The organism is Dickeya aquatica, from assembly GCF_900095885.1.
GTDB classification, from domain to species: Bacteria; Pseudomonadota; Gammaproteobacteria; order Enterobacterales; family Enterobacteriaceae; genus Dickeya; species Dickeya aquatica.
This window is the reverse complement of record NZ_LT615367.1, coordinates 1,326,196-1,556,881: the sequence shown is the minus strand read 5'-3', so window position 1 is coordinate 1,556,881 and position 230,686 is coordinate 1,326,196. Positions and strand designations below refer to the sequence as shown.

The following is a 230,686-nucleotide window of genomic DNA, read 5'->3' as shown; positions in this document are numbered from 1 at the left end:
GCACCAGCCAGTAGTCGTCTATCTGTCGTCCCTGCTGCGCCAGCTGTTCGCTGAACGCCTGCACCTGCGCCGGGCCGCATTCGGCCAGCAGGAAATCCTCCAGATTCAGCGAGGTTGAATGGTTGGCTGATGCACGGTTTTTGGCCAGCGCCAGCCATACCAGCGCAATCGGTGTGGCGAACTCCGGCCCGAATTGCCGGTTATCTTGCAGGCTAAAACCGATACGGGATTTGTAGCAAGGGTGGTAGCTGTGCGCATCCATAAAATGCCGCTCCAGCGCATCGAACCCCAGCTGGTGCGCAGGCCCGGCCGGTTGGTAGTGCTGCGTGCGCGCCTGTAAATCTTTCAGTTGCGTCTGCTCTAACTCCTGCACAAAGCGCGCCAAAAATGGGTTGTCCTGTTGCTCGCCCAGCAGCTCGGCCAGCAGCAGATGCAGCGTTGGCTGGCTCTCTTCGCCGCGGGCATCGCACCGGCGCAGGCTGGCGTAATCAAGGCGAATGAGCGAAAAGCTGTCGTTTATCCGCCCCAGACAGCGGTACTCCACCGCCGCCTGCCGGGCATCCACGCCCCGGAGAATAAACTGATGGTTACCGCCAGCCTGCGGCAGGCTCTGCCAGGGCACCACCGCTTCATACAGCAGTGTTTGCAGCAGTTGCCCGACTACGCGCTGTTCAACGCGCCTATAGCGCTCCGCGCGCGCCTCTTGCTGCGTCAACCAATCACAGGCATCGTCCTGCGTATCTGAGGGGATGAGAGGTGCAGAGAATGTTTCCATACGATCGTCTCGCCTTAAGCTTGTCAGTAAAAAACCGATAAGTGAACGGGCTTGCCGCTGGCCTAACGCACCGGCGGCGTCCCTGAGAGCAGCGCATTGGCCGCTGCCTCATCACTCGTGGAGGGAAAACGCCACGCACAGGGCAGCGCCAGTGCAATCACCACCGCCGTGGCGATAAAGGCTTCACTGATGGCCGATGCACGAGCCAGCACGGGGATAAGCGTGCTTCCTGCGAGGCGATATTCGAGATACAGCGAGGCCAGCACTATCGCCAGTGATGACACCAGTCGCCGTGAAATGTTGTTCATGGCCGCCCCTTGTGTCACCAGCGCCTGCGGCAGGACATTGAGCCCAGCGGTGGTCACCGGCATGTAGGACAAGCCAAGCCCTGCGCCACGCAGCAGCATCCAGCCAAACAGCGCCGAGAGCGAGCTGTGCGCGCCGCAAAACCCCAGCCCCAGCGTTGCCAGCACGGTGAGCATCAGCCCAAGGCTGACCACCCGCGCCGCGCCGTAGCGGGGAAGCCAGTGGCCACCGAGTTTGCCAAACAGGCTGGCGCACAGCGCCGTCGCCAGCAGCGCCAGCCCCGTCCACAGTGCGCTGTAGCCCATCACCATCTGCACCAGCATCGGCAACAGCACCAGGCACTCAAACATGCCGACCGATTGCACCACCGCAATCACCACACTGAGCCGATAACCGCGCAGCGTGAAAATACGCAGGTTCAGCAGCGGCTGCGCCAGACGCAACTCAACGCGCACAAACACCGCCAGACACACCAGTGCCGCCAGCAGCATCAGCAGGTTCAGCGGTTGCCACAGCGCCGCGGCATGGTGCAGGCGGCTGGTCACAGTCATCAGCAGCCCGACGCCGACGCACACCAGCAGATAGCCGATGACATCAAACGGCCGCCGTGCCGCTGGCGCAGTGTATGGCAGCACCCGCCAGCCCAGCAGCAGCGCCAGCAGCCCAACCGGAATATTCATGACAAACAGCGCAGGCCAGGAGAACCACGCCAGCAACAGGCCACCGCACAGCGGGCCCAGCGCCGGAGCCAGCATGACCGCCGCGCCCCACAGCCCGGTGATGCCGTCGCGTTCGCCTTTCGGGTAGACCGAGAAAATCAGCGTCAGCGACAGCGGGATCATCAGCCCGCTGGCAGCACCCTGCACCGCCCGGGCGGCAATAACCCAGCCGACCGAACCGGCCATCGCCCCGGCAGCAGAACCGGCAATAAACAGCGCCGTGCCCAGCAAATAAAGGCGGCGGTTGCCGAGCCGGTCGCCGAGATAACCGGTCAGCGGCATGGTAATGCCCATGCTCACCATGAATGCGGCGACAATCCAGGTCGCCCACAGCGGGCCGATGTTAAACGCATCGATAAACGCCGGTAAGGCCGGGTTGAGCGAGCTGTTATTCAGGCTGACGGTAGTGGTGCCAAGCAGCACCGTGGCCACCACCAGCCGGCGTGATGGCTGGCGTTCAGTCACAGAGAAGGGCTCCGCTGGCATCCCGTATCACCGCGTCGGTATCGATAAACCCCTGCACCGGGCGGGGGTGGCAGAGAAAATCGGCATGAGAGATGTTATAGCCATAGGCACCCGCCAGCGGCAGCACCAGGATGTCGCCCACCGCGACATCGCCCAGCCGTTGATCGCGGCTCAGCACATCTTTAGGCGTGCACAACTGCCCGACCACCGTCCATGTCTGCACCGCGGATGCCTGACGGTCATCCACCGCTGCACGGTGGCGCGGAACAAGGATGACCGGATGGTCATGCCCCTGTGCTACCGGCAGACGAAACTGATGCGTTCCGCCCCGGCAAACCAGAAAGTCTTTACCGTGGCTGTGCTTTTTATCCAGCACTTCGATGGCGTAATAACCGCAGTAGGCGCTGATAAACCGGCCCGGCTCGAAACGGAGCAGCGGCGCATCGCGCAACTGTGCCAGACGGCTTTGCAGGTCATCGCACAAGGCCTGCCAGTCAAAACGCGTCGGTGTCAGGTAAGCCACGCCAATGCCGCCGCCCACATTCAGGTGCCTCACCGTCTCTGGCCGCGCCGACAGCGCCTTCCAGTGCGGCCAGCGCGTCAGGTAGAACGCCAGCAACTGCTGATGACGCCAGACATCCATCTGGTGTGACATCGCATGAACATGAAAGCCGGTGAGTTGCAGGTGGCTGGCGTTATCCACCTCACGCACCGCCTCGGCCAGCTCGCTTTCATCGATGCCAAACGGCGTTGGCGTACCGGCCATCGCCAGTTTGCTGGTCAGCGTGTCAGGCAGCGTCGGGTTAATACGGATCAATACCGACTGCACTACCCCGCGCGCGCTGGCGCACTGTTGCAGGCGGGCAATTTCACGGCGGCTTTCGACGTGGATCGCCTGTGCACCGTGTGCCAGCGCCTGGGCAAAATCGGAATCCAGCTTGCCCGGCCCGGAGAAAACAAACGGTTTACGGGTGTCACAGCCCAGCACGCGGGCTATTTCACCGCCGGAGGAGATTTCAAAGCCATGCACCAGCGGGGCCAGCGCATCCAGTATCGGTTTTTCACTGTTGGCTTTGATGGCGTAATAGAGTTCCACCCCGTCAGGCAGCGCGGCCATCACCCGGCTGACGTGCTGGCGCAGGGCGTTCAGGTCGTAGACAAATGCAGCCAGCGGGTCGGTTTGTTGCTGTTGTAGCCGGATAACGGCGGCGCGAATGTGCGCAGGCAGCGGGTGCACACCGTCAGTCAGGGAATGGGAATCGCCAGTCTCAGGTTTTTGCTGCAAAGACAGGTTAGCCATAGTGCACCGCCTGCGTTGATGCGCCCTTGCCGGTCTGTGCACGCTGGCCTGCGCTCACCGGTGACGCGGCCGGGTTCGGCATCACCGCCCAGGGCGCGGTCAGACGCACATATCCCGCCTGCCGGTCGGCCTGGGCCGCAAGCCGGACTTTCAGGTTGGTTTTGCACGCCACCGTGCCACCGGCAATCAACGCATCCAGCTCGGGAGCCGGGGCTGACAACGTATTGCGGATAAGACTGAGCTGCTGGCGCACTTTACGCCACATCGGGGTCGCCAGATGTGGCCGCTGATGGCTCAGCGCCAGAATCGCCTCTGACAAGTTATTGATAAACAAACAATACATAATGCGGTTCCAGCCCTGCTCACGCGAATACAGCAGTGACTGACGTACCCGCGGGTGCACCCCGTCTTCCAGATAACGCACACCGAGATCATCGGTGAGTTTGACGCCCTCAAAATCACGCAACAACACCTGCTGGGGGCGGCCACGGTGATGCACCAGCACGCTGTTTTGCAAATGCGGTTCCATCACCACGCCATGATTGAAAAACAGTGACAACACCGGGCCAAGGAGCTGCGCCTGATAGAGATCAAACCAGTGCAGCAAGGCGTGATCGTCAAGCACAGCCCCGTACTGAGTGGACAGAAATGTCTGGATCATCGGTTGCAGGTCAATGCCGCGGGCAAACAGCGTGCCCGTCATCAGGCTGTGTTGCGCGCCGCTGCGCTGGCAAAAGTTTTCGCGCAAAATACCGCCGGTTTGCTCACGAAACCAGTGACTATCTTCCTCACTCGCCCCGGCCGGATGCCAGCTCACCACGCCGGGTTCCGCCACCGTCACCAGCCCGCCGAGCGAATCGGCGTGATGACTGTGCAACTGGCGGAACAGGCGGTCAATCAGCACCGTGCTCTCAAGCTCATACCAGGCATTTTTGCGCACACAATTGGTGATGCGCACATTGAGCGAACCCTTGATAAAGTAGTCGTGCCCGGCAATAAACCAGGTACGAATCGAGGCGGTGGGGCTGGCCACCCGCCCGCTCTGCCCCAAATCACGGATGTGGCCGTCTCGCAATAATTGCGCCACCCGCTCATCTTGCATGAACAGCTGCGCCTGTACCGGATGCATGCAGATAATGGCATGCCCCGGCGAGGCAGGTTGCTGGTCGGCGAATCCGCCGAGCACCTGCGCGGGCGTGAGGCCATTCGCGCCGATGTGTAAGCCGTCTTGCGGCACCTCGAACTGATGCAGCGCCGCACTGGCCTGAAATTCCGGGGCCCACTGCTGCTGGCCGAGATGGGCGGGCCATAAGCGGGCTTTCGGTGCCGGATGGTTCGGGTGGCCAAACCACAATCCCTGCTCACTTTGCAGGTAATGTTGCAGCGGCGCATCGTTAGCCTGGGTGCTGCCTTCGGCGGCGCGATTGTGGTGCACAATCTCACTGACCAACTGCTGGCTTTGGCGAATCTGCTGATACAGCTCCGGGTTCTGGCTACCCATTTCCTGCTCACAGGCAGCCAGCAAGCGGGCGACCAGCGTGGCGAAATCAAGGCAATGCCATTCACTCAGCGGCTGGCGCAGATAAACATCCGACAGGTAATACTGGCTGCCAAAGCTGTCTTTTCGGTCAACCATGACAAACAACTGGCCCCGGTCAGGCAGGTCTATCAACAGCGGAATGCCATTCCAGCGCGCACCATCAAAATACGCCCCCGGCGCAATGCCGTTCATTTCGTCTGGCCATCGATATCGCACGTTTCCATTTGGTATGGCGAACTCTTTGATAAAGCAATTAAGCAGCCCATGCAGGGTGGCTTTTTCACTTATCATTCTGGATAACACATCATGATTTCGGCTATTCATCTCTGCTCCATAAGAATAATCGTTGGCCGGGGGTGTATTTCGTGATTAAGGTTTATCATCCTGAATAAATAACGTTGCATTACCCCGCCTTACAGCGGGGTGATTATCAGAAGTCAACGCTATACCCTAATGTCACGGTTCTTCCCCGCCCGGAGAAATAACGCAATTGATTCACAATGGCGCTTTGTGAGTAATAGGTGATGTACTGTTTATCTAATAGGTTTGCGACTGATAAATTAATTTTCCCTTTCGGCAATTTATAGCCGACCGCCGCATCCAGTAATAAATAACCATTAAAGTCTTTCGCACTTTCATCCATTATCCGGTCAAAAGCATAATTTGCCTGAATAAAGGAAGACCATTGCGGCGTCCAGTTAGCTGACCAGCTAGCCGTCAGGCGATCCGGCGGAATATTCAACCCGTCCAGTTTGCCGTCCAGACTGCCGTTGCCATCACTGTCATAACGGCCCTGCACATGGGAGTAACCCAGTTTCAGGCGGTGATCATCATTGAGCTTATAGCCGAGCGAAGCCTCGATGCCGTCAATACGGGTTTTCTGGCGCTCACTCTGGAAGGTGCCTCCGGCATCCACCACGCGCTCACCCAGCTTGGCACTGGAGCGGTAGTAACTGAACTCCATATCCAGCGGATCTTTCTGGATACGAAAACCGGTTTCGATGTTATCGGTGACAATCGGCTCCAGCGGCAGCATGCTGACTGACTGATTGGCAACTTTAATGCCGCGCAGCGTGCGCCCGACATCAGGAATGCCAAACCCCTGCGAGTAGTTGGCAAACAGGCTCAGTGGCTGATAGGGCGTGGTCCACACCGCGCCGACGTTGTACAGCGTCTTGTTAAAGCTCAAGCGCCCGCCTTGCACATCCACGCTGTTGTTCGGTGCCTTGGCGGTACTCGCCGCCACGGTACGGAAGCTGTCGATATCCAGACGCGCGTATTCATAACGCACCCCGGTGGTGATTTTCAGCGAGTCCACCGGCTGAATATCCCACTGCATAAATGGCGACAGATCGGTGTATCTCATTTCCGGCGCATAGAGGCGCTGGGTCAGCCAAAAATCCTGTTTGCCGGTATCAAACAGGGTGTCGAAACCGACCGTGGCTTTCAGGTAATCGTCCCAGAGGTCATCCTTGGTCAACGACACTTTTGTGCCGTAGCGGCTGGACGTGACGCGAGACTGGTCATACAACCGGTTGAGCGGCGCGAGGCGAATATCCTGGAATGAAGCGGAGGTATCCGCACCAAATAACGACTCGTAATTCTGGTAATACGCCAGCGAACTGAACTTCATGCCGGCCAGGTTGTAATTGTCATAGGTTGCGCTGGTCATCCACACCTGATTCATCGGCGCATCGCCAACCGGGCGCTGGGCTATCGATGTGGTCGGGATACCCTTATCCCTATCGCCTGCCACGCCGAGATAATTCATCTTGCCTTTCACCTGATAACGGTTAAGGCTCACCTGCACGCGCTGGTCATTATCCAGCCAGTACCCGACCTTCGCCATCACGTCATAGGCGCGGGAATCCATCATATCGCCCTGGGTGTTATCCACGCCGACAGGACGATTTTTCCCGTCAAGAAACAATCCCTGATCTTCATAACTCATGGAAAACAGGTAATCGAGATACTCCTCACGCCCGTTAAAACCGTATGTGGTTTTATAACTCAGGGCATCGCCATTGAGTTTGGAGGTCGGTGAGGTCGCCTCGACGCTAAAATGCTGATTAAATGCGCCCGGCTGCGGGCGGCGGGTAATAATATTGATAACGCCACCGGTAGCGCCAATACCATTACTGGCGCTGGCACCGTGAATCACCTCAATACGCTCCACCATCGCAAAATCGATAGTGTGCATTTCACGCCCCGTTGGCCGCAGCGGGTTAGACTGCGGAATACCATCAACCAAAATAAGCGGCGCACGCCCGCGAAAGGTTTCGCCGCTGCCGCTCATTTTCTGGCGACTGGGTGCCATTGCGGGTAATAAATTACTTAATATCTGCGATGAGTCGCTGGTAATTTGTCGCTGTTGATCAATTTGCTCTTTGGTAATAATGGTCACGACCTGTGGTGAATCTTTTTTCTCGGTATCCGTTCGGGAAGCCGTCACCACCATTTCATTGTCATTTTTATTCACACTGTCAGCCGCGTTAGCCTGCGAAAATAAAAAAAGTGGCGTTAACGCAGATAATACCCGAACCTTCATTTATTCAACCTCATGATAATATTTTCCCAGTCAGCAAATAAGCACCGGCACGGAGTACCTGTGCAGATAATGAATAAAATAAAACCCTCACGCTTTTTATAATGGCGTCAGCCAGCATCACGCACAGCCCGTGTGATATTCCCTTATTGGCAGGCATTCGTTAGCCACGGGTTTGCGCCAGTGCGTCTATCAACGCGCGCTCAAAACGCGTCACCACTTGCGCACACTGCGGTTGTGTGATCACCAGCGGCGGTAACAAGCGCACCACATTCCCCTGACGGCCGCCACGCTCAAGCAACACCCCCTGGCGAAAGCAGTGCTGCTGAATGGCTGCGGCCAGCGCTGCATCCAGCGGGTGAGCCCCCGTGGCATCAGCCGCCTGACGGTCATCAACGATTTCAATCCCCAGCATCAACCCGCGCCCGCGCACCTGCCCAAGACAGGGGAAACGCGCTTGCAGATGGGCAAACTGCTGTGTGAGCCACTCACCCCGCGCATTGGCCTGCGCGGCCAGCCTGTCACGCAGCAGAATCTCAATCGTGGTTTTACCGGTCGCCATCGCCATCTGGTTGCCGCGAAACGTGCCGGTATGGGTGCCCGGTTTCCAGGCATCATATTCACGGCGAATCGCCAGCACCGCCATCGGCAGGCCGCCGCCGACCGCTTTTGACATCACAATAATGTCCGGCTCAATGCCCGCCTGCTCGAAGGCGAACATACTGCCGGTGCGGGCAAATCCGGCCTGCACCTCATCGACAATCAGCAAAATACCGTGGCGCTGCGTCACCTCCCGCAGGGTTTGCAGCCAGCGTACCGGAGCCGGGTTGACACCGCCTTCGCCCTGCACTGCCTCAACAATCACCGCTGCGGGCAATGACATACCGCGCTCGACGTCATCAATAAAGGCGCTGAAGTAGTGGCAAAGCGCCGTGACGCCAGCTTCACCGCCGAGTCCCAGCGGGCAGCGGTATTCATGGGGATAAGGCAGGAATTGCACACCGGGCATCAAATTGTGTACCGCGTCTTTCGGGCCGGTATTGCCTGTGACAGCCAGTGCGCCGTGGGTCATGCCGTGATAGCCACCGGAAAAACTGATAATGCCGCCGCGCCCGGTGTAGGTTTTCGCCAGTTTCAGCGCCGCTTCCACCGCATCGGCTCCCGACGGGCCACAAAATTGCAGGCAATAGCGCGCATCGCCGCCCGGCAGTTGTGCCAGCAGGGTTTCACAAAAAGCATCTTTCAGCGGGGTAGTGAGATCCAGCGTGTGCATCGGCAGGCCGGAGGAGAGAAACGCGTGAATGCTGGCCACAATCTCCGGGTGATTGTGCCCCAGCGCCAATGTCCCGGCTCCCGCCAGACAGTCGAGATAGTCATTGCCCTCGACATCTGTCACCCACACGCCTTGCGCCTGCCGGATAACCAGCGGCAGCTTACGCGGGTAGCTGCGAACGTTTGACTCAAACCATCCTTGTCGTGCCAGATAATCCGCATTGGTTTTTTGCGGAGCATCCTTAACAGCCCATTGTGTTGGTAACATCGCGCTCACTCCGTGTGATATTGATAATGACAATAATTATCATTACCAATAATGACACTCAAGCGTTATTTGGCTGACTTTTTAATAACTAAATCCTTACAATTTCTGACGCTATATTCACTAAATGCATACAGAATGGGCAGTTATCGTCCATTTCCCTCCGTCGGTTTACTCAAACCGCCAGAAAGTCAAAATGTTATTTTGTGATCTCACTCACACACAGCCGCGCTCTGTTTCGTAGCCAAACCGCCTTCATCACCGGGGTAATAAAAGGCAGTCGCGCCCCACACGGGCGCGTGGATTGAAAGATTGGTTGCCAATCAGAATGGCATGTGCGCTGGATTGCGCCTGATGGGAGATGGGCGGTTGTTAAAAGAAAAAGCCCGTCGGATGATCAGACGGGCTTTATGTGTCGCCTCAGCACCGGGCTGAGTGCATCGGAGCGGGTGTTCACTGGAGTGCGGGTTCCTTATTGACAGGTTTCGGTTTCGCTTCTTCCACCGCGCGCAGGCTAACCAGCGCACGCTCGGCTTCGTACAGCACTTGCTGGCATTGTGCGGGGGTGATGGTCAGTGGCGGTTCGATGCGAATGGAGCGGGCGTTGTTCAGCGTACCGGCCACCAGTACCCGGCGCTGAAACAGCTCGCTGGCAAAGGCATAACCGGTGGTGTTGTCCCTAAATTCAATTGCTTGCAGCAACCCTTTGCCACGCACCTCGACAATCAAATCCGGGTAAGCGCGTGCCAGCGTTTGCAGGCCGTTTAGCAACAACGCCCCCTGACGCGCCGCCTGCGCCGCCAAATCGTCACGCAGCAACACGTTGATGGTCGCCAGCGCCGCCGCACAGGCCAGCGGATTGCCGCCGAAGGTGGTGGTATGCAAAAACGGGTTATCAAACAGCACAGAAAAGACCGCTTCGGTGGCAACGGTTGCGCCAATAGGCATTACACCGCCACCGAGCGCCTTCGCCAGACACAAAATATCCGGCTGCACGCCATAGTGCTCACAGGCAAACATCTTGCCGGTGCGCCCCATGCCGGTTTGCACTTCATCGAGGATAAGTAATGCGCCAATCTCATCACACAAAGCTCGAACCGCGGGCAGATAGCTATCCGGCGGTACGATCACCCCGCCTTCACCCTGAATAGGTTCAAGGATTATCGCGGCAATGCCTTCGCCTTGGCGCTGACACTCGATGACCTGCTGGCGCATGGCGGCGATATCGCCGAACGCGACGTGGTGAAAGCCCGGCAGCAGTGGCATAAAGGGGCGGCGAAACACCGGTTTGGCCGTCGCCGACAGCGCACCTAATGACTTGCCGTGAAACGCGCCGTGGGTGGCAATAAAGCTGAATTTACCGTGCGGTGACTGGCAGGCTTTCGCCAGCTTTAGCGCCGCTTCCACCGCCTCTGTACCGCTGTTGCTGAAAAAACTGTATTTCAGGTTGCCGGGCGTGATGCCAGCGAGCGTTTTCGCCAGCATCGCCCGCAGCGGGTCAAGCAATTCCTGGCTGTGCAACGGCTGGCGGGCCAGCTGTTTTTCCACCGCCGCCACCACCGTCGGATTACGGTGGCCAACGTTGAAAATACCATAACCGCCGAGACAGTCGAGGTACTCATTACCGTTGGTATCAATCAGGGTGTTGGGGCCGCTGGTGCGCCATTCCACCGCAGCAAAGCTGCCACCGGCAGTAACGGATTTTCTGTATTCCAGAAAACCGGGGTTAACGTAGTCCCGAAAGGCGTTGAGGGTGTCACGGTTCAGTGCCGCCAGCGTTTGCGGGGAAGGGGTATCGTTCATTATCCAATCAAGGGCCAGCTGAGAACTCTCTAGCGGGTTAAGGGGCGTGGGCATTCTGGACAAAATGAGCTCCTTGGGCGTGAGGTATCATGTGATACCGCTTCTCACCATGCATATCTCGCACCACTTGCCCAGGCGGCGTAAAAATTAACACTTTTTGCTTAAAATGTTTTTATTTGCAAAATTTTATATAACGGATGAGCGGACTGGCGCAGCAACTGGCCGCGCACTTGTTGGCAGTAGCCACCGTTTGCAGTCTGAGGCACCGGCACAGGCCCGGCGCTGGTGAATCACGCGGGCAGCGTGCCGCCCGCGTTGCACAATGTGTGTGCAATCCGCCCTGTTATGGCACAGGCGTTGCCGATAGCAAGCCCGTCAGTGGCGAATCATCACATGACGCACGATGGTGTAATCCTCCAGCCCATAGATGGACATATCCTTGCCATAACCGGAGAGTTTCTGGCCGCCGTGCGGCATTTCGCTGACCAGCATAAAATGGGTGTTCACCCAGGTGCAGCCATATTCCAGGCAGGCCGCCAGCCGATGCGCACGGCCGATATCCTGTGTCCATACCGACGAGGCCAGGCCATAGCGCGTGTCATTCGCCCAGGCCACCACCTGGGCTTCATCTTCAAACGGGGTGATGGAAATGACCGGGCCGAACACCTCCTGTTGCACGATTTCATCGTCCTGACGCGCATCCGCCAGCACGGTGGGCTGGAAATAGTAGCCCGCGCCGGGGGCGCGCTCACCGCCGGTAATCAGCCGGATGTGTGGCTGGGCGCGGGCGCGGGCCACAAACCCGGCCACCCGCTCAAGCTGTGCGGCGGTAATCAGTGGCCCCAGCTCGGTGGCGGGGTCATCCGGTGCGCCGATGTTCAGGCTGGCGACCGCCTTACCCAGTTTTTCCACCAGTTGATCATAGATGGGGCGCTGTACATACAGGCGGCAGGCGGCGGTGCAGTCCTGCCCGGCGTTATAAAAACCGAAGCTGCGGATGCCATCAACCACTTGCTCCAGGTCAGCATCCTCAAACACGATAACCGGGGCCTTGCCGCCAAGCTCCATATGCGTGCGCTTCACGCTGCTGGCGGCATTCGCCACGATGTGTGCACCGGTGGCAATCGAGCCGGTCAGTGACACCATGCGCACCCGCTCATGGCCGGTCAGCACATCGCCGATTTCCCGCCCTTGCCCGAACAGAATGTTGACCACCCCGGCCGGAAACAGATCGACCAGCAAACTTGCCAGATAGAGCGTGGTCAGCGGGGTTTGCTCGGCCGGTTTGAACACCACACAGTTGCCCGCCGCCAGCGCCGGAGCCAGCTTCCACGCCGCCATCATCAGCGGGTAGTTCCACGGTGCGATGGAAGCCACCACGCCCACCGGGTCGCGGCGGATCATCGAGGTATGGCCTTCAAGGTATTCGCCCGCCGCCGACCCATTCAGGCAGCGCGCTGCCCCGGCGAAAAAGCGAAACACATCCACCACCGCCGGAATTTCATCATTCACCACCGCATGATAGGGTTTGCCACAGTTTAATGATTCCAGCCGGGCCAGCGCGGGCCCGTGTTGTTCGATTTTATCAGCCAGCTTCAGCAACAGCGTGGCGCGGGTTTTTGGCGTGGTTTGTCCCCAGTGGGCAAACGCGTTGTCAGCGGCCATGATGGCCGCCTCGACCTGCGACAGATCCGCCTGCGCAATGGCGACAATCGCTTCGCCGGTCGCCGGGTTATACACCGTGTAAGGCGCACCATGCCCCGACACCCGTTTTCCGTCAATCAACATCTCAGTGAGCAAATTGTCGTGCATACTCGTTCTCCTCGCCCGTCATCCCCGTGATTTGCGCTTTCGCCATCCTCACCCATACCAGACATTCAAGCAAAATACCTGCCAGCTTTTAATAGACGTATTTTATTTATCGTTTTCCAGCGGAATCAGCACCGACAACGCCACGTCAACACCAGCCGCGGTTGATTTGCCCTCTCGGGAAATTAATGCCATACAGAGGAATAATGACTGAAGAGAGAAATATGTGACCGGCCCGGCAGATTTATTAATAAAGCGCCAAATGGAATGAAAAATATGCGTCATTATCATTTATCATTGACTGGGTTAATTTGACATTATCCATACAGTCGATATCAGATCAATAGAACATAAAAATCAACAAGTTAATATATAAATAAAATATACCACCTTGTTATTTCGTTTTGATGGGCACTGATTGCACCAAATCAAGGCAAATAACCAACCATAAAAAAACCATACAACAACAAAAAAATCACAATCATACAAAGCAAAAAATACAACCATTAATAAATAAAAACATTTATTCAGGAACACATCTTTCTTAATGTTTATAAAATTAATCTTTTAATTAAAAAACTAAAAAAATCAGCCATTTTTTATTCTTTTGCCTCACGGCAATTAATTAGCAATTAATAAAAGAAAGAATTGAAATACTAGACTTAGATCAAGAAAAAACACTCGAAATAATCCCTATAGTACCCATGACGACAGTAATCCAATCTCAATTAATTAACTCGTCATGCTGAGCAATGGGGAATTTATGGACTTTATCATTCAACTTATCATAGTCCTGATCTGCCTGTTTTACGGTGCGCGAAAAGGGGGTATCGCGCTCGGATTACTAGGGGGTATCGGACTCGTCATTCTGGTTTTCGTTTTCAAACTCGAACCTGGGAAACCACCGGTAGATGTCATGCTGGTGATTATTTCTGTGGTTGCAGCCTCGGCCACACTGCAAGCGTCTGGCGGTCTGGATGTGATGCTGCAAGTCGCGGAAAAAATGCTACGGCGTAACCCGAAATATGTTTCGATCATCGCACCGTTTGTCACCTGTATTCTGACAATTCTGTGCGGTACGGGTCATGTGGTGTATACCATCCTGCCCATTATTTATGATGTCGCCATCAAAAATAATATCCGCCCGGAACGCCCTATGGCCGCCAGCTCTATCGGTGCGCAAATGGGGATTATCGCCAGCCCGGTTTCTGTTGCCGTCGTGTCGCTGGTCGCCATGCTGGGCAAATTTACCTTCCACGGTAAGCACCTTGAATTTCTGGACTTACTGGCCATTACCATTCCATCTACCCTGCTCGGGATCCTGGCTATCGGGATTTTCAGCTGGTTCCGCGGTAAAGATCTGGATAAAGACCCGGACTTCCAGAAATTTATCTCTGTGCCGGAAAACCGTGAATACGTTTACGGTGATACCGCCACGCTGCTGGATCGCAAACTGCCGCGCAGCAACTGGGTGGCAATGTGGATTTTCCTGACCACAATCGCCGCCGTCGCCCTGCTGGGTGCCGTAGAGAGCCTGCGTCCGTCATTTGACGGCAAGCCGCTGTCGATGGTGCTGGTTATCCAGATGTTTATGCTGCTCTCGGGTGCCATCATTATTATCGCCACCAAAACCAACCCCGGGTCGATTTCGAAAAACGAAGTGTTCCGCTCAGGGATGATCGCTATCGTGGCGGTGTACGGTATTGCCTGGATGGCTGAAACCATGTTTGGTGCCCATCTGTCAGAAATTAAAAACACCCTGGGCGCGCTGGTGAAACAGTATCCGTGGGCCTACGCGCTGATTTTGCTGCTGGTGTCCAAGTTTGTGAACTCGCAGGCCGCCGCGCTGGCCGCCATCGTCCCGGTTGCGCTGGCGATTGGTGTTGACCCGGCCTACATTGTAGCCTCGGCACCGGCTTGCTACGGTTACTACATTCTGCCGACCTACCCCAGTGACCTTGCAGCCATTCAGTTTGACCGCTCTGGCACCACCCGCATCGGCCGCTTTGTCATTAACCACAGCTTTATTCTGCCGGGGTTGATTGGCGTGAGCACCTCGTGTGTGTTTGGCTGGGTCATCGCCGCACTGTACGGTTACTACTAAGGCGTTACGCCGTCAGGCTGCGTTTGTTGTCTCCCCCACCGCCCGTTTGGCTGCTGCCTGCGGGCGGTTTTTCACGATTAACGCCGGGGAAAATCCACTTCCTTACGTGTAGCGACCTGCGTTTATAAAGGTTAATCCCCCCGCATTACCCGTTTTTTTCAGCCCACATTAGCTGCAACCAGCGCTGGTCTCAAACCCACATTTTGTGGCACACATCAGACCTGCTATTCAATAAAACCCAGTTTAAACTGTGACTTGCCAGCCAGTGATACCAGACCCGGATTCTCCGGATAAGAGGCAAGCAGGGGGAAAAAAACGGCTCCGCCAATGATACTCCGGCTGCCGGAATCTGCCGGGCGCAAACCCCATATATTCTGGTATGTCATCGGTACATTCTGTCCGTTAATGACGACATTACCGGTATACAGCATGATATGCCCCTGAATGTATACCAGCGTGGCGAACGGCCTGCCATGTTCGGTCAGATAACGTAATCGCCCGTGGGTATTCTCATGGCTGAGATCGACAATCCGGGTGGCGGCCTGTATCTGTGCCGCTGAGTTTCTGGGCAGAAATATCCCAAAGGGCATCATGAGGCTGCGTATTTCGGCAGAGCAGTCATTATAGAAGTTATAATTTCCCCAGCCATAGGGCCTGCCGCCCATCGACTCCATCAGTACAGCCATATTACCGGGCGTCATTTTCCATGGCATGGCGACAAACTCCTCTTCCTTGAGTCTGACCTGACGAATTTGTGCGCGACCATCACTTTTACGCACGGGCACAGTAACGTCAAAAAAGCCAGGCTGTATGTTCCTGAATGGCAGAATGGTTCCGGGGCGCGCCGTAAAGTAATACTGTCCCCCTTCATGAACGGAAACCGGTTCTTTAATAAATGCGCCAAGGTTTTTACCGGCCAACGTCAGCCATTCAGTAACAAACTGCTGGTCCACCCCTGCAATATCTTCGCTGTGCACCCACCCGGTGACTGTGGGGGACAAAACATATTTCCAGCGTCTGTCACGGCTGGACGCCAGCACGTAGACGGGGGTACCGGGACGGACAGAGGACATTTGTAAATTGTCAAAGGGGTAGCCCTGCCCGGCCTGACGCGGATCGTCATAAGCCGGATCGTCGGTCGGAAGCCCCCTGACCAGCGTTTCCCTGACGGCAATCCCACGTTCAGAGGGCCGGTAAACACGGTCAACGCTGGTCGTCGCGTTATCCCTTACCTGCTTTTTCCATCTGTCCGGGTGAACCCTGAAGTTCTCGCCCCAGGAAACACTTTGCTCCCCCAGATACTTCCTGATGTCGGCATCACGGCTCGCTTCCGTTCCCTTGCTTAGGACTGATGCGATGTAAGAAGGGTTCCAGGGAGATTTTTCGCCCGCCCCCATACCAAAATAACGGGATTTCAGGTCAGAAAAGTGACGTTGCTGTGCCGCGTTATCCATAACAGGAACGTGCCTGTCCGGGCGGGGAGGGAGCCATTTATCGACAGACTGCGGGTAATTTCCCAGCGGGAACCGCGATTTGGTCGGGTCGATATAGTCTGTCGGCACATGGCTGGCAGTCGTCACGTCATTTGACCCCGACCTGAGCGGAGCGGTGTTGCATGCCGATAACAGCAGAGGAACGATCAGGCAAAGGGGCTTTATTCCTTCCGGTATCTGGATTCTTTTCATACCGTAACTCCGGTAATGGGTGGCCATTCAGCACGCAGTACGACGATGCCCGGTTTAGCGCGCATATATTCCCTGAACGGTGAATCCACCACTTTTCTGTTTGCGGCCAGCGAGGAGGCATTTCTGAACCATACCTGCCCATCGTGGCGTACCACGATACCCACATGTGAAACGTCCAGACCGTCATGTGGGGAATAGACGCCGACATAATCCCCGGTTTTCAGATGGTCCAGCACCTGCTGACTGATGGCTTCTCCGGGAATGTAATTTATTTTACGGGGATGAATGCCCAGACCTGGGATGTACTCCCCCCCATCCGGTTTGCGGTTAAGCTGCTTGTCAGCTACGGCATAGTCAGGGCTGAGATCCTGCGTGATGTCCCTGGCATTACGCGGTGCGGTAGCGAACCAGTCAGAAAAGAAGTGTCGACGGCTGAGGTAGCTAACGTTACCCCCGGTGTAACGAACCTGCGCAAGGTTATGAAGAAACGATTGCTGGTCATGGCTGCGGGTCAGGGCTTCGATGTAATCTGCCACGGTAAAGCAGTCGACACCGTTGAAATTCACGACAAGCGCTTCGGGGATATCGGGTCCACCGATGAGCGTATCAGCCTGATAAGGCGTACCAAGAAAAGCCGATGACACGCGACGAATAACTTCCCCGTGATCTTCACCTGAAGAAGGGATGACATCCGACCGGATAATCTGGCTGACTTTTTCCGCCGTAACACTGTCCATACTGGTCTGATATTTTTCTGGGCCGGGTGCGGCACAGGCCGTCAGATACGCCGGCATAAATAAAGCTGACCATACTTTTACTTTCACAATCATTTTCCTTATAAGGTACAAGTGGAATTTTTACCTTTAAGGAAGATGATTATAATTGGTACAAAAAAGCGCCACTGGTTGATTCCCGGTTGAAAGATCAAGCACCGGATGGTGAGGAATGTGAAGACCATCACGCGGCCTGACCCTCTTTCGTTTTTTCAGGGGTATCCTATGGATCCTGATCGCTCAGTGATGCCCGACTGCGACTGGTTGTCGGAAATCCGGCAGTTCAGGCATGGAATCCATGGCAGATCGCGCCATCTCCTGCCGGTGGCTATGGCGCGGTCTGAGTAAGTCATTCAGCGCCCGGTACACCGACGTGGTAGAGAGTCCGTACAGCTCAGATATTGCCGCGGGCCGGAGCCGGACGGTGAGGGTAAATGCAGGTTTGTCCATTTATAAACGCAGGTCACTACACTTACGCCGTGCCAGTACCTGATACGATAAAAAAACACCCTGCACGCGCAACGCGTGCAGGGTGCTGATAGCGGGTATTAACCGCTTAATGCCACCGTTATTGGTTTACCACGCTGATACGACTAGGCCGCAGGATTTGCCTGCGCACGGGCCAATGCCTGCTCGTATTCCCGCGCTTTATCTTCATCAAATTGCCCTTCCCATTTGGCTATCACCAGCACCGCCAGCGCGTTGCCCACGACGTTTAATGCGGTACGGGCCATATCCAGAATACGGTCTACACCGGCAATAAAGGCCAGCCCTTCCAGCGGGATCCCGACGCTGCCGAGCGTTGCCAGCAGCACCACGAAGGAGACACCCGGCACCCCGGCAATCCCTTTGGAGGTGATCATCAACGTCAGTACCAGCACCAGCTCCTGCCACAGGCTAAGATCGATACCATAGAGCTGGGCAATAAAAATCGCCGCAATACTCTGATACAGCGTCGAGCCATCAAGGTTGAACGAATAACCGGTGGGCACCACAAAGCTGGTGATGGCTTTCGGCGCACCGTAGGCTTCCATCTTTTGAATAATGCGGGGCAGCACGGTTTCAGAGCTGGCGGTTGAGTAGGCCAGCACCAGCTCATCTTTCAGAATGCGGATAAGCGTCATGATGCGCAGACCACACATCCTCGCCACCGACCCCAGCACCACCAGCGCAAAGAACAGCACCGAGGCATACACCAGCACCACCAGCTTGGCCAGCGGCCACAGTGACGCAAAACCGAAGTTCGCAACAGTGACAGAAATCAGCGCGAAGACGCCCACTGGCGCATAGCGCATGATCATGTTGGTGACGCGAAACATGGTTTCCGAAGCACTGCGAAACACATTAAGTAGCGGATCGCGCTGTTCGCGCGGCAGCGATGACAAACCAAGACCAAACAGCACCGAGAAAAAGATAACCGGCAGCATGTCGCCTTTGGCGAGCGCGGCGAAAATATTGGCCGGGATCAGCGACAAAATGGTGCTCACCAGACCGTGCGCACCGTTTTGCACCTGTTCGGTGGTTTTTTCATATTGGGAAATATCCACCCGGGTCAGCGCCGACATATCAATGCCATGCCCCGGCTGGAACACATTGGCCAGCGTAATCCCCAGTACGATCGCCAGCGTGGTGATGACTTCAAAATAGACGATGGTTTTAAAACCGATGCGCCCGAGCTTCTTGGCATCGCCCACCCCGGCTATCCCCACCACCAGCGTGGTGATGACGATAGGCACGACGATCATTTTAATCAACCGGATAAAGATATCCCCGGCCGGGCTGAGCACGTTGATAATCAGCCACTGTTTATTCGCCGGGTTTTCATGCAACCAGGCACCGACAGCAATGCCGACAATCAGCGCAACGAGAATTTGCCAGGCCAGGCTAAATTTTTGTTTTTTCATGAATAAGAATCCATTGTCTGTGCTCCCTGTGACGACTCGCCGATGGCAATACGACTGCTACCGGATACCTCAGCAACGGCTGAACGACGACAGATGAAGGAGGAGGTTTAAGGATGTGTGTTGCATACTGACGTTACGTACTACTCGTGACCCACAGGCAAAAGGTGGCCCACCTGAACAGAACATGACATCAAGATAGTTATGCACAAAAACAAATAGTTATGCACAAACGGCACGCAACTATTTGTATCATCAAAGAAAATAATATACATAACTTATTGTTATGGTGGGCATGCTACTATCCCCGTCCGGTGAGATCAAGCGCTACATTGGAGGGTTTTCTCATAATTATGCGGTTCATCACTATCGGGCAGGCGGGCTGACAAGGGAAAATCGCGCCCCGAATTCGGCGCTGAAAGGCAGAAGATGCAACGCCATCTCGTTGTATCATCAAACAAAATGGCACAAAAAACGCAACAGACTGATAACCTATGAAGCCGTGGTGTCAGCGGGCGGCGTGTTATCTCACCCGACCCGCTGCGCCTGACGATGGCTCGTCAGATTTGATAATCGATAACCACCTCAGCGTCATCGGCAAACACCCGAGCTTTAATCTCTTCAGGCGTCAGTTCCGGGTTGCACAACTGAATAAACTTCCAGGTGTAGTTGCGTTGTAATTGCCCGCGCTTTAACCCCAGCCACACGGTGTTCGCCTCAAACAGATGTTGCGCATCAAGCTTGACCAGCCCGCTATCGCGCGCCAGATCAAACGACATGTCGGCGACAATCCCCACCCCCAGCCCCAGCTCGACATAGGTTTTAATCACATCCGAGTCTTGCGCGCTGATGGCGATATGCGGCGTCAGCCCGGCAGCGCTGAACGCACGGTCAATACGCGAACGGCCGGTAATCCCCTGCCGGTAGGTAATCAGCGGTACGTTGCTGAGTTTATCCAGCGTGACGACCGGCTCTTGCGCCAGGGCGTGCCCTTGTGGCACTAAAATAGCGTGGTGCCAGCGGTAGTATGAAAAGGCAGCCAGAGAATTCGCGTTGATAAGCAGCTCGGTTGCGATACCGATATCAGCCTCGCCCGACTCCAGCATCGAGACAATTTCATCCGGTGTGCCTTGATTGAGCACCAGTTGTACCTGCGGGTAGAGCGTGCGAAACGCTTTAATCACCGCAGGCAGGCTGTAACGTGCCTGAGTGTGCGTTGTCGCAATCACCAGTTGCCCAACGTCATTATCGCTAAACACATTGGCTAACCGCCGGATATGGTTCGCATCATTCAGGATACGTTCGGCCATCACCAGCAGTTCCTTGCCCGGCTCGGTCATGCCCAGCAAGCGCTTCCCCCGGCGGATAAAAATCTCTATGCCCAGCTCATCTTCCAGCTCACGAATATGGCGACTCACGCCAGACTGGGAGGTGAATAAAGTATTGGCCACCTCGGTGAGGTTATAGTTGCACCGTGCGGATTCACGGATAATTTTTAATTGTTGAAAATTCACACGCTTGCCCTCTGACAGTGACGTCTGTTAGCTCGATTCGTTTTTCGTCACGTTAACGGTTAGCACTATTGATACGAAGTATTGTTATTCCGCACAAATAAAGAAAACTTACTTGATATAACGATAGTGAATATGAGGTGTTGGGTTGTCATGGCGGGTCGTTTGCGCGAAACCGTTCAGTGTCTGGCATCCGCCAGCGTGGCGTGGCCCAAATAGCCAGCTTTCTTTCATCAACTCATACTGACGGCCTTGCCGGAACTTTATGTTGATGCAACAATTTTACTCTTGTTAATACAACCGATTAGATGTGTCAGACTTCTCGCTCACGATGTCCATACCTGATATCCATACAAAAAGGAATAGCGGCTTAACCATCGTGATGTGTCATGCTCAATCCGTGCACGGTACATTCATTAATATAAGGCCATTTTATGTTACCAAGAGTTCATTTAGCTAACACGTCTCAAGGCAGTTTCTTAACCTTAGGTCATGATCTGATAGCCCAGCACCTGATTACCCGGGATGAGTGGGAAAAATGGTTGAGTGCAATTACCAATGAATTCACATTCGGATTTGACTCGCCGATTGTTTTCGATATCGGTGCCAATCTCGGGGCCTACACCGTTCCTGTTGCCACGCAAATTCAAGACCAAGGTGGCGTCGTTTATTCTTTTGAACCGCAAAAGATAATTTATTATCAATTGTGTGGAAATATCTTCCTGAACCGGCTGGATAATGTTACGGCATTGAATAAAGCGGTTGGCAGTGACGATACCGTTATCGAAATCCCGATCCCTGATTACAACAAAATGAGCAACGCCGGTGCGTTCTCTATGGTGGAAGATTACCGGGTACGGACGCAAACCAATGACTGCATGACAAAAGAGACGCACTTTGTTCAGGTCATAAAGCTTGACGACCTGATTTTTAAAGAAAAAACCCGCTTTGTAAAAATAGACGTCGAAGGCTTTGAGCTTAATGTGTTAAAAGGAGCCGTAAATTTCCTTGAGCACAATAACTTCCCTCCCATCGACTTTGAAGCCTGGAATGCCGAATGGTTTACAGAGAAAAAACAAGAACTACTCACCTTGATTAACTATCTGGGCTATACCATAGAGCATATTTACAATGACGATTTCATTGCTCATCATCCTGCCAATGAAGCCAGGGTTGATTTCAATCGTGATAGTCATGGCGCATTGCAGTCAGTTCGCCGCGCGGGATAATTATCGCAGAGCCATAATAATTGTTATGGCTCTTTTCATTTAGACCGATGTCGTCAGAAATACCGCCACATCCTGCTCCACGTCTTCCATCTGCTTTAACGCCTCCAGCGTATCGCGCGCTTCCTGCTCATCCAGCCGGCTCATGGCAAACCCGACGTGTACCAGCACCCACTGGCCCATCAGGGTCGCAGGCGTAATACCATCAAGCACCAGTGTGACATTGACTTCTCGCCGCACACCGCAGACATCCACCCACGCCAGTTGATTATCATCCGACGCCCACGCCACGACTTGCCCCGGAATTCCCAGACACATATCCCTCATCCTCGTCATTGACTGCAACATGCCTCAGCGCAAGCCTAAGCAAATTTGATGCCAGCTGATTTGATCCCACGCACGAAGCGGCGCGATCGCGCCCTGCCACGGCTTACCCTGGGCTGCGACCGGCGCGGTCAGTCAAGAGTGACGACCCGCGCACCCGGTGGCGTCAAAAACGTCGTCACTAATGTCGAGCTCGCCCCTGTCGAAGGGGTTTCCTCCGGCTGATAAAAAATTAACGTATTGATTTAAAATAATATCACACCCATTTTTTTCTTATGGCATGGAATATGCTTGGGCCGCAGGAAACATTTCTATCACCCCGGAGGGTATGGCTATGAACCGCTTCGTCATTGCGGAGCCAACACGTTGTATCGGATGCAACACCTGCATGGCAGCCTGCACGCAGGTGCATCGCCAGCATGGGTTGCAAACGCATCCGAGACTGACCGTTGAGCGCGAAGCTGGCGGCACGGCACCCGTGTTATGCCGACACTGTGAAGATGCGCCTTGTGCCAAGGTGTGTCCGGTGAATGCCATCAGGCATCAGGACAACGCCGTCATGTTGGACGAAAACACCTGTATTGGCTGCAAACTGTGCGCCATTGCCTGTCCATTTGGCGCGATCACGCCATCTGGCAGCACCCCGCTGGCGACACCGGCGACGTTTGAACAGCACATCCCGCTGTCGCTGCTGTCGGATGTGCCGGTCAGCCTGCCTTCGGTGCATCCGATGCTGTCATGGAATGCCGGTGTGCGCAGTATCGCGGTGAAATGCGACCTGTGTGACTTCCACGCGCAAGGGCCGGAATGCGTGCGCGTCTGCCCGACGCAGGCACTCTATCTGGTCGATGACGCCAACCTTGATGAAGCGATTGCCGCCAAACGCCGTCAGGCGGCGCAGTGGCCGCAGGGCAATCTGCCCTTTCCACCCGATGAGACTGACTGGGGGCACAACCTATGATGACGCCATTAGCATGGCTGGGCCTGTCGCTGGCGCTCTATCTGGCCGGTGCGCTCTGCTCACTCCTGTTTTGCCGTCAGGAAGCGCTGGCTATCCGCCTGAGCGGTTGCTGCGCACTGGCCGCTGGCTGTGCCGGTCTGCTGGCCGCCGCACCGGTATTGCTGCAAGGCGGTGCCATCAATGTGGTTTTCGCCGGCCCCTTTGATGCCTTCGCCCACCTGACGCTGCGCATTGATTCGCTGGCCGCGTTCATGACGCTGGTTATCTCGCTGCTGGCCGCGCTCTGCGCGCTCTACTCACTGGCCTATCTGGAAGAATATCGCGGGCGCGGTGCCTGGGCGATGGGGTTCTTCATGAACCTGTTTATCGCCTCGATGGTGGCGCTGGTGGTGGTGGATAACGCCTTCTACTTTATCGTGCTGTTCGAGGTGATGTCACTGAGCTCCTATTTCCTGGTCATTGCTGACCAGGATGAAGAAGCGGTGAGCGCCGGGCTGCTCTACTTCCTGATAGCGCACGCCGGTTCAGTGCTTATCATGATTGCCTTCTTCCTGCTCTACCGTCACAGCAACAGCCTGGATTTCGCTGATTTCCGTCAGGCTTCGCTGTCGGCACCGCAGGCCTCCATCGTGTTCCTGCTGGCGTTCTTCGGTTTTGGTGCCAAAGCGGGCATGCTGCCGCTGCACGGCTGGCTGCCGCGCGCGCACCCGGCCGCACCGTCACACGCCTCGGCGTTGATGTCCGGCGTGATGGTGAAAATCGGCGTGTTTGGCATCATCAAGGTCGGCATTGATTTACTGGGCGCGACCGAAGCCTGGTGGGGCGTCGTGGTGCTGGCCTTTGGCGCGGTGTCCTCGGTGTTAGGCGTGCTGTATGCGCTGGCCGAACATGACATCAAACGCCTGCTGGCGTACCACACGGTGGAGAACATTGGCATCATCCTGATGGGGGTCGGCACCGGCATGATAGGCATCGCCACCCATCATCCGCTGCTGGCGCTGCTCGGTTTGCTGGGCGGGCTGTATCACCTCATCAACCACGCCGTCTTCAAGGGGTTGCTGTTTCTCGGGGCCGGGGCGGTTATCTCGCGCGTACACACCAAAGACATGGAGAAAATGGGCGGGCTGGCCCGTTTGATGCCGCGCACTGCGCTGGCGTTCCTGATGGGTTGTATGGCGATTTCCGCCCTGCCGCCGCTGAACGGTTTTGTCAGCGAATGGTTCACCTATCAGTCGCTGTTTACCCTCAGTCATGACGGCCACATCGGTATGAAACTGCTGGCACCGGTAGCAATTGTGATGCTGGCGATCACCGGTGCGCTGGCGGCAATGTGCTTTGTCAAAGTGTATGGCATCAGTTTTTGCGGCGCACCGCGCAGCGAAAAAGCCAGCCACGCCGCCGAAGTGCCGTGGCCGATGACGGCTGCCATGCTGCTGCTGGCGCTGCTGTGCGTGCTGCTGGGCGTCGGTGCCAGCGTGGTGTCACCGGTTATCACCCGTATCGCCGCCGATCTTGCGCACACCCCGGCGCTGACGGTGGCCGCTGGTCTTGGCGTGTTCCCCGGCGATGCCGGGCAAACCCGCCTGAATACCCCGCTGATTTTCATCTTGCTGCTGGCGCTGCCGCTGCTGCCGCTGATGCTCTACAGCCTGCTGCGCGGGCCGCGTCTGGCATTTCGCCAAAAAGGGACGCCCTGGGCGTGCGGTTATGGCTATGAACAGGCGATGTCAGCTTCCGCCGGGAGCTTCACCCAGCCGCTGCGGGTGATGTTCGCGCCGCTCTATCGCCTGCGCAAAACCCTCGACCCGGCCCCGTCAATGCAACGCGCGCTGGAATCGACCACCCGCACGGCCGCACAGGTTGAACCGGTGCTTGACGAGCGCATCGTGCTGCCGCTGGCGCGCGCGGTGCAGGGCCTTGGCCGTGTGGTGCAAGGGATCCAGCACGGCGACTTTCGGGTCTACTGCCTGTATGTGGTGGCCGCGCTGGTGGCCTTACTGCTGACGACGCTGGTTTAAGGAGAGCACAATGAATCCGTATTCGGTTATTTTTCCGCTGCTCTGTGCGCTGTTGCAGGCGCTGGTGTTGATGGCCGCCGCCCCGCTGCTGTCCGGCATGTCGCGGGTTATCCGCGCCAAGATGCACTCACGCCAGGGCCCCGGTGTCTGGCAGGACTACCGCGATATCGTCAAACTGCTGCGCCGTCAGGAAGTGGCTCCAGAGCACAGCGGCGGCGTATTCCGCCTGATGCCGTTTATTCTTAACGGCTCGATGCTGCTGGTGGCGATGACGCTACCGGCCATCACCACCCAGTCGCCGCTCGGCGCAGCCGGTGATGTGATAACGCTGCTGTACCTGTTTGCCATTTTCCGCTTTTTCTTCTCGCTGTCCGGCCTCGACTCCGGCAGCACCTTCGCCGCCATCGGTGCCAGCCGCGAGCTGACGCTCGGCATTCTGGTGGAACCGATTCTGATGCTCGCCCTGCTGGTGGTCGCCCTGATAGCCGGTTCCACCAACATCGGCAATATCAGCCAGCAACTGGCCAGCGGCGATTGGGTTGCCCCCACCGCAACCGGCCTGGCGCTGCTGGCCTGTGCCTTCGCCACCTTCATTGAAATGGGCAAAATCCCGTTTGATGTGGCTGAAGCCGAGCAGGAGTTGCAGGAAGGCCCGTTGACTGAATACGCCGGTGCCGGGCTGGCGCTGGTGAAATGGGGCATCAGCCTCAAACAAGTGGTGGTAGCAACGCTGTTTTTGTCGGTCTTTGTGCCGTTTGGCAAGGCAGAAACCCTCAGCGCGGCGGGCCTGCTGTGGGGCACGCTGGCGCTGGCCATCAAACTGGTGGTGGTGTTTACCCTCGCCGCCCTGATTGAAAACAGCCTGGCGCGCGGGCGCTTTTTGCTGACCGGCCGCGTTACCTGGCTCGGCTTCGGCGTCGCCACGCTAGCCTTTGTTTTCTACCTCACCGGACTATAAGGAGTCGGCACCCATCATGGAGACTATTGCTCTCGCCACCCTGCTGCTGCCGTTTCTCGGCGCGCTGTTGATAGCCGTGGTGCCGCAGCGCCTGGCTAAAGGGGTGTGTACGCTGTTTGCGCTGCTGGCAACACTCGGTATGGCCTGGCTTGCCGGGTGCTACCTGCAAAGCGGCAAGCTCGACACCGTCGTCACCCTCTACCGTTACGGCCAGGCCGATTTGTTCGGCTTTGTGTTTGACCGCGTCAGCCTGTTGATAGGCTTTGCGGTGGTTTCGCTCGGTTTTCTGGTTAGCCTCTACTCGTGCGGCTACCTGACGCTCGGCAACCGCGAACACCCGCACGACGGCAGCAACCGTTACTACGCCTTCCTGCTGGTATTTATCGGCGCAATGGCCGGGTTAACGCTCTCATCAACGCTGCTCGGCCAGTTAGTGTTCTTTGAAATCACCGGCGGCTGCTCCTGGGCGTTAATTGGCTATTACCAGAAACCGAAATCACTGCGCTCGGCGCTCAAAGCGCTGCTGGTCACGCATGTGGCCTCCGTCGGCCTGTATCTGGCCGCCGCCTGGCTGTTCGCCACCACCGGCACCTTCGCCCTGAGCGCCATCGCCCAGTTAGATGACACCAGCAAAATCGTCGTGTTTGGCGGCATTCTGCTGGCGGCCTGGGGGAAATCAGCCCAGTTACCGCTGCACATCTGGCTGCCGGATGCGATGGAAGCGCCTACGCCGGTGAGTGCCTACCTGCACGCCGCGTCGATGGTCAAAGTCGGGGTGTATATTTTCGCCCGGGCGATTTTGTCAGCCGTCGAGGTGCCGCACATTATCGGCGTGGTCGGTGTGATTATGGCGACCCTGACGCTGGTGTACGGTTTCTGGATGTACCTGCCGCAAAAAGACATGAAGCGGCTGCTGGCCTACTCCACCATCACCCAGTTGGCCTACATCTTTCTGGCGCTGTCGCTGTCGATTTTTGGCTCGCGCATGGCTTTTGATGCGGGCCTTGCCTACATCTTTAACCACGCCTATGCCAAGAGCCTGTTCTTCCTGGTGGCCGGGGCGCTCAGTTATAGCTGCGGCACCCGCATGTTGCCGCAACTGCGCGGCATGTTAACGCGCCTGCCGCTGCTCGGCGTCGGCTTTTGCGTCGCGGCGCTCGCCATCACCGGGGTGCCGCCGTTTAACGGCTTTTTCAGCAAATTCCCGCTGTTTGCCGCCGGGTTCACCCTGTCAAACGAGGCGGTGTGGCTGCTGCCGGTGTTGATAATCGCCCTGGTGGAATCCGTCGCCAGCTTTGCCTGGTTCCTCTACTGGTTTGGCCGCACCGTGCCGGGTAAACCCTCCGAGGAGGTGGCCGGTGCAATACCGGTGCCGGCGTCAATGAATCTGGTATTGCTGGTGCTGATTGTGATGTCGCTGTGCTCAAGCGTCATCGCCGCACTCTGGCTGAAATAAGGAACGCCCATGACTGGATCGCTTCTCGTCAATAATCTGGCTGGCCTGTTAATCATCACTTCGATGCTGGTGATAGCCGCCAGAAAACCCACGGTTTCCGCCGTGCTGTACGCCCTGCAATCGCTGGTGCTGGTGCTGATTTTTATCGCGCTCGGCAACCTGCTGGGCTCTCACGAACTCTTTTTGTGGTCGATGACGGCCTTCGCCACCAAGGTGGTGTTGGTGCCGGTCATCATGTACCGCGCCTTTCGCCGCCTGAGTGACCCGCAGGCCGACGGCGGCGTGCTCAGTACCGCCACGCTTATTCTGATTGCCAGCGTGATTGTGCTGCTGAGTTATTTCGCCGTCGCCCCGGTGCAATTGCCGATGGTCAGCGCACTTAAGCCGGTGCTGGCGGTGTCGCTTGGCCATTTCCTGATTGGCCTGCTGTGCATCGTCAGCCAGCGCAACATCCTCAAGCAGGTATTCGGCTACTGCCTGATGGAGAACGGCGCGCACCTGACGCTGGCGCTGCTGGCCTACCGCGCGCCTGAACTGGTGGAAGTGGGAATTGCCACCGATGCCATTTTCGCGGTCATCGTGATGGCGCTGATGGCGCGCAAGATCCACCGCACGCTGCACACCCTGAATGTTCAGCAACTGACCGCGCTGAAAGGATGATGACCATGACAACGTTGGATCTGTTTTCTGTGCTGCTGGGGGTGCCGCTGGTAGCGGCGCTGCTGGCATTCGCCTGTCGCTTTACCGGCGTGGCCGCGCGCCAGTTGGTCAGCCTGATGCACCTGCTCGGCATCGGCGCACTGCTGGTGGTCACGCTGCTGTCGGTATGGACGGTCTACCAGCAAGGCGAACTGTTGGCCGCCGGGCGCTGGTTACATCTCGACAGCCTGAGCGCGCTGTTTTTAGCCATTCTCGGTGTGATTGGTTTTCTCACCGGCCTTTACTCCATGGGATATATGAACCATGAAGTGGACAGCGGCGAAGTCAGCGTCACCACGCTGTGCCACTATTACGGCTTTTTCCACCTGTTCCTGTTCACCATGCTGCTGGTGATAACTAGCAATAACCTGATTCTGATGTGGGCGGCGATTGAAGCCACCACGCTCAGTTCCGCGTTTCTGGTCGGGTTGTATGGTCAGCGCTCGTCGCTGGAAGCGGCGTGGAAGTACATCATCATCTGTACCGTTGGCGTCGCCTTCGGCTTATATGGCACGGTGCTGGTGTACGCCAACGCCGCCAACGTGATGGCCGAACCGGGCAACGCCATTTTCTGGACTGAAGTGCTGCACCACGCCAGCGAGCTCGACACCACGCTGATGCACCTGGCGTTCATCTTCATTCTGATTGGCTTTGGCACCAAAACCGGCCTGTTCCCGATGCACGCCTGGCTGCCGGATGCGCACAGTGAAGCGCCAAGCCCCACCAGCGCCCTGCTCTCTGCGGTGTTGCTGAACTGCGCACTGCTGGTGATTGTGCGCTACACCATCCTTATCAGCGCCGCCATCGGCCCGGACTTCCCGCAGCGTTTACTGCTGGTGTTTGGCCTGCTGTCGGTGGCGGTCGCCGCCCTGCTGATTCTGGTGCAGCGCGACATGAAACGCCTGCTGGCCTACTCCAGCGTGGAAAACATGGGGCTGATTGCCGTGGCGCTCGGCATCGGCGGCCCGCTGGGGGTTCTGGCGGCGCTGCTGCACACCCTCAACCACAGCCTGGCGAAAACCCTGCTGTTCTGCGGCTCAGGTAATGTGCTGCTGAAATACGGCACCCGCGACATGGACGCCGTCAAAGGCATTTTGCGTGTCGCCCCGGTGACGGGCGCACTGCTGGCCGCAGGCGCACTGGCGCTCGGCGGGATGCCGCCGTTTAACGTGTTCCTCAGTGAGTTTATGACCGTGACCGCCGGTATCCACGCCGGTCATCTGCCGCTGGTCATCGTGCTGCTGGTGCTGCTCACCGTGGTGCTGGCCGGGCTGGTGCGCATGGTGGCGACCACGGTGCTCGGCAGCCAGCCGGAGGCGGTCAGTAAAGGCGAGCTCGGCTGGCTCACCACCGCCCCGATGCTGGTGCTGCTGGTGCTTATGCTGGTGATGGGCACGCGCATTCCGCAACCCGTGACCCAGTTGCTGGAGCGGGCCACGGCGATTGTGCTCAATGACAGCACAGCCCGCCCTGACGCCGCCAACGCCCTCAGCCTGCGCCCGCAGCCTGCGCCGCGTGAGGCTGGCGCATTTATACCGATGACAGGCACGGAGCCTGCCGTTTTATCCACTGCTTCCCGTCAGGAGATGTCCCGTGACTAATTCATTCACTGCCACTGCCCAGCCTGCGTTAGGCGCGCAATACGTCGCCCAGGTCAGAGCCCAATTCCCGACGGCTATTCTGGAAGAAGAGCGCCAGACCGAAAACCAACTGACGATAACGGTTAAGCTCAATAGCCTGCCGGAAGTGGTGGAGTATTTGTATTATCAGCACGGCGGCTGGCTGTCGGTGCTGTTCGGCAATGACGAACGCTCGCTTAACGGCCATTTCGCCGTCTACTACGTGCTCTCAATGGAGCAAGGCGAGAAGTGCTGGGTGGTGGTCAAAGCGCTGGTGAACCCGACGGTGCCGGAGTTCCCGTCCGTCACGCCGCGCGTGCCTGCCGCTGTATGGGGCGAGCGCGAAGTGCGCGACATGTACGGCTTGATCCCGGTCGGCCTGCCGGATGAACGCCGTCTGGTGTTACCGGATGACTGGCCGGATGAACTCTACCCGCTGCGTAAAGACGCGATGGATTACCGCCAGCGCCCGGCACCGACCCGCGACGATGAATCCTACACCTTCGTCAACGAAGCCACCGGCGACACCCGCGTGGTGCCCATCGGCCCGATGCACATCACCTCCGACGAACCCGGCCATTTCCGGCTGTTTGTTGACGGCGAGCAGATTATCGATGCCGACTACCGGCTGTTTTATGTCCATCGCGGCATGGAAAAACTGGCGGAAACCCGCATGGGTTACAACGAAGTGACCTTCCTGTCTGACCGGGTATGCGGCATTTGCGGCTTTACCCACAGCGTGGCCTACACCAACTCCATCGAGAATGCGCTGGGCGTGGTGGTGCCGCCACGCGCCCATGCCATCCGCAGTGTGCTGCTGGAAGTCGAACGCCTGCACAGCCACCTGCTGAATATCGGCTTATCCAGCCACTTTGTCGGTTTCGACACCGGTTTTATGCAGTTCTTCCGGGTGCGTGAAAAATCGATGCAGATTGCCGAAATCCTGACCGGTGCGCGTAAAACCTACGGCCTGAACCTGATAGGCGGCATTCGTCGTGACATTCTCAAAGATGACCGGCTGAAAACCATCAAGCTTATCCGTGAAATGCGCGAAGAGGTGACACAGCTGACCGATATGCTGCTTGGCACCGCCAATATGGGCCAGCGCACCCAGGGTATCGGCGTGCTGGATAAGCAAATCGCCCGCGATTACAGCCCGGTCGGGCCGATGATCCGCGCCAGCGGCTTTAAGCGCGACGTGCGCGTTGACCACCCGTTCGCCGCCTATCTCGATTTACCGATGGAGCTGCATCACCTCGATGCCGGTGACGTCTATTCGCGCGTGCTGGTGCGGGTGCGCGAAGTGTTTACCTCGCTGGCGATGATTGAGTTTAGCCTCGACAACCTGCCGGAAGGCCCGATCCTCAATGAGAACATTCACTATCAGCCGCACAAATTCGCGCTCGGCTTTACCGAAGCGCCGCGCGGCGAGGACATTCACTGGAGTATGACCGGCGACAACCAGAAGTTGTTCCGCTGGCGCTGCCGTGCCGCCACCTACGCCAACTGGCCGGTGCTGCGCTTTATGCTGCGCGGCAACACCATATCGGACGCGCCGCTGATTATCGGCAGCCTTGACCCCTGCTACTCCTGTACCGACCGCGTCACGCTGGTGGATGTGCGCAAAAACAAGATAACCACCGTGCCGTATAAAGAGATTGAGCGTTACGGGCTGGAACGTACCCGTTCACCGCTGAAATGAGGAATCGCTGATGATCAAATTATTCAAAACCATCCTCAAAGCGGGCAACAGCACCGTGAAATACCCGTTCGCGCCGCTGCCGGTGCCAGCCGGATTTCGCGGCCGCCCCGAGTACGACCCGCAGCAGTGTATCGGCTGTGCCGCCTGTACCATGGCTTGCCCGGCCAATGCGCTGACGATGGAAAACGCGCTGGAAAGCGGCACCCGTATCTGGCAACTGTTCCTTGGCCGCTGCATTTTTTGCGGCCGCTGCGAGGAGGTGTGCCCTACCCGCGCCATTGTGTTGTCGCAGGATTTTGAAATGGCGGTGGCCAGCAAAGCGGATTTGTATCAGCGCGCCACCTTCCAGCTACTTAACTGCCACGTTTGCCAGCGCCCGTTCGCGCCGCAAAAAGAGGTGGAGTACGCCATGGCGCTGCTGGCGCACGCCGGGGTGCCGGAAAGCGAAGTCGAAGCGCGCCGCGCACAGTTTGAAACCTGCCCGGATTGCAAACGTAAACAGAACATGAACCATCGGGGCAAGGTGCCGCTCAGTCAGCACCTGCCGACCCCGAGTACACAGAAAGGGGATGCGTCATGACCCAACTTCCCGATGGTGTCGATCACTACCAGACCACACCCATCACGCTGGATGAACAGGCACAGCAGCTCAAGAAAACGCTGCTCAAAGACATTAAACGCTCCGCTTACGTCTACCGCGTGGACTGCGGCGGCTGCAACGGCTGTGAAATCGAGATTTTCTCCGCCATTACGCCGCTGTTTGATGCCGAGCGTTTTGGCATCAAAGTGGTGGCCTCACCGCGCCATGCCGATATTTTGCTGTTTACCGGCGCGGTGACGCGCGCCATGCGCACACCGGCGCTGCGCGCGTATGAGTCGGCTCCCGACCCGAAAATTTGTATCTCGTACGGGGCCTGCGGCTGCGGCGGCGGCATCTTCCACGACCTGTATTGCGTGTGGGGCGGCAGCGACAAAATCGTGCCGATTGATGTCTATATTCCCGGCTGCCCGCCAACACCGGCGGCGACCATTTACGGCTTTGCCGTGGCATTAGGGCTTCTTGAGCAAAAACTGCACGGCAAAGATCACCAGCAGGCCGAACAGGAAAAAGCCGCGCTGATCCACCCCTCGCTGCCGCTCGATCTGCGCGTGCAGGTTGAACGCGAAGCCCGCCTGATGGCCGGTTATCGCCAGGGCCGTGAAATCAGCGACAGCTTCCTGCGGCTGCTGGAAAACCAGCCGCTGGCCGGGTTTGAACAGCGGGTCACAAGCTGGCTTGACCAGCACAACGACCCACGCCTGAACGAAATCACCGGCCATTTGTTGCACATTTACCACGCGATGCTAAACGGGGAGACGGTACGATGAGCGCCGACGTGCGTTTTTACGCGTTAAACCGCAAGTTCCTCGACAGCCGCGACAAAATCCCGGAGCAGGCGCAGCAGGTGATGTACTACTCGCTGGCTATCGGCCACCACGTCGGCGTGATTGATTGCCTGAAACAGGTGCTGCACTGCCCGCTTTCGGAGTATGAAGGCTGGGTCGGCCAGTTGGCTGATGACGAGGCGCGCCGCAAAATGCTCGGGCTACTGCGCTTTGGCGAAATCACCATCGACAGCACCCATGTGACCTTGCTGGGAAGCGCCTTCGGTGCGCTAAAGGGGCGCGACAGCCACCCGGACTGGACGCTGACGCTGATGGGCCAACTGGCGGCAATCCAACAAGAGCCTGCCATCTACTTAATGGTGAAACGCCTTGATAACTGAACACCCACTGCGCACCGATAACATGGTGCTGACCGTCGGTAACACCATGATGGGCGATGACGGCGCAGGCCCGCTGCTGGCCGAGCGCATGGCGCAACAACCGGTCAATGGCTGGTCAGTGATTGACGGCGGTGCCATTCCCGAGAACGCCGCCCATACGCTGCGCTCGCTCAAGCCGCGCCGCCTGCTGGTGGTCGATGCCACCGACATGGGGCTGGCACCGGGAGAAATGCGCATCGTTGACCCGCAACGCATCGCCGAAGACATGCTGATGAACACCCACAGCCTGCCGCTCAATTACCTGATAGACAGCCTGAAAGAAGACATTCCCGAGGTGATTTTTATCGGTATTCAGCCAGCACTGGTGGCGTTTTATTTCCCGATGAGCCAGGAAGTGACGCAGGCGGTGGAACAGTTATACCAACGCCTTGAAGGCTGGGAAGGGAACGGCGGGTTTGCACCACTCAGCCCGGCGGAGTAAGCGCCAGACAGTGTGTCACCCGGGAATAGCCAGAACGGCACAATAAGGGCAACAGTGGTGTGCCGGATGATAACAGCACACCACTGATTCCGTGCCAGCAGGATATTCCACAATCGGTATTGCTTTAATATTAAAAATAACGCATGCAGCAGATTTAAACCGGTGCGTAAATAATGTGATTCTCTTTACAAGCACACAGGGATTTCACCCGCCCGCCCCATAAACAAAATAAAAAATCAATAACCACCAGAAAAGCAATACCAAAAACCATAAAAAAGAAAAAACAGGATATTTTATTTAAAAATCACAGCGATTTTCGACGCTTTATCTTTTTATTTCCAGCTGCGTTGCATGAATGTTAATGATGAATTATTTTTTAAAAGCCTGTTTTGTTCTGCGCGCTATTTTATTGTGACATTCCTCATGTTTTTAATTAAAAATAATGAGAATGCAATTGCAATCAAGCATGAAAATTAACGCAGCCTAAAATGGGAAAGTAATAAGGAATGGTATTCACTGTCATGGATGGCTGGAATGTTATTTACCGTAGGTGTTTCAGTAATTATTACCGTCTGGTTTACCATTACCGTGGTGTTAGGGTTGATCTTTTTTTTAAAATAACTCTCCTGCGTTGTTTATAAGCGGTATTTCCAGTCGGTTAAATCATGCAGAGCGAAGCGCACTCGCGCATTTAAAATATATCCGCATCTGCAATACACAATAAATCGCGGTTCCCCCTTATCAGGTTAGCGCCCGTTAATGTATTCGGGTTCCCCTCTCTTTTTCGATAATTCAGGATAACTATTGATGCGAAGCCTTTATGATGAGCAGGAGAAATTAACCACCACATGCAGCTGTGATGACCCGATAGCCTGCCTGCAACATATGTTCGTGGACATGACAGCCAAACGGCGCGTGGCGCAGGGGCAATGCCCGGCGCGTCGCCCGGTCTTTCTGCGTACCCACGGGATTATCAAAGGTGCCCTGACGTTTCATCCCGACATTCCGGCTCCGTTACAGCACGGGCTGTTTGCCCAACCCGGCAGCCAGCACCCGGTTTATGTGCGTTATTCGTCAGACCTGGCCGACGGCCGCCCGGACTGGGAGAGCACCATCGGTATCGGCATCAAGATTTTTGATATCCCCGGTGAGAAAGTGGTCAGCGATGACGGTGAAAACACCGCCGACCTGCTGTTACAGAATGTGCCGTTCTTCTTCGTCGATAACGCACGCCAGATGTGTGAATTCACCAAAGCCAGCTTCGAGGGCTGGGGCAATGAATGGGTGCGCCGCTTCGCGCCAGCCACCAACCAACTGCTTGATGACATGGCCAAACCCATCCGCTCGGTGCTGGAAACCCGCCTGTGGAGCGTGGTGCCGTTTCAGTTAGGTGACACCTACTGCAAATACATTCTCTCTCCCGGCACCTCCACCTTTGCCGATGACCCGGACATCAACGACCCCAACTTTCTGGCCACCGATCTGGCCGCCCGGCTATTAAAAGGCGACGTGACGCTGGAGATTTTTATTCAGCCCCGCCCGGATGCCGCCCAATATGGCGACGCCTACCTTGATGAGCATTTCCCGCTGGATAAGGCCACGGTCATCTGGGATGAGAAAATCGCCAAACCGGTACCTGTCGCCACTATTGTGTTGCCAGCCCAGGATATTCGCCAGCAAGAACAGGCGATTTACGGCGACTGGCTGGCCTTTAATATTGGCCGGGTGCCGCACGCCAACCGCCCGGTCGGCAGCCTTGCCGAAGCCCGAATGGTGGTGTATCAGGCCAGTGCCGATTACCGGCGCAAGCAAAACGGCCAGCCGGTCAGCGAACCCACCGCGCCGGGTGAACCGCAGATTAAAAACCCCACCTGCCCGTTCCCGCACCATAACGCGCCAGAGCAACCGCAGGCGCTCTCTGACGAGCAAATAGCCCGCATCACCCAGGTGCGCATTCATCCCGGCATCGGCGTGATGCGCGTTGGCAACAGCCAGAACGATTACACGATAGGCCCGGAAGTGACCCACCCGGCGCGCACCGAATTTGGCCAGACCCGTGACGAAGGCGGCGCGATTAAACGTCAGGCGGCGCGCTTTCGCCTCTATGGGTATGACCAGTACGGCAATGTGGTCGGCGAAATTCAGCAAAGCCACAACAGCCAGATTGAGTGGTCAGTACATCTGGCGAACCGCAAGGCGCAGTGGTTTGAATTCAATGCGGCGATGGATTTGCCCGCAACCTGCAACCTGACGGTGCCGCTGCGTAACCCGGATGTCACCGGCAGCGATCGCGCGGCGCTGTGTATCGACCCCGGTGAAAAACGCATCAGCGGCCTGAGTATGCAAGACGGCAGCTTTGCCCTGACAGGGAATTTCCAGGGCACGCCGGTCTACCTTGGCGAGCTGCGTACCGATGCCGTTGGTCGCCTGCTGGTGCTGCCCGGCTACGGTGTTTCCGCCAGCCCGGAAAATAAACCGGTGTATGTGCCAAGCCACCCCACCAGCTTTAATAACGCCGCCGGCTGGTATGACGACATCGCCGACGGCCCGGTTCACGCCAGAGTGACCATAGGCGACAAAGATTTTACGGCCGATGCCGCCTGGGTATTCTCGGCACCGCCGAACTACGCCCCGGATTTAACCAGTTGGCGCACGCTGGATGACCTGCTGCGCAGCGTCTACATTCAGGCGGGCATGATGTCGCTGCCGGAGCGGGTGTCATTTAACGAACATATTCGCCCCATTCTTGAGCGCATCAGCAACTTGCAATGGGTGAATAAAGGCATTCTGGCGATGTTTGGCGCAGAAGGCCCGATGAACTTCAACGACGCCGCCCTGATGCGCAAGCTGTCGTTCGCGCCCGAGAGCAGCCTCTACCCCGATCCTTACGGCGAACTGCGCCGCACGGTGTACAACAGCTTCCGTTCGGCGTTTGGTGAGGAGCAAGACATCAACGGCTGGCCGTGGCAATACGGTGACACCTTCGGCTACAGCGATCCGAGTGAAGCCAGCGCGGTGGAGGCACAGACCTATCTGCGCCTGCCAGCCTACTATGACTACCTGCTCTCAAGCTGGGTGAAAGGCGATTTTATTGATGACTACGCCCCCAGGAGCCGCGCCCGCACACGCTGGCGCAGGTGCCATTACAGCAGCAGCCGGAGATGCTCGACCGCGCCGCCATGCACTTCTGCCTGGCCGATGCCTTCCACCCCGGCTGTGAGCTGACCTGGCCGATACGCCATGCTTCGCTGTTCCGCGCGCCCTATCGCATCCGCGAGCGCGTGCCCGGCAGCGGCGAGCCGGATTATGGCAGCACCCTGACGCAAACCGATGTGCTGCGCATCAACGGCCCGCTCTACGCGCAAGGCCCCGGTGATTTAACGCGCTGGATGGCCGTACCCTGGCAGGGCGATACCGCTTACTGTCGTTCCGGTTACGATATGGAGTATGACCCGTATTTGCCGACCTACTGGCCGGCCCATGTGCCAAATCAGGTGCTGACGCTCATTGACTATGAAACCCTGTGCGACACGCGCAAACCGCTGGATGAACGCATTGCCGCCTTCCATAACCGCCCGTTGTGGTTACGCCAGTTGCCCAGCCAGAACCCGGCACCGGAGCAAATGATGTACATGATTGCGCATTTCGGCGAGCTGGGCATTCTGGAGGCGCGTCCTCGCCCGGCGGATTTAAGCTGGCTGCCCGAATTCTTGTATGTGGAAAACCTGACGGTCGCCAAAGAGGGCGAGCTGGAAGAGGCGCACCGTATCTTTACTGAACGCTATGTGCGGCTGGGCTTCCATGACCGGTTGCTGGCGGAAGCCGGATGGTTTAACGAGGAGCACCGTAATGCCTTTGCTACCATCAAACTGCGCAGCAGTTAATCCCGCACGCTCGTCACCCCGCGTGCTGCGCCCGCGCGTCGTGGTACTGGGCAACGGCCCGGCCGGTATTGCAGCTGCCTGCGTACTGGCGCAGGCCGGTGTTGACATCGTGCTGGTCGGGCAAGAGAGCGGCCATCAGCTTAAGGCGGGTGAATCGCTACCGGGGGCGGCGCTGCGGCTGTTGCGCCGCCTGGGGATTGCGTCGCTGGAGTCACTGCTCACACCGGATGCGTTTCTCGGGTGCAGTGCCACGGTATCGGCCTGGGGGGAAGAGCACTGGACGTATAAAGATGCGCTCTATAACCCGGAGGGCGGCGGCTGGCACCTGCTGCGCCACCGCTTTGATGCCATGCTGCTGGCCCATGCCCGCGCACAAGGTGTACCAACGCTGTTCGGCCATTGCCACAGCCTGACCCCGCGGGGGTCAGGCCACCGGCTTACCGTCAGCACCGCGCCTGCGGGTGAGGACAGACTCACGGTTATCGAGGCCGATTTTCTGATTGATGCCACCGGGCGTCACTGCTGGGCAGGCCGTCGTCTGGGGGCCAGGCCGGTCAAACTCAGCCAGCAGTTGGCCGCCGTTGGCTGGCTCAACGGCCTGCATGATGACCGGGATAACAGCACCCGGATTAAATCAGTAGCGGATGGCTGGTGGTACAGCGCCCGGCTGCCGCAAGGGTTACGGGTGGTGGCCTTTCACGGCTTACCCCGCGCGGTGATGGCGCTCACCCGCCACCCGGACGCCTTTCGGGCCGCCTGCCATGCCAGCGGCGTGCTACCCGCGTCGCTCAAGGCGATCCCGCGCCCGCAAAAACTCAACGCCTGCGATGCCAGCGTCACGCTGACGCCACATGCCGCCGGGGAGAACTGGCTGGCCGTCGGCGATGCCGCGCTTTCGTTCGACCCGCTCTCTTCTCAGGGCATCTTTTTTGCGCTCTACAGCGGCATTCGCGGTGCCGAGGCCGCCCTCGCCTGCCTGCATCAGCCCGCGCAGCGCGCGCAGGCGCTGGACGATTACCGCCAGCAGGTCATGCGGGTGTTCGCCGTCAATCAGCAAACCCGGCAATTGTTCTATACCCGCGAGCTGCGCTACCGCCAGCATGACTACTGGCAGACCCAACAGCGCGCTGTACGTATTCACCGTTAACGGCTCTTGCACTGACAGCCCGCGTCACAACGGGCTGAGGCTGTTGACAAACAGCGATATTGTGTTGTGACGGGTGAAGTTTGTCCGGTCAGTGAAGAATGTCGTGCGGGATAAACGGTGTTATTTCTTTGCAGCTTCATCGCTCGCACGACAAGGAGAGGTGCAAGCGCCACCTCTCCTTGACCTCTGGCTGGTGGCTAAACTGTGCCGCTTCGCGGTCCCTTCGGCGTTCGCCTTCGCGGTTCGGGCCGCCCGTGACGTGTTCCCAACACGGCACGGGCTTTCGCCGCATCCATGCGGCTCACCCGGCGAAGTCGCCCACCTCAGCACAGTTTTTGACGCCGAAAAGAGGCGTCGTCCTGGACTTAATGCGTTTGTCAGCCGTCTGGCTGCCGCTGGTTTTATCTGCGTGTCATCCGCCATCGTCAAATCTGCCGATAGCCACATTACGACACTCGACATCCTGAGAAACGTCAGGGCATTTTTTCTTCTTAAATTCTTTAATTCATTAAAAATCAAATCATTAAACCATAAGCCTTCATTCTGGCATAAACCCTGCTTTGTGTATGGCGATGTGTCGGCGGCGCTGCCCTCGACATAACCCTTAGACCCTCTGAGCCGCGCAAGGAGATCTTGTCATGAACCGGTTCGTTTTAGCAGACCCCAGGAAATGTATTGGCTGCCGCACCTGCGAAGTTGCCTGTGTATTGGCACACAATGACGGTCACCCGTCATCGCTCTCGGCAGAACATTTCGCACCACGCCTGAAGGTGGTGAAGGGGCTGAATGTCAGTACCACGATTCAATGTCGTCACTGTGAAGACGCCCCCTGCGCGAATGTCTGCCCCAACGGCGCTATCGTGCATGCTGGCGACCATATTCAGGTGCAACAGGAAAAATGCATCGGCTGTAAAACCTGCGTGGTGGCCTGCCCTTACGGTGCCATGACGGTGATCAGTAAACCGGTGGCCCGCATCAGCCATTATCAAACGCTGGGTAACTGCATCAAGGCTGAAGCGCACAAGTGCGACCTGTGTGAAGGGCGTGCCAACGGCCCGGCCTGTATCGAAGTTTGCCCGACCAAAGCCCTGCGCATGATAAGCCGGGACGAGATTCAGGACATGATCCAACGTAAACAGCGGCGTGCCGCACTCGATGAAGCCGTGGAAATAAAATTCTGACCGTGCCTGCGCGGTACGATGAAGGAGAGCAATGTCATGCAGAAAGTAATCACCGTCTGCCCTTATTGTGGGTCGGGCTGTAAAATCAACCTGTTGGTGGAAAATGGCAAAGTGGTCGGCGCAGAAGGTGCCAACGGCCTCACCAACGAAGGAGAGCTGTGCCTGAAAGGCTATTACGGCTGGGATTTCCTCAACGATACCAAGTTGCTGACCCCGCGCCTGAAACAGCCGATGATCCGCCGCCAGAAAGGTGCGCCGTTTGAAGTGGTGTCCTGGGAAGAGGCTATCAACTTTGCCAGTTCCCGCCTGCTGGCCATCAAAGAAAAATACGGCCCGGATGCCATCATGCATACCGGTTCATCGCGCGGGCCAGGTAACGAAACCAACTACGTGATGCAAAAATTTGCCCGCGCCGTCACCGGCACCAACAACATCGACTGTTGTGCCCGCGTGTGCCACGGCCCGTCCGTTTCCGGCTTGCAGGTAACGCTCGGCAACGGGGCCATGAGTAACTCGATTTGTGAAATCGAAAACACCGAGTGCATTTTGGTGTTCGGCTATAACGCCGCTGATTCCCACCCAATTGTGGCGCGCCGCATCATCAAGGCCAAAGAGCGCGGGGCGAAAATCATCGTCTGCGACCCACGCCACATCGAAACCGCCCGCATCGCCGACCTGTGGCTGCCGCTGAAAAACGGCTCCAATATGGCGCTGGTCAACGCGTTTGCCAACGTGCTGATTAACGAAGGGCTGTACAACACCAATTTCGTGGCGCAACACACCGAAGGGTTTGAGGAATACCGCGAGATAGTGGCGAAATATACCCCGGAATATGTCGCTGACATCACCGGTCTTGACCCGCAGCTCATCCGCAAGGCTATCCGCATGTATGCCGCCGCACCGTCTGCCACCATTCTGTGGGGCATGGGCGTCACCCAGTGGACGCAGGGTGTGGATGTGGTGAAAGGGTTGTCTGGTCTGGCGCTGCTGACCGGCAATCTGGGCCGCCCGAATGTGGGCGTGGGCCCGGTGCGCGGTCAAAACAACGTGCAGGGTGCCTGCGACATGGGCGCACTGCCCAACCAGTTCCCCGGCTACCAGAAAGTCACCGATGCCGACGTGCGCGAGAAGTTCGCCAAAGCCTGGGGCGTGCCGTCGCTGTCCGATCGTATCGGCTATTCGCTGACCGATGTGCCGCACAAAATTAAAGAAGGCAAAATCAGAGCCAACTACCTGATGGGGGAAGACCCGCTGCAAACCGAGCCAGATTTGTCGGTGGTGCGCGAAACCTTCAACCAGCTGGATTTGCTGATAGTCCAGGATATCTTCATGACCAAAACGGCGGCCGCCGCAGACGTTATCTTCCCGGCCACCTCCTGGGGTGAACATGAAGGCGTCTATTCCGCCGCTGACCGTGGCTTCCAGCGCTTCTATAAAGCGGTTGAAGCCCAAGGCAACGTGAAACCGGACTGGGAAATCATCAGCCTGATGGCGACGGCGATGGGCTACCCGATGCACTACAACAACACCCAGGAAATCTGGGATGAGTTGCGTCATCTGTGCCCGCTGTACTTCGGCGCAACCTACGACAAGATGGCCGGTCTTGGTTATGTGCCCTGGCCGTGCCTGACCGAAGACAGCCCCGGCACGCCGTGGTTGTACGAGGGTAACAAGTTTGACCGCCCGAACGGCAAAGGGCTGCTGTTTGCAACAGAATGGCACCCGCCGATGGAGCTAACCGACGCCGACTACCCGCTGGTGCTCTCTACCGTGCGTGAAGTCGGCCACTACTCCTGCCGCTCCATGACCGGTAACTGTACGGCGCTGCAAACCCTGGCCGATGAACCCGGCTACGTGCAGATGAACCCGGAAGATGCCGCCGCACTCGGTATTCGCGATCAGCAGTTGACCTGGGTGGCGTCGCGTCGCGGCAAAGTCATCAGCCGGGCGATGGTCAGCGAGCGCATCAACAAAGGCGCGGTGTACATGACCTACCAGTGGTGGATTGGTGCCTGTAACGAGCTGACGCTCGATGAAGTGGACCCGATCGCCAAAACGCCGGAATACAAGCACTGTGCGGTGAAACTGGAGCCGATTGCCGACCAGCACTGGGCGGAAAACTACGTGCAACAGGAGTACAGCGCACTGAAAGCCCGGCTGCGTAAAGAAGCCGAAGTCGCCGGTTAACACCGGCTGGTCGCGCCCGCCATGCATACCGTAGCGGGCGCGACCAAAACCACATCCCGTGAGCCGCCTGACTGGCCAGATAGCCGTTGTTGGTTATCTGTCTACGGATTATCCGCCCGTCGGGTTGGCCTTTTTACCAGCTCACCACCGCAATTCGGGCATTTCCCGGCTAACCGCTGCGTGGCGCACTGGGCACAAAACGTGCATTCAAACGAGCAAATGCGCGCGTCATCTGCCATCAACGGCAGTGGTTTTTCGCAGCATTCGCAATAGGGTTTCATCGCCAGCATCGTCTCTCTCCTCCACGGTTATCCGCCACCATCCTGACACAGAACCGAACGCGGCCAACAGGCTAAAACAAGATTTTTTTACACACGCAAAGGGCTAGCGCACAAACACAGCCGGTGCGCCTCAGGCAAGCACGATGAGCACCTCATCAGGCAATCCCTTCAATTTCCCGGGCAGAAATGCCCATACGCTGCATCCGTGACAGCAATGTGGTGCGTTTTAACCCCAGCCGCGCCGCGGCTCCTTTCGGGCCGGCCACAATACCGTTGGTTTCACGCAGCACCCGAATGATTCGCTCACGTTCGGACTCGGCCAGCGCATCATCCGGGGAGGCCGCCTCATCCCGCTCCCGCACGCCGTCTGATGGCATGGCCTGGGCAGAGATAGGATGTGCGGTCATGCCATATGATGAGGGTTTAGGGACATCCAGCGGCGACAAATGGTGCTGCAATTCATCCATGTGCAGGTTTAGCGTGCTGCCACGCGTCAGGATCACCGCACGCTCCACCACGTTTTCCAGCTCGCGTACATTACCGGGCCACGGCAGGCGGCTTAGCTGGCGCAGCATGTCGCTGGGAATGCTGTCAATGGTGCGGTTCATGCGTCGGGCTATCTTGCGGGTAAAGAATTTCACCAGCAGAGGGATATCTTCCGGGCGCTCGCGCAGTGGTGGGATGACGATAGGAAATACATTCAGGCGGTAGTAGAGATCGCTGCGGTATTCACGGTCTGCCACCATCTGTTTAAGATCGCGATTGGTAGCGGCAATCAGCCGCACATCCACCGGAATCACCTTGCTGCCGCCCAGCCGCTCAATTTCCCGCTCCTGCAACACCCGCAGCAGCTTGGGTTGCAACTCCAGCGGAATATCGCCGACTTCATCGAGAAACAGCGTGCTGTTATCCGCCAGTTCAAAGCGCCCCTGCCGCTGGCTGGTCGCCCCGGTAAAGGCACCTTTCTCATGGCCGAACAGGTCACTTTCCAGCAAACCGGAAGGAATGGCGGCACAGTTCATTTTCACCATGCGCTGTGATTTGCGCTGGCTCAGGCTATGAATGGCACGAGCAATCAGCTCTTTCCCGGTGCCGGTTTCACCTAAAATCAGCACCGTGCTATCGCTGGCTGCCACCATTTCCACCTGCTCCAGCACCTGGCGAATCGCGGCGCTGCGGCCAATGATCTCGCCAAATTCGTCGCCGCTACGCTGGTGAATGTGCTCGGTTAACTGCTCGGTCAGGTAGAAATTTTCATGCACCAGCGAGTCTTTCATGCGGGTGATTTGCTCATACGCCAGCGCATTATCCAGCGCAATGGCGATACGCGCCGCAATCTGGCGCAGCAGACGCAAGTCTGCCTCACTGACCGCCAGCGCGGTGCGGTGCGCCAGCTCCAGCACACCGAGCACCCGGTTGCCGAACGCGAGTGGTAACAGGCAGGCATGGGACAAGGCGTTATCAAAAAACAGTCCGAGCGGCCTTGGCTGGCTGCTGTTGTGAGGCTCATCGCAGCTGAGCAACTGGTATTGGTTGTGCGCCATCACCTCATCGGCCAGCATTCCGGCGCGATCGACCTCGCCCTGAACGGTTCTGGGCGCACCCGCGTGGGGGGATAACCCCGGTTGCAGCGCCCGGTTGTCGGGATAAATCGCCGCGAAATATTTCGCCCGGCTGTCGTTTTCCGCCTCTTTTAGCACCAGTGCGATGAAGTCTATGCCGAAAAAGCGGTGAATTTCACGCGACACTTCCAGCGCCAGTGCTTTAAGCTCCAGCTTGGAAATCACCGTGTTGGTGACATCGACCAGAATACGTAAATGATCGCGCTCATGACGTAACAGCGCCTCTTCACGACTCACCTGCTCGCGTTCATGAATATTTTCCACAACCAGCGCCACCACGCCCGCCACCGCCTGGAAAAATGCCAGTTCGCTATCGGTAAACTGGCTGCCGTCCGTTTTGAGAAACTCGATGCCACCCAGCCCGCGATGGCTGCCTCGCAGCGGGCACTGATAATAATCACTCAGACCACTGTAGGACGGTTGTTCGATAAGCTGGGGGAAATCGCGCTGAAAATGTAACCGGTCGCAATGCAGCGGCGTCTGGCTGCTCCACACCACCGCACCGGGGCCGCTGGCCATTAACAGCGCATCGTCGCTGTATTGCGTCTGGCCGGAGGTACGGTCATGGCGGTAAAACGCCATCTGATTGTGCAGCGGGTCGAGCAGCAGTAAATTCACGCGGCCAAAACGCACTACGGAAAACGACATACCATCAAGCGCCAGCAGCAGATCCGGCAGGCTGCGCTGTTGCAGCAGCGTCTGCGAAATTTTCAGTAAGGCATCCTGCCACAGAATGGACAGTCGGGACGGGGAATCTGTCAGTCGTGTCGCCATAACCACCGTAATCGGATCTCCATAGATATTCTGGGGAAATAGTGTAAGAGCTTCACTTGCGAAATGACATGCCACCTCACCAATAGCTTGATCTACATCGTGCTAAATTCGCTAACCGCTCACCCGGCGAGCACTTAGCGGATATCGGCGGATTATAATAAGAACCGTTTACTATTTTGTATGACTTTTACCCACCGGTTTTATCGCATTTTACTTTGCAACATTTGCGCATAACATCATCGTGCTGACTTGTCATGCCGCCTCACGACACCAATAAAAAACAATGGCGTAACAGGTGAATTACATATCAGGTATAAAAATAACACTGTCGAGATAATTTAGCGAGGTAACAGCAGGTCACTAAAATAATTGTCATTTTTAATTCCCTTGTGTGAAAGGGAACAGCAGACGAACGGCATGAATATTTTTTGAAAAAAAGTAATTGACGTTTATTAATCACGCATGTCATCAGCTAATAATAAAAAACTTAACGCTGATAAATAACACTTCGGCGATTATTGAATTTATTACTGACTCAACCAAAGACATAAGAAAATATTATGGTTAATACAAAAATCGCGAGGTGACACACAGAGATAAATCATAATTAATTGATAATTAAGATATTAATAAAATCCAGTTACGGTGTCAGCCCGCGGCTCCCCCCCATAAAACACAGGGAAATAGCCTGTTTTGGCCCTCGTTAAGTGATGGAATTCATTTTATAAGCAGAAAAAAAGGGCAAAAATCCGATTTCGTTGTACTATTTCGCGCGGCAGACACAACACCCCACAAACACCCCAGGGTATAGGGCTGCGCCAGCGCAGGCCGTTACACCAGAATAAGACTTGTGTGTTGTCTGAAATACATACATCAACATGAGGTTTATATGCAAAGGCAGAAGTTATTAATACAGATAATGCTGGCGATAGTGCTCGGTATTTTGATTGGCTGGGCATGCCACCAGTATCTGGACGCCACGCGCGCCAAGGAAGTGGCCTCCTATTTTAATATGGTAACGGATATTTTCCTGCGTCTAATCAAGATGATCATCGCCCCGCTGGTGTTCGCCACACTGGTTTCTGGCCTGGCCAGTATGGGCAACTCGTCTGCGGTAGGCCGCGTGGGCCTGAAAGCGATGACCTGGTTTATCACCGCGTCATTCCTGTCGCTGCTGATTGGTATGATGCTGGCGAACTTTTTCCAGCCCGGCGTCGGTATGAACCTGGTTGCTCCGGTAAACCACGTTACCACCGGTCTGAATACCGATGGGTTTACCCTGAAAAACTTCATCAGCCATATCTTCCCGAAAAGTATCGTTGAAGCGATGGCGAACAACGAAATCCTGCAAATTCTGGTGTTCTCGCTGTTCTTCGGCTCGGCAATGGCCTATGTGCGCCAGCACAACAAACAGGCCAACTTTATTCTCTCTACCATTGAAGAGCTGGCCAAAGTGATGTTCCGCGTCACCGATTATGTGATGGCGCTGGCACCGATCGCCGTCTTCGCCGCAATTGGTTCCGCCATCACTACCCAGGGTCTGGGGCTGATTTATGACTTCGGTAAATTGATTGGCGAGTTCTACCTCGGGCTGGCGCTGCTGTGGAGCGTGTTGTTCCTGGTGGGCTATGCCTTCCTTGGCCGCTCGATTAAAGACCTGGCCCGCCTGATTCGTGAACCGACCATGCTGGCGTTCGCCACAGCGAGCAGTGAGTCTGCTTATCCGAAAACTATGGAAGCGCTGACCCGGTTTGGCGTACCGAAAAAAATCACCAGTTTTGTGCTGCCGCTCGGGTACTCCTTTAACCTGGATGGCTCCATGATGTACCAGTCATTCGCCATTCTGTTTATCGCTCAGGCTTACAATATCGACCTGAGCCTGACTCAGCAGATCCTGATTCTGCTGACGCTGATGATAACCAGTAAAGGCATGGCCGGTGTGGCACGCGCCTCGGTGGTGGTGGTGGCGGCAACGCTGCCAATGTTTAACCTGCCGGAAGCGGGCATTTTGCTGATCCTCGGTATCGATCAGTTCCTCGACATGGGCCGTACTGCCACCAACGTTATCGGCAACAGTATCTCCACAGCGGTTGTCGCCAGTCTGGAAAAAGGCGTGACCGATGATGAGGAAGACGATGACGCCGTGGTGCTTCAGGAAGCCAAGCAAGAGGCGTGATAGCCTGTGCTAACATCATTCGTGCTATCAAAACAGCGGCTGTGGCCGCTGTTTTTGTTTCCGTTACCGGTGCTCAGGAAACGGTTATCGCCGTCATAAACGCTCCGGCGCACGCGCCTGCATGATGCGCCAAAAGGCTTCGGAAGCCATATTCAGCCGCGCATCCAGCCGATATAAATAAACCTGCATTTTCATCACCGCCCGCTCCAGTTTCAGCACCACCAGTTCACGGCGCGCCAGCTCGTCACGAATCGCGTAATCCGGCAGCCAGGCAATGCCGTGGCCTTGCATCGCCATGCGTTTGAGTAAATCACTCATCGAGGAGACGAAATTGACGCTAAACCGCGTCGGCGGCTGTGTGGCCAGATAGCGGTTAACCTGCCGCCCCATGTAGCTGGTGTCGGTATAATTGAGTAACGGCAGCGAAGACGCTTTCAGGTCAAACAGCGGTTTGCCCGCCGTATCGCAGGCACATACCGGATAGAGCATCGAGTCCATCATCGGCGTGTGGCGAAACGGGTCAGACAGTAACTCCTCATTATGAAACGAGAAAATAAAATCACTGCGCCCTTCCTTCAAATTACGTACCGCATCATCCACATCGATAGACTCAATGGCAAAGATCATTGCCTGCCGGTCAGGGACGTCGGCCAGCCAGTGCGGCATCACAAACACCGATAACGAGTGGGCTGCGGCAATGGTTATCCGGTTTTTATACTGGCTGCCGCCGTGCAGTTTATGAAGCTGGTATTCGAGATCATCGAGTGTGTTGCGCACATGGGCATGAAAGATTTTACCCGGCTCGGTGAGTTGCAGCGGTTGGGCGGCACGCTCGAATAACGCCAGCCCCACGGCGTCCTCCAGCGCCCGGATGCGGCGGCTAAAGGCTGACTGGGAAATATTGCGTACTTCTGCCGCCAGTGTAAAACTGCGGTGTTCTTCCAGCGCAATAAAGTCATACAACCATTTGGTTTCAATATTATTTAGCATTTATCACCCTGCACCACGCCTACGCACCATACGCATAGCCCTGCACCCATTATGCAAAACATACATAGCAGATGGGAATTTCGCAATTCACATTTCCCCCGGTGATTGCGATGATTTTTCCACGCAACTTTCCTCTTTCAGTGAGGCAACACCCATGAACCCTGTCATCGGCATTCTTGGCGGTATGGGCCCCGGAGCCACGGTGGACGCCATGCAAAAGCTCATCCGGCATACGCCCGCCAGTAAAGATCAGGAGCACATTCCGACGATTGCGGTATCGATTCCAGATATTCCCGATCGCACCGCCTGTTTGCTTAACCACAGTGCCTCACCGCTCGCAAAAATGATTGAATACCTGCATCTGCTGGAGAATGCCGGGGCAACCTGCATTATTATGCCCTGCAACACCGCTCACTACTGGTTTGCCGAACTCAAGCGGCACAGCCGGGTTGAGATGCTGAGTATTATTGATGCCGCCTGCCAGCAGGTTCAGGCGCAACGCTTGCAGCATGTGGCGATTCTGGCAACCACCGCGACGGTGCAAGGCGGGATTTATCAGCAGGCGCTGGCCGGGCAGCAGGTGCGCAGCACACTGCCGGATGCCGCACAACAAGAGGCGGTGATGCGCAGCATCTATGCTTACAAAGCCGGTGACGAAGACGCGGCACGCGCGCTGTTATTGCCGGTGGTGGCAACGCTACAGCAACGCGGTGTGGAAAAAATCATTCTGGCCTGTACCGAACTGCCGCTGATTCTGGCACCAGAAGTACAGGCCAGCCCAGGGCACTACCTTGATGCCACCGAGGCGTTAATTCGCCAGACCGTGGACTGGTATTACCGGCATCAGCCCTCGTCGCCGCTGGCGGCATGATGTGGCTGCGCCGTCAGCGCTATGGGTATGCTTCCCGGCATGGGTTATGATGCTGCCAGATGACCCAGACAGAAAGCCCGGAAGCAGAACCGCATGAAGACAAAACCCATCACGCTTGATGACGTAGCACAACACGCTGGCGTGTCTTATCAGACGGTATCGCGGGTGCTCAATCAGGCCCCGCATGTCTCCGCGCGCACGCGTGAGAAAGTTGAACAGGCGATGGCGGCACTGCATTACGTGCCCAATCGCGTCGCACAGCAACTGGCGCGCCGTCACGCCGCCACGATAGGGCTTGCCACGACCGACCTCTCGCTGCATGCGCCCTCGCAGATTGCGGCTGCGATTAAAACCACCGCCAGCGAGCACAGCTTTAATGTGGTGATGTCGATGTTACGGCCCGTGGGCCAGAGTATGTCTTCTCAGGCAACTGACGCCCACCTCGCCAACACGCAGCTTGCCGTCAACGAGCTGCTGTCACAACGGGTGGATGGCATCATCATCAACGTGCCGCTGGAACGTGAGGCCGCCGCCCGTATCGCGCAATTGTGTACCACCACCCCGGTGCTGTTTCTTGACACCGACCCTGATGCCGCCCTGCCCAGCATTATGTTTGATGCCGTTCAGGGAACCCGGCTGGCCATCGACCACCTCGTGGCGCTCGGGCACCAGCGCATTGCGCTGTTAAATGGCCCGCTCAGCGCCGTCTCTGCCCGCTTACGTCACGACGGCTGGTTACAGGCGCTGGCCGCACATCAGTTACGCGCCTGCGCCGTTGCCGAAGGCGACTGGAGTGCGCGCTCCGGCTACCAGCAGGCGCAGCATTTACTGGCGGGCCCGGACAAACCCAGCGCTATCGTGGTGGCTAACGACCAAATGGCGCTCGGCGTGCTGCGGGCAATACAGGAACATGGCCTGCGCGTTCCCGAGCACCTCTGCGTCATCGGGTTTGATGATACGCAGGACAGCGCCTACTTTCAGCCGCCGCTGACCACCATTCGGCAGGATTTTGCCCATCTGGGCCGCGAGAGCGTCGAGCGACTGGTCAAACACCTGCAACGCCCGCAAACGCTGACGCCATTAACACTGGCAACCACGCTGGTGGCACGCCAGACCACCGGCGCGTGGCAGGCAACGTCGCTCTCTCCCGGCGAGGTGGCGCAACAACTGATGGCGCTGGCGCGCCAGTTACAGCGCTAACCCGGCACCGCTATCGCCCAGAGCAACCATAGGGGCTGATTTTGTGATCCGCCCCGCTTTCCGCCGCGCCATTCCTTTACTCCGTTGCGCTAACCGACGATCCTCAACCGCAATTGTGAGCGGATAACAATTTTTCATTTTCTCTGTTTCGTTATCCGCAGAGACAACCCATACTATTGCCATCTCCCGTGAATCTCATTCTTGTGTCGATCGCGCGACTCTGGCTCCGTTAACAAAGGAACGAACATTTTATGTCCAGCACCTGCACCTATCTTCCCGTATCCGGCCTCTCGCTGGCCGCCATACTCGCCCGGCGAGACTGGGAAAACCCGGCCTGCCCGCATATTCGCCGTCTGGAGGCCCACCCGCCGTTCTCAAGCTGGCGCAGCCTGGAAGACGCAAGGGATGACCGCCCCTCCGAGCGCCGAGTGTCTCTTAATGGCGAATGGACATTCAGCTACTTCAGCCAACCGCAGGCGGTGCCGGAAAGCTGGCTGGCGCAAGATTTGCCCCATGCCGATCGCATCATGGTGCCCTCCAACTGGCAGTTAGCAGGCTATGACGCACCGATTTACACCAACATCAAATACCCGATCCCGGTTAATCCGCCTTTCGTTCCTGATGACAATCCCACCGGATGTTACTCGCTCACATTTTCACTGCCTGACGACTGGCAACACAGCGGGCAAACCCGCATTGTGTTTGATGGCGTCAACTCGGCTTTTCATCTGTGGTGTAACGGGCAATGGGTTGGTTATTCGCAAGACAGCCGCCTGCCCGCCGAATTTGATCTGAGCCCTTGCCTGCAGGCGGGGGAAAACCGGCTGGCGGTGCTGGTGTTGCGCTGGTCTGACGGCACCTATCTGGAAGACCAGGATATGTGGCGCATGAGCGGCATCTACCGCGACGTTTACCTGCTGCACAAACCGCTCATCCACCTCAGCGATGTGCAGATAACCACGCCACTGCGCCATGACTACAGCCAGGGCACGCTGTGCGTCAGCGCCCGGGCCACATTACCAGCCACATCCACCGCCGACGGGCCGCAGCACGCGCCGCGATTACAGGTGCAACTCTGGCGCGCCGGGCAGTGCATCGCTCAGGGGCACGCCCCCTTCGGCACCCCGGCCATTGATGAGCGCGGCGCTTATCATGACCGGGTGACATTGCAACTGGACGTTGCGCATCCTGCGCTCTGGAGCGCCGAACAGCCGCATTTGTACCGCGCCATTGTCGCGCTGGAACAGGCCGATGGCGTATTGATTGAGGCAGAAGCCTATGACGTCGGCTTTCGGGAAGTGGCGATTCGTGACGGGTTACTGCAACTCAATGGTCAACCGCTGCTGATCCGCGGCACTAATCGCCATGAGCACCACCCCACTCTCGGTCAGGCCATTGATGAAGCGACGATGGTGCAGGACATCCTGCTGATGAAGCAGCACAATTTCAATGCGGTGCGTTGCTCTCATTACCCGAATCATCCGCTGTGGTATCGCCTGTGCGACCGTTATGGCCTGTACGTGGTGGATGAAGCCAACATTGAAACGCACGGCATGCAACCGATGAGCCGTCTCTCTAACGACCCAGGCTGGCTGCCCGCCTATGCCGAACGCGTCACACGTATGGTGCAACGCGATCGCAACCACCCTTGCATTATTATCTGGTCACTGGGCAATGAGTCGGGCTATGGGCCGACCCATGCGGCGCTATACCAATGGGTCAAACAGCAAGACCCGACCCGGCCGGTGCAATATGAAGGCGGCGGCGCGAATACACCGGCAACTGACATTGTCTGCCCGATGTACGCTCGCGTCGATCAAGACCAGCCGTTCCCGGCGGTGCCGAAGTGGTCTATCAAAAAATGGATTGGACTGCCGGGTGAACAGCGGCCGCTGATCTTGTGCGAATACGCCCATGCCATGGGCAACAGCCTCGGCGGGTTTGACCGCTACTGGCAGGCGTTTCGCCAATACCCGCGTCTGCAAGGCGGTTTCGTGTGGGACTGGGTCGATCAGGCGCTGGTACGTGAGCAGGAGGGCAAAACGCACTGGGCCTATGGCGGTGACTTTGGCGATAAGCCAAACGATCGTCAGTTCTGCCTCAACGGTCTGGTGTTCCCCGACCGCACGCCGCACCCGTCGCTGTATGAAGCGCAGCGCGCCCAACAGTTCTTCCAGTTCACCCGGCACGCAAACGCGCCGCTAACCTGCACCATTACCAGCGAATACCTGTTTCGCCACACTGATAATGAAGAGCTGCACTGGCGCATTATGCAAGATGACGTACAACTGGCATCAGGCTGCATCACGCTGGATATTGCGCCGCAGGGGCAACAGACGCTGGTGTTATTACCCCACATCCCGGCGGCGCAAAACCACGCCGATATGTGGCTGACGCTCGAGGTGATACAACCTGCTGCCACCGCCTGGTCGAGTGCCGGTCATCGCAGCGCCTGGGATCAATGGCCACTTCCGCAGCCATTAGCCCGGCCAGCCCCGCGCGCGCAGCCTGCCGCACGCCCGCAACGGATAGACACCGACAGCACTATCGACATTCAGCTCGGCGAACAGCGCTGGTCATTTGATAAGCACAGCGGCCTGCTGGCCCAATGGTGGCGTGAGGGTAAACCGCAGTTTGTCACACCGCTGCAAGATAATCTGGCGCGCGCGCCGCTTGATAACGACATCGGCATCAGTGAAGTGGACAATATTGACCCCAATGCCTGGGTAGAGCGCTGGAAACTGGCCGGTTTCTATCGCTACCAGACGCAATGCCAGTACATTGATGCCGAGACCCTCAGCGACCGCATCGTCGTCACCACCGAGCACATCGGCCATGACCAGCAACAGGTGCTCTTTATCAGCCGCAAACGCTGGCAGATAACCGCCGAAGGCATCGTTGACGTCAGCGTCGAGGTCGAACTGGCCAGCACCCTGCCACCACCGGCGCGAGTGGGTCTGAGTGTGCAGTTGGCAGACGTCCACCCTGAGGTCAGTTGGCTGGGGCTCGGGCCGCATGAAAACTACCCCGATCGCCGCCTCAGTGCCCTGCATGGCCGCTGGCACCAACCGCTGGACGCGATGCACACCCCGTACATTTTCCCCTCGGAAAATGGCCTGCGCTGCCACACCCGGCAGTTGCACTACGGCGACTGGCAGATTAGCGGTGATTTCCATTTCGGCATCGGCCGCTACAGCCGCCAGCAACTGATGGATTGCACCCACCAGCATCGGTTACAGCCCGAACCGGGCACCTGGCTCAATCTCGACGGCTTCCACATGGGCATCGGCGGCGATGACTCCTGGAGCCCAAGCGTGGCACCAGATTTCCTGCTCACCGCACCGCGTTACCGCTACCAATTACAGTTACAACTGCGCTAACCCCCGCTGACCGGCAGCCTCCCGCTGCCGGTTCAGCCACCGGGCCCGGCACAACTGGCTAATTCAAGCGCAAAAATGCGAAAAAAACGCCACATTGCACACTCGCTCGCCAAACGCACCAAAAATCTGTTTTTCACCTTTGACATGCCCATCCTCCCCCGCTATTATTCGCCCCGTTCAAGCGATTCCTCTGTAGTTCAGTCGGTAGAACGGCGGACTGTTAATCCGTATGTCACTGGTTCGAGTCCAGTCAGAGGAGCCAATTTAAAGAAACCAGATGTCTACTGACGTCTGGTTTTTTGCTTTTTATCAATTGGTTATCCCCTTCTCCATGTCTACACACGTCTATTAAAAAACACTCGAAGCTACACCCCTTTGCTGGTAAAAATGCTGGTAAAGCGGGTTCGATTTCGTTTTTACCAGCAATCGGAGGGAACCGTCATGCCACTTACTGATACTAAAGTAAAAAATGCCAAACCATCCGAAAAGGTGGTGAAGCTCACTGACGGGTTCGGCCTCTACCTGCTGGTACATCCCAGCGGTTCAAAATACTGGCAGTTGGGTTATCGCTTCGAAGGGAAACAGAAGGTGTTTTCCATTGGCGTCTACCCGGCTGTTTCACTGGCAGATGCCAGACAACGACGCGACGACGCAAAAAAGCTGTTAGCGGCTGGTATTGACCCGAGCGCTAAAAAACAAGCTGACAACAAAATCGTTCAGGAAAAGCGTAACAACACTCGCGCGTTCAAAACGGTAGCCAAAAGCTGGTTTTCCACCAAAACCACATGGTCAGAAGATTATCAGCGTTCTGTCTGGACCCGTATTGAAACCTATCTGTTTCCTGACATCGGTAACAAGGACATTGCTGAACTGGATACAGGCGATCTGCTGGTTCCCATCAAAAAGATAGAGAAGCTGGGTTATCTGGAAATCGCTATGCGGGTGAAACAGTACGCTACTGCCATTATGCGTTATGCCGTCCAGCAAAAGATGATCCGCTTTAACCCTGCCTATGATTTGGAAGGTGCGGTTCAGAAACCACAGACAGAGCACCGCCCTGCTATCGAGCTGGAAGAGATACCCGCCCTACTGGAACGCATTGAAGGCTATCAGGGGCGTAGCAGGCTGACCCTGCTGGCGATGAAACTCACTCTGCTGATTTTTGTGCGCTCCAGTGAACTCCGCTTTGCCCGATGGTCAGAGATCGATTTTAACAGTGCCTTATGGGTTATCCCTGAACAGCGTGAAGCCATTGAAGGGATCAAACATTCAGGCCGTGGGGCTAAAATGCGCAGAAAGCATTATGTTCCCTTGTGCCGTCAGGTGTAAGTGTACCCATTTTAGTTCCACGTACTTTTTGAGGCTTCCTGATTTTCAGCCATCAGCCGGTATTCTTCCGGCGTCAGGTTATTCAGGGATTCATGTGGGCGTTCGCTGTTACATTCATTCAGCCAGCGCGCCGTGATTTCCCGTGCTTCATTCAATGTTCTGAACAGGTAAAAATCCAATACTTCCGTGCGATATGCTCGGTTAAATCGTTCAATAAACGCATTCTGTGTCGGTTTACCCGGCTTAATAAATTCCAGCATGACGCCATGCTCTTCAGCCCACTGAGCCAACGTCAGCGAGATTAGCTCCGGGCCATTGTCCATTCTTAGTTTCAACGGATAACCACGGTTTGCCACGAGCCTGTCCAGTACTCTGACCACCCGCTGTGCCGGGATATTCAAATCGATTTCTACTGCGAGAGCCTCGCGGTTAAAGTCATCCACCACATTGAAAGTCCGAAAGCGTCTGCCACAGACCAGTGCATCATGCATAAAATCTATCGACCCGCTCTGATTAAGTGCCTCCGGCGTCGCCAGCGGAGCTGGATTGCGCACAGGCAAACGCTGTTTTCCCTTACGGCGAAAATTCAGTTTCAGCAGACAGTAAATCCGGTGAACTCTTTTATGGTTCCAGATATTGCCCTGCCTGCGAAGTACCTGAAAAAGCTTTTTAAATCCATATCGCGGATAGCGCTCCGCCATGTCAGTCAGTGCCTGAATCACCGGTTCATCACGTTGTGTGTCAGGCTGATAAAAATACACCGTCCTGCTCAGCGATAATATCCTGCATGCCTGGCGTATGCTCATCGTAAACTTCACGGTCAAATAACTGACGAGCTCACGCTTTATCGCGGGTTTTAAAGTTTTTTTTCAATGACGTCTTTGAGTGCCCGGCACTCCAGACTGAGATCGGCAAACATCTGTTTCAGTCGGCGATTTTCATCCTCAAGATCTTTCATCTTTTTGATATCAGAGGCTTCCATACCGCCAAATTTCGCTTTCCAGTTGTAGTACGAGGCTTCGGATATTGCCGCTTCGCGGCAGACATCCTTAACGGTACGTCCGGCTTCAACGGACTTCAGAACGGCAATGATCTGGTGTTCGGTGAATCGGGCTTTACGCGTGGCGATCTCCTCAAGGGACATAATCAGTATGTCGGAAGATCTCTAAAAATGAATGGTTCTTTTTACAGGGATACTTACAGTCAGCCGAAGCCCGGCTGGCTGTGATTATCGAAACCGCCACATTCAGTGAAACTGAACTCGCGCAATACTGCCGTAAAAAAGGGCTTTATCCTGAACAAGTTAGTCAGTGGAAACAAGGCTTTTTGCAGGTGTCTTCGCCCAATGACAAAGCGGCGCTCAAACAAAGCCAGAAAGAAGTTAAGCAACTAAAACGCGAACTGGTTCGTAAGGAAAAGGCGCTGGCGGAGGCGGCGGCGATAAGGGGATTTATCTGGCAAGCGAGTCAACCTTTTACCGGGTACTGCGTCGCCATGGAGAGGTGCATCGCCGGGGACGGCAACGGGCAGCGCAGAAAGTCACCCCGGCAACGAGCTGGCAGGCAGGCGGGCCGAATGAGGTGTGGACATGGGACATTACATGGGTTCCGTCAACCGTAAAGGGGCGCTGGTTTTACCTGTATCTGGTGGAAGACCTCTACAGCCGAAAAATCGTGGGATATGAAGTGCATGAAACTGAAAGTGGTGAGCAGGCGGCAGCCCTGATACAACGCACGGTGCTTCGGGAAGGATGCTGGCAAAACCCACCGGTACTGCATGCGGACAACGGTGCGGCGATGAAATCACAGACGTTGCAAATGAAGCTACACGAGCTGGCCATAACGCCCTCTCACAGCCGTCCGAGAGTCAGTAACGACAACGCTTATGTGGAATCGCTGTTCAGAACGCTGAAATATGTCCCGCAGTGGCCGTCATCGGGGTTCGGAACATTGGATGAGGCGCGTGAATGGGTAGAGGGTTTTGCCCAGTGGTATAACGAAACGCATAGACATAGCGGTATCAGGTATGTGACGCCGGGTCAGCGACATCGTAGAGAAGACGGTGTGTTGCTGAAAAATCGGGATGAGGTGTACCAAAAGGCAAAAGCGCAACGGCCAGAACGCTGGTCTGGCAGGACGAGGAACTAGCGGCCAACAGGCGCAGTCATGCTGAATCTGGAACGGAAAAAACAGGCAGCCTGAATCAACCGGGAGTACCAACTATCTTGACGATTACCGTGTGAGTTGAAGCACAAGACGCCGCAAAGGAAGGCGGCGTTAACTTGATATCAGGGCCGGCTGGGTGAGGGCATTTTCAATTTCCCTGAGAATTTTCCGGGCATCCTGCAAACGGCATTTGTACACCGGTGATTGCTGTAAACGACGGCTCAGATATGAAGGCTGACGGTGACGTTTGCAGGACGGCAACGGTAGCTGGGCCTATTTTTGGTGTTATGATAAGTGTATTGTGCCGTGTAATGCACACGTATCTCATGCAGGAGAGCAATCATGACCGCGAAACAACGTAACACGCAGAGCGTGACCATGACGGTCGAGCGTGCCTTACTGCTCCGGGCGCGTGAAGCGGGCATTAACCTGAGTGCTACCCTGACAGCCGCTCTGGATGCAGAGCTTCGCCGTCATGAAGCGAAAAAATGGCAGGAAGAGAACAGGGAGGCCATCGACGCATTAAATCGTTTTCATGATGAACACGGCTGTTTCAGTGATGAATACAGGACGTTTTAACCATGCAATTCACCGTATACGGTAATACCGGGAAAAGCGCCGTTTACCCGCTGTTGCTTGATGTCACGAGCGATATTATTGGACAGTTGAATCGCCGGATAGTGATCCCGTTGCTCCCTGTTGAAAAGTACCCAGCAGGCCGCCGACCGGATCGCCTTGTCCCCGTCGTCAGGCTGACGGACGGTAAAGAATACGCCGTAATGACGCACGAACTGGCAAGTATTCCTGTGCAGGCGCTGGGGGCGGTGTTTTGTGATGCGTCGCAGTACCGTACTCAAGTAAAGGCTGCAATAGACTTCCTCATCGACGGGTTCTGACGTTTCTTTCTATTCTGTTAAACAGGCATGCCTTTAATCGTGGTTGATGGGAGCCTGTTCAAGTTCGTCTATCGTTCGGAAGAGAAACATCTCCCATTTGAACTATCAGCATATTGAATACCCAGATATTAGAATAAAAACATCCTAAATAACTGAAAATAAATACTTTTTTATGCCATGCTATAAGTGGTCACCTTAGAGTCGGTTCGGACTAGGCGCTTTCGCTTCCCTGTCCTTACCTTCTTAAAGTGGCTCACATCACGACAGGATGTCTGATATGAATATGTAAACAATATAAGGATATAACTATATGAAAAATAAAAAATAAGTTTTGAAACCGCAGCAAGTGCTGTGATTTTTTTACGTGCTTTAGGGCATCGTCGTCTCTGGATAACCCGATTCTGGGTTGGTAATTATGGTGTGGGTTACTACTATGCCATTGTTGACTGGGACCACCGCGTGTTGGCTGACTGGGATGAGTCAGAATTTCAATGGGACATCAGAGACGAGGCCTGGAAAGTAGAACCAGATTCTCGTGATTACCTACCAGAAGACGTCTTAGTTGAAATTGTCTCTGAAGAGCAATTATTTCAGTTGTCCACAATTCACTCATTTTTGTAAACATCAGGAGGGGCTTTGCCCCTCTTTTTGGGGTTCGCTTGGAAAACGGAAATCATTCCACGTTAAGCCTATTTTTTAAGCAATAAAGAATTGACAGGCAGCTTTGAGCGAACAGCGTAAGTTCGGAATGCATACTTACATCAGGTGTATTGAGTCATAGGGAGCAGGTCAATCTACACCACCAATGCCATCGAGTCGCTCAACAGCGTGATCCGTCAGGCGATAAAGAAACGCAAAGTTTTCTCAACGGATGACTCAGTGCGGAAAGTGATTTATCTGGCAATCCAATCGGCCTCGAAAAAATGGAGTATGCCGATCCAGAACTGGCGGCTGGCGATGAGCCGTTTTATTATCGAGTTCGGTGACCGCCTGAGCGATCACCTTTAATACGGTGGCAGTTACACAGAATTATGGACAGGCTCTTTTATTATCGAGTTCGGTGACCGCCTGAGCGATCACCTTTAATACGGTATCAATTACACAGAATTATGGACAGGCTCACAAAACACCAAGTAAATTTACGCAGAATTACGGACAGGCTCAAAATTATTCATTTGGTCATAAAAGTACACTCCTCGCAAACGTGATGCCATATCAAATATCGAATTGAAATTTCAAGGTCATATCACCACCAGCCCCGCCATAATCACAGAGCGTATTGCGTTGAAATCATGTGTATTACCCTTTTTTTCTATGAGAGCTCTCTAACATCCGCCTAATCATTCCGTCATATTTAATAAACCTACGTTGTATTTAATAATGGGATTGTTAGTATGCAACACGAGCGTTACCGCTTTTTGTTTTGATTTACGTTTCTGCACCTTTATCAAAACAGGTAACTCTGAATTTTTCAAAAGGATGTGTCAGATTAAATAGGGACTAATTCATATGAGTAACAACAAAGAGCGCCGTTCATTAAATAACTCCTCCTCGTTTCCATTATCAACCGCTCAGCAAGGCATATGGTTAGCACAGGAAGCGAATCAGGATGCGCAAGCTAATATATTCAAGGTTTCCAAATATACCGATATTGGTGGTCAGGTAGATGCCAATATATTGAAGGTGGCTATTGCTCAGGCCATTGAAGAGAACGAAGCGTTCCGGTCAGCCATTGATGCCTCTGGCCCCACACCGGTACAGAGGGTGTTGAAAACACCACACTGGGCGTTTCCAACACTGGATTTCAGTACCGAACAGTACCCTGAGCAATGTGCCCTCCAATGGATGCGGGAAAACCTGAACCAGCCTTTTGATATTGAACAAGGGCCACTTTTTTCATTTGCCCTGCTGCGCATCTCGCCTGACCGGTTTTTCTTTTACCAGTGCGCTCACCATGTGGTGATCGATGGTTACAGTGGAACTCTGATGACACGCCGTATTGCCGATATCTACTCGGCACTGATGCAGGGACAGCCGGTGTCAGAGCACTCCTTTGGCAGCATTCAGGACCTGATGACGCTGGAGCAGGATTACCACACATCCAGCCATGTTGAGCGTGACCGCCAATACTGGCTGACGTTGATGCAAGACGCACCGGCCCCCGTCAGTCTCGCCAACCAGCAGGCACGTTGTTCTGATATTGTCAGACGAGCGCGGGCGATGAACCGTCAGGAAAGCCAGCGCGTTCGTGACCTTGCCCGCCAGCACGATGCCAGCCTTGCGCAGTTATTGACCGCCCTGACCGCCATTTATCTGTACCGGATGACCGGCCAGAACGACCTGGTCATGGGGCTGCCGGTCACGGCGAGGATGACCCGTCAGCACCGAAGCCTGGCGGGCATGTCGTCCAACATCGTCCCGATGCGCTTAACCCTGTCAGCCGACCTGACCCTGAGCGAGTGCCTGCAACAGGTGAAAGGCCGCTTAAGCAGTGCGCTACGCCACCAACGCTACCGGGGCGAGCAGTTAAGAACCGACCTCGGTCTGGCGACAGAGAACCGGACATTTTATGCCACCGCGTTCAACTTCCTGCCGCTGTCAGGCGAGGTGACGTTCGATGGCCTGAGTACCGCCGAGCATAATCTGGCCTTCGGCCCGGTGGATGACCTTTCCGTCACCGTCTCCGACCTCGGTGATCATGGTCTTGAATTTTACCTGGACGCCAACGCGGCCTTGTACAGCACCACTGATCTGGACAGCCATCTCCAGCGTCTGCTCTGTTTTATCGCTGAGGCCGACCAGCATCAGGAGCAGCCTGTCGGCGAGCGGGAGCTGTTTGTCCCCGGTGAGCGAGCCCGAATTCTGGAGCAGTGGAATGCCGCTCAGCTCACCGGCCCTGTCAGCGACTATATCCACCTGCCGTTTGAAGCACAGGCACGTCAACAGCCAGACGCGACAGCGTTGTCACTTAACGGTAAGACGCTCAGCTACGGTGAACTGAACCGCCGGGCCAACCAGTTGGCCTGGTGGCTGCGCCAACAAGGTGTGGGGCCGGACAGTCGGGTCGGTGTCGCGCTGGATCGCAGTCATGAGCTGGTTATCGCCCTGCTGGCAACCTTGAAAGCCGGGGGTGCTTACGTGCCGCTGGACCCGGATTATCCAGAGGATCGGCTGTCCTACATGATCGATGACAGCCAGCCTGCGGTACTGATCACCAGTCAGTCTGTCCGCGCCCGGGTCAGCCTCCTGTCTGCACAGTCCAGTGCGACTCACCTGATTGAACTGGATGGCGAAACCACACCGTGGCGGCAATGCCCGACAGACAATATCAACCCAGGCGATATCGGTCTGGAGCCTCATCATCTGGCGTATGTTATCTACACCTCCGGCTCGACCGGTCAGCCCAAAGGGGTGATGAATGAGCACCGGGGCGTGGTCAACCGTCTGGCCTGGATGATTGAAGACTACGCCTTCGACGCGCAAGACATCATTCTGCAAAAAACCCCCTTCAGTTTTGATGTCTCGGTATGGGAGTTTTTCTGTCCGCTATGGGTCGGCGCAACCCTGCTGCTGGCTAAACCGGAGGGTCATAAAGACCCGTATTATCTGAGTACACTGATTGAACGGGCACGGGTGACCATCGCTCACTTTGTCCCGCCGATGTTGAGCCACTTTCTCAGCGTGCTGAAACCCGGCCAGTGCCCCAGTCTGCGAACGATATTCTGTAGCGGGGAAGCCCTGCCTGCCGCTACCATCCGGCAAACGGGTAAGTATTTGCCCCACACTGAACTGCACAACCTCTATGGGCCGACGGAAGCCGCCGTGGACGTCACCGGCTGGGCCTGCGTCTATGACACCGACAGCGTGCTGGTTTCCATTGGTCGGCCCAAAGCCAATGTCCGTATGTATATTCTCGACCCGCAAGGACGCCCGGTTCCTGTCGGGGTGGTGGGTGAGCTCCATATTGGCGGGGTACAGGTGGCGCGCGGCTACCTGAACCGGCCAGAACTGAGTGCCGAACGTTTCATTCACGACCCGTTTTCCTCTACACCCGGTGCACGCCTGTATAAGACAGGTGATCTGGGGCGCTGGCACGCCGATGGCACCATTGACTATCTTGGCCGTAACGACTTTCAGGTCAAGATCCGTGGTTTTCGCATCGAACTGGGTGAAATTGAGTCCTGTGCACGCCACTGTGCCGGTGTTACTGACGTCATCGTCATGGCCCGAGCGGATCAACACAATCAGCCACGGCTGATTGCCTGGTTTACCGGTCATGCCGGGGTCGCCGGGCTGCATGCACATCTTGCTGCGCAGTTACCGGTTCACATGTTACCGGGCGCGTATATTCACCTCGATACTCTGCCGCTGACGCCGAATGGTAAGGTCGATCGCAAGGCCCTGCCGGAGCCCACCGAGCACGATGTGGTGCGCACCGAATACGAAGCGCCACAGGGTGAGCGCGAGCAGCTTTTGGCTACCCTCTGGCAGAATTTACTCGGCATCGACCACGTCGGTCGTCAGGATCATTTCTTCGCACTGGGCGGCCATTCCCTGCTGGCGATTACCTTGCTCGAACATTTGCGCCGGGCAGGTTATACGCTCTCTGTCAGTCAGTTGTTCAAACAGCCAACACTGGCCGCTCTCGCCGCTACGCTAACCCAAACCATCACGACCGACGCCGTACCGGCCAGTCAGATCACCCCGCATGCTGAACAGATCACCCCGGCCATGCTGCCGCTGGTGGCCTTGACGCAGGCGCAGATCGATACCGTAGTGGCAACGGTGCCGGGTGGTGCCCGTAATGTGCAGGATATCTACCCACTGGCACCGTTACAGACCGGTATTCTGTTCCACCATCTGCTGCAACCGGTGGGGGATGCCTATATCACCCGTTCCATCCTGAGCTTTGAGGAACAGGACGGTCTGGATAACTTTGTCTCGGCATTACAGGCAGTGATCCAGCGCCACGACATTCTGCGCACGGCGGTCGTCTGGGAAGGGCTGGACGAGGCCGTTCAGGTGGTCTGGCGTGAAGCGCTGATGCCAGTGGAAACGCTAGTTATCCAGTCCGACGATGTCATCGCGGCGTTGCACCAGAAATTCGATCCGACGCGTCTATCCATGAACCTTGCTCAGGCACCGATGATCGAGGGGTATCAGGTCGCCGACCCGGCCAATAACCGCTGGCTGCTGTGCCTGTTGCACCACCACCTGTGCATGGACCACACCACGCTGGAGCTGCTGCTGGAAGAAGTGCAGGCGCACCTTGAAGGCAAGGCCGACCAGTTACCCACCCCGCTGCCGTTCCGGCAGTTTGTCGCCCTCGCCCGTCAGCAGACCGATGCGCAAGCACAGCAGGACTATTTCCGCACACAACTCGGGGATATTGACGTGCCCTGTGCGCCGTTCGGGCTGTTCGATAGCCAGGGTAACGGTCAGGATGTCGGGCGCATTGAAGAATGTCATTTACCGCTTGAAAGCGAACTGGCGCAACGGCTGCGGATGCAGTCTCAGCAACGTGGCGTCACCGTAGCCAGTCTGTTCCATCTGGCGTGGGGTCGCGTGGTGCAGGCCACCACCGGGCAGGATAACGTCGTGTTCGGCACGGTGCTGTTCGGTCGTATGGCCGGTGGTGAAGGCGCTGATCGGGTGCTGGGCATGTTCCTGAATACCCTGCCATTGCGCCTGTCGCTGGGACAGGTCAGTGTCGAACAGGCGCTGCGTCAGACGCAAGACAGCCTGGCCGACCTGCTAAACGTCGAGCACGCCTCGCTGGCTGAAATTCAACAATACAGTGGCGTTGATGCCCAAAGCCCGCTGTTCACCAGCCTGCTCAACTACCGTTACGACGGCGGCAGTCAGCAACTGGACACGACGGAGCGGGCCGGCATCACGGGGATGCACATCCTGTTCAGTCAGGAGCGTACCCACTACCCGGTTAATATCTCGGTCAATGACCACCGCGGTGTGGGCTTCAGTCTGGATGTTCAGGTCGACCAACGCATTGGCGCAGAACGCACCGGTCAGATGATGCTGGCAGCATTGGCGGAGCTGGCTAATGCATTAGAACAGACACCAGAGCAGCCCGTACCGGCGCTGAATATCCTGCCGGACGCAGAACGCCAGCAGGTGCTGTACAGTTTTAATAACACTGCGGCGGACTTCCCGGCGGATCAGTGCATCCATGAACGGTTTGAGCAGCAGGCCGCGCGCTCGCCGGATGCCATCGCCGTGGTCTTCGAAGGGCAGTCACTGAGCTATCGCGAGCTGAATGAACAGGCCAACCAACTGGCGCACTGGCTGATTGAATTGGGTGTCAGACCGGATAATCGTGTGGCGATTGCACTGGAGCGCCGCCCTGAGCTTATCGTAGCTCTGCTGGCGACCCTGAAAGCCGGTGGGGCCTATGTGCCGATTGACCCGGGTTATACCTCACAACGATTAAGCGACATGCTGGCCGACAGTGCACCGGTGGCGCTGATTACCACCCGCACGGTACGCACTGCACTCATCACGCAGACCTCCGCTGAGCTGGCGGTTGTCGAACTGGGCAATGAGATCGAATTGGAAAGTAACGCCCGGCCGTGGGCAACCTGCCCGACTGACAATATCGCACCGGCGACCCTCGGCCTGACACCGCGTCATCTGGCCTACATCATCTACACCTCCGGCTCCACCGGGCGACCCAAGGGTGTCATGATCGAACATCGCAGCCTGATGAACTACCTGTTCTGGAGCCTGCAAACCTACCCGGACACCGCCGGTGATCGCGTCCCGATGAACTCATCCATCGGTTTTGATGCCACCATTACCAGTGTATTTGTACCGATTCTGGTCGGTAAGACGCTGTATATCGTCGACAGTCAGGATGAAATCGCGTCGCTGTACCATGCGCTGGTGTCCGGCGAGCCGTTCAGCTTTATCAAGCTGACACCCTCCTATCTGGATGCATTAAGCCGTCTGCTGATCAGTGATCCAAACGGTGTCGACATCGCCACGCTGCCCGGTTTGCAGCAATTTATTCTCGGCGGGGAAGCCGTGCTGGAGCGCCATGTGAGTTTCTGGCGGCAGCATCGGCCCGATGTGCGCATCGTGAACGAATACGGCCCGACCGAGACTGTGGTCGGATGTTGTATGCATACACTGACTGATTTGCGCAGCACCGGTGCGGTGCCGATCGGCCGTCCGATCGCCAATACCCGGATGTATATTCTGGATGAACACCGTCAGCCGGTGCCGGTTGGGGTGGTGGGTGAAATCTATATCGGCGGGATGGGGGTGGCACGCGGCTACCTGAACCGCCCCGACCTGACAGCAGAGCGTTTTCTGGATGACCCGTTTGCTCACGAGCCGGGTGCACGGATGTACCGCGCCGGAGACCTCGCGCGCTGGAATGCTGACGGCACCCTTGACTACCTCGGCCGTAACGACTTTCAGGTCAAGATTCGCGGCTTTCGTATTGAGCCTGGCGAAGTTGAATCGGCGTTGCAGTCATGCGACGGGGTCAGTGACGCGGTGGTCGTCGCCCAACGCACCGATACCGGCGATCACCGTCTGGTGGCCTATTACACGCTCTCGGATACATCCGTTTCAGAGGCATCCGTTTCCATTGAGGCCCTGAAACAGCAGCTCGCGCGCCGTCTGCCTGATTTTATGGTGCCGTCGGCCTATGTGCCGCTGGCTCAGATACCGCTGACCCGGCATGGCAAGGTGGACCGCAAGGCGCTGCCCGCGCCGGATGACAGCGCCTTTGTCCGTACTCACTACGAGGCACCGCAAACCGCAACCGAACAGGCGATTGCCACGATATGGCAAGAGCTGCTGGGGATTGAACGCGTCGGTCGTCAGGATCACTTCTTCGAGCTCGGCGGCCACTCCCTGCTGGCGATTAAACTGATCGAACGCCTGCGTCGGGCGGGGTATACCCTCTCCGTCAGCGAGCTGTTCAGACAACCGACGCTGGCCGCACTGGCCGCCACACTGACAGCCAGCACCACGGCCGACAGCGTACCGGCCAATCAGATCCCCCCGCATGCTGAACAGATCACCCCGGCCATGCTGCCGCTGGTGGCATTAACGCAGGCGCAGATCGATGCCGTGGTGGCGACCGTACCGGGCGGTGTCCGTAATGTGCAGGATATCTACCCGCTGGCACCACTCCAGACCGGCATTCTGTTCCACCATCTGCTGCAACCGGTGGGGGATGCCTATATCACGCGCTCCATCCTCAGCTTTGCCGAAAAGGACGGACTGGATCATTTCATTGCCGCCTTGCAGGCCGTCATTCAGCGTCACGACATTCTGCGCACAGCGGTCGTCTGGGAAGGGCTGGACGAGGCCGTGCAGGTGGTCTGGCGCGAGGCACTGATGCCGGTAGATACGCTGGAAATCACCGCCGACGATGTCGCCGACGCCCTGCAACAGCGCTTTACCCCGGCGCAATTGCAGATGAATGTCGCGCAGGCACCGATGATCCAGAGTTACCAGGTCGCCGACCCGGCGAATAACCGCTGGCTGCTGTGCCTGCTGCACCACCATCTGTGCATGGACCACACCACACTGGAGCTGCTGCTCGAAGAAGTGCAGGCACACCTTGAAGACAAGGCCGACCAGTTACCGGCCCCGCTGCCATTCCGGCAGTTTGTCGCCCTCGCCCGTCAGCAGACGGCTATACCGGCACAACAATCGGCACAGCAGGAGTATTTCCGCACACAGCTCGGGGATATTGACGAACCCTGCGCCCCGTTCGGGCTGCGGGATAGCCAGGGCAGCGGTCAGCACATCGACGAACATCACCTGCCATTGTCAGACAGATTAGGACAACGGCTGCGCACACTGTCACAACGGCACGGTGTCAGCGTCGCCAGCCTGTTCCATCTCGCCTGGGGCCGTGTGGTGCAAGCCACCACCGGGCAGGATAACGTCGTGTTCGGCACGGTGCTGTTTGGCCGTATGGCCGGTGGCGAAGGCGCGGACCGGGTGCTGGGCATGTTCCTGAACACCCTGCCGTTGCGCCTGTCACTGGCGCAGGTCAGTGTTGAACAGGCGCTGCGCCAGACGCATGACAGCCTGGCCGGGCTACTGCGTTTTGAACACGCCTCGCTCGCTGAGGTCCAGCAATGCAGTGGCGTGGATGCCCAAAGTCCGCTGTTCACCAGCCTGCTCAATTACCGCTACGACGGCGGCAGTCAGCAACTGGATGCCACGCAGCGGTCTGGCATCAACGGTATGCACATTCTGTTCAGTCAGGAACGCTCCAATTACCCGGTCGATCTTTCGGTCAATGACCACGGCGGCAAACACTTCAGCCTTGATGTTCAGGTCGACCCGCGCATCGGTGCCGAACGGGTGGGTCAGATGTTACTGACGACGTTGAACGCGCTGATCGACGCGCTGGAACAAACCCCGACGCAGACAGTCAACACGCTGCCGGTGCTGCCGGAAGCGGAACGACAGCGGGTGCTGTACGATTTCAATGCAACCCATACCGCATTCCCGTCAGGTCTGTGTGTGCATGAGCTGTTTGAGCAGCAGGTCGAACAGCAACCGGATGCCACGGCGGTGGTTTTCAACGAACAGTCATTGAGTTACGGCGAACTGAACCGTCGAGCGAATCAACTGGCGCATCGGTTGGTTGAACGGGGTGTCCGGCCGGATAATCGGGTGGCGATTGCCCTGGAGCGCAGCCCTGAGCTGATCGTAGCCCTGCTGGCAACGTTAAAAGCGGGCGGAGCCTACGTGCCGCTGGATATCACCTACCCGCCAGAGCGTTTAGGCTACATGCTGGCCGACAGTGAACCGGTGGCGCTGATCACCACATCCACCCTGCGCGCGCAGCTGACCTGCCTGTCTGCCGACACAGCGACACCACACGCCGTGATTGAACTGGAGCAGGCGTCGCCGCGTCAGACTGTCTACCCGACCGATAATATCCCCCCGGCGCGACTGGGCCTGACACCGGCGCATCTGGCCTATGTAATTTATACCTCCGGCTCGACCGGAAAACCGAAAGGTGTGATGATCGAGCATCGTCATGTCGCGCATCTGGCGATGTCTCAGGCGCAGTACTGCGCGCTGACCCGGCACGACCGCGTGGTTCAGTTTGCCAATATCGGTTTTGACTATTCCGTGGCCGATATTTTCGGTTCGCTATGCTGCGGTGCCACGCTGGTGCTGCGCACCGATGACTGGATAAGCAGCATGGAGGCCTTCTGGCAGTACTGCCGCGCGTACCGCATTACCTACGCGGATATCCCCACCCAGTTCTGGAAACAACTGTGTCACGCCGGATTGGCGCTACCTGAAACACTGCGAATTGTCTGCACCGGTGGTGAAGCCGCACCGGAAGCGGCGGTACAGAGCTGGTTTGAGAATTACCCTGAGGGCCCGGCGCTGCTCAACTTCTACGGCCCGACTGAAGCAACGGTGAATACGACCGCCCTGCGCTTTCAACCGCAGGATACGGCGGCGATTTCCATCGGTCGGCCGCTGGCCAATATGGCAATCTACATTCTTGACGCAGCCGGACAACCGGTGCCGGTCGGTGTCGAAGGGGAACTCTATATCGGCGGCGTGCAAGTGGCGCGAGGCTACCTGAACAAGCCGGAATTGAGTGCCGAACGCTTCCTGGACGACCCGTTCGCAACCGAGCCGAACGCACGCATGTACCGCACCGGCGATCTGGGCTGCTGGTATGCCGATGGTCGCATCGATTATCTGGGTCGTAACGATGATCAGGTCAAGATCCGCGGTTTCCGGGTCGAACTCGGTGAAATAGAAACCTGCCTGCGGGCGGACGCTGGTGTAAGCGACACCGTGGTCATGATCCGCCGCAGCGCTCAAGGTGAACAGCGTCTGATCGCCTGGTATGTCGGTAACGCTACTGCTGAAACACTGCGTGCGCATGTAACGGCGCACCTGCCTGCTTATATGGTGCCGTCGGCCTATGTGCAGCTCAGCGCACTGCCGCTGACACCCAACGGCAAGGTCGATCGCAAAGCCTTACCCGCCCCGGATGACAACGCCTTTGCCCGCACCGACTTCGAGGCACCGCAAACCGCAACCGAACAGGCGATTGCCACGATATGGCAAGAGCTGCTGGGGATTGAACGTATCGGGCGTCAGGATCATTTCTTCGAGCTCGGTGGTCATTCCCTGCTGGCGATTAAACTGATTGAACGCCTGCGCCGGGCGGGGTATACACTTTCCGTCAGTGAACTGTTCAGACAGCCGACACTGGCCGCACTGGCGACTACGTTGACCGCCACCACCACGACCGACGCCGTACCCGCCAATCAGATCCCCCTGCATTGTGAACAGATCACCCCGGCCATGCTGCCGCTGGTGGCATTAACGCAGGCGCAGATCGATGCTGTGGTGGCAACCGTGCCGGGGGGCGTGCGCAATGTGCAGGACATCTACCCGCTGGCACCACTCCAGACCGGTATTCTGTTTCACCATCTGCTGACCCCTGTCGGCGATGCCTATATTTCTCCGCTGATGTTGAGTTTCAGCGATGAAAACCGACTGACCGAATTCCTCAACGCCTTGCAGGCGGTGATCCAGCGCCACGACATTCTGCGCACGGCGATTGTCTGGGAAGGGCTGGATGAAGCCGTTCAGGTGGTCTGGCGCGACGCGCTGATGCCGGTGGAAACCCTGGTGCTCACCTCCGACGAGGTCATCGGCGCGCTACACCAAAAATTCGATCCAACCCGGTTATCCATGAACATTGCTCAGGCACCGATGATTCAAGCCTGGCAGGCTGCCGACCCGACGAATAACCGCTGGCTGCTGTGCCTGCTGCACCACCATCTGTGCATGGACCACACCACGCTGGAGCTGCTGCTCGAAGAGGTGCAGGCGCACCTGCAGGGCCGTGCCGACCAACTGCCTGCCCCGCTGCCGTTCCGGCAGTTTGTCGCTCTCGCCCGTCAGCAGACCGATGCGCAGGCACAGCAGGACTATTTCCGGGCACAACTCGGGGATATTGACGCGCCCTGCGCCCCGTTCGGGCTGCTCGATGTTCAGGGCAGCGGCCAACACATCGACGAACACCATCTGCCGCTGTCAGACACCCTGGGGCAACGGCTGCGGGCACTGTCACAACAGCGCGGTATCAGCGTCACCAGCCTGTTCCATCTCGCCTGGGGTCGCGTGGTGCAGGCCACTACCGGGCAGGACAACGTCGTGTTCGGCACCGTGCTGTTTGGTCGTATGGCCGGTGGTGAAGGCGCTGACCGGGTACTGGGCATGTTCCTGAACACCCTGCCGTTGCGCCTGTCGCTGGGGCAGGTCAGTGTTGAACAGGCACTGCGCCAGACGCACGACAGTCTGGCCGGGCTGCTGGCTCATGAGCACGCCTCGCTGGCCGACGTCCAGCAATACAGCGGCGTTGACGCTCAGAGCCCGCTGTTCACCAGCCTGCTCAACTACCGCTATAACGGCGGCAGCGAGCAGACGGCGGTACAAACAGAACTGGATGGCATCGAGGTGTTGTTCAGTCAGGAGCGCACCAACTACCCGGTCAACGTATCGGTGAACGATCAGGGTGCGGCGGGCTTCAGTCTGGATATTCAGGTCGCCATGGGTATTGGTGCGGCGCGTGTCGGCGAAATGATGCTGCTCACCCTGACGGCACTGGCTGACGCGCTGGCGCATACACCGGCACAACCGGTGCATCGCCTGACGGTGCTGCCGGACGCCGAACGCCAGCAGGTGCTGCATGACTTTAATGACACGGCGGCAGACTTCCCGGCGGATAGCTGCATCCATGAATTGTTCGAACAGCAGGCCACACGCCAGCCGGACGCCGTCGCCGTGGTCTTCGACAACGAATCACTGAGCTATGGCGAACTGAATGAACAAGCCAACCAGCTGGCACAATGGCTGATTAAACAGGGTGTCAGGCCGGATAGCCGGGTGGCGATTGCCCTGGAGCGCAGCGTCGATCTGGTGGTGGCGCTGCTGGCGACGCTAAAAGCCGGTGGCGCCTATGTCCCGCTCGACCCGGCCTACCCGACAGCGCGTCTGCAGTACATGCTGGCCGACAGTGCACCGGTAGCGTTGCTCACCACCGCCGCGCTGCGCTCAACACTCTCCACTGACTGCCCGGTGATTGAACTGGATAACCCGACACCACCGTGGGCCTCGTGCTCTGCTGATAATATCCCCCCGGCAACACGCGGCCTGATGTCGCATCATCTGGCTTATGTCATCTATACCTCCGGCTCTACCGGGCAACCCAAGGGCGTGCTGGTCGGGCACGACAGCGTGGTCAACCTCTGGGCCGGACTGGAGCAGGCAGTTTACAACAACGCCGACCTGCAACGCGTCAGCCTCAATGCCTCACCGTCCTTTGATGCCTCCGTGCAGCAACTGGTGCAACTGGCTTCGGGCCGCACGCTGGTGATGTTGCCCGAGGCGATACGCCAGAATGGTGAACAGCTGCGCGAGTGGATGACTCAGCAGGCGCTGGACGTCTTTGACTGCACACCGTCACAGCTGGCGCTGCTGATGGCCGCCGGGCCGTTACCGGCCTCACTGCGCACGGTTCTGCTCGGCGGTGAATCCATCGGTGCCGCGCAGTGGCAGGCGCTGGCCTCGCTGGACGGCATCACATTCCATAACGTCTACGGCCCGACCGAATGTACCGTGGACAGTACCCATACGCGTATTACCGGGCAAATGGCCCGGCCGCATATCGGCCGCCCTATGGCCAACCGCCGGGTTTACCTGCTGGACGCTGACCGCCAGCCGGTGCCGGTCGGGGTGACCGGTGAAATCTATATCGGGGGTGTCGGTGTAGCACGTGGTTACCTGAACCGCCCCGACCTCACCGCAGAACGCTTCCTGACAGATCCGTTCTCAACCGAACCGAATGCGCGGATGTATCGCACCGGTGATATGGGTCGATGGCTGGCCGACGGTGGCATTGAGTATCTGGGTCGTAATGATTTTCAGGTCAAGATCCGTGGCTTCCGTATTGAGCCCGGTGAGGTTGAATCGGTGTTGCAGGACTGTGCCGGTGTGCGCGAAGCGGTGGTGGTGGCACAGCACAGCGCAACGGGTGATCACCGACTGGTGGCCTATTACACCAGCAATGACAGTGAAGTCACGACGGACGAACTGAAATCGCAACTGACACAGCGCCTGCCTGCGCATATGGTGCCCTCGGCGTATGTGCAACTGGAACAGATCCCGCTGACACAAAACGGCAAGGTGGACCGCAAGGCGCTGCCTGCCCCGGATGACAGTGCCTTTGTCCGCCACCGCTACGAAGCCCCGCAGGGCGAGACCGAACAGGCGATGGCCACGATATGGCAGAGCCTGCTGGGCATTGAACGCGTCGGGCGTCAGGATCATTTCTTCGAACTCGGCGGTCATTCCCTGCTGGCGGTGCGGCTGGTCTCCCATATCCGCTCCGAACTTAACCGTGAACTGCCGCTGACGCAGCTGTTTGCCCACCCGACGCTGCAGGCACTGGCCGCGGTACTGCAGGAGGCGGCCCCACAGACCCTGTCGGCCATCACACCGCTGCCCGATGACGTCACCCCGCCGCTGTCACTGGCCCAGCAGCGCCTCTGGCTCCTGACCCAGCTCGACCCGGCGGCCAGCGCCGCCTATGTGATCCAGGGCGCGGTGCAGTTGCAGGGAGCACTGAACGTCTCCGCACTGACCCGGGCGCTGGACCGCATCATGGCCCGTCATGCGCCCCTGCGTACCCGCGTTGAGCCGGTAGAGGGTGACGCGGTTCAGGTCATCGCGCCCGCCGGTCGGCGACCGTTCCCGTTAGAACAAATAGCCGTGGCACCCGGCGACGACCTGCCGCCATTCGCCCCGGTGTTTGACCTGCGCACCGGCCCGCTGGTGCAGGGGCAACTGCTCCGGGTGGATGCACAGACCCACCTGCTGCGGATTGCGCTGCACCACCTCATTGCCGATGGCTGGTCGGTCAGCCTGTTTATCAGCGAGCTCAGTACGCTGTACGCCGCCTTCAACGCCGGTCAGCCCGACCCGCTGCCGCCCCTGCGCATCCGTTATGGCGACTACGCCGCCTGGCAGCGCCAGCACCTGCAGGGCGAGGTCCTGCAGCGTCAGCAGCAGTTCTGGGTCAGCCACCTTCGCGGTGCACCGGACTGCCTGACCCTGCCCGCCGACCACCCGCGCCCGCCGACACTGCGTTACGACGGTGCCACCGTCGCGTTTACGCTGGAGCGTGAGCTGACCGAGGCGCTGTACGCGCTGAGTCGTCGTCACAACACTACGCTGTTTATGACCCTGCTGACGGCCTGGGCCGCCCTGCTGGGCCGCCTCGCCGGGCAGGACGAGGTGGTTATCGGCACCCCGGTCGCCGGGCGTACCCGCACCGAGCTGGAAGGGCTGATTGGCATGTTCGTCAATACCCAGCCGCTGCGTATCGACCTGTCCGGGCAGGTGGACACCGCCACCCTGCTGGCCCGGGTCAGGGAGACCGTGATTGCCGCGCAGGCCCATCAGGACCTGCCGTTCGAGCAGATTGTCGAAGCCGTCGCCCCCGCCCGCAGTCTGGCGCACAGCCCGCTCTTCCAGGTGACGTTCGGTGTCCAGAACACCCCGTCCGCCACGCTGGCGCTGGACGGACTGACGCTGACGCCGCTGACACCGGACAGCGACACCGCCCAGTTTGACCTGAGTCTGGACATCACCGAGAGCAACACCGGCCTGAGCGGCCAGTTGAACTACGCCACGGCGCTGTTTGAAGCCCACACCATCCGGCGTTTCCTGACCTACTGGCAGACCCTGCTGCGTGCCATGGTGGCCGACAGCGCCCGGCCGGTGGCGCAGATAGCGCTGCTGGCCGACACCGAACGCCGGCAGGTGCTGTACGACTTCAATGAGACAGAAACCCGCTTCCCGGCAGATAGCTGCATCCACGAGTTGTTTGAACAGCAGGCCGCCCGGCAGCCAGATGCCATCGCCGTGGTCTTTGATGGTCAGTCGATAAGCTATGGCGAGCTGAACCGCCGTGCGAATCAGCTGGCGCACTGGCTGATTGAACAGGGTGTCAGGCCGGATAACCGGGTGGCGATTGCGCTAGAGCGCAGCGTCGAGCTGGTGGTGGCGCTGCTGGCGACGCTAAAAGCCGGTGGCGCCTATGTCCCGCTCGACCCGGCCTACCCGACAGCGCGTCTGCAGTACATGCTGGCCGACAGTGCACCGGTAGCGTTGCTCACCACCGCCGCGCTGCGCTCAACACTCTCCACTGACTGCCCGGTGATTGAACTGGATAACCCGACACCACCGTGGGCCTCGTGCTCTGCTGATAATATCCCCCCGGCAACACGCGGCCTGATGTCGCATCATCTGGCTTATGTCATCTATACCTCCGGCTCCACAGGGCAACCCAAGGGCGTGATGAACGAGCATCGGGGCGTTAACAACCGGCTGCACTGGATGATTAACGATTACAACCTGACGTCTGACGATGTGGTGTTGCAAAAAACGCCGTACAGTTTTGATGTCTCGGTCTGGGAATTTTTCGCGCCGTTATGGGTGGGAGCGACACTGGTACTGGCACGGCCGGAGGGCCACAAGGATCCGTACTATCTGTGCACGCTGATCGAGCAGACCGGCGTCACCGTCATGCACTTCGTTCCACCGATGTTGCAAAGTTTTGTCGCCGTGCTGATGCCGGGGCAATGTGCCAGCCTGCGTCTGATTTTCTGTAGCGGTGAAGCCCTGCCTGCAACCACCGTACAACGAACCTATGAGCGTCTGCCACACATCGCATTGCACAACCTGTATGGCCCGACTGAAGCGGCAGTGGATGTCACCGGCTGGGCCTGCCCGGCCGACCTCAAGACCATGCGGATCGGTTATCCGAAAGCCAACAACCGGATATACATTCTGGACGCAGGCGGCCAACCGGTGCCAGTCGGTGTTGTCGGTGAGCTATATATCGGCGGTGTGCAGGTGGCGCGCGGCTACCTGAACCGTCCCGATCTGACTGCCGAACGTTTTCTGGCGGATCCGTTCTCAACCGAGCCGACCGCACGCCTGTACCGCACCGGAGATTTAAGCCGCTGGCTGGCTGACGAGACCATTGAATATCTGGGCCGTAACGACTTTCAGGTCAAGATCCGCGGCTTGCGAGTCGAACCCGGTGAAATCGCTTCCGCACTGCTGGCGTGTACTGGTGTCGCTGACGCCGTGGTGACGATTCGTTCCAACCAGCAACTGGTGGCCTATTACACCGTCGCCGATGAGGTGCTCACCGTTGAGGGTTTGAAGCAGCAGTTGGCCCAGCGTCTGCCGGCACATATGATACCTGCGGCCTATGTAATGCTGGCTCAGATCCCGCTGACACCCAACGGCAAGGTGGATCGCAACGCCTTACCAGCCCCGGACGACAATGCCTTTGTCCGCTCCGACTATGAGGCACCGCAGGGCCAGACAGAGCAGATACTCGCTCAGGTCTGGCAAGACCTGCTGGGGATTGAGCGCGTCGGGCGGCAGGATCACTTCTTCGCGCTCGGCGGCCATTCGCTGCTGGTGGTGCGTCTGATTGCCGCACTGCAGAGTCAGGGCCTGAATGTCCCGGTGCGGGCGGTATTTGAACACACTAGTCTGGCGGAGCTTGCCACGACGATTGGACGTTTTGAACAGACAGCGGTGCCGGAAAACCGGATCACCACCGACAGTCAGCACATTACACCGGCCATGCTGCCGTTACTTGAACTGACTCAAGAGGACATTGATAGGATTGTGTCCAGCGTTCCCGGTGGCGTCCGCCAGATTCAGGATATCTACCCGCTGACTCCGTTACAGGAAGGCGTGTTGTATCACTACCTCCGAACAGAGTCGCATGATCCTTACCTGAACAGTTCACTGCTGGCATTTGCCACACGACAGCAACTGAAAGCGTTTATCACCTCGCTGAACCGCGTGATTGCCCGTCACGATATTCTGCGCACCGCCGTGCGCTGGGAAGGCTTGCCGCAACCGGTACAGGTGGTGTTACGTCGTGCCGAACTGACGGCAACGCCGGTGAACCTGAATCCGGCAGCGGGCGACGCCGCCGATCAGCTGTTCGGCATGAAACCGGGGCGTCTGGATCTGCGTCAGGCACCGTTGTTCAACCTGCTGATGGCAAGCGATGAGACCCATGACCGCTGGCTGCTATGCCTGCAACATCATCACCTGTGTCTGGATCACACCACGCTAGATATTCTGCTTAGCGAAATACACGCGGACGAGCGCGGTGAACTGGAGCAACTGCCAGCATCGATCCCTTTCCGTCATCACGTCGCACAGGTACTCGCCAGAGCCGCCACCACTGACGATAACGCGTTTTTCCACCAGCAACTGGCGGATGTGGAAGAACCCACCTTGCCCGGCGGCCTGACCGAACTGGTCGATATGGATGAAGCCATCCTGCCGCTGCCGGACACACTGGCCGGGCGCATTCGTCGGCAGGCGCAACATGAGGGCATCAGTGCCGCCAGTCTGTTCCATCTGGCCTGGGGCCACGTTATCGGTGCGCTGTCCGGTCGTGATGATGTGGTCTTCGGCACCGTGCTGCTGGGTCGCCTGCAAGACGGTAGCGAGCAGGCGCTGGGATTGTTTATTAACACCCTGCCGCTGCGACTGACGCTGGCCGATGTCACTGTCCGGGCCGCACTTGAGCAGACGCACCGCCGTCTGACCGACCTGCTGGCCCATGAACACGCCTCGCTGGCTCTGGCGCAGCAATGCAGTGGCGTTGCCGCATCGCAACCCCTGTTCAGCGCGTTGCTGAACTATCGCCATGATGTCACGCAGGCAAACGACAGCGTTGCCGAAGACCCGTGGCACGGCATCACACTCCTGAAAGCGGAAGAACGCACCAATTACCCGCTTACGCTGTCCGTGGATGATGCGCTTAACGCCGGTTTCTCACTCAAGGTTCAGGCCGATCGCCGCCTGGGCGGTGAACGGATTGGACAAATGATGCAGCACGTGCTGACGCAACTGATCGATGCGCTGGAGCGGTCACCTGAACAGCCATTGTACCGGTTGTCCGTTCTGCCGGACGCTGAACGGCATCAGGTGCTAACGGGGTTCAATCGCACTCAAACGGCTTACCCGACCGGGATCTGTGTTCATGAACGTATCGAACAGCAGGCGGCACAGCATCCGAAACGGATTGCGCTGGTCTTTGCAGACCAGTCGCTAAGCTATGGCGAACTGAACCGTCGCGCCAACCAACTGGCGCACCATCTGCGTGGGCTGGGTATCGGTGCCAATGATCGGGTGGCTATCTGTACTGAGCGCCACCCGGAGATGATCGTCTGTGTGCTGGCCACACTGAAAGCCGGGGCCGCTTGTGTGCCGCTGGACCCAGAATACCCCTCCGCACGTCTGGCATTTATGCTCAAAGACAGCGCCCCCGGCGTTATTCTGGTCGATCAGCTCGGACAGGCGGTGTTAGACAACCTGACCGGTACAGCAACAGTGCTGCATCTGACACGGGATGCCGAACGCTGGGCAACACACCCCAGCGACAACCCGTCTCGCAACGAAATCGGCCTGACACCGGATAATCTGGCCTATGTCATCTACACCTCCGGTTCTACCGGGCAGCCCAAGGGGGTGGCGATGCCGCATGCGCCGCTGGTCAATCTGCTGCACTGGCAGGCCAGAGAGCAGGCAGCCATGACCACACTGCAATTTGCCTCCTTCGGTTTTGATGTCGCGTTTCAGGAAATCCTCAGCGCCCTGACCGGCGGCGGCAAACTGGTGATGATCGCCAGTGAAGATCGCTTACACATGGACCGGCTGCTGGACGTTATCGAGAAACACGCCATCGAGCGCGTCTTTTTACCGGTCGCCGCGTTGCAGACACTGGCCGTGACCTGCGCACAAACGCAGCAGGGATTGCCGGTAAAAGAAATCATCACCGCTGGCGAACGGCTGCTGATAAGCAGTGAAATCCGCGCCTTGTGCCAACGCTCCGGCCCAGTCCGCCTGCACAACCAATACGGCCCGGCAGAAACCCACGTGGTGACGGAGTATCAATGTTCCGGCAACGCCGCTGACTGGCCGCGCCTGCCGCCGATTGGCTACCCGATAGACAATAGCCGCCTCTACATTCTGGATGCGCATCAGCAGCCGGTACCGCTGGGTATTGCCGGTGAAATCTATATCGGTGGCACCGGTGTGGCACGCGGTTACCTGAACCGCCCCGAGCTCACCGCCGAACGCTTCCTGACAGATCCGTTCTCAACCGAACCGAATGCGCGGATGTATCGCACCGGTGATATGGGTCGATGGCTGGCCGACGGTGGCATTGAGTATCTGGGTCGTAATGATTTTCAGGTCAAGATCCGTGGTTTTCGTATTGAACCCGGTGAGGTCGAATCGGTGTTGCAGGACTGCGCCGGTGTGCGCGAAGCGGTGGTGGTGGCACAGCACAGCGCAACGGGTGATCACCGACTGGTGGCCTATTACACCAGCAATGACAGTGAAGTCACGACGGACGAACTGAAATCACAACTGACACAGCGCCTGCCTGCGCATATGGTGCCTTCGGCGTATGTGCAACTGGAACAGATCCCGCTGACACAAAACGGCAAGGTGGACCGCAAGGCGTTGCCTGCCCCGGACGACAGCGCCTTTGTCCGCACCACCTACGAAGCCCCGCAGGGCGAGACCGAGCAGGCGCTGGCCGCCATCTGGCAGAGCCTGCTCGGCATTGAACGCGTCGGTCGGCAGGATCATTTCTTCGAACTCGGCGGCCATTCCCTGCTGGCGGTGCGGCTGGTCTCCCATATCCGCTCCGAACTTAACCGTGAACTGCCGCTGACGCAGCTGTTTGCCCACCCGACGCTGCAGGCACTGGCCGCGGTACTGCAGGAGGCGGCCCCACAGACCCTGTCGGCCATCACACCGCTGCCCGATGACGTCACCCCGCCGCTGTCACTGGCCCAGCAGCGCCTCTGGCTCCTGACCCTGCTCGACCCGGCGGCCAGCGCTGCCTATGTGATCCAGGGCGCGGTGCAGTTGCAGGGGGCACTGAACGCCTCCGCACTGACCCGGGCGCTGGACCGCATCATGGCCCGTCATGCGCCCTTGCGTACCCGCGTTGAGCCGGTAGAGGGCGATGCGGTTCAGGTCATCGCGCCCGCCGGTCTGCGCCCGTTCCCGTTAGAACAAATAGCCGTGGCACCCGGCGACGACCTGCCGCCATTCACCCCGGTGTTTGACCTGCGCACCGGCCCGCTGGTGCAGGGGCAACTGCTTTGTGTGGATGCACAGACCCACCTGCTGCGGATTGCGCTGCACCACCTCATTGCCGATGGCTGGTCGGTCAGCCTGTTTATCAGCGAGCTCAGTAGGCTGTATGCCGCCTTTAACGCCGGTCAGCCCGACCCGCTGCCGCCCCTGCGCATCCGTTATGGCGACTATGCCGCCTGGCAGCGCCAGCACCTGCAGGGCGAGATCCTGCAGCATCAGCAACAGTTCTGGGTCAGCCACCTTCGCGGTGCACCGGACTGCCTGACACTGCCCGCCGACCACCCGCGCCCGCCAACACTGCGTTACGACGGTGCCACCATCGCGTTCACGCTGGAGCGCGAGCTGACCGAGGCGCTGCACGCGCTGAGTCGTCGTCACAACACTACGCTGTTTATGACGCTGCTGACGGCCTGGGCCGCCCTGCTGGGCCGCCTCGCCGGGCAGGACGATATCGTTATCGGCACCCCGGTCGCCGGGCGTACCCGCACCGAGCTGGAAGGGCTGATTGGCATGTTCGTCAATACCCAGCCGCTGCGCATCGACCTGTCCGGGCTCGTCGATACCGCCACCCTGCTGGCCCGGGTCAGGGAGACCGTGATTGCCGCGCAGGCCCATCAGGACCTGCCGTTCGAGCAGATTGTCGAAGCCGTCGCCCCCGTCCGCAGTCTGGCGCACAGCCCGCTCTTCCAGGTGACATTCGGTGTCCAGAACACCCCGTCCGCCACGCTGGCGCTGGACGGACTGACGCTGACGCCGCTGACACCGGACAGCGACACCGCCCAGTTTGACCTGAGTCTGGACATCACCGAGAGCGACGCCGGCCTGAGCGGCCAGCTGAACTACGCCACGGCGCTGTTTGAAGCGCACACCATCCGGCGTTTCCTGACCTACTGGCAGACCCTGCTGCGTGCCATGGTGGCCGACAGCGCCCGGCCGGTGGCGCAGATAGCGCTGCTGGCCGACGCCGAACGCCGGCAGGTGCTGCATGACTTTAATGACACCGCAGCAGACTTCCCGGCGGATCTCTGCATCCACGAGTTGTTTGAACAGCAGGCCACACGCCAGCCGGATGCCGTCGCCGTGGTCTTCGACAACGAATCACTGAGCTATGGCGAACTGAATGAACAAGCCAACCAACTGGCGCACTGGCTGACTGAACAGGGTGTCAGGCCGGATAGCCGGGTAGCGATTGCGCTAGAGCGCAGCGTCGATCTGGTGGTGGCGCTGCTGGCGACGCTAAAAGCCGGTGGGGCTTATGTCCCGCTCGATCCGGGCTACCCGACAGCGCGTCTGCAGTACATGCTGGCCGACAGTGAGCCCGTCGTGTTGATAACGACGGCTGCGCTAAACAACCGGATGGCTGCCGACTGCCCGGTGATTGAACTGGATAACCCGGCCCAGCCGTGGGCCACCTGCCCGAGTGATAATATTGCCCCGGCGACGCTCGGCCTGACGTCGCATCATCTCGCTTATGTCATCTATACCTCCGGCTCCACCGGGCAACCCAAGGGCGTGCTGGTCGGGCACGACAGCGTGGTCAACCTGTGGGCCGGACTGGAGCAGGCGGTGTACGGGTCAGCCGACCTGCAACGCGTCAGCCTCAATGCCTCACCGTCCTTTGATGCCTCCGTGCAGCAACTGGTGCAGTTGGCCTCGGGCCGCACGCTGGTGATGGTGCCCGACGCAATACGCCAGAACGGTGAACAGCTGCGCGAGTGGATGACGCAGCAGGCGCTGGCGGTCTTTGACTGCACACCGTCACAGCTGGCGCTGCTGATGGCCGCCGGGCCGTTACCACCGTCACTGCGTACGGTCCTGCTCGGCGGCGAAGCCATCGGTGCCGCGCAGTGGCAGGTGCTGGCCTCGCTGGACGGCATCACATTCCATAACGTCTACGGCCCGACCGAATGTACCGTGGACAGTACCCATACGCGTATTACCGGGCAAATGGCCCGGCCGCATATCGGCCGCCCTATGGCCAACCGCCGGGTTTACCTGCTGGACGCTGACCGCCAGCCGGTGCCGGTCGGGGTGACCGGTGAAATCTATATCGGGGGTGTCGGTGTAGCACGTGGTTACCTGAACCGCCCCGACCTCACCGCAGAACGCTTCCTGACAGATCCGTTCTCAACCGGGCCGAATGCGCGGATGTATCGCACCGGCGATCTGGGTCGCTGGAATGCCGACGGCACCATTGACTACCTCGGCCGTAATGACTTCCAGGTCAAAATCCGTGGCTTCCGTATTGAGCCCGGTGAGGTTGAGTCGGCAGTGCAGGGCTGCACCGGTGTACGCGAGGCGGTGGTGGTGGCACAGCGCACCGCAACCGGCGATCAGCGACTGGTGGCCTATTACACCAGCAATGACAGTGAAGTCACGACGGACGAACTGAAATCGCAGCTGACACAGCGCCTGCCTGCGCATATGGTGCCGTCGGCGTATGTGCGGCTGGCGCAGATCCCGCTGACACAAAACGGCAAGGTGGACCGCAAGGCGCTACCTGCCCCGGATGACAGTGCCTTTGTCCGCCACAGCTACGAAGCCCCGCAGGGCGAGACCGAACAGGCGATTGCCACGATATGGCAGGACCTGCTGGGGATTGAACGCGTCGGTCGGCAGGATCATTTCTTCGAACTCGGTGGTCATTCCCTGCTGGCGATTAAACTGATTGAACGCTTACGGCAGGCGGGGTATACGCTCTCCGTCAGCGACCTGTTCAGACAGCCGACGCTGGCCACACTGGCAGCTACGCTGACGGGCAGTGACACCGCCATGACAGTACCGGCCAACCGGATCCATGCCGACAGCACCCACATCACTCCGGCTATGCTGCCGCTAGTCGAACTGACGCAGGCGCAGATCGATGCGGTGGTAGCGACCGTGCCGGGCGGTGCCCGCAATGTGCAGGATATCTACCCGCTGGCGCCGTTGCAGAGCGGTATTCTGTTCCACCATCTGCTACAACCGGTGGGGGATGCGTATATCACCCGCTCCATCCTGAGCTTTGAGAAACAAACCGGGCTGGATAAGTTTATTTCTGCCTTGCAGGCGGTAATCCAGCGTCACGACATTCTGCGAACGGCGATTGTCTGGGAAGGGCTGGACGAGGCCGTGCAGGTAGTCTGGCGCGAGGCCGTGATGCCGGTGGAAACGCTGGTTATCGAGTCCGACAATGTCGCCGACGCCCTGCAGCAGCGCTTTACCCCGGCGCAGTTGCAGATGAACATCACTCAGGCACCGATGATCCAGAGTTATCAGGTCGCTGACCCGGCCAATAACCGCTGGCTGCTGTGCCTGCTGCATCACCATCTGTGCATGGACCACACCACGCTGGAGCTGCTGCTTGAAGAGGTGCAGGCACACCTGTTGGGCCGCGCCGACCAGCTACCGGCCCCGCTGCCGTTCCGGCAGTTTGTCGCCCTCGCCCGTCAACAAACGGATGCACAGGCACAGCAGGACTATTTCCGGGCACAACTCGGGGATATTGACGCGCCCTGCGCCCCGTTCGGGCTGCTCGATGTTCAGGGCAGCGGTCAGCACATCGACGAACACCATCTGCCACTGTCAGACACCCTGGGGCAACGGCTGCGCACACTGTCACAGCAGCGTGGTATCAGCGTCACCAGCCTGTTCCATCTGGCCTGGGGCCGTGTGGTGCAGGCCACTACCGGGCAGGACAATGTCGTGTTCGGCACCGTGTTGTTTGGGCGTATGGCCGGTGGCGAAGGCGCTGACCGGGTGCTGGGCATGTTCCTGAACACCCTGCCGTTGCGCCTGTCGCTGGGGCAGGTCAGTGTCGAACAGGCGCTGCGCCAGACGCATAACGGCCTGGCCGGGCTGCTGGCTCATGAGCACGCCTCGCTGGCCGATGTCCAGCAATACAGCGGCGTTGACGCTCAGAGCCCGCTGTTCACCAGCCTGCTCAACTACCGCTATAACGGCGGCAGCGAGCAGACGGCGGTACAGACAGAGCTGGATGGCATCGACGTGCTGTTCAGTCAGGAGCGCACCAACTACCCGGTCAACGTATCGGTGAACGATCAGGGCGCGGCGGGCTTCAGTCTGGATATTCAGGTCGCCATGGGTATCGGTGCGGCGCGTGTCGGCGAAATGATGCAGCTCACCCTGACGGCACTGGCCGACGCGCTGGCGCATGCACCGGCACAACCGGTGCATGCCCTGACGGTGCTGCCGGACGCCGAACGCCAGCAGGTGCTACACAGCTTTAATGACACGGCGGCAGACTTCCCGGCGGATAGTTGCATTCATCAGTTATTTGAACAGCAGGCCGCCCGCCAGCCGGACGCCATCGCCGTGGTCTTTGATGGTCAGTCGATAAGCTATGGCGAGCTGAACCGCCGTGCGAATCAGCTGGCGTACTGGCTGATTGAACAGGGTGTCAGACCGGACAATCGTGTGGCAATATCGCTGGAGCGCAGCATCGACCTGGTGGTGGCGCTGCTGGCCACCCTGAAAGCCGGTGGGGCCTATGTCCCGCTCGACCCGGCCTACCCGCCAGAGCGCCTGCAGTACATGCTGGCCGACAGCGCACCGGTGGTGTTGATCACCACCATCGCGCTGAACGCCCGGATGACGGCTGACTGCCCGGTGATTGCGCTGGATACGCCGGTACAACCGTGGGCCACCTGCCCGGCCGACAACATCCGCCCGGCGGCGGTGGGCCTGACGCCCCGTCATCTGGCCTATGTGATTTACACCTCCGGCTCCACCGGGCTGCCGAAAGGGGTACAGGTCGAGCATCAGGGGCTGTGCAATCTGTCACAGGCGCAAATCCGTCTGTTCAACGTGGGGACAGACAGCCGTGTACTCCAGTTCAGCTCCCTCAGTTTCGATGCCAGTCTGTTCGATATCGTGATGGCATTGTGCTCTGGGGCAGCGCTGTACCTGCCGCAGGGCCGACTGCTGGGTGAGACACTGACGCAGTTTATGCAGCAACAGCGTATCAGCCATGCCACACTGCCACCGGCGGCGCTCTCCAGCCTCAACCCGGCACAGGCACTGCCGGATCTGGCCGTGCTGGTGACCGCCGGAGACGCCATCAGCCGTGAAGCGATTGCGCCCTGGTGTGCTGGCCGGACAGTCTACAACGCCTATGGCCCGACCGAAGCCACCATCTGGGCCAGTACCTTTGCCCTGCATCAGCCTTATGCCGGTCAGCCACCGATCGGCTACCCGGTTGAAAATACCAAAATCTATCTGCTGGACGGTCACGGTCAGTTGGTCCCCGTCGGTGTCACCGGTGAGATTTATATCGGCGGTGTCGGTGTCGCGCGCGGCTATCTGAACCGGCCCGATCTGACGACTGAGCGTTTTCTGAATGATCCGTTTGCTCACGAGCCGGGTGCACGGATGTACCGCACCGGCGATCTGGGCCGCTGGCAGACTGACGGGACGCTGGAATACCTGGGCCGGAACGACAGTCAGGTCAAGATCCGCGGTTTTCGTATCGAGCCGGGTGAAATCGAGTCCTGCGCACTCGGCTGCTCTCACGTCACCGAAGCCGTGGTGCTGGCGCGAGCGGATCATAACGGCCAACCGCGGCTGATCGTCTGGTATGTCGGTGACGCCGAGGCGCACGCCCTGCGCCGCCATCTCGCCGAGCGGCTGCCTGTCCATATGGTACCGGCAGCCTGTGTACAGATGCTCGCACTGCCGCTCACACCAAACGGTAAAGTCGATCGCAACGCCTTACCCGCCCCGGATGACAGCGCCTTTGTTCACACCGACTACGAGGCTCCGCAAACCGCAACCGAACAGGCGATTGCCACGATATGGCAGGACCTGCTGGGGATTGAGCGCGTCGGGCGGCAGGATCATTTCTTCGAACTCGGTGGTCATTCGCTGCTGGCGATTAAGCTTATCGAACGCCTGCGCCGGGCGGGGTATACGCTCTCCGTCAGCGACCTGTTCAGGCAACCGACGCTGGCCGCACTGGCGACCACGCTGACGGGCAGTGAAACAACCGCGACTATTCCGGCCAACCGGATCCATGCCGACAGCACCCACATCACCCCGGAGATGCTGCCGCTGGTTACCCTGACGCAGACGCAGATTGATGCGGTGGTGGCCACCGTGCCGGGGGGTGTGCGCAACGTGCAGGATATCTACCCGCTGGCACCGTTGCAGACCGGCATTCTGTTCCACCACCTGCTGCAACCGGTGGGGGATGCCTACATCACCCGTTCCATCCTGAGCTTTGAGGAAAAGGACGGGCTGGATCATTTTATTGCCGCCTTGCAGGCCGTCATTCAGCGTCACGACATTCTGCGTACCGGCATCGTCTGGGAAGGATTGGACGAAGCCGTGCAGGTGGTCTGGCGCGAGGCTGTGATGCCAGTGGAAACGCTGGTTATCGAGTCCGACGATGTCGCCAACGCCCTGCAACAGCGCTTTACCCCGGCGCAGTTGCAGATGAATGTCGCGCAGGCACCGATGATCCAGTGTTATCAGGTCGCCGACCCGGCCAATAATCGCTGGCTGCTGTGCCTGCTGCACCACCATTTGTGCATGGACCACACCACGCTGGAGCTGCTGCTCGAAGAGGTGCAGGCACACCTGTTGGGCCGTGCCGACCAGTTACCGGCTCCGCTGCCGTTCCGGCAGTTTGTCGCCCTCGCCCGTCAACAAACGGCTATATCGGCACAACAATCTGCACAGCAGGACTATTTCCGGGCACAGCTCGGGGATATTGATGAACCCTGCGCGCCCTTCGGGCTGCGGGATAGCCAGGGTAACGGCCAGCACATCGCCGAACATCATCTGGTACTGCCAGACGCCCTGGGGCAACGGCTGCGGGCACTGTCACAACAGCGCGGCATCAGCGTCACCAGCCTGTTCCATCTGGCCTGGGGACGCGTGGTGCAGGCTACCACCGGGCAGGATAACGTCGTGTTCGGCACCGTGCTGTTTGGCCGTATGGCCGGTGGTGACGGCGCAGACCGGGTGCTGGGGATGTTCCTGAACACCCTGCCGTTACGCCTGTCGCTGGGGCAGGTCAGTGTCGAGCAGGCACTGCGCCAGACGCACGACGGCCTGGCCGGGCTGCTGCGTTTTGAACACGCCGCGCTGGCCGACGTCCAGCAATGCAGCGGCGTCAGCGCGCAACGCCCGCTGTTCACCAGCCTGCTCAACTACCGCTATAACGGCGGCAGCGAACAAACAGATGTACAGACAGAACTGACAGGCATTAATGTGCTGTTCAGTCAGGAGCGCACCAACTACCCGGTCAACGTATCGGTGAACGATCAGGGTGCGGCAGGTTTCAGTCTGGATATTCAGGTCGCCGCGGGTATCGGTGCGGCGCGTGTCGGCGAAATGATGCGGGTCACCCTGACGGCGCTGGCCGACGCACTGGCGCAGGCACCGGCGCAACCGGTACATGCCCTGACGGTGTTGCCGGACGCCGAACGCCAGCAGGTACTCTACGACTTCAATGAGATAGAGACCCACTTCCCGGCGGATATCTGCATTCATCAATTGTTTGAACAGCAGGCCGCCCGGCAGCCAGATGCCGTTGCCGTGGTCTTCGACAACGAATCACTGCGCTATAGCGAACTGAACCGCCGTGCGAATCAGCTGGCGCACTGGCTGATTAAACAGGGCGTCAGGCCGGATGACCGGGTGGCGATTGCCCTGGAGCGCAGTGTTGAGCTGGTGGTGGCGCTGCTGGCGACGCTAAAAGCCGGTGGGGCTTATGTCCCGCTCGACCCGGGCTATCCGGAAGAACGGTTGCACTATATTCTGCGTGACAGTGAGCCGGTCGCGTTGATCACCACAACCGCCCTGCGTGCCAGCGTGCCGACTGACAGCCCGGTGATTGCGCTGGATAACCCGGCGCAGCCGTGGGCCACCTGCTCTGCGGATAATCTCAACCCGGTGGCAGTGGGCCTGACACCCCGTCACCTGGCCTATGTCATCTACACCTCCGGCTCCACCGGGCTGCCGAAAGGCGTGCTGGTGGAGCATCACAATGTCGTGCGGCTGTTGCGCGCCTCGCAACCGCTGTTCCACTTCGGTGCCGGGGATGTCTGGACACTGTTCCACTCCTACGCCTTTGACTTTTCCGTCTGGGAAATCTGGGGGGCACTGCTCAATGGGGGTCGTCTGGTGGTGGTGCCGTATCTGGTCAGCCGTTCGCCACAGGCCTTCTATCAGTTGCTGTGTGAGCAAGACGTCACGGTGCTCAACCAGACACCGAGCGCGTTCCGGCAGTTGATGGCGGCACAGGCCGACCATGCCGGGCACCACGCGTTGCGCTATGTGATTTTCGGCGGCGAAGCGCTGAATCCATCGAGTCTGGCACCGTGGTATTCACGCGCAGCCAATCACCGCACACAGCTCATCAATATGTACGGCATTACCGAAACCACGGTACACGTCACCTGGCAGCCGTTGCAGCCAGAGGATGTCGCCGCCACAGGCAGCCCGATCGGGCGTCGCCTGCCGGATTTACGCGCCTACCTGCTGGATGCGCAGCAACAGCCGGTGCCAATCGGGGTGATCGGCGAGCTGTATGTTGCCGGGGCCGGTGTCGCGCGCGGTTACCTGAACCGGCCAGAACTGACTACAGAACGGTTCCTCGACGATCCGTTCACGGCACAAACCGGTGCGCGGATGTACCGCACCGGGGATCTGGCGCGCTGGAATGCCGACGGCACCCTCGACTATCTGGGCCGTAACGATCATCAGGTCAAAATACGCGGTTTCCGTATCGAGCTGGGTGAGATTGAAGCGGCAATGCGCCGCCACGCGCAGGTCACGGATACCGTGGTGCTGGCGCGCCCCGGTCAGGACGGTGAGCCGCGTCTGGTGGCGTGGTATGTCGGCGACGCTGACGTGCAGGCGCTACGTGATCACATCGCCGGGCAATTGCCCGCCTACATGACCCCAGCAGTCTATGTGTGCGTTGACGTGCTGCCGCTGACAGCCAATGGCAAGATTGATCAAAAAGCCCTGCCGCAACCGGATGACAGTGCCTTTATCCGCCAGACCTTTGAAGCCCCGCGTAGTGCCATGGAGCACACGCTGGCGGAACTGTGGCAGACGCTACTGGGGGTTGAGCGCGTCGGTCGTCAGGATCACTTCTTTGAACTCGGCGGCCATTCATTACTGGCGGTAAAACTGGTGAGTGAAATGCACAGGCGTGGACTCACACTTTCCCTGTCCACCCTGTTTGAATCCCCTCGCCTGTTTGAACTGGCAGCCGCGCTCGAAACGGCTGAAACACAACGCAAGGCCTGGGTAGCGTTGCGTTCATCCGGGTCGCAACGCCCCGTGTTCATAGTGCCAGAGGCAACTGGCGAGCTGCTTTACGGCCCGCAACTGACGGCAGCCATTGATGCGGATATTCCGGTGTACGGCCTGCTGGGGCCGGATCGCCATCTGCCGAGCTTCACAACGCTGCAAGGAGCGGCAGCCCGCTATGTCAGCATCATCCGCGAGGTACAACCACAGGGGCCGTATCGCCTGCTGGGCTGGTCGCTGGGCGGTACGCTGGCGTATGAAATTGCCGCGCAACTGATCGGGTTGAACCAGTCGGTTGAATTCCTGGGGCTGCTCGATACCTGGGCTTTCCCGCCGGTCGAGGTCTCATCGAATAGCGGAGACACGCTGGAGCAGATGAGTCAGGCACTGATTCAGGATGTCCTGACGCTGCGGGGTGAAGCGCTGCCAACCGCGGCGCTGGCAACCTGTCGGCAATGGCAGGATTACCATGCACTGGCCTGCCAGTTCGGTGTCATCCCATCTGACTGGACGCCGACGTATTTCTGCCGCTGGCTGCAACACCGTCAGGATCTGCTGAATGCCGAGTACCGGCCACAGCCACTGCCGGTTCAGGTTGACCTGCTGGCTGCCCGTGAAAGTCTGGCACTGTCAGAGCCGTACCTGCGCTGGGATCGCATCTTACCGCCGTCCTCGATCCGGGTGACCCCGGTGCCCGGTGATCATATGAGCCTGTTTACCGAGGCCCATGTCGGCACGGTCGGTCAGCAGATATCCCGGGCGATTCAGGCCCGCAGGCTGCCAGAGCCGACAGCCATGCTGCATACTCAGACGCCGGTGATAACGTTACAAGCAGGCCGACCGGCCGGGCCTGTGCTGGTCTGCATTCCCGGTGCCGGTGATAACGTCATGAGTTTTATGGCGCTGACTGCCGCCATGCCGGATGACTGGCAGGTATGGGGCCTGCAACCGCAGGGCTTGCTGGAAGGCACCACACCTCACAGTTCGGTCGAAGCTGCCGCCCAGTATTATCTGGCGGCGCTGAAGGCGCAGTCGCTCAACGGGCCACTCCATCTGCTGGGCCATTCGTTCGGTGGCTGGAGTGCACTGGAGCTGGCGCGACGGCTGGAGCAGGAGGGCACGCCGGTGGCATCGCTGACGCTGGTGGACTCCAGAGCGCCTCAGGCGGCGAAAGAGTATTCGGACCTGCAGGTATTCATGCGACTGATCGCGCTGTTTGAGATGCAAGGTACAGCACTGGCACTGACGGAGCCTGAGCTGGCGACATTGACGCAACCGCAGCGGCTGGAGTGCCTGCATCAGCGCCTGGTCGGGCGCGGTGTGATGTCGGCCAGTAGCCAGGCGCAGGATTTGACGGCCATCTTCCGGGTTTTTGCCGCCAACCTGCGCACCGGATACCAGCCGACGTCGCTGCCGGAGGTCACGCCGTCACTGATTCTGGCCGAGGACGCAGACGTCAACCGGACGACCGGCTGGCAGACGCTTATCCCGGCTATACAGCTTCAGCGCGGCTCCGGTAACCATGTCCGGTTGCTGAAAATGCCACATGTGACGTTTATTGCCGACTGGGTACAGCGGAAATAAGCCACCGTACTGTCGTTCATCCCCGCCGGTTGTCACAACCGGCGGTTTTATACTGAATAACAAGGAAAAACAGGAAAAACGGATGTTCAAACTTATCGTTGTCCGTTTCAAATGGCAGGTGCTGCTGGCCACGGTGCTGAGTACCATCAGCGCGCTGTCTGGTATTGGCATGCTAAAGATCATTACCCTGCAGATCGGTGCCATGACCAGCCAGTCCGCTGCCAGCGTCACACCTTTTGTCTGGTTTTTACTGGCGGTCTCGGCGGTATTGCTGTTCGGCCTGATGTCCCGCTATCTGCTGGCCAGGCTGGGGGCCCGCGTCGTTTATGAATTCAGGGACTCACTCACCCGCCGTCTGCTGTCAACGCCTTATGCCATCATTGAACGCATCGGCGGGCACCGAATTCTGGCCGCGCTAAAAACCGATGCGGCCAAGCTGTCGGAAGGCCTGCTGATCCTGCCGGAGTTCATCTACAGCCTGATCACGGTGGTGCTCTGTCTGAGTTACATGAGTTATCTCTCTGGGCGTCTGTTTCTGGTTTCCACGGCGCTTATCATCCTGCTCGGACTGATCGCCAGCGTCTTCCTGCGTTATGGGCTGCACCATTTCAAGCACCTGCGCCACTATGAAGATGCGCTGTTTCAGGGCATGCAGATGATGGTCGACGGCAGCCAGGAGCTGAGCATTAATGCCAGACGGCGTCACTTCATTTATGAACGGGTTCTGAAAACCAATTACCGCGATATCCGCCATCTCAGTGTCCGGGTATCGTTGATCTTTACGATGCTGAACAGTATTGGATCGACGTTGATTTTTTTTCTGGTTGGTCTGGTGGTATTCGGCTCCAGCCTGTATTTCAAAGACATCCCGACCGACTCGGTCGTCGGCTTCGCGCTGGTGATCCTGTATATGATCGACCCGGTGGAAAACGTCGTCAGTTCATTATCCCGTTTCAGCGAATTTACCGTCTCCTACCGTAACGTCGAAGGGCTGCCGCTGGCCCGGGACGAGGCCGACATGGCCCCATCAAGCCACCATTCACTCTCAGAGCGGCTGGCATGGCAGACGCTTAACGTCCACCAGCTCACCTTTCACTATCAGGCAGATGCGGAGGATCAGTACCGCTTTGGTATCGGCCCGATCGATGCACAGTTCCGGCGCGGAGAAGCGGTCTTTCTGACCGGCGGCAACGGCAGCGGTAAATCGACGTTTGCAAAACTGCTGGTCGGCTTGTACCAGCCGGATCAGGGCCAGATCAGTCTGGATGATGACATCGTGTCTGACACCATCCCGCTGACCGAATACCAGCAGGCGTTTTCCACGATTTTTGCGGATTTCTTCCTGTTCGATCACGTGCTGGATGAATGGGGTAATCCCGGTGATGATGCCATGATCCAACGACATCTGACTGATCTGGAATTGAACAATAAAGTGAGCGTCTCCCACGGTCGGCTGTCCTCGACAAACCTCTCCTCCGGGCAGAAAAAACGCCTGGCGCTGATCATGTCCTACTGTGAAAACACACCAATCTGTGTCTTTGACGAGTGGGCGGCGGATCAGGACCCCAGATTTCGTCGGCTGTTTTACACCGAAATTATTCCCCTGTTGAAAGCGCAGAATAAACTGGTGATTGTGATCACCCATGATGACCGTTACTTTCATCTGGCCGATCAGTTGCTCCGGTTTGATGACGGTCAACTAATCACAGGGGCCCCCGCATCGGCAAGTGGGACATCTGCTGATTGAGGCGATGGCTGGTATTGGACTGACGTCGCCCCGGTAGACGATCCTGCCCTATATAAAAAAAGGCATGTCACCCATGAGGGCACCATGCCAAAAGGAATACGCCCGGTTTAAGCGTATTCAAATGCGGAACCGCTATTCCATGTTATTTATTCATCTGGAACAACGATAACTGTTGCATATCAGTAAACGCTGTAAATGACGCCTGTAAAGACTGCTGTTGCATCTTGTAAGTGGAAATCGTGGCAGCTAAATCAATATCTAACAGGTCGCTTAAGGTCTGTTTATTGGCAGCACTGCGATCCGTACCGATGCTGTTTAACGTATCCACCTCTTGCAACTGCACACCAAGTGTGGCCTGCGCGGATGAAACGTTAGTGATTCGCGTTCTTAATACTGGCAGCAGCTGATTTAATAGAGGCAGTATTGGCATCTTGCACTGCTGATGTCGCACCTGAGAGGGGGTTTCCAATGCAGCAATCGCCGTATCGAGAGCGCTGAAAATATCAGCTGTACCACTGGCATTATTGAAAACTTCGCTACCAATATGCCCCACAGTCATAACACGATTAGCGTCTACCTGCTGGGAAATCGCTTGACTCCCCCCTACATAGCTAACAGTACCGGCAGCATCTTTTGTAAATGGTTCTGAATCTGTCTTATAACCACCGAAAATATAATTTCCATTACCATCCGAGCTATTTGCCAGATTGAGTAACTGCGATTTTAGACCACGTAAAGACGTCGCAATAAGCTGGCGATTATTGTCATTTTTTGTCCCATCGGCGCTCACCAATGTGGTGCTAGTGGTGGTTAATGCAGTGACAACGTTGGTCAACACAGAAAGCTCGCTATTCATACCGTTTTCAGCAAATGTACGAGCCAAAGTGTATTGTTCATTTTGCGCCTGTGCCTGATTTACCATGACGGCTTTCGATGCAGCGATAGGATCGTCAGAAGGCGTCAATACGCGCGTATTGCTCGCAAGTTGCTGGCCTGTTTTGCTAAAGGTAGACAATCCATCTGTGACGCCTTGCATACCCTGCTGAAAAATAATACTAGTACTGAGTCGCATAACTTAATTCCTTAACTATTTCTCGTCACAAACTTAACTTCTGATCGCTAACAAGGCATCAAAGATTGATGATGCGGTTTGAATGACCTTGGCATTCGCCATGTAATACTGCTGAAAGCGGATCAGATCGCCATACTCTTCATCAAGGTTGACACCAGAAACGGATTGCTGCTCTGTGGTCAGTTGCTTTACCACATTTTTTTGCGAAGTATCAGTCACTTTTGCCGTGCTGGTTTTATTCCCAATATCACCGACTAAACCGGCATATGCCTGACTCACACTGGATTTATTCTCAACAGCTTTAGCTGTCTGTAAGTTCAATAACGCCTTCGCATTGGTATTGTCACTCACCCCGCCGGTTGTGGAGGTGAGCGATGAACCTGCGGCAGCAATTTTAGACGAATCCGTCACTTTCACAGACATGTCAATGACAACATCACGAACCCCTTTGACAGTAAAAACATCTTTTGATGCTGGGGTACCCGAAATGTCTAGCTTCATACCATCAAAAATTAAACTAGCAGCGGTTGAGCCACTCGCTGCCGTGTAGGTCGCAGAGGAGGACAAATCTGCACCATCGGATAAACGGGTAATAGACCAATCACTCGATGCAGGTCCTACATATTTAACGGTGTAATCACTCGCTTTAATGTAATTGTTGTCGTTACGCGTCAGGGAAGCAGTCGATGTTGAACTGGCTGGTGCAGTTTGCTTAATCGTTGAACTGCCCGGCGTGACTTTAAAACTGAAGGTATCACCGGATGCCGCTGAGCCAGAAATATCGATGCTAAAACCATCAAATTTCAGTGCAGAGCCAGAGAGCGTTGCTGTAGCGGTTGTGCCATCAGCACGGGTAACCCCCCAGGAAGAACCGTTATATTGCAGTGAATACGTACCACTAAGATAAGATGAGGCAACTTCTGCGCTAGACGTATTCTTAGCACTTTTCAATGTCACTGATGTACCGATGCCGAAGAAATCACCGCCCTGTGCGTTATTCAAATCAAAACCGGCGTGATGTTGCTGATTGAATGCATCCGCAAAAGCCAGCGCCATCTGTCCTAACTGATTGCGGGCGCTATCAAGCGTGCTGGTGCGAAAGCTGAGTAATCCACCAAGAGAACCACCGGTGATAGCACTTTCCTTCACCTCACTCACACCCGCTATCACATCATTATAAGAGACAGTTGTTCGGGTTGGGTCAGTGCTGGAAGTACTGGCAACCAGCGTGTTGTAACTTTTCCCCTGCACCAATGTCAGGCCATTTTTCAATGTGATATTGTAAACATTACCGTCCTGAACCGCGACATCAACACCGACAAGCTTGTTCAGGTTATCAACCAACGTATCTCTCTGATCTAGCAAATCATTCGGCGACGCACCGTTGTTTGCCCCTTTCAGACGAATAATCTGATCATTGATGTCTGCAATTTGCTTGGCGTAAGTATTAATTTGTGAAACTGTGACAGAGATTTCACCATTAATATTGGTATCCATATCTCGCAGATATTGGTCAGTCACTTTGAACTGATTTACCAGTGAGGCCGCTTTCCCCAACACCGTTTGCCGCACCGAGGAATCGCTGGCATTACTGGTCAGGTTTTGCAGGTTCTTAAAAAAGTCCTGAATTGTAGTAGAAAGGCTGGAAGAACTGCTTGACAACAAGTTATCGATTTTCGAAATTTGCTCGTAATAAGACGTCGTCGCGCTACTGGTTGTCTGTGCTGCCCGCAACTGTTTCGAAATAAAGTCATTGTAGTCACGGTTGATGCTAACGACGTTAACACCATTGCCGATATAGCCAGCTGAGGTCGTTGTGCCATTATTCTGTACCAACAGTGCATTTTGACGGCTATACCCGGTAACTGCCTGGTTACTGATGTTGTTACTCACCGTACTCAGTGCGGATTGGGCAGCACTCAAACCACTCATTGCGGTATTAATCAAATTAGCCATGCTGGATTCCTTTTACTCTTCCTCATGCACAGATAAGACACAACGCCTGTTACCGGGCACAAAAAATACCATCGTCATTAAATTAACTTGTATAGCTATCGGCAGGCAGGCAGAAAACTTGAGAACAATTAGAAAATCCCGCTCAGATCGCGAGTATACGCTTGAACCGCCTTTTCCCCGAATGCTTCATCTGCTGAATCATGCTCACCAGCTTTTTCGCATAGCCAGGGTCAGTGGCATAGCCAGCTTGCTGCAATGCCACTGCCGCCTGTTCAGCCGTGGTTGCCGCAGAAACAGCAGCATAACGAGGGTTTTGAGTCAGTAAGCGCGCGTAGTCGTTTAATGCTTCCAGATAAGAGCCATAAACACGAAATGCTGCTTTCACTTTTTTAGCCACCCCCTGTTCGTACTCGGTAGTGGTAATTTCCGTCACCGGACCATCCCAGCCTGAACCCGCTTTGATACCGAAAATATTGTGACTTGGGCGGCCATCCGCTGTTGGGATCTCTCGGCTGCCCCAGCCTGACTCCAGCGCAGCTTGCGCAATAATCAGGTGGTGTGGAATACCACTTTGCTGGCTGACTAACATTGCCGGTGTAGACAAACGCGAAATGAACTCAGCACTGCTGACAGGCATTGCGGTCGGTTTTTCCGGTAACGTCGGCATCGCCTTACGAACCATTTGCTCTAATGCAAATGCGGGCATTGTTCGTGCTAATTGGCTATCGGCCTTGAATGGAGCCACTGATGAAGCCTGGGCTTCTGTACCCGCCATGCCTTGACCGGCCATCTGTTTTTCAATCATTGCGGCCAGACCAAGACCTTTGCCCGACGACATCTGTTGCGCCAGTTGTTGATCATACATAGAGGTCAGCATTCTGGTCTGATCGCTACTAAAAAGACCATCCTGAGGTAAGGCATCGCGCATACTTTTCATCATCATCTGTACGAAGACGCCTTCCATTTGCCTGGCCACCGCACGAATACCTTCACGGCTTTGAGGATGGCTGGATACGTCCCGCTTAAGTGCGCTGAGTGACTGCGTATCATAAGCAGGATTATTAAACGTCTTCATATCGCTCATCAGATAATTTCCAGTTTTGCTCTCAGACAACCCGCACTTTCCATCGCCTGAAGAATAGACATCAAATCCATTGGCGTGGCACCAAGCGCATTCAGTGCTCTGACGACACTATTCAGGTTGGCACTGGAGTTAACCCGTTGCAATGCACCACCTTCCTGACGCATGGAAATTTCAGTTTGCGGTGTAACCACTGTTTGCCCTCCTGCCAATGGCGTATTGGGCTGACTGACGACATTTTGCTGGTTAATCGTGACAGATAAATTGCCTTGAGCCACTGCACAACTATCCAGTTGCACATTACGGTTCATCACGACAGAGCCTGTACGCGAGTTAATAATAACCTTGGCATCCAGCGTGCCAACATTGACTTCGATATTTTGCATATCGGCCAAAAAACGAACCTGTGAACTGTTCCCCGCGGGCACCACAACACGAATCGTGCGTGAATCTAACGGGGCTGCCGAACCGCCTCGGCCAGAACGGTTAATTGCATCACTAATGGTTTGGGCCATCGTGAAATCGTCTTGATTCAGTTGCAACATAATGGTGTTGCCAGTACCAAACGTGCTGGGCAATTCGCGCTCAATAATTGCACCACCGCTGATACGCCCGCCCGCCAACTGGTTAACCTGTACACTGCTGCCCCCGGCGGAAGCGCCAGCACCACCGATTAATACGTTCCCTTGGGCGATGGCATAAACCTGATTATCTACCCCTTTCAGTGGGGTCATGAGCAACGTGCCACCCCGAAGGCTTTTAGCATTACCCATTGATGACACAACAATATCCACTGCCTGCCCCGCACGGGCAAACGGCGGTAACTTGGCGGTCACCATCACTGCGGCCACGTTCTTCAACTGCATATTTGTTCCAGCCGGCACCGTAATACCTAACTGAGACAGCATGTTGTTCAAACTTTGGGTGGTAAATGGCGTTTGCGTGGTCTGGTCACCTGTACCATCCAGCCCAACAACCAGCCCATAACCGATAAGGGCATTGTCACGTACCCCCTGGATAGAGACCAAATCGCGGATACGTTCAGCAGATGCTGGCTGTATGACTATCGCCAGCAACGCAAAGAAAAGAGTAAAGAGTGAAGAGATCCGCATCATGTGCCTCATCAATTTAGAATGGCGAAACATTAAGGAAGAAACGTTGTAACCAACCCATGGTCTGGGCTTCATTAATGTAACCATTACCCACATATTCCATACGAGCATCAGCCACTTGCGTTGACGGTACCGTGTTGCTGCCGCTGATAGTCCTTGGGTTTACTACCCCTGAGAAACGGATAAACTCGGTTCCCTGGTTCACCGCAATTTGTTTTTCACCAACGACGTGTAAATTACCATTAGTCAGTACCTGATCGACAGTGACAGTAATCGTGCCTGTAAAGGTGTTATTAGCATTAGCGCCACCTTTACCCGTGAAATCATCCTTTCCTGTTGCGTTGAACGCAGCGCGGTTATTCCCCAAAGGCCCATCCAATAATCGTGGGGTCGTTGTCATTCCAAACGATCCTGACGCATCACGACTGGCATTAGCGGAAGAGTTTTTGCTGGCGCTGACGTTTTCCTGCAACACAATAGTGAGCGTATCCCCCACATTACGCGGACGACGATCTTCAAACATCGGCTGATAACCATAGTTCATTGCCTGGCCAGTCTGAAAAATAGAACCATTAGGAATCGCCTGTAAAGGCGCTGAAGGCTGTGCTGTTGTTGGGCCTGTCACAACCTTATCGTGAGGTATATAGGCGCAGCCGGACAGTGTTAACATCATCACGTATGCCAGCAAACGTGGCCGACATGGCTGCAATGCCGCAACCGACTTTGTATTCATCATCACTACGGATATCGCCTTACTTTCAGTAATCTATCCACAAATTAGAGCAGGGCGGCTCCTTTATTTCACTGATGTACTTTACAAAAGCCAATCAGAAAAGAGCCACCCTGACAAACAGACCACACCCCCAATATTACAACTGGGTGAGTTTCTGCAACATCTGGTCCGTGGAGGAAATCGCTTTACTGTTGATTTCGTACGCACGCTGAGTCTGAATCATGGAAACCAGTTCTTCAGCGACGTTGACATTAGATGTTTCAACGTATTTCTGCAAAACAGTACCCGCGCCGTTCAAGCCTGGTGTGCTCTGTGTTGCCGTGCCTGAACTAGCCGTTTCGGCATATAAATTCTCACCGAGATTTTGCAACCCAGCTTCATTAATAAACATGGCCAGATTAAGTTGGCCTACCTGCACAGCCGCGGTTTGGCCTTGCTGAGTCACCGAGACGACACCGTCACGCCCCACCGTAATATTTGTGGCGTTGGCCGGAATCGTAATTGCCGGCTGAACCTGGAAACCACTGGATGTCACTAACTGACCATTGGCATCCAGTTGGAAGGAACCATCACGGGTATATGCGGTCGTACCATCAGGCATCAGCACCTGAAAAAAACCGGCTCCGTTGATGGCCAGATCTTTGGTATTCCCTGTTTCGGTCATATTCCCTTGAGTATGAATACGTTCCGTTGCAACAGGACGCGCACCGGTACCAAGTTGTAAACCTGAAGGTAAAGTACTCTGTTCTGAAGACTGTGCGCCCGGCTGGCGGATGGTCTGATACATGAGATCTTCAAACACGGCGCGCTGGCGTTTAAAGCCATTAGTGCTAACGTTCGCCAAGTTGTTGGATATCACATCCATATTGGTTTGTTGAGCATTCAGACCGGTTTTGGCAATCCATAAAGAACGGATCATCGAGTCACTCCTGTGCGCTAGGGCACTTAATTCATCGCAAGTATCTGGTTAGCACGCTGGGAATTATCATCAACGTTGCTAATAACTTTCATCTGCATTTCAAAACGGCGTGCGTTGGAAATCATTTCAACCATCGACTCAACCGTATTGACGTTACTGCCTTCAAGTACGCCGGGCATCACGCGAACCGTGGCATCATTCTGTAATGCTGCGCCTCGCTGCTGCTGTGCTGAAGGTGATACACGAAAAAAACCATCATCACTCCGCACCACTTCGTTCGCCGTCGCTTTTACCAGTTTCAGACGGCCAATCTGTGTGACCGTATTCGCCGCATCACTGGGATTGAGCGCATTGATAGTACCATCAGGACCAATGGTCAACTGAGTTTGAGGCGGAACATCTATCGGACCACCGTCACCCATCACAACATTACCTTTGATGGTGAGTTGTCCGTTAGCATTGATTTCCATATTCCCATTGCGGGTATAGGCTTCACTGCCATCAGCGGTACGAACCGCTAACCAGCCATCCTGTGATATCGCGACGTCCATTGAGCGACCAGTGTAATCCATCGAACCGGGGGTAGTATCTACCCCCGGAGTTGAAGAGAGCACGAGTGTACGAGTTTCATTGGTGCTCCCCTGGATAGGCACAGCACGCATCGCAGCCAACTGCGCGCGAAAACCCGGCGTCGAGGCGTTAGCCATATTGTTTGATGTAATGGCCTGTTGCTCCAGCGTCTGGCTCGCTGCGCCCATCGCTGTATAGATAGCGTGATCCATGCAATATCCCCGTTACAATACTTAACGCAAGTTAACCAAGGTGTTGAGAATCTGGTCCTGGGTTTTGATGGTTTGCGCATTGGACTGGTAATTACGCTGGGCAACAATCATGTTTACCAGTTCCTTACTCATATCAACGTTAGAACTTTCCGTCGCTTTACCGACCAATTTACCCAGGTTGCCAGTCCCCGCCATTCCTACCACAGCCTGGCCCGAATTACTGGTTGCAGCCCAAACATTATCACCTTGTGGAGACAACCCTTCAGGGTTGGCAAAACTGGCCAGCGCAATCTGCCCGAGTAACTGGGTCTTAGAGTTAGAATACGAACCAATGACCGTACCATCATTACTGATGCTATAGCCGGTTAATTCACCAGGTTCATAGCCATTCTGCGTTGGAGTCTTAGTACTGTTAGATCCACTGTTTTGCTGCACAGTGCCGGTAAAGGCTAATGTGAAAGTGCTGGCCGCAGAACCGTTCAAGGTAGCCATGGATAACGTTGCTGGCGTAGTCGTGGTCAATGCACCACTAGAGTCAAATGACAGAGTTGTCGGCCCCTGGAAGCCAGCCCCTGTGATACTCGTATCCTGTGCATAAACATCCCAGCTATTGGCCGCCGTTTTCACGAAATACAATGCAAAGTTATGCGCGTTACCCAAACTATCATAAGTGGTGATCGAACCTTTATAATTCGACGTATTGGTAGGATCGGTAGAATTCCACGTCTTGGTACTATCTGACGAGTTTAGATTCGCAATAATTGATGCTGTCGTGGTCGACTTAGCTGACATCGTCGTTTCAGGGATTGTCAACGCAACCGGGCTCGCACCTTGCTGGATAGCAGGAGGAGTACCTGTAGCGGGATATCCTGTTAATTTCAGTCCCTGAGAGTTAACAATATTACGGCTACTATCAAGGGTAAACTGTCCATTGCGGCTATAAACAGCACTGCCGTTAGTATCTAGCAAACGATAGAATCCGCTTCCGTTAATTGCTACATCCAACGCGCGCGACGTACCGTTAATAGATCCGTTAGTAAAATCTTGTAATACGGAAGCGACCTTAGTCCCCATCCCAACATTAGAGCCTGCATACATATCGGCAAAAGAGATACCGCTGGCTTTGAAGCCTACCGTAGCGGAGTTGGCAATATTATTGCCAATTACATCCAGATTATTTGAAGCGGCATTTAACCCACTGACCGCCTGAGAAAAGCTCATAGTGCTCTCCTGAATATATTAATGAAGTTATTATTCACTATAAAAAGTGATGTGCCGATTCGTAATCACTACAAAATCTGGCGTACATTATCCAGCGTAGACTGCCCCTTCAGGCCAAGATCCAGCAGTGCTCCACTACTATTTGTCACGACACCGTTGACATACGCATAGTTCAGTGCCTGAACGGTTTTCTGGATACCATTTGACGTGGCAGATACCGAGATCGTGTAGGAACCATCTGGAGCGGCACTGCCATCAGTGGCTTTGCCATCCCATGAGTAAGCGTGAACACCCGCGCTTAAAGCCCCCAAATCAATACTGCGCACTACCTTACCTGAGCTGTCAGTAATACTGACCGTGGCACTGTCAGCAGCACTTTCAAGCTCGACACCAAATGGTGTTGTGGTTGAGTTACCGACTAACACAGACGAACCTGGCACCAATACACCTCGGCCGATTAATGATGCGGCCTGAACAGACTGAGTACTGTTAATCTGCGTAGAGATAGAACCCAGCGTGGTGTTCAATTTCTCAATACCACTTACTGTGTTTAACTGTGCCAACTGGGATACCAGTTGGTTATTATCCATCGGATTAGTCGGATCCTGATTTTTCAACTGCGCAACCAGCAAAGTCAGGAAGCTATTCTGTAAATCAGCACTGGAATTGCCGCTGATAGACGAAGACGTCGATGTGGACGATGTACTTTGAACGCCACTGACAGAAGAGGTGGTAGCCATGGCTTCTCCAGATTACTGACCAATAGTTAATGTCTTTAGCATCATTGACTTAGTGGTATTTAATACTTCCACGTTAGCCTGATAGCTTCGGGACGCAGAAATGGTATTCACCATTTCATTGACAGGATCCACATTGGGCATACGAACATACCCTTTGGCATCAGCAAGAGGATTACCTGGCTGAAAAACCAACTTCTCAGGAGAGGGATCGTCTACAACTTTAGCAACCTTCACACCACCAGTTGCCTGTCCTGGCGCTGCATCAACCTCAAAAACAACCTGCTTTGCTCTGTAAGGCTGACCATCAGGTCCGGTCACGCTATCAGCGTTAGCCAAATTACTGGCGCTAACGTTAAGACGCTGAGATTGAGCTGAAAGTGCCGAACCGGAGATATCAAAAATATTAAGTAACGACATGAGACATTAACCCTATATCTAACGCTACCAATACAGTTATGACGAGCCGGATTGAAGTACCGACATCATCCCTTTAATCTGACCACCGATCAGCGTCAGGCTACTCTGGTATTTGAGGCTGTTATCGGCAAAGTTGGTACGCTCTCTATCCATATCGACAGTATTACCATCAAGAGCCGGTTGTGTTGGAACTCGGTAGAGCAAATCAAGATCAGGAGCTTGCACATTCTGCGCGGGAATGTGTCGGGTGGAGGTCAACTTCAACGCAACCGACTGACTTGAGACGCGCCCCTGCTCCATCACTTTGCTCAATTCACTAGCAAAATCAATGTCTCGCGCCTGATAGCCGGGAGTATCGGCATTGGCAATGTTAGCGGCCAAAATCTCCTGACGCTGAGCACGAAGATTTAACGCCTCTTGCTGAAACCGTAAGGCGGCGTCTAATTTGTCGAGCATGCTCCCTCCGCAATTTAAAATTTAGTGCTGGTAGCATAATTCTCATCCTGTAAAAATCATCGTCAGAATAGGCATAGAATGCAGCGCTATTTATTGCCTTAACTGTAATCAAGTGCCGTTACACTGGTTGAGCAGGATTGACGCCGACTTTGACACAAACTGGAGAACCATAAACTGATGCAGTATATCAAAAAATACATATACTTATCGATCCTCGGTATTCTGTTGACTCCTGTTGTGTCCAACGCAGCTGATTTAACTTCTCAACTTTCCCGTTTTTTTTCTGACAACTTTAAAAATACGGACAATACAGTTACTGTCGTCATCAAGTCTCCTGAGGCTCAGCGGCCAGTCTGTGATGCACCACAGATATCCCTGCCAGGCAACGCCAGAATGTGGGGCAATCTTTCCGTGTCTGTTCGCTGCAATCAGGAAAGGCATTTTGTTCAAGTTGAAGTACAAGTTACCGGTAAATACGTTGCAACCACTGTCCCCGTTAACCGAGGCAACACGCTTAAAATCACGGATATCCATCTGACTCGTGGTCGCTTAGACTTGTTGCCACCCAAGACGTTGTTGTCGCTGACAGAGGCTGAAGGCGCAACCGCATTACGGGATATTGCACCGGGTCAACCCATCACTCAGGCCATGGTACGTAAGTCATGGGTTATTCAGGCCGGCCAAAACGTCCAAATTCTGGCGCAAGGAGAAGGGTTTAGCGTTCGTAGTGATGGCAAAGCCATGAACAACGCTGCCGCAGGCCAGAACGCCAGAGCTCGCACTGCATCCGGACAAGTCGTATCGGGTATTGCAACCCGTGATGGGATGATTCTGATCTCACAATAATTTGCTAAAGTAATAGCAATAGGTGCCGATATGATGTACATCGACGTTGATGATACCCTTGGGCCCAAACGTGTGGCTCTGAAAATAATTACGTTTATTGAGGTATCATCTTTCATTTATGCCTTTACGACGCGAGTAGACGACCATGAGTATCGATCGGACACAATCAATCAAACCAGTAAACCAGGTTCAACCTCGGGATAGTGGTGATACGGTAAAAATAAAGCGCAAAGAGGGTGCTGAACAACAAAATGGCGTCACGGGCACGCAGGTGAAGTTAAGCGATGCTCAATCAAAACTGATGCAGCCATCCTCTCAGGACATCGACGTACAACGTGTTGAAACGTTGAAACAAGCCATTCGTGATGGCTCATTGAAGATGAACGTTGGTAAAATTGCCGATGCGATCATCAAAAACGCACGGGACTTAACTTCAGGCGACTAATTTTATGGAAAAACTTGTAAAGCTTCTAACCCAGCTTCTGATTACCCTGCGCGATTTGGAAGCTATTCTGGCTGACGAGCAGTTATTGCTTTGTGCTGGTCAGATTGATGGTGTGGCTCTACAGGTCGTTACCGATAAGAAAAATACTCTGCTTTCATCCCTTCAGCATTTAGACAAAATTCGGATGCAGGGAGAGAAAGTGCTGCGCTTGCAAGCACCTTATCAAGATAAGCCCGCGCTGGCAGAACTATGGCAGCAGATTACAGAACTGGGTGAAGCATTACGCAACCAAAATCGCCACAACGGCATGCTACTCAGCTATCATCTTGACCATAACGAAAAAGCCCTTGCAGTGTTAAAATCCCGTCATGCTCAAACCGTTTATGGCTCGGATGGTCAGCCTCGTACCAGCAGTATCTCAGGACGTAGAGTCAGTATCTGACTCGCTGATGGTTTAACGAAAACAGCAGACAGCCTGCTCGCTTTTTCCTTTATCTGCACTGAACAAACACGTCCGTATTAGCGATAGTTGACAGATATTTCACTGGAAACCACGTCTACAGATGCAGATATTCTGCCCGTGCCAGGGACATAGAACATCATCCTGAATTCGCTGTTTGCAGGTATACCCTGCAAGCCAGATGTTTGACCGCTGGCACTATCAAGATTAACACAGCGGTTAAGCGCACAAAGCTTCACTGTAAGATCTATCGGCGCAGCTGATGCTAATTGATACCGCCAATAGATAACTGTCACGACATTATCCGCAGAAACTTGCAAACTGGCCGCAGGCAAAAGAGCAGGAGATGAAGCCTGCATCCCCCTATATTGAAAAGAGGGCCCGGAAACACTGGCACTCCATCCCCCTTGCTGCGCATGAACGCTGTATGCGCAAGAACTGATCAATATGCCACCTACCGCCAGTAGCGAAAAACGAATACGTTTCATCAGGATGACTCGCCAATCATTGACGTCATCCTTATCTGACGACTATCACTGATTTCCAGATTAGACAGCACCGCAACCTGTGGCAAGCTACGGCGTAGAAAGCGAGATAACAGACCACGTAATGCGTGGTTGACCAATAATACAGGGGGAGCCCCAAGCATCTCTTGTCGCTGCAATGCTTGCTGAGCCTGATTTAGCAGTCGGTCGCTCAGCCCAGGTTCTAATCCACCACCACCTTGCAGGGCCTGCAACAACAGGCGCTCTAACGCACTATCAAGACCGATGACCTGTAATTCAGTATCGCCAGGGAACCATTGCTGTGTAATGGCACGACCAAGCGCTATACGTACAGCGGTGGTCAGCTCGTAAGGGTCGCTTTGTACCGGAGCATGCTCAGACAATGTTTCAATTACTGTACGCATGTCTCGAATAGAGACTTGTTCACTTAATAGATTTTGCAGCACCTTATGCAAAGTAGTTAATGTGACTACCCCCGGAATAAAATCTTCCGTCAGTTTAGGCATCTCCTGAGAGACCCTATCCATTAGTTGCTGCGCTTCCTGGCGACCAAACAACTCACTCGCATGCAAACTCAGCAGATGATTAAGATGGGTAGCCACAACCGTACTGGCCTCAACTACCGTATAACCCTGAACCTGAGCCTGCTCTTTTAACGAACTGTCAATCCAAACGGCAGGCAGCCCAAAAGCGGGATCGTTGGTTGCATCACCGGACAGCGAGCCAACCGCATTACCAGGGTTAATCGCCATCCAGCGCCCCGGATGTGCTTCACCACTGCCAATTTCTACCCCTTTCATTAAAATGCGGTAGCTGGCTGGCTGTAAATCCAGGTTGTCGCGTATGTGCACAACCGGCGGCAGAAACCCCATTTCCTGGGCAAATTTCTTACGGATACTTCTGATCCTCCCCAGCAACTCACCATTTTGCTGAAAATCGACCATAGGAATCAGTCGGTATCCCACTTCCATCCCCAAGGGATCTTCCAGTTGAACATCAGACCAACTGGCTTCGACTATCTGTGGTGATGTCGGTACTGCTGATGCCGTTTGTGCAGACTCAAATTCAGCTTTTCTTTCGCCTTTTTTAATCAACCACGCAATGCCCAATAACAGGCCGGTAAAAAGTAAAAAGACAAAGTTTGGCATGCCTGGAACCAGACCAATCATCCCAAGCACTGCGGCACTGAGCACCATAACCTGAGGATTATTGAACAGTTGCGTTACCATCTGCTGCCCAACATCCTGATTGGTACCAACACGAGTAACAATAACACCCGCCGCCGTCGAAATAACCAGTGCCGGGATCTGCGCAACCAGACCATCACCAATAGTCAGCAACGTATAGTTTTCTACTGCCTGCCCTAACAGCATGTCATGCTGAACTACACCAACCAGCAGACCACCAATGACGTTGATTGCCATGATCATGAGGCCAGCGATAGCATCACCACGCACAAATTTACTGGCACCGTCCATAGAGCCATAAAAATCAGCTTCCTGAGTTACCTCTGCCCGGCGCTTTTTCGCTTCGTCTTCACCGATCAAACCGGCATTAAGATCAGCATCAATCGCCATTTGCTTACCGGGCATACCATCCAAGGTAAAACGCGCACCAACCTCAGCAATACGCCCGGCACCTTTGGTGATAACCATAAAGTTGATCAAAACCAGGATGATAAAAACCACAATACCAATAGCGAAATTACCACCAACCAGAAAGTGACCAAATGCCTCAACGACCCGCCCAGCCGCCGCCGCACCGGTGTGTCCCTCCATCAGAATAATACGGGTTGATGCCACGTTGAGTGATAGTCGCAATAGCGTAGAGAACAATAGAATGGTCGGAAATGCAGCAAAATCGAGTGTACGCTGTGTGAACATCGCCACCAGCAACACCATGATGGAAAGTGCAATATTGAAGGTAAACAGCAAATCCAGAATAAACGGCGGTAACGGCAAAACCATCATTGACAGGATAAGCAGGATCAAGACTGGCCCCGCCAGGGCCTGCCACTGAGAACCTTTCATATTGCCTGGTAGGCGAAGCAAAGAGGCCAGGTTAGCCATCGGTTGTTTTCTCTTTAGCAAAATCCAGTGCATCCGGCACAGGTAAGTTTTTAGGTTTACGCGGAATCAACCCGCCTTCTCGTTTCCAGCGTTTCAACTGGTAGACCCACGAAAGCACTTCAGCAACAGCTGCATACAATCCAGCAGGGATCTGCTGCCCTATTTCAGTATGGCGATAGAGTGCACGCGCCAAAGGCGGTGCCTCAAGAATCGGGATACGGTGCTCCGAACCCAATTCACGAATACGTAAAGCAGTTTGATTGGCTCCTTTGGCTAATACTTTAGGAGCCTGCATTTTTTTCTCATCATATTTTAGCGCAACCGCATAGTGGGTTGGGTTGGTGACGATAACATCGGCTTTAGGCACATCAGCCATCATGCGGCGCTGAGCGATAGCACGCTGCTGTTGTTTGATGCGGCCCTTGATGTACGGGTCCCCTTCATGCTCTTTATACTCGTCACGGATTTCCTGCTTGCTCATGCGTAATCGTTTGATATAGCTCCATATCTGCCAGAATACGTCAAAAGCGACCATAGGAAGGAGCCCAAGGATAACCCAAAAACAGCAGAGTAGCGCGATATTCAGCGCATCCTTAATGGCGTTTTCCAGCGGTTCAGATACCAGATGTAACATATCGTTCCAACTGTGCCAAAGAAACCAGCAGGTAATGCACCCTACGATTACAGCTTTTAGTATCGCCTTAAATAATTCCGCCAAAACTTGTGTTGAAAACATACGTTTCAACCCGGATAACGGATTCATTTTACCAAAATCCACACTGATGGATTTGGTACTAAAAATTAGTCCGCCAAGCAGAATTGGCGCAGCCAGTGCAACTATCACAAGACCAAAGAAGATAGGAAGGAGGGCAAGCACTGCTTGCTCAATGAGCACGCCAATATGAGAAATGAATAATCGCTCATCGCTGATCAGGCTGTGATCAAATATCAATCCTTTAGCCAGCATCTCAGACAATTTTCTCGCCATACTCACGCCAGTCCCCCATAAAATAGCCAGCCCTGCAATCAGCATAAATAGAGATGTCAGTTCCTTTGAGCGAGGAATCTGACCTTCTTCTCGGGCTTTTTCTGTTCGTTGGGGGGTGGGAGCTTCTGTTTTCTCCAGATCGCTATCGTCTGCCACTACAGCCGCTCCTGTTAATGCTCACTGACATGAAAGTTATACAGCGCTAGCATGACAAAATCTTGCCATCGTTATGGGTAGAAAAAAGAGGAAAACAAGCGGCTATTTATTTTATTGCAAAGACGGGAGGCAGGAATTTACGATCGGGGATACCCCGATCGTAAAAATCCACATACCTTACGCCACGATGCCCATTTAAAAATACAATGGGTGTCGAGGTTAAATCAGAAACCCAAGCTATCGAGCAAGTCGTCAACCTGATCCTGGTTGGAAACAATACCTGTCGCAGTTTTATCAACCTGGGGCCCGTTCAGCAGACCTTCGTTTGCACGGCGAGCTTCGGACGGTTTTTCTGGAATATTTTCCAGCAATACCATCAGCAATTGTTTTTCGATTTCCTGAACTACATCCATCATGCGCTTGATAACTTGCCCTGTTAAATCCTGAAAATCTTGCGCCATCATGATTTCCAGCAACTGAGCATTGGTAAACGCAGTATGATCAGGAACAGATTCAAGGTAGCTACGAGTATCCGTCACCAGCTCTCGTGCTTCAGCAAGCTCAATAGGATTTTCAAACCATTGATCCCAACGGCCTTTCAGGGATTTGGCCTCTTCTTCCATTTGATTCTGTCGAGGTTGCGCAGCCTCAACACAACTTAACGCACGCTCTGCCGCCTGAGCGGTCATCTGTACAACATAATCAAGACGATCACGAGCATCTGGGATGGCTTCCGCCGCTTCCGCAATAGCATGATCTAAGCCAAGCTCTTTCAGGCTATCACGCAGCATACGCGTTAACTGCCCGATACGAGAAATAATCTCTGTGGCAGATGCATGATCATTAATGGGCATCGGATGTGGATTCATGGCATCTCCTTACATACCAAGCTTTTCGAAAATCTTACTCAGTTTTTCTTCAAGCGTCGCGGCAGTAAATGGTTTAACAACATAACCACTGGCACCAGCCTGTGCTGCAGCAATAATATTCTCTTTCTTTGCTTCAGCGGTTACCATCAGCACTGGGAGTTTGGAAAGCGCGCCATCGGCGCGGATAGCCTGCAACAGTTCCAGTCCGTCCATATTAGGCATGTTCCAGTCAGAAATGACGAAATCGAAACTGCCTGAACGAAGCTTGTTCAGGGCATCAGAGCCATCTTCCGCTTCTTCCACATTGTTGAAGCCCAGTTCTTTTAGTAGATTTCGGACAATGCGACGCATTGTCGAAAAATCATCCACTACTAAAAATCTGAGTTCTTTATCAGCCATACCTACTCCTAATATTATTGCTCACCTGGAGCTGCTATATACGTAATGCCTGTCCGGCAGAAACTTGTGCCAGCATTCGCTGACTCACCTGGTGCAAGTCCACCACCTCATCGACACCACCGAGTGCAATAGCTTCTCGAGGCATACCGAATACGACACAGCTGGCTTCATTTTGCGCGATGGTATAGGCACCGGCTTTATGAAGCTCCAGCATTCCTGCGGCCCCGTCATTTCCCATGCCAGTTAAGATAACTCCTACTGCATTTCGTCCGGCGTACTGTGCAACAGAGTGGAACAGTACGTCAACAGAAGGACGATGACGATTAACCGGCGGACCATCATGCAGTTTTACTTGATAGTTTGCACCACTACGCGACAACTCAAGATGGCGGGCACCAGGAGCGATGTAAGCATGTCCTGGCAAAACGCGCTCTCCGTCTTCTGCTTCTTTCACTGTAATCTGACACAACTTATTGAGCCGTTCAGCAAAGGATTTCGTGAAACCCGGTGGCATATGCTGGGTAATCAACAGAGCCGGACTGGTTGGTGGCAATGGCTGCAAAACATGCCTGATCGCTTCCGTACCGCCTGTTGATGCACCAATCGCAATCAATTTCTCACTACTGAGCAACGGTGTACTGGGGATAAGAATGGTAGGTGCTGGAGACGAGTTGCGCTGTGGCAAACGTGCTTTAGCCGCCATGCGAATTTTTTCAGCGATCAACTCGCTGTATGCCAGCATCCCCTCACGAATACCTAACTGCGGCTTCGTCACAAAATCAATTGCGCCTAACTCAAGTGCTCGCAAGGTAATTTCTGAGCCCTTTCCTGTCAGGGACGATACCATCACAACAGGCATAGGGCGAAGGCGCATGAGTTTTTCAAGAAAATCCAGTCCATCCATACGCGGCATTTCAACGTCCAGCGTTAACACCTGTGGATTAAATTTTTTGATTAAATCGCGGGCCACTAAAGGATCTGGCGCAGTGGCTACCACCTCCATGTCGGGATGGCTGTTAATGATTTCAGTCATGATCTGGCGCATTAATGCAGAATCATCAACACATAATACTTTTATTTTGCTCATTATCTTTCCTTAGCCAGCCCATATACAGTCTGTCCCCGCAGGTAAAATTCCCGACTGATCTGACTGAAGTTCTCTGAATGCCCGGCAAATAATAATCCGCCCGGTTTTAGCAGCGGAACAAAACGGCGTAAAATACGCTCTTGTGTTTCTTTATCGAAATAAATCATTACATTGCGACAGAAAATAGCGTCAAAAGGCGCAGGCAGAGACCATTCTGGTGCCAGCAAATTCACCTGCTGGAAGTGGATCATACTCGCCAGTTCAGGACGAACGCGAACTAAACCACTATGCGGGCCAGTCCCTCGCAAAAAGAAACGCTGCATTTGCTGTGGAGAGAGAGAGCGCAGGTCTTCTTGCCTGTAGACACCAGCAGAGGCTTTTTCTAACACTTGGGTATCAATGTCTGTTGCTGTGATTTGACAATTGGAAGCACGATCACCATAAACCTCCGCCAACGTCATCGCCAGAGAATAAGGCTCCTCGCCTGTAGAGGCAGCGGCGCACCAGATGCTATAGCCCCCCTGACGTTTACGCGCATGATCGGCAAGAATAGGAAAATGGTGAGCTTCACGAAAGAAGGCTGTCAGATTGGTGGTGAGCGCATTGATAAATGCCTGCCACTCCGCACTGTTTGGATCGGACTCCAGTAGCGCCAGATATTGACCAAAATCATTAATACCTAGTAAACGCAAACGTCTGACCAAACGGTTATAAACCATTTCCCGTTTATGGTCTGCCAGCACGATACCGGCACGCTGATAGATAAGCTGGCTGATACGCCGAAAATGAACATCAGACAGCGGTAACCGTTCAACCATCTGACTCAAAATGGATGTAGAACCTGAACGATTTGGCGATGGTGTATTCTTCATATCTGACCGCCCGAAAATGGATAGATGATTTTATTGTTTTTCAATCAGACTTCCCATTACAGCTATTGCAGGTTTCACACGTTAATCCAAGACATCATTCCAGGGTAAAGGATGGTGTCGCTTCATAATACAATTGGCTGGTCTGATTAATCGACCAGTATGCGATACAGAAATGGCTGTAACGTTGTCATAGCACTTTTCTATACATTTTTTTCAGTCTAGAAAGACTAAAAAATGCTTTATTCAGTTTTCTGACTTGAGACGTGTATTTCTATGAATACAGCGATAACACGATTCTCAAACGGACTAAATAACGCCACAGCGCCTATACCACACGCATTACATATAACAATCGGCCGCATTAAACCTTTCTTTAACTAAAGAACTGCAATAACGGTAACAAAACCTAAATTTGCTAAGTCTGTCTCAAAAAATCCAGGGTTATGTCTGATGTGACAGCCTATCAAACCACAGAAACCCTTAAAAATATCTTAAGTAACTAGCTTGATATAGATTCTATCAGTTGTTTTTTTCATTCCGTGACGTGGTCGTCATCATGCTTGAAAAAGTAACCGCTCAGGCGTTATCAGGTCAAAATTCATACTCAACCAGATGAATCAGGATGAATTCTCATACTTACAGCCAAATTAACCGGACGAATCAATATCCTGTATCCTGCACCTCGTCCGGTTAACGGTATTAAGCTGTCAGCGTGTTAAAACTTTTCCCAATTATCAGCACTTTTGCTATTTTTCACATGCCTCTCTTTGGCTGTTACCACAGGAGTTGACAGTAACGCCGGTCTGGCAAAGACACCTGTCGGTGCACTGACTCTTCGGGTTTTACTGCTCTCCTCTGACAAACGAAACACAGCAACTGATTGATTTAGAACGCGAACCTGCTCTTCTAGCGCGATAGCCGCTGATGCAGACTCTTCAACCAACGCCGCGTTCTGCTGAGTAACACGATCCATTTCGGTCACAGCCTGGCCGACTTGATCGATACCACGGCTTTGCTCTTCAGATGCTGAGGCTATTTCGCCCATGATATCAGTGACTCGAGTCACTGCACTCACAATCTCACCCATGGTTTCACCAGCACTTTCGACCAGAACTGAACCTTCCTGCACCCGGTTTACTGAGTCATCAATCAGCGATTTAATTTCTTTGGCAGCTTGCGCGCTACGCTGAGCAAGGCTACGCACCTCACCTGCAACCACCGCAAAACCACGCCCCTGCTCGCCCGCACGGGCCGCTTCTACCGCAGCGTTGAGTGCCAGGATATTGGTTTGAAACGCAATACCATCAATAACACTGGTGATATCAGCAATTTTCTGCGAGCTACCAGCAATGTTATGCATGGTCTTCACAACATTATCAACAACCTTGCCACCTTTCTGTGCAGTATCAGAAGCACTGCGTGCAAGCTGACTGGCCTGACGCGCATTATCAGCATTCAGTTTTACTGTGGAGGTGAGCTGTTCCATACTGGCAGCCGTCTCTTCCAGTGCGGCAGCTTGCTGTTCAGTTCTTGATGAAAGATCGTTGTTACCAGCACTAATTTCCGAGGCTCCGGTGTCAATAGCCTCAGCACTCTGGCGCACAGCACTTACCGTTGTCACGAATTCTGTCTGCATGTGGCGCAGGCTATCAGCAAGCATCCCCATCTCATTCGTACCTTGGAAATCAATACGCGATGTCAAATCCCCTCTTGCCATATGACGAATATGTTCAATGAGGTGATGTAACGGCTGAATCAGTGAGCGATTGATGCCAACCCATACAATCAGCGATATGACAACCACAAATACAGCAACCGTTACCAGTAACCATAGTGCAGTTGAGTAAGCAGAATTATTATCTTCAACCGCATCCGCATACACTTTGTCATAGGACTCTTTGTAAGAGTAATAGGCCTTCTCAAACTTGTCCTGAAAACTTTGAGTTGGCTGATCAAAAAACTCCTTTAACCTGCCATTTGAGAGAAAAACAATCAAATCGCTTAATGCATTATTAAGCACGGTATAATTCTCTTTTACCGCCTGAGCAACCGCTGAATCCTGCTTACTGCTATACGGAATTTTTTCATAATTAGCGAAGTGTGTATTAGCAATGACTAATTGTTTTTTAGCCAACTCAATGAGCTCTTTGGCTGACACTCCACCTGATACCCCGCCAGAGGCATCCATAGCATAGCGTGTACCTGCACGATTAAGTGTATTACGCGTCTGTAATAAATATGACCAGGTAGACTCCAACTCTGACTTCTGTTGGTTGATAACCCGGGTTGTTGTGAAAATGTCACGATCCGACTTAAGAGCATTAAAAAACAGCCCACCGGAAACGATTTGAAGAAGAATAAATAGCCCAAGAACGATAATGAGCCCAGTTACGACCTTTACACGATTCAGCATATTAAGCCTTTATAACAACAATCATTGATGCATTAGCATCTTTATAACTCTATGATTCGAGATTCGAGGGTATCAAATGATAGGGGCCACCGAAGTGGCCCTTAATGGCTGGTTTGTCAAACTTTCATGACGCTATCAACCAACGCCATTTCCTCACTACTGAGTAGTTTCTCTATATCAACGAGAATTAACATCCGCTCACCCAGAGAACCCAATCCTGTCAGGTATTCTGTTGACAACGTGACCGCAAACTCTGGAGCCGGACGAATTTGATCGGCTGTCAGAGAGAGCACATCCGACACACCATCGACCACAATTCCGACAACACGCTGCCCTAAATTCAATACAATCACCACCGTGTTATCGTCATAATCAACTTCTTGCTGCATGAATTTGATACGTAAATCGACAATAGGAACAATAACACCGCGAAGATTGGTTACACCCTTGATGAAAGAAGGTGTATTAGCAATTCGCGTAACTTGATCATAACCACGAATTTCTTGAACCTTTAAAATATCTACGCCGTATTCCTCATCACCCAGCGTAAAAATCAAAAACTCCTGACCTACTGTCTCGCCTGCTAGCTTTGTCACATTCGCAAGTCCAGTCATGTTTCTCACCTTTTTAATAATCTATAGCTGTAAACGTTGTTAAGCTGCGGTTTCGACCACACGCTTTTCCCGATAAAGCGCTTGCAACGCGGAAACATCTACAATTAGTGCTACGCTACCATCACCCAGAATCGTCGCGGCGGAAACACCCGGCACTTTGCGATAATTACTTTCCAGGTTTTTCACCACAACCTGATGCTGACCGATCAGTTGGTCAACCAGCAAGGCATAACGGCGGCCCGCGCTCTGTAGAATAACCACGATCCCCTGCGTCGCATCCGTTTTCGCTCCGGCGACATCAAATACCTGATACAGCTCAACCAATGGCAAATATTCGCCACGAACCTGCAACACTCGCTCGCCTCCTGCCAGCGGGTACAAATCTTCCGATTGCGGTTGCAGGGATTCCATAACCGCATTCAACGGCAGGATAAACACTTCATTATTCACTTTAACTGACATACCATCCAGAATTGCTAGCGTCAACGGCAGCAAAATACGGATAGTTGTCCCTTTTCCTTTCTGGAAGTGGATTTCAACATGACCACCCATTTCCTGAATATTTCGTTTTACCACATCCATACCAACGCCTCGGCCTGATACGTCGGTGACTTTTTCTGCGGTAGAAAAACCAGGCGCAAAAATTAACATGCCGACCTCTTCATCAGACATGTTTTCGCTAACCGCCATCCCTTGCGACAGCGCTTTGGCCAGAATACGCTCGCGGTTCAAACCAGCGCCATCATCGATAACCTCAATACAGATGTTACCGCCCTGATGTTCTGCTGATAGAGTCAGATTACCCACAGCAGACTTGCCTGACTCGATACGTTTTTCCGGTGATTCAATGCCATGGTCAAGGCTATTACGTACCAGATGGGTCAGCGGGTCGATAATGCGTTCAATCAGGCTCTTATCAAGTTCAGTTGAACTTCCTAACAACGTTAGCTCAACTTCCTTACCTAATTTTGCAGCCAGATCACGAACCAGACGCGGGAAACGACTAAACACGTATTCCATAGGCATCATACGAATAGACATGACTGACTCTTGCAGATCCCGCGCATTACGCTCAAGCTGGCCCATGCTATTAAGCAGGTCACCATGCGCGACCGGATCAAGAGCACTCGAACGCTGAGCCAGCATTGACTGGGTAATCACCAACTCTCCAACCAGGTTGATAAGCTGGTCAACTTTCTCTACTGCTACACGAATACTGGTATCACCGGCTTTGGTTCTTCCTTTAGCGGCATCATTAGCCGCACCAGGCTTCGCTACAGGCGCTGGAGCACTCTGAACCGGTGCAACAGGAGCGGGAGGCTCAGGTTGAACCACAGGAGCCGGCTCGCTGACAACTGGCGCTACCGCAACCGGTGCCGCAACGCTGGCAGCACCTGGAGTTTTAAAGCTAATTTGCTCTGGTTCCAGAACAAAACATAGCACGGCGCTGATATCGTCTTCACTGGCAGACGTCTCCAGCGTCAGTTCAACACTATTGCTGGTTTGGACCGAATCTTTAACTGTTCCCAGATTTCCTAACTCTTCAAGCAGTTGAGGAATATCCGACTCTTTCAGGCCAGTCAGGGCAATTCTTAGGCCTGAATTCCCACTGGCAGCAGTGGCCGAGGCTGGAGCGGAAGAAACCGAATTTTCAACCTCTACCTTGGCTTGAGCAGCTCCGGTAGCGCCATTTTCTTTGGACTCCAGAGCAAGCTGACGCAGTGCCTGACAGATATACTCAAAGCTTTCAGCGTTGGGCTCCTGCGCAGTTTTATAAGCATCCAACTGATCCTGCATGATATCTTTGGTTTCCAAAAATAGGTTGATAATATCGGTGCTCAACCGCATTTCACCGCGTCTGGCACCATCCAGCAGGTTCTCCAGTATGTGAGTGGTTTCCTGCAATATAGTAAAGCCGAATGTCCCCGCTCCCCCTTTAATCGAGTGAGCAGCGCGGAATATGGCATTCATTTGTTCCGTATCGGGTGCCAACGGATCAAGTTGCAATAAATGCTGCTCCATGTCCGCCAACAATTCATCTGCTTCATCAAAGAACGTTTGATAGAAAGCACTCATGTCCATGCTCACGTGGGTCACCTCTGCTGTGAATCGCGGCTTGTTGAAGAAGGTGTCGCCTGACTATCAGGTGCTGCTGGCAAAGCTGTCGTAGGCTGCCGATGGCTTGTTGCCGATGAGCCGTTCGCTCCCGACGCAGGTGCCGCTGTTGCGGGTGCCTGAACAGGAGCCGCAGTTGAGCCAGATACAGGCGTCCCATTGGTTTCGGGTTGTGGTGTAGCCGTACTGTTACCGTTATCGGCAGGTGCGGTAACGGGCTTGGCTTTATCCATCCCCATGTTTTGTAAATTTTCTATTTTATCAATGTTTACTGCACTGCTTTCAGCATTCTCATGTTCGATATTCTCCTGAGCCTGCTTATTCAGGACAACCAGACTGATACGACGGTTGATGGCATCACTGCCCCCTTTGGCCTGCTTCAAATTCATCGTGTCAGCCATACCTACAACACGCAAAACTTTGCCATCGGCCAACCCACCGGCAATCAGTTCTCGACGGGAAGCATTAGCGCGATCGGCAGATAATTCCCAGTTGCTGTAGCCTCGCTCACCCATTGCGTACTTCGCATCATCAGTATGGCCCGATAAACTGATTTTATTAGGAATATCATTCAAAATTGGCGCGATAGCTCGCAAAATATCACTCATATAAGGTTCGACCTGCGCACTACCTGTTTTAAACATAGGCCGATTGTTACTATCAATGATTTGAATGCGCAGGCCCTCATCGACCATTTCAATCAACAGATGCGGCCTTAATGCTCTGAGGCGCGGATCCGCCTCAATAAGTTGATCAAGCCGTTCGCGTAGTTTATTGAGTTTAATTTCTTCAAGGCGGCCATCCATGGTATCAATCTGACGCTTCACATCACCTTCCTGCTGGGTTGGATCAGAGCCACCGCCAGGTATCGGGTTTGAAGCATCACTCATTTTAGGGCCAGAGGTAATGGCTATTTTCAATGGTGTGCGGAAATATTCGGCAATTTGCGCCAATTGAGAAGGCGAGGAAATAGCAATCAACCACATCACCAGAAAAAGCGCCATCATGGCGGTCATGAAGTCAGCATACGCTATTTTCCATGAGCCACCATGATGTGCAGCATGTCCTGATTTACGTTTTTTTCGAATAATCGGATGTTGGTGTTTCATGCGTCATTTTCCGATGCCTGCTGTGCCGGAGCCTTCACATTACGGATATGCTCTTCCATTTCGGTAAATGAAGGACGCACTGTTGAATAAAGCGTTTTACGACCAAACTCAACGGCTATCTGCGGGGCATAACCATTCAGGCTGGATAACAATGTCACCTTGATACATTGAAGCACTTTGATTTTTTCAGAGTTTTTTTGACGCAGCAATGATGCGAGCGGAGACACGAAACCGTAAGCCAATAAAATCCCAAGGAAGGTCCCCACCATCGCATGGGCAATCATCATGCCCAGTTCTGCCGCAGGACGGTCAACAAACGCCAGAGAATGCACTACACCCATTACCGCAGCAACAATACCAAATGCGGGCAACCCATCCCCCATCAGGTTTAAGCTGGTTGCTGGAACTTCAACTTCATGCTCAACGGTTTCAATTTCTTCATCCATCAGCGTTTCAATTTCAAACGCATTCATGTTCCCGCTAACCATCAAGCGCAAATAATCGGTCACAAATTCTACAATATAGCTATCAGCCAGAATGCGGGGATAGGTGGAGAAAATTTCACTCTCATTAGGATTATCGATATCAAACTCTAACGAAAGCATACCTTGCTGACGTGATTTAGCCATCAAGCGAAACAGCACGGCCATCAGATCCATGTATACCGCTTTCGTGTATTTCGACCCTTGCAGCAATATTGGGAGCGATTTCATCGTTGACTTAATCGCTTTACCAGTATTACCAACGATAAATGCCCCGACAGCCGCACCACCGATAATCAATAATTCCGAAGGCTGATACAGTGCCCCTAACTCGCCACCAACGATGAGATAACCGCCAAGTATGGAGCCTATAGTGACAAGATAACCCAATATAACCAGCACAAGAATTCCTTATAGATAGTAAAAGGGTGGCGGAGAGAGTTACAAATGCGGTCTTACCAACGACTTATTTGGAGGGAATACTGCCATCGGGCAATTGACGCACGATGACAGAACCACAAAATCGCCATCAGGCTCAGACTGCATGCTTAACCTGTTCGTCCAGCAGTTGAGGTATCATATCGGCAACACTCGGCGAAAGTTTACGTCTTTTTACAGCTCTGGAAGGTGGCTGGCATAAACTACAAACAAAACTATTTTTAGGCTGATGCGCGTGGGTAATAAACATCCCCTTGCAGCAATTGCAAGAAGACAGTTGCAGCATGCCACTGTCCACAAAGCGCACCAGCGTCCAGGCACGGGTTAATGCCAGCAGAGGAGCCTCGCTTTGAGGGGCGCATTGTTCGAGATAAAGCCGATAAGCTTTAATAACAGCTTCAACACCACTACAGTGACTATTCTTGAGCAGAAAAATATAGGCATTATAGAACATGGAGGAATGGATGTTCTGTTCCCATGTCATGAACCAGTCTGTTGAAAACGGCAGCATCCCCTTTGGCGGCGGGCTACCACGTAACTCTTTGTATAACTTGATTAAGCGGCCACGACTTAACTGTGTCTCACTTTCCAGCATTTGCAGACGCGCACCCAGCGATATCAACTCCATCGCCAGTTGGATGTCTTTAGCTTCCTGAACAATACTTTTCTCTGCCATCATTATGCCCTTTTCTTAGGCAGGCTCTCTTCTTTTGAAGACAGCTCTTGTAATAAATGACTCGACAGCAGAATACCGGTGTGGATCTGTTGCAGATCATCAACACGAGATTCCTGCGTTAATAACTTGATAGTATTGTGATCACTGAAGCGAAAATGACAGATCAGCTGATTAGTTTCAGCAAGTTTTACCATCTGAGGCAGAGTCAGTTGCATCAATGCTTCGGCCATTTCTTCGTTGATACCAAGGCGGAACATCGCCGATGCTTTTTCGTCATTAATTAATCGCTGAGCCAGTAACAAATAAGACAAATTTATGTCATAAATGTGTTTTAGCAATTCAGAGGTACCCATATTCCCATCCCGACAGGCTATGTTTCAAACATAAGTTAGGTGACAAAACACTCACCCGCTAAACAATCACTCTCCATAGGTGGCATGAAAACTATCGGTGCCAGATAATTCTACTACCTTATAATCTTCTAATATGACGAAAAATACAGCATCCACACTGATGCACTTGAGGCTCCGTCTCTTCATAAATCTAAACCCGTTCTTTCTCTGTATTATGCCCATACAGAACGGTAGGATTAATCCTAATCCCCCGTCACTCTACCGCCTTCGCCCTAAATCATACAACGCAGGCACCTTAGTATTTTGATAATTATGTGATCTGCATCACGAAAATGAAAGTAGCAAATCACAATATTTCACTGTTTTTTGCTTAGCAGTGAAGTTTTTCTGAACACAAAACAATCCGTATCGGAGCAAAAAACTTAACCCAAGAGAAAGCCTCTATCAAAAATAAACTTAACTATTTGATATTAAATATAAAGAAAAAAAGCCATCAACACATCATACCGTGCCACCACGTTGTTTCACATTAAGATTTCTAATTTTATTACATAGGTAACTATTTCATGAATACCTAGTTCTACAGATTCCTCTTATAAAAGAACAGATAACCGTTAGACGATAAGTAAGAAGACTGTTTTAGCGCCAACCGCTGCATGGCACAGTGTAATCAGTATTGTTTTCTTTGCTGAGTAACACATCAGGCCCGCCTCAGAAACGCTCTCGTTCTCTAAATAGCGTTATCCGCCATAGGTTTTGGAAATACATCATGTTCACCGATTGCTGGATGCTCACTTTCCGCATCATTACCTGGCTTGAAACGCTGAAAAATAAACTCCGCCATCAAAAAAAACTGAAAAATAAAATTCTGTTTTAAAGCAGAGAAGGTCAAATATCAGCAGAAAGTTTTCCCTGATAGCAGCATACGTTATTCACCTTGCATCCGGTATAAAAGCAATGACTAAAAATACCGATCGAAAGTCACATTATTGAGGTAAAAAAAGCCCGTGAAGATATGCAGTCACCGCCAGATTCGTGATCAAAATCGCATTGAAATTCATGAATGTTTCACATTATATGACGATGTTAGAGTATCGTGGTATTACATGCGATTTGCACAGTAGTGGTTTCCATAAATCAGCGCATCCAAACTACACCTGCACGTAGTACGGTTTATGTACATGTACTTCATCCTGAAAATGAGCGAATGGATATGAAAATGATGTCAAAATCTGAACAACAGGGTAAAACCGGCATACTGGGTAATCTTGGCCTGGTGCCACTATTTGTCATCATTCTGGGCGGTATCATGCTCTTGTTTGCCCTGGCTATTGGTACAGCCAGCTATTTCCTGGTGCGTTCAAACCAAAGCCTGGACTACGTCACACAAGAAATCGATATTCGTCTTGGTTTGTCAAACAGTTCCAACCACCTCAGAACGGCTCGTTTATTAATAATTCAGGCCGGCGCAGCGGTTCGCGTGGGTGATACCGATGTGTTCAACAGTAACCTGAAACAGGCAGAGCAGCGCATTGCCATGTCGAAGGAGGCGTTTAATATCTATGAAAACCGCTCGGTCAAAACTGACACGGATATAGCGCTGGAACCCGAACTTAACAAAGCTTACAGCGAGTATGTTGAGAAAGGCATTATGCCAATGCTCAAGGCTGCCAAAGATGGTTATTTCGAAGAAATACTGACCCATGAGTCCGAAGAAGTACGGGTACTTGATGAGGCTTATAATAAACCGCTGCTAAAAGCGATAGCGTTTCGTACCGAGCGCGCCAAAGGCCTCAATAATGATGCCCAGCGTCAGGCTATGCTGGGATACACCCTGATGACGGTCAGTTTCATCATTGCTATCTTTATGACCTTGCTGACATTCCTGTTCTTGCGAGGTGCGCTCATTAAACCGATGAACCATCTGGTTCAACGCATTCAGCGTATTGCGCAAGGTGATTTGACCCAGCCTGACGAAGCTTACGGTAAAAATGAAATCGGCATTTTGGGGCAGAATATCCAGCAAATGCAGGCATCGCTGGTACATACGGTATCCACTGTTCGTGACAGCGCCGATTCTATTTATCAAGGGACGACCGAAATCACTGCGGGTAACAGCGATCTGTCATCACGTACAGAGCAACAGGCCGCGGCAATTGAACAGACCGCAGCCAGCATGGAGCAGTTAACCGCCACAGTGAAACAGAACTCGGATAATGCGCATCACGCCAGCCAGCTCGCTTCCAATGCGTCAGGCAAAGCGAAGCAAGGGGGGAAATTGTGCGAGAATGTGGTTAATACCATGAACAGCATTTCCGGCAGTTCGCGGAAAATTTCCGAGATAACGAACGTCATTAACAGCATCGCTTTCCAGACGAATATTCTGGCGTTGAACGCGGCGGTCGAAGCCGCACGCGCCGGGGAACAAGGCCGAGGGTTTGCCGTGGTTGCCGGAGAAGTCCGTAGCCTTGCCCAGCGCAGTGCTCAGGCAGCAAAAGAGATTGAAGGCTTGATTTCTGAATCAGTATCACTGGTCAACAGCGGCTCTGCGCTGGTAGATAATGCAGGTCAGACCATGCATGACATCGTTCAGGCTGTCACCAGCGTCACCGATATCATGAACGAAATTGCTTCAGCATCGGATGAACAGAGCCGCGGCATTACTCAGGTCGGTCAGGCAATCGCTGAAATGGACAGTGTGACACAACAAAACGCCTCGCTGGTTCAGCAGGCAACGGCGGCGGCGGCGTCTCTGGAAGATCAGGCCAGGGTTCTGACACAGGCCGTTTCTGCATTCAAGCTGGCGACGGATGGTGGTGCATATCAGGCACTCGCCTCATCCCCCAGAGGTTCGTTATCCAAAACGACGTTATCGGCTCCCGCGCTTGGCAGACCTAAAGCGAAAACCGGCCGTGATAACTGGGAAACCTTCTGACACAAGGGCTGATGCAGCGTGCCAGGCTGCATCAGCCTTATCAGGAGTCAGCAGCTAAAACGGGTTCAACAAAAATCCCCTCGCTGCTACCGAGTTCATTGAAAAACCAGATCCCGTCCGGATAATCCTTTAGCGCCACCAGATACATCACCCCTTCCTGAAAAGGTTCTACAGCCAAAATCCGCCCAGCCCTTCGCACCTCACCATCGGTTTTTACCGTTACTGCATCGCCTACGTTCAATGGATTCCTCCCGATTTCTCTCTTTATCTCTGTGATACGGCTGGCTGAGTCACGCTTTTACCCACTCAAGTAACGCAACTCGACACTGTATGTACATAAAAACACGGATGCAGCACACGTTAATGCTCACACAGCAGGTATATCATAAAAAAATAGCGCCAATGACAGAGCAAAATATCGCAACAGGTTTTTAAAACATCGTTTCACCTGAATTGTGGTTTTTCTGATATCACGTCACCGCCTTGCCTGACAGGTCTTTTATAATCACCTGAGTGAATAATTTGGTAAGCATTCAATGCCGTGATGGGAGCATAACGCAATCACAGCGTCATTATTCCCCTTCACCGAAAACAAGAAGCAGATAACATGATTTTGAATACAGCCAGGCAACTGCTGTGTACGTTGCGAAAAGCCGCCTTAAGCCAACAACGTGCCTCTAATAGAGTGCTATTGTGGCGTGAAATTATCCCCCTGGCGGTTCCTATTTTTATTGAGGGCCTGTGTGTCGTCCTGATGGGGATTTTTAGTACCCTTCTGGTCAGTTGGCTCGGAAAAGAGTCGATGGCGGCAGTCGGTCTGGCTGATAGCTTTAATATGCTGATTATTGCGTTTTTTACCGCGGTGGCACTTGGCACCGCGGTTGTGGTCGCGTTTAGTCTTGGCCAGCGCAACCGTAAACAGGCGAGACAGGCGGCCCGGCAATCCATATCGCTATTGGTACTGGCCTCTTTTTTGCTTGTCGGACTGGTCGAATTTGCGGGTCAAAGCATCATTGACATCATTGCTTACCGCGCGGATCCCACCGTGAAGTCACTGGCACTCACCTTTTTACGCCTGACAGTGTGGGGATATCCCGCACTGGCGATCACACTGGTGGGATGCGGGGCATTGCGTGGAGCCGGTAACACCCGGTTGCCAATGATCATCAATATTGGCATGAATATTCTCAATATTCTGTTGAGCGGCGTGCTGATTTACGGCGTGGCAAACTGGCAGGGCTTCGGTTTTATCGGAGCAGGTCTTGGGATCACTCTTTCGCGTTACATCGGTGCAGCCTGTGTCGTGTTCACGTTAATGAAAGGCTTCAACGGTGCGCTCCTCATCCCTTTTCGCAGCTATTTCCACCCGTTTACCACCGCTATTCTGTATGAAGTGTTGAGCATTGGTATTCCTGCCAGCGTTGAATCAGTCATGTTTAATATTGGAAAACTGATTACTCAGCGATTTGTCGCAGGGATGGGAACCGAAGTCATCGCCGGTAACTTTATTGCATTTTCAATTGTGGCATTAATCAATCTGCCAGGTAACGCACTGGGTTCCACGGCAACCATCATCGTTGGGTCTCGCCTTGGAAAAGGCCAGTTAATGCAGCCGGAAAGACTATTGAAATACATATTCTGGCTTTCCAATATTGGATTATGTGCCCTGGCACTACTCTCAATGCCATCAGCCGGTTGGATGGCCTCGCTGTATACGCATGAAGCAGACGTTATCGTCGTCGTACAGCATCTCATCTGGTTAAATGCGCTATTCATGCCGATATGGGCAGCCTCATGGGTACTACCGGCGGGTCTGAAAGGCGCGAAAGATGCCAGCTACACTATGTGGGTGGCGTTAGCCGGTATGTGGGGATGCCGGGTTATCGTGGGCTATATTCTGGGTATCATGCTTGGGTTTGGCGTGACTGGCGTCTGGATGGGCATGTTCTTTGACTGGATAGTCCGGGGCGTGCTGTTTTATCGCCGAATGATTAGCGGTAAGTGGTTATGGCGCTATACCAGCGGAAAAACCAATCATGGGAAAAACACCCAATAATCACATAACTTCGCTGCCTGGTTGACATTAAACATACATCGCGCACAGTTACGGGCATCGGTGAGATGCCATATTCATCACCTTGCTTAATTATTTGATTAGGCAATATTTATTGCCGCATTCTTATTTAAAAATTCTCATTCTCATGTACGCTAAAATCTATTTGACCGCAGATAGACGCTCATGAATACTGCCGGAAATAATAATGGATATACACCCGCCATCAGGCTAACTAACAGGAGTGAGCAATGAAAAAAACAATTATGGCTATTGGTCTGGCACTTGCAGCATCCACACTGGCACTGCCTTTATCTGCTCAGGCAGCCGTGAAAGATGAAATGGGTGCAATGGCAAAAAGCTATAAAGGTGCCGCTGGTGCCAATGATGCAACTGCATTGAAAACCGAGTTGCTGAATCTGAAAGCCCATGCCGTAAAAGCCAAAGCAGACCCTGAAGCGAACAAAAGCCCTGATAGCAAGGTTTTTAACGAAGGGCTGGACAAGCTCATCAAACAGATCGATGCCGCCATTGCTCTGGTTGATGCAGGTAAGCTGCCAGAAGCCAAAGCCGCAACCGATGAGCTGAAAAAAACGCGCGCGGAATACCATAAAAAACTGGGTGTGTAATTATTGATTCCAGCCCCCGGTTTTATCGCAGCAGTGATACGCGTGTCACTGCTGTTTTTATTCCGTCATTATTTTTGATAATTGGTAATATAATCGAAGGCTTATCTGAGAGCGTTGAAAAGCCATCGTGCCTTAAACGTTTTTCTCTTCCGCTCTGCGTTTTCTATAACCACGCTGGTATCCCCCTGCACCACCCGGCCGTCATTTATTTTATACTCCTGAATCATTTAACTTAAATTCAATATAAAACCAACATTGTTATGATATTTATTTGGAAACACGAATTACCGAAAAGACCTTTTTTAAATAATCACACCATATAGTCAGAAGAGGAAAGAGAAGGGAGACATGAAAAAAGCATCTGGATCTACCAGAGAAAATACACTATAACCTATACGTTTCATCGTGTATTGACGTTGCAATTTATAGCATGCAAATAAAAACTGGCGATAGAAACCTTAGACACACCATTAAAAGTAAGATCTCAACACTCATCATATGAAATGGAGATTCATTTATGCCTCTTTTGAATAAGAAATTGAATAGCAATAGCACTTTTTTTAGAAAAGCATTGCTGTCTTGTGTTTATTTAGGTGTCAGCATTGGCTGCCTTTCAGCAAATAGCTGGGCAAGTGTTGAACCGTTATCCGTTAGCGGAAACAAAATTTATGCGGGCAGCACGGCAAAAAGTTTTTCCGGTAATAGCCTGTTTTGGAGTAACAATGGCTGGGGTGGGGAAAAATTCTATACAGCGGATACGGTTGCATCGCTGAAAAAGAATTGGGGATCCAGTATTGTGCGTGCGGCAATGGGGGTACAGGAAAGTGGCGGTTATCTTCAAGACCCGGCAGGCAACAAGGCTAAAGTGGAAAAAGTGGTCAATGCCGCGATCGCCAACAATATGTATGTGATTATTGACTGGCACTCACATACGGCTGAAAACAATCGCAGTGAGGCGATCAGTTTCTTTCAGGATATGGCGCGTAAATATGGTAATAAGCCGAATGTTATTTACGAAATTTATAATGAACCATTGCAAGTTTCATGGAATAACACCATTAAGCCGTATGCCGAAGCCGTGGTATCAGCCATTCGGGCCATTGACCCTGATAACCTGATTATTGTCGGTACACCAAGCTGGTCACAAGATGTGGATGAAGCCTCGTTTAACCCTATTAATGCCAAGAACATTGCCTATACGCTGCATTTTTATGCCGGTACACACGGTGAGTCATTACGAAATAAAGCCAGAAAGGCATTAAATAACGGTATCGCCTTATTCGTTACCGAGTGGGGGGCCGTCAATTCAGACGGTAATGGCGGCGTAAACCAGACCGAAACCGATGCCTGGGTAACATTCATGCGTGATAATAATATCAGCAATGCAAACTGGGCATTGAATGATAAAAATGAGGGGGCGTCAACTTACTACCCCGGCTCCACCAACCTGACCGACTCGGGTAAAAAAGTGAAGTCGATTATTCAGAACTGGCCTTATAAAACCAGCAGTGCCTCCGCCAGCATAAACGAAGCGGCATCAGAGACTGCCGCAGATACCGCAGCCACGGATAGCGCAGCCACCACCGATACCGCAACGCAGGACACCACTACTCAGACCACCGCGGTCACTGACACACCCACCACAACGGACAGTGCAAGCTGTACGAACGTGAATATCTATCCGAACTGGGTCAGCAAAGACTGGTCAGGTGGTACTCCCACGCACAATGAAGCGGGTGAGTCTCTTGTTTATCAGGGCAAACGCTATGTAGCTAACTGGTATACCTCATCAACACCGGGTAGCGATGCATCATGGTCGCTAGTCGGTAACTGTAACTGATAAGAGGTATCCGGCTGGATGTTGACTTGTCATTAATTCGCTATCGCGGAATTAATGAGCCATGAGATAAAAAACAGGGCTGCGCCGCAGCCCTGACTTATTTACGATAACAATTAGTTACGCTCAAACGCACCCAGGTCTGGTGCACTGCCTGAATAACTAATACCGTCTTCTTTAGAACCGGCATTAATCAACTTAGAGCCAGCATTCAAACGAAATAATCCTGTTTCTGGTAATGTGCCATCTGAGTTACGAGCAACCGTAGCCAAAGAGAGATCCAGGCTGACGAAATCAGACTGGCTTGCTAATAATGCCTTATTATTCCAGGTATTATTCTGTTGATTAGCATTAAGCACAGAGTCAACACTTTTACCCGCCAGGGAGACATTATTACGAAAGTAATGCTGCTGCCCGGAAGCAAGGTTGCTGCCAAAACCGTAATTTATGCCGTTGTTGTATGAGGTGTTGTTGATAACAGTGACGCCACCGGCATTGTTATTTTGGTCAAAACCTTTACTGATATTGTCAAAGGCAACCGACCGGCTAATCCGGTGATTACCCACTGCCTGCAAGCCACCGAGTTTAAAGCCGTTACCGTTACCTGCAAACGCAGAATCCTTCCAGTAATTCACACCATTGCGGAATGCCCAGCTGTTTTCAATAATCACTTTCTGAGGGCTATCAAACAGGTCAAAACCATCATCCGAGTTTTCATATGCACGGCAGCCCACAAAGCGATTGCCTGGGCCTTGCTTCTGTTTTGGCCCAAAACCATCGGCCATGCTGCCGTTCTTTTTCGGATCATAATTACGGTAGGCATCTGAGTTGATAATCGTGTTGTATGAACCACCATTATTGATTTCAAGCCCGGTATTTCGGTTGTGATGGAAAGCTGAGTTTTCAAAGGTATTATGGCTACCGATAACATAGGCACCCTGATACCCCGCACGCGTTATCTCAACACCTTTAAAATACCAATAATCACCTGTAACGTAGAAGCCATAAGAAGCCTGCACCCATTGGCTATCAGGGAATGAGAAATCAAATACTGCCCGGCCACAATTCGCTGTTACAACATAAATTGGTGAGCCATCTTTACCCGATTTATTAAATGTAATTGTATTCCCTTTCCCCTGGGTATACGGGATGCTATACGTCCCGGGTTTCAATAAAATCATCTCCCCTGGGTTAACGGCTGACATTGCTGCTGAAAAACTCATAGGGGCATTAAAACTATTGCCGTTATTACTGCTGGTGCCATTAGGCGCAACATAGTAAATACGTTTTGTACTTACACCGCTGGTCAGATCGGAACTACAATCTGCCGCCAGAACAGGCGCTGCGCTCAACAAAAAACACGCGGTCAATCCTGTACCTACAACATAGTTTAAATATTTCATCCTTTCCTCACACTGTTGTTTATCCATCACATTTTACACATCAGCAGCGAGCATCACGGGTCAGCCATATGCAACGTCAAAAAAATGACCTAACGCACGATTTCACTGCGCCATTGTCGTTTCGTAACACGCGCTGCTTCTCCCTCAGGAGATGAGGGATATAAATCATACTACAACTGAAAACAATAAAAATGCAGACCGATATAGAATCCACCGTATTTTGAAGATAGCTCACACTAACGAAAGTGATATTCTTAAAACGACCTCCGCCTTTTAAATCGGCACTAGCCACTTCATGCCTTACTAAGAAAAACAGCCAATGATTCCATTCATTTTTCACATTTCTTCTCAGTTAAAAACATGAACACATAGATAAAAACCGTGAGCAGATGAACGCGATGATATAAACAGTTCATTTTCACTACAATCCACATAACAGACGAAATTAAATAATAGATAAAATATACCTCGCCACTTGAAATTCTGTTTTGACAGATTTAAAACCAAAAACCACAAAAAAAGAAAACAAAACAAACCCATTACAAATTTCACACATCCAACGTTGATTATCTCCGCTGTTTGCTGATAACCAGCCCATCAGTCATTGCTGCCATTATCGCGGCTATCGCTGATTTAATAACGGGCACAACGTAAGGCAGTTTGTACACACACCTGTCATCCCCGTAGTCATTGTTCTTCCTCACATCTCAACATTGGACACAAACATGAACGAAACAGACAAAAGCATTGTATCGCTATTTATCATCGGCACCCTGATTGCCGTCGGCAAAGTCCTCGCAAGCAGCGAGCCCGTCACGCTACGCCTGTTTATTGGCAGAGTCATGCTGGGTGGCTTTGTCTCGATGATGGCCGGCATCGCCCTGGTGCAATTCCCTGACTTATCCCCGGTGGCGATTAACGGCATTGGCGCAGCATTAGGCATCGCCGGTTATCAAACCATTGAACTGCTGATTCAGCGGCGTATACGGCAATTAGGGAAACGACGTCAACAGGAGCAACATGATGATGCCCGCTGAGAGCTCAAACCTGAGTGCCTTTCTCGATATGCTGGCTTTCTCTGAAGGCACCGCCAATCACCCGCTCACCCGCAATCATGGCTATGACGTGATTGTGACGGGTATCGATGGTAAAGCTGAAATTTTCACCGACTACCATGACCACCCGTTTGCCAGTGGGCGGCCCGGTAAAGTGTTCAATCAGCAGGGACAGCGCTCAACCGCCTCTGGCCGTTACCAGCAACTCTATCGTTACTGGCCAACCTACAAACAATTGTTGCGTTTGCCTGACTTTAGCCCCGCATCGCAGGACTTACTGGCCATTCAGCTCATTCGTGAGCGCCGCGCGCTCGATGACATTATCCAGGGCCGTATTTCGGATGCGATTGCCCGTTGCAACAATATCTGGGCCTCTTTGCCTGGTGCTGGCTATGGCCAGCGTGAGCATCGCAGTGAACGCCTGCTGGCCGTTTACCAACAGGCAGGCGGGAGGCTGTCATGAAAAGCGGCATGCTCTTCATTGCCTTGATGGTGCTGTTGAGTATTGCCACGGGGGTACAGTCCTGGCGGCTGTACCATGCCCGGCAGCTCAACGAACAACAGGCTCAAACGCTAAAACTACAGGGTACGGCACTGGAGGAGCGTGCACATCAGTTAACCACGCTTGCCGAACAGGCCGCGCGCAACAATCTCGAACAGGCGAGATTGCAAGAGATAACCGCTGACACCCAGGCGGCGCTGTCTGAACGACAAAAATACATAGCGAGACTACAACGTGAAAATGATGCACTTAAACGCTGGGCTGATACTGCTTTGCCTGATGACATTATCCGGTTGCACCAGCGCCCCGCCTTCTCCGGCGCTCGCGCTTACCGTGAATGGATGTCCGAGAATAACCCCTTGCCGCTTTCCGGCGTCCAACCTGCAAACCAACGGTGATCTCGGCAACCAACTGGATGAAACCGAAGCGGCCCTGGCGATATGTGCAGAACAGGTCGATATCATCATCGCCTGTCAAAACCGCATTGACTCTGGTGCTACCGGCACACATATCATCACGGCAACGCCGTCAACACCGGGCTCCTCACCACTACCACAAGGAAAAACACGCACCTGAAACCCATGTCCATCATGCACCGTTGTCTTTCCGGGCAACGGTGTATCACAACGGATTATCTCATTCAGCGACTTTATTCCGATCAGTAACAAAAATAACAACCACCAGAATAAATTTTTATCATACGAAATTACCTGTTAAAAAATAAAACCGGAGAAATAATATTCTCAAGAAATAGAAGTAATCTGCAATTAATTATTTTAGCGCCTAAGCCATATTTAAAAATATACCTCTATACAAATAACCGAGCCTCAACCTATACTCAGCAAAACAACAATTAATTAAAAACCTCAGATAACACATCCTCTCACCCGTTTTTTAAAAGACCTGCTGCGCCTTGAGCTATTCGAAATAACAATAAAGATGAGGGATACCATCTTTATTTCCACGACCAAGGAGGGACTGATGAAAATATTTCTATCTACACTGGGCTCCGCCGGGGATGTCTATCCATTTATCGCGATAGGCGAAGTGCTAAAAAGGGAGGGGCATGAGGTTTCTCTTTGTACTAACCCCTATTTTGAGCAGACAGCCAACGCACGGGGGCTCGATTTTATCGCCGCCGGTACGATAGAGGATTATCTGCACGCGGTGAATTCTCCGCAATTGTGGCAGCAGCAATCGGCGTTTAGTCAAATGGCCGAATTCATGAATGCACAACAGCACGCCGCGTATGCCGCACTGGCTCCGAGGGTCGATAGCGCATCCATTATTCTTACCTCGCTGTGGTCTTTCAGCGCCAAAATGCTCGGTGAAACGCATGGCTGCTGTGTCATTCCTGTACGGGTCACCCCTTCAACATTTGTGTCCCGTTATGATCCACCACACCATAAGCAGTTACACTGGGTGCGTTTTCTGCCCTTGCCACTTCGTCGTGCGTGCCTTTCCCTTATTGAGAGATATGTGCTTGATAGCCCGCTTGCCCCTTCCTTTAATCGGCTACGACATCAGTACGGGCTGGCACAGGTGGAATGCCTGTTAACCCGCTGGACACATCGAACCGATGCCGCACTGTTGTGCCTGTTTCCTGAATGGTTTGCCAGTCCGCAACCTGACTGGCCGGCACATATTCGGCAAGTCGGCTTTGCGCGGTTTAATTTACTGGATGGCGCAGAGGATGAAGATAGCCCGCTGGATGCATTTATTGAACGCAAGCCCACGATTATTTTTATGCCCAGTTGGGCTCTGCACACCCAACCAACACGGGTTACTGCGTTAATCAGGCAGGTTCGTGCACGCGGCTATCAATGCCTGATAATTGACCAGACGCTTAAAACACCGGCCGATGATGACGGTGTGCGTGTTTTTCCCCACATCAACCTGCATAGATATTTATCACGCTTTCGCGCCATTATTCACCACGGCGGGATAGGCACTACCGCTCAGGCTTTTGCCGCCGGCTTGCCACAGTTGATTATTCCCAGTGCGTTTGACCAGTTCGATAACGCCCGGCGAGTCGCGGCCATCGGATGCGGTGCCTGGTTAGCCGCGCACGAAATGAATCGCCTGCACACCACATTGGATAGTCTGCTCAACGACCCTGACATCGTAAAAAATTGCCATCGTATTCGTCAGCAGTTTCCTGAAGCAACGCACGTTAACGCGCAAATTGTCGCTGTCGTGCACGATGCCTATCACCGCCACCTGACTCAACACTAACGCCGCATATCAGTGCCAAACTCGGGTCTGGCCTCAAGAAGTTGATAACATCGCCCTGACACCATCCTGTTTATGTTATACAAAAGTGGCACACAACATGCTGGCATATAGCCTGCTATCGGGTACAAACATCAATAATTTCATACACAACACATTCTATAAACGACAAGGGGGGGTTATGACAGCAGGAACATGGCTACTGCCGTTAAGTGTGAGCGCATTGCTGGTGAGTGGAGCCGTTCATGCGGTCTCCGCTCCCGCCGTCGAGGCGAAAAACGGCATGGTGGCCACATCGCAGTATCTGGCCTCACAGACGGGTATCGAGATACTCAAAATGGGCGGTAACGCGATTGATGCCGCCGTTGCGGTCGGGTACGCCCAGGCGGTGGTGAACCCCTGCTGCGGCAATATCGGCGGCGGCGGTTTCATGACCATCCACCTGGCTGACGGCAAGGATACGTTTATCAATTTCCGTGAAACTGCACCGGCGGCAGCCTCTGCTACGATGTATCTGGATGCGGATGGCAAAGTCAAAAAAGACGCCAGCCTGTACGGTTATCTGGCTGCCGGTGTGCCCGGCACCGTACTGGGGCTGGAAACTGCACGCGAGAAATACGGTAAGCTGACCCGCGCTCAGGTAATGGCCCCGGCAATCACTCTCGCGCGCGAAGGATTTGTGCTCACGCGTGGCGACACCGACATTCTCGACACCACCGTCAAACGCTTTAAACAAGACCCGCAGGCCGCCAGCATCTTTTTGCGAGCGGATGGCTCTGCACTGCAACCGGGCGACAAATTGGTGCAAACCGACCTGGCTGCAACATTGCAGGCCATTTCAGACAACGGCCCGCAGGCGTTCTACCAGGGTAGTCTGCCTCAGCGCATCGAAGAAGCAGCTAAAAAAGGTGGCGGGATTTTGACGGCAGCCGATTTTGCCAGCTACCGTGTCACCGAAAGCCAGCCTATCACCTGCAACTATCGCGGCTATCAGTTTATTTCCGCCCCGCCGCCGAGCTCAGGTGGCATTACCTTGTGCGAAACCCTCAACATTCTTGAAGGCTATGACCTAAAAAGCATGGGATTTAATTCAGCGCAGGCGATTCATGTGATGACCGAAGCCATGCGCCATGCGTATATGGACAGAAACACGTACCTGGGCGATCCGGCGTTTATCAACAACCCGACCGAGCGCCTGTTAAGCAAAGCGTATGCGGCTGAAATCCGTAAAAAAATTGATGCAACCCACGCCACGCCGTCTGACCAGGTGAAACCGGGTATGGAACCGCATGAGAAACCGGAAACCACCCACTATTCGATTGTTGACAGTCAGGGCAATGCCGTTTCCACCACCTATACCGTCAACGGGCGCTTCGGGGCGGTCGTTATGGCACCCGGCACCGGCTTTTTCCTGAATGACGAAATGGATGATTTCACGGTAAAAGTCGGTGAGAAAAACCTGTATGGGTTGGTGCAGGGCGAGCGCAATGCCATCGCACCGGGCAAACGTCCATTGTCATCCATGAGCCCGTCGCTGGTGACGAAAGACGGTAAAACACTGCTGGTGCTGGGCTCTCCGGGCGGCTCTCGCATCATCAGCATCACCTTACAAAGCGCGCTCAATATTCTCGACTTCGGCATGTTGCCGCAAGAAGCGGTAGATGCCGCGCGCATCCACCATCAGTGGCTGCCGGATGAAGTGTACTACGAACAACGAGGGCTCTCAGCCGATACGCTGGCGCTACTCAAAGAGCGTGGCTATAAAATGGTCGAACAAACCCCGTGGGGTGCAACCGAACTCATCATGGTGGGGTTGCCGGGCATGGAGGGGGTTATCCCCGCCAACTCCGGCAACGATTCAGCGGTGTCCGGCAAAGTGCGTGAAGGGTATCTGTACGGTGCCAATGATTCACGTCGCCCTGCCGGTGCAGCTATCGGCTACTGATCACTCGCCATAGCCAAGCCGCAGTGTTGATACCTGATGTTCCGAGCCCGGCGTCATGCCGGGCCTGTCATTATCAAGACGGAATACGCCAACGGCCTGAACCAGTTCCGCCGCCTGACCACTCAGGCTGCCAGCCGCGGCCGCCATTTCTTCTACCAGCGAAGCATTCTGCTGGGTGCTGCGCTCCATACTGACTACCGCTTCACCCACCTGCGATACGCCCGTACTCTGCTCGCTGCTTGCCGAACTGATTTCGCCCATGATATCCGTCACATTACGAATACTATCCACCACCTGCTGCATGGTATGACCCGCGTTATCCGCCAGCGTGCTGCCAGTTTCAATACGCTCAACGCTGGTTGAGATAAGCGTCTTAATCTCACGGGCCGATTCGGCGCTGCGTTGTGCCAGCGCCCGCACTTCACCGGCTACCACCGAGAACCCACGCCCCTGTTCACCTGCACGCGCGGCTTCAACGGCGGCGTTTAACGCCAGAATATTGGTTTGAAACGCGATGCTATCAATCACGCCGATAATATCGGCAATGCGCTGGGCGCTGTCATTAATCTCACGCATGGTATCGACCACGCGAGTCACCACCGTGCCACCCTGCTCGGCGACCTGACTGGCAGTTTGGGCCAGTTGGTTAGCTTGACGGGCGTTATCCGCATTCTGTTTTACCGTCGCGGCCAGTTGTTCCATCGAGGCAGCCGTCTGCTCAAGCGCACTGGCCTGTGATTCGGTGCGGGAGGATAAATCATGGTTCCCTTGCGCGATTTCACTGCTGGCCAGACCGACAGATTCAGCCCCATGACGCACCTGCGTCACAATGCGGCTCAAACTCTGCTGCATGTGTAACAGCGCATTGAGTACCACGGTAATTTCATCCCGGCCACGAATGTGAATCGGGTAGGTCAGGTCACCCTCGGCCACCGCCTCTGCGGCGGCCTGCGCCTGTAGCAGGCTACGTACAATACCGCGCACCATCATCCAGCCAAAAATAATTGCGCCAATAATGCCGAGGATCACCGCGCTAATCGCCAATCCTCTGAGCCAAACATAGCGTTGCACTGAATCGGTGTATTCCTGCTGTGCCACATCCACTTGCAGTTTCACCAGTTGGTTGAGCAGTTTGTGTCCTTTCTGCTCCATTGCGCTGACTTTTTCATCATAAAGCCGCATCGCCTGGTCTGTTTGTCCGGCCAGAATGGCCGCATTGGTTGGCTGAATACCATCCTGATGATAATGCTGCAAATTCTCAGCGAACTGGTCACCCAGTGCCTTTTCTTCTGGCGTCAGGTAGGTGGAGCGATAGGCTTTCCATACCACATCAATCTGATTTTGATTTCTGGTGAGTTCTTCAATACGGTGTTGTTTGTTATCTGCGTTTGGCAATAGCAGCATGTCCATCACCAACACCCGGTTGCGCTGTACCAGCCATTCGAGTTGTTCCAGTTGCGATAACACTACCGTGCGATCTTCATAAACGGTTTTCAGTGACTGGTTGGCCTTTTCGGCAGTAAACATACCGATAGCCCCCATGATAAGAATGCCAAGCGACAGCATTCCGGTAAAAGTCCATAACCGAGTCGAAATTTTCATTATTGTAATATCCTGTTATGAATGGCGCGTTCTGTTGTTCTATCTCACCCAAACAGCTCGCTCATAATGCACACTTTGAGCGCATATCACGCTCGAACGGAAAGGTTCATGTAAAAACCTCAGGAACTATATAGAAAAGCCTCGCGGTGAAGAAGTTTAGGCAATCTCGCTGTAACGCGCATAAAATAGAATGGAACGCCGTTTCATAAGGAGAAACTATAGGTTAAGTTTCCCTTATGAACGATGAAACGTTACCAGGAGATATCGCAGGAGTGATTTATAAAAATGTATAAGAAAATATTTTTAATTTTGTCATCATATTAACAAATGACGCTTATACGCTATCTGGAGTCCTCGCCATGTCCCATCCCCGACTGCTTCCACCACCGTTAGATAAGGGCGACACCATCGGTTTTTTTTCACCTTCGGCCCCTGCCACCCATTTCGCCCCCACGCGTTTTGAACGTGCGCGCACATTTCTTCACGCAAAAGGCTACCGGCTGCATGCCGGATCGCTGACCGGCAAACATGACTATTACCGCTCTGGCAGTATTACCGAACGCGCTGATGAACTCAACGCACTGATCCGTAACCCTGATATCCGCTGCATTATGTCCACCATTGGCGGCAATAACAGTAATGCCCTGCTGCCTTATCTGGATTATGAGGCATTGCGCCGCGACCCGAAAATCATCATCGGCTACTCCGATGTCACCGCCCTACTGCTGGGTATTCATAGCCAGACCGGGCTGGTAACATTTTACGGCCCGGCGCTGGTGGCCTCGTTTGGCGAATTTCCGCCACTGGTTGAGGAAACCTTCGCCAGTTTCGCGGCACAGACAAGTACAGCACACCAGGGTTATAGCTACCGAATGCCCGCTCGCTGGAGCGATGAACGGCTTGAGTGGAACCAACAATCCCGCGCCAAACAGACGCAGCCTAACCACTGGCACTTTGATGGCACCGGGGTTTATCAGGGGCGGCTTATCGGTGGCAACCTCAACACCATGGCCGGGATCTGGGGCAGCCCCTTTATGCCCGACATCCAGCCGGGCGATATTCTGCTGCTGGAAGACAGCCTGAAAGATATTGCCACGGTAGAGCGCTCATTTGCCCATCTGAAACTCTGCGGTGTGTTTGAGCGGGTGGCAGCCGTGGTGTTGGGCAAGCACGAACTGTTCGATGATAAAGGCAGCGGGCGCTCGCCCCTCACGGTGCTGCGAGAGGTACTCAATGGCGAGCCGTTACCGGTACTGGCTGATTTTGACTGCTGCCATACCCATCCGATGCTCACGCTGCCATTAGGTATCACGGTAACAGTCGATTTTGATAATCAACGCCTGACGCTGGATTCGCCTTGGTTGGCTCACCCCTGAGAAAGCGCAAGGTCGCGTAAAAACGCGTCGATAAACGCCGTCAAAACTGGCGCGGTTGTCGCCGCCGGGCGGTGTACCAGATAATAAGCCGCCCCGGTTATGGCCGTCTGGCCAAAAGGCCTCACCAGCCGCTGGCGGCGAACATCTTCCGCCACCAACGTCACATCGGCTATTGCGACGCCAAACCCTTGAATCGCGGCGCTAATAGCCAAATCCATGGTATCAAAATGCTGATGGCGGCGTATTACCTGCTCGCGCGCGCCCTGAGCGTTCAGCCATAGCGCCCAGTCTCGCTGATCGTGCGTGGGGTGCAACAATGTTAATGACGCCAGTTCTGATAGCGTCAGCGTCGTTTGCCCGGCGGGTAACAGATGGGGCGCTATCACCGGTGAGAGCACCTCGTCAAAGAGCTTGCCATCATGCTGTGCGGGAGCCCCCGCAGCGGCAAACACCACCGCCACATCAAAATCTTCATGACGAAAATCCACACCGTGATCGGTGGTGGTGGTCAAGGCAACATGCCGGTCTGGATGTTGCTGTTCCAGTTGCATCAGGTGCGGCACCAGCCAGCGCATAGCACAGGTTGGCGCTTTCATACGAATAACGCGGCCTTCACGTACCTGATCCGTCACCCGCGAAAGTTGCTCGAAAATGTCGCGTAACGTCGGTAGCAACTGGTTGCCCTGCGCAGTCAGGCGCAGGCCGCGGGCGTGGCGCTCGAACAAGGCACAACCAAGCCACGCCTCCAGCGAGGCAATCTGGCGACTCACCGCGCCTTGGGTGACAAACAGCTCTTGTGCCGCGCGGGTAAAATTAAGGTGCCGCGCCGTCACCACAAAGGCATGCAAGGCATTAAACGGCGGAATACGCTTATTCATAGACGTCATTCATGGCAGACAGGTTTCCCAGGCGAACGTCATCAGGTATCACACATCGGGATACAGACAACCCCTCAACAACATAACTATGCAAATAACACCACCACGCGTACACCATTTCATGGCTACGATGGGCATTCAGCCAAAACATGACCTCACTGGTAAAATCGTGCATTACCTTGTCTTAATCTGTCTGGCCATAACGTCACGACCCTCATATAACAAGGTATAACGCTGACTTATGACAGCATATTGCGTTTTCATATTGTAACATCTCCGCCATCAGCCATGCATTTTTATCATGGCTGCCATGATAAGATTTCGATTGTGGCACAGGCAACAGCCACGTCTAATGGCTGCATAGTTATTCATATTTACCACCTCAATGGTTGAGGTGTGCTGTGGAGAAAACGATGCCGATTGCAACCCCGGTACGGCTCAGTTCCAAACTGCCCGATGTCGGAACCACCATTTTTACCGTGATTGGTCAACTATCCAGCCAATACCAGGCGATTAACCTGTCACAGGGGGCACCCAGCTTCCCTTGTTCAGAACACCTGATAGCCGGTGTCACACGCGCCATGCATGACGGCCATAATCAATATGCGCCAATGACCGGGCTGGTTTCGCTCAAAGAGGTGGTGGCAGAGAAAGTCAAACGGCTCTACGGCCAACACTATGATGTGGCACAGGAAGTCACCATCACCGCCAGCGCCAGCGAAGGGCTCTATTGCGCCATTTCCGCTCTGGTACACCCCGGTGATGAAGTGATTTATTTCGAACCCTCCTTTGACAGCTACGCGCCGATTGTCCGGTTACAGGGCGCGACGCCGGTGGCATTGAAACTGGACGTGCCAACGTTCTCCATCAACTGGGATGAGGTGCAGGCCGCCATCACGCCGCGAACGCGCATGATAGTCATCAATTCACCGCATAACCCCAGCGGCCAGGTACTCAGTGCGGATGATGTCGCGCAACTGGCACGGCTGACCCGCCACACCGATATCGTGATTTTATCTGATGAGGTGTATGAACATGTGGTGTTTGATGACCAGCGCCACCATAGCATGGCAAGCCACCCTGAATTGGCAGCACGCAGCGTTATTGTCAGCTCGTTTGGCAAAACCTTTCATGTCACCGGCTGGCGAGTAGGCTACTGCCTGGCTCCGGCCGCGCTGATGGATGAGATCCTCAAAGTGCATCAGTTCATGATGTTCGCCGCTGATACGCCGATGCAGTACGCGCTTGCCGAGTACATGGCAGACCCGGCGACCTACCTTTCACTGGGGGCGTTTTATCAACACAAACGCGATTTGCTCGCCAAGGCGCTACAACCCAGCCCGTTTGAGCTGTTGCCGTCGTCCGGGTCATTCTTCATGCTGGCACGCTTCGCCCATTTTAGCGACGAGCGCGACAGCGAGATGGTGAAACGGTTAATTATCGACCACGGCGTTGCCACCATTCCGCTGTCGGCCTTTTATGCCGATGGCACAGACCATAAATTAATTCGTTTGTCGTTCTCCAAAGACGATGCCACGCTGCTGGCTGGTGCTCATGCCCTGTGTCAGGTGACGCCCGGCAAACGTTAAGCGACACCCTACGGGGTGCCATGATGACAGCAAGATTACAACTACTGATTGATTGACCGGAGATCGTTGCCGCTATGAAAAAAATAAGCCTATTGATGTTGTCGCTCGGTTTGCTGTCTTCTGCCGCTGCACTGGCGCAAACGGAATTACGTTTCGGCGTGGAAGCCGAATACCCGCCGTTTGAAAGCAAAAATGCCAAAGGGCAACTGGAAGGGTTTGATATCGACCTGGGTAACGCTATCTGTAAAGCGGGTAATTTTAAGTGCAGCTGGAGCGAGGCGTCATTTGATGCGTTAATTCCGGCGCTTCAGGCGAAAAAATTTGATGCGATTAACTCGGCGATGAACATCACCGAAAAGCGCAAGCAAGCCATTGATTTCACCCAGCCTATCTACCGTATTCCAACGCAACTGGTCGGCAAACCAAACAGCGGATTAGCCCCCACCGCAGAGGCGCTGAAAGGCAAAAACATTGGCGTGCTGCAAGGCTCGATTCAGGAAGTGTATGCCAAGGCGCATTGGGAGTCGCAGGGCGTCACCGTCACCTCGTATAAAGACCAGAATCTGGTGTATGACGATTTAGCCGCTGGCCGTCTTGATGCCACGCTGGTGATGGCGGCGGCCGGTCAGTCCGGTTTCCTTGATAAGCCGGAAGGCAAAGGTTTTGCCTTTATTGGCGGTGCCGTGGATGACGCCGCCATTTTAGGCAGCGGCATCGGCTTTGGCCTGCGTAAAGGTGACAGCACGCTTAAAACCGAACTGGATAGCGCCATCAAGAAAGTGAAAGAAGATGGCACCCTTGACACACTGGCGAAGAAATATTTCCCCGGCTTTGATGTGCGGGTGCAGTAATCGATCTGCGCCTTATCGGTTGAACGATAAAAGCTAAACACCAAACGACAGGGCCCGCACCAAACATCAATGGCGCGGGCCCGGTTGTTATGTTCATGGCAACGCGAGCGCCCCGTCAGAACGATGCCACTATCACAAGGCAAGCATCAAGGCAGCGGTATGTCCTTCAGCCGCCCGGGATGTTGTTTCACCACCTCCCACGGCAGTACCGACCAGTCAGGCTTATAGCACTCGGGTTTCGCACTCACAAACGGCCCCGGCAGAAAATGAACGCCCTCGGGAGTTAAATACCATTCCATTAACTCCCATGACTCCGCATCACCGTACTGACATGCTTCGCCATCGACCAGAAACGCGTCATTCATTTGCGTGGGATAACGCGCATTGAACTGTTCAAGCAACCATTGCGTAAACTCATCGCCCGGGGAATCGCTATCGCCTTGAGAAGTTGCCGAAGAGGAAGGGGACTGCGCATCCCATAGAATATCCTTTAGTACCAGTGGTTTTGCATCACGGCTGCGTAGCGTAATACCGCTCATGGCAAACACCCCTTGCCCGATATCTGAACACGTACTCATTCTCTCGACGGTATAGCTGATGACGGCAGGTGACAGCAGACGTAATGAAAATGCCGTCGCAGAGTATCCCATACTGTTACTGATCATCGCACAACGGTGAAAAATCTCGGCCTGTTCCCACAGCACCGCTATTAGGTTGTCATTTAGCTGGTCGCGCTGCTCCGGGGTGTAGCCAGAAACCAATTGCACGGTCTGCGCGCCACTGATCGGGTCTTGCCACTCTTCCACGTCATAACCGTTAACCGTCGTTTTATTGATAAGTCGCGGCTCCATACCCTGACTACGCACATAATCATAATGGGAGTGACGGTAAAGGTTTTGCATAAACGCCGGGCTCTGGGCCATCGGCATGGCGACGTTTAACGGATATAGCATGACTTCCGCCTTTTCTCCGCTACTGGTACGCCACTCTCCGCGCCAGCCCTGTTCTGGGGTGGGACGTAAGGTCAGCGTCGGCAGCTCCACATCATCGATAAGGTAGTTGGTGCTCACCTCTTCCTTCAGGACGAGTTGGCCATCAGCGTGCCGCTCTCCTGATACTTCGCGATCGCGCCGATAACGGCGATAGAAATAGCGGCCTCTTACATCGCCGTCAGTCTTGATGCTCAACTCCAGCACGATGGGCCTGTCACCCAGCTTGCCGGTAAACAATTGTGATTCGGTCTGGTCTGCCACCGTCCCGGCATGAGCCCCCTGAGTGGCAACGGCCATACTGATAAAAAACACGGTGACTCGAATAAGGTTGACGAAAAAAGTCATTTAAATACACGCCCAAAGGAAACCGTCGGAAAAGAAAAACCTCAGCGCAAACCCTGTTTTCTGGTTCGGCTGAGGCACATCACATCACATCACATCACATAGCATCACATCGTATTAAGGCAGCGGCATGTCCTTCAGCCGCCCGGGGTGCTGTTTCACCACGTCCCACGGCAGCACTTCCCAGCCAGAGCCCTGACAGCGCGCTAACAGATTCGGTGTGAGGGTATGAAAGGCGATACCTTTTGGCGTCAGGCTCCAGGCGGCTCCTGCCCAGACATCCGCCGTGCTGTAATCGCATTCGGAGGTCTCGTTATTCTCATCGGCACTGTCATCGGCGCTGTCATCGCGACTGTTGCTGACATCAGGTGCGGTATGGCTGCCCGGCTGCGCTTCCTGCGCCGCTTTCATCTGTTGCGGGTAGAGCCGGGTGAATTGCGCCATCAGCCAGTTGGGTAACGTGTCTTGTAAGTAGCTATCCGGGATGGCGTCTTTATCCGGTATCGGCCCGTCAGCCACCCAGAGCAGGTCAGCGAGTGACGGCACATTCGAGGCATCGCTGACGCGCAGTGTTCGGGGTGAGACATCAAGATAGGGATGCGCCGCGCCGAGGCAGCTTCGCAACCCGGAGGCCACATAGCTGATGGCGTTATCTGACAATAAGGTAATGTTCAGAACATCCTGCGAATTTTCGCACTGCGGGACAATATCCAACACCGCGCGCCAGAAATTATCACGCAGCGTCGCATTCAACGCATCAAGACGTTCAGCCGGGTAGCCTGAGGTCAACTGGAAGACGGTGAGTGACGTACCGGGGTCACGCCACCACGTCAGGTTATAGCCATTGAAACTGTCCTGTTTCACCACCACCGGCTCCACTTCTTTATGGAACAGGTAATCATAGAGCGAGAGGCCGGCCAGCGAGCGCATAAACGGTGACAGCGTCGCCGGATCAGGCGCGCTGACAGGCGTAAGCGCCACCGGTATGGCAGCCTGTGAGCCCTGACGCAGCTCCCCTTTCAGGTTCTGATTCTCACCGGCCTGCAATGTCATCACGAGGGCGTTTTCAACCGCATCCGACTCGTCATCACCGCTGCCGATGTCATCGACATTGGTATCCAGCGTTATCTTGCCCTGTTTGTTACGCTTACCATTCAGATGGTGGGTGAGGCGTTCAGGCAACACAAAGTAACGGCTTTCTACCCGTCCGTCGGGCTGGATATCCAGCTCAAGCACCAGTGGCGAGCTCCCTTGCGTGCCGCTGTACAACACCGGAGCGGCCTGCGCCGCCCCCGCCAGCCCCATCGTCAGGACACAGGCAATAACATGAAAGTATTTCATAAGGTGGATACGCTCTCGCTCATACACGATTTCGCTCAATATTTTGCTCGCTCAATAACCTGCTCGCGCAATAAACCTGAAAAAAGTACCGATACGCGGTGCCATGTTTAGGGGCGCTCACGCTCCTCCTGTGGAACATTCACCGCTTTACCGGTCAGGGGTGAGAAGGCGTGCCAACGGAGCACTGAATCCAAATCATCAGTAAAGTTGCTATAAGTCTCTTCTGTCCTCAATATCGGCTCCGGCACATCCTTATCGGGGTAGATTTTTTTGCACATCTCTATCGCTTGCTGCGTCTTGCCTATCAGCGCGGGGATTTTAACGACATAACTGATTCGCGATGCTGTCATCTGCGTTATCTGCAGGCGCGGCACGATAGGGTCACTATTCTTACCGCACACCTTATAATACTGAATCGTCTGCCACCACTGCTGCTGTAACGCGCGGTTTATCGCCGCCATACTCTGTGCCGGATATCCCCCTACCAGTTGAAAGGTTTTGACCGCCGTGCCATGGTGCTGCCACCAGGCCACACGGTAGCCCCACATGTCTCTTTCCCCCAGAAACTCGGCCAAATTATCCTGCAAGAGCAGATAGTCATACACCGATGACTCCAGCACCCCCTGTGTCATTGGCGCAATGCGGCCACCGGCCAGCTCCTCTCGCGTCACCGGCACCAGCGAGACGGGCATACGCCTGCCATCCGGCTGACGCCATACTCCTTGCAGGAGCGCGTTAGCCTCATCTGTGTTCACCAACAGCACCATATGCGCCCGCTGGTTCAATTCGTTATCACTTAACGCATTGCCCGCTTTCTCTGGCAGCACAATCAGCAGGTCATGGCTGTTGCTCTCATCAAGGGTTAACGTCTTGCCCCAAACCGTCAGCTCTCGGTTTTGATGCTCGTTGTCGTTAAAAAAGCGCCCGCTAATCCTGCCATTGAGCCGGTTAATCTCCATGACAACGTTGTCCTTCCCGATGGTGCCGCGATACACCTCGGCCCACACACTCTGTGCCAGAGCCAGCAGCCCAAGAACCAGAGCCTTCAGCACACTCCCTTTCATTCGCCAACCTCTGTCTTTATTTTTATAAAATGGAATTACATGGTGTTAACGGGTTTTGGTGCCTTAGGGCAGCATCAAATATTGAATACGGCCCGGGTGGCTGTTCACCACATTCCAGGGCAGCACTGACCAGTCCTCGTCGTTACACACCCCGCTGTTGTCCGGCCTGATCGGTTTAAACAAAATCCCCTGCGGGGTAAGTGACCAGTACATGTTGAGGTTTCTCGACGAGTAGCTGCCATAGATGCCGCTGTTAGACCAGGTTTCTGTGGCGGTATAATCGCACTCACCCGGTGCACCTTTGGTCATTTTGGCCGGATACAGTGTGGTGAATTGTGCGATTAACCACCCGGGAAGCTGCTGTTTTAATTCATACTCACCGCTAAATTCCCGATCATTAGGATAATACTCAGCGTCATCTAATTTTATCGGCACGGGCAATTTATCGACCCACAGCAAATCGGACAGGCGCAGTTCATACTCATCCTCATCTTCAACCTCAGAAATCGTCGGCTTAATCGGACTACTGCCTTGAGGCATGGCGGTATAAAGCGTGTAGGGATACATTTTCAGTTTCGGCAGCTTATCGTCGTTACACTGGTATTTTCCGCTCAGGATAAAGCTCATGGCATGGGGCGACAGTAAGGTGATTTTGGTTTGCAGCGTCTGCCCTGGCGGCACATAACAGAAGCTCATCATGCGCAGCGTCTCCCAGTAAGCGAGTCGCAAAGACGCATTCAGTTTATCGCGTTGCTCTGGCGGGTAGCCGGATTCCACCTGAAACAGTGAAAACCGGGTTACAGAGTCTTGCCACCATGACACGGTGATACCCGCTATCTCCTCGGTTTTAACCTTTATCGGCTCGGCATTTTGATAAAAAAGCCTGTCGTAATCATCCAGATGTTGATAGAGGGTTTGCATAAACGGTGAGGCACGAGCGATCTGTTGCTCATTCAGATCCAGCACTTGCATAAACGGCGAGGCGCGGGACATCGTTTCATCACTCGGCGCTCGCTCAATCTCTGATAACACCACCTTTATCGGCGAACCGTTTTTATCACGATATTCAGCGGAGAACCCTTCACTGCCCCATTCGGTAACTGTCAGTATCTGCTCGGTTTTCTCGCTCCCCTCACCCGCATCATGGATAAGCTTGAATCCGGTGATACTATCATCGCTAGAGTCAGTGATGACATCAAAAATGGGTCTGGAACGATGCTCTGCAGGGAAAAAATAACGCCCGGAATAGAAACTATATCCCAATTTGTTTATCTCCATGATGACGGGTTTGTCATCGATTTTCCCTTCATATAAAAAATGATCTACGGGGGTCTCCGCCTGACTGTCGAGAACCATCAGGCTCAAAACCAGTGCCAGCCCTCGGGCTGCTTTCGCGAATAAGTTCATGTTAAGTAAACGAATAAAAAAGAAGAGCGACACTATAGCAGAATTAATGAATATAAATACCGGGTAGCGCAACGCCCGTGGCAGAAACAGCCTGGCGGCGGGGATGTGATGCGCCGCACTCGGCACCGGCATCAGGATGTACCGCAGCCGGGTCTCCCCCGGCTGCGGCGGGCGTCAGGGCAGATTGCGCTCGGCATCCGGCACATTCAGCGCCGGGTGGCTGTTTACAAATGACCAGGGCAACACCGTCCATTGCGGGGCGGTTATCTGGTCAGTCTCGCCAAACACATCGTATGGCAGACGGGCGTAAACGCGCAGCCCCTGCTCCGTGGCAAACCAGTTCCTCGACACCTCTTGCCACTCTTTTGCCAGCAGAGGGGCCGTCGGGTCGGGCGAGGCCGCCAACTTATCGTGGTACAACGCCTGCAACTGCATCGTCAGCCATCTCGGCAGCGCCCGGTCAAAATCGGCATACAGCAGTTGATACTCGCCTGCCGCATTGGTCTCGCCGATGGAGAACAACTGCGACAAGCTAACCGGTTTGCCGGTACGGGTCGAAAGGGTGTAGGGCCTGATAGCCTGCGCCTGTAATTTGTCTTTCTCTTTACTCGATTCAACGGCCCCCGCTTCATCCGTGATAGTGGCCTGACACTGACTATTGTGTAATTGCTCGACATAGCTGACCAACGAAGCGGACAACAGGGTTATCTGAATACGCTGATCCAACGTGCCGTCACTATTCTCACAGATTTTCGGGCCCAGCACGGTTTGCCACCAGCGCTGTTGCAACGTCTGGTTCAGCGCCGCCATCGTCTGGGCTGGATACCCGCTCACCAGTTGAAAGGTTTTCACCCCGGTGGCGCGATGCTGCCACCAGGCGACACGGTATGGCCCGATGTCCTTTTCGCCCAGAAACTCCGGCATATCATGCGGTAATAACAGGTAGTCATACAGCGAGACTGTTTTTAGCCCCTGCATAACGGGCACAGCGTTATCGCTCGCGACATCGCCCTCGCTGATGCGCACCAGATCAACCGGCAGGCGCGTGCCATTCGGCTCACGCCATACCCCTTGCAGGCGCTGCTCGGCAGGCTTAATTAACAGCACCATATGTGCAACCTGTAGCAGCTCATCCTCACTTAACGAACTCGCCCCACCATCAGGCCTGGTGGGGACATCCGGCACCACTACCAAAAAATCGTCCATCGGTTCGGTGTCTTCGTTCCGTAAGTCATCAGGCCAGATTATCAGTCTATGGCTTTTATGCTCCCGTTCAGTGAAAAAGCGCCCATCGCCCATCATGTCACCCATGATAAGCTCCATCACCACCTTTTCCTTACCTATTGTGCCACGATAGACATCGGCCCACGCCGCCTGCGCCAGGGCAAGCCCCCCCAGTATCAGTGCTTTTATCGTGATACTTTTCATTCATCCAGCCCCGCCATTGGTATTTATAACGTATTGTTTAGTCATTGTTTTTAACGATAACGCAACGAGAACACAGCCAGCACCACGGTTTCGCACCGTTATGGCATCACCGTCTTGGTCAGCGGCCCCGGATTCGCCTGTAACAGGCTCCACGGCAACACCACGACCTGCTCAGTGCGGCAGGTTTTCCTGATATCGTCATTATCAACAGCGCGCAGATGAAAATCGTAATCCTGCGAGGCGGGATAAAAGCGGATCCCCTGCGGCGTCAGTGCCCACACATCATCGCTCCACTGATTACCCTCATCGACATAAAAAAAGTAACCACACTGCGGATAACGCTCACTGAACCGTTCTTCAAGCCAATCTCTCAGTATCAGAACCTGATGAACCGCCCGGTCAAAACCCGCTAATTCGTTGCGTATCAGCGGCAGGGGCCGAGTATCACTCAAGGCCAATACATCATGAATAGACAAGGGTTTGACATTCTCGGTGGCAATGCTTTGGGTGCTGAACAGCACCTGCTTGCCTTCCGCCCCACAGTCCAACACCTCTTTGATTTGGTAGCTGACGACCCTCGGCGAGACCCATATCAGTGAAAACTCATGGGTCGCCTTGCCGATGGAATCCTCGGAGCAGTAACCTTTTTTACTGGGCATGGTGTACATCGCGGCGTTCAGGACATTATTAAGCTGAGTGCGCGTATTGGCGGTGTATCCGCTGGTTATCTGCGGGTAGGTGTTGCCTGTTAGCGGGTCACGCCACCAGACCACATCAAAGCCATTGATATTTTCCTGTTTGACCGTGGTCAGATCGGTATTGGTGTAACGCAGATAGTCGTCTGGCTGTGACCAATACAGCCACTGTTTAAATGGCGAAGCCTGTTTCGGGGGAGCCGACGACTCAGCCGCCGCCGCGCCCGATACCAGCGCCAGACACACTGCCGCTACCCTGAGTTTTTTTGCGAGTATCATGGTATTACGTCACCCCATCAAAATTGAAGAAAGCCGGTACGTGCTGCACCTGACCGGTGCCAGCGTCAAAAAACACCTGCCTGACACGCCTGTTTATTGCCTGACATCACCGGGCAGCCGGTTACAGTCAAGGCAACCGCATGTCCTGCAAACGACCACGATGTTGATTGACCACCGGCCACGGCAACACTTCCCAGCCGCTGTGATTACAGGCATCCATCATGTTCGGCATCATCGGTTGAAACACGATCCCGTTGCGGGTGAGATACCAGGGGGCATAAGTCCAAATATCCGCAGACGTATAATTGCAACCATCAAACACGCCGTTGACTTTCCCGTTATTACGCATCTGTACCGGGTATAGCCTATCGAATTGTTTCTTTAACCAGACAGGCAGGGTGTCGTCCCGGTAGTTATCCGTAATGTAATGTTCATCCGGTATCGGCGGCTCTCCCACCCACAAGAGATCGGCCAGTGACAGCAAGGCGGTATCACTGACACGAAACGTGCGGGCATAAACATCGGTCGAAGGATGGGCGGAGCCTGGGCAGAGATGTAAATTGGTGGCGATGTAGCTGACGACACCCGCTGACAGTAAGCCGATTTTCACCTTAAACACATCCTCGGTGCTACACCTGTTCGACTGCGTCATCTGCCAAAAATCAGCGCGTAACTGGGCATTCAACTGTTCACGTTGTTCAGCCGGATACCCCGATACCACCTGAAACATGGAAGAGTCGGTTAACGGGTCTTGCCACCACTCCACCTGATAGTCGCCAATGCGCCCTTGCTTGACCATTTTCAACTCATTGCCTTGCTGGAAGAGAAAGTCATACAGGGATAAGGCATAGAGCGACTGCATAAAGGGCGACAGCTTAATCGCAACGGCAGGCGCTAACGGCGCAGCCGGTGTCAACACCGCCGCAACCGGGGCCGCACGCCCGTCGCGCCACTCGCCTTTCCAGCCTTGCTCGCCGAGCGGTTGTAAGGTTAATTGCTGCTCAACAAACGGCTCATTGTCTGTGCCATCCTCTGACGCTGCTTCTTTCTCGCTGCCATCCTCATCGTCAATGACAGTCAGCACCAGCGTTCCTTTCTGCGCCAGATCGCCCACAAGAGAATGCATCACATGGGCGGCGGGAGAAAAGTAACGCCCCTCTATCTTGCCATTGGTGCCGATATCCAGCTCCACCACCACAGGCGCGGTGCCGAGCGTACCGCGATACACCACAGGGTTGGCCTGCGCCGCGCCCACCAGACAGACACTACCCAGCACCATCATCCTTGCGGCTAACGTTAATAAATTCATATTAAATAAATAGATAGGAAATAAAGCAGACACTATAACGGAAATAGATTAATTTCCGTAATCAAAAAAGAGCGCGCAATAACGCCACGCCTGTAGACATTCGCCATCGGCCTGCGAATGGCATTTTCCCCGCCAGCTTCTATGCTATGACAAGGCTGGTGACATCATCAGGCTTTATTGTGGCTGTGGCTGTCCCGGCAAGTGACTTTCATAACAAAAGGATAACATCATGAGTCATATCAAACTGTTAGGTATTTCTGGCAGCCTGCGTCAAGCGTCTGCCAACCGGGGGTTGCTGCGCGCAGCACAATCGGTACTGCCTTCGCATGTCACACTGGAGATTGCCGACTTACTGGATGTGCCTTTTTATAACGCCGACCTGACAAGCGTTCCTGGATCCGTACAACGCATCGCCCAACAGGCGCGTGATGCCTCAGGTTTCGTGTTTGCCTGCACCGAATACAACTACTCCCTTGCCCCTGCGCTGAAAAATATTCTCGATTGGTTATCCCGCCTGCCTGATAGCAGCGAACTGCTGCACGGTAAACCGGCCGCGCTGATGGGCGCAGGCGGTGGCATGGGCACCTCGCGGGCGCAATACCACCTGCGCCAGAGTTGCGTTTACCTGAACATTCACCCGCTCAATAAACCGGAAGTGTTTGCCAATGCCTTCGCCGGTGGGTTTGACGCGCAGGGGAACCTGACCGATGACGCCATCACCACGCTGATTGCCGAGCAAATGGATGCGCTGGTGGATATTATCACCAGCAAATAGCCGTCATTCGATGGCGTTGTCAGCGCGCTCTGCCGCCCGCCTGCGGACGGCAGCGCCTCACGCTGCTACCGTACCCACATTCATCATTACGTCGGCCGTCACCGTCAACGCCGGATGACGACAAAAACGCACCACGTCCCCCACCACCAGCAAACTGGGCGATTGCGGCTGATAACGCGCCATCAGCGCAGGCAGCGTGGCAAGCGTCGCCGTCAACAAGCGCTGTTGCGGCTGGGTACCGCGCTCAATGATCGCCAGCGGCGTACTGGCAGGCAGGCCGTGTTCCATTAACTTCTGGCACAGACGGCTGGCCTGACTTAGCCCCATATAAAACACCAGCGTTTGCTGGCCTGCTCCCGGCGTTCCCCAATCCAGCTGCGGCTCGCCGTCACGGGCGTGGCCGGTGATAAAACGCACCGATTGCGCGCAATCCCGGTGGGTCAACGGCAGGCCCACCGCCGCCGCGCAGCCAGTCGCCGCGGTAATGCCGGGCACCACATGACAGCGCACCCCCTGCTGATGCAGGTAATCCATCTCCTCACCGCCGCGCCCGAAAATAAACGGGTCGCCGCCTTTTAAGCGCACCACCCGTTGCCCTGCGTGTGCCAGCTCTGCCAGCAGTTGGTTGATGTGCGGTTGCGCCAGCGTGTGATGCCCCTGTTGTTTCCCCACATCGATGCGTAGCGTCTCCGGCAGAATCAGCGCCATGATGTCGGCAGAAATCAGCCGGTCATGCACCACCACATCCGCCTGCTGAATTGCCCGCAGCGCCTTGAGCGTCAGCAATTCAGCGTCGCCCGGGCCGGCTCCTACCAGCCAGACCTCGCCTGCCAGCAACGGCTGGCGTTGATGGCCCTGCGCCATCAGTGTGTTCAGAGTAGGGTTCATGTTGTGACTCCTTATTGCAGGGGGGTAAGCACACCACAGCCGACGCCGCAATAGCGGCACGTCGTATGGCGGCTCATCGCACCTCCGGCAACCCGGCAAGCGGCCCGGCCGCCACCCAAATGTTGCCTTGCACAATCCGTACCGGCCAGGTACAGACCCGTAGCTGATTGTCATCCGGGCTGATACCGTCACACAGGCGCAAGCGTTTTTTGTACAACGGCGAAATCACCACCGGCTCGCCCGCCACATCACCAATCAGGCCGCGCGACAGCACGTTGGCACCGCTGCCCGGCTCCTGATTATCAAGCGCGAACACGCGTGCCGCCTGCCCCGGTTGCGCCGCTGGCAAATGGAACAGCGCCACCTGACGATGCCCGACGCGCGCCGCCATGCCCGCATTGGCCGGAATATCGCTCAGGAAACAAACACACTGCCAGCCTTCGCTGCCCGCTGCATCGGCTACGGCGGTCGGCGTTTTTTCCTCCGGGCGGGCCGGACGAATCTGACCGCGCTGCGGCACCATCACCACCGCTTCATCTGGCAAGTCACTGTTCAGGAAAGCGCGGAACAAGGCGCGGTTTTCGTCATGCGCCAGTGTGGTTTGCCACTCGCACTGGTAGCTGTCGATAACATGGCGCATCTCGCTTTCCAGCTCGGCGGCAAGGCCCAGACTGTCGTCGACAACCACCTGACGCAGGTAGTCAACGCCGCCTGCCAGGTTATCCAGCCACACGCTGGTGCGCTGGAGGCGGTCTGCGGTACGGATGTAAAACATCAGCAGGCGGTCGATAAAGCGGAACAGGGTGTCAGTGTCCAGATCGCTGGCGAACAGGTCGGCATGACGCGGTTTCATACCGCCATTGCCGCACACATACAGGTTCCAGCCCTTGTCGGTGGCGATCACGCCGATGTCTTTACCCTGCGCTTCGGCACATTCGCGGGTACAACCGGACACCGCCATTTTGAGCTTGTGCGGCGAGCGCAAGCCTTTGTAACGGTGCTCCAGCGCAATCGCCAGCCCGGTGGAGTCCTGCACGCCATAGCGGCACCAGGTCGAGCCGACGCAGGATTTCACGGTACGCAGCGACTTGCCGTAGGCATGACCGGTTTCAAAACCGGCGTCGATCAACGCCTGCCAGATAGCTGGCAATTGCTCCAGCCGTGCACCGAACAGGTCAACCCGCTGGCCGCCGGTGATTTTGGTGTACAGGTGATAGCGTTCCGCCACCTGCCCAATCGCAATCAAGCCTTGCGGGGTTATCTCGCCGCCGGGAATACGCGGCACCACCGAGTAGGTGCCGTCTTTCTGGATGTTGGCCAGAAAACGGTCATTGGTATCCTGCAACGGCACATGTTCGGGTTTCAGCACATACTCGTTCCAGCACGATGCCAGCATCGAGCCGACCAGTGGCTTACAAATTTCACACCCTAATCCATGACCATGACGGGCGATCACGTCGTCAAAGCTGCGGATACGGTTAACGCGGATCAGGTGGTACAACTCCTGGCGCGACCAGGCGAAGTGTTCGCAGATGTCTTTTTTCACCTCGATGCCCGACTGCTGCAACCGGTACTCCATCACCTGCTTGAGCAGCGGCACACAGCCGCCGCAGCCGGTGCCAGCCTTGGTGCAGGCTTTCAGCGACGCCAAATCGGTACAGCCGTTGTCTACCGCTGCAAAAATATCCGCTTTACTGACGTTGTGGCAGGAGCAAATCTGCGCGTTGTCCGGCAGCGCCGCCACACCGAGCCCTTTCGGTGCGGCACCGTCCAGCGCGGGCAGAATCAGGCTTTCCGGGTGTGCGGGTAACGTCATGTCGTTGAGTTTCATCTGCAACAGCGTGCTGTAATCGCTGCTGTCACCCACCAGCACCGCCCCCAGCAGCCGTTTGCCGTCTGCCGAGACAATGATTTTTTTGTAGACCTGATTCGGCTCGTCGTTCCACTGATAGCTCTGGCTGCCTTCGGTCGCGCCGTGCGCATCGCCGATTGACGCCACATCCACCCCCAACAGCTTGAGCCTGGTGCTCATGTCCGCACCGGTAAACGACTGCTCCTGCTGCGCCAGCCGGGCGGCGACGGTGCGCGCCATCTGGTAACCCGGCGCGACCAGCCCGAATGTCTGCCCTTGCCAGACCGCGCACTCGCCGATGGCGAAGATAGCGTTATCCGAGGTCTGGCAATGATCGTCAATCACGATGCCACCGCGCGTGCCTATCGCCAGCCCGGCCTCACTCGCCAGACGAACGCGCGGGCGGATACCGGCGGAAAACAGCACCAGATCGGTTTCCAGCGACGTGCCATCGGCAAAGTTCATGCGATGGCGCGCCTGCTCGCCTGCCGTAATGGAGAGCGTTTCCTTGCTGGTGTGCACATGCAGGCCGAGCGCTTCGATTTTGCGCCGCAGCAACTGTGCGCCGCCGTCATCGAGTTGCACCGCCATCAGCCGGGGCGCGAACTCCACCACATGGGTTTCCAGCCCCAACTGGCGCAGCGCATTGGCGGCTTCCAGCCCCAGCAGCCCGCCGCCCACCACCACGCCGCTGCGCGATCCGCGCGCTTCGGCGGCAATGGCGTCAAGATTATCCAGCGTGCGATACACCAGACAGCCGGGGCGATCATTACCGTCAACAGGCGGGACAAACGCATAGGAGCCGGTGGCCAGCACCAGCCTATCGTAAGGCGTTTCCTGACCGCTCGCGTCACGCACGCAGCGGCACTGGCGATCGATAGCCGTCACCTGACAACCGGTACGTAACTCAATGCCGTGCTGCCCGAAAAAGCCCTCGCTGACCATGGAGAGCGACCCGGCACTACGCCCGGCAAAATACTCCGATAAATGCACCCGGTCATAGGCCGGGTGGCGCTCCTCGCCAAACACCACAACGTGATATTGCCGGTGCAGGTTGTGCTCTACCAGTTGCTCCAAAAAGTGGTGACCGACCATACCGTGCCCGACCACAATCAAGACCGGCTGACTGCCCAACTCAGGTTTACTCATCACAGACATCCTTACTTCTTCAGGCCGACTGTCTGGTTGCGCACCAGACAGTCCAAATAAAAGCGACGCAGGTTCAACAGGCCGGCTGCACGACCAAACAGCAATACGCCGCACAAGCGCTCATCGCGGAAGATCAACCAGCGATAATCGCCGCCCACCGGGTCTGACACGGCATCAGGAAGACCTTGCTGCTTGTGCCGCCCAGCCATACCGCCATCGCTGCGCCCGACGGTAAAAAACAAAAAGGCGTCCACCGCCATGCGAAATTCGCACGCGTGTGGACGCCTTTGCCCTGCCACTTGCCCTACCGCCATTGGTACAGCAAGTCGCGATAAATTGTTACCGGAGATAAAGCAAGGTGTATGCCAATCTGCTGCGCGGTTGAGCACCACGCCAGATATCGAGTGAACCTTCCCTGCCGCGTCAGAGCGTCTGACGTGTCCCGATGCCAATATTGTGCGCGTCAGCGCCATGACAAATATTGAGCTGGATCATTTCAGCCGTCACTTTGCCTGCGTGCCGATAGGGTCTCTGGCTATCACAGCGCACTGTTATGTGGCACAGGGCCTACACTTTATGCGCCTATTCTGCGTGCGGTTTCAGCCAATGTGGAATCGCATGACGTGGGGGTCAGGGTGCATCCTGAAAAATATCGGCGACAGCCAGCATGGCACTGGCAATCTCTATCAGTTTTTTATTCTGGCTCATCGCCATACGGCGCAGGGTTTTGTAAGCCTCGTCTTCACTTAAGCCCCGATGTTGCATTAATACACCTTTCGCACGATCGATCTGGCGGCGCTCATCAAGGGTGGCTCGCATGGCGGCAAGCTCGCTATCAAGCACCTGTAAACGACGCGACTGCTGCTGCACCAGTGACAGTAATGAGCGCCCCAGTTGCGGCCGCATGCCGTCGCTGTCAAAGCGGTCAACCCCGTGCCGGGAGTCGCTTTCCGGTGCCGTTACGCTGTTAGCAATAAATACCGCATAACCGTGGTCATCCGTCGGCGCAGACGACAACCAGCCTGCCAGGTCTGCCTGCTGGTCGGCACAGGCTTGCTCGGCGGCGGCAATCCGCTCACGGCACAGTTGCATCAGCGTCTGCTCAAGCTGTTCTTCAATTTGGCGCATCCCATCAAGGCGTTCACTGGCCAGCGCAAACCATTGCAGGCTGCCGTGATCCGTCAGGCGTTCCGGCATACGGGTACAGGCTATGCGGCGCAGGCGCTCAAATTCGGGGTCGGTCAGTTGTGCCTGCCAGCGAGCCCGGCAGGCATCATCGGCGAAGTGGATGAAGGTTTCAAAACAGCGCTCCTGACGCTCAATCAAATCCAGCCATGTTTGCCGGGTTGCGGGCGTAAAAACGCCGGCGGCAAACGCGGCCGCCCCCATCGCCCGCTCCTGACCGGCCAGCTCTTTGCCCTGCATAAAACTGAACATGGCAACCAGGGCTCTGGCGATGACAGGGTCGGCAGCCGTGTCTGAAACCTCAAACACCAGTGATAACAAATGCCGGATGGCATCGTTAAATGCCGTCATGGCTTCTGGCTGCGCCAGCGCTTGTAAACCAATGCGCTGGCGCAGCGACGGCAACAAGCCCAGGGTATAGACCACACTCGCCGCCCGGCTGAATAAGCGACTGGCCTGTGGCAGTTCCCCCGTCTGCCCGGCGAGCGCGTCCAGGCAGCGCATCAATTGTGCCTCAGCCTGCTGCACAGCCTGCGTGCTCAGGTGACGTTCCTCACCACACAAGAGCCCTTGTGAGCCTAAGAACAGATTGACCGTCCCTCGCTCACGTTGCAGCCGGTGCACCAATTCACTGATGTGCCCGACCAGTTCACCCCGTTGCAACAGCCCTTGCAGGCTGTTGAGCTCACACTGGCGCGACGCCATCAGAAAACGAACGGTGGTCGATGGGTCTGCCACGATGATGTTCTCTTCTTCTGCCACACTGATTCTCCGGTTACAGCGAGTGATAAGGTAATAAGCGAGGTCGATACGGTTTGACGTTGTGTTTACCCGGCTATCACCGCCATCCTTTTATTGGGTAAATAGCCAGTCAGCCAAACGGCCGACGCCAATTCTCATCGGGTGGCCGCTATCAGCAGGTGCAGGATCAGTCAGTGCCGGAGGGGAACAGGAACGGGTTAATGCTGCTGCGGGCAAAGCCTTCTTCTTCCATTTTCACGTCCAGCACCAGTGACGCCAGATCGTCAGCCACGGCTTCGACCTGATGGTCTTTTTCCTGATACAGCAGTTTCAGGTAAGTACCACAGTCGCCACAGCTTTCTGCTTTGATAGCCGACTTTTCATCATCCAGCGACCAGTAGTGCAATTGACCGGCCTGCTCACAGTTACTGCACTTCACCCGCACCATGTGCCACTCGCTTTCACACAGATTGCAATGCAGGTAGCGCAACCCGCTGGTGGTGCCAATCTGAATCACACCGGATACCGGCATACTGCCGCATACCGGGCAAAACTGGCGATGCTCGCCGGTTTCAGCCCTGGCCACAGCCGGTAATTGCGTTGCCATTTGCGCCCAGTACAATGAGAGCGCCGCCCAGACAAACGGCGCTTTATCGTTGATTTGCTCACTGAACTGCTGGTTTAACAGCGCCTGCGCCAACGACTCCCACTCTTGTACCGGCATCTTCTCCAGATTTTCAAGCGTACTGAACACCTGCCCGGACGCTGCCGGTTTGAGTTCCTCAATCAATGCCTGCAACAACCGGTGCCAGTGCGGGTCACGCACGAAGGTGGTGATATTCAGCGGCGGCTGGCCGTGGCTGTTTGCCAGCACATCACTCAAATCCTGATGCAGAGGATGGTCATGCCACACTTTGTGTTGTGCTTCAGTCACCGTTGCAGCAAAGTGCAGGTAGTCCTCCAGCGGATGATTTTCCGCCAGCTGGCGTAACCTCTCGGCCCGCAGCCGGTATACACTTTTCAGGTTGGCAAACAACACCGCAGGGATAGTCCCGATAGTCGAGGGCTTTGCGCTCTCCGCCAGTTTTTCTTGCGGCACAATACGAATACTCATCAGGTTATGTTTCCTGTTTCGAGAGTGAAAAGACACCACGGCCATGCCAGCCACGGCGCTGAAATGTTCAGGTCATCAGACAGGCATGTTAGCAGGTTATGCCGCACAATCGCACAACCGGGCGTTATTTTCCCTTTCTGCGTTTGTGGGCTTTCACCTTCCGGCAGGCCGACGCTTGTGGCGTATGGACAGGAAAACACCCGCTACAGGATGGACACAATCCTGCCCCCGTCGCACAATGGGCGCTGCCGTTTATCGGTAACACCTGCACTGGCCAGAGTGGCTCAACACCGGCATTCCGGTTGAGCCTGTAACAGGCTCTGGCATGACGATAATAAAATGAAACCCGCGCCCGTAACGCATTCTCTCGCCGGAGACAATCCCATGACGACCGCCTTCTCTCACGATCCACAGCTTGCGCCTGCCGTGCCTTCATCGGCTTATCGCAAAATTACCTGGCGACTCATCCCGTTTTTATGTCTGTGTTATCTTGCCGCCTACCTTGATCGCATCAATATCGGGCTGGCAAAACTGCAAATGGCCAGCCAACTGGCGCTCAGTGACGTCGCATTCGGTCTTGGGGCCGGGTTGTTCTTTCTTGGCTACATCCTCTTTGAAGTGCCAAGCAACCTGATTTTACAACGCGTGGGAGCCCGCATCTGGATAGCACGCATCATGATAACCTGGGGCATCCTGTCTACCGCAACATTGCTCGTCACGACCCCTGGGCAGTTCTACGCGCTGCGCTTTTTACTGGGGGCGGCAGAAGCCGGTTTCTTGCCGGGGGTGTTGTACTATTTAACCCACTGGTTCCCTTCCTGGCGGCGAGGCCGCATTATCGCCCTGTTCATGATTGGTCTGCCGTTATCCAGCATTGTCGGCGGCCCGCTGTCCGGTTGGATAATGGCGCACTTCGACGCCCGACTCGGGCTGCATGGCTGGCAGTGGATGTTTCTGCTAGAAGGGTTGCCAAGTGTCGTGCTCGGCATCATGGCGCTCTGGCTTTTGCCGGATAACGTCAATCAGGCACGCTGGCTCAATGAGCAAGACCGGGCGCAGGTTCGGGCTGACCTGGCGCTGGATGCCCACCAGACACCGGCCATAAAACACCAGTTTCGCGATGGTTTCTTCAATCTCAAAGTCTGGATGCTGGGCGGCATCGATTTTTCCATTCTGCTGTGTGCTTACGCCATGGGGTTTTGGCTGCCCACCTTTATCAAGCAGGCCGGTGTCACCGATATCAGCCAGATAGGCTGGCTGACCGCCATTCCAAGCCTGGCCGCACTGGCAGGAATGCTGGCACTCGGCATCAGCTCAGACAGGCTCCGGGAGCGGCGCTGGCATATCATCATACCGTTCTGGCTGGGAGCCGGTGCTATCGTCATAAGCACCTTTTTTAGCCAGAATCTGGTGATGACGGTGCTGCTGTTCTCACTGGCGCAGGCCGCCGTTATCGGCACCGTCCCCGTGTTTTTCAGCCTGCCTGCCACGTTTCTCACGGGGACGGCGGCGGCAACCGGTTTTGCACTGGCCTGTTCACTGGCCAATATCGCCGGGCTGGTCAGTAACACCATCATGGGCTTTGCCATGCAATTAACCGGCAGCGGCAACGGCGCGCTGTGGTTTTTTGCCCTGTGTCTGCTGCTCAGTTCGCTCTTGGTCGTTGCCCTTCCCGCCAGGCTGGTGAATCGCTGACAGTACGCCCTCACCCGGCCCCGGGTGAGGGTAAACAGGCTCGACCTGTGCCTGTTCTCCGTTGACTACCCCTCTGATTTATTATCATTTTTTTCTGTGACTCCCTGTACAGGAGAAAAAAGTTATTAATGAAAGTAAGAATATTCCGATATATTTTACCAATTGCGCCCACGCCGCATGAAACCACCGCGCGAGTTAGAACAATAAATCCAAACTGCTTTTACTTAACCGAAAAATACCAAGGGAAGTTAAAAAGCAATAATCAGGAAAACAATATGACTTATATTAAAAACATAACAATACGCAAAGCGCTCCTCTCTATTTTCTTTATTTTCTTATTACTCTGGAGTGCTGTTTCTTTTCTGGAACTTTATTCACTCAATCATGTCAACTCACTGTTACAGTCAAACCAGGAACAGCAAAAAAACTCAGATCTGATGTCTCGTGGTACCGAGGCCTATTTCCGCACCTCAATGCGTTTATTTATGGCTGCCGATTTGTTGCAATCCGGTGATAAAGAAGGTGCACAGAAATTATCAAAAGCCGCCGCAGAAGTGCTGAATATTAGTATTGAAAATCTAAATGTGTTTAGCCGGTCAACCCATGACGGTGTTTCTAAAGATATTCAGAGCAACATTATCGATAACTGGGGGCGTATTAATGCAGAAACAGTAAAGGTCGCAGCGCTTTTAGAAAAAGGCGAGCTGGAGCAGTTCCGAACCATTATGCGTACCACTATGCCGCCTATCAGCATCGCATTCAGTAAAGCCAGTGAACAATATCTAAAACAATTAGACCTGCAAGACCAAAATAATGACAGCAGTATTAATTCTATTATCGCTACCTGTAAGGAAGTATTAGTCAGCGCCCTGGTGTTAGGCGTATTGATCGTTTTCCTGACCGATCGCTATCTGGTCGCTAACCTGATAACCCCGCTGCACCGCATCCGTGAGCATTTTAAAACCATTGCCGATGGGAAACTGCACCACACGATTGAGGATTTCGGGCGCAACGACGTTGGCCAGTTAATTCCCTATTTGCGTGATATGCAAGAGAGCCTGACACGTACAGTGAGCCTGATTCGCAACAGTGCCCACGCCATTTATCACGGCGCGAGCGAAATCAGTGCGGGCAATAATGATTTGTCTTCCCGAACCGAACAGCAGGCATCGGCCCTGGAGCAAACCGCGGCCAGCATGGAACAATTAGGCGCAACGGTGAAGCAAAATGCCGATAACATCACGCAGGCCAATCGACGCGCACAAGATGCCTCTCACATGGCGAAAAGCGGCGGCAATCTGGTAGACAACGTTATCTCGACCATGGATGACATTACCCAGAGCTCACGCAAAATTGCGGATATCACCAATGTGATTAACGGCATCGCCTTCCAGACTAACATTCTGGCGCTCAACGCAGCGGTAGAAGCGGCGCGGGCCGGTGAGCAGGGCCGTGGATTTGCCGTGGTGGCAGGCGAAGTGCGCAGTCTGGCACAACGCAGCTCACAGGCAGCCAAAGAAATCGAAGGGCTGATTAACGAATCGGTTGAGCGTATCAATACCGGCTCTGGTCAGGTAGCCCAGACCGGACATACCATTCACGATATTGTTCACGCTGTAACACAGGTCACCGACTTGATGGCAGAAATCGCCTCTGCGTCTGTCGAGCAAGAGCGAGGTATCAGCCAGATTGCCCAGGCCGTTACCGAGATGGACAGCGTTACTCAGCAAAATGCCGCGCTGGTGCAGGAATCCGCCTCGGCGGCCACGTCGCTGGAAAGCCAGGCGCGCGAGCTCACCTCCGCCGTTGAGGTGTTTGAGCTGGCAACGACTCACGCATTACCACAGGCGGCCCGCCCCCGCGCTCCGGCCGTCGCGGCATTACCCACCGCATCAGCCACGCGCGCGACCGGGGGAAAAGACACCCGCCATACCCATGATGACTGGCAATCCTTCTGACAGGTCAATGACAGATAAAAAAACCGCACCGGCAACGGTTGCCTGTGCGGTTTTCTCCCCTGATACCTGCCTCGCTTAAGCCAGCACAGACAGGTTCATCGGCCTCAGTGCTGTTTTTCCTGCTGTTTGGCCTGTAACTCACGATACCAGCGTGGATGGTGTTTCTTCGCCCAGGCGCTGGATACCCAGCCCTCCACCATCGCCGTAATGGTGCCTTTCACCCACAGTGCCGCATACACATGCACCATAATCGTCAGAATCAGCCCCACCGCCGATACCGAGTGCACCACCAGCGCCGCACGGATAACCGGAATAGAGAAAGAGGGCGCGAAATAGGGCCGCCAGATAACCACACCGCTGGCCAGCAGTAACAGCAGGCTGGTGATAGCCAGCCAAAACACACATTTTTGCCCAAAGTTATAGCGCCCGGTGTCGCCGACTTCTTCATTGCGCGCAATCTTGTGGATGTTTTTCGCCCACTCGAGGTCATCACGCTGAATCAGGTTATGTTTCCAGTAACGCAGAAACATCAGCATAAACGCCAGAAACATCACCACACCGACGAACGGGTGCAGGATGCGCGCCAGTTGCGGCGTGCCCAGTACACTCATCAACCAATTGAATGACGGAAAGAAAAAGCCCAGCCCACTGAGTGCGGCGAACACAAAACAGAAGGCCACAATCCAGTGGTTAATGCGCTCAGGGGCGCTGTAACGCTGAATCCGATTACTCTTTTTCATGTTGTTTGCCCTCGTGCGCCTCGTCTTCGTCGTCTACCCGGTTCGGGCCGATGCCTACATAGTGGAATACACTGGCGGCGAATGTTGCAGCAAAGCCGATGGCCGCCAACGGCTTCCAGATCCCTTTCCAGAAGGTCACCGCCGGGCTAATACTCGGGTTATCCGGCAGGCCATGATAAAGCTGTGGCCGGTCGGCATGATGCAGCACATACATCACATGCGTGCCGCCCACGCCAGCGGGGTCGTACAGACCGGCATTGCTGTAACCGCGGCTGTTCAGATCTTTCACCCGTTCGGCCGCCAGCACTTTCATTTCCTCTTTGGTGCCGAAATGGATGGCTCCGGTCGGACAAGTCTTCACGCAGGCTGGCTCCTGGCCGACTTCCACCCGGTCAACACACAAAGTGCATTTGTAGACTTTGTTATCGTCTTTATTCATGCGCGGCACGTCGAACGGGCAACCGGCAATACAGTAACCACACCCGATACAATGTTCAGACTGAAAATCGACGATACCGTTGGCGTACTGGATAATCGCCCCTTCCGACGGGCAGGCTTTCAGGCAGCCTGGGTCGGCGCAGTGCATACAGCCGTCTTTGCGGATAAGCCACTCCAGCTTGCCGCTTTCCTCCACTTCAGAAAAGCGCATCACTGTCCACGACCTGGCGCTCAGATCGGTCGGGTTATCATAAACCCCGACGTTATAGCCCACATCGTCACGGATGTCGTTCCACTCCGAACAGGCGACCTGACAGGCTTTACAGCCAATACAGGTAGTGACATCGATAAGCTTGGCTACCTGCTCTTTGTGGTTACGCGCCTGCGGTGGCGGCGTCAGTGAGTTCGTCGCGGAGCGACGAATGATATCTTGTGATTGCATTGCCATAATGTTTCTCCGCGACTACGCCTTTTCCACGTTCACCAGAAACGCCTTGTACTCTGGCGTCTGACTGTTGGCATCCCCGACATGCGGCGTCAGAATATTGGCCATAAAGCCTTTCTGGGTGGTGCCCTCAAAGCCCCAGTGACAAGGCACACCGATGGTTTCTACCGGTTTACCCTGAATCATCAGCGTGCGGATACGCTTGGTGACGACCGCTTTCGCTTTGATGTAGCCACGCTTGCTGCTGACTTTCACCACATCACCGGCCTTGATGCCTTTTTGTTTCGCCAGTTCCTCGCCAATTTCCACAAACTGCTCTGGCTGCACAATCGCATTCAGGCGCGCGTGTTTTGTCCAGTGGCGGAACAATTCCGTTATCGAGTACGTGGTGGCAACAAACGGGAACTCGTCTACCGTACCCATACGCGGACGATCGGCCTCCAGAATGCGGGCGGCCGGGTTGACCTGCACTTTGCTGTAAACCGGGTTGGTTTTCAGCGGTGATTCCAGCGGCTCGTAGTGCGCCGGGAACGGCCCTTCTGCCATCTTGTCGATAGCAAACAGGCGGCCCATCCCCTCGGCATTCATAATAAATGGCCCGGTGGCACTGCCCGGTGGCACCGTCACGGCAAAATCGGCAACGTCGATGCCCGTCCACTTCTGGCCGTTCCAGCGGATAAGCTCACGTTTTTCATCCCAGGGTTTACCCTGTGGGTCGGCCGAGGCGCGGTTGTAGAGAATGCGGCGGTTTTGCGGCCAGCACCATGCCCAGCCCGGCGTACAGCCAAGCCCTGACGGATCGGCGTTGTCACGGCGCGCCATCTGGTTACCCGCTTCCGTCCACGACCCGGCATAAATCCAGCAGAAACTGGCGGTGGTGCCATCATCACGCAATACCGAGAAATCCGGCAGTTGTTGACCTTTTTTCAACAGCAGATTGCCCTTGTCATCATACAAATCTGCCAGCGCGCGACCATTGGCCTCGCGGGTTATCTCTTCTGCCGACGGGTCTTCCGGCTCCAGATAATCCCAGCTCATGTTCAGCACAGGCTCGGGGTTAGCGCCCCCCTCTTTGGCGTAAAGCTCACGCAGGCGCAGGAATAGCCCGGCCAGAATCACACCATCCTGACGCGCTTCACCCGGCGGCTCAGCCCCTTTGTAGTGCCATTGCAACCAGCGGCCCGAGTTGACAATTGAGCCATTCTCTTCGGCAAAACAGCTTGACGGCAGGCGGAACACCTCGGTCTGAATGGTGGACGGGTCAACATCATTGAGTTCGCCGTGGTTCTGCCAGAAATTAGACGTTTCTGTCGCCAGCGGGTCGATAACCACCATGAATTTGAGTTTTTTCAAGGCATCGCGGGCTTTGTTGGAATCGGCAAAGGCAGCCATCGGGTTAAAGCCCTGCACGATGTAACCGTTGACCTTGCCATCGAGCATCATGCGTGAATAGGCCAGCGCATCGTAGCTTTTATCCCACTTCGGCAACCAGTGATAACCCCACTCATTGTCTTTGGTGGCGTTATCACCCCAGAAACTCTTCATCATGCTGACGAAAAACTTCGGCGTGTTCTTCCAGTAGTTGACCTGATCGGCCAGCAACGCTTTCGGGGTTATCTGATCCAGATACTCTTTCAGCGAGGTCTGCTTTTCTGACGGCAACGGCATATAGCCCGGCAGGTTGAGCGACAGCAACCCCAGGTCGGTGTAACCCTGAATATTAGAGTGACCACGCAGCGCATTGACGCCGCCGCCCGCCATACCCACGTTACCGAGCAGCAACTGAATCATGGCGGCGGTGCGGATAATCTGGGCACCAGCGGTGTGCTGCGTCCAGCCCAGCGCATACATAATGGTGGCGGTGCGATCCGGCACGCAGGTCGAGGCCAGTTGCTCGCAGATAGTCAGAAAATCCTGCTTTGGCGTACCACAAACGTTTGTAACCAAATCTGGGGTATAGCGGCTGGCGTGCGCTTTGAGCAGGTTCCAGACGCAGCGTGGGTGCGTTAAGCTGTCATCGCGTTTGGCAAAACCGTTTTCATCCAGCTCATACTGCCAACTGGTGCGGTCATAGCGGCGCTCTTTTTCGTTGTAACCGCTAAAAATACCTTCATCAAACTGGTAGTCCTCACGGACTATCAGGCTGGCGTTGGTATACGCCTGCACATACGGCATTTGTACCTTGTCATGGGAGAGCAGGTAATTTACCACCCCCAGCAGGAAGGTAATGTCTGAACCGGCACGAATCGGCGAGTACATGTCAGCAACGGCGGCCGAACGGTTAAAACGGGGGTCAACCACAATCAGCTTCGCACCATTGTGAATTTTGGCTTCCACCGCCCATTTAAACCCAACCGGGTGCGCTTCTGCCGGGTTGCCACCCATTACCAGAATCACATTGGCATTTTTGATATCGACCCAGTTATTGGTCATGGCACCGCGCCCGAAAGTGGGAGCCAGCGCGGCGACCGTCGGGCCGTGGCACAGTCGCGCTTGCGTATCCAGCCCGATAATACCGAGCGCGCGCGCAAATTTTTGATCCAGAATGCCGGTTTCATTGCTGGCCGCAGAGGAGCACAGCATCCCGGTGGTTAACCAGCGGTTCACCGTGACACCGGCACTGTTCTTCTCGACAAAGTTGGCATCGCGGTCTTTTTTCATCAGCCGGGCGATGCGATCTAAGGCTTCATCCCAACTGATGCGCTGCCATTGATTGGAGCCCGGCGCACGGTATTGCGGGTATTTAAGGCGCTGGTCACTATGGATAAAATCCACCAGCCCCGCCCCTTTCGGGCACAGCGACCCACGGCTCACCGGATGATCCGGGTCGCCTTCGATGTGGTAAATGGCGGGTTTGGCATTTTTGGCACCATCGCCCAGGCTGTACATCAGTATCCCGCACCCGACGGAACAGTAGGTGCAGTTATTCCGGGTTTCTCTGGCACGTAATAATTTATATTGGCGAGTTTCGGCTAATGCCGCACCGGGAGAAAATCCCAGAGCGGTGACCGTAGTACCAGCCATTCCACCTGCGCATATTTTAAAAAACTGTCTTCTGCTGACCTGCATGGGAGAGTCCTCGCACGACATCACTCAGAGCCATACCCTCAGACATCAAATTGCAAGTGTATTGCTTGTGTAACCCGGCGGCGGGTTTGATAAGCCGCCGGCAATTTACTGCAACGCTGCCTTCCTGCCATTTACGTGATGGAGGGTATATACCGTTTTGGTGTATTAATGCTTTATTGTTATGAATGGTTTTCGCGGTTTTTCACATAAAACCCCACGACACGTATGTATTATGCGCTGGCAAATAAAAAGCGCCAAGCAATTATCTCAATAACAACAAATCCGTCACACTTCGTTATCGAAAAGGTTTTTTTTAACGTTAACACCGGTTTATGAAGAATAATTCTCATTAACATTGTGCTATTCCAGCCACTATCGCTGTATATTAATTTACATATCGATTACAGGTGGTGAGTGATTTCTAAATGAAACAATCAAGCAAAAATTCATTATTTATGAACAGTCTGAAAATATTTTTACCGCCTGTCTCGCCTTGCCGGGAAATATCCAGGGCAATCATCACGCTATAAATAAATACCGTGATAGATAAAAAAAGATGAAAGAAAAATAAAATAATGACCGGGATATTTACGATTCAAAATAACGAGATGAATTCACTTATCGCATGCATAAAAAACAAAAAGCGGTCTGCCACGGCGGTTAAGCCATATAAAACGGGCACACAACTGATGGCAACAGACCACAGGCCTGCCAGGTCGAGGACTGCATAGGCTGAACGCCGCCCGGCAGCGGCGATGGCGTTAGCCGGGGCGGCTTCGGGCTTGCGTCACCGCATGGCGTAATAACTCTGCCAGCACAATCACGGCTTGTTCGGTTTTACGCTGCCATTCAAACGAGGTGTTGATACGAAAATAGCGATCGCATCTATCATCAGTGGTAAACATTCGCCCCGGCGCGAGGCTGATCCCCTGCGCTAACGCCTGCTGATACAAGGCCATGCTGTCGCCGCCCTGCGGCAGCCCCAGCCACAGAAAATACCCGCCGTCAGCATAGTAAATCTCCACCTCTGGCGGGAAATGGGCTTTCATTGCCTGATACAGGCGGTACTTGCGTTGCTCAAGCGTGCGCCGCAACCGCCGCAGGTGGCTGTCATAACTGCTGGTCGCCAGATAATCAGCTATCGCCAGTTGCATCGGCGCACTGGTGGAGAGGGTACTCATTAATTGTAAACGCTGAATGCCTTCGGCCCATTGCCCTGCTGCCACCCAGCCGACACGAAACCCCGCCACCAGACTTTTGGAAAACGAGGCGCAATGCAGCACACGGCCGTCGCTGTCCAGCGCTTTTACCGGCAACGGACGGTGTGTGCCGCTATAGAGCTCGCCATACACATCGTCTTCAATCAGCGCAACCTGATAGGTGCGCAGCAACGCAGCCAGTTGCTGCTTTTTCTGCCAGGACAAGGTGTAACCCAACGGGTTGTGAAAATTGGTCATCAGCCAGCAGGCCCGGATGGGATACTGCTGCAAAGCCTGTTCGAGCGCGGCCAAATCAATGCCGGTATGCGGGTCGGCGGCAATGGTAATCGCTTTAAGTTGCAGCCGCTCTATCGCCTGTAGTGCGCCATAAAACGCGGGCGACTCGATAACAACATAATCGCCTGGCCGGGTCAGCCATTGCAGGCACAGGTTCAATGACTCCAGTGCACCGCTGGTTATCACAATTTCATCAGGGGAGACAGCAATCCCTTGCAGCGCATAGCGCTGGGCTATCTGCTTACGCAACTGCTCATTGCCGGGCGGCAGGCTATCGACGGCGCTTTCTGGCTGCATCCGGCGCGCAACCTGCGCTAATGAGCGGGTTAACTGACGCTGGGGAAACAGGCGCGGGTCAGGAAAGGCTGACCCAAACGGAACCACCGCTGGCGAACGACTGGCACGCAGCACATCAAAAATAAAGTCATTAACGTCTACCTGTTCCGTCAGTTGTACCGCGTCACCTCCGGCAGGCAGCATCGCCGCACTGGCTATACGTGGTGCTGCGTAATAACCCGACTGGGGGCGGGACATTATCCACCCCTGACTTTCCAGCAGTTGATAAGCGTGTAATACGGTCATCAGGCTCAGGCCGGAATGCGCCGCTTTTTCACGCAGCGAGGGCAATTTTTCCCCCGGCTGCCAGATACCCGCCTGCAACTGCTTTTGCATCTGGTCAGCCAACTGTTCGAACTTCGCCGGTTTCTCTCGCACCCGAATACCCACACCTTGACGTTAGCGTACGGTTTTTACCCCGCGTTAACGGGCAAGTGCCTGGTGCACAAAATCACGCAACAGGCGACGCGCCCACACCGGCTCATCAGACACTGTCAGCTCTGGTAACGCGTTGTGACGCAAGCAGGCGTTCATCACTGCGGCATCCATCTCGGGGTGAAACTGAAAAGAGAGGGTGTGTGGCGCATAACGGATTATCTGGCATCCATCCTGTTCTGAGGCCGCCAGCACCTGTGCCCCTTCCGGTGGGCTGACCACCGACTGAAGATGGCTCAGATAGGCACTAAATTGCTCAGGCAATGCCGTCAGTAGCGCATCCTCAGCGGCCTGTGCATGCAGCGTCACGGTTTTCAGCCCCATCTCGCGGCCATTGGGGTTATCCGCCACCGTACCGCCCAGTGCATGGGCTAATAATTGATGCCCATAACAGACCCCCAGCAGAGGACGCCCGAGGCGCACACGCTCACGCGCCCATTCGGCGGTGCGCTCACTCCACGCCAGTTGCTCTGTCACCATCGACCAGGAGCCACTGATGATCGCCGCATCATGCTCGCCAGGTGGGGGCAGCGCCTCACCCGTGTAGGGGCGAACAATATGGATACGGGCAGCAAAGTGCGCCAGATCATCAGCCAGTGCCTGGCTAAACCAGTCTGCCTGCTGCCCGACATGGCGGGCAATAGGCTCAGGTGGTTCGCCCATCTGGACAATGAGCAGGGAAGATGATGACGCAGCAGGTGGGGTATGCGATGCGGTCATGGGTTGCGTAACCTCCGGCGAAGACGGGATGAACTGTGACCCTATCATGTCCCGGCAAGCGCTGTCACTGCCGTATGCTGTTGATTCAATGCCAGTCAGGTGAGATCACCTGCGCGCCCTTCAGGCGAGTGGCTGGCTGCGGTGCGCACGCACGTCGGGCTTGCGAGAAAACATCGTAGAAATAGAGATGCCCTTTAGCCTGCCATAAACGCGCAATACCCTCTTTTACCGTGGCATCCACTTGCGGATGGTTAAGAATGGCATCAAGTGTGGCGCGGGAAACATGGCGGCTGTTGTACCATTCGCCGTTGTAGCACACCCGCAAATCCAGTTGGTCTATGTCTTCGTAACGGTAACGCGGGTTGATATCCATTGACATCGCCAGCGACATCACCACTAAAAACAGCGTAAAACCAATAACGTAAGACTGGCCAAAATAAGGGGCATAGCCGAGGATAATGGCCACCGGCACATAACTCACCAGCATGCCGCCAAACAGATACGGGTGGCTGCGCATAAACTGTCGGCTAAAACGCACGCGGTTATCACGCTGCTCTTCACGGTTCAACCGCGCAATCTCTTCACAAAGCAGGCGCTTTATCTCCTCCATACTGTTCTCCACGCTGATGATGAAACGTGCGGCACGTTAGCACGCGCCATCGCGCTATAACAGATACAGTTTGGTCAGAAAAAGCTATAACAGTCAGCGATGCCCGTTATCCGCACGGCCACTGACTGGCGGCAATTAATGCCTGCCCCAATGCCAGCCCGCCATCCCCTGCTGGCAGGCGTTCAGGCAACAAGAGCTGCATACCAGCCAGCCGTTGGCGCAGCAGGCTCACCAGCAAGCGGTTATGCATCACACCACCGGAGCACACCACCGTATTTAACTGATGCACCCGTGCCGCCTGCTGCACCAGTTCGGCCAGGCCATCGGCCAGCGCCATATGAAACGCCAGCGCCCGCGCCGCCGGTGACGCCGCATACGCCAGCCACTGCTGCCAGAATGTCGCCAGGTCAAGGTGCTGACCACGCAGCGGCATCGTCACCGGGAACGCGGCTGTGGTGGCGTCTTGAACCGGGTGCTGGCGCGCCAGCGCTTCCAGCCAGCAAGCGGCCTCGCCCTCCCAACTCTGCTCACCGGCAAAACCGCAGGCAGCAGCAACGGCATCAAATAAACGCCCGGCAGAAGAGGCTAATGGCGCATTAAGACCACGGGCAATCGCCTGCGTCAGCAGCGCAACGGCCGCCGTCGGGATAACCCGGGCTTCGTCATACTGCTGCCAGTGCGGGACAAACGCCTGCCACTGCGCCAGCAGGTTGCGCCACGGCTGGCGCGCAGCCATATCGCCGCCCGGTAGCGCCACCGCCGGTAAACCGCCCAGATACTGGCAACGGGCGTAATCTACCCGCAGGCACTCAGCCCCCCACCAGCGCGACTCGCCGCCATAACCAATGCCATCCAGCGCCAGACCAATCACCGCGCCGCCGTCGCGTGGCCACTGATGTTCTGCCAGGCAGGCCACAATATGCGCGTGATGATGCAGCACGCTGATGCAGGGAATAGCCTGCTGTTGTGCCAGTTGCTGCCCGAGTTGGTGGCTGAGATAACCGGGATGGGCATCCACCACAATGGCCTGCGGCGTGAAACGGTAGATATCGGCCAGCAGCACTTGTGCCTGCTGGTATTGCTGCATCACCCGCTCTTCGGTTAAATCCCCCAGATGCTGGCTGAGAATGGCGCTTTGCCCACGCAGCAGGCAAAAGGTGTTTTTCAAATCCGCACCCATTGCCAGTAGCGCAGGCACATCATCAAACCCCGGCGGCAGCGGCAGCGCATCCGGTACATAGCCGCGCGCACGCCGGATAACACTCGCGTGCCCGCCATCAAGCCGTACCACCGAATCATCCGCACGCTGCACGATGTCTCTGTCATGCATGAGCCAAAGATCGGCAATCCCGGCAAGCGTCGTTAATGCCTCGCCGTTATCCAGCGCGGGCGGTTGACCATTGGCGTTACCCGAGGTCATCACCAGCGGTCGTCCGGCCGCCGCCAGCAACAGATGCTGCAACGGGTTGGCAGGCAACATAAAGCCCACTTCATCAAGCCCCGGGGCAATCGTATCGGCCAGCCCACTGTCCGGGCGCAACGCCAGCAACACAATCGGTGCCGCCGGGCTTTGCAGTAACCGTAATGCCGCCTGGGTATCCGCAACCGTGCTATAACGCGCCAACGCCTCCGCCTGATGCAGCATCACCGCCAGCGGTTTAGACGGGCGACGCTTGCGCGCGCGCAGGCGGGCAACGGCCTGCTCGTTGCTGGCATCACAGGCAAGATGAAAGCCGCCAATCCCTTTCAGTGCCACAATTTGCCCATCGCCTAACGCGGCTGCCGCCTGCGCAATGGCGTCACGGCCGGTCGCCCGCGTGCCGGTACTGTCACACAGCCACACCTGCGGGCCACACACCGGGCAGGCATTCGGCTGGGCATGAAAGCGCCTGTCCGCCGGATTTTGATACTCCTGCTGACAATCCGGGCACAGCGGAAAAGCGGCCATTGCGGTATAAGGACGGTCATAGGGCATCTGGCGGATGATGGTAAAACGCGGGCCGCAGTGCGTGCAGTTGATAAAGGGGTAGCCATAGCGACGGTTTTTCGGGTCGAACAGCTCCTGACAGCACGGCTCGCAGGTGGCGGCATCCGGCACGATATGGGTATCCATCGCGCCGCTGCCGCTGTGTTCAATGACAAAATCATCCGGGCTCTGCGCCCAGTGATAAGGCTGACAGGCCAGCGCGTCAATCTGCGCCAGCGGCGGGCATTCGGCGTACAGTGCGCTAATGAAATCCGCCTCGGCGCTCGCAGGCCACAGTCGGACTAACACCCCTGCGCCGTCATTTAGCACACAGCCTTTCACCCCCAGGCGGTGCGCAATTTGCCAGACATAAGGGCGAAACCCCACCCCTTGCACTTTGCCCTTAACGCGAATTTCAATGCCGTTGTGATGTGGTGACATCATAGTTATATGAGTAGCTATCATTGTAAGCGTTGCTGTATGGACGCCTTCATATACAGCTTCTCTCCGCACTATCCCGCTCCGGCGTCCACTTAGGGCGGCCAGTCGCCGCCGCCCTAAGAACCCGGGCTGTTGGCGGAAAATTACGCCGCTGCGCGGTGCCTTCGGAAAAAACAGACTCCTTTTCGGCCCGCCGCTGACGCGCTCCCGGCGCGGCAGCGGCTCTCGCGGCATCCATGCCGCTCGGCCGGGAGTCTGTTTTCCCCTCAGCGTAAATTTACGCCATTGCGTCCACATGCCACCATCAAATCGATAATGGCAACAATTTGAACAGGCTAGCGAATCAACAAATCCTTGGCATCGGTTCGCTGTGGGGTAAATCCAGCAGGCGGGAGGTGCCAAACACCCCGCACAGCCGCACCTGTTTTTGCCCGGTGACGTGGCCAATCACCGCCGCATCACGCCCCAGCGGATGGCTGCGCAGTGCATCCAGCACCGCGTTTTCCGCCTCGGGTGAAACCACCAGCACCAGTTTGCCTTCGTTGGCAAAATTCAGTGCTTCCAGCCCCAGCAGTTCACAAACACCGCGCACTTCGGTTTTAACCGGCAGTGCGGCTTCATCTACCGACATGCCGCAGCCGCTGGCTTCGGCAAATTCATGCAGAATCGCCGTGACGCCGCCGCGCGTGGCGTCACGCAGCGCCCGCACGCCGTCAATGTGGCGCAGCGGCGCAATCAGCGGCGTCAGTACGGCGCAATCGCTGCGAAGGCTCGCTTCCAGCCCCAGGTTCTCACGCAGGTTCAGGATAGTCGCGCCGTGATCGCCAAGCGTGCCGCTGACAATCAGCCGGTCGCCGGGGCGAATTTCACTGGCGGCCCAGTGCACTTGTGGCGCAATCACGCCAATCCCGGCGGTATTGATAAAGATTTTGTCTGCCGCCCCGCGCGGCACCACTTTGGTATCGCCGGTGACGATCTGAATACCGGCGTCGCGGGCGGCCTGCGCCATCGAATTGACGATACGCAGCAGCGTTTCCCCCGCAAGCCCCTCTTCCAGAATAAACCCGCAAGAGAGGTAGCGTGGTGTCGCGCCGCTCACCGCCAGATCGTTGGCGGTGCCGCACACCGCCAGCTTGCCGATATCGCCGCCAGGAAATTCAATCGGGTCAATGACGTAGCTGTCGGTGGTGAACGCCAGCCGGTCACCCTGCGCACTCAGCTCCGCCAGCGGCAGGCGCGCCTGATCTTCACGCGCGGCCAGCAACGGGTTATCAAATATCGGCAGAAACAGGCTTTCAATCAGTTGTTGCATCGCCCGCCCGCCGCTGCCGTGCGCCAGGGTTATCTCTTTTGGCAATAAACTGGGCTTCATCATGCGCACTCCCGTCGATACTGATAATAAGCCGCACACGCCCCTTCGGATGACACCATCAGCGCGCCAATGGCGTTTTGCGGCGTACAGCGTGCGCCAAACAGCGGGCAGTCGCCCGGTTTACAACGCCCGGTTAAGACATCGCCACAGCGTGATAGCGGCTCATCCGCCACCTGTTGCTGCGGCGGGTTAAAACGGCGCTCGGCGTCAAATTCCGCATACTCTTGACGCAATTGCATGCCGGAGTTGGCGATGTCGCCAAGCCCGCGCCATTCGCTGTGGGCCTTGGTTTCAAACACCTCGGCCACCGCCTGTTGCGCCAGCACGTTGCCGCTGTCCGGCACAATGCGGCGGTATTGGTTTTCCACCTCGCAGCGGCCATCATGCAGTTGCTGCACCAGCATCAGCAATGCCTGCAAAATATCCAGCGGCTCAAAACCGGTCACGACAAACGGTTTATTAAATTGCTCACACAAAGGCTGATACGGGTGTGCACCAATTACCATGCTGACATGCCCCGGAGCCAGAAAGCCGTCAATGCGTAAATCCGGCTGCTCCAGCAGGCTTTGCAGGGTCGGGATGATGGTAATGTGCTGGCAGAACAGCGAAAAATTGTGCACCCCACGGCGTTTGGCCTGTTGCAGCGTCAGCGCGCTGCCGGGCATGGTGGTTTCAAAGCCTAAACCGAAAAACACCACCTGCCGATCGGGGTGTTGCTGCGCCAGCGCCAGCGCATCCAGCGGGGAATAGACCACGCGCACGTCTGCGCCATGGCGGCGGGCATCCAGCAACGATCCGTTGCGCCCCGGCACGCGCATGGCATCACCAAAGGTACAGAAGATGACCTCCGGGCGCGCGGCGATGTCCAGGCAGGCATCAATGCGCCCCATCGGCAGCACGCACACCGGGCAGCCTGGCCCGTGCACAAATTCAATTTCCGCCGGTAACAGCCGGTCAATGCCAAACTTGAAGATGGCATGGGTATGACCGCCACACACTTCCATCAATTGCAACGGCCGGGTTTTCAGTTCCGGCATGTCATCTACCAGCGCCTGAATCCGTTGCACCAGCGCTTTGGCTAATTCGGGGTCACGAAATTCATCCACGTACTGCATAGACGGCTCCGGTTTGCCTGACTTCATCGAGCTCCAGCCCGACAGCCTGCATCGACTGTAGCGCCTCCAGTGTCTCCTGCGCTTCCTGCTCATCGAGCAGGCTCATGGCAAAGCCGACGTGCACCAGCACCCACTGCCCCACCAGACTCGCCGGAGAGCCCTCACAGACCAGCGCGATATTCACCTCACGCTGCACGCCACATACATCCACCCGCGCCGGATAATGCAGATCCGGCCCGACGGCAACCACTTTACCGGGAACACCCAAACACATAATCAGCTCTCCGCTAGCGGCAACGAGGGTGGTGTCAAGGCCTGCGCCAGGGCGGTCAACTGTTTTTCCAGCCACGACAGCCAGCTTTCCATGCCCTCACCGGTACGCGCCGATAGCGCAATCACCTCAATGTGCGGGTTGACGCGACGCGCGTTGGCCACACAGGCCTCGACATCAAAATCGAGATAGGGAAGCAGGTCTATCTTGTTGATAATCATCAGGGACGCGGCAGCAAACATGTGTGGATATTTCAGCGGCTTGTCTTCACCTTCGGTCACAGACAGCACCGCGATTTTGTGGCGTTCACCCAGGTCAAACCCCGCCGGGCACACCAGATTGCCGACGTTTTCAATAAACAGCAGGCTACCGGCGGGCAGCGGCAGGCGGTGCATGGCGTCATGCACCATTTGCGCATCGAGATGGCAGCCCTTGCCGGTGTTGACCTGAATCGCCGGAACACCAGTTGCGCGGATACGTTCGGCATCGTTGGTGGTCTGCTGATCGCCTTCAATCACCGCACAGGGCAGGTTTTTTCCTATCAGATGCAGGGTGTTGGTCAGTAGCGTGGTCTTGCCCGACCCAGGGCTGGAAACCAGATTCAGCGCCAGAATATGCGCGTCATCAAAGTGCTCGCGGTTATGCGCGGCAAGCTGGTTATTCTTGCTCAACACATCCATTTCAATCTGCAACAAGCGCTGCTGGCCAATGCCCGGCGCGTGTGTGCCCGCCGCCCCTTGTCCATAGTGCAGGTGTTGCGCCTGTTCTACCGGCTCAAAGGGAGCCTCTGGCCGGGCAGGATGGGAATGCGCGTGATCATGCTCATGAGTATGGTGATTATCATGCTGCGCGTGGTCATGAGGGTGATGCGCAGCATGCGAATGGGCATGATGCCCGTGCGGGCGCGCCGCGCCATGATAATGGTGATGAACGTCGCCGTGGTGATAGTAGTAATGGTGATGATGAATGATCACACCCGGCGTAGCAGACTGCGCCCCAATCTCATGGTGGTGTTCGTTATGATGGTGATGATCGTGGGCATGTTCGTGAGGATGCTCGTGCGTATGGGGATGAGGGTGTGAGTGCGCTGTCTCATCACCTTCAATCCGGCGTTCTCCTTCGCCACAACCGCATGTGGTACACATTGCTATAACTCCTTCGGTCAACCAGACCGCATTGAACGGATGGCACGCGGCGTTCGCCGCGTGTTACTCAACCGCCAGTTGCTTTAATTGCAGGCTGTCGCCGCTGTCAACGCGCAGATTGAGGCTACCGCAACGCGGGCAACCGCTGTCGTGGCTGACAACCTCCACCGCCTGGCTGCATTCCCAGCACCAGGCCTGCGCCGGGCGTATCGCCAGATGCAACTGGCAACCATCGGCCAGCGTCTGACGACAGACCGACTCAAAACAGAATCGCAGCGCGCTCTCCTCAATGCACGACAGTGCACCGATTTCCAGCCACACGCCCGTCACCCGACGGGCACCGTGCTGGCGCGCTTGCTGCTCAATAAGTTCCAGTGCGTTATAGCACATGGAAATTTCATGCATGATGACCACTCCGATAACGGCCAAACAGCGCCCGGCGGCTTAAGTCTTGCGGTGCATCGGCATCGCGCACCGGCAAAGCCAGCGCCATGCGCACACTTTGCTGCGCCAGTTGCAGGGCGTGTTCTGCATCCAGTGACGGGTCAAGCGGCGACATCAGCGAGCAAGAGAGGTACTGCTGCCCGCCATCACTTTCACTGACCACAAAGGTCACACTGCCGCAGGGCAACGCCAGTGCCAGACGGGTGGACACTTCACGATGAGGCCACTGCTGCCCGGGCCCTGGCAACACCAGCAGGCTTAACGTCCAGGGCGTCAGCAGACACCCTATCCACTGCTGTTCAAACAGCGTAAAACCGCAGGCCTGCACCGGGATCCCTTCACGGTAAAACGGCAACCGGTGCATACGCTCGCGCGCAATATGGCTAAACTGAGCCTCCAGCCAGGCTGCCGGGTTCTGATCATGCCCGTCAATCCACGCCATTTCCTTGCGCTCACCCGGTATTCCTGTCGAATTCACATCCGTTTCGCTGGCCGTAACGTCCTGCTGCTGTTGCGCCATCTCACGCCTCCTGTGGCTGCAATTCTGCTGCTGCCACACCACTTTGGCGCAGCGCGGCCAGCATTTCGGCCATGGCAGGCTCCAGCGCACGGGTGACGGTATCAGACAGGCCGATACCGGACTCCAGCGAGTCAGGCTCGACGCCGATGAGCGTCAAACGACGGGGGAATTCACCCGTAAGCCGCAGTGCCATCAGCACATCGGCCAGTCCCAACTGGTGCGGGGAAATTTTACGGGTAAACAAGGCGGGCACCTCGTCATCGCGCAGTACCGTCACCGCTCCGGCAGGCTTTCCGGTCAGCACCGCATCCGCGACAATTAAATGGTCGCGTCCGGCCATGCACTCCATCAGTTCCATGCCGCAGGTGCCGCCGTCAACGATATCGACGGCGGGCGTCAGCGCAAAACGCTGCTCCAGTTGCTCCACCAGCCGCACCCCGACCCCTTCATCTCGCAGCAGAATATTGCCAATTCCCAGCACCAGTATGTTCATTACAGCACCTTCACCCGGGTCACTTCGTTGCCATTAACCGTATCCACCACATGCACCGCGCAGGACATGCACGGGTCGAACGAGTGAATAGTGCGCACCACTTCCAGCGGTTTATGCGGATCTGCCACCGGCGTACCAACCAGCGACTGCTCGTACGGGCCGGGCTTGTCGTCGCCGTTACGCGGGCAAGAGGTCCAGGTGGACGGCACCACCGCCTGATAGTTGGTGATCTTGCCGTTTTTAAACACCACCCAGTGCGACAACATGCCGCGCGGCATTTCACCAAAGCCGACGCCGTGAAACTCGGTATCCGGCGAAAAATCCGGCTTGATGAAGGTCTGGTGATCGCCTTTGCCGATGTTGTCCACCAGCGCCTGCCACTGCTGTGCCAGCGTATCTTTCAGCACACAGCAGTGCACGGTGCGGCCAATCACCCGGCCTAATGTGGAGTGCAGGTGTTTTTCTTCCAGTTGGCGACCGCTTAATGCCTGATAAGCCGTTTTTATCGCGCCAAAATGCGCCTGCGTACCGCTGTGTTTCGCCGCCAGACTACACAGTAACCACGCCAGCGGGCCGACTTCGACGGTTTTGCCGTAGAAGGTTGGCGATTTCACCCACGAGTATTTGCCCTCTTCATGCCAGCCGGTGTAGTTCGGGCGCGTCAAACCCTCCCACGGGGCCAGCGGCTGATCGTCCTGATACCAGGCGTGCTTACCGCTCTCGCGGATCCCTTCTATCAGGAATTTATCGCTGTGGCTGGTAATCGGGCGATAGCTCGACAGGTCGCTATTTTCGATATAGCCGCCCGGCAACAGGAAACTGCCGTTCTTGTTATCGGTCGGTAACTCCGGCACGCTCAGGTAATGGTCAGCGCCACGCCCAAGCGTCAGCCATTGCGGGTAATGCGCGGCAATGACGGCACAATCGACTTTGTAGACTTGCTCGATAAAATCGCCCAGCCGGTCGATAAAGCTTTTCACATACATCAGGCGCTCAAGGTTAAGCACACCGGGCGCATCGAGATTAATCGGGTTGGCGACCCCGCCGACCGCCAGATTCTGAATGTGGGGTGATTTACCGCCGAGGATCGCCACAATACGGTTGGCATCACGCTGGCACTCCAGCGCCTGCAAGTAGTGAGCAACGGCTATCAGGTTTACTTCCGGCGGCAGCGACATGGCCGGGTGCCCCCAGTAACCGTTGGCGAAAATCCCCAACTGGCCGCTGGCCACCAGGTCATTCAGTTTCTGCTGTACGCGGGTGAACTCTTCGGCGCTGTTCAGCGGCCAGTGAGAAAGCCCCTTTAACATCGCCGCCGCTTTTTGCGGGTCAGCTTTCAGCGCGGAGGTGACATCCACCCAGTCCAGCGCCGACAACTGATAAAAATGCACGATATGGTCGTGAATACTGTGCGCGGCCAGAATCAGGTTACGGATGTGCTGGGCATTCACCGGCACATTCAAACCCAGCGCGTGTTCTACCGCACGTACCGAGGCAATAGCATGTACCGTGGTGCACACACCGCAAATGCGCTGCACGATCATCCAGGCGTCACGCGGATCACGCCCTTTGACGATTTCTTCCATACCGCGCCACATGGTGCCGGATGACCAGGCCTTGGTGACTTTGCCGTTTTCTATTTCGCAGTCAATGCGCAGATGCCCTTCGATACGGGTAATGGGATCAATGGTGATGCGTTGGCTCATGCTTTACCTCAGCCTGATGATGCGTGTGTTCGCCTGTGAGCGCGGGCAGTACCGGCAGCAGACGGATTAACAAGATGTAGGCGCAGACCTCAATGGCGACAAAGCCGATAGAGATAAGGATTTCCTGCGCTTTGGGAAAATAGTGGTAGCCATTGCCGGGGTTAAACGCCAGCAGCGAGTAGCTAAGACGCCACAGCGCCGCGCCGAACAACATGCAGAGTGCGCTGACAAACAGCCAGCGGGCATCATGACGACAGCGCGATTGCTGAAGCACCACCAGCGGCACCAGCATCAGCGCCATTTCGCACCAGAACATCAGCGCAAAGCGATCGCCGGCAAACACCAGCGCCGTTTTCTGATGCCAGACGATTTCCCCCACCCGCAGCAGTAAAAACAGCAGCACCAGCACGCGCGTCAGCACCGTCAGTTTGCGAAACAGCGCCTGCTCGTCCGGCCCCCGCCCTTTTAGCCCGGCTTGTACCAGTGAGCCTTCGAAAATCACTATCGAAAAGCCCATGATGAATGCCGTCAGCAGTGACAACAGCGGCAGCAGTTCATAGCTCTGCCACAGCGGATGCACCTTGTAACCAGCGGAAATCATCAGCGATCCCATTGATGACTGGTGCATGGTCGGTAATAGCGCCCCCAGCGCGATGATGAAAAACATCACCTTGTTGAGCCGCTTTAGCGACACCTTCCAGCCCAAACGTTCCAGCACCACCGGCGCAAACTCCAGCGCCATCACGCCGATATAAATCGTCATACACACGGCGGTTTCAAACAGCACCGAGTTGGTATTGAAGTAGCCGGGAATATAGAAGTAAGGCAGGTTCCAGTAACGCCCGACGTCGATGGTGATAGACAAGCCACCGAGCGAATAACCGAACAGGCTGGCGAGCAGTGCCGGTCGTACCAGCGGGTGATATTCGCCCCGGTTGAACACGTACACCGCCCAGGCCAGCGCCCAGCCGCCACACGCAAAACCGGTGCCGACCAGCAGGTCAAACGCAATCCAGATCCCCCACGGGTAGCCACCGTTCAGATCGGCCACCGAGCCGATGCCGAGAAACAGACGCTTCACGATAAGGATCGCGCAAATCGCTACCAGCGGAGCCAGCAGCATTACCGGCTTGCTCACCAGCCGCCCACCCAATGGACTTGCTTTATGCGCCGTCATGGGGTTTCTCCTCTGAGTGATTCTCCGCCGCCCGTTCGGCACGGGTATTACGGTGCACCAGCACCGACAGCCCGGCCAGCACCGCCAGCGGCAGCACCATACCCTTGTACAACGTATGCTGGATGTGCTCTGAACGCGCCCCGGTAGAAAGCGGGTCGAGCGCTGGCATTTCCAGATTCTGGTAAGGCACACCGGCCAGCACCAGCACCTGGGTTCCACCGGCCTCTTTCTCGCCATACACGTAACGCTCATAGCTCGGTACGGTACGCAGATAGGTGTCTTTCCTGTCCAGCGTCTGCCGCGGATAGGCGTATTCATCACCCGGTTTCAGCGCCAGTCGACGTTTCGCTTCTTCCAGCAATTGTTCACGGTTACCGTAAATCACCGCCCCGGTCGGACAGACTTCCACACACCCCGGCATACCGCCTTTATCGAGCCTTGCCAGTTCCGGCTGGTTGCACAGTTCACATTTGTGGATCTTGCCGAGCGCGTTCTCATAGTCGTACTTCGGCACATTGAACGGGCACGCCACCATGCAGTAGCGACAGCCGGTACAAATACTGGCGTCGTAATGCACCACGCCGGTTTTCGGGTCTTTCTTCAGCGCCGACACCGGACACACCGACACACAGTTAGGATCAACACAGTGCATGCACTGTTTTTTGATGTAGGCGTAACCGTCTTTCACCTGATCCTTGTTTTTACCCTCGCCGCTGCTCCATACCTGAATGATGTTGTTGGTGTACGGGCTGAGTTTGTCGTTATTCGACCACGTTGCGGCACCACCGGCATACACCGTACTGTCCGGTTTATAGTCGAGCTTGTTGAGCTGCTGGCATTTGCTGACGCACGCCTGACACCCGACACACAGTGTCGAGTCATATAGCATGCCCAGCGCTCCGGGGATCGGTGCCCGGTTGGTTGCCGCCGCCTGTGTTGCCAGCGGTGCCCCAGCCAATAGCGCCCCAGCGGAGGCCAGCTTGAAAAAATGGCGTCTGTTCACCGCTTAACCCTCCCGGGATGAATTTCCGCGATCCTGCTGCTGTTGCTGACGGCCTAACTCACGTACCGCCATCAGGCTCACTCCGGCGACGGCTCCCAGTACCCCACCGATAAGCCCGGTGGCACTGGCAGAGCTGTTCCCGCCTTCAGGGCTGGTCACGGCTGGTTTTTCCACACGTGGCGTCGGGTTTTCTACGTTTGCCAGCTGGAAAATACCTTTGGTAAAGCCGATGCCTTTTTCATTGCAGCCATAGCAAGGATGACCGATACCCACCGGCCAGATACCGCCGCCGACATCGCAAAACTCCAGCGTCGAGCAGTTGCCGTAGGTTTCCGGGCCTTTACACCCCAAATGGTAGAGACACCAGCCCTGCCGATGCCCCTCATCGCCAAATTCTTTGGCAAAGCGACCGGCGTCAAAATGCGGGCGACGTTCACAGTTTTCGTGAATCAGGCGGGCATAAGCGAAATTCGGTCGGTTCTGGCTATCGAGCGCAGGCGCGCGCTGGTAGGTAATGACATGGGCGACGGTCGCCAGGAAGTTATGCGGATTAGGTGGACAGCCCGGAATGTTAATCACCGTTTTACCCGGTAAGACGTCCTGCAAACTGACCGCACCGGTCGGGTTCACCCCGCTCGCTGGCACGCCACCCCAGGCTGAACACGAACCGATGGCGATAATCGCCGCCGCATGTTCAGCCGCGGCACGAATATGTTCGACAATCGGCTTACCGGCCACCATGCAATAGATGCCGCCATCTTTAAGCGGAATAGACCCATCCACCACCAGCACATATTTCCCTTTATAACGTTCAATCGCCCGGTGTTTATTCTCCTCGGCCTGCTCACCAAAAGCGGCAGACAGCACCTCGTGATATTCCAGCGAAATGGTATTCAGCAGCAGGGTTTCAATGGTCGGGTGGGTGGAACGCAGCAAGGACTCGGTACACCCGGTACACTCCTGCGCGCCAATCCAAATCACCGGCGGACGCTGGGGAGACGTCAGTGACTGGGCCATTTCTGCTGCCGCTGCATCTTTTAACCCCATGGTGGCGGCCAGTGCGGCACATAGCTTCATAAAATCACGGCGATTAATACCGTGATGGGAAAGCGTCATATTTTCCCCATTCATTCTTTATTATTCTCCTGTAGCAAGGTCGGAGTAACACAATTACGTGCTGGCATAGGATAATGATGGGAATAACATTACCGACTTGATCTTTATCAAGTGGCCTGGGAATAGGCTCATTATTTATGTGCCTTATGTGACGCTATCCGCAGCGGGATTTTTTTGAAACCATTCGCAACAAAGAGGAAATGAGAAAATATCTCAATGCGTTATAAACACATATTTTTTGTGATCTCAAATAGCTTAATCGATTTAAGCATGACTTATATCTCTTATAATAAAAATATTATTATTTTGATTTTTATCTATTTTTTATAAAACCCCCTTCAGCCACAGATTATTTTTATTTTCTTTTTTTACTTTAGATCTTTACCATGAAGAAGAAAGTTACTTTAGATACTTTACTTTTAAAAGGCAGCTATAAAGATAAAGCCGCTGATCCCTTCATACAATTCAGATTATTGACGTTATTGTCGGCACTTTTTTTTCTGATTATAAAAAAACAGCCGTTTTAAACGGCTGCTCTATTTTTGAACGCTCAAAGAGATTTATTCAATCCCGCGACTACGCAGGTAATCTTCATAGTTACCGCTAAAGTCAACCACGTTGCCCGGCGTCAGTTCGACAATGCGTGTCGCCAGTGAACTGACAAATTCCCGGTCATGGGAGACAAACAGCAGCGTGCCCTGATACATCTCCAGCGCCATGTTGAGTGATTCGATAGACTCCATATCCAAATGGTTGGTTGGCTCATCCATAATCAGGATATTGGGCTTTCGCATCATCAGTTTGCCAAACAACATACGGCCTTTCTCACCGCCCGATAACACCTTCACCTTCTTCCTGATGTCATCTTGCGAGAACAGTAACCGGCCCAGCACACTGCGTACCGCCTGCTCGTCATCACTCTCCTGCTTCCACTGGCTCATCCAGTCGAATACCGTGAGGTCGCCATCAAATTCGTATTCATGATCCTGAGCGTAATAACCGATGCTGGCGTTCTCTGACCATTTCACCGAACCGGATTCCGGCGTCAGCTCGCCGACCAGCGTTTTCAGCAACGTGGATTTACCAATACCGTTAGTGCCGAGAATAGCCACCTTCTCACCGACTTCCACCAGCATTTTTACACCGCTAAACAACGGGCCGTTATCAAACCCTTTGGTCACGCCATCCAGTTCCAGTGCGTTGCGGAACAGTTTTTTATCCTGCTCAAAGCGAATAAAGGGGTTCTGACGGCTGGAGGCTTTGACTTCCTCAAGCTGAATTTTTTCTATCTGGCGGGCACGCGAGGTGGCCTGACGCGATTTGGACGCATTGGCGCTAAACCGGCTGACAAAGGACTGCAACTCGGCAATCTGCGCTTTCTTCTTGGCGTTATCCGACAACAGGCGCTCGCGGGCCTGCGTTGCCGCCGTCATATACTCGTCATAATTACCGGGGTAAATACGCAGCTCACCGTAATCCAAATCCGCCATATGGGTACAAACCATATTCAGGAAATGACGGTCATGGGAGATAATGATCATGGTGCTGTTACGTTCGTTCAGCACCTGCTCCAGCCAGCGGATAGTATCGATATCAAGGTTGTTGGTCGGTTCATCAAGCAGCAGAATATCCGGGTTGGAAAACAGCGCCTGTGCCAGCAACACACGCAGTTTCCAGCCTGGGGCCACTTCGCTCATCGGGCCATAATGCAGATCCTGCGCAATACCGACGCCCAGCAGCAGCTCACCGGCACGCGCTTCGGCACTGTAGCCATCCATCTCACCGTATTTCACTTCCAGGTCAGCCACCCGGTAGCCATCCTCTTCGCTCATCTCGCTCAGAGCATAGATACGATCGCGCTCTTCCTTGACCTGCCACAATTCGGTGTGGCCCATGATAACCGTATCCAGCACCGTATATTGCTCAAAGGCGAACTGATCCTGACGCAACTTACCAATGCGTTCGTTAGGATCAAGCGCAACGTTACCGGTAGTCGGGGCCAGGTCGCCGCCGAGAATTTTCATAAACGTGGATTTACCACAGCCGTTTGCACCAATCAAACCGTAGCGGTTACCGCCGCCGAACTTGACTGAAATGTTTTCAAACAAAGGCTTACTGCCAAATTGCATCGTAATGTTGTTAGTTACCAGCACCGCATTTACTCAGTTCAGAATGTGATTTGGCGCGCATTATGCCATAAGCCGGTGCGAGAATCCCGGCGAATATCGAACAGTTTTCAACCAAAAAAGCAGCGTAATGGTCAGTGCAATCACATCACCACCGCCGTTGCCCAGCCAGGCAAGACATGTCTGGGCTAACACGCCATAATGACGGCAAATTTTATTCGCAGAAGGAAGACACTATGCCGCCATCACGCCGTTTCAAACAGGTTGACGTATTCAGCCAGCAACCCTGTAAAGGCAATCCTCTCGCGGTCATTTTGGATGCAGACGGTCTTGATGACGCAACGATGCAGAGCATCGCCCGCTGGACAAATCTTTCAGAAACCACCTTTGTTCTGCCACCGGATGACCCGATGGCTGACTATCGCGTGCGTATTTTCACCCCATCGCACGAGCTACCTTTTGCCGGGCACCCAACATTGGGTACGGCCCATGTGTTACTGGAAGCAGGACTTGCCCCACAGGTTCCCCACCAGCTTATCCAGCAGTGTGGTATCGGGCTGGTGCCCGTCGCCCTTCATGAAGACGGCCAACTGGCCTTTCGCGCACCCGATGCCATATTGTCACCGCTCAATATCGGGCAACCTAATCAGCTTAACGACGCCATTGGCAGCCACCTGCGTCACCCTGCTCACCCGGTTATCAGCGTTGACATGGGCATTCGCTGGCTCACGGTATCGATGCAAAGCGCCCAGGCCTGCCTGCAAGCAAAACCAAACGCCGCACTGATACAGCAATTACTGGAATACAGCCACTGCGATGGGGTTGCACTCTATGGACTGCACGAACGCCCCCACGCGCTGGATTATGAAGTGCGGGCATTCTTTATCGCCGGTGAAACGCTGGTGGAAGACCCGGTGACAGGCAGTGCCAATGCCTGTATTGCCAGGGTGTTACAACATCACCCGTTGCCAGAGCGCGACGACCGCACCATCGGCTATCAAGTCCGTCAGGGCACCATGCTCTCTCGGGACGGCCGCGTCACCGTTTCTTATATTGACGGGCAACCCTGGATTGGTGGCCACACTAATACATTGATTAATGGGAATATTAACATCTAGCCAGGCCGGTAAATCGCCCGATTCAGAGTAACTCGCTGAACAGCCGGTTATCTCTGAACCGTTATCGTCGCTAAATTAATGTGACTTTTGTCACGAAAAAGTTGAAATCACGTTTCTGATCTACTACTATTAAAACCGTGATGAACATCACATTAAATCACCTGATTCACGATAACGGAGAGTACACATGAACGCATTCACTGGCTTTTTCAAAAAACTGGCTGACGTCTACGTAACTTACTGCGAGCGCATCGGCTCTTTCATCAGCCCGTTTTAATATGAGCGCCGCAGACTAAAAGCCGCCATAACGTTATACATGGCGGCTTTAGTTTTTCTCCTCTCTGCCTATCATTTCTTCTTACCTATCAAAGCCTTACCTTTCACCACCTGTTTTTTCCTGCTCTGACTACCCGCATTTCACTACCTTTATGATATTCACGCAGATAACCCGGCTAATCAGTTAACGCTTACCTCACGCTGTTCCGGCACTGAAATCGCAGCCATAAAAAAGCCGCGAGCATCGTGTCGCGGCTTGTATGAATTATCTGACCATTACATCAACGGCTGCGCCAGTTGCACCAGTGAAATCAGCGGCTGTGGGTAGAGGCCAAGGATCAGCACCAATACCGAAGAAATCAGCACCACGACACCACCGGCCGTCAGCGCCCAGTTACTGGGTGTATCACGGTTCAGGGTTTGCGGCGCGCTTAAATACAGGCTCACCAACACCCGCAGATAGTAGTACAGACCAATCGCACTGCCCACCACCACCGCGGCACTGAGCCACCACAGGTGCGCGCTCACACCAACTGCCAGCACGTAGAATTTGCCGAAGAAGCCAAGCGTCATCGGAATACCGGCCAGTGACAGCATCATCACCGTCATCACCGCAGACAGAATCGGCTTATGCCAGAACAGCCCACGATAAGAGAACAGTGAATCGGCATCCGGGCCGCGATAGGGGCTGGACATCAGACTGACCACACCAAACGCACCCAGGCTGCTAAACAGGTAGCCGGCCAGATAAACGCCGATGGTTTCCAGCGCCAGTTGGTGGGTCTGTACCGCAATCAGCGCAACCAGCAAATACCCGAGGTGCGCAATAGACGAGTAACCCAGCAGACGCTTGATGTTGCTCTGCGCGACGGCCATCAGGTTGCCAAACAGAATAGAGGCAAAGGCTATCACAGCTAACGTGGTACGCACCGACTCGCTATCCACCAGCGGGGCGTAAAGGAACAAACGCATCACGGCACCGAAAATAGCAATCTTGCTGGCGGTTGCCAGAAAGGTCGAAACCGGTGCTGGCGCGCCCTGATACACATCAGGTGTCCACAGATGGAAGGGAACCAGTGACAACTTGAAGCCCAGCCCTACGAGCATCATACCAAGGCCGGCCAATAGCAGCGGTGCATGCAACTGGTGGTCGCTCAAGCTCTTACCGAGGTTTGCAAAGCTGAGATTACCGGAATCGGCATACACCAGCGCCATACCAAACAGCAGGAACGAGGAGGCCGCGGCTGACAGCAACATATATTTGATAGCCGCTTCCAGCGAACGCTTTTGGCGAAACGCGTACCCAACCATACCAAATAGCGGCAGGGAGATAAGTTCAATACCAATAAAAAACGCCGCCAGATGATTAGCACTGGCCAGCAGAATGCCGCCCATCGCAGCAATCAACACCAGCAAATAGAACTCATCTTTGTTATCCGGGTACCCTTCAAGCCACGGATAGGCAAAGGTACTGGTCGCCAGACTCGCCGCCAGCACCAGCCCGGTGTAGAACATCGAAAACCCATCGACCCGGATAAGTGGCGTGACATCCGTTGGCCCGACCTGCCCGACCAGATACAAGGAGAGCAACGCAATGTTCAGGCCGATAACCGTCAGTGTTGCGTTAATAAAATGGTTGCGTCGCCACGCAATGCACAGCATCACCACCACGACTGTTAATCCGACGATTAACAGTGGCGATATCGCGATCAGTTGTTGAGGAGTTATTGTCATGGCGAATTACAGCCCTGTCGTTGAAGTTGTTGAACCCTGAACCGATGACGCAAACCAATGCTGGATATTCGCCATCGCCGCACCAGAGGTATCCAGAATCGGCTGAGGATAGACACCCAGCAAGACCAGCAAGACCACCAGCAACAGAATCAGAAACAGTTCACGGACGGTCATATTCTGCAATGGTGTCTCTGATTTTGGCGTACCGTAGAACGCACGCTGCATCATTACCAGCGAATAGACCGACGCAAATACCAGACCAAAGGTGGAAATCACCGTGATAACCGGGACAACCGGGTAGCTGCCGAACAGGATCATAAATTCGCCAACAAAGTTCCCCGTACCCGGCATACCGAGTGTTGCCACAGCAAAAAACAGTGACAGCGCAGGCAGATAGCGAATTCGGCTCCACAGCCCGCCCATCTGGCGCAAATCACGGGTATGCAGACGCTCATACAACTGACCGCAAATAATAAACAGACCCGCCGCTGACAGACCGTGGGCAATCATCTGCACGACCGCACCCTGGTAGGCCAGTTGACTGCCAGAATAAATCGCAATCATCACAAAGCCCATATGCGACACCGAGGTGTAGGCAATCAGGCGTTTGATATCCGTCTGTTTAAACGCCATCCAGGCACCGTAGAAGATACCGATAACACCGAGCCACATGGCAACCGGCGCAAAATGGTGCGAGGCATTCGGGAACAGCGGCAGGCTAAAGCGCAGTAAACCGTAAGCCGCGGTTTTCAGCAAAATCCCCGCCAGGTCAACAGAACCGGCCGTCGGTGCCTGACTGTGCGCATCTGGCAACCAACCGTGCAACGGCACCAGTGGCATTTTCACCGCAAACGCGATGAAGAAACCCAACATCAGCGCGTATTCAAGGCCGAAAGACATGGGTGTTTTCAGTAAGCGGGCGTAATCAAACGTCCACTCACCGGTCGCGCCATGATGCACAAATACCAAGGCGAGAATCGCAATCAGCATGACCAGGCCGCTGGACTGCGTATAGATAAAGAACTTGGTCGCTGCGGCAATACGGGTTTTCCCGTCCGAGCCTTTGTGCCCCCACAGTGCTATCAGGAAGTACATCGGTACCAACATCATTTCCCAGAAGAAGAAGAACAGGAACATGTCGATAGCCAGAAACACACCGATAACACCGCCAAGTATCCACAGCAGGTTGAGGTGGAAGAAGCCTTGATAGCGCTGAATTTCACGCCATGAGCAGAGGATAGCCAACACGCCCAGCAGACTGGTCAATACCACCATCAGCAAGGACAAGCCATCCAGTGCCAGATGAATGGAGATGCCAAAACGCGGGATCCAGTTGAGGATGAATTCCGACTGCCACTGCGGCAGGCCTGTTGGCGTCGCCAGCGAATAGCCGCCTTGCAGCCACAGCTGCAATGACAGCACCAGAGTCAACCCCATGGAAACCAGTGCAACCCAGCGCGGCACACGAGAGCCAAAGCGCTCAAGCTGCCAGCACAGCAGGCCACCGATAAAGGGGATAAGAATCAGCCAAGGTAGTAGCATGGCGTTTTGTGTCCCTAATTTGAAGAAAACGAAAAACTTGCTGCCTGCGGGGCAGGCTATTCAGCCACCCCGCGCCTGTGCATTACCGCATCACTAGACCAGCAACAACAGCGTCAACACCACAACGGCACCCACACCCATTGATGCAACGTACCAGCGCACCTGACCGTTTTCGCTGACCACCAGCGCACGGTTGCCCCAGCGGGTCAACACCGCGGGAATACTCATCATGGCATTGAGCGGGTCACGCTGTATTAATGTCGCAACGGCCAGGTACGGTTTGACGAACACCTTGTCATACAGCCAGTCAAATCCCCAGGCATGGAACCACCAAGTGGAGAAGAAACGGCCAGGAGCACTGCTGGCAATAGCCGTCACCAACTGGCGTTTACCCAGCCACAGTGCCGCCGCCAGCAGAATACCCGCGATGGCGACCACGCCAGAGGCTATCTCCAGTGTCATCACCTGACTGTGCTCAAGCTCAGTGGTCGCTGGCAGCACACCATGCAGCGGTGGTGCAATCATCGCCCCGATAAAGGTGGACAACACCAGCAACACCAGCAGTGGCAGGTGGTGGGAAATACCTTTCCCTGCGTGAGCTTTGGTTTTCTCTTCGCCATGGAACACAATGAAAATCATGCGGAAAGTATAGAGAGAGGTCATGAATGCCCCCACTAACCCCGCGATAACCAAATTAAGATGACCGTTCGCCCAGGCACCAGCCAGAATTTCGTCTTTACTGAAGAAACCGGCCGTCACCAGTGGTAATGCCGCCAGGGCCGCACCGCCAACCAGGAAGCAGACGTACACCAAGGGAATGGTTTTGCGCAAACCACCCATTTTGAAAATATTCTGCTCGTGATGGCAGGCCAGAATCACCGAACCGGATGACAGGAACAGCAGCGCTTTGAAGAAAGCATGCGTCATCAAGTGGAAAATTGCTGCATCCCACGCCTGTACGCCCAATGCCAGAAACATGTAGCCAATCTGGCTCATGGTGGAGTAAGCCAACACACGTTTGATGTCGGTTTGCACCAAGGCCGCGAAACCAGCCAACAACAGCGTCACCGCACCAACATTCGCCACCAGATGCAGTACATCAGGGGCCAACAGGAACAAGCCGTGAGTACGGGCTATCAAATAGACACCCGCCGTCACCATGGTTGCGGCATGAATCAGCGCTGAAACCGGCGTTGGGCCAGCCATCGCATCGGCAAGCCAGGTCTGCAACGGCAACTGGGCCGATTTACCAACCGCACCACCCAGCAACATTAATGTTGCCCAGGTGATAGCAGGCGACCCTTCAGCCAGATGCTGTGGAGCCAACACCATCAATTCGCGGAAATTCAGCGTACCCAGCTCGCGATAAAGGATGAACAGCGCAAACGCCAAAAACACATCGCCCACGCGAGTAACGATAAACGCTTTCATCGCCGCCGCACCGTTGTTCGGGTTGGTATAATAGAACCCAATCAACAGATAACTGCACAGCCCCACCCCTTCCCAGCCGAGATACATCAACAGCAGGTTATCAGCCAGCACCAGCACCACCATGCTGGCGATAAACAGGTTGGTATAAGCAAAGAAACGGGAATAGCCCTCCTCACCACGCATGTACCATGAGGCAAACAAGTGAATGAAGAAGCCGACACCGGTGACAACGGACAGCATGGTTAACGACAAGCCATCCAGCGCCAGCGTCACGCCGATGTCAAACTTGCCGACCGTCATCCAGCTCCACAAGTGCTGGGTAAAGAAGGTGACGCCGCCCGACTGGTGGTGGCTTAGAAAATCAACCACCACACCGCCTGTTACCAGCGCGGCTAATCCCACTGAGCCAACCCCAATAGTCGCAGACACATTTTCCGACCAGCGGCCACGGGAGAAAGCCAGCAACAGGAATCCGATTAGCGGAAACAGAATAGTTAAATAGAGTAGGTTCATCCGCGCATCTCACTGACAGTATCAATATTCAGGGTCTGACGGCGACGATACAGCTGGAGCAACAGCGCCAGACCAATACTGGCCTCCGCTGCGGCCAGCGTAATGGCCAGAATGTACATTACCTGACCATCCGATTGCCCCCAGTAACTACCGGCAACGACAAAAGCCAGCGCAGCCGCGTTAATCATGATTTCCAGGCAGATCAGCATAAACAATAAGTTACGGCGGATTATCAACCCGGTCAGCCCCAGTACAAAGAGGATGGCCGCTAAAAGCAGGCCATGTTGTAGCGGAATCATGCGCGTTCCTCCGTGGTTTTCTTCTCGGCATCCTGATCTTTTGCAATCAGTTCTCCACGCTTATCTTCGCGGCCAACGTGGAAAGCAACGACCAGCCCGGCCAGCAGCAGCATCGACGCGAGTTCGACAGCCAGCACATAAGGGCCAAACAGGCTGATACCCACCGCTTTGGCATCGATCATATTGCCCGCAATGGACTGGTCGCTCAGGCTGATAATACCTTTAACAATGACCGTCAGCAGAACCAGAGAAAGCACTCCTGGCCCCAGCCAGACACTGGGTTTAAGCCACAGTTTTTCCTGCTCATCCACCGAAGTGCCAAGGTTTAACATCATCACCACGAACACAAACAGCACCATAATGGCACCCGCGTAGACGATTATCTCCAGCGCACCGGCGAAATAGGCACCCAGTGAAAAGAACACACCAGCCACCGCCAGTAACGAAACGATCAGATACAGTAATGCATGTACTGGATTGGTATGGGTAATGACACGTAGTGTCGCCAGTACCGCCACAATCGCAGTCGCGTAAAAAGCGAATTCCATGCTTGGCTCCTTAGGGCAACAGGCCTTTAACGTCAATGGGTTTGGCTTCGTTTTCAGCTTCGCCTTTCTCTTTCCCATCAACAGCCATACCGGCCATCCGGTAGAAGTTATATTCCGGATATTTACCCGGCCCCGAGATCAGCAGATCTTCTTTCTCATACACCAAATCCTGACGTTTAAACTCACCCATTTCAAAATCAGGCGTCAGTTGAATGGCCGTTGTCGGGCAGGCTTCTTCGCACATACCACAGAAAATACAACGCGAGAAGTTGATGCGGAAAAACTCAGGATACCAGCGGCCATCCTTCATTTCCGCCTTCTGCAAGGAAATACACCCTACCGGACAGGCAACCGCGCACAGGTTACAGGCAACACAGCGCTCCTGCCCGTCAGGGTCACGCGTCAGTACAATACGGCCACGAAAACGCGGCGGCGGATTGACCGGCTCCTCCGGGTACATTTTGGTTTCACGCTTTTTAAACGCATTGGAACCCACCATACAGATACTGCGTACCTGGGTGCCGAAACCAATCAAAAGCTCTTTCAGTGTCATGGTTTATTCACCCTCATTAAGCGTTGTACAGAATGACCGCGGCGGTTGCCAGCAGGTTCAGCAGCGTCAGCGGCAGGCAAATACGCCAGCCAAACGACATCACCTGGTCATAACGCGGACGAGGCAGCGAAGCACGGATCAAAATGAACATCATCATGAAGAATGCCGTTTTGATGGCAAACCAGATAAACGGCGGCAACAATGGCCCATGCCAGCCACCGAAGAACAGCGTCACTATCAACGCCGATACCGTCACAATCCCGATGTATTCGCCGACGAAGAACAAGCCGAATTTCATCCCGGCATATTCGATGTGATAACCATCCGCCAGTTCCTGTTCGGCTTCCGGCTGGTCAAACGGATGACGGTGGCAAACGGCCACACCCGCGATAGCAAAGGTAATGAAACCAAAGAACTGCGGCACCACGTTCCACACGGTTGACTGCGCATTAACGATATCGGCCATATTGAATGAACCGGCCTGCGCGACCACCCCCATCAAAGACAAGCCGAGGAACACTTCATAACTCAGTGTCTGGGCAGAGGCACGCACAGCACCAAGCAACGAGTATTTATTGTTACTTGACCAGCCAGCGAACAGCACAGCGTACACAGCCAAACCGGCCATCATCAGGAAGAACAACACCCCGATATTCAGGTTAACCACCTGCCAGGTTGGGCTAACCGGCACAATCGCAAACGACAGCAACAGTGAGGTAAACGCAATAACCGGAGCCAAAATAAAGATAACTTTATCGACAAACGGCGGCGTCCAGTCCTCTTTAAAGAACATTTTGAGCATGTCCGCCACCAGTTGCAGCGAACCACCCCAGCCTACGCGGTTAGGCCCGTAGCGCCCCTGGAACAGCGCCAGCAAGCGGCGCTCTCCCATACTCATCAGCGCGCCGCAGCTCACCACAACCAGTAAGATCACGATGGCTTTGCCAACCGTGGCCAGAATATCCAACACCTCTGGAGTCAACCAACTCATTGTGCAGCCTCCCGCAGCATTTCAACGGTCACGCCTGCCAACACCGGAGCCACACCCGGGAAACCGAGCGGCAAACCGACCTGCCCCTGCCGCAGCGCATCACTAAGGCGTACTGGCAAACGCAACATCTGCCCACCGCAAGTGATATCCAGCAACGTGCCAGCATGAATCCCCAGTAACTCGGCATCAGCCTGATTCACAACAGCACATGCCTGTGGCATACGCTGTTGAATCACCGCTGACCGCTGTGACAACTCATCACTGCCAAACAGGTTATAGTACGGTGCCACTTGCCATTGGCCCTGCTGCGGTGCAAACGGAGCCGGGATCTGGCTAAAGTACGCCAGCGTGCTGTCAGCCGCTTCAATAAGACGCACGCCGGGGTCGCCGTGACGCAAGTGCCCGCCAACCTCATCCTGAAACTTGTTCCAGGCCTGTGGCGAGTTCCAACCCGGAGCCCAGGCGAACGGCACCTGTTGACGATCGGCGAACGGGCTGTTGTTACCTTCCATCGAGAAGGCAAACATGGTGTCTTTATCTTGTGGCTGCCGAGGTTCATGCACACTGATATTGGCACGCATTGAGGTGCGACCGCTGTAACGATGCGGCTCGCGCGCCAGTTTCTGACCCTTGATGCGAAACGAGGCTTCCGGTGCCGCCTGTTTGATAGCCGCCAGATGCGGCAAGGCTTTCACACAGGCATCAATCACATTATCAAGCTGCGTCCAGTCCACCTGACGGCTGTGATAGGTAATGAACAGCGAGTGCAACCAACGCCAGCTCTCCAGCATCACCACGCTGCTGTCATAGTAGGTGGGGTCGTACACCTGGAAGAAACGCTGTGCGCGGCCTTCCTGGTTGATAAGCGTACCATCGCTTTCAGCGAAACTGGCTGCGGAGAGAACCAGACTGGCTTTCTCCATGATGGCTGTACGCTGATGATCAAGCACCACCAGATTGGTGGCTTTAGCCAGCGCGGCATCGACTCGGGCGGCTGGCGCATGGCGATACAGATCATTTTCCAGTACCACAACGCTGTCAGCTTCGCCCGTTTCCAGTTGCGACAAGGCATCATCAAGAGAACCGCCACCTATCATGGCAATGCCCATGCTGTTGGCAGATGCGGCAACAAACGTAATGCCGACATCCGCGCCACGCCCTTTCAACGCTTTGGCAACGTTGGCGGCAGCGGCAATCACATCGTCACTGCCCGCCTGAGAGCCGGAGATAATCAGTGGCTTACGCGCACCAGCCAGCGCCTGAACGATAATATCGACTTTCTGGCCCAGATCCGCCGGTAAATCGCTGACCGCAGGGGCAGTGTTATCCAGCGCATGCGCAATGGCAAACCCCAGCCGTGCCTGATCGGCCACCGGCGCGCGATAGCTCCACGCGGCAATGTCATCCAGACGCGTGCTGTCAACATTGGTGACAAACAGCGGATGTTTGGCATGCTGGCCGATATTCAGGATCGCCGCTATCTGCCAGTCCGCCACTTTCTGGGCCGCCGCCATTTCACGCGCTTTACCTTTAACGGCCTGACGAACCGCCAGAGCGATACGTGCACCTGTCTGGGTTAAATCTTCACCCAGTACCAGCACGGCATCATAGCCTTCGATTTCGCGCAGCGATGGCGTATGCACCCCGCTCTCTTTCAGCACTTTCAACATCAGTTGCAGGCGATGTTGTTCAGTCTGAGCAATACCGGTGTAAAAGTTGTCTGCACCGACCAACTCACGCAGAGCAAAGTTACTTTCCACACTGGCGCGCGGCGAGCCGATACCGATCACTTTCTTCGCCTGACGCAGCACATCTGCCGCCCCTTGCAACGCCTGTTCAGCGTTGAGCGCAATCCAGTCAGCACCGCGGCGCTGCAACGGCTGACGAGGGCGGTCTTTCAAATTGACATAGCCGTAACCGAAACGACCACGGTCGCACAGGAAATAGTGGTTTACGCTGCCGTTATAGCGGTTTTCCACCCGACGCAGTTCGCCATAACGCTCGCCTGGGCTGGTGTTACAACCCACGCTGCACTGCTGGCAAACGCTAGGCGCAAATTGCATATCCCATTTACGGTTATAGCGCTCAGAGTGGGTTTTATCGGTAAAGACGCCAGTCGGACACACCTCAACCAGGTTGCCGGAAAATTCACTTTCCAGCACGCCATCTTCCGGGCGGCCAAAATAGACGTTATCGTGCGCGCCATATACGCCCAGGTCTTTGCCATCAGCGTAATCTTTGTAATAGCGCACACAGCGATAACAGGCGATACAACGGTTCATCTCATGGGAGATAAACGGCCCAAGATCCTGGTTGTGATGGGTACGTTTGGTAAAGCGATAGCGACGGAAATTGTGTCCCGTCATTACCGTCATATCCTGGAGATGACAGTTTCCCCCCTCTTCGCAGACCGGGCAGTCATGCGGGTGGTTGGTCATCAGGAACTCCACAATGGTTTTGCGGAATTGCTTTGCTTCGTCGTCATCAATGGCGATAAACGTGCCATTTGATGCCGGTGTCATACAGGACATGACCAGACGACCACGGGTATCTTCCGCGTTCTGGTACTGCTTGACCGCACATAAGCGACAAGCGCCGACGCTTCCCAGCGCCGGATGCCAGCAAAAGTAGGGAATATCAAGTCCCAAAGACAGACACGCCTGTAGCAGGTTGTCTGCTCCGTCTACTTCATATTCTTTGCCGTCTACATGAATCGTTGCCATAGTCAGCATGCTTCCATAACAGCCCACCTCAGGCGGGCACTAATCAAAAATTCTGTCTGCGGGATAAATCGGCTCACCTCCGGCACGATGCTCAACGTACCGGTGTGGCATCATTACCAGCGCTCTTTGAGCAGGTTAGGCTGAATACCCGCTATCGGTTTAGCGTTACTCACTACCTGTCTGGCGATACCGGCTTCGAACTCGTCCCGAAAATATTTAATGGCACTTTGCAGCGGCTCGACAGCACCCGGTGCGTGCGCACAGAAGGTATTACCAGGCCCCAGGAAACGGCACAGCTGTTCCAGCGTTTCAATATCGCCAGGCTGCCCTTCGCCACGCTCCAGCGCCCGCAGAATTTTCACGCTCCAGGGCAATCCGTCACGGCACGGCGTACACCAGCCGCAGGATTCACGCGCGAAAAACTCTTCCAGATTGCGCGTCAGCGATACCATGTTAATTTCGTTATCGACCGCCATCGCCAGTGCCGTACCCAGACGGCTGCCCGCTTTACCGATGTTCTCGAAATCCATTGGCAAATCCAGATGCGCGTCGGTCAGAAAATCCGTACCGGCCCCGCCTGGCTGCCAGGCTTTGAGTGTCAGCCCATCGCGCATACCACCAGCATAATCTTCCAGAATTTCACGGGCGGTCGTACCAAAGGGCAGTTCCCACAGACCAGGATTGTTGACGCGACCAGAGAAGCCCATCAGTTTGGTACCGGCATCTTTGCTCTTACCCGCCGACAGCCCCTGATACCACTCCACACCATGCTCAATAATCGCAGGCACGTTACACAGTGTTTCTACGTTGTTGACGCAGGTGGGTTTACCCCAGACACCGGCAGAGGCAGGGAAAGGCGGTTTGGAACGAGGATTCGCACGACGGCCTTCCAGCGAGTTAATCAATGCGGTTTCTTCACCACAGATATAACGGCCCGCACCGGTGTGCACGAACAGCTCGAAATCAAAACCGGTTCCCATGATATTTTTGCCCAGCAGCCCGGCTTCGGTTGCTTCGGCAATCGCACGGCGCAAATTGGCCGCCGCTTCAATATATTCACCACGCAGGAAGATATAACCGCGATACGCTTTGAGCGCATAGGCACCGATCAACATGCCTTCTACCAGCAGATGCGGCAACTGCTCCATGAGCAGGCGGTCTTTATAGGTGCCGGGTTCCATTTCATCGGCGTTACACAGCAGGTAACGGATGTTCATGCTTTCGTCTTTCGGCATCAGGCTCCACTTTAATCCGGTGGAGAAACCGGCACCGCCACGACCACGCAGGCCTGCGTCTTTCACCAGCGTGACGACGTCATCCTGAGCCATGCCAGTTAGCGCTTTTTTCGCACCGGCATAACCGTTCTTGCTGCGATACTCATCCAGCCAGACCGGTTGTTTATCCGCACGCAAACGCCAGGTTAAGGGATGCTGTTCAGCCGTCAGAACAATGTTTTTACTCATTGATATTGCTCCAGTAGCGAATCGAGATCATCAGGCTTCAGATGACTGTGGGTATCTTCATCAATCATCATCGTCGGCCCTTTGTCACAGTTCCCCAGACAACAGGTTGGCAGCAGCGTAAAGCGGCCATCAAACGTGGTCTGCCCCGGCTTGATATTGAGTTTTCGCTCAAGCGCCGACTGAATTCCCTGATAACCCGTGATATGGCACACCACGCTGTCGCAGTAACGAATAACATGACGCCCTACCGGCTGGCGGAAAATCTGGCTGTAAAATGTTGCGACACCTTCCACATCACTGGCAGGAATGCCAAGGATCTGTGAAATCGCCTCAATCGCGCCATCAGGCACCCAGCCACGATGTTTTTGCACAATTTTCAGCGCTTCAATGGAAGCTGCGCGTGCGTCTTCGTAATGGTGTTTTTCATGCTCGATGGCATCACGCTCTGTGTCACTTAACACAAAGACATCGCTGGCGGCCTGTGCCGGAGCATCGATTGACTCTTGAGTGTTGTTATGTTCGTGCATAATTAGCGGTCCACATCTGACATGACAAAATCAATACTACCGAGGTACACGATAAGATCCGACACCAGGCAGCCACGTATCACCGAAGGAATCTGTTGCAGATGCGGGAAACTCGGTGTGCGGATACGGGTTCGATAGCTCATGGTGCTGCCATCACTGGTCAGGTAGTAACTGTTAATCCCTTTGGTGGCCTCAATCATCTGGAATGACTCGTTAGCAGGCATTACTGGCCCCCAGGACACCTGCAAGAAGTGGTTGATGAGGGTTTCGATATGCTGCAATGTGCGCTCTTTCGGCGGTGGCGTCGTTAACGGATGATCGGCTTTAAACGGCCCGGCTGGCATATTCTTCAGGCATTGCTCAAGAATCCGCATACTCTGACGCAGCTCTTCGACTTTCAACATGACACGGCTGTAGCAATCGCTGATGCCATCCCCCACCGGTACTTCAAAATCAAAGTTTTCATACCCTGAGTAAGGCCGCCATTTACGCACGTCGAAGGCCACACCGGTAGCACGCAGGCCTGCACCGGTCACGCCCCACTCCAGTGCCTCTTTGGCGTTATAGGCAGCGACACCCTGTGAACGACCTTTAAGGATACTGTTTTGTAGCGCCGCTTTGATGTACGTATCAAGACGAGCGGGCATCCAGTCGAGGAACTCTCTCAGCAGGCGTTCCCAGCCACGCGGCAGGTCATGGGCAACACCGCCAATACGGAACCATGCCGGATGCATGCGATAACCGGTAATTGCTTCCACCAGATCATAAATTTTCTGGCGATCGGTGAAGGCAAAGAACACCGGTGTCATGGCACCGACGTCCTGAATAAAGGTGCTGATATACAGCAGGTGGCTGTTAATACGGAACAGCTCCGATAACATCACGCGGATGACTTTGACGCGCTCAGGCACCTCAATTTCCGCCAGCTTTTCCACCGCCAGCACGTAGGGCATTTCATTCACACAACCGCCAAGGTATTCGATACGGTCGGTGTAAGGGATATAGCTGTGCCAGGACTGGCGCTCACCCATTTTTTCAGCGCCGCGGTGGTGATAACCGATATCAGGAATACAATCGACTATCTCTTCACCATTAAGCTGAAGAATAATACGGAAAGCACCGTGCGCAGAGGGGTGGTTTGGCCCCAGGTTGAGGAACATGAAGTCCTCGTTGCTGGTGCCACGCTGCATGCCCCACTCTTCCGGTTTGAAGGTCAGGGACTCCATTTCCATATCTTCGCGCTGTTTCGTCAGCACAAAAGGATCAAATTCCGTGGCTCGCGCCGGAAAATCTTTACGCAGCGGATGGCCTTCCCAGGTCTGCGGCATCATGATGCGCGTCAGATGAGGGTGCCCTTTGAAGGTGATGCCAAACATATCCCAGACTTCACGCTCATACCAATTCGCGTTCGGGAACAGTTTAATCAGCGTCGGCAGGTTGAGATCGTTTTCCGATAACGCCACCTTCAGCATGATGTCACGATTGCGCTCAATCGAAATCAGGTGGTAGAAAACGGTAAAGTCAGCGTCAGGCAGCCCCTGGCGATGTGTGCGCAGGCGTTCATCAACGCCATGCAAGTCAAACAGCATCACATAAGGTTTAGGCAACTTTTTCAGGAAAGCCACTACATCCAGTAACTGCTCACGTTTCACCCAAACAACCGGCAAGCCCGTGCGGGTTGCCTGAACGGTGAAGGCTTGCGGCCCAAAACGGTTACACAGCTCGCCAACGACAGGATCATCAAGATGATCCCGGGTTTGCCACACAGGCAGAGCGACATCGTGCGTCGTTAAATCTGTCATAAATTATGTCACCACAGTGAATGTGCTATTTCTGTGACGGATAATGGCTGCACACGATTTATCGTGATATGAATTTATCGTGTTATCCAGCCATTACAGCCCTTCACTCACAGGTCAAATCTCGTCTGGAGAACGCAGGTTAGTTACGGCTATCCGCTCACCCCGTTTACGCTCGCGCTCAGACTGCATATTCGCGCGGTAAACACCCTGATCGCCTACCACCCATGACAGAGGGCGACGTTCTTTACCGATAGATTCTTTTAGCAGCAGCAGAGCCTGCATATACGCTTCTGGCCGTGGCGGACATCCTGGGATGTAAACATCTACCGGCAGAAATTTATCAACGCCTTGTACGACAGAATAAATATCGTACATACCACCGGAGTTCGCACAGGCCCCCATGGAAATCACCCACTTTGGTGCCAGCATTTGGTCATACAGACGTTGAATAACGGGTGCCATTTTCAAAAATGGCGTTCCCGCCACCACCATAAAGTCAGCCTGACGTGGTGAGGCGCGAATAACTTCGGAGCCAAAACGCGCAACGTCATGCACAGAGGTGAATGACGTTGCCATTTCGACGTAACAGCAGGAAAGACCAAAGTTATACGGCCACAGTGAATTACTGCGGCCCCAGTTGACCATGCTGTGCAACGACTGTTCAAGGTTGCCCATAAAGACACTGCGGTTAACATGCTGCTCAAGCGGATCGGTGACGATCTCTTGCTTCTGGAGGGGGTAACGGTCGTTCTCACCGTCCGGATCAATGCGGGTGAGCGTATAATCCATCTTCTTAATGCCTCGCTATTACTGCTGATGAATGTTAGTGGGATTCACGACACTGGATTTCACGACTTGTCGTTTGGAACGCGCAGGCGTCCAGTCCAACGCGCCGATACGAACCAGATAAACCAGCCCAGCCAACAGCACCAAAATGAAAATTGTGGCCTCGACGAAGCCGACCCACCCACTTTCCCTGATAGAAACAGACCAGGCATAGAGATAGAGGGCTTCAACGTCGAAAATAACGAAAAACATGGCAACCAGATAAAATTTGGCGGAGAGGCGCAACCGCGCAGAGCCAACCGATGCGATACCGGATTCATAAGGAATATTTTTGTGTCGAGCCCGGGCACGGCCTCCGAGCAGAAAGCCTCCGAGCAGCATGAAGCCACACAGACCAACAGCAACGATAACGAATAGCGCAAAAGCCCAGTGATGGGCGAGGACTTCAGTAGTTGTTGACATACTCTTGCTTACTCATCAAAAGTGACCAGACACCTGCTCTTTTTGTCGGCAGTTTGTCGCCACATCGATTAAAAGGAAGGATTTTTCGCCACAAAAACACCACAACTTATAAGGTTAAGCGGCTGTTTAATGCGGTCTGATTCCCTGTTATGTAACCTTATTTTCAACGCCACTAAAAATAACAGCACATTACTTTACATGCACGTAGTTTCGTTAACATTTTGTGTGCAACACATGGTGACTAAATCGAGTCAGTCAGCAGTTTGATGTTAACGATTTCGGTGGTGTAAAGCCTTTATTGGCACATTGACTATATCATTTTCGGCAAGAATTCCCGTTCTCCCATAGGGTTAATAGGGGTATTTTTTGATCCAGAACACACTTTTTTCATTTATGTTATTAAAAAAACCGCTCGCGTTGTTCATCTGTTAACCGAACCATCAATGCAACATGCATTTAAAAAAAAAGAAAACCGGTTTTAATAAAAAAGAAACCCGAATGTTGCCAGGCGTTGGCATCATGAAATACCCGGTAGTTCAAGGTTGGACTGAATGAGAGGGAGAAGGCTGGTCATTCAGGTAGCGGGGAAGCCCCCGCTACCCTGGGCATCAGATAACGTCTTTTAATGATTCGTCTGTAGGGGGATCTCGCAAATCATTTTCTGCACTGACACCAACAGGCATCAAGCTTGAACGAGTACCCGATTCAATGGCGCTGAAAATCGCGTTCGTCAGCTCATTATCCTGCTCTGGATTACGGCACAGGTAATAACGGGTATCGGGGAGTCTCGGTAAGCCTTCTTCCTCTCCCAGCACGCGAAGTTCCGGGCTCATCATCTCCACGGAGCGTACGGTAACGCCTAACCCAGCTTTCACCGCGGCACGCACAGCTGATAGCGTTGAAGCAACGTAGGAAATTTTCCACGCAATGCCAGCGGCTGTGAGTTGTTCGAGCGCAAGCGTCCGAAATGGGCTTGGCTCATCCAGTACGACCAGAGAAACCGTTTCCCCGGATTGATACTGATAATCCGCTGCGCAATACCATAAGGTTGGCGATGTACGCAGTAAGACATGAGGAAGATCGCCACTATTGGCAGTAGTAATGACCAGATCAATTTTCCCCTGTTGCAACATCTCCGCCATTTCTGCGCTGCGTTTGATACTGACGGCAATCGACAGTTTGGGAAACACCGTCGTCACACGCTGTAAGATGAATGGCAGAATGGTGTCAGCCGTATCATCCGACGCACCGATGGTCAGGGTTCCCTGAATATCGCTGTACATCAGTGATGCACACGCTTCATCATTAAATTGCAGGATTTTTCTGGCATACCCAAGAAACTGGATGCCATGCTCAGTCAGCAGTTTATTCCGCCCATGACGGGCAAATAACTCCTTACCAATCAATTGCTCCAGACGCTGCATCTGCTGGCTGACAGCCGACTGGGTTCTGCACACCGCCACCGCCGCTGCGGCAAAGGTGTTCAAATCCGCAACGGCGACGAACGTTCTCAACAGATCGAGATCCAGGTTGAGGACTGGGCGACTTGTATTTGTCATACGGTTCTTCACTTATCTATTTTAATTTTTAACAAACATACCTGGTGTTGATGTAGATGCGCCGACAAGGCCGACACACAATAAAAGACAGTATCGCAGACGGACGGCTACGGCAAAAGACCTGCTATATTCCCTCGCCCTAATCGTTTCTCTCCCTCAGCCTCCTTATTTTAAGCATCTTATTACGTAATCAAATTTGCAAAAAGAACCCTTTATTTATTTTAGATGATAAAATAAAATTCCAAAAAAAACTAGCCATCCCATCCGCTCCTCAATTCGTAATCAAGAGATATAAGATTATGATTGCGCTTACATTACAAACGCACTCATTAAAATATACGACATCTCTTATTTTTTACTTTTCACGCATACTTCGTGCATTCTTGATTAGTTATCTGCTTAAAAAAGACATAAAGAGCCAAACCTCATCGACTCATGCCTGCATACGGATAAATCTGAAATCCCGTTTTAATTTCCTTTCCGGGATTATCAACACAGCCTGATGAATCATCTTTCACCAACGCTCATTGGGCCCGGGCCCACGCCATACACACAGGCAGCCATATTGAGTAAATCCATCTAATACAGGAAGTTACTATCACCCGATGACCTTCTTTTAATGTAAAGAACATTAAGTTTTTGTAAAATAAACAAATCAAGAGCAAACGTATTATTTGTAACATAAACTTTCCTGAAGTCAGATAATGATGTTTTTCTCATACAAACAATACGTTTATAAACATTCATATTTTCCATATCATTTAATCCACCCGCCAATAGCGTTCGAACTATTTTTCTAAATAGGCTTCTTTTTATTATCCTGCTCTTGTTGCTATTTAATTCTTACTAACCACAAGATACTGCCGTTTTTTCATGATGAAACATTTCTCCGCCGGTGATGATTGCCACTTTCTAACAATGGTTTTTTTATAGCCGCTGTCATAACGTGCATATTCTGATACCGGTTTCAGCACCAAAATCAGCGATAAAAAATGCGTTATTCGGTTCCAAAGATTATTCCGGTGAAGACGATATGGACATAACAGGTACCGGTTAGCCGCCAGCGGTGCGATAACGTTTCTGACTCCGGGTTTCTATTTTGAGAACTTACGCGCAAAAACCGAACAATCAAATGTAATCACTGACACAGTTTGAATACATTCATTTAACACAATGCCCCCTGTCATTTCCTGTTCTCGGCCCTGATGATCCTTCAAAACACACTACGGGAAGAGTACATTAAGCAATGTTCTGCGATGACGCATCGGAAATGTACTCCTGTAAAAGGTTTGTTAAATGTCACCAATAGAAAAATCGAAAAAGTTGGAAAACGTTTGTTACGATATTCGTGGCCCGGTTCTAAAAGAAGCGAAACGGCTGGAAGAAGAAGGTAACAAGGTACTGAAACTGAATATTGGCAATCCGGCCCCTTTTGGCTTTGATGCTCCCGATGAAATTTTAGTGGATGTCATCCGCAATCTTCCAACCGCACAGGGGTACTGTGACTCAAAAGGGCTTTACTCTGCCCGTAAAGCTATCGTGCAGCATTATCAGGCGCGTAATATGCGTGACCTGACGCTGGAGGATGTGTATATCGGTAATGGGGTGTCTGAGCTGATTGTCCAGTCGATGCAGGCATTACTGAATACCGGTGACGAAATGCTGGTCCCTGCTCCCGACTACCCGCTCTGGACAGCCGCCGTCTCGCTCTCAAGTGGCCACGCGGTGCACTACCGCTGTGATGAAGAAGCAGGCTGGTTTCCAGACCTTGATGATATCCGCAGCAAAATTACCCCACGCACGCGTGGTATTGTAATAATCAACCCGAATAACCCTACCGGTGCGGTTTACAGTAAAGAGTTGCTGTTAGAGATAGTAGAAATTGCCCGCCAGCATCAGCTCATTATCTTTGCCGACGAAATTTACGACAAAATCCTCTACGATCATGCCCAGCATCACTCTATCGCCGCGCTGGCCCCTGACCTGCTTACCGTCACCTTTAACGGGTTATCAAAAACCTACCGGGTTGCCGGCTTTCGCCAGGGCTGGATGGTATTGAATGGCCCGAAAAAGCACGCCCGAGGCTACATTGAAGGGCTGGAAATGCTCGCCTCCATGCGGTTATGTGCCAATGTGCCGATGCAACACGCAATCCAAACGGCACTCGGTGGCTATCAAAGTATCAGCGAGTTTATTCATCCCGGAGGGCGGCTATATGAACAGCGTAATCGTGCCTGGGAACTGATTAATCAAATCCCGGGCGTGTCGTGCGTGAAGCCAAGCGGGGCGCTCTATATGTTCCCTCGTGTTGACGCCAGGCGCTTTAACATCCACGACGACCAGAAAATGGTATTGGATTTATTGTTGCAAGAAAAAGTGCTGCTGGTTCAGGGTACCGCGTTCAACTGGCCGGAGCCGGATCATTTGCGAATTGTCACGCTCCCCCGCGTTGATGAACTGGAAATGGCCATCAACAAATTCGGGCGTTTTCTGGAAGGTTATCGCCAGGCGTAATGTTATGGGGTATCTGGTTCATGCCGGATACCCCGGCACCTGACCAACACCCGATGACCGGCCGTATCACCCGATGGCGTGACGGCCAAATACAGAGAGAAACCTATGGCTCAGAGTCACTTTTTTGCTCATCTATCCCGCCTTAAATTGATCGGCCGCTGGCCACTGATGCGTAATGTGCGCACGGAAAATGTCTCTGAACACAGCCTGCAAGTGGCATTTGTCGCCCATGCGCTGGCGGTGATAAAAAATCGCAAGTTTAATGGCAACCTGAACGTGGGCCGCATTGCCCTGCTGGCCATGTATCATGATGCCAGTGAAGTTATTACGGGCGATATGCCAACGCCTATCAAGTATTACAATGCGCAAATAGCTCACGAATATAAAAAGATTGAGAAGATCGCTCGTCGAAACCTGATTGAAATGTTACCCCCGGAGCTACAGCAGGATTTCAGCCCATTACTGGATGAATCACAGACCAGCGAGGATGAACATGCCATCGTCAAACAGGCTGATGCTCTGTGTGCCTATCTGAAATGCCTGGAGGAACTGTCAGCGGGAAATAACGAGTTTTTACTGGCGAAAGCGCGGCTGGAAAGTACGCTTGAACAGCGCCAAAGCCCGGAAATGGATTATTTTATGACCGTATTTATTCCAAGCTTTAGCCTGTCGCTTGATGAAATCAGCCAGGGCTCTACCCTGTAAGGCGCAGCAACTCACCGCTGAACCACTCAAAAGGGGTATAGCCAGGGCACCATCACCACACTAACCCCCATTACCAGCACGGTGAATGGAACACCAACCCGGACAAAATCACTGAAGCGATAACCACCGGGAGCCAGCACCAGCGTGTTCACAGGTGATGATACGGGTGTCATAAATGCCGCTGAAGCAGCAATGGCGATTATCATGGCAAAGGGATAAGGCGAGACCTGCATTTGCTCTGCGGCGGCGATGGCAATTGGAGCCATCAACACCGCCGTGGCGGTGTTAGAAATAAACAGACCAATCAGTGCGCACAGCACAAACAGGCACACCAGCATCATGTGCGGGCCTGCATTCCCGGCAATCGTCATCAGCCCGTCAACAACCAACGCCACCCCACCGGTTTGCTGCAACGCCAGTGCAAATGGCATCATGCCAACAATCAAAATCAAACTCGGCCAGTGTACAGCCCGATAGGCACTTTCCATATCAATGCAACGAAACTGCCCCATCAGCAAACAGGCCATCAGGGCCGCAATCGCATTGGGAATTTCATCAGTCAGCATCATCGCCACCATCAGTGCCAGGCAAAACAGTGCATGGGGGGCCTGATTACTGGCGGGTGCAACTTCATCAACCTCAGCCGGCAGATTAAGCACGATAAAATGCTGTTTATGTTGATGTAACAGACGGATATTTTTCCAGTCACCAATCACCAGCAAAATATCCCCTAACTTAAGCGCTTCATCGGCCAGCGTGCCAGACAGCGCCTCTCCATCACGACGGAGCCCGACCACCGTAAGGCCATAGCGGCTGCGAAATGCGACCTCCCGTAGAGTTTTCCCCACCAGACCGGAATCCGGGATCAGCGACACCTCCGCCATACCAACATCTCGCGCCTGCTCAGAGAAATACTCGCCGCGTAGCACCATCGGTTCCAGCCGCTGGGTGGCACAGAACTCACGTAAATCAACATCGGATGCCGACATGTCAATCAGTAAAACATCATTTAAACGCAGTTCGCTGTTACCACTGACACTCACCATAATGCGGCGGAATTTCTGCCAGCGCTCAATCCCCACCACATTCGCTCCATAACGCTGGCGCAATTGCAGGTCGTCAAGGCGCTGGCCAATAAAGGGGGAAGCGCTGCGAATAGCCAAACGTCGCGCCCGGCCGGTTAGCCGATATTCGCGGATTAAATCGCGGAACGTCTTACGTTTCCACTGCTCTTTATGGCTATCGTTATCAGGTGAGGTCAGCCAAAAACGTGCCGCCAGCATATAAACGACCCCGGTCAGCAGTACAACGACGCCAATGGGTGTGACACTAAAAAAACGCAGCCCCGCCAGGCCCGTACGTATCAATTCACTGCTGACCACCATATTGGGCGGCGTTGCCACTAACGACATCATGCCGCTTATCAAACCGGCGAATGCCAGTGGCATCATCAGCCGTGCCGGGGCTGTTTTCATCCGGGCGGCCACATTCAACACCACAGGGATGAAAATCGCCACAATACCGGTAGAACTCATGAAAGCCCCCAGCAACGCGACCGTTGTCATCAGCAGAATCAGCATACGGGTTTCACTTTGTCCGGCCACCCGCATCAGCCAATCCCCGACCTGATAAGCAACGCCCGTTCTCACCAGCCCTTCACCGATGATAAATAATGCAGCGATAAGAAATACATTGGGGTCACTAAAACCCATTAACGCTTGCTGCAACGTTAGCGTTCCACTGAGCACGAAAGCGATAATCACCAACAACGCCACCACATCCATGCGCAGTTTGCCGGTAGCAAACAGCACTATCGTCACCAGTAACAGCGTGACCACCCAGACAAGTGAACTGTTCACTCACACGCTCCTTTCATTAATTATTTTTATGATTTTGTCGTATTTATCAGAGATTTTTAACTGCGGATATTTATGCCCGATAACCGTCGGGCCCTATCAGAATGCCATAAAAAAACCCTGCCGAAGCAGGGTTATGATCATACTAAATGCCTTTTTACTTTCTCATTTTTCAACCCAGATAATCTGGCCTTGCGGCAAACGAGAAACCTGTAATTGCTCCAGAGAGGCTAATACGGCATCCACCTCACTGAGGCGGGCCGTGTCTGATGGCGCGTTGACGGCTATCACCTGGCACCCCGCATCGAGGCCTGAAACGAGGCCAGCAGGCGCATCCTCTACCACGACGCAGGCCTGCGGCGGCAAACCAAGGCGCTGTGCGCCCAGTAAATACGCATCAGGGCAGGGTTTGCCGCGCGCCACCTGTTCTGCGGTAACAAATTCACGCGGCATCGGTAATCCGGCCGCACGGTGGCGGGCATGCGCGATCGGAACCGTACCTGATGTGACAATCGCCCAAGGGATCGCAAGCTCATCGAGCCTTGCCAGCAGCGCCTGAGCGCCCGGCATCGCGACGATACCGTCAGTATCCGTCGCTTCTACCTGTTCCAGCGCAACAAACTCGCGCTGGATGGTCTCTTCGTCTGCACCGGCCAGAAAATGCCGTAATGAGGTGATGGCCTGTTTACCGTGGATGAAATCCAGTACCGCCTGTGGCTCGATATCGTGGTCACGGGCCCAGTTGCACCAGGCGCGTTCCACTGCCGGTAAAGAATCAACCAGCGTACCATCGAGATCGAACAAAAAGCCTTTACACTCCACGAAAACCTCTTCTTTAACTTATCTCACCTGAAACAGCAGCACACTGGCAGCGGCATCAGGCATTAACAATTTGCGCAATCTCGACTGCGCTTAAATGGTATTGGCGCGGGCAAGACTGCCATACCGCCAGCATACGCAGGTATTTATCCCACATTTTGGTTTGAGAATTAAAGCCATGCGTGCCGGAATCAAAGTGTGGATAACGTCCTTCAACGTGCACCATAAAGCGAACATAACCGAGATAGCGAGCTTCAGTTGCTGCATCGAACCCCAAGAAGGCCACGCGGCGTTCGTCCATATCCGGCTTATCTTTCAGATTGCTCCAGGACACTTGCAAGGCATGATGCATTTCCATGACATTAATGATGGTACGGCACACCTCTTCGCTCAGATCGCCAAATTCGCGATCTAACTCGCGCATCTGCAAACCATAACCACGCTCAATGATGGTTTGCAGGCGACGATAACGTTCGGCGTTATCAGGGTCCATCATCGACATCATTTTGTATTGATTGGACAGGATAAGTCTCTGAGCATTGGTCATTTCCATCGTGCACTCCTGAATCTGATTCCGGCTAAAGGGATATTAACAGCAGAATCGCACACAGACGGGCGTCTGTTTCTTGATTTAAAACAGCATCCCATAGAAAAAACGCTGACACCCTTACCTCAAAACAGGGTCTATATCAAAGATCGTCCAAAAACGTGCGATCAAGCTGCTTGAAAGCACGATTCAGCACCTCTGCCAGCATCTGATAAGTGGGCTCGCCCTGTACTGGAGCCAGAGCCATACCCGACTCCAGCAACTTATTACGAATGTCATGAAACCAGTGTAATAAGGACGGTGGCAGTGTTGTAACAGCACGCCGTCCCAACCACCATAGCCCCTGCATGGGAAGGCTCAGGGCAAATAGCGCTGTCGCGATACTGGGCCCCAACTGGCCGCCGAGCGCTATCTGCCAGGTTAAGGTGAATACCGCCAGCGGCGGCATGATCCGAATGGAGAAGCGGGTTGCACGCGTGACACGATTTTCAGGAAACACAGGGGCCAGTCGCTTATCCACTGGCCAGGTTTTCATATAGTGCTGCCCCTGATGGAACACACCCAGCCACCCCGTCTTACCTGGAGGAGTCATCGCCATATTTACCTCAACTTCACGAATAAAAAATAAAATTTTTGTACAAACTACCAACTACAATTGACAAGCTTAAAATATATTTTGTGTTTAATGATTCCTGTCGGTATCCTAAAACGGCCTTTTCGGCCGCGATAGCGATACGCGCACGCACATACGTTAAGATACAGGGTATGACGCCCATCTGGGTCGCCGTTGACGCTATTGGCTGTTCTGGCCTGGTTTCGCCCCGGATATGACGGCCCCACCCTGACAGTAATGCGGGTGTTGCCTGAATACCGTTTCGCTTATTGTCCGCATATTTTATGCCTGGCGAAACAAACCATGTTGGGCCGTGCACAGCGAACGCCGGGGATGTCCGCTGTTGCTGGTTTTTGTTTTATCGGCCTTTGTTTTATCAACCGATGTAGCCGCGCCAGCAAGGCACGCCATGCCAGCCGCGCCGGGAACCTCGGTATTTTTCCACTATCATGCCGGGCAAAATTCATCTGGCATGATGTTAATCATAAATGTCATCCGCCTTCTGCGCTACGCTGGTGTGGTATGACATTTTTTTAACCATGTATAACAAGTAGGTACTTCCATGTCGAGTAAGTTAGTACTGGTTCTTAACTGTGGTAGTTCTTCCCTGAAGTTCGCCATCATTGATGCCGTCAACGGAGATGAATACCTGTCTGGCCTGGCCGAATGTTTCCACCTGCCCGAAGCGCGCATCAAATGGAAAATCGATGGCGGCAAACAGGAAGCCGCACTGGGTGCCGGTGCCGCCCACAGCGAAGCACTGAGTTTCATCGTTAACAGCATCATCAACCAGAAACCGGAACTCTCCGCACAGCTGGTGGCAATCGGTCATCGTATTGTGCACGGCGGCGAGAAATTCACTCAGTCCGCTATCATCAACGACGATGTGCTGCAAGGCATCAAAGATGCCATCCCGTTTGCCCCACTGCACAACCCGGCTCACTTGATTGGCATTGAAGAAGCGCTGAAAGAATTCCCGCATCTGGCTGACAAAAACGTCGCCGTTTTTGACACCGCATTCCACCAGACCATGCCGGAAGAAGCCTACCTGTACGCTCTGCCGTATAAGTTATACAAAGATCAGCACATTCGTCGTTATGGCGCGCATGGCACCAGCCACTTCTATGTTTCCCGCGAAGCAGCAAAGATCCTTGGCAAATCTGTTGATGATCTGAACGTTATCACCTGCCATCTGGGTAATGGTGGTTCTGTTACTGCAATTCGTAACGGTAAATGCGTGGATACCTCAATGGGCCTGACACCGCTGGAAGGGCTGGTGATGGGGACTCGTAGTGGTGATATCGACCCGGCTGTCGTGTTCCACCTGCACGATGCCATGGGCATGAGCGTAGCCGATATCAACAAGCTGTTGACCAAAGAATCCGGCCTGCTGGGCCTGACCGAAGTCACCAGTGACTGCCGTTATGTTGAAGATAACTATGAAACCAAAGAAGACGCCAAACGCGCAATGAACGTGTACTGCCATCGTCTGGCCAAGTACATCGGTTCTTACTGTGCACTGATGGAAGGGCGTCTGGATGCCGTTATCTTCACCGGTGGTATTGGTGAAAACGCCGCAATGGTACGCGAACTGACGCTGAAACAGCTGGGCCTGATGGGTCTTGAGATCGATCACGAACGCAATCTGGCGGCTCGTTTCGGTAAAGGCGGCAACATCGCCAAAGACGGCAGCCGCCCGGCGCTGGTCATCCCAACCAACGAAGAGTTGGTGATTGCACAAGACGCGCTGCGTCTGACTGCCTGATAACACTGCGTTTTCGCTCCGTCAGCCTAGGCTGACGGAGTTGTTTTAGGCCGTGTCATTTATCAAACTGTTTTTATCGAACCGCGCCAGATGGCGTGTTTTTGAGTAACGAGCAACCGCAAACAGAGGTTAAGCCGTGTCCCGTACAATCATGTTGATTCCTACTGGCACCAGCGTAGGTCTGACCAGCGTCAGCCTGGGTGTCATCCGCTCAATGGAGCAAAAAGGCGTTCGTCTGAGCGTCTTTAAACCTATCGCCCAGCCGCGTGCGGGTGAAAGCGCCCCGGATCAAACCACCACTATCATTCGTGCCACCTCTGCCATTCCGGCAGCGGAACCGCTGAAGATAAGTTATGTGGAGTCGATGCTGAGCAGCAACCAGCAGGACGTGCTGTTAGAAGAAATCATCGCCCGCTATCACGAAAACACCAAAGACGCAGAAGTGGTGCTGGTTGAAGGTCTGGTACCGACCCGTAAACACCAGTTTGCCAATGCCCTGAACTATGAAATTGCCAAAACGCTGAACGCAGAAATCGTCTTCGTACTGGCGCTGGGTAATGATTCTCCTGCACAGCTCAAAGAACGCATTGACATTGCACGCTCAAGCTTTGGCGGTAGCAAAAACAAAAACATCACTGGCGTTATCATTAACAAGCTGAATGCGCCTGTCGATGAACAGGGCCGTACCCGCCCTGACTTATCAGAAATCTTTGACGACTCTACCAAAGCAAGCGTTGCCAACATCGATCCGAAACTGCTGTTCGCCAATAGCCCGCTGCCGATTCTGGGCTGTGTGCCGTGGAGCTTTGAGCTCATCGCAACCCGTGCTATCGACATGGCTAACCACCTGAATGCACGCATCATCAACGCCGGTGATATTCAAACCCGCCGCGTGAAATCGGTAACATTTTGCGCCCGCAGCATTCCACACATGCTGGAGCATTTCCGCCCGGGTTCATTGCTGGTCACGTCTGCGGACCGCCCGGACGTACTGGTTGCCGCCTGTCTGGCCGCGATGAACGGTGTTGAAATCGGTGCTCTGCTGTTGACCGGTGGCTACAACATTGACCCGACCATCAGCAAATTGTGTGAACGTGCCTTCCAGACCGGCCTGCCGGTGTTCATGGTGGACACCAACACCTGGCAGACCTCACTGAATCTGCAAAGCTTTAACCTGGAACTGCCTGCGGATGACCACGAGCGCGTGGAAAAAGTGCAGGAATATGTGGCTCGCCATATCGACGCACAGTGGATCGATTCACTGACGGCTACCTCTGAACGTTCCCGCCGTCTGTCGCCGCCAGCCTTCCGTTACCAGTTGACCGAGCTGGCGCGTGAAGCCGGTAAACGCATCGTTCTGCCAGAAGGCGACGAGCCACGTACCGTAAAAGCCGCCTCTATTTGCGCCGAACGCGGTATTGCCCAGTGCGTACTGATAGGCAACCCGGATGAAATCCAGCGTGTCGCGGCCGCTCAGGGCGTTGAACTGGGTAAAGGCATTGAAATTGTAGACCCGGTTGCCGTGCGTGAGCGTTATGTCCCGCGTCTGGTTGAACTGCGTAAGAGCAAAGGCATGACCGAAGTGGTCGCCCGCGAACAGCTCGAAGACAACGTGGTACTGGGCACACTGATGCTGGAACAAGGCGAAGTCGATGGCCTGGTGTCCGGTGCCGTGCACACCACCGCCAATACCATTCGCCCGCCGTTGCAGCTCATTAAAACAGCGCCCGGCAGCTCACTGGTATCCTCCGTATTCTTCATGCTGCTGCCTGAGCAGGTGCTGGTATACGGCGACTGCGCCATCAACCCGGATCCAACTGCTGAACAGCTGGCCGAAATTGCTATTCAGTCTGCCGACTCGGCTGCCGCTTTCGGCATCGACCCGCGCGTAGCGATGATCTCCTACTCTACCGGTAACTCCGGTGCAGGCAGTGACGTGGACAAAGTGCGTGAAGCGACCCGTCTGGCACAGGAAAAACGCCCGGACCTGGTTATCGATGGGCCGTTGCAGTATGACGCCGCTATCATGGCCGACGTGGCGAAGTCCAAAGCACCGAACTCACCGGTTGCAGGTAAAGCCACTGTCTTCGTGTTCCCGGATCTCAACACCGGTAATACCACTTATAAAGCGGTGCAGCGCTCTGCTGACCTGATCTCCATCGGGCCAATGCTGCAAGGCATGCGCAAACCGGTCAACGACCTGTCTCGCGGTGCACTGGTAGACGATATCGTCTATACCGTGGCACTGACCGCCATTCAGGCCACCCAGATTGCCTGATGAACCCTGTCACCAGTTGGTCTGTTGACCTGTCGGTGACAGTGGCTCGTTTAATCGAGTCAATTAAGCAAAACGCCAGCATTCGCTGGCGTTTTTTATCCGTTTATCACCATTATTATCACTGCGATGATTTTTCCGCCTCGCTCTGTGGCTGGGTCTCTGGCGTGTCCGTCGGCTGCTCCTGCTGACTGCGCGGCGCGACACGCGCTGTCTTGGTGTAATCATGGCTACCGCTATTACGGCTTAACCACAGCGACAGCGCCTTTAATGAATCAGGGGTAAATTCATCACACCGGGCCGTTATCTCTTCCGGCGCAAGCCAGCTCACTTCATCTATCTCTTCCGCCTGCAATGCAAAAGGCCCGTGGCTAACGCAGCTAAATAGCGCGCCCCACACCCGGCAGTCATCACTTTCATAATAGAACAGGCCATGTTCGGCAAACGGCACACCGGCAATCCCCAGCTCTTCTTCGGCTTCACGCCGCGCAGACTCCAGCAGATTCTCTCCCGTTTGCACCACACCACCGGCAGTCGCATCCAGCCAGCCGGGATAAAAATCCTTGGTTTCAGTGCGACGCTGCACCAGAATTTTTCCCATACCATCATGGACGACAATATAGGTTGCACGGTGACGCAGGCGCTGGGCACGCATCTGCTGACGGCTCGACTGTGCGATAACCTGATTGTTTTCATCAACGATATCCACCCACTCCGTGCCTGCCGCCTCTCTTTGCTCCACCATCCTCTGAAACCCTTTCGTCATGCGCAGTGACGCGCGTCAGTGTTTAACATTTTGGAATAATTGATGTTGTGTGAACATTACCGGACTTAAATTAGTGGCTAATCGCAACCTGCGCAAGAGGCTGCCCACCTGACAGTGGCAAGACCTGAAGCACCCCGTCTTCCAGCACGCCATAGCTGGCTGGATACCCGCCTTTTGGCAAGCTGACCGAACCGGGATTGAAGCAATAGATATCATCACGCCGCTCGGCAACCGGAATGTGCGTGTGCCCATAGACCAGCACATCCCCGGCCTGCAAGGGGGGACGTTTTTCCGGGTGATAGAGATGTCCGTGAGTCAGAAACAATCGGCTGTCTGCCAGTAATACCTGTTGCCAGGGCGCAGTAATAGGAAACTGCAATAGCATCTGGTCAACTTCACTATCACAGTTGCCACGCACAGCGACAATGCGTGATGCATAGCGGTTAAGGAGTGTGGCGACATCCGCAGGTTGATAACCTTCCGGCAACGGATTCCGTGGCCCGTGGTTAAGAAAGTCACCCAACAGAATCAGCCAATTGGCACCTTGCTGATCAAAATGGGCCAGCAACTGTTGGGTGGCAGATAACGAACCATGCAGATCAGAAGCAAACATCAGTTTCATGGTGTAATCCCGGTGCATGAAAATAGTCAGTGTCGTTATAGTACCAAAAACAGCTGGCGGAACCGGCCATTTTCTGCGGCTTTTGCCTCTAAAAGCGAGAGGTCAAGCAGACGGAGCCTGACTCAGTACCGTTCCGGCTCGCCACCGCCTCCCCGCTCTTCGGCTGCATTCTATCTCTATGAAAGGAAACGAATAGCCATAACAGTTATTTATGTTATGGCTGAGAAAGTGCTAGGCTCGCAACAGCATCAGACGCGGATGTCATGTCCGCGATACCTGGTCCATGATGCGTCATGGCTAAACGACTCATACCTTACGGAGAGATGATTCATGATTGATGTGTATTACGCTGCCACGCCTAACGGTCACAAAATCACCCTGTTTCTGGAAGAGGCCAACCTGCCTTATCAACTGCATCGGGTAGACATCAGTGCAGGCGATCAGTTTAAACCGGATTTTCTGGCTATCTCCCCCAACAATAAAATCCCGGCGATTGTTGACAGGCAACCACAAGATGGCGGTGCGCCGATTAGCCTGTTCGAATCTGGCGCTATTTTGCTTTATCTGGCAGAAAAAAGCGGGCAACTCCTGAGTCACGATGTGCGCGAGCGTACCGCCACACTGCAATGGCTGTTCTGGCAGGTTGCCGGGTTCGGGCCGATGCTTGGGCAGAATCACCATTTTAACCACTATGCACCGCAGCCGGTGCCTTATGCGATTGAACGCTATCAAAAAGAGACAGAGCGCTTGTATACGGTGCTCAATACACAGCTGCAACAGGCAAGCTGGCTTGCCGGTGAACATTACAGCATCGCGGATATCGCCACGTACCCCTGGGTCGTCACGCATGCCAGACAGCGCATCGACCTTGAGACATTCCCGGCAGTCAAACAGTGGTTTGAACGTATTCAGGCGCGCCCGGCGACACAGCGCGCCTATCAGCTTGCCTCTGCCGTCTGATTAAGGCTCGTCCAATAGTGGTCATCGCACCACGACGCGCAACACGTCTGCCCTCCAGACGTGTTGCCACACCGCAGGCAGAGACAATGAACCGATAACCTGCTTGTTTTTCTGGTAAAAATACCCCGAGATGTGGTTAATATCACCCGCAAAACCAAAGGGATCATCTATGCTGGAAGAAGGCGCTCAGGTGCAGGCATTCGCGTCTGCCCAACCCAGCGATAACCCGACAGACAAAGCGAGGCACGCTATGAAGCTACTGATCACCGGGGGAACCGGCCTGATTGGCCGTCATCTGATTGCGCGTTTGTTGTCGCTGTCACACCAGATTACCGTTGTCACCCGCTCGCCTGAACGGGCGCGACGGCTGTTGGGCAATAAGGTCGATTACTGGCCCAGCCTGGATGGACATCACTCGCTTGATGGATTCGAGGGCGTGATTAATCTGGCCGGAGAGCCCATTGCCGATAAGCGCTGGTCGCGGGCGCAAAAAGAGCGGCTTTGCCAAAGCCGCTGGGACATCACACACCAACTGGCGCAGCTTATTCGCCAGAGTACCACGCCGCCTGCGGTGTTCCTCTCCGGTTCAGCCGTTGGGTATTACGGCGATCAGGGCCAGGCACTGGTGACAGAAGATGAGACGCCACACCATGATTTTACCCATGAGCTCTGCGCTCGCTGGGAAGCATTAGCGCTGGAGGCTGAAAGTGATAAGACCCGCGTCTGCCTGCTACGCACGGGTATCGTACTATCTCGTGACGGAGGCGCGCTGGCAAAAATGCTGCCGATTTTCCGCTTAGGGTTGGGCGGGCCTATCGGTTCAGGCAGACAATATCTCCCCTGGATTCATATTGACGATATGACCAATGCGATTTTGTATCTGCTGGATAACCCGATTTTACGCGGCCCGTTTAACATGGTGTCCCCCTACCCGGCGCGTAACGAGAAATTTTCCGCCATGCTGGCCAACTCGCTAAACCGCCCTGGTTTTATGCGTACGCCGGGCTGGGTACTGCAATTGCTGATGGGAGAAGCGGCAACACTGCTGCTGGGCGGGCAACGCGCCATTCCGCAACGGCTGGAGAAAGCCGGATTTGGTTTTCGCTTTTTTGAACTTGAAGAAGCCATTGACGATTTACTGCATCCTCGCGCCGGTTAATGCAACATAAGTCCTGTCACACTATATGAGGATACACCGGGCGAGGAAGGCAACATGACCGACAGGGTTATTTCAATGCCCCTGACAGAAACTGTTGCAGGCGAGGGCTTTTCGGGTGGTTAAACAGTTCATCCGGTGGCCCTTCCTCTTCCACCACGCCCTGATGCAGGAAAATCACATGGCTTGACACATGACGGGCAAACTCCATCTCATGCGTCACCACCACCATCGTTTTGCCCTCTTCGGCCAGTTGCTGCATGATGCGCAGCACTTCGCCGACCAGCTCTGGGTCAAGTGCAGACGTCGGCTCATCAAACAGCAACACATCCGGCTCCATTGCCAGCGCACGGGCAATTGACACCCGTTGCTGCTGCCCGCCAGAGAGGTCAGCCGGATATTTCTCCTGTGACACGCCGGTGATCCCCACTTTGTTGAGATAAAACTCCGCCCGTTTACGTGCCTCATCCTTGCTTAACCCCAGCACCTGCACTGGCGCTTCCATCACGTTTTCCAGCGCCGTCATGAAGCTCCACAGGTTAAAGTGCTGGAATACCATCGTCAGGCGGGTGCGTAACAGCTGCAACTGTTTTTTATCAAACACTTTGAGCTGCCCGTCTTTATCCCGCACCATGTGAATTTCCTGTCCATTCACATGAATAGAGCCTTCACACGGTTTTTCCAAAAAGTTAATACACCGCAACAGCGTACTCTTACCCGACCCTGATGAACCAATAATGGAAATAACGTCCCCGGCTTTAGCCGCCAATGAAATGCCTTTGAGCACTTCATGCTGACCATAACGCTTACGTAATTCCGTCACCATCAGCTTATTATTCTGCATGCTTTCTCTGTTCCTGCGTGATTTAGTGAGAACGGGTATGAAGGTGCCGCAACCAGCGGCGCTCGGCTTTTCTAAACAGCGATATCAGCACGAATGACACCACCAGATAAATCACCGCCGCAATACCAAAGGCGTAAAACGGTTTATAGGTTGCCGCATTAATATCACGCGCCACTTTGAGCAAATCCGGCACGGTAACGGTGAATGCCAGCGCGGTGGAATGCAGCATCAGGATGACCTCGTTACTGTAGGCAGGCAACGCGATGCGCAGTGCACCGGGCAAAATAATGCAGCGATACTGTCTGAAACGTGAAAAGCCATAGGCACGCGCCGCTTCAATTTCGCCGTGCGGTACCGAGCGAATCGCCCCGGCAAAAATTTCCGTGGTATACGCGCAGGTATTGAGCGCCAGCGCCAGAATGGCACAGTTGAGGCCACTGCGAAAAAACGCATTGAGCAAGTCCGTACCACGCACAAACTCAAGGCTATAAACACCGGAGTAGAACACCAGCAGTTGCACATACAGCGGAGTGCCCCGAAACACATAGGTAAAGACCCAGACCGGTAGCCAGTAACGGCGACGCGGCGAAACACGCGCCACGGCCAGAAAAACAGCCATCACCCCACCAATGGTGACAGAAGCAATCAGCAGCCATAGCGTCATGGCAAGCCCGGTAAGGCGATACCCGTCACTCCACAGCAACGCCTGCCAGTATTGTTGCAAGATCTCACTCATAGTTCACTTTCCGCACACCCTGTGAGTAGCGTTTTTCCAGCCACCACAGCACCCCGTTAGACAAGGTGGTAAAAACCAAATAGAGCACACCGGCAACCATGGCAAAGAAAAAGGGGTGATGCGCACCCTTGCCCGCCAGTTGCGTGGCTTTAATCACATCACTCAGGCCGAGTAACGACACCAGTGCGGTCGCCTTAAGGATAACCTGCCAGTTGTTGCCGATCCCCGGCAGAGCAAAACGCATCATCGAGGGAAACATAATGCGGTGGAACACCTTGAATGGCGTAAAGCCAAACGCGACGGCGGCTTCAATTTGCCCTCTGGGCACCGCCAGATAGGCTCCACGAAAGGTTTCCGTGAAATAGGCTCCATAGATGAACCCCAGCGTCAGCACCCCGGCGACCAGTGGATCAATATCAATTTGATCCATGCCCAGCGCTTCAGTCAGGCTGTTCAGGGCCATCTGTAAGCCGTAAAAAATCAATAACATCAATACCAGATCCGGCACGCCACGGATCAGGGTGGTGTAACCGGAAAAACAACCAGACAATAGCCGGTTTGGGGAGAGTTTGGCCGCCGCTCCCACCAGCCCAATGACCAGTGCCAACACCAGTGAGCACAACGCCAGTTGCAGCGTCATGCTCGCGCCATCCATGATTAATTCGCTATAGCCATACAGCATGACATCAATCCGCTCAAAAAAGGCTCATCTCTGCCAGTCCGGTAAGGGCTGGCAGAGGCTAATCAGGAAGGCTTACTCGCCATACACATTGAAATCAAAATACTTCTTCGCCAGCTTGTCGTAAGTACCGTCTTTGCGGATCGCGGCGAACGCTTTATCCAATGCTGCTTTCAGCTCGGTTTCGTTCTTACGCAGCCCCATACCCGTGCCCACGCCAAACAGTTTGTCATCTTTTACCGCAGGCCCGGCAAACGCATAATCTTTACCGGCTGATTGTTTCAGGAAGCCTTCACTACCGGCGACTTCATCCTGAAATGCCGCATCAATGCGCCCGGCAGAGAGGTCAGCGTAAATCAGATCCTGATTTTGATAAGCCACCACTTCCACCCCTTTAGGCTGCCAATACTGATTGGCATACGCCTCCTGGGTAGAGGCTTGCAGTACCCCAACGCGCTTGCCTTTCAGGGCCTCAAGAGACGGCAGCACCGGTGAGCCTTTTTTGGCAATCAGACGGGCATTGGCAGCATACAGCTTGTCGCTAAACGCAATTTCCTGCTGACGTTTTTCCGTAATCGATAACGAAGAGATGATGGCATCAATTTTTTTGGCTTTCAGTGACGGGATCAGAGCATCAAAATCGCTTTCGACGAAGGTGCAATTAGCCTGAATGCGGTTGCACAGCTCTTTTGCCAAATCGATATCAAAACCAACCAACTGACCCGTGGCATCTTTCGATTCAAACGGCGCGTAGGTTGGGTCTGTACCAATCTTGATATTTTTCGGCACCTCGGCGAAAGCACTACCCGCAGCCAGCGCCAGAGCAAGGGGCAAAAGTTTTAACATTTTCTTCATCGCATTACCCTTAATTTATGATTGTGTCTGCCTAAGTGATAGGAAAAACAGACGGGAGCCCGTCGTAATAAACCGCATTGCGTTGTGTGTTAATGCGCGTTATGTGTTAATGCACATTGTTTGCGAAACTTTGCAAAGTTTATGCCATAAAAGATATGCATTACTGCATAAAGTCATGCACGGTAATCATGATAATCATATCAATATAATCAATGAATTATCTCAACTCACATGAAAATGGTGGATTATGCAGCAACGCCAGCCTGCATCGGTCGCACCAATATTGTGCGTAACAATGCACTAACAATGCTCAACGCAACAAAAAAGTGCACCGCAGGGGGAGGACATCATTGCCCATGATGTCAGATAAAGACCAGCTTATTTTTATAAATGAAAGGGTTATGCACCCTGCCAGCGCGTAAACAGTTCATCTGGCAGCGCAATATCAAACTGATCCAGCACCCGATTCACCGTTTGATCGACAATATCCTGCACAGTTTGTGGGCGATGATAAAACGCGGGCACCGGAGGCATGATCACCGCCCCCATTTCTGCGGCGGCGTTCATCAACCGCAAATGACCCACATGCAACGGAGTTTCACGCACACACAAAATCAGCGGGCGACGCTCCTTTAACACCACATCGGCTGCACGGGTCAGCAAACTGTCAGTATAACTTTGCGCAATACCCGATAACGTTTTAATCGAACATGGCAGAATCGCCATTCCGGCGGTGCGAAAAGAGCCGGATGAGATATTGGCGGCAATATCACGGGAGTCATGCACCACATCAGCCAACGCCTGCACATCCCGGACACTCAGGTCAGTTTCAAGCGACAGCGTTTGCCGGGCGGCCGGGCTCATTACCAGATGGGTTTCAATATCAGCAACAGGCTGAAGCACCTGTAACAGCCTGACACCATAAATAACACCGCTGGCCCCGGAAATACCGACAATCAGTCGCTTCATTGCTACCTCTGTATCACACCGCCACAGCTGCGCGGCACTCAATATGTGCGCTGACTTTGCCGTATCATCAGGCAATTGGCAAGAATAACCGGCAGTCAGGGTTTGCCCCTTGCCGTGGCTTTAGGGGAAAAGCACCGGGGGATGATAAAAAAGGGGAGCCTGCGCTCCCCTTTGGCTAACGATGGCTGGCTGTCAGCCTTCGTTATGCATCTCAAGGTCTTCCACCTCATTCTGGCTGCGCAACGCTTTGGCATCGTCATTGCGTAACCCTTCCAGATAATCCAGATACCCTTGATCGACATCTTTAGTGACATACACGCCGTTAAATACCGAGCATTCAAACTGTACGATTTCCGGGTTATCTTCGCGTACAGCTTCGATAAGATCGTGTAAATCCTGAAAAATTAACGCGTCAGCACCGATTATCTGGCGAATTTCTTCCACTTCCCGGCCATGCGCGATAAGTTCGTTGGCACTCGGCATATCAATGCCATACACATTCGGGAAGCGAATCTCCGGCGCAGCTGAGGCCAGATAGACATTGCGGGCACCGGCTTCACGCGCCATCTCCACAATCTGCTGGGAGGTGGTGCCACGGACAATCGAGTCATCGACCAGCAGCACATTCTTGCCACGAAACTCCGCGCGGTTCGCGTTAAGTTTGCGGCGCACTGATTTAATACGGGTTTGCTGGCCTGGCATGATAAAGGTACGGCCGACATAGCGGTTTTTCACAAACCCCTGACGATAGGGCTTATTGATGATACGGGCGATTTCCAGCGCGATATCGCAGGAGGTTTCAGGAATAGGGATAACCACATCGATATCCATCTCTTCCCACTGGCGGGCAATTTTTTCCCCCAGCTTCTGCCCCATGCGCACCCGGGCGCTATAGACCGAAATTTTATCGATAAACGAGTCTGGCCGAGCAAAGTACACGTATTCAAACAGGCACGGATGGCTTTTCGGGTTCTCTGCGCACTGGCGGGTGAACAGTTGACCGCTCTCGGTAACGTATACCGCTTCGCCGGGTGCCACATCACGCAAAAACTCAAAGCCCAGCGTATCAAGCGCCACACTTTCTGAGGCAACGATGTATTCGTTACGGCCGTCGCTCAGTAAGCGTTTGCCAATCACCAACGGGCGAATACCGTTAGGATCACGAAACGCCACCATACCGTGGCCGATAATCATGCTGATACAGGCATATGCGCCGCGAATCTGCTGATGAACAGCAGCAACAGCGGCAAAAATATTATCGGCTTCCAATGGATAGTGCTGAAAACGGTCCAGCTCTTTGGCAAATACGTTGAGCAGGATCTCAGAATCCGACGTGGTATTGACATGACGGCGGCCTTCTTCGAACAACTTTTGGCGCAACTCATGCGCGTTGGTCAAATTGCCATTGTGCGCAAGCGTCATTCCAAACGGGGAGTTAACGTAGAAAGGCTGCGCCTCTGAAGCACTGGAACTGCCCGCCGTAGGGTAGCGCACATGGCCTATACCCATATTCCCCTGCAACCGCTGCATGTGCCGGGCTTCAAACACATCCTTCACCAGGCCATTCGCTTTGCGCAGGCGAAAGAAGTTGGCATCATTAATGGTGACGATGCCTGCGGCATCCTGCCCACGGTGCTGTAACACCGTTAACGCGTCATAAATCGACTGGTTGACCGGTGTAAAACCGGCGATACCGACAATACCGCACATGTGGTCTTTTCCTCATCAGCGCTGCCACCGCTAGATGTGCCGTGGCAAGAAACTCGACGTGCTTTGCAGGTAGTCAAAAAACCACCTGATGATATAACTAAACTGCGGAATTAACTGGGACTGCTTCCAGTCAGCACTCTGTGAAAAACCGGTGAAGGTATCCAGAAAGAACAGCAGTGCAGAGACAATCAACACACCGCGCAGCGCACCAAAGCAAATGCCCAGTACTCTATCAGTGCCCGACAGCCCGGTGCGTTCAACCAGTGACCCAATCACATAGTTAACGACCGCACCCACAATCAACGTCGCAATAAACAGAATGGCGATAGCAATACCGTTACGCACCAGTTCATCACTGAATCGCGTGAAGTAGCCCGCAAGATAAACATAGTAGTGGCTGGCAATGAAAAATGCCGCGCCCCAGGTTATCAACGACAGCGCTTCACGAACAAACCCCCGGATAAGACTGACCAGAGCCGAGAATCCGATAATACCGATGATGACGTAATCAACCCAAACCATGAACTATCCTAATTATGAACGATGACAGTTATCGCGCCGCTCATCCTGTTCGCGGCGCATTCTAACAGAAAAAGAAAACGTTTGCGTAGCGTATTTCCCGCCGTTTTTTCCGTCAGCAACGAAATAAAAAAAACCGCCCGCCACCTTACAGATAGCGGGCGGTGTCTTTCACCGGGCAGGAGAGGCAAACACGCCTGAACACCAGTAAACACCCTGAATGGCGGTTAGTGTGCACTATAAGCGCGCACCTGGCCGCTCAACCCACTTAATTGCTGCAAGTCGCCCAAGGCCGATTGCAGTTTTTGCTTCGATGCATCCGGCCCGACGTAAATCCGGGTTATCTGGCCGGCTACCGGCGTTGATGGCACCGTATAAGCCCGATAGCCGGACAAGCGTAATTTTGCGACGACTTCGTTGACTTTATCCGCATTTTTCAATGCCCCGAGCTGCACTACAAACGCCTGACCCGCGGGCGATGGTTCCTGCACGGCAGGTTTATTTTCCACCGGCTTTTCTGCCGGTTTACTTTCCTGCGTTTTATTTTCCGCGGGCTTATTCTCAACCGTTTTCGCCGCCGAACCCGACACCTCAACAGTGCGGTTATCCGGTTTGACCGGCACCCGCGCATCGGCCGGCTTATTCTCCGCCGGTTTGGGTTCCGGCTTCGGCCGGGGTTCTGGTTTTTTGAGTTCTGTTTTTACTTCCGGTTTGACAGGCTGCGCTTTCATGGCGGGAGGCGCTATCTGCGCGACAGGCTGACGCTCACTGACAATCGGTGCCGGAGTCGGTGCGGGCCGGGCTGCCGGTGTGCTGCTACGGGCGGTCTGTCCACCGGGTGCCGGCTGAGGTACATCCTCATCCTCGTCCTGATCATTTCCCTGCTGTACTGCGGCCCCCGCGCCTTCGGGCGGTTGCGCGGGTAATGACTGGCTCACCGGAGGCAATGACTCAGCTTCCAGCGCATCCCCCGGTTTTGGCACCAGTGGAATAGCGGCAAACTCATCCTCGTAGTGCTTTTTTTTACCATCCAGCAGGCCTGGCAGCACAATAACGCCGAGTGCAACCAGTACCACTGTACCAGCCAGACGATTTTGGAATTTACTCGCCATGCGTTCCACTCTCCTCTAATGCCGCCATCACATGCGCGACAGTATGGAAAGAACCGCAAACAATCACCACATCTTCCGGAGCAGAGTCCTGCATTGCCTGCTGCCAGGCGGTGGTGACAGTTGAAAACAGAGCCACATTGGACACGATGTCACACGCGGCCAGATGCTGTGCCAGTTGTTCCGCACGGGTACCACGAGGCCCCTCCAGCGGTGCACAATACCACTCATCCACCTGCGGTTTAAGATGCAACAACGTACCGGGAATGTCTTTATCCGCCAGCATGCCGAGCACAGCCCGGATTTTGCCATGAGGCGGCAATGCCGAGAGTCGGGTCGCCAGATAGGCCGCCGCATGCGGGTTATGCGCCACATCCAGAATCAGCAAAGGATGCTGGCTCACGACCTGGAAACGTCCCGGTAACGTTGCCTGCCGTAACCCCTGACGAATCACCTCAATGCCCGGAGTCAACCCACTGGCCTGTAATGCTGCCAGCGCCGTGGCCGCGTTAGCCAGCGGGATAGGTGGCAACGGCAAATCATCATAATGCGTGTGAGCATTCTGCCAGCGCCAGCTTTCAGCAGACGCACTAAATTGCCAGTCAACACCCAGGCGCATTAATTGCGCGCCCTTCTCCTGTGCTACGTCAGCAATTGACGCCGGCATGGCAGGCTCACCCACAACCGCAGGCTTGCCCGCACGAAAGATACCGGCTTTCTCTCGGCCAATACTTTCGCAATCATTGCCCAGCCAGTCGGTATGATCCAGCGCAATGCTGGTGACTACCGCCACATCGGCATCAACGATATTGGTGGCATCCAGACGCCCGCCAAGACCAACTTCCAGAATCACCACATCAAGCTGCGCCTGTTTGAACAGCCACAACGCCGCCAGCGTACCGAATTCAAAATAAGTCAGTGAAATCTCGCCACGCCCGGCCTCAATCGCGGCAAACGCGTGTGTGTGCGATGATTCAGGCAATTCACGCCCCTGAATACGCACCCGCTCGGTGTAACGCAACAGATGTGGCGAGCTATATACCCCAACCCGCAACCCGGCAACGCTCAGGATAGATTCGAGGGTACAACAGGTGGTGCCTTTACCATTGGTGCCAGCCACGGTGAAGACCCGAGGGGCGGGTTGCAACAGATCAAGCCGTTCTGCGACCTGGCGGATACGATCCAGACCCAGTTCGATGGCCTGACTATGCAGATGTTCAAGATAATGAAGCCACGCGGCCAAAGGCGACGTGGCTTGAGGTGTCTGAAGATTGTCCATGAGTCCCGTTCGCTGACTTACGGTTGATGGCCATCGGGAACAGGGCAACCACGCCGCCTTGTTCCCGGCTCATCATTGATTAGGCTTCACTTTGTGGTTCGGCCGAAGCGGATGGTCGCGCACCGGCAGATTCCTGTGGCTCCAGGCGATGCGTCAACCGGGAGAGAATGCTGGCCAGTTTGTAACGCATATCTGCACGGCGCACAATCATATCAATCGCGCCTTTTTCCAGCAGGAATTCACTGCGCTGGAAACCCGGCGGCAGTTTTTCACGCACTGTCTGTTCAATGACTCGCGGCCCGGCAAAACCTATCAACGCTTTGGGCTCGGCAATGTTCAAATCGCCCAGCATAGCGAGACTGGCGGACACACCGCCCATGGTCGGGTCAGTCAGCACCGAAATATACGGTAAACCACGCTCGCGCAGCTTTGCCAGCGCGGCACTGGTTTTTGCCATTTGCATCAGCGACATCAGCGCTTCCTGCATACGGGCACCGCCACTGGCCGAGAAGCAAACCAGCGGGCAGTTATCTTCCAGCGCCTGCTCTACCGCCCGCACAAAGCGAGCACCAACGACCGACGCCATCGAGCCCCCCATAAAGGAGAATTCGAAGGAAGCCGCCACAACCGGCATACCGTAAAGCGTCCCTTTCATCACGATCAGCGCGTCTTTCTCGTCAGACTGCTTTTGCGCAGCAACGATGCGATCTTTGTATTTTTTGGAGTCTCTGAACTTCAGAACGTCTTTTGGCTCCAGCTCACTGCCCAGCTCCACCATGCCGTCTTTGTCAAGAAACGCATGAAGCCGGGCCCGGGCGGATAAACGCATGTGATGATCACACTTCGGGCACACTTCCAGATTGCGCTCCAGTTCGGCACGGTAAAGCACCTGACCGCAACTGTCACATTTCGTCCACACCCCTTCAGGAATATTGGCCTTACGGGTGGGTGTGACATTACTTTTGTTAAGAATTCGTTCAATCCAGCTCATTGATAACCTTTCTGCTTGAACCTGGCACCAGCCAGTACGCTGCTACACGTTACCCCGTCCCTGGCAACGCCGCCAATAAAGCGATGTCTTAATTCCGCATGTTGCCGAAACCAGACAGTGGCATGAAGGCCGGTTAATGCAAACCCAGCCGTAAATGCTGCTCATTAAACCATAACGATCCGGGTGTGTGGATAAAAAACTGGTCAAACCGGATGTTAAAATAACTTTTCATTTATTTCATATTTTGCCGCGTCAGCGTGCGTTTATGCCGCCAAAACTCAATCAACCCCGGCAGGATGGAGATGAAAATAATCGCCACAATCAGCAACTTCAGGTTCTCCTGCACCAACGGCAAGTCGCCGAACAGGTAACCCGCATAGGTGAACAGCAACACCCAGAGCAAGGCACCGGTGACGTTATACAGCGCAAATTCACGATAGCGCATATGCCCCATACCCGCGACAAAGGGCGCGAATGTTCTCACAATCGGCACAAATCGCGCCAGAATTATCGTTTTACCGCCGTGGCGTTCGTAGAATACATGGGTGCGTTCCAGATAGCTGCGCCGAAAAATACGCGACTGCGGATTGCTAAATAGCGTTTCGCCGAACAAACGGCCAATTGTATAGTTAACCGCATCACCCAATACCGCCGCCACCACCATCAGCGCCACCATCAGGTGCACATTCAGGTCGTTACCCGGTAATGCCGCCAGCGCACCGGCCACGAACAGCAGTGAATCGCCAGGTAAAAATGGCGTCACGACAAGCCCGGTTTCACAAAACAGGATCAAAAACAGAATGACATAAACCCAAACGCCATACTGCGCCACCAGTTGGGCCAGATGCACATCGATGTGCAGGATAAAATCTATAATGAATCGCACAAAATCCAGCATGATTACGCCTTAATCCTCACCAAGATTGTCTATTGACATCACGACGCGCTTACGGCCGATGACGACTGTTACCGCACATCATCGGGTAAAAACAACGGCCCCATCGTCGCAGAAGGGATGTCAAAGCGCGATGGGTAATCCACCGCCACCAGATATAACCCATCCGCTTTGGCGGTAGCCGCCGCCAGGGTTCTATCTTTCGCTGCCAGCAGTTGCGCCATCCAGGTTTCGGGTTGATTGCCGCACCCTATCTCCATCAGGCTGCCGACAATATTACGCACCATGTGATGCACAAACGCATTCGCCTTGATATCCACCACAACGTAATCACCCTGTCGCACCACGCGCAGGTGCATAAGATTACGCCAGGGCGTGCGAGACTGGCACTGCACCGCCCGAAATGACGTAAAGTCATTCTCGCCAAGCAAACACTGACCGGCTCGATGCATCCGCCCGGCATCCAGCGGCAGGTAGTAGTGCGTCACACCGTGCGACAAAATCGCCGGGCGAAACCGTTTGTTATAAATCACATAGCGGTAACGGCGCGCCGTGGCGCTGAAACGGGCATGAAAATCGTCATCCACCGTTTTTACCCAGCGTACTGCGATATCGGGCGGCAGGTTGGCATTCACGCCCATCGTCCAGGCAGCCTCTTTACGCACCGCCCGGGTGGTAAAATGCACCACCTGCCCGGTAGCATGCACACCGGCATCGGTACGCCCGGCGCAAAACACATCGACCGGTTCATTGGCAACCTGCGACAGCGCCGCTTCAAGGCATCCTTGCACACTTTGCACCTCAGCCTGACGCTGCCAGCCGTAATAACGAGCCCCGTCATATTCAATGCCGAGAGCCAGTTTTACCGGTGCATTTTCGCCGGCCTGTTGTTGCAACACCGTCATTACCCGAGGTACTCCTCAATCAGCCGTTCCGCGACTTCGACGGCCATCAGCGCACCACCAAAGCGAATGTTGTCAGCCACCGACCAGAACTGCACCAGCTCGGGAATACCGTAATCATTACGCAGACAGCCGATACTCAACTGCACATTGCCCGACGCATCGTCAACCTGTGTCGGGTATTCCCCTTCGTCACTCAGGGTAATGTCGTCGGTCTGCGCCAGCACGTCACGGGCTTCATCAGCCGATAACGGGCGCAAGGCTTCCAGATGCACCACTTGCGCATGGCCGTAGAACACCGGTGACTGCACGCAACTGACCGATATCGGCAAACCGTCATCCTGTAACACTTTACGCACCTGCTCGACCAAACGCCGCTCTTCGCGCACGCTGCCTTCGCTATCGGCCAGCAGTGGCAACAGGTTAAATGCCAGTTGTTTCGGGAACAGACCCGGTTCAGCAGGAATGCCGTTGAGCAGCCGCGCACTCTGCCCGGCCAAATCATCCACCGCCGCTTTGCCATGCGCTGACACCGACAACAGGCTGGTGACATGCAAACGCGCAAGCCCGGCCTGCTCGGTGAGTGGCTTGATGGCTTTCAGCAATTGGCTGGTGAGGCTGTCAGCCACAGCGACAATATTGCGATTACGGTAATCTGCCAGCGCATGCGGGTTGACGCCCGGCACCACTAAGGGGACATCCGGCTCCAGCGCAAACAGGCCACTGCTATCGAGCACCAGACACCCGGCATTGCCCGCCTCTTCAGCGTAGCGGGCGCTGGCATCGATACCGGCAACAAAAAAGGCCAACTGCACCTGTGACCAGTCAAAATCTTCCGCGCTCTCCACCCGCACAGAACGGCCGTTGAAACGCAGGGTTTCACCCGCGCTGTTTTCACTTGCCAGCGCATAGAGTTCACCGACGGGAAACTCACGCTCCTGCAACAGCTCAAGCAACGCAGTACCAACAGCCCCCGTCGCGCCCAGCAGGGCGATATTCCAGCCATTCGACATGTAATCGTTTTCTCCAACAAGAATAAAGACACCCGGCCAGACAGTGGCAACACCGTCAGGCCGGCTCTGCCTGATATGCGGCGTTTATGCCGATGGCTCGCTGACTGAGGCTAAAAAACCCAACTGCGTTAACCGTTCGGCACTCACTGCATCAGCACAAACAACATGCAGTGACGACCACTCGCGCCGTTCCTGATAACACTTACGCAGGCGGTCAAATTCGCCGGGCAGATGCGCTACCTGACGTAGCAAGGCATCATCACGACGCACATCATACACCAGATGCACCAGCCGTTTGAGCTGGTGCTCATCAAGCGCAGCCGTCAGGCACACGGTGGCAATCTCCGGCGCAGGCAACAGCGAAGAGAGCGCCACCTGCTGCGGCTGGCCGATAAACTGACTCCAGGCTTCAAACACCTGAGTAGTCCCGCGCGCTTTGCCTTCCAGCGTGTAACCGGCAATATGCGCGGTGCCGATATCCACACGCGCAAGCAGCTCGACGGACAATTCTGGCTCAGGCTCCCACACATCCAGCACCACGCTGATTCTTTTGCCCTGCTGCAAGGCGTGCAACAGCGCCGTATTGTCTACCACCGCACCCCGGCAGGCATTAATCAGAATCGTCCCCTCTTTTAGGCGAGAGAGCATCTGCTCGTCCACACAGTGCCAGGTTGCATAAGGGCCTTCTTTGAGTAACGGGGTGTGGAAGGTTAAGACATCCGCGCGCGTCACAACCTCATCCAGCGGTAAGAATGGCCCCTGTTCACCGCGGTCTGCCCGTGGCGGGTCACACAACAGCGTGCGAACACCCAGCGCCGTGAGCCTGTCATTGAGGCGCGAACCGACATTACCGACCCCGACAATGCCAACGGTGCGATCGGTCAGCGCAAAGCCGTCACGCTCAGCGAGCATCAGCAGAGCAGAAAACACATACTCCACAACGGCAATGGCATTGCAGCCCGGTGCGGCGGAAAACCCAATCCCTTGCTGGCGCAGGAAGGCTTCATCAACATGATCGGTCCCCGCCGTCGCGGTGCCGACAAACGTCACCGACTGACCGGCCAGCAGTTCGGCGTTGACCTTAGTCACCGAACGCACCATCAACGCATCGGCACCGTTCAACGCCTGCACCGGAATCGGTCGCCCCGGCACAGCAGTTACGTCGCCCAGCCGGCTAAACAACGCCTGGGCGTAAGGCATATTTTCATCAACGAGGATTTTCACGTCAGCTTTCCTGATAGGCCGCAAGCGATGCCCGCACCGCCGCAATAATAAAAGAGGGACGTTATTCTGCCACAAAGCGTTTATCTAACACAGCCTGACGACACGGCTGACTATCCGTTACCCAACACCATTGCTATGATGGCGAGATGTTGATCGGGCTGATACGAAATACCACCGCGCCGCCAGAGACGCGGGTGGTCAGGATCTCTTGTTAAGGATCACCGCATGCAACCTATCGGTAACACGGGCAGTTCCTCCCTTGCCACAGAAAAAGCGCTGGATAACACGCTGACAAAAACTGCCCCGCCCGCGGATGACTCCCCGCTTACGCTGGCACAGCGCACCTCACTGGAAAAATTAGTGATGCAGGTGGCCACGCTAAGCGGTGCCAACCCGGCTGAAATTTGGGCGACGCTGCGGGCTGAGTTGGGCGCTAAAAATAACGC

166 protein-coding genes, 1 tRNA gene and 4 pseudogenes (2 of these 171 running past the window's edge) are annotated in these 230,686 nt (G+C 54.6%); 61 read left to right on the top strand and 110 right to left on the bottom strand.

Translation table 11 applies throughout. The features are described from left to right. The 8 genes from DAQ1742_RS06900 to patD all read right to left on the bottom strand — a co-directional run. Nucleotides 1–775: the start of an IucA/IucC family protein gene (locus DAQ1742_RS06900; RefSeq protein WP_035342848.1), read on the bottom strand. It extends 1,100 nt beyond the left edge of the window; the window shows 775 of its 1,875 coding nt (coding positions 1–775); it begins with the start codon at nt 773–775; its stop codon lies beyond the left edge, outside the window. A 62-nt stretch (nt 776–837) separates the two neighbouring features. Next, nucleotides 838–2,286, bottom strand: a complete 1,449-nt coding sequence (locus tag DAQ1742_RS06895; protein WP_145916193.1) for a DHA2 family efflux MFS transporter permease subunit — start codon at nt 2,284–2,286, stop codon at nt 838–840. Beyond that, the gene (locus DAQ1742_RS06890; protein WP_083961073.1) at nt 2,258–3,565 is read right to left on the bottom strand and encodes a type III PLP-dependent enzyme; all 1,308 of its coding nucleotides are present in this window, start codon (nt 3,563–3,565) and stop codon (nt 2,258–2,260) included. The genes DAQ1742_RS06895 and DAQ1742_RS06890 overlap by 29 nt, the downstream gene beginning before the upstream one ends. After that, nucleotides 3,558–5,429 carry an IucA/IucC family protein gene (locus DAQ1742_RS06885; RefSeq protein WP_083961075.1) on the bottom strand — a complete coding sequence of 624 codons (1,872 nt, stop codon included), beginning with the start codon at nt 5,427–5,429 and terminating at the stop codon, nt 3,558–3,560. Before DAQ1742_RS06885 ends, DAQ1742_RS06890 begins: the two co-directional genes overlap by 8 nt. Nucleotides 5,430–5,535: 106 nt before the next feature. Further along, complete coding sequence (locus tag DAQ1742_RS06880; RefSeq protein WP_035342852.1) at nt 5,536–7,653, bottom strand: TonB-dependent receptor; 2,118 nt, start codon at nt 7,651–7,653, stop codon at nt 5,536–5,538. Nucleotides 7,654–7,813: 160 nt separating this feature from the next. Then, complete coding sequence (locus DAQ1742_RS06875) at nt 7,814–9,190, bottom strand: diaminobutyrate--2-oxoglutarate transaminase (protein WP_035342854.1); 1,377 nt, start codon at nt 9,188–9,190, stop codon at nt 7,814–7,816. 450 nt (nt 9,191–9,640) lie between these two features. After that, complete coding sequence (gene ygjG / locus DAQ1742_RS06870) at nt 9,641–11,053, bottom strand: putrescine aminotransferase (RefSeq protein ID WP_035342856.1); 1,413 nt, start codon at nt 11,051–11,053, stop codon at nt 9,641–9,643. Nucleotides 11,054–11,365: 312 nt separating this feature from the next. Continuing rightward, entirely contained in the window at nt 11,366–12,802 is a 1,437-nt protein-coding gene (gene patD / locus DAQ1742_RS06865) for an aminobutyraldehyde dehydrogenase (RefSeq protein WP_035342858.1), read from the bottom strand. A gap of 760 nt (nt 12,803–13,562) precedes the next feature. On the opposite strand from patD, the gene DAQ1742_RS06860 reads away from it, so the two are divergent. Next, on the top strand, nt 13,563–14,903 hold the full coding sequence (locus DAQ1742_RS06860; RefSeq protein ID WP_035342862.1) for an anaerobic C4-dicarboxylate transporter: 1,341 nt from the start codon (nt 13,563–13,565) through the stop codon (nt 14,901–14,903). Nucleotides 14,904–15,127: 224 nt separating this feature from the next. On the opposite strand, the gene DAQ1742_RS06855 is transcribed toward DAQ1742_RS06860, so the two are convergent. From DAQ1742_RS06855 to cbl, 4 genes are all read right to left on the bottom strand, one after another. Continuing rightward, nucleotides 15,128–16,588 carry an SH3 domain-containing C40 family peptidase gene (locus tag DAQ1742_RS06855; protein WP_071604088.1) on the bottom strand — a complete coding sequence of 487 codons (1,461 nt, stop codon included), beginning with the start codon at nt 16,586–16,588 and terminating at the stop codon, nt 15,128–15,130. Then, nucleotides 16,585–17,418: a DUF1460 domain-containing protein gene (locus tag DAQ1742_RS06850; RefSeq protein ID WP_145916194.1), complete on the bottom strand. Its 834-nt coding sequence runs from the start codon at nt 17,416–17,418 to the stop codon at nt 16,585–16,587. Before DAQ1742_RS06850 ends, DAQ1742_RS06855 begins: the two co-directional genes overlap by 4 nt. Nucleotides 17,419–17,954: 536 nt before the next feature. Beyond that, on the bottom strand, nt 17,955–19,265 hold the full coding sequence (gene gltP / locus DAQ1742_RS06845; RefSeq protein WP_035342864.1) for a glutamate/aspartate:proton symporter GltP: 1,311 nt from the start codon (nt 19,263–19,265) through the stop codon (nt 17,955–17,957). Nucleotides 19,266–19,822: 557 nt separating this feature from the next. Beyond that, the gene (gene cbl / locus DAQ1742_RS06840) at nt 19,823–20,776 is read right to left on the bottom strand and encodes an HTH-type transcriptional regulator Cbl (protein ID WP_067487157.1); all 954 of its coding nucleotides are present in this window, start codon (nt 20,774–20,776) and stop codon (nt 19,823–19,825) included. Nucleotides 20,777–21,207: 431 nt separating this feature from the next. Between cbl and DAQ1742_RS06835 the strand changes: the two genes are divergently transcribed. Continuing rightward, nucleotides 21,208–22,002 (top strand): FkbM family methyltransferase, encoded by a 795-nt coding sequence (locus tag DAQ1742_RS06835; RefSeq protein WP_035342870.1) that lies wholly within the window; start codon nt 21,208–21,210, stop codon nt 22,000–22,002. Nucleotides 22,003–22,041: 39 nt separating this feature from the next. Here DAQ1742_RS06835 and hybG (DAQ1742_RS06830) read toward each other — a convergent pair whose 3' ends face one another. Further along, on the bottom strand, nt 22,042–22,317 hold the full coding sequence (gene hybG, locus DAQ1742_RS06830; protein WP_035342872.1) for a hydrogenase maturation factor HybG: 276 nt from the start codon (nt 22,315–22,317) through the stop codon (nt 22,042–22,044). A gap of 57 nt (nt 22,318–22,374) precedes the next feature. Here hybG (DAQ1742_RS06830) and DAQ1742_RS06825 point away from each other — a divergent pair, with 57 nt between their 5' ends. From DAQ1742_RS06825 to fdhF, 18 genes are all read left to right on the top strand, one after another. Continuing rightward, nucleotides 22,375–22,548 (top strand): hypothetical protein, encoded by a 174-nt coding sequence (locus tag DAQ1742_RS06825; RefSeq protein ID WP_158513817.1) that lies wholly within the window; start codon nt 22,375–22,377, stop codon nt 22,546–22,548. A 109-nt stretch (nt 22,549–22,657) separates the two neighbouring features. Next, complete coding sequence (locus DAQ1742_RS06820; protein ID WP_035346135.1) at nt 22,658–23,284, top strand: 4Fe-4S dicluster domain-containing protein; 627 nt, start codon at nt 22,658–22,660, stop codon at nt 23,282–23,284. After that, nucleotides 23,281–25,302 (top strand): hydrogenase 4 subunit B, encoded by a 2,022-nt coding sequence (hyfB, locus tag DAQ1742_RS06815; RefSeq protein ID WP_035342874.1) that lies wholly within the window; start codon nt 23,281–23,283, stop codon nt 25,300–25,302. Before DAQ1742_RS06820 ends, hyfB begins: the two co-directional genes overlap by 4 nt. A gap of 10 nt (nt 25,303–25,312) precedes the next feature. Continuing rightward, a complete protein-coding gene (locus DAQ1742_RS06810; RefSeq protein WP_035342876.1) occupies nt 25,313–26,260 on the top strand; it encodes a respiratory chain complex I subunit 1 family protein in 948 nt (315 codons plus the stop codon). Between the two features lie 16 nt (nt 26,261–26,276). Beyond that, complete coding sequence (locus tag DAQ1742_RS06805) at nt 26,277–27,716, top strand: hydrogenase 4 subunit D (RefSeq protein WP_035342878.1); 1,440 nt, start codon at nt 26,277–26,279, stop codon at nt 27,714–27,716. 9 nt (nt 27,717–27,725) lie between these two features. Further along, the gene (gene hyfE / locus DAQ1742_RS06800) at nt 27,726–28,376 is read left to right on the top strand and encodes a hydrogenase 4 membrane subunit (protein WP_035342880.1); all 651 of its coding nucleotides are present in this window, start codon (nt 27,726–27,728) and stop codon (nt 28,374–28,376) included. A gap of 5 nt (nt 28,377–28,381) precedes the next feature. Next, nucleotides 28,382–30,016, top strand: coding sequence for a hydrogenase 4 subunit F (locus DAQ1742_RS06795; RefSeq protein WP_035346137.1), 1,635 nt, complete (start codon nt 28,382–28,384; stop codon nt 30,014–30,016). Further along, the gene (locus DAQ1742_RS06790; protein WP_035342882.1) at nt 30,009–31,736 is read left to right on the top strand and encodes a hydrogenase large subunit; all 1,728 of its coding nucleotides are present in this window, start codon (nt 30,009–30,011) and stop codon (nt 31,734–31,736) included. Before DAQ1742_RS06795 ends, DAQ1742_RS06790 begins: the two co-directional genes overlap by 8 nt. 10 nt (nt 31,737–31,746) lie before the next feature. Next, entirely contained in the window at nt 31,747–32,316 is a 570-nt protein-coding gene (gene hyfH / locus DAQ1742_RS06785; protein ID WP_035342884.1) for a hydrogenase 4 subunit H, read from the top strand. After that, complete coding sequence (locus DAQ1742_RS06780; RefSeq protein ID WP_035342886.1) at nt 32,313–33,104, top strand: NADH-quinone oxidoreductase subunit B family protein; 792 nt, start codon at nt 32,313–32,315, stop codon at nt 33,102–33,104. The genes hyfH and DAQ1742_RS06780 overlap by 4 nt, the downstream gene beginning before the upstream one ends. Next, complete coding sequence (locus DAQ1742_RS06775) at nt 33,101–33,502, top strand: formate hydrogenlyase maturation HycH family protein (protein WP_035342888.1); 402 nt, start codon at nt 33,101–33,103, stop codon at nt 33,500–33,502. The genes DAQ1742_RS06780 and DAQ1742_RS06775 overlap by 4 nt, the downstream gene beginning before the upstream one ends. 22 nt (nt 33,503–33,524) lie before the next feature. Next, nucleotides 33,525–33,983, top strand: coding sequence for a hydrogenase maturation peptidase HycI (gene hycI / locus DAQ1742_RS06770; RefSeq protein ID WP_035346140.1), 459 nt, complete (start codon nt 33,525–33,527; stop codon nt 33,981–33,983). 807 nt (nt 33,984–34,790) lie between these two features. Beyond that, nucleotides 34,791–37,208, top strand: a complete 2,418-nt coding sequence (locus tag DAQ1742_RS06765) for a LodA/GoxA family CTQ-dependent oxidase (protein ID WP_180706261.1) — start codon at nt 34,791–34,793, stop codon at nt 37,206–37,208. Next, nucleotides 37,145–37,867, top strand: coding sequence for a LodA/GoxA family CTQ-dependent oxidase (locus tag DAQ1742_RS06760; RefSeq protein ID WP_180706260.1), 723 nt, complete (start codon nt 37,145–37,147; stop codon nt 37,865–37,867). The genes DAQ1742_RS06765 and DAQ1742_RS06760 overlap by 64 nt, the downstream gene beginning before the upstream one ends. After that, nucleotides 37,833–39,014: an NAD(P)/FAD-dependent oxidoreductase gene (locus DAQ1742_RS06755; RefSeq protein WP_051124075.1), complete on the top strand. Its 1,182-nt coding sequence runs from the start codon at nt 37,833–37,835 to the stop codon at nt 39,012–39,014. Before DAQ1742_RS06760 ends, DAQ1742_RS06755 begins: the two co-directional genes overlap by 35 nt. A gap of 91 nt (nt 39,015–39,105) precedes the next feature. After that, nucleotides 39,106–39,615 (top strand): hypothetical protein, encoded by a 510-nt coding sequence (locus DAQ1742_RS20500; RefSeq protein WP_232046600.1) that lies wholly within the window; start codon nt 39,106–39,108, stop codon nt 39,613–39,615. A gap of 37 nt (nt 39,616–39,652) precedes the next feature. Next, entirely contained in the window at nt 39,653–40,195 is a 543-nt protein-coding gene (locus tag DAQ1742_RS06745) for a 4Fe-4S dicluster domain-containing protein (RefSeq protein WP_035342894.1), read from the top strand. A 36-nt stretch (nt 40,196–40,231) separates the two neighbouring features. Further along, nucleotides 40,232–42,382 (top strand): formate dehydrogenase subunit alpha, encoded by a 2,151-nt coding sequence (fdhF, locus tag DAQ1742_RS06740; RefSeq protein WP_035342896.1) that lies wholly within the window; start codon nt 40,232–40,234, stop codon nt 42,380–42,382. Nucleotides 42,383–42,483: 101 nt separating this feature from the next. On the opposite strand, the gene DAQ1742_RS06735 is transcribed toward fdhF, so the two are convergent. Both DAQ1742_RS06735 and DAQ1742_RS06730 read right to left on the bottom strand, forming a co-directional pair. Beyond that, on the bottom strand, nt 42,484–42,672 hold the full coding sequence (locus DAQ1742_RS06735) for a DUF1272 domain-containing protein (RefSeq protein ID WP_071604089.1): 189 nt from the start codon (nt 42,670–42,672) through the stop codon (nt 42,484–42,486). A gap of 146 nt (nt 42,673–42,818) precedes the next feature. Further along, nucleotides 42,819–45,059, bottom strand: a complete 2,241-nt coding sequence (locus DAQ1742_RS06730; RefSeq protein WP_051124076.1) for a sigma 54-interacting transcriptional regulator — start codon at nt 45,057–45,059, stop codon at nt 42,819–42,821. 889 nt (nt 45,060–45,948) lie between these two features. On the opposite strand from DAQ1742_RS06730, the gene DAQ1742_RS06725 reads away from it, so the two are divergent. Further along, complete coding sequence (locus DAQ1742_RS06725) at nt 45,949–47,235, top strand: dicarboxylate/amino acid:cation symporter (protein WP_035342900.1); 1,287 nt, start codon at nt 45,949–45,951, stop codon at nt 47,233–47,235. A 93-nt stretch (nt 47,236–47,328) separates the two neighbouring features. Here the strand turns inward: DAQ1742_RS06725 and hypT are convergent, their stop codons facing one another. Continuing rightward, nucleotides 47,329–48,225 carry a hypochlorite stress DNA-binding transcriptional regulator HypT gene (gene hypT, locus DAQ1742_RS06720; RefSeq protein ID WP_035342902.1) on the bottom strand — a complete coding sequence of 299 codons (897 nt, stop codon included), beginning with the start codon at nt 48,223–48,225 and terminating at the stop codon, nt 47,329–47,331. 154 nt (nt 48,226–48,379) lie between these two features. On the opposite strand from hypT, the gene cuyB reads away from it, so the two are divergent. The 5 genes and pseudogenes from cuyB to DAQ1742_RS06695 all read left to right on the top strand — a co-directional run. Continuing rightward, complete coding sequence (gene cuyB / locus DAQ1742_RS06715; RefSeq protein ID WP_035342904.1) at nt 48,380–49,096, top strand: cysteate racemase; 717 nt, start codon at nt 48,380–48,382, stop codon at nt 49,094–49,096. A 93-nt stretch (nt 49,097–49,189) separates the two neighbouring features. Next, nucleotides 49,190–50,296, top strand: coding sequence for a LacI family DNA-binding transcriptional regulator (locus tag DAQ1742_RS06710; protein ID WP_035342906.1), 1,107 nt, complete (start codon nt 49,190–49,192; stop codon nt 50,294–50,296). A 251-nt stretch (nt 50,297–50,547) separates the two neighbouring features. Further along, a complete protein-coding gene (locus DAQ1742_RS06705) occupies nt 50,548–53,676 on the top strand; it encodes a beta-galactosidase (RefSeq protein ID WP_035342908.1) in 3,129 nt (1,042 codons plus the stop codon). A 186-nt stretch (nt 53,677–53,862) separates the two neighbouring features. Further along, a tRNA-Asn gene (locus DAQ1742_RS06700) sits at nt 53,863–53,938 on the top strand. Nucleotides 53,939–54,117: 179 nt separating this feature from the next. Beyond that, nucleotides 54,118–54,999: pseudogene (locus DAQ1742_RS06695) on the top strand (tyrosine-type recombinase/integrase); the annotation flags it as partial. Nucleotides 55,000–55,016: 17 nt separating this feature from the next. On the opposite strand, the gene DAQ1742_RS06690 reads toward DAQ1742_RS06695, so the two are convergent. Then, nucleotides 55,017–56,149 (bottom strand): IS3 family transposase gene (locus tag DAQ1742_RS06690; RefSeq protein WP_145916195.1). Its coding sequence is split into 2 segments (ribosomal slippage): nt 55,017–55,867 and nt 55,867–56,149, totalling 1,134 coding nucleotides; the frame shifts between segments, so codons are not numbered across the junction. Nucleotides 56,150–56,211: 62 nt separating this feature from the next. Between DAQ1742_RS06690 and DAQ1742_RS20495 the strand changes: the two are divergent. The 7 genes and pseudogenes from DAQ1742_RS20495 to DAQ1742_RS06650 form a co-directional block, all read left to right on the top strand. Continuing rightward, nucleotides 56,212–57,149 (top strand): annotated as a pseudogene (locus DAQ1742_RS20495) (IS3 family transposase); the annotation flags it as partial. A gap of 363 nt (nt 57,150–57,512) precedes the next feature. Further along, the gene (locus tag DAQ1742_RS06675; RefSeq protein ID WP_035342965.1) at nt 57,513–57,749 is read left to right on the top strand and encodes a type II toxin-antitoxin system CcdA family antitoxin; all 237 of its coding nucleotides are present in this window, start codon (nt 57,513–57,515) and stop codon (nt 57,747–57,749) included. A 2-nt stretch (nt 57,750–57,751) separates the two neighbouring features. Next, complete coding sequence (locus tag DAQ1742_RS06670) at nt 57,752–58,066, top strand: CcdB family protein (RefSeq protein ID WP_035342967.1); 315 nt, start codon at nt 57,752–57,754, stop codon at nt 58,064–58,066. Nucleotides 58,067–58,417: 351 nt separating this feature from the next. After that, the gene (locus DAQ1742_RS06665) at nt 58,418–58,687 is read left to right on the top strand and encodes a hypothetical protein (RefSeq protein ID WP_232046599.1); all 270 of its coding nucleotides are present in this window, start codon (nt 58,418–58,420) and stop codon (nt 58,685–58,687) included. A 168-nt stretch (nt 58,688–58,855) separates the two neighbouring features. Continuing rightward, a pseudogene (locus tag DAQ1742_RS06660) lies at nt 58,856–59,074 on the top strand (transposase); the annotation flags it as partial. Nucleotides 59,075–59,575: 501 nt separating this feature from the next. Next, complete coding sequence (locus DAQ1742_RS06655) at nt 59,576–90,172, top strand: non-ribosomal peptide synthase/polyketide synthase (protein WP_067487163.1); 30,597 nt, start codon at nt 59,576–59,578, stop codon at nt 90,170–90,172. Nucleotides 90,173–90,254: 82 nt separating this feature from the next. Next, complete coding sequence (locus tag DAQ1742_RS06650) at nt 90,255–91,919, top strand: cyclic peptide export ABC transporter (RefSeq protein ID WP_067487166.1); 1,665 nt, start codon at nt 90,255–90,257, stop codon at nt 91,917–91,919. A 142-nt stretch (nt 91,920–92,061) separates the two neighbouring features. On the opposite strand, the gene flgL is transcribed toward DAQ1742_RS06650, so the two are convergent. The 11 genes from flgL to flgB all read right to left on the bottom strand — a co-directional run bounded on the left by flgL (nt 92,062) and on the right by flgB (nt 102,408). Then, nucleotides 92,062–92,991, bottom strand: a complete 930-nt coding sequence (flgL, locus tag DAQ1742_RS06645) for a flagellar hook-associated protein FlgL (RefSeq protein WP_180706258.1) — start codon at nt 92,989–92,991, stop codon at nt 92,062–92,064. Nucleotides 92,992–93,024: 33 nt separating this feature from the next. Next, on the bottom strand, nt 93,025–94,947 hold the full coding sequence (flgK, locus tag DAQ1742_RS06640; protein WP_035342980.1) for a flagellar hook-associated protein FlgK: 1,923 nt from the start codon (nt 94,945–94,947) through the stop codon (nt 93,025–93,027). A gap of 142 nt (nt 94,948–95,089) precedes the next feature. Next, nucleotides 95,090–96,031, bottom strand: a complete 942-nt coding sequence (flgJ, locus tag DAQ1742_RS06635) for a flagellar assembly peptidoglycan hydrolase FlgJ (protein ID WP_408609433.1) — start codon at nt 96,029–96,031, stop codon at nt 95,090–95,092. Then, nucleotides 96,031–97,140 carry a flagellar basal body P-ring protein FlgI gene (locus DAQ1742_RS06630; protein WP_035342983.1) on the bottom strand — a complete coding sequence of 370 codons (1,110 nt, stop codon included), beginning with the start codon at nt 97,138–97,140 and terminating at the stop codon, nt 96,031–96,033. Before DAQ1742_RS06630 ends, flgJ begins: the two co-directional genes overlap by 1 nt. A 16-nt stretch (nt 97,141–97,156) precedes the next feature. After that, nucleotides 97,157–97,873: a flagellar basal body L-ring protein FlgH gene (locus DAQ1742_RS06625; RefSeq protein WP_035346175.1), complete on the bottom strand. Its 717-nt coding sequence runs from the start codon at nt 97,871–97,873 to the stop codon at nt 97,157–97,159. A gap of 136 nt (nt 97,874–98,009) precedes the next feature. Beyond that, on the bottom strand, nt 98,010–98,792 hold the full coding sequence (gene flgG / locus DAQ1742_RS06620; protein WP_035342985.1) for a flagellar basal-body rod protein FlgG: 783 nt from the start codon (nt 98,790–98,792) through the stop codon (nt 98,010–98,012). A 26-nt stretch (nt 98,793–98,818) separates the two neighbouring features. Next, nucleotides 98,819–99,574: a flagellar basal body rod protein FlgF gene (locus DAQ1742_RS06615; protein WP_035342987.1), complete on the bottom strand. Its 756-nt coding sequence runs from the start codon at nt 99,572–99,574 to the stop codon at nt 98,819–98,821. 21 nt (nt 99,575–99,595) lie between these two features. Then, nucleotides 99,596–100,795 carry a flagellar hook protein FlgE gene (gene flgE, locus DAQ1742_RS06610; protein ID WP_035342990.1) on the bottom strand — a complete coding sequence of 400 codons (1,200 nt, stop codon included), beginning with the start codon at nt 100,793–100,795 and terminating at the stop codon, nt 99,596–99,598. Between the two features lie 68 nt (nt 100,796–100,863). Next, nucleotides 100,864–101,535, bottom strand: a complete 672-nt coding sequence (flgD, locus tag DAQ1742_RS06605) for a flagellar hook assembly protein FlgD (protein WP_035342994.1) — start codon at nt 101,533–101,535, stop codon at nt 100,864–100,866. A 12-nt stretch (nt 101,536–101,547) separates the two neighbouring features. Next, the gene (gene flgC, locus DAQ1742_RS06600) at nt 101,548–101,952 is read right to left on the bottom strand and encodes a flagellar basal body rod protein FlgC (protein WP_035342996.1); all 405 of its coding nucleotides are present in this window, start codon (nt 101,950–101,952) and stop codon (nt 101,548–101,550) included. Between the two features lie 36 nt (nt 101,953–101,988). Then, nucleotides 101,989–102,408 carry a flagellar basal body rod protein FlgB gene (gene flgB / locus DAQ1742_RS06595; protein WP_035342998.1) on the bottom strand — a complete coding sequence of 140 codons (420 nt, stop codon included), beginning with the start codon at nt 102,406–102,408 and terminating at the stop codon, nt 101,989–101,991. Between the two features lie 177 nt (nt 102,409–102,585). Between flgB and flgA the strand changes: the two genes are divergently transcribed. From flgA to DAQ1742_RS06580, 3 genes are all read left to right on the top strand, one after another. Then, a complete protein-coding gene (gene flgA, locus DAQ1742_RS06590) occupies nt 102,586–103,254 on the top strand; it encodes a flagellar basal body P-ring formation chaperone FlgA (protein ID WP_035343000.1) in 669 nt (222 codons plus the stop codon). Between the two features lie 145 nt (nt 103,255–103,399). Next, nucleotides 103,400–103,699, top strand: coding sequence for a flagellar biosynthesis anti-sigma factor FlgM (flgM, locus tag DAQ1742_RS06585; RefSeq protein ID WP_035343002.1), 300 nt, complete (start codon nt 103,400–103,402; stop codon nt 103,697–103,699). 4 nt (nt 103,700–103,703) lie between these two features. Beyond that, nucleotides 103,704–104,141 carry a flagella synthesis protein FlgN gene (locus DAQ1742_RS06580; protein ID WP_035343004.1) on the top strand — a complete coding sequence of 146 codons (438 nt, stop codon included), beginning with the start codon at nt 103,704–103,706 and terminating at the stop codon, nt 104,139–104,141. A gap of 77 nt (nt 104,142–104,218) precedes the next feature. Here DAQ1742_RS06580 and DAQ1742_RS06575 read toward each other — a convergent pair whose 3' ends face one another. From DAQ1742_RS06575 to flhD, 14 genes are all read right to left on the bottom strand, one after another. Then, complete coding sequence (locus tag DAQ1742_RS06575; protein WP_071604093.1) at nt 104,219–104,647, bottom strand: flagellar protein FlhE; 429 nt, start codon at nt 104,645–104,647, stop codon at nt 104,219–104,221. Beyond that, the gene (flhA, locus tag DAQ1742_RS06570) at nt 104,647–106,734 is read right to left on the bottom strand and encodes a flagellar biosynthesis protein FlhA (RefSeq protein WP_035343006.1); all 2,088 of its coding nucleotides are present in this window, start codon (nt 106,732–106,734) and stop codon (nt 104,647–104,649) included. The genes DAQ1742_RS06575 and flhA overlap by 1 nt, the downstream gene beginning before the upstream one ends. Continuing rightward, a complete protein-coding gene (flhB, locus tag DAQ1742_RS06565) occupies nt 106,727–107,878 on the bottom strand; it encodes a flagellar biosynthesis protein FlhB (protein ID WP_035343008.1) in 1,152 nt (383 codons plus the stop codon). The genes flhA and flhB overlap by 8 nt, the downstream gene beginning before the upstream one ends. Nucleotides 107,879–108,102: 224 nt before the next feature. Further along, complete coding sequence (gene cheZ, locus DAQ1742_RS06560; RefSeq protein WP_035343010.1) at nt 108,103–108,747, bottom strand: protein phosphatase CheZ; 645 nt, start codon at nt 108,745–108,747, stop codon at nt 108,103–108,105. A gap of 9 nt (nt 108,748–108,756) precedes the next feature. Further along, nucleotides 108,757–109,146 (bottom strand): chemotaxis response regulator CheY, encoded by a 390-nt coding sequence (cheY, locus tag DAQ1742_RS06555; protein WP_035343013.1) that lies wholly within the window; start codon nt 109,144–109,146, stop codon nt 108,757–108,759. Between the two features lie 34 nt (nt 109,147–109,180). Further along, nucleotides 109,181–110,233 carry a protein-glutamate methylesterase/protein-glutamine glutaminase gene (locus tag DAQ1742_RS06550; RefSeq protein WP_035343016.1) on the bottom strand — a complete coding sequence of 351 codons (1,053 nt, stop codon included), beginning with the start codon at nt 110,231–110,233 and terminating at the stop codon, nt 109,181–109,183. Continuing rightward, nucleotides 110,233–111,105 carry a protein-glutamate O-methyltransferase CheR gene (cheR, locus tag DAQ1742_RS06545; protein ID WP_035343018.1) on the bottom strand — a complete coding sequence of 291 codons (873 nt, stop codon included), beginning with the start codon at nt 111,103–111,105 and terminating at the stop codon, nt 110,233–110,235. Before cheR ends, DAQ1742_RS06550 begins: the two co-directional genes overlap by 1 nt. Nucleotides 111,106–111,820: 715 nt before the next feature. Then, entirely contained in the window at nt 111,821–113,518 is a 1,698-nt protein-coding gene (locus DAQ1742_RS06540) for a methyl-accepting chemotaxis protein (RefSeq protein ID WP_035343021.1), read from the bottom strand. A gap of 116 nt (nt 113,519–113,634) precedes the next feature. Further along, the gene (cheW, locus tag DAQ1742_RS06535) at nt 113,635–114,132 is read right to left on the bottom strand and encodes a chemotaxis protein CheW (protein WP_013318523.1); all 498 of its coding nucleotides are present in this window, start codon (nt 114,130–114,132) and stop codon (nt 113,635–113,637) included. A 39-nt stretch (nt 114,133–114,171) separates the two neighbouring features. After that, complete coding sequence (gene cheA, locus DAQ1742_RS06530) at nt 114,172–116,208, bottom strand: chemotaxis protein CheA (RefSeq protein ID WP_180706317.1); 2,037 nt, start codon at nt 116,206–116,208, stop codon at nt 114,172–114,174. 17 nt (nt 116,209–116,225) lie between these two features. Continuing rightward, nucleotides 116,226–117,356, bottom strand: a complete 1,131-nt coding sequence (gene motB / locus DAQ1742_RS06525; protein ID WP_035343025.1) for a flagellar motor protein MotB — start codon at nt 117,354–117,356, stop codon at nt 116,226–116,228. Beyond that, complete coding sequence (gene motA, locus DAQ1742_RS06520) at nt 117,353–118,240, bottom strand: flagellar motor stator protein MotA (protein ID WP_067487169.1); 888 nt, start codon at nt 118,238–118,240, stop codon at nt 117,353–117,355. Before motA ends, motB begins: the two co-directional genes overlap by 4 nt. A gap of 133 nt (nt 118,241–118,373) precedes the next feature. After that, nucleotides 118,374–118,952: a flagellar transcriptional regulator FlhC gene (flhC, locus tag DAQ1742_RS06515; protein WP_035346177.1), complete on the bottom strand. Its 579-nt coding sequence runs from the start codon at nt 118,950–118,952 to the stop codon at nt 118,374–118,376. A gap of 2 nt (nt 118,953–118,954) precedes the next feature. After that, nucleotides 118,955–119,305, bottom strand: coding sequence for a flagellar transcriptional regulator FlhD (gene flhD / locus DAQ1742_RS06510; protein ID WP_035343027.1), 351 nt, complete (start codon nt 119,303–119,305; stop codon nt 118,955–118,957). Between the two features lie 1,207 nt (nt 119,306–120,512). Here flhD and DAQ1742_RS06505 point away from each other — a divergent pair. Beyond that, on the top strand, nt 120,513–122,240 hold the full coding sequence (locus tag DAQ1742_RS06505) for a methyl-accepting chemotaxis protein (protein WP_180706256.1): 1,728 nt from the start codon (nt 120,513–120,515) through the stop codon (nt 122,238–122,240). Nucleotides 122,241–122,280: 40 nt separating this feature from the next. Here the strand turns inward: DAQ1742_RS06505 and dsrB are convergent, their stop codons facing one another. After that, nucleotides 122,281–122,481 carry a protein DsrB gene (dsrB, locus tag DAQ1742_RS06500; RefSeq protein ID WP_035343031.1) on the bottom strand — a complete coding sequence of 67 codons (201 nt, stop codon included), beginning with the start codon at nt 122,479–122,481 and terminating at the stop codon, nt 122,281–122,283. A gap of 366 nt (nt 122,482–122,847) precedes the next feature. On the opposite strand from dsrB, the gene DAQ1742_RS06495 reads away from it, so the two are divergent. The 3 genes from DAQ1742_RS06495 (at nt 122,848) to DAQ1742_RS06485 (ending at nt 126,762) form a co-directional block, all read left to right on the top strand. Next, complete coding sequence (locus DAQ1742_RS06495; RefSeq protein WP_035343033.1) at nt 122,848–124,296, top strand: EmmdR/YeeO family multidrug/toxin efflux MATE transporter; 1,449 nt, start codon at nt 122,848–122,850, stop codon at nt 124,294–124,296. 248 nt (nt 124,297–124,544) lie between these two features. Then, nucleotides 124,545–124,922, top strand: a complete 378-nt coding sequence (locus tag DAQ1742_RS06490; protein ID WP_035343035.1) for a cytochrome b562 — start codon at nt 124,545–124,547, stop codon at nt 124,920–124,922. Between the two features lie 517 nt (nt 124,923–125,439). Beyond that, entirely contained in the window at nt 125,440–126,762 is a 1,323-nt protein-coding gene (locus DAQ1742_RS06485; RefSeq protein WP_035343036.1) for a cellulase family glycosylhydrolase, read from the top strand. 113 nt (nt 126,763–126,875) lie between these two features. Here DAQ1742_RS06485 and DAQ1742_RS06480 read toward each other — a convergent pair whose 3' ends face one another. Continuing rightward, entirely contained in the window at nt 126,876–128,162 is a 1,287-nt protein-coding gene (locus DAQ1742_RS06480) for a right-handed parallel beta-helix repeat-containing protein (RefSeq protein ID WP_035343038.1), read from the bottom strand. 725 nt (nt 128,163–128,887) lie between these two features. On the opposite strand from DAQ1742_RS06480, the gene DAQ1742_RS06475 reads away from it, so the two are divergent. The 6 genes from DAQ1742_RS06475 to ggt all read left to right on the top strand — a co-directional run bounded on the left by DAQ1742_RS06475 (nt 128,888) and on the right by ggt (nt 133,896). Continuing rightward, a complete protein-coding gene (locus DAQ1742_RS06475) occupies nt 128,888–129,199 on the top strand; it encodes a phage holin family protein (protein ID WP_035343040.1) in 312 nt (103 codons plus the stop codon). Next, a complete protein-coding gene (locus tag DAQ1742_RS06470) occupies nt 129,183–129,680 on the top strand; it encodes a glycoside hydrolase family 24 protein (RefSeq protein WP_035343043.1) in 498 nt (165 codons plus the stop codon). The genes DAQ1742_RS06475 and DAQ1742_RS06470 overlap by 17 nt, the downstream gene beginning before the upstream one ends. Further along, nucleotides 129,677–130,117: an Rz-like lysis system protein LysB gene (gene lysB, locus DAQ1742_RS06465; RefSeq protein ID WP_051124087.1), complete on the top strand. Its 441-nt coding sequence runs from the start codon at nt 129,677–129,679 to the stop codon at nt 130,115–130,117. The genes DAQ1742_RS06470 and lysB overlap by 4 nt, the downstream gene beginning before the upstream one ends. Next, complete coding sequence (gene lysC / locus DAQ1742_RS20490) at nt 129,999–130,295, top strand: Rz1-like lysis system protein LysC (RefSeq protein ID WP_232046598.1); 297 nt, start codon at nt 129,999–130,001, stop codon at nt 130,293–130,295. Before lysB ends, lysC begins: the two co-directional genes overlap by 119 nt. Nucleotides 130,296–130,700: 405 nt before the next feature. Then, nucleotides 130,701–131,954 (top strand): glycosyltransferase, encoded by a 1,254-nt coding sequence (locus tag DAQ1742_RS06460; protein WP_035343046.1) that lies wholly within the window; start codon nt 130,701–130,703, stop codon nt 131,952–131,954. A 178-nt stretch (nt 131,955–132,132) separates the two neighbouring features. Next, complete coding sequence (gene ggt / locus DAQ1742_RS06455) at nt 132,133–133,896, top strand: gamma-glutamyltransferase (protein ID WP_035343048.1); 1,764 nt, start codon at nt 132,133–132,135, stop codon at nt 133,894–133,896. On the opposite strand, the gene DAQ1742_RS06450 is transcribed toward ggt, so the two are convergent. Further along, nucleotides 133,897–135,498 (bottom strand): methyl-accepting chemotaxis protein, encoded by a 1,602-nt coding sequence (locus tag DAQ1742_RS06450; RefSeq protein WP_051124088.1) that lies wholly within the window; start codon nt 135,496–135,498, stop codon nt 133,897–133,899. It abuts the gene before it with no gap. 359 nt (nt 135,499–135,857) lie between these two features. Here DAQ1742_RS06450 and DAQ1742_RS06445 point away from each other — a divergent pair, with 359 nt between their 5' ends. After that, nucleotides 135,858–136,874 carry a S66 family peptidase gene (locus DAQ1742_RS06445; RefSeq protein WP_035343050.1) on the top strand — a complete coding sequence of 339 codons (1,017 nt, stop codon included), beginning with the start codon at nt 135,858–135,860 and terminating at the stop codon, nt 136,872–136,874. On the opposite strand, the gene DAQ1742_RS06440 is transcribed toward DAQ1742_RS06445, so the two are convergent. Further along, a complete protein-coding gene (locus DAQ1742_RS06440; protein ID WP_035343052.1) occupies nt 136,865–137,752 on the bottom strand; it encodes a LysR substrate-binding domain-containing protein in 888 nt (295 codons plus the stop codon). The two genes, DAQ1742_RS06445 and DAQ1742_RS06440, sit on opposite strands and share 10 nt — an antisense overlap. Nucleotides 137,753–138,165: 413 nt before the next feature. On the opposite strand from DAQ1742_RS06440, the gene DAQ1742_RS06435 reads away from it, so the two are divergent. After that, nucleotides 138,166–139,341 (top strand): methionine aminotransferase, encoded by a 1,176-nt coding sequence (locus DAQ1742_RS06435; RefSeq protein WP_035343054.1) that lies wholly within the window; start codon nt 138,166–138,168, stop codon nt 139,339–139,341. A gap of 74 nt (nt 139,342–139,415) precedes the next feature. After that, nucleotides 139,416–140,192: a transporter substrate-binding domain-containing protein gene (locus tag DAQ1742_RS06430; protein WP_035343056.1), complete on the top strand. Its 777-nt coding sequence runs from the start codon at nt 139,416–139,418 to the stop codon at nt 140,190–140,192. A gap of 146 nt (nt 140,193–140,338) precedes the next feature. Here DAQ1742_RS06430 and DAQ1742_RS06425 read toward each other — a convergent pair whose 3' ends face one another. From DAQ1742_RS06425 to DAQ1742_RS06395, 7 genes are all read right to left on the bottom strand, one after another. Beyond that, nucleotides 140,339–141,529: a hypothetical protein gene (locus DAQ1742_RS06425; RefSeq protein ID WP_035343059.1), complete on the bottom strand. Its 1,191-nt coding sequence runs from the start codon at nt 141,527–141,529 to the stop codon at nt 140,339–140,341. Nucleotides 141,530–141,643: 114 nt separating this feature from the next. After that, the gene (locus DAQ1742_RS06420) at nt 141,644–142,867 is read right to left on the bottom strand and encodes a hypothetical protein (RefSeq protein WP_035343062.1); all 1,224 of its coding nucleotides are present in this window, start codon (nt 142,865–142,867) and stop codon (nt 141,644–141,646) included. A gap of 107 nt (nt 142,868–142,974) precedes the next feature. Next, nucleotides 142,975–143,931, bottom strand: coding sequence for a hypothetical protein (locus DAQ1742_RS06415; protein WP_067487174.1), 957 nt, complete (start codon nt 143,929–143,931; stop codon nt 142,975–142,977). Between the two features lie 63 nt (nt 143,932–143,994). After that, nucleotides 143,995–145,338, bottom strand: coding sequence for a hypothetical protein (locus DAQ1742_RS06410; RefSeq protein WP_145916199.1), 1,344 nt, complete (start codon nt 145,336–145,338; stop codon nt 143,995–143,997). Between the two features lie 174 nt (nt 145,339–145,512). Then, nucleotides 145,513–146,766, bottom strand: a complete 1,254-nt coding sequence (locus DAQ1742_RS06405; RefSeq protein WP_180706254.1) for a hypothetical protein — start codon at nt 146,764–146,766, stop codon at nt 145,513–145,515. Between the two features lie 98 nt (nt 146,767–146,864). Then, nucleotides 146,865–147,740, bottom strand: coding sequence for a hypothetical protein (locus DAQ1742_RS06400; protein WP_145916201.1), 876 nt, complete (start codon nt 147,738–147,740; stop codon nt 146,865–146,867). Nucleotides 147,741–147,867: 127 nt separating this feature from the next. Beyond that, nucleotides 147,868–149,049, bottom strand: coding sequence for a hypothetical protein (locus DAQ1742_RS06395; RefSeq protein WP_035346183.1), 1,182 nt, complete (start codon nt 149,047–149,049; stop codon nt 147,868–147,870). 229 nt (nt 149,050–149,278) lie between these two features. On the opposite strand from DAQ1742_RS06395, the gene DAQ1742_RS06390 reads away from it, so the two are divergent. Continuing rightward, nucleotides 149,279–149,824 carry an NADPH-dependent FMN reductase gene (locus tag DAQ1742_RS06390; protein WP_035343073.1) on the top strand — a complete coding sequence of 182 codons (546 nt, stop codon included), beginning with the start codon at nt 149,279–149,281 and terminating at the stop codon, nt 149,822–149,824. Nucleotides 149,825–149,881: 57 nt separating this feature from the next. On the opposite strand, the gene cobA is transcribed toward DAQ1742_RS06390, so the two are convergent. From cobA to fdhE, 4 genes and pseudogenes are all read right to left on the bottom strand, one after another. Continuing rightward, nucleotides 149,882–150,712 (bottom strand): uroporphyrinogen-III C-methyltransferase, encoded by an 831-nt coding sequence (gene cobA / locus DAQ1742_RS06385; protein WP_035343076.1) that lies wholly within the window; start codon nt 150,710–150,712, stop codon nt 149,882–149,884. A gap of 73 nt (nt 150,713–150,785) precedes the next feature. Further along, a pseudogene (nirB, locus tag DAQ1742_RS06380) lies at nt 150,786–153,973 on the bottom strand (nitrite reductase large subunit NirB). Nucleotides 153,974–154,343: 370 nt separating this feature from the next. After that, nucleotides 154,344–155,639, bottom strand: coding sequence for a nitrate regulatory protein (locus DAQ1742_RS06370; RefSeq protein WP_035346187.1), 1,296 nt, complete (start codon nt 155,637–155,639; stop codon nt 154,344–154,346). Nucleotides 155,640–155,826: 187 nt separating this feature from the next. Next, nucleotides 155,827–156,753 carry a formate dehydrogenase accessory protein FdhE gene (fdhE, locus tag DAQ1742_RS06365; RefSeq protein ID WP_035343080.1) on the bottom strand — a complete coding sequence of 309 codons (927 nt, stop codon included), beginning with the start codon at nt 156,751–156,753 and terminating at the stop codon, nt 155,827–155,829. Nucleotides 156,754–156,851: 98 nt separating this feature from the next. On the opposite strand from fdhE, the gene DAQ1742_RS06360 reads away from it, so the two are divergent. The 3 genes from DAQ1742_RS06360 (at nt 156,852) to DAQ1742_RS06350 (ending at nt 160,406) form a co-directional block, all read left to right on the top strand. After that, nucleotides 156,852–157,067 (top strand): hypothetical protein, encoded by a 216-nt coding sequence (locus DAQ1742_RS06360; RefSeq protein WP_145916202.1) that lies wholly within the window; start codon nt 156,852–156,854, stop codon nt 157,065–157,067. A gap of 70 nt (nt 157,068–157,137) precedes the next feature. Continuing rightward, nucleotides 157,138–158,448: an MFS transporter gene (locus DAQ1742_RS06355; protein ID WP_035343082.1), complete on the top strand. Its 1,311-nt coding sequence runs from the start codon at nt 157,138–157,140 to the stop codon at nt 158,446–158,448. A 275-nt stretch (nt 158,449–158,723) separates the two neighbouring features. After that, nucleotides 158,724–160,406, top strand: coding sequence for a methyl-accepting chemotaxis protein (locus DAQ1742_RS06350; RefSeq protein WP_035343084.1), 1,683 nt, complete (start codon nt 158,724–158,726; stop codon nt 160,404–160,406). Nucleotides 160,407–160,510: 104 nt separating this feature from the next. On the opposite strand, the gene fdoI is transcribed toward DAQ1742_RS06350, so the two are convergent. From fdoI to DAQ1742_RS06255, 19 genes are all read right to left on the bottom strand, one after another. Beyond that, nucleotides 160,511–161,146: a formate dehydrogenase cytochrome b556 subunit gene (fdoI, locus tag DAQ1742_RS06345; RefSeq protein WP_035343086.1), complete on the bottom strand. Its 636-nt coding sequence runs from the start codon at nt 161,144–161,146 to the stop codon at nt 160,511–160,513. Next, nucleotides 161,133–162,032 (bottom strand): formate dehydrogenase subunit beta, encoded by a 900-nt coding sequence (fdxH, locus tag DAQ1742_RS06340; protein WP_035343088.1) that lies wholly within the window; start codon nt 162,030–162,032, stop codon nt 161,133–161,135. Before fdxH ends, fdoI begins: the two co-directional genes overlap by 14 nt. A gap of 15 nt (nt 162,033–162,047) precedes the next feature. Next, nucleotides 162,048–165,098, bottom strand: coding sequence for a formate dehydrogenase-N subunit alpha (gene fdnG / locus DAQ1742_RS06335; RefSeq protein ID WP_071604095.1), 3,051 nt, complete (start codon nt 165,096–165,098; stop codon nt 162,048–162,050). A gap of 761 nt (nt 165,099–165,859) precedes the next feature. Further along, nucleotides 165,860–167,308, bottom strand: coding sequence for an aminotransferase-like domain-containing protein (locus tag DAQ1742_RS06330; RefSeq protein WP_256388382.1), 1,449 nt, complete (start codon nt 167,306–167,308; stop codon nt 165,860–165,862). Between the two features lie 45 nt (nt 167,309–167,353). Next, complete coding sequence (locus tag DAQ1742_RS06325) at nt 167,354–168,085, bottom strand: glutamine amidotransferase (RefSeq protein ID WP_035343090.1); 732 nt, start codon at nt 168,083–168,085, stop codon at nt 167,354–167,356. A gap of 85 nt (nt 168,086–168,170) precedes the next feature. After that, on the bottom strand, nt 168,171–168,695 hold the full coding sequence (locus tag DAQ1742_RS06320) for a YlaC family protein (RefSeq protein WP_051124091.1): 525 nt from the start codon (nt 168,693–168,695) through the stop codon (nt 168,171–168,173). A gap of 106 nt (nt 168,696–168,801) precedes the next feature. Next, on the bottom strand, nt 168,802–171,105 hold the full coding sequence (gene hypF, locus DAQ1742_RS06315) for a carbamoyltransferase HypF (protein ID WP_035343092.1): 2,304 nt from the start codon (nt 171,103–171,105) through the stop codon (nt 168,802–168,804). 340 nt (nt 171,106–171,445) lie between these two features. Then, nucleotides 171,446–172,474: a hydrogenase expression/formation protein HypE gene (gene hypE, locus DAQ1742_RS06310; protein WP_035346195.1), complete on the bottom strand. Its 1,029-nt coding sequence runs from the start codon at nt 172,472–172,474 to the stop codon at nt 171,446–171,448. Beyond that, the gene (hypD, locus tag DAQ1742_RS06305; RefSeq protein ID WP_035343094.1) at nt 172,474–173,589 is read right to left on the bottom strand and encodes a hydrogenase formation protein HypD; all 1,116 of its coding nucleotides are present in this window, start codon (nt 173,587–173,589) and stop codon (nt 172,474–172,476) included. Before hypD ends, hypE begins: the two co-directional genes overlap by 1 nt. Next, a complete protein-coding gene (gene hybG, locus DAQ1742_RS06300; RefSeq protein ID WP_035343096.1) occupies nt 173,573–173,863 on the bottom strand; it encodes a hydrogenase maturation factor HybG in 291 nt (96 codons plus the stop codon). Before hybG (DAQ1742_RS06300) ends, hypD begins: the two co-directional genes overlap by 17 nt. Before the next feature lie 2 nt (nt 173,864–173,865). Beyond that, nucleotides 173,866–175,005 carry a hydrogenase nickel incorporation protein HypB gene (gene hypB / locus DAQ1742_RS06295; RefSeq protein WP_051124093.1) on the bottom strand — a complete coding sequence of 380 codons (1,140 nt, stop codon included), beginning with the start codon at nt 175,003–175,005 and terminating at the stop codon, nt 173,866–173,868. 63 nt (nt 175,006–175,068) lie between these two features. After that, nucleotides 175,069–175,410, bottom strand: coding sequence for a hydrogenase maturation nickel metallochaperone HypA (hypA, locus tag DAQ1742_RS06290; RefSeq protein WP_035343098.1), 342 nt, complete (start codon nt 175,408–175,410; stop codon nt 175,069–175,071). After that, nucleotides 175,403–175,891, bottom strand: a complete 489-nt coding sequence (gene hybE / locus DAQ1742_RS06285) for a hydrogenase-2 assembly chaperone (RefSeq protein ID WP_035346200.1) — start codon at nt 175,889–175,891, stop codon at nt 175,403–175,405. The genes hypA and hybE overlap by 8 nt, the downstream gene beginning before the upstream one ends. Nucleotides 175,892–175,970: 79 nt before the next feature. Next, the gene (locus DAQ1742_RS06280) at nt 175,971–176,462 is read right to left on the bottom strand and encodes a HyaD/HybD family hydrogenase maturation endopeptidase (RefSeq protein WP_035343100.1); all 492 of its coding nucleotides are present in this window, start codon (nt 176,460–176,462) and stop codon (nt 175,971–175,973) included. Then, nucleotides 176,462–178,168: a hydrogenase 2 large subunit gene (gene hybC / locus DAQ1742_RS06275; protein ID WP_035343103.1), complete on the bottom strand. Its 1,707-nt coding sequence runs from the start codon at nt 178,166–178,168 to the stop codon at nt 176,462–176,464. The genes DAQ1742_RS06280 and hybC overlap by 1 nt, the downstream gene beginning before the upstream one ends. After that, nucleotides 178,146–179,345, bottom strand: a complete 1,200-nt coding sequence (gene hybB, locus DAQ1742_RS06270) for a Ni/Fe-hydrogenase cytochrome b subunit (RefSeq protein ID WP_035343105.1) — start codon at nt 179,343–179,345, stop codon at nt 178,146–178,148. Before hybB ends, hybC begins: the two co-directional genes overlap by 23 nt. After that, nucleotides 179,332–180,348, bottom strand: a complete 1,017-nt coding sequence (hybA, locus tag DAQ1742_RS06265; protein ID WP_035343108.1) for a hydrogenase 2 operon protein HybA — start codon at nt 180,346–180,348, stop codon at nt 179,332–179,334. The genes hybB and hybA overlap by 14 nt, the downstream gene beginning before the upstream one ends. A gap of 3 nt (nt 180,349–180,351) precedes the next feature. After that, nucleotides 180,352–181,479: a hydrogenase 2 small subunit gene (gene hybO, locus DAQ1742_RS06260; RefSeq protein WP_035343110.1), complete on the bottom strand. Its 1,128-nt coding sequence runs from the start codon at nt 181,477–181,479 to the stop codon at nt 180,352–180,354. Between the two features lie 545 nt (nt 181,480–182,024). Then, nucleotides 182,025–183,617 carry an ABC-F family ATPase gene (locus DAQ1742_RS06255; protein WP_035343113.1) on the bottom strand — a complete coding sequence of 531 codons (1,593 nt, stop codon included), beginning with the start codon at nt 183,615–183,617 and terminating at the stop codon, nt 182,025–182,027. 209 nt (nt 183,618–183,826) lie between these two features. Here DAQ1742_RS06255 and DAQ1742_RS06250 point away from each other — a divergent pair, with 209 nt between their 5' ends. After that, on the top strand, nt 183,827–184,708 hold the full coding sequence (locus DAQ1742_RS06250; protein WP_035343115.1) for a PhzF family phenazine biosynthesis protein: 882 nt from the start codon (nt 183,827–183,829) through the stop codon (nt 184,706–184,708). A 552-nt stretch (nt 184,709–185,260) separates the two neighbouring features. Here DAQ1742_RS06250 and nuoN read toward each other — a convergent pair. The 14 genes from nuoN to lrhA all read right to left on the bottom strand — a co-directional run bounded on the left by nuoN (nt 185,261) and on the right by lrhA (nt 201,917). Beyond that, entirely contained in the window at nt 185,261–186,718 is a 1,458-nt protein-coding gene (nuoN, locus tag DAQ1742_RS06245) for an NADH-quinone oxidoreductase subunit NuoN (RefSeq protein ID WP_035343118.1), read from the bottom strand. A gap of 6 nt (nt 186,719–186,724) precedes the next feature. After that, nucleotides 186,725–188,260: an NADH-quinone oxidoreductase subunit M gene (nuoM, locus tag DAQ1742_RS06240; protein WP_035343121.1), complete on the bottom strand. Its 1,536-nt coding sequence runs from the start codon at nt 188,258–188,260 to the stop codon at nt 186,725–186,727. 93 nt (nt 188,261–188,353) lie between these two features. After that, the gene (gene nuoL / locus DAQ1742_RS06235) at nt 188,354–190,204 is read right to left on the bottom strand and encodes an NADH-quinone oxidoreductase subunit L (protein ID WP_035343123.1); all 1,851 of its coding nucleotides are present in this window, start codon (nt 190,202–190,204) and stop codon (nt 188,354–188,356) included. Next, complete coding sequence (gene nuoK / locus DAQ1742_RS06230; protein ID WP_035343125.1) at nt 190,201–190,503, bottom strand: NADH-quinone oxidoreductase subunit NuoK; 303 nt, start codon at nt 190,501–190,503, stop codon at nt 190,201–190,203. The genes nuoL and nuoK overlap by 4 nt, the downstream gene beginning before the upstream one ends. Further along, entirely contained in the window at nt 190,500–191,051 is a 552-nt protein-coding gene (gene nuoJ, locus DAQ1742_RS06225; RefSeq protein WP_035343127.1) for an NADH-quinone oxidoreductase subunit J, read from the bottom strand. The genes nuoK and nuoJ overlap by 4 nt, the downstream gene beginning before the upstream one ends. A gap of 10 nt (nt 191,052–191,061) precedes the next feature. Next, nucleotides 191,062–191,604 carry an NADH-quinone oxidoreductase subunit NuoI gene (gene nuoI, locus DAQ1742_RS06220; protein ID WP_012769140.1) on the bottom strand — a complete coding sequence of 181 codons (543 nt, stop codon included), beginning with the start codon at nt 191,602–191,604 and terminating at the stop codon, nt 191,062–191,064. Nucleotides 191,605–191,620: 16 nt separating this feature from the next. Beyond that, on the bottom strand, nt 191,621–192,595 hold the full coding sequence (nuoH, locus tag DAQ1742_RS06215) for an NADH-quinone oxidoreductase subunit NuoH (protein WP_035343129.1): 975 nt from the start codon (nt 192,593–192,595) through the stop codon (nt 191,621–191,623). Further along, complete coding sequence (gene nuoG / locus DAQ1742_RS06210) at nt 192,592–195,318, bottom strand: NADH-quinone oxidoreductase subunit NuoG (RefSeq protein ID WP_035343132.1); 2,727 nt, start codon at nt 195,316–195,318, stop codon at nt 192,592–192,594. Before nuoG ends, nuoH begins: the two co-directional genes overlap by 4 nt. A gap of 113 nt (nt 195,319–195,431) precedes the next feature. After that, the gene (gene nuoF, locus DAQ1742_RS06205; protein WP_035343135.1) at nt 195,432–196,781 is read right to left on the bottom strand and encodes an NADH-quinone oxidoreductase subunit NuoF; all 1,350 of its coding nucleotides are present in this window, start codon (nt 196,779–196,781) and stop codon (nt 195,432–195,434) included. Further along, entirely contained in the window at nt 196,778–197,308 is a 531-nt protein-coding gene (gene nuoE, locus DAQ1742_RS06200) for an NADH-quinone oxidoreductase subunit NuoE (RefSeq protein WP_035343137.1), read from the bottom strand. The genes nuoF and nuoE overlap by 4 nt, the downstream gene beginning before the upstream one ends. 2 nt (nt 197,309–197,310) lie before the next feature. Then, complete coding sequence (gene nuoC / locus DAQ1742_RS06195) at nt 197,311–199,110, bottom strand: NADH-quinone oxidoreductase subunit C/D (RefSeq protein ID WP_035343140.1); 1,800 nt, start codon at nt 199,108–199,110, stop codon at nt 197,311–197,313. 114 nt (nt 199,111–199,224) lie between these two features. Next, nucleotides 199,225–199,899 (bottom strand): NuoB/complex I 20 kDa subunit family protein, encoded by a 675-nt coding sequence (locus DAQ1742_RS06190; RefSeq protein ID WP_035343143.1) that lies wholly within the window; start codon nt 199,897–199,899, stop codon nt 199,225–199,227. A gap of 18 nt (nt 199,900–199,917) precedes the next feature. Then, complete coding sequence (locus tag DAQ1742_RS06185; RefSeq protein WP_035343145.1) at nt 199,918–200,358, bottom strand: NADH-quinone oxidoreductase subunit A; 441 nt, start codon at nt 200,356–200,358, stop codon at nt 199,918–199,920. A 608-nt stretch (nt 200,359–200,966) separates the two neighbouring features. Further along, on the bottom strand, nt 200,967–201,917 hold the full coding sequence (lrhA, locus tag DAQ1742_RS06180) for a transcriptional regulator LrhA (protein ID WP_035343148.1): 951 nt from the start codon (nt 201,915–201,917) through the stop codon (nt 200,967–200,969). 1,296 nt (nt 201,918–203,213) lie between these two features. Between lrhA and DAQ1742_RS06175 the strand changes: the two genes are divergently transcribed. Together DAQ1742_RS06175 and yfbR are read left to right on the top strand one after the other, a co-directional pair. Then, entirely contained in the window at nt 203,214–204,431 is a 1,218-nt protein-coding gene (locus tag DAQ1742_RS06175) for a pyridoxal phosphate-dependent aminotransferase (RefSeq protein WP_035343151.1), read from the top strand. 105 nt (nt 204,432–204,536) lie between these two features. Then, on the top strand, nt 204,537–205,136 hold the full coding sequence (yfbR, locus tag DAQ1742_RS06170) for a 5'-deoxynucleotidase (protein WP_035343154.1): 600 nt from the start codon (nt 204,537–204,539) through the stop codon (nt 205,134–205,136). Nucleotides 205,137–205,162: 26 nt separating this feature from the next. Here yfbR and DAQ1742_RS06165 read toward each other — a convergent pair whose 3' ends face one another. The 4 genes from DAQ1742_RS06165 to yfbV all read right to left on the bottom strand — a co-directional run bounded on the left by DAQ1742_RS06165 (nt 205,163) and on the right by yfbV (nt 208,956). Continuing rightward, complete coding sequence (locus tag DAQ1742_RS06165; protein ID WP_035343157.1) at nt 205,163–206,995, bottom strand: SLC13 family permease; 1,833 nt, start codon at nt 206,993–206,995, stop codon at nt 205,163–205,165. Nucleotides 206,996–207,157: 162 nt separating this feature from the next. Further along, nucleotides 207,158–207,814, bottom strand: coding sequence for a sugar phosphatase (locus tag DAQ1742_RS06160; RefSeq protein WP_035343160.1), 657 nt, complete (start codon nt 207,812–207,814; stop codon nt 207,158–207,160). 55 nt (nt 207,815–207,869) lie between these two features. Further along, complete coding sequence (locus DAQ1742_RS06155) at nt 207,870–208,364, bottom strand: YfbU family protein (protein ID WP_035343162.1); 495 nt, start codon at nt 208,362–208,364, stop codon at nt 207,870–207,872. Between the two features lie 136 nt (nt 208,365–208,500). Next, nucleotides 208,501–208,956, bottom strand: coding sequence for a terminus macrodomain insulation protein YfbV (yfbV, locus tag DAQ1742_RS06150; RefSeq protein WP_035343165.1), 456 nt, complete (start codon nt 208,954–208,956; stop codon nt 208,501–208,503). A gap of 577 nt (nt 208,957–209,533) precedes the next feature. Between yfbV and ackA the strand changes: the two genes are divergently transcribed. After that, nucleotides 209,534–210,736, top strand: a complete 1,203-nt coding sequence (gene ackA, locus DAQ1742_RS06145) for an acetate kinase (protein WP_035343168.1) — start codon at nt 209,534–209,536, stop codon at nt 210,734–210,736. Nucleotides 210,737–210,872: 136 nt separating this feature from the next. After that, a complete protein-coding gene (gene pta / locus DAQ1742_RS06140) occupies nt 210,873–213,014 on the top strand; it encodes a phosphate acetyltransferase (RefSeq protein WP_035343170.1) in 2,142 nt (713 codons plus the stop codon). A gap of 118 nt (nt 213,015–213,132) precedes the next feature. Here pta and yfcD read toward each other — a convergent pair whose 3' ends face one another. Next, a complete protein-coding gene (gene yfcD / locus DAQ1742_RS06135) occupies nt 213,133–213,756 on the bottom strand; it encodes an NUDIX hydrolase YfcD (protein ID WP_051124094.1) in 624 nt (207 codons plus the stop codon). 91 nt (nt 213,757–213,847) lie between these two features. Further along, nucleotides 213,848–214,399 (bottom strand): phosphodiesterase, encoded by a 552-nt coding sequence (gene yfcE / locus DAQ1742_RS06130; protein WP_035343172.1) that lies wholly within the window; start codon nt 214,397–214,399, stop codon nt 213,848–213,850. Nucleotides 214,400–214,729: 330 nt separating this feature from the next. Between yfcE and yfcG the strand changes: the two genes are divergently transcribed. Next, nucleotides 214,730–215,359: a GSH-dependent disulfide bond oxidoreductase gene (gene yfcG / locus DAQ1742_RS06125; protein ID WP_035343174.1), complete on the top strand. Its 630-nt coding sequence runs from the start codon at nt 214,730–214,732 to the stop codon at nt 215,357–215,359. A 250-nt stretch (nt 215,360–215,609) separates the two neighbouring features. Then, nucleotides 215,610–216,518 (top strand): TIGR01777 family oxidoreductase, encoded by a 909-nt coding sequence (locus tag DAQ1742_RS06120; protein ID WP_035346204.1) that lies wholly within the window; start codon nt 215,610–215,612, stop codon nt 216,516–216,518. Between the two features lie 67 nt (nt 216,519–216,585). On the opposite strand, the gene hisP is transcribed toward DAQ1742_RS06120, so the two are convergent. The 14 genes from hisP to pdxB form a co-directional block, all read right to left on the bottom strand. Further along, the gene (hisP, locus tag DAQ1742_RS06115; protein WP_035343176.1) at nt 216,586–217,359 is read right to left on the bottom strand and encodes a histidine ABC transporter ATP-binding protein HisP; all 774 of its coding nucleotides are present in this window, start codon (nt 217,357–217,359) and stop codon (nt 216,586–216,588) included. A 22-nt stretch (nt 217,360–217,381) separates the two neighbouring features. Then, nucleotides 217,382–218,095: an ABC transporter permease gene (locus DAQ1742_RS06110; RefSeq protein WP_035343178.1), complete on the bottom strand. Its 714-nt coding sequence runs from the start codon at nt 218,093–218,095 to the stop codon at nt 217,382–217,384. Next, complete coding sequence (locus DAQ1742_RS06105; protein ID WP_035343180.1) at nt 218,088–218,777, bottom strand: histidine ABC transporter permease HisQ; 690 nt, start codon at nt 218,775–218,777, stop codon at nt 218,088–218,090. The genes DAQ1742_RS06110 and DAQ1742_RS06105 overlap by 8 nt, the downstream gene beginning before the upstream one ends. Before the next feature lie 72 nt (nt 218,778–218,849). After that, nucleotides 218,850–219,629, bottom strand: a complete 780-nt coding sequence (argT, locus tag DAQ1742_RS06100) for a lysine/arginine/ornithine ABC transporter substrate-binding protein ArgT (RefSeq protein WP_035343182.1) — start codon at nt 219,627–219,629, stop codon at nt 218,850–218,852. Nucleotides 219,630–220,028: 399 nt separating this feature from the next. Next, entirely contained in the window at nt 220,029–220,598 is a 570-nt protein-coding gene (locus DAQ1742_RS06095; protein WP_035343184.1) for a UbiX family flavin prenyltransferase, read from the bottom strand. A 192-nt stretch (nt 220,599–220,790) separates the two neighbouring features. Then, nucleotides 220,791–222,308 (bottom strand): amidophosphoribosyltransferase, encoded by a 1,518-nt coding sequence (purF, locus tag DAQ1742_RS06090; protein WP_035343186.1) that lies wholly within the window; start codon nt 222,306–222,308, stop codon nt 220,791–220,793. Nucleotides 222,309–222,338: 30 nt separating this feature from the next. Beyond that, a complete protein-coding gene (gene cvpA / locus DAQ1742_RS06085; RefSeq protein ID WP_035343188.1) occupies nt 222,339–222,830 on the bottom strand; it encodes a colicin V production protein in 492 nt (163 codons plus the stop codon). 224 nt (nt 222,831–223,054) lie between these two features. After that, nucleotides 223,055–223,939 carry a cell division protein DedD gene (dedD, locus tag DAQ1742_RS06080; RefSeq protein ID WP_035343190.1) on the bottom strand — a complete coding sequence of 295 codons (885 nt, stop codon included), beginning with the start codon at nt 223,937–223,939 and terminating at the stop codon, nt 223,055–223,057. Next, nucleotides 223,929–225,215 carry a bifunctional tetrahydrofolate synthase/dihydrofolate synthase gene (gene folC, locus DAQ1742_RS06075; RefSeq protein ID WP_035343192.1) on the bottom strand — a complete coding sequence of 429 codons (1,287 nt, stop codon included), beginning with the start codon at nt 225,213–225,215 and terminating at the stop codon, nt 223,929–223,931. The genes dedD and folC overlap by 11 nt, the downstream gene beginning before the upstream one ends. A 79-nt stretch (nt 225,216–225,294) precedes the next feature. Then, on the bottom strand, nt 225,295–226,206 hold the full coding sequence (gene accD, locus DAQ1742_RS06070) for an acetyl-CoA carboxylase, carboxyltransferase subunit beta (RefSeq protein ID WP_035343194.1): 912 nt from the start codon (nt 226,204–226,206) through the stop codon (nt 225,295–225,297). Nucleotides 226,207–226,438: 232 nt separating this feature from the next. Further along, entirely contained in the window at nt 226,439–227,101 is a 663-nt protein-coding gene (locus DAQ1742_RS06065) for a DedA family protein (RefSeq protein WP_035346206.1), read from the bottom strand. Nucleotides 227,102–227,172: 71 nt separating this feature from the next. Continuing rightward, on the bottom strand, nt 227,173–228,006 hold the full coding sequence (gene truA, locus DAQ1742_RS06060; protein ID WP_035343196.1) for a tRNA pseudouridine(38-40) synthase TruA: 834 nt from the start codon (nt 228,004–228,006) through the stop codon (nt 227,173–227,175). Further along, nucleotides 228,006–229,016, bottom strand: coding sequence for an aspartate-semialdehyde dehydrogenase (locus DAQ1742_RS06055; protein WP_035343198.1), 1,011 nt, complete (start codon nt 229,014–229,016; stop codon nt 228,006–228,008). Before DAQ1742_RS06055 ends, truA begins: the two co-directional genes overlap by 1 nt. Before the next feature lie 84 nt (nt 229,017–229,100). Next, nucleotides 229,101–230,240, bottom strand: coding sequence for a 4-phosphoerythronate dehydrogenase PdxB (pdxB, locus tag DAQ1742_RS06050; protein ID WP_035343200.1), 1,140 nt, complete (start codon nt 230,238–230,240; stop codon nt 229,101–229,103). Nucleotides 230,241–230,465: 225 nt separating this feature from the next. Between pdxB and DAQ1742_RS06045 the strand changes: the two genes are divergently transcribed. Beyond that, nucleotides 230,466–230,686, top strand: the beginning of a protein-coding gene (locus DAQ1742_RS06045; RefSeq protein WP_035343202.1) for a cell division protein. It continues 1,030 nt past the right edge of the window; 221 of the gene's 1,251 nt are visible here — the first part of the coding sequence; the start codon lies at nt 230,466–230,468; its stop codon lies beyond the right edge, outside the window.

What these genes read in the sequence shown, in the direction of transcription:
- DAQ1742_RS06895 (WP_145916193.1), bottom strand. Translation starts at nt 2,286, where the DNA reads ATGCCAGCGGAGCCCTTCTCTGTGACTGAACGCCAGCCATCACGCCGG.
- DAQ1742_RS06890 (WP_083961073.1), bottom strand. Translation starts at nt 3,565, where the DNA reads ATGGCTAACCTGTCTTTGCAGCAAAAACCTGAGACTGGCGATTCCCAT.
- DAQ1742_RS06885 (WP_083961075.1), bottom strand. Translation starts at nt 5,429, where the DNA reads ATGAATAGCCGAAATCATGATGTGTTATCCAGAATGATAAGTGAAAAA.
- DAQ1742_RS06880 (WP_035342852.1), bottom strand. Translation starts at nt 7,653, where the DNA reads ATGAAGGTTCGGGTATTATCTGCGTTAACGCCACTTTTTTTATTTTCG.
- DAQ1742_RS06875 (WP_035342854.1), bottom strand. Translation starts at nt 9,190, where the DNA reads ATGTTACCAACACAATGGGCTGTTAAGGATGCTCCGCAAAAAACCAAT.
- patD (WP_035342858.1), bottom strand. Translation starts at nt 12,802, where the DNA reads ATGCACGACAATTTGCTCACTGAGATGTTGATTGACGGAAAACGGGTG.
- DAQ1742_RS06860 (WP_035342862.1), top strand. Translation starts at nt 13,563, where the DNA reads ATGGACTTTATCATTCAACTTATCATAGTCCTGATCTGCCTGTTTTAC.
- DAQ1742_RS06855 (WP_071604088.1), bottom strand. Translation starts at nt 16,588, where the DNA reads ATGAAAAGAATCCAGATACCGGAAGGAATAAAGCCCCTTTGCCTGATC.
- DAQ1742_RS06850 (WP_145916194.1), bottom strand. Translation starts at nt 17,418, where the DNA reads ATGATTGTGAAAGTAAAAGTATGGTCAGCTTTATTTATGCCGGCGTAT.
- gltP (WP_035342864.1), bottom strand. Translation starts at nt 19,265, where the DNA reads ATGAAAAAACAAAAATTTAGCCTGGCCTGGCAAATTCTCGTTGCGCTG.
- DAQ1742_RS06835 (WP_035342870.1), top strand. Translation starts at nt 21,208, where the DNA reads ATGTTACCAAGAGTTCATTTAGCTAACACGTCTCAAGGCAGTTTCTTA.
- hybG (WP_035342872.1), bottom strand. Translation starts at nt 22,317, where the DNA reads ATGTGTCTGGGAATTCCGGGGCAAGTCGTGGCGTGGGCGTCGGATGAT.
- DAQ1742_RS06825 (WP_158513817.1), top strand. Translation starts at nt 22,375, where the DNA reads ATGCCAGCTGATTTGATCCCACGCACGAAGCGGCGCGATCGCGCCCTG.
- DAQ1742_RS06820 (WP_035346135.1), top strand. Translation starts at nt 22,658, where the DNA reads ATGAACCGCTTCGTCATTGCGGAGCCAACACGTTGTATCGGATGCAAC.
- hyfB (WP_035342874.1), top strand. Translation starts at nt 23,281, where the DNA reads ATGATGACGCCATTAGCATGGCTGGGCCTGTCGCTGGCGCTCTATCTG.
- DAQ1742_RS06810 (WP_035342876.1), top strand. Translation starts at nt 25,313, where the DNA reads ATGAATCCGTATTCGGTTATTTTTCCGCTGCTCTGTGCGCTGTTGCAG.
- DAQ1742_RS06805 (WP_035342878.1), top strand. Translation starts at nt 26,277, where the DNA reads ATGGAGACTATTGCTCTCGCCACCCTGCTGCTGCCGTTTCTCGGCGCG.
- hyfE (WP_035342880.1), top strand. Translation starts at nt 27,726, where the DNA reads ATGACTGGATCGCTTCTCGTCAATAATCTGGCTGGCCTGTTAATCATC.
- DAQ1742_RS06795 (WP_035346137.1), top strand. Translation starts at nt 28,382, where the DNA reads ATGACAACGTTGGATCTGTTTTCTGTGCTGCTGGGGGTGCCGCTGGTA.
- hyfH (WP_035342884.1), top strand. Translation starts at nt 31,747, where the DNA reads ATGATCAAATTATTCAAAACCATCCTCAAAGCGGGCAACAGCACCGTG.
- DAQ1742_RS06780 (WP_035342886.1), top strand. Translation starts at nt 32,313, where the DNA reads ATGACCCAACTTCCCGATGGTGTCGATCACTACCAGACCACACCCATC.
- DAQ1742_RS06775 (WP_035342888.1), top strand. Translation starts at nt 33,101, where the DNA reads ATGAGCGCCGACGTGCGTTTTTACGCGTTAAACCGCAAGTTCCTCGAC.
- hycI (WP_035346140.1), top strand. Translation starts at nt 33,525, where the DNA reads ATGGTGCTGACCGTCGGTAACACCATGATGGGCGATGACGGCGCAGGC.
- DAQ1742_RS06765 (WP_180706261.1), top strand. Translation starts at nt 34,791, where the DNA reads ATGCGAAGCCTTTATGATGAGCAGGAGAAATTAACCACCACATGCAGC.
- DAQ1742_RS06760 (WP_180706260.1), top strand. Translation starts at nt 37,145, where the DNA reads ATGCTCGACCGCGCCGCCATGCACTTCTGCCTGGCCGATGCCTTCCAC.
- DAQ1742_RS06755 (WP_051124075.1), top strand. Translation starts at nt 37,833, where the DNA reads ATGCCTTTGCTACCATCAAACTGCGCAGCAGTTAATCCCGCACGCTCG.
- DAQ1742_RS06745 (WP_035342894.1), top strand. Translation starts at nt 39,653, where the DNA reads ATGAACCGGTTCGTTTTAGCAGACCCCAGGAAATGTATTGGCTGCCGC.
- fdhF (WP_035342896.1), top strand. Translation starts at nt 40,232, where the DNA reads ATGCAGAAAGTAATCACCGTCTGCCCTTATTGTGGGTCGGGCTGTAAA.
- DAQ1742_RS06735 (WP_071604089.1), bottom strand. Translation starts at nt 42,672, where the DNA reads ATGCTGGCGATGAAACCCTATTGCGAATGCTGCGAAAAACCACTGCCG.
- DAQ1742_RS06730 (WP_051124076.1), bottom strand. Translation starts at nt 45,059, where the DNA reads ATGGCGACACGACTGACAGATTCCCCGTCCCGACTGTCCATTCTGTGG.
- DAQ1742_RS06725 (WP_035342900.1), top strand. Translation starts at nt 45,949, where the DNA reads ATGCAAAGGCAGAAGTTATTAATACAGATAATGCTGGCGATAGTGCTC.
- hypT (WP_035342902.1), bottom strand. Translation starts at nt 48,225, where the DNA reads ATGCTAAATAATATTGAAACCAAATGGTTGTATGACTTTATTGCGCTG.
- cuyB (WP_035342904.1), top strand. Translation starts at nt 48,380, where the DNA reads ATGAACCCTGTCATCGGCATTCTTGGCGGTATGGGCCCCGGAGCCACG.
- DAQ1742_RS06710 (WP_035342906.1), top strand. Translation starts at nt 49,190, where the DNA reads ATGAAGACAAAACCCATCACGCTTGATGACGTAGCACAACACGCTGGC.
- DAQ1742_RS06705 (WP_035342908.1), top strand. Translation starts at nt 50,548, where the DNA reads ATGTCCAGCACCTGCACCTATCTTCCCGTATCCGGCCTCTCGCTGGCC.
- DAQ1742_RS06675 (WP_035342965.1), top strand. Translation starts at nt 57,513, where the DNA reads ATGACCGCGAAACAACGTAACACGCAGAGCGTGACCATGACGGTCGAG.
- DAQ1742_RS06670 (WP_035342967.1), top strand. Translation starts at nt 57,752, where the DNA reads ATGCAATTCACCGTATACGGTAATACCGGGAAAAGCGCCGTTTACCCG.
- DAQ1742_RS06655 (WP_067487163.1), top strand. Translation starts at nt 59,576, where the DNA reads ATGAGTAACAACAAAGAGCGCCGTTCATTAAATAACTCCTCCTCGTTT.
- DAQ1742_RS06650 (WP_067487166.1), top strand. Translation starts at nt 90,255, where the DNA reads ATGTTCAAACTTATCGTTGTCCGTTTCAAATGGCAGGTGCTGCTGGCC.
- flgL (WP_180706258.1), bottom strand. Translation starts at nt 92,991, where the DNA reads ATGCGACTCAGTACTAGTATTATTTTTCAGCAGGGTATGCAAGGCGTC.
- flgK (WP_035342980.1), bottom strand. Translation starts at nt 94,947, where the DNA reads ATGGCTAATTTGATTAATACCGCAATGAGTGGTTTGAGTGCTGCCCAA.
- flgJ (WP_408609433.1), bottom strand. Translation starts at nt 96,031, where the DNA reads ATGAGCGATATGAAGACGTTTAATAATCCTGCTTATGATACGCAGTCA.
- DAQ1742_RS06630 (WP_035342983.1), bottom strand. Translation starts at nt 97,140, where the DNA reads ATGCGGATCTCTTCACTCTTTACTCTTTTCTTTGCGTTGCTGGCGATA.
- DAQ1742_RS06625 (WP_035346175.1), bottom strand. Translation starts at nt 97,873, where the DNA reads ATGAATACAAAGTCGGTTGCGGCATTGCAGCCATGTCGGCCACGTTTG.
- flgG (WP_035342985.1), bottom strand. Translation starts at nt 98,792, where the DNA reads ATGATCCGTTCTTTATGGATTGCCAAAACCGGTCTGAATGCTCAACAA.
- DAQ1742_RS06615 (WP_035342987.1), bottom strand. Translation starts at nt 99,574, where the DNA reads ATGGATCACGCTATCTATACAGCGATGGGCGCAGCGAGCCAGACGCTG.
- flgE (WP_035342990.1), bottom strand. Translation starts at nt 100,795, where the DNA reads ATGAGCTTTTCTCAGGCGGTCAGTGGGTTAAATGCCGCTTCAAATAAT.
- flgD (WP_035342994.1), bottom strand. Translation starts at nt 101,535, where the DNA reads ATGGCTACCACCTCTTCTGTCAGTGGCGTTCAAAGTACATCGTCCACA.
- flgC (WP_035342996.1), bottom strand. Translation starts at nt 101,952, where the DNA reads ATGTCGTTACTTAATATTTTTGATATCTCCGGTTCGGCACTTTCAGCT.
- flgB (WP_035342998.1), bottom strand. Translation starts at nt 102,408, where the DNA reads ATGCTCGACAAATTAGACGCCGCCTTACGGTTTCAGCAAGAGGCGTTA.
- flgA (WP_035343000.1), top strand. Translation starts at nt 102,586, where the DNA reads ATGCAGTATATCAAAAAATACATATACTTATCGATCCTCGGTATTCTG.
- flgM (WP_035343002.1), top strand. Translation starts at nt 103,400, where the DNA reads ATGAGTATCGATCGGACACAATCAATCAAACCAGTAAACCAGGTTCAA.
- DAQ1742_RS06580 (WP_035343004.1), top strand. Translation starts at nt 103,704, where the DNA reads ATGGAAAAACTTGTAAAGCTTCTAACCCAGCTTCTGATTACCCTGCGC.
- DAQ1742_RS06575 (WP_071604093.1), bottom strand. Translation starts at nt 104,647, where the DNA reads ATGAAACGTATTCGTTTTTCGCTACTGGCGGTAGGTGGCATATTGATC.
- flhA (WP_035343006.1), bottom strand. Translation starts at nt 106,734, where the DNA reads ATGGCTAACCTGGCCTCTTTGCTTCGCCTACCAGGCAATATGAAAGGT.
- cheZ (WP_035343010.1), bottom strand. Translation starts at nt 108,747, where the DNA reads ATGAATCCACATCCGATGCCCATTAATGATCATGCATCTGCCACAGAG.
- cheY (WP_035343013.1), bottom strand. Translation starts at nt 109,146, where the DNA reads ATGGCTGATAAAGAACTCAGATTTTTAGTAGTGGATGATTTTTCGACA.
- DAQ1742_RS06550 (WP_035343016.1), bottom strand. Translation starts at nt 110,233, where the DNA reads ATGAGCAAAATAAAAGTATTATGTGTTGATGATTCTGCATTAATGCGC.
- cheR (WP_035343018.1), bottom strand. Translation starts at nt 111,105, where the DNA reads ATGAAGAATACACCATCGCCAAATCGTTCAGGTTCTACATCCATTTTG.
- DAQ1742_RS06540 (WP_035343021.1), bottom strand. Translation starts at nt 113,518, where the DNA reads ATGCTGAATCGTGTAAAGGTCGTAACTGGGCTCATTATCGTTCTTGGG.
- cheW (WP_013318523.1), bottom strand. Translation starts at nt 114,132, where the DNA reads ATGACTGGACTTGCGAATGTGACAAAGCTAGCAGGCGAGACAGTAGGT.
- cheA (WP_180706317.1), bottom strand. Translation starts at nt 116,208, where the DNA reads ATGAGTGCTTTCTATCAAACGTTCTTTGATGAAGCAGATGAATTGTTG.
- motB (WP_035343025.1), bottom strand. Translation starts at nt 117,356, where the DNA reads ATGAAACACCAACATCCGATTATTCGAAAAAAACGTAAATCAGGACAT.
- flhC (WP_035346177.1), bottom strand. Translation starts at nt 118,952, where the DNA reads ATGGCAGAGAAAAGTATTGTTCAGGAAGCTAAAGACATCCAACTGGCG.
- flhD (WP_035343027.1), bottom strand. Translation starts at nt 119,305, where the DNA reads ATGGGTACCTCTGAATTGCTAAAACACATTTATGACATAAATTTGTCT.
- DAQ1742_RS06505 (WP_180706256.1), top strand. Translation starts at nt 120,513, where the DNA reads ATGGATATGAAAATGATGTCAAAATCTGAACAACAGGGTAAAACCGGC.
- DAQ1742_RS06495 (WP_035343033.1), top strand. Translation starts at nt 122,848, where the DNA reads ATGATTTTGAATACAGCCAGGCAACTGCTGTGTACGTTGCGAAAAGCC.
- DAQ1742_RS06490 (WP_035343035.1), top strand. Translation starts at nt 124,545, where the DNA reads ATGAAAAAAACAATTATGGCTATTGGTCTGGCACTTGCAGCATCCACA.
- DAQ1742_RS06485 (WP_035343036.1), top strand. Translation starts at nt 125,440, where the DNA reads ATGCCTCTTTTGAATAAGAAATTGAATAGCAATAGCACTTTTTTTAGA.
- DAQ1742_RS06480 (WP_035343038.1), bottom strand. Translation starts at nt 128,162, where the DNA reads ATGAAATATTTAAACTATGTTGTAGGTACAGGATTGACCGCGTGTTTT.
- DAQ1742_RS06475 (WP_035343040.1), top strand. Translation starts at nt 128,888, where the DNA reads ATGAACGAAACAGACAAAAGCATTGTATCGCTATTTATCATCGGCACC.
- DAQ1742_RS06470 (WP_035343043.1), top strand. Translation starts at nt 129,183, where the DNA reads ATGATGATGCCCGCTGAGAGCTCAAACCTGAGTGCCTTTCTCGATATG.
- lysB (WP_051124087.1), top strand. Translation starts at nt 129,677, where the DNA reads ATGAAAAGCGGCATGCTCTTCATTGCCTTGATGGTGCTGTTGAGTATT.
- lysC (WP_232046598.1), top strand. Translation starts at nt 129,999, where the DNA reads ATGACATTATCCGGTTGCACCAGCGCCCCGCCTTCTCCGGCGCTCGCG.
- DAQ1742_RS06460 (WP_035343046.1), top strand. Translation starts at nt 130,701, where the DNA reads ATGAAAATATTTCTATCTACACTGGGCTCCGCCGGGGATGTCTATCCA.
- ggt (WP_035343048.1), top strand. Translation starts at nt 132,133, where the DNA reads ATGACAGCAGGAACATGGCTACTGCCGTTAAGTGTGAGCGCATTGCTG.
- DAQ1742_RS06450 (WP_051124088.1), bottom strand. Translation starts at nt 135,498, where the DNA reads ATGAAAATTTCGACTCGGTTATGGACTTTTACCGGAATGCTGTCGCTT.
- DAQ1742_RS06445 (WP_035343050.1), top strand. Translation starts at nt 135,858, where the DNA reads ATGTCCCATCCCCGACTGCTTCCACCACCGTTAGATAAGGGCGACACC.
- DAQ1742_RS06440 (WP_035343052.1), bottom strand. Translation starts at nt 137,752, where the DNA reads ATGAATAAGCGTATTCCGCCGTTTAATGCCTTGCATGCCTTTGTGGTG.
- DAQ1742_RS06435 (WP_035343054.1), top strand. Translation starts at nt 138,166, where the DNA reads ATGCCGATTGCAACCCCGGTACGGCTCAGTTCCAAACTGCCCGATGTC.
- DAQ1742_RS06430 (WP_035343056.1), top strand. Translation starts at nt 139,416, where the DNA reads ATGAAAAAAATAAGCCTATTGATGTTGTCGCTCGGTTTGCTGTCTTCT.
- DAQ1742_RS06425 (WP_035343059.1), bottom strand. Translation starts at nt 141,529, where the DNA reads ATGACTTTTTTCGTCAACCTTATTCGAGTCACCGTGTTTTTTATCAGT.
- DAQ1742_RS06420 (WP_035343062.1), bottom strand. Translation starts at nt 142,867, where the DNA reads ATGAAATACTTTCATGTTATTGCCTGTGTCCTGACGATGGGGCTGGCG.
- DAQ1742_RS06415 (WP_067487174.1), bottom strand. Translation starts at nt 143,931, where the DNA reads ATGAAAGGGAGTGTGCTGAAGGCTCTGGTTCTTGGGCTGCTGGCTCTG.
- DAQ1742_RS06410 (WP_145916199.1), bottom strand. Translation starts at nt 145,338, where the DNA reads ATGAACTTATTCGCGAAAGCAGCCCGAGGGCTGGCACTGGTTTTGAGC.
- DAQ1742_RS06405 (WP_180706254.1), bottom strand. Translation starts at nt 146,766, where the DNA reads ATGAAAAGTATCACGATAAAAGCACTGATACTGGGGGGGCTTGCCCTG.
- DAQ1742_RS06400 (WP_145916201.1), bottom strand. Translation starts at nt 147,740, where the DNA reads ATGATACTCGCAAAAAAACTCAGGGTAGCGGCAGTGTGTCTGGCGCTG.
- DAQ1742_RS06395 (WP_035346183.1), bottom strand. Translation starts at nt 149,049, where the DNA reads ATGAATTTATTAACGTTAGCCGCAAGGATGATGGTGCTGGGTAGTGTC.
- DAQ1742_RS06390 (WP_035343073.1), top strand. Translation starts at nt 149,279, where the DNA reads ATGAGTCATATCAAACTGTTAGGTATTTCTGGCAGCCTGCGTCAAGCG.
- cobA (WP_035343076.1), bottom strand. Translation starts at nt 150,712, where the DNA reads ATGAACCCTACTCTGAACACACTGATGGCGCAGGGCCATCAACGCCAG.
- fdhE (WP_035343080.1), bottom strand. Translation starts at nt 156,753, where the DNA reads ATGAGTATTCGTATTGTGCCGCAAGAAAAACTGGCGGAGAGCGCAAAG.
- DAQ1742_RS06360 (WP_145916202.1), top strand. Translation starts at nt 156,852, where the DNA reads ATGCCGCACAATCGCACAACCGGGCGTTATTTTCCCTTTCTGCGTTTG.
- DAQ1742_RS06355 (WP_035343082.1), top strand. Translation starts at nt 157,138, where the DNA reads ATGACGACCGCCTTCTCTCACGATCCACAGCTTGCGCCTGCCGTGCCT.
- DAQ1742_RS06350 (WP_035343084.1), top strand. Translation starts at nt 158,724, where the DNA reads ATGACTTATATTAAAAACATAACAATACGCAAAGCGCTCCTCTCTATT.
- fdoI (WP_035343086.1), bottom strand. Translation starts at nt 161,146, where the DNA reads ATGAAAAAGAGTAATCGGATTCAGCGTTACAGCGCCCCTGAGCGCATT.
- fdxH (WP_035343088.1), bottom strand. Translation starts at nt 162,032, where the DNA reads ATGGCAATGCAATCACAAGATATCATTCGTCGCTCCGCGACGAACTCA.
- fdnG (WP_071604095.1), bottom strand. Translation starts at nt 165,098, where the DNA reads ATGCAGGTCAGCAGAAGACAGTTTTTTAAAATATGCGCAGGTGGAATG.
- DAQ1742_RS06325 (WP_035343090.1), bottom strand. Translation starts at nt 168,085, where the DNA reads ATGACCGCATCGCATACCCCACCTGCTGCGTCATCATCTTCCCTGCTC.
- DAQ1742_RS06320 (WP_051124091.1), bottom strand. Translation starts at nt 168,695, where the DNA reads ATGGAGGAGATAAAGCGCCTGCTTTGTGAAGAGATTGCGCGGTTGAAC.
- hypF (WP_035343092.1), bottom strand. Translation starts at nt 171,105, where the DNA reads ATGATGTCACCACATCACAACGGCATTGAAATTCGCGTTAAGGGCAAA.
- hypE (WP_035346195.1), bottom strand. Translation starts at nt 172,474, where the DNA reads ATGAAGCCCAGTTTATTGCCAAAAGAGATAACCCTGGCGCACGGCAGC.
- hypD (WP_035343094.1), bottom strand. Translation starts at nt 173,589, where the DNA reads ATGCAGTACGTGGATGAATTTCGTGACCCCGAATTAGCCAAAGCGCTG.
- hybG (WP_035343096.1), bottom strand. Translation starts at nt 173,863, where the DNA reads ATGTGTTTGGGTGTTCCCGGTAAAGTGGTTGCCGTCGGGCCGGATCTG.
- hypB (WP_051124093.1), bottom strand. Translation starts at nt 175,005, where the DNA reads ATGTGTACCACATGCGGTTGTGGCGAAGGAGAACGCCGGATTGAAGGT.
- hypA (WP_035343098.1), bottom strand. Translation starts at nt 175,410, where the DNA reads ATGCATGAAATTTCCATGTGCTATAACGCACTGGAACTTATTGAGCAG.
- hybE (WP_035346200.1), bottom strand. Translation starts at nt 175,891, where the DNA reads ATGGCGTGGATTGACGGGCATGATCAGAACCCGGCAGCCTGGCTGGAG.
- DAQ1742_RS06280 (WP_035343100.1), bottom strand. Translation starts at nt 176,462, where the DNA reads ATGAACATACTGGTGCTGGGAATTGGCAATATTCTGCTGCGAGATGAA.
- hybC (WP_035343103.1), bottom strand. Translation starts at nt 178,168, where the DNA reads ATGAGCCAACGCATCACCATTGATCCCATTACCCGTATCGAAGGGCAT.
- hybB (WP_035343105.1), bottom strand. Translation starts at nt 179,345, where the DNA reads ATGACGGCGCATAAAGCAAGTCCATTGGGTGGGCGGCTGGTGAGCAAG.
- hybO (WP_035343110.1), bottom strand. Translation starts at nt 181,479, where the DNA reads ATGAATGGGGAAAATATGACGCTTTCCCATCACGGTATTAATCGCCGT.
- DAQ1742_RS06250 (WP_035343115.1), top strand. Translation starts at nt 183,827, where the DNA reads ATGCCGCCATCACGCCGTTTCAAACAGGTTGACGTATTCAGCCAGCAA.
- nuoN (WP_035343118.1), bottom strand. Translation starts at nt 186,718, where the DNA reads ATGACAATAACTCCTCAACAACTGATCGCGATATCGCCACTGTTAATC.
- nuoM (WP_035343121.1), bottom strand. Translation starts at nt 188,260, where the DNA reads ATGCTACTACCTTGGCTGATTCTTATCCCCTTTATCGGTGGCCTGCTG.
- nuoL (WP_035343123.1), bottom strand. Translation starts at nt 190,204, where the DNA reads ATGAACCTACTCTATTTAACTATTCTGTTTCCGCTAATCGGATTCCTG.
- nuoK (WP_035343125.1), bottom strand. Translation starts at nt 190,503, where the DNA reads ATGATTCCGCTACAACATGGCCTGCTTTTAGCGGCCATCCTCTTTGTA.
- nuoJ (WP_035343127.1), bottom strand. Translation starts at nt 191,051, where the DNA reads ATGGAATTCGCTTTTTACGCGACTGCGATTGTGGCGGTACTGGCGACA.
- nuoI (WP_012769140.1), bottom strand. Translation starts at nt 191,604, where the DNA reads ATGACACTGAAAGAGCTTTTGATTGGTTTCGGCACCCAGGTACGCAGT.
- nuoH (WP_035343129.1), bottom strand. Translation starts at nt 192,595, where the DNA reads ATGAGTTGGTTGACTCCAGAGGTGTTGGATATTCTGGCCACGGTTGGC.
- nuoG (WP_035343132.1), bottom strand. Translation starts at nt 195,318, where the DNA reads ATGGCAACGATTCATGTAGACGGCAAAGAATATGAAGTAGACGGAGCA.
- nuoF (WP_035343135.1), bottom strand. Translation starts at nt 196,781, where the DNA reads ATGAGTAAAAACATTGTTCTGACGGCTGAACAGCATCCCTTAACCTGG.
- nuoE (WP_035343137.1), bottom strand. Translation starts at nt 197,308, where the DNA reads ATGCACGAACATAACAACACTCAAGAGTCAATCGATGCTCCGGCACAG.
- nuoC (WP_035343140.1), bottom strand. Translation starts at nt 199,110, where the DNA reads ATGACAGATTTAACGACGCACGATGTCGCTCTGCCTGTGTGGCAAACC.
- DAQ1742_RS06190 (WP_035343143.1), bottom strand. Translation starts at nt 199,899, where the DNA reads ATGGATTATACGCTCACCCGCATTGATCCGGACGGTGAGAACGACCGT.
- DAQ1742_RS06185 (WP_035343145.1), bottom strand. Translation starts at nt 200,358, where the DNA reads ATGTCAACAACTACTGAAGTCCTCGCCCATCACTGGGCTTTTGCGCTA.
- lrhA (WP_035343148.1), bottom strand. Translation starts at nt 201,917, where the DNA reads ATGACAAATACAAGTCGCCCAGTCCTCAACCTGGATCTCGATCTGTTG.
- DAQ1742_RS06175 (WP_035343151.1), top strand. Translation starts at nt 203,214, where the DNA reads ATGTCACCAATAGAAAAATCGAAAAAGTTGGAAAACGTTTGTTACGAT.
- yfbR (WP_035343154.1), top strand. Translation starts at nt 204,537, where the DNA reads ATGGCTCAGAGTCACTTTTTTGCTCATCTATCCCGCCTTAAATTGATC.
- DAQ1742_RS06155 (WP_035343162.1), bottom strand. Translation starts at nt 208,364, where the DNA reads ATGGAAATGACCAATGCTCAGAGACTTATCCTGTCCAATCAATACAAA.
- yfbV (WP_035343165.1), bottom strand. Translation starts at nt 208,956, where the DNA reads ATGGCGATGACTCCTCCAGGTAAGACGGGGTGGCTGGGTGTGTTCCAT.
- ackA (WP_035343168.1), top strand. Translation starts at nt 209,534, where the DNA reads ATGTCGAGTAAGTTAGTACTGGTTCTTAACTGTGGTAGTTCTTCCCTG.
- yfcD (WP_051124094.1), bottom strand. Translation starts at nt 213,756, where the DNA reads ATGGTGGAGCAAAGAGAGGCGGCAGGCACGGAGTGGGTGGATATCGTT.
- yfcE (WP_035343172.1), bottom strand. Translation starts at nt 214,399, where the DNA reads ATGAAACTGATGTTTGCTTCTGATCTGCATGGTTCGTTATCTGCCACC.
- yfcG (WP_035343174.1), top strand. Translation starts at nt 214,730, where the DNA reads ATGATTGATGTGTATTACGCTGCCACGCCTAACGGTCACAAAATCACC.
- DAQ1742_RS06120 (WP_035346204.1), top strand. Translation starts at nt 215,610, where the DNA reads ATGAAGCTACTGATCACCGGGGGAACCGGCCTGATTGGCCGTCATCTG.
- hisP (WP_035343176.1), bottom strand. Translation starts at nt 217,359, where the DNA reads ATGCAGAATAATAAGCTGATGGTGACGGAATTACGTAAGCGTTATGGT.
- DAQ1742_RS06110 (WP_035343178.1), bottom strand. Translation starts at nt 218,095, where the DNA reads ATGAGTGAGATCTTGCAACAATACTGGCAGGCGTTGCTGTGGAGTGAC.
- DAQ1742_RS06105 (WP_035343180.1), bottom strand. Translation starts at nt 218,777, where the DNA reads ATGCTGTATGGCTATAGCGAATTAATCATGGATGGCGCGAGCATGACG.
- argT (WP_035343182.1), bottom strand. Translation starts at nt 219,629, where the DNA reads ATGAAGAAAATGTTAAAACTTTTGCCCCTTGCTCTGGCGCTGGCTGCG.
- DAQ1742_RS06095 (WP_035343184.1), bottom strand. Translation starts at nt 220,598, where the DNA reads ATGAAGCGACTGATTGTCGGTATTTCCGGGGCCAGCGGTGTTATTTAT.
- purF (WP_035343186.1), bottom strand. Translation starts at nt 222,308, where the DNA reads ATGTGCGGTATTGTCGGTATCGCCGGTTTTACACCGGTCAACCAGTCG.
- cvpA (WP_035343188.1), bottom strand. Translation starts at nt 222,830, where the DNA reads ATGGTTTGGGTTGATTACGTCATCATCGGTATTATCGGATTCTCGGCT.
- dedD (WP_035343190.1), bottom strand. Translation starts at nt 223,939, where the DNA reads ATGGCGAGTAAATTCCAAAATCGTCTGGCTGGTACAGTGGTACTGGTT.
- folC (WP_035343192.1), bottom strand. Translation starts at nt 225,215, where the DNA reads ATGGACAATCTTCAGACACCTCAAGCCACGTCGCCTTTGGCCGCGTGG.
- accD (WP_035343194.1), bottom strand. Translation starts at nt 226,206, where the DNA reads ATGAGCTGGATTGAACGAATTCTTAACAAAAGTAATGTCACACCCACC.
- truA (WP_035343196.1), bottom strand. Translation starts at nt 228,006, where the DNA reads ATGACGGTGTTGCAACAACAGGCCGGCGAAAATGCACCGGTAAAACTG.
- DAQ1742_RS06055 (WP_035343198.1), bottom strand. Translation starts at nt 229,016, where the DNA reads ATGTCGAATGGCTGGAATATCGCCCTGCTGGGCGCGACGGGGGCTGTT.